This window comes from Chitinophaga jiangningensis (genome assembly GCF_900142605.1).
GTDB lineage: Bacteria > Bacteroidota > Bacteroidia > Chitinophagales > Chitinophagaceae > Chitinophaga > Chitinophaga jiangningensis.
Genome location: NZ_FRBL01000007.1, coordinates 115,344 through 346,029, shown reverse-complemented (window position 1 = coordinate 346,029; position 230,686 = coordinate 115,344). Strand labels below are relative to the sequence as shown.

The following is a 230,686-nucleotide window of genomic DNA, read 5'->3' as shown; positions in this document are numbered from 1 at the left end:
CCGCCATAAGGTGATACTGGCCTATAACTATGAAAAAGTGGTGGACTCCGTGGCCATCCTCAACCCGGATTACCTGGGCGACGGGCGTACCCGGGTGAATTACCTCGACCTGGTTTACCGCATGGAATATGTGAAGGCAGATAGCTGGCAGTATCCGCTGAAAGGCCTGCGGGTGATGGGGGAGATAGGTAAAAGAGGCTTTGCAGGACTCAATGATATCAATGATTTTCGTATACGGCTCAACGTTGCCAAATACTGGCAGCTGGCGGCCAAAACATATCTGGCTGCAGGTTTACGCAGTATGGCCAAGTTCGGGGCGGATCAGCCGTATATTAACCGCCAGGCAATGGGTTATGGCGATGATTACCTCCGGGGCCTCGAATACTTTGTAGTGGATGGTACAAGCTTCGCCATTGTGAAAACCAGCTTGCGCCAGGAGGTGCTATCCACCCGTTTCCGGCTGCCGGTAGTGCCTAAAAAATTCAGTTCTGTGCCGCTGCGGATCTTTGTAAAAGCATATGGCGACAGTGGTTACAGTTACTCCAAATTCCCCGGCAACGGCGAGTTAAATAACCGTATGTTGTATAGCGGCGGCTTTGGGCTCGACATCGTTTCCTTCTACGATACCTGTCTTCGTATAGAGTACAGCTTTAACCAGTTAGGGCAAAAAGGCCTATTTTTACACACGAGTATAGATATGTAAAGTTTAACAGGTATGCAGGTAGCACTATATAGCAGAGGATTTATCACAGAAGACATCACAAATATCCGCTTATTGCTGGATGAACTGCATCGCGTAGAAATTACGGCGATCCTGTATGAACCTTTCTATCGTACGCTGGTACAGCATATTAATTTTGAAGTGCCTCCCAACGTTTTTTTTACCGCGGAGGAGCTGCCTGGTAAAATAGATTTTCTAATAAGTTTAGGAGGAGATGGAACGCTGCTGGATACCGTTTGCTACGTCCGGGATACGAATATTCCGGTGATCGGTATCAACTTCGGGCGCCTCGGGTTTTTAGCGAGCATTGGTAAAGATGAGATCCATGGGCTGGTGCAGGCCTTATTGAACCGCACCTATATCGTGGATACCCGTAGCCTGGTGCACCTGGATGCCAATATTCCCCTGTTTGGCGATATTCCGTATGCGCTGAATGAGTTTACCATTCACAAGAAAGATACTTCCGCGATGGTAAAAATTCATACCTACCTGAACGGAGAGTTCCTGAATACCTACTGGGCTGACGGCCTGATTGTGTCCACCCCAACCGGTTCTACCGGGTATAGCCTCAGCTGTGGCGGTCCTATTGTATTTCCGGATGCCGGCAACTTTGTCATCACGCCGGTGGCACCGCATAACCTCAATGTAAGGCCCATCATTGTGCCGGACGATAATGTGATTTCCTTTGAAGTGGAGGGCCGTAGCGACCAGTTCCTTTGCACCCTTGATTCGCGGATGGAAACGATTGACAGCAATGTGCAGCTGGCTATACGAAAAGAGTCGTTCAAACTCAGTCTGTTACGACTGGATGACAGCAATTTTCTGCACACCCTCCGGAATAAGCTGCTTTGGGGTATTGATGCCCGTAATATGATCAAGATTTAGGTGCCGGTAAAATTTCCTGCCTCACATATTAAATAAATCCTGTATTGTAGCGTTTAAGTATAACTGATTTATGCGCAAGAAACTTTTATATCCTGGAAACTTCGTATCTGCATGGCTGTTAGCGGCGGGATTGCTGCTGTCGGGGAGCGTTGCTGCCCAGAATGAACTGGAATATGTGGGGGAGCTGGGTGTTTCGGTAGGAACGGCTCATTATTTTGGCGATCTGAATACCCGCAGGGCGCTGAATGCCATGAAGCCATCCGTAGGTATTTATTACCGGAAGTATTTCAATGATTATGTGGGCGTTAGGGCACATGGCAGGTATATGCAGCTGGGTTATTCCGATGTGTATAACGATAATGAGTTTCAGCGGCGCAGGAACCTGAGTTTCAATAGCAATCTGTTTGAGTTGGCTTTTCAGGGAGATTTTAATTTTTTCCGGTTTGAGCCCGGCTCGTTAGATAGAAGATTTTCGCCATATTTCACAGGGGGGATCAGTGTATTTCACTATAATCCGTATGCTTATCTGAACGGCCAGAAATATTTTTTACAGCCGCTGCACACGGAAGGGCAGGGGACTTCGGTGTATCCGGAGCGAAAACCGTATAGTCTGCTGAGTTATGCCTGGCTGATCGGAGGTGGTTTCAAATACAATATTTCCAGGAAGGTGAATGTGGCCATAGAGGCGGTGTACCGGTATACAGAAACCGATTACCTGGACGATGTGAGTACCACTTATGCCGGGGCTTCGGCGTTTCCGCCGGTGTTCAACGGGCAGCCTTCGGTGGCTTATCAGTTGCAGGACCGGTCGGGTGCCGTAGGTACTCCTCTGGGCGAAAAGGGCTTCCAGCGCGGCAATAGCCGGGATAAGGACCAGTTTATAACTATCGAGCTCTCCATTAGCATATTATTTACCTCTTATCACTGCAAATTTTAGATACCTTTGCCCGGCTTTCTACCGGCGGGCAAACTTTCCCGTTAAACAGCCAAACAATACCTGCGAATTCTCTGGAATGCGCTATGGTGCTGTATTCGCTGTTAAAACTACGTTAAAAACCCCTGCCGCGTTTGGCTAAAAAAGTCATTACTCTATTTTTGTATCTTTGCACACTTTTAGTAAATCTGTTATAATCTGTTAATATACGCCTGACACAAATGAGTTTGAAGGATAAATTGGACTTACAGCGGCTACCGAAACACATCGCCATCATCATGGACGGGAATGGCCGTTGGGCTAAAGAGAGGGGACAGGACAGGCTGTACGGGCATCACGAAGGGGTTGAAAGTGTGCGCAATATAGTAGAGACCTGTGCAGAACTGGGGATCGGTTATCTGACCCTGTACGCTTTCTCCACCGAAAACTGGGACCGCCCGGTTTATGAGGTGAATGGGATTATGGAATTACTGGTAAACACTATCCGTAAGGAGGTGAATACCCTTTCAAAAAATAATATCAGGCTGAATGTGATCGGGGATCTGGACATGTTGCCAGCCCAGGCCAAGCAGGAAATGGAAGAAGCCATCGCGCTGACCAGCCATAATACTGGCCTGACTCTTATAATGGCCCTGAGCTATAGCGCCAGGTGGGAAATTGTGAACGCGGCCAAAAAAATTGCAGCTGATGCACAAAAAGGTATATTGGACCCGGCCACTGTTTCCGCCGATGTATTCGAGAAATATCTCTGTACCGCCGGATTCCCGGATCCGGAGTTAATGATCCGTACAAGTGGAGAATGCAGGATCAGTAATTTCCTTTTATACCAACTGGCTTATGCGGAACTGTATTTTACAGATACCCGCTGGCCTGACTTCCGCAATGAGAATCTTTACGAAGCCATCTTAAATTACCAAACCAGAGAAAGGCGTTTTGGCAAAACAAGCGAACAAATTCAGCAGAATGAAGAAATTATTTCCTAAGGGCCTACTGGCTATAGCATTATGTTGTGGCGCCGGGATCCGTGTATCCGCACAAGTCAAAGATACCGTACCCCCACCTCCAACACCTGCTGATCCTCAGTACACATTCCCCAGTAATGTGAGTACCCCGCAACAGTACGAGATTGCAGATATTACCGTTACCGGTACCCAATATCTCGATAAGTCATTACTGCTGTCTCTGTCCGGCCTCAACGTAGGCGATAAGGTGGTATTCCCTGGTGGTGATCAGTTTGCAAAAGCCTTGCAGAGCCTCTGGTCACAGCGCCTGTTTGCAGGTGCCTCCATCAATGTTACCAAAATCGAAGATGGTAAGATCTGGTTGGAAATTGACCTGGTGGAAATGCCACGTATCGGAAGCTTCGCCTTTAAAGGGATTAAAAAAACAGAAGCAGATGAAATCGCCGGTAAAGCAGGTATTCGTAAAGGAAACGTGCTGAGTGAAGGTGTAAAACAAAACGTAATTGGTACCGTACATAAGTACTACGCGGATAAAGGCTTCGGTAACGCTACCATCCGTGTGGACCAGCGTATCGACAGCGGCGCCGTGAACAGTGCCATTATCGTTTTCACCATCGATAAAGGAAATAAAACCCGTATCAACAATATCAACATTGTTGATAACTACAATATCGCTGATAACAAGCTGAAAAAGCGCATGAAAGGTACCAAGGAAATGACCCACATTACCTTGCACCCAGACAGAGAAGTGCTTTACAAGGATTCCATCCCGCAGCCGGACAACTTCTGGCAAACCTACGGTTTCCTGCAGCCTACCAGGGCGCTGGAGCAGCTGGATCCTTATTTCCGTTTTAAATTGTTCAGCTCTGCCAAATTCAACGAAGGTAAATACATAGAAGATAAAGGTAAGCTCATCGCTTACTACAATAAGAATGGTTACAGGGACGCGTTACTGGTAAAAGACACCACTTACAAATCTGCCAGCAAAAACCTGAATATCGATATCCAGGTTTCTGAAGGTAAAAAGTACTACTTCGGGGACATCACCTGGAAAGGTAACGTAAGGTATAACGACTCCACCCTGACCAAAATCCTCGGTATCAAAAAAGGAGACATCTATAACCTGGAACTGTTGGAAAAGCGCCTGGGTAAGCAGATGTCGCAGGAAGGTGGTGATATCACCAGCTACTACATGGACTATGGTTACCTGTTCTTCCAGATCGATCCGGTAGAAACAGCGATCCATGGCGATACCATCGATTATGAAATCAGATTGCGCGAAGGACCGCAGGCTACCATTAAGGAAGTGCGTATCGCTGGTAACGAAAAAACCAACGAGCACGTAATCCGCCGTGAGCTGCGTACCATTCCGGGGGAAAAGTTCTCCCGCCAGGATCTGATCCGTTCCAACCGTGAGATTGCCAACCTGGGCTTCTTCAACCCTGAAAAGATTGGTATGAACCCGGTACCTAACGTACAGGATGGTACAGTGGATATTGATTATACAGTAGAAGAGAAGGCAAACGACCAGCTGGAACTTTCCGCGGGCTGGGGTGGTTACATCGGTTTGACCGGTACCCTCGGTGTTACCTTCAACAACTTTTCCCTGAGAAATATCTTTAGAAAAGAGACCTGGGATCCTTTACCAAGTGGTGATGGCCAGAAACTTTCTATCCGTGTATCTTCTAACGGTAAGGCATATCGTTCCTATAACTTCTCTTTCACTGAGCCGTGGCTGGGTGGTAAGAAGAGAAATATGCTGAGCGTAAGCTTCTACAGCAGCTATCAGAACCCATATGCTTACAACGATTACTACAAGCAACTGTATAACGATACTACCACTTCGCCAAACGGAAGCTTCCGCGTATTGGGTGCCTCTGTAGCGCTGGGTAAGCAGCTGAAATGGCCGGATGACTATTTCTCCCTGCAATATTCACTGAACTATCAGCAGTACCGCCTGAAGAACTATAACTACTTCGGTATTCCGGGATTTGCGAATGGTAATGCAAATAACGTGAACCTGAAGCTGCAGCTGGCTCGTTCTTCTGTGGACCAGCAGATTTTCCCGCGCAGTGGTTCCAACTTTATGCTGAGTGCACAGTTCACACCACCTTATTCCCTGTTTAATCCGGATAAGGACTATAAGGCAGAACCAATTGCTGACCAGTTTAAATTTATCGAGTACCAGAAATATCGTTTCAATGCCGAGTGGTATGTGCCTTTGAGCAAACCAATGGGTAGCGATAATAAAACCTTCGTATTGAAAGTAGCTGCCAAATTTGGTTACATTGGCCGTTACAATAACAGAACTACCTTGTCACCATTTGGTCGCTTCGAGCTGGGTGGCGATGGTTTGAGTAACTTCGCGATCTATGACCGTGATATCATTTCCCAGAGAGGTTATCCGGTGTATTATACCTCCAACCCGAATGTGAATCCTGAAAGCGGTCAGCCGGTGGGTTACGAAGGTTTCACCGTATTCAACAAGTACGTGATGGAGCTGCGTTATCCTTTCAGTTTGAACCCAAGTTCGACCATCTTCGGTCTGGCTTTCGTGGAGGCAGCAAATGGTTATCGTGACATCCAGGATTACAATCCTTTTAGGCTGCGTCGCTCTGCTGGTCTGGGTATGCGCTTCTACCTGCCTATGTTTGGTTTGCTTGGATTTGACTATGGTATAGGATTTGACAGGATACAGCCTGGTCAGGGTCTGAAGAACGCGGCTAAGTTTACCTTTATGCTCGGTTTCGAACCCGAATAATGAGAAAATAAATTATATATTGCATGAATTAACCCGGCTAACCGGGATGCAGTTTAAATCCTATGTAGCATGAAGAAAATATTTATTACAATGGCCTTTATACTGGCCGCAGCGTGGGGAGCAAGTGCACAGCGCTATTGTGTGATAGATACAAAATATATACTGGAAAGTATTCCTGAATACAAGGAAGCGCAGACGAAACTGGATGCTGTTGCTGACCAGTGGCAGAAAGAAATTGATGCCAAGTTTCAGGAGGTAGATAAGATGTATAAATCTTATCAGGCGGAGCAGGTAATGCTCACCGAAGAATTAAAGCAAAAGAGAGAAGCCGAAATAGTAGCGAAAGAGAAAGATGCCAAAGACCTGCAAAAGAAACGTTTCGGTTATGAGGGAGATCTGTTTAAGAAAAGAGAGGAGTTAGTAAAGCCTATTCAGGATAGAATATATAATGCCGTTCAGAAGCTCGCTGCCAGTAGAATGTTTGATTTCGTACTGGATAAATCAGGTGGGGCAACCGTTATATTTTACGATCCTAAACTGGATAAAAGTGACGAGATTCTTAAATCCCTCGGCGTAAAGAAATAAAGCTGGCACCTATTTTTTAACTATAAGTATTTAAATTTTTTTAAACACAGACAACATCATGAAGAAGTTCGTTATTATTGCTTTTGTGGCAGTATCCGGTTTGTTCAGCGTAAATGCAATGGCACAGGCTAAAATAGCGCATATCAATGCTCAGGCACTGGTAACTGCTATGCCTGAAACTGCAAAAGCAGAAACTGAATTGCAAACATTCGCTAAATCTCTCGAAGGAGACGGTAAAGCGATGTATGATGAATACCAGAAAAAACTCGCAGAATTCAACGACAAGGCAGCTAGCATGACTGATAATATGAAGGAGATCAAAGCTAAGGACCTGCAGGATATCCAGAAACGTATCCAGGACTACAGCGAAGCTTCTCAGAATAAAATTCAGGAAAAACAGGCTCAGTTGCTGAAACCAATCTACGATAAAGCCCGCAAGGCTATCGAAGACGTAGCTAAAGAAAAAGGTTACGGTTATGTGATCGACAACAGCAATGGTATGCTGCTGGTTTCTCCTGCAGGCGACGATATCCTCGTTCCTGTAAAGACTAAACTGGGCATCAAATAATTGATAATCAATATATTGAGAATGGAATGTGGTCTAATTCCACATTCCATTTTTATTTTCCGGCAATAATTTTCGCATTTCAAAAAAAATCTGCTACCTTTGCCTTCCGTTTTAAAAAACAGTTTCCCTTAACGGGAGTTTTAGTATAGTACAGGTAAAAACAAATAAAAGAAATGAAACGTACTTTTCAACCGCATAACAGACGCAGAAAGAGCGTTCACGGCTTCAGAAAGAGAATGGAAACTGCTAATGGCCGCAAGGTACTGGCTTCCCGTAGAGCAAAAGGTCGTAAGAAGCTGACTGTTTCTGACGAACGTAAGCTGAAATAATTAGTAGCTAAATACTATTTGCCATAAAAACTTATTCTTTTAAAAAGGAAGAAAGGTTAAAAAGCAGAAAACTTATTGAAACGCTTTTTCGGGAAGGAAAAGCGTTTTCTGTTTTTCCGTACAGGGTGGTTTATATGCCGGTAGATGCACTGCCGGCAGGTAAGCACCCTGTACAGGTAGGCTTTAGCGCCTCTACACGGCGGTTCCCACATGCTACCGACAGAAACCGGGTCAAACGATTGACCCGCGAAGCCTGGCGCCTGCAAAAGCACCAGCTCTATGAACAGCTCCAGTCTCAGTCCCGTAAACTGGCTGTATTCCTGATCTACACCGACAAAAATATCCAGCCCTTTTCTACCGTCCAGAGCAAAATTTCGGTAATTTTAAGGAAACTGGCAGCCACTGGCGAACCAACCGTTCCCCCGCTGCCTCCCATTCCTAATTATTGATAAAAGTAGTTTATGAACCGTGTTGTGCGCTGGTTGGGTTATCCTTTCATATTCCTCATTAAACTTTATCAGTGGCTCATATCCCCCTGGCTGGGAGCAAAATGCCGCTATACCCCTTCCTGCTCCAACTACGGACTCGAAGCCTTTAAAAAATATGGCCTCTTTAAAGGAGGCTATCTCACCATAAAACGTATCTTGTCATGCCACCCCTGGGGCGGCCACGGTTATGACCCAGTGCCATAACCCGCCAACGACAATTTGTTCAACTATCGTAACCTTCGTATGGGTAACTTCCTGACCAGAAAAAAGAAACTCGTCTGCGGCATCCTGGTGCTGCTGAGCACCGCTACCGGTATATTCGCCTTCGACGAAAACAATAAATACTTCCTGATTGTCAAAAACCTGGATATTTTCGCCGCTTTCTACCGCGAGCTGGACACCTACTACGTTGATGACCTGCCGCCTGAAAAAACCATTCAAAAGGGGATTGAGGCCATCCTCGATGAAACGGACCCGTATACCGACTTCATCGCAGAAGAAAACCTCGATGAACTCAAATATATGGCCACCGGCAAATATGGCGGCGTAGGTGCCTCCATCAATACCAACGGAGAATGGACGAGCATCACCGATATATATCCCGGCAGCCCTATGGATAAAGCCAATGTGAAACCCGGAGATATCATCGAATCAATGGACGGTAAATCCATGAAAAACATCGCACAGGACAGTATCAGCAAACTCCTGAAAGGCACACCTGGCACCACCATCGACATCGTATTCCGACACCCGCTGACCAACGCCACTACCACCAAAAAAATAGCACGGCAGGAAATCAACGTGAAACCGGTATCCTACTCAGGATTCGTGAAGAACGATATCGGCTATATCAAAATGACCCAGTTCACCGAAAACTCCGGTGACATGGTGCGCAAAGCCTTTGAACAGCTCAAACGAACTAACCCGGGCATCAAAGGTATCATCCTCGACCTCCGCAGTAATCCCGGCGGCCTGCTGGACGAAGCCGTGATTGTAGCCAATACCTTCGTGGATAAAAATAAACTGATCGTAAGCACACGCGGCAAGGTGAAAAACTGGGACCGTACCTACGAAACCAGCGGCGCACCAGCTGATTTGCATATTCCATTAGCTGTCCTTACCAACCACTCCTCTGCATCCGCCGCTGAAATTGTAGCAGGTTCCATGCAGGACCTCGATCGTGGTATCATCGTAGGGCAACGTTCTTACGGGAAAGGCCTCGTACAAACCACACGCAGCCTGCCTTATAACACCAAACTGAAAGTAACCACCGCAAAATATTATACGCCCAGCGGCCGCTGTATCCAGGCCATCGACTACTCCCACCGCGGAGAAGATGGTAGCGTGGACTACGTAGCCGACTCCATGAGGAAATCATTTAAAACCATCAGCGGCAGAACCGTTAAAGATGGCGGCGGTATAGAGCCGGATGCAAAGGTTGATCCTACCTACCTGAGCCCGGTTGCCGTGTCACTGCTTCGCAAACAGTTCATTTTCGATTATGCTACACAGTACTATTATAGTCACCCTAAAATAGCGGCTGCTACAGCCTTTAGTTTCTCTGATGCCGACTTCGAGGATTTCGAACGTTTCCTGGAGAACAAGGACTATAGCTACAAAACACGTAGTGAAGATGCACTGGAATCTTTCAAAACCACTGCCCGAAAAGAAAAATACTATGACGCAGTGTCCAAAGACCTGGAAGAGCTGGAGCAAAAGCTGAAGCACGACAAAAAGCAGGACCTGCTGAAAAATAAAGAAGAGATTAAACGCCTCCTTGAAGAGGAAATCGTAAACCGGTACTATATGATGGAAGGCCGCATTGCCAAAGGCCTTCAGTCGGATAACGAAGTAAACAAAGCAATTGCTTTACTGCTGGATCAGCCGGCTTATAAAAAACTGCTGACGCCGGCAAAATAGGAAGGCAGACATTTTTTTGGGAAGGAATCACCAGGCCTGTGGCACGGTGATTCCTTCCCTTTTTGTTGGCCGAAGGCCAGCAAAAAGAAAGTTCGGATCAGCATACACGGGGGTGCCAGGCCAGGCGCCTGCCGCGGTTTTTTCATTCGCTGAAGGCGAATGAAAAAACCGCCTATGTAAAACTTCTCCCTATACTTTGCAAGTATTAGCAATTGTCCCTATCTTAAGCTATCATCATTTTAAAAAGCTAAAAGGGTACTCATGCCAGTAAATTCCAACGAAAACTCCCGCAGGAATTTTATCAGCAAATTTGCCAAAGGGGTAGTAGGCGCATCACTGCTCCCCAACATCATTACGGCGGCTGATAGAAAGCGGAACATCGAATCACTATCACGACTAAACGAAAAGTACAGTGCCAATGATCAAATCCAGATTGCACTCATCGGTGCCGGCGGTATGGGCACTGCAGATGCCAACACAGCCATTACGGTACCAGGTGTAAAACTGATTGCAGCCTGTGATCTGTACGACGGCCGACTGGCCGATGCCAAAAAGAAATGGGGCGGTGACATCTACACTACCCGTAATTACAATGAAATACTGGAACGTAAAGACATCGACGCGGTGATCATTGCTACACCTGACTTCTGGCATAAAGAGATATCTGTGGCTGCCATGAACAAAGGCAAGTCCGTATACTGCGAAAAGCCGATGGTACACGATATCACCGAAGGTCCCGCAGTAGTAGATGCGCAAAAGCGTAACAACGTAGTGTACCAGGTGGGAAGTCAGGGTATGAGCTCTCTCGGCAATGAGAAGGCCAGGCAGCTGCTCGCTGAAGGTGCCATTGGTAAACTCAATTACGCCGAAGGTTTCTGGGCACGTATGTCGCCAACAGGCGCATGGCAGTATCCGATTCCTGCGGACGCTTCCACCAAAACGGTTGACTGGGATGCTTACCTGAAAAACGCCCCCAAGCGCGATTTCGACCCGCTGCGTTTTTTCCGCTGGCGTAACTACCGCGATTATGGTACCGGTGTTTCCGGCGACCTGTTCGTGCACCTGTTTTCAAGTCTGCATTTCGTAACAGGCTCCGTAGGCCCTGATAAGGTTATGGCTACTGGTGGCCTCCGTTACTGGAAAGATGGAAGAGAAGTACCGGATATCATGCTGGGTATGTTCGACTATCCTGAAACCGCCATACACCCTGCATTTAACCTGTCGCTCCGTGTCAACTTCGTAGACGGTACCGGTGGCACCAACTATCTCAGGATGGTGGGCAGCGAAGGTTCCATGACAGTAGAGTGGGATAAGGTAACCCTTTACAAGAACCGCAACGAGGTGGATAACAACGATCCGCTGACCGCTACTAAAAACAACGCTAATACCGGAAAATCGTATGTATATGACCGTAAGTCCATGCTGCCACCGGAGAAACTGGTGTACGAGGCAGAGCAGGGCTACAAAGGCGCACACTTCGATCACTTCTATAACCTGTTCAACGCGATGCGCAACAAAGGTAAAGTAGCAGAAGATCCGTTATTCGGCTTCCGCGCGGCGGCACCTGCATTGCTGTGTAACGACAGCTATTTCAACAACAAGATCATCAAATGGGATCCAAACAATCTTAAAGTAGTGAGCTAATTCTTAAATAGTATGAACATGAAAAAACTTATTGTACCCGTATTATCAGCCGTAGTATTGACCGCCGCTTCCTGCGGTGGCGCAAACACCAGTACCAGTGCTGATTCCGTGAAAGTAGAAAAAACCGATAGCACCGCAGTGGCCGCGGTAACTGCATCTGCAACAGATAACGTACTGACCGATGCAGAAAAAGCAGAAGGCTGGCAGCTGCTGTTCAACGGTACCAGCAAAGATGGATGGCATGGCTATAAAGGAAAGGCAACTGACACCTGGCTGGTGGAAAACGGTATCCTGCACTGTATAGGCAGCGAAACGGACAAGAGCGATAAGCGTGCGGATCTCACCAGTGATAAAGAGTTTGAAAACTTTGAACTGGATGCCGACTGGAAACTGGCGGCCAAAGGGAACTCCGGTATCCTTTATCTCGTTACGGAAGAATTTGATGCACCTTATTTAAGTGGGCCGGAATACCAGATCATTGATGATAATAACTTCCCTGAAAAGCTGGAAGACTGGCAGAAAACCGGTGCTAATTATGCGATGAATCCTCCGCTGGTAGCGGCTTCTAACCCAATTGGGGAGTGGAATCATACGAAGATAACTGTCAATAAAGGACATGTGGAACATTGGCTGAACGGACAGAAAACGGCTGAGTATACCATCAATAGTCCGGAATGGAAAAAGGCCAAAGAAACCGGCAAGTGGAAAGATGCTGCTGGTTATGGCAAAGCCTCTAAAGGCAAGATTGCGCTCCAGGACCATGGCAGCGAAATCTGGTTTAAGAACGTGAAAATTAAAGAACTGAAGTAAGAGATGCTGCGTACTGCGCAGTTAACATCTCCCTAAATAAAAAATCCTCCCAGCCTTTTAGCGGGGAGGATTTTTTTTATCAGGTAGTATCCTTATGCTTTTTCGAACAGGGCGCTAACTGCATCCCAGTTTACTACGTTCCAGAAAGCAGCCAGGTATTCAGGGCGGCGGTTCTGGTATTTCAGGTAGTAAGCGTGTTCCCAAACGTCAACACCCAGGATAGGAGTGCCTTTTACTTCAGCAACGTCCATCAGCGGGTTGTCCTGGTTAGGAGTGGAAGTAACTTCCAGTTTACCGTCTTTCACGATGAGCCATGCCCAGCCTGAACCGAAACGGGTAGCACCGGCAGTATTAAATTTCTCCTTGAAAGCATCGAAAGAACCGAAAGCGCTGTTGATAGCGTCTGCCAGTTTACCGGAAGGCTGACCACCTTTGTTTGGGCCAATGATGTTCCAGAAGAAACTGTGGTTCCAGTGACCACCACCGTTATTTCTTACCGCAGGGCTGATTTTACCAGCGTTGGCTACCAGCTCTTCCAGGGATTTGTTTTCGTTTTCAGTGCCTGCAACAGCTTTGTTCAGGTTGTCAACATAAGCCTGGTGGTGCTTACCATGGTGGATTTCCATTGTCTGTTTGTCAATATGTGGTTCTAACGCATCTGTAGCGTAAGGTAAGCTCGGAAGTGTAAATGCCATAACTCAGTTTTTTATGGGTTTATAATATTTTTTTCGAGATAGTCGCCAAATTTACTGCCTATCTGGCTAAAAATCAATTAAGAATTTTGATACCCCTATCAATTAGAAATATATAATCCACACATCACATGAATGGTTGAGTTGGACATATGATTTTTTATTTTAAATTTACAGACACTCGGTTTAACAGGACGTAACACAGGCACTTTCGTATATGCCTATATGTTGTGAGTTACCTATTGTTTGTTTAAAACGTTTAGTATGCAGACAGCCTCGGAATCAGGCCAGAACTTTTCCCTCTCCGCCTTGCAAAAGGAGAACGAGCAATTGAAGCATCGCGTGCAATGGCTGGAAGGTATCCTGCATCATGTACCCGCCATGTTGTACAGCTACGATAATAACAAGAAAAGTATAACCTGGTGTAATCAGGGTTTGGCGGAGGCATTTGGTTGCACACCGGCCGAGTTGGAAGGGTTGGGCATGGACTTTTTTAAAAGTATCATGCACCCGGAGGACTTTAAACTGGCCACTGTGGCCCAGCAATCTTTCCGTAATCATAAAAGGCAATTCGGGGGCATTGTTAGAATTAAGAAGCAGGGAGAAGATGATTACCGCTGGCTATTAGGCCTCGAAGTGCCTTTTACGCAAAATGAAAACGGGGAAGTGGTAGAAATCATCTGTGCCTTCCTGGACTTGTCCGGCGCAATGGATACCAATGCAGCCCTGTCAGATGCACTTGCTGAAATACTACGCCGGCAAAATGAAAACCTGTTGAATAAACTTACCGCCCGTGAAAAAGATATACTGGCCCTTGCTGTACAGGGCTTAAACAATAAAGAAATTGCAAACACGTTAAATCTCAGCAGGTATACGGTGGAAACTCACCGCAAAAACATCCGGCTGAAATTAAAAGTCAGGAATAGTACAGAGTTGGTTTCACTGGCACGTAAGATCGGATTTCAATAACCACTAAAGAGAAAATAGTATCGGTTTTTTGCAGACTTTTCTAGATAAAATTTGATGCCAACAAATCATTATACCTGTTGAAATTTTATCATTTAAATTGTATTTTTCTGAAAACCAAAGTATAAGAGTTCCCAAGCCGGTGTCGTTTTTGCTAAACATTGCTAAAAAAGTTCGAAAAATACCCAAGGTTGGGTATTTGCTCGCTTTTGAATCTCCAGTAATTTAGTAAAATAATATTATGAATGTTTTATTAACATCCAGATATGATTATTGGCTGAAACACCCCTATCACTATGATAACCGAGGAAAGAGCATTTTACATTTTGCAGCTGGAACAAACGGCTTCTGCTGAAGAGATTGTAGCCCGTTATGAGAGTTTGAAAGATCAGTATAGAAAAATTAAAGATGAAACAGAGGATCTGAGAACCCGGCTTGCCTATCAATTGAAACAGATTGAATTAGATGACGTATTCATATTCTTCAGAAGAAAACAGAGGATTTGACTTAGCTTTTTAGATTTTCATTCGTTGTATTTTTAAGCTCAGTTCATCCATTGTTTGTCTTCTAACAAACAATCCTCAAAATAACCCCATACCGGCTGTCCAACCCAACTGGCAGGTGAATTTTATTTGCTTATATTTATGGATTCAAACCCTACCTAAACTGTAAGCTTATGCAAATTGCTACGTATGTCATTATTCTATTGGCAGTCCTTTTTCTGTTGTCCTGTTTCGTTACGGTGCAACAGGGAACCATTGCTGTAACCACCATCTTTGGAAAGTACAATCGTTCACTTCCTCCTGGTCTTAACTTCAAAATTCCTGTAATTGAAAAGGTTTTCAAGAGAATATCCATCCAGAACCGGTCTGTAGAACTGGAGTTCCAGGCGATTACCATCGACCAGGCCAATGTATACTTTAAAGCAATGCTGTTGTATTCTGTATGGAACCAACAGGAAGAAACCATTAAAAACGTGGCCTTCAAATTCATGGATGAACGCAGCTTTATGCAGGCGCTCGTACGTACCATCGAGGGTTCTATCCGCGGATTTGTGGCTACCAAACGCCAGTCGGAAGTATTGGGACTGCGCCGCGATATTACAGAACACGTAAAAGAACAGATTGACCAAACGCTGGAAGAGTGGGGCTATCACCTGCAAGACCTCCAGATGAACGATATTACTTTTGACGAAGCTATCATGCGCTCCATGGCGCAGGTGGTAGCATCCAATAACCTGAAAGCCGCTGCTGAAAACGAAGGGCAGGCATTGCTGATCACTAAAACCAAAGCCGCTGAAGCAGATGGTAATGCCATCAAAATTGCTGCAGAGGCAGAGCGCCAGGCAGCACAGCTGCGTGGTATGGGTGTGGCCCTGTTCCGTGAAGAGGTGGCCAAAGGTATGAGTCTTGCTGCTAAGGAAATGCAACAGGCTAATCTTGATACTTCCGTGATCCTCTTCTCTATGTGGACAGAAGCTATCAAGAACTTCGCTGAAAACGGCAAGGGTAACGTTATTTTCCTGGATGGTTCTTCTGAAGGAATGGATAAAACCATGCAGCAGATGATGGCCATGAATAAACTGATGGACCCGGGAATGCCTAAGAAGTAAGGATTCCTCAATCTGATAAAAAAAGCCTGATGTGTTACACATCAGGCTTTTGCTTTTATAATCGAAACCTTGGGTTCCGTTCGGCGTATGTTCCGCGCTTCGCGCGGATTATTTTCTACGTGAAGAGAAGAAAGATTTCATTAAAGTCAGACTCTCTTCCTTTCCCGGACCCTCTTCCAGTTTGGTTTTGGGGTGAAAGGGAGATGTAGCACCCGTAGCGCGGCGATAGCTGTTTTTATCATCAGGAGCTGCGTAAACAATGCGCCCGATTTTACTCCAGTATAATGCGCCTGCACACATCAGACAGGGTTCAACGGTTACATAGAGCGTAGCATCCATCAGGTACTTGCTGCTGAGAGTATTGAATGCCGCCGTCAACGCAATCATTTCCGCATGTGCGGTACAATCGTTGAGCATTTCCACCTGGTTGTAACCCCGGCCAATAATACGTCCGTTCAGCACCACTACTGCGCCTATCGGTACCTCGCCTGCGTCAAAAGCTTTGCGGGCCTCTGCGAGTGCCTGTTTCATAAAATACTGATCATCCATCATGCTACTGTATCATTGCCAGGAATTCATCTTCTGATAAGATCCTGATAGTATTGATTTTTTTTGCTTTTTCCAGCTTGCTGCCGGCATCATCTCCCACAATAAGGTAGTTGAGTTTACTGCTTACTCCACTAAGGATTTTACCGCCGTGTGCTTCTACCATCTCTTCTGCATCGCTGCGTTTGAGCTTATGCAGTGTACCTGTAAACAGGAAAGTTTGACCACTCAGTTCACCGGTACCGGCGGCAGCACTTTTTGTATTGGTCATGTTAACGCCCAGGGTCGCGAGCTTTTCCAACATGTGTATGTTATCTGCGTTACTAAAGAACTGTTTGATGGACCCTGCCACCTTTGGTCCTATATCTTCCAGAGATAAAATTTGCTCCTCTGTAAACTGTGCGAGGTCCATTATATTGGATACGGCATTAGCAAGGGTTTTGGCCGTGGTTTCTCCTACGTAGCGGATACCCAGGCCGAAGATCAAACGATGCAGTGGCTGCGCTTTGGATTGTTCAATAGCCGTTTGCAGGTTCGTGAGCGACTTCTTCCCAAACCCTTCCAGCTGGCCTATTTTATCGAAGTCGAGTTCATAAATGCCGGGGATATCTTTGAGCAGCCCCAGCGCATAAAACTTGCGCACGTTGCTTTCTCCGAAGCTTCTGATATCCATCGCATCTTTACTCACAAAGTGAATGATGCGCTCCACTACCTGTGCTTCGCAGTTAATATTGATACAACGCCATACGCTTTCCCCTTCCGGCTTAAACAGTTTATCGTGGCATACCGGGCAATGGGTAGGGAACACGATATCTGTTTCGGTACCATCTCTCAGGTCGGCATTGGACTTAACGATGTAAGGGATTACATCGCCGGCTCTTTCTACCAGCACGGTATCGCCGAGCTTCAGGTCTTTTTCGCGGATCACCTCTTCGTTAAACAGTGAGATGGACGACACGGTAACTCCGCCAATATGTACCGGGTCAATTTTAGCTACCGGTGTGATGGAGCCGGTGCGGCCCACCTGGAATTCCACCGCGCGGAGTTTACTGGTGGACTGGCGCGCTTTAAATTTATAGGCAATAGCCCAGCGGGGGTGGTGGGTGGTCATACCCAGCTTATCCTGTAGGGCGTAGTCATTTACTTTGATGACCATGCCATCGATTTCATATGGCAGGTTATCCCTTTCATTTTCGAACCAAAGGCAGTAGTCGATTACCGCCTGCACACCTTTTACTACTTTCTTTTCCCTGGCGGGACTCCTGAAGCCCAGTGTGGACAGCAGGTCCAGCGTACCGCTATGCGTTTGCAGTTGTGCAGGTTCGTCTTTGCCTGGCTCCATGGTATGGTAGCTCATATGATAGAGAAAGGCTTCCAGGCCGCGTTTGGCTACTTCTGCAGGGTCTACCATCCGGAGTGAGCCGGAAGCGGCGTTTCTTGGATTAGCCAGTGGTGGCTGGTTTTCAGCCATTCTCTTTTCATTGAAGGCTTTGAAGGTGGTTTTATTGATGAGTACTTCCCCACGTATTTCTATCTGTTGGATACCGTATTGAGAAAAACGGGCGGAGAGGGGAATGCTGCGGATCTGACGGATGTTGGTGGTGATGTCGTCACCGGAGATACCATCGCCACGGGTAGCGCCGCGGGTGAGCATATCATTTTCGTAGATCAGGGAAATACTGGCGCCATCGAATTTAGGTTCGATGCAATATTCAATTTCTGAGAGTCCGGCGGCTTCGCGGGCCTTGCGGTCCCAGTCGATCAGGTCATCCGCATTATAGGAGTTTTCCAGGCTGAGCATGGGCACCAGGTGCTGCACAGTAGGAAACTCTTTAGTAAGGCCTTTGGCTACGCGCTGGGTAGGGCTGTCGGCACTAACCAGGTCAGGATGCAGGGTTTCCAGTTTCTTGAGCCAGGCAAAGAGCTGATCATATTCATAATCGCTCAGTACAGGATCGCTTTGTACGTAATAACGCCAGTCGTTATACGAAATTACCCGGCGGAGGCCTTCCAGGGTTTCATCAATGGATGCGTGAAGCAGTTGGTCCTTCTGTTGGTGGTCCAGCAGTTGTTTGGCCATCTGGCTAAGGGTTATTTCAATATCTTTTGTATACATAGTCGTTTAACTGAGCTGTAAAAATAAACTTATCTTTTCTGCTGGCGAAGGCCAGCGCTGGGTTAAATGGAAAAAATACTGCTTAAAGTTTCAAAAATTTGGTAATTTTTATGTTATTTGAAGCTACGTTTTGAAAAGCAGCATTTTATTGTAATTCCACGTTGTTTATGATGTCATCCATGTCCACCAAGAACATCAATACACACCTTGTTGAAATAAAAGATTATTTCAAGGTCGCCATTTCGGTCGACTGTGTCATCTTTGGTTTTAATAATGATGAGTTAAAGGTTTTATTAATTGAGTCTGACCTGAAGGAATTCAAGGGCAACTGGTCGCTCCTGGGCGACATTGTGCGGCCCGAGGAGGAACTGGATGCTGCGGCTTACCGGGTATTGAAAGAGCGAACGGGCCTGGAGGATGTGTATATGGAGCAAGTGCAAACCTTTGGCGGCATACAGCGCCATCCTGCCGGGAGGGTGATTACGGTGGCCTATTATTCCCTGGTAAATATTGAGCATGTAGAACTGAAGATGTATAATAATGAACTCCATTGGCACAGTGTCAAGGACATACAATACATGGCATTTGACCATAAACAGATCCTGGATACCTGCCATGAGCGGCTGAAGCAGCAAGTGATGGTACAGCCGGTCGGGTTTAATCTTCTCCCTAAAAAATTCTCCCTGCGCGAACTGCAAAATCTCTACGAGGCTATTTTAGATGTACAACTGGACAGGCGAAATTTCCGCAAGAAGTTCCTGAGTATGGATTTGCTGATGGACCTGAACGAGGAAGAAGCCGACGTTCCTCACCGACCGGCGAAGTTGTATAAATTCAATTTTGACAAGTACGATCAGCGTAAAAAGCGTTATTTAGGTATTGGCTTTTAAATACCATAAACTGATATTTTTTTATCACCTCCTAAGGCCTTCAGAGATATCTCCGTTAAAATAAAATTTCTTTCAAATCCTTTACTGTAAAGGCTTAGAAGCCTGTTGCATGGATTTGTCATTTTTACAATTTTATTTTCTAAAAAAGGTTCAAAAAAGTTTGTTTTTAACAAAATTTTAATTAAGATTGTGTAAGATATACACATCCTAAGAAATCATCTGTTTTTGATGATGCCATATTTGCCGAAAGTATAATCGCTAAAGAAATTGTTGTAATGACCAGTATGTAGAAATCCTTGTTGTTCAGAAAAGTATCTATCTGATTTTTCTTACATCACTAAATAAATAATTGATAAAATTTTTTCTCTATAGTTGATTTTATAATTCCACGTTATGAAACAAAGGCTGCTTCGCATTTTTGCCTGGTGTCTTTTATTTAATTTCCCTTGTACTGCCCGTACAAGGGAATTTTTTTTCGGGAGATGTTAACCCTGCTGAGGCAGATTTCCCCGTGAAAGAGACTTTGAACCAGGGGATGCGGCCCCGGCCTTGGGGCCGCATCCCGTCATAGCGGACGACCTTCGGTCGTCCGCTATGACGGGATAAAAAATCTCCATTTTCGACAATTTTATTCATAAGCCAACCCTCATTAATAATCATCTAACCTACGATAAGGTTCGTTTCAGAAACCCCTATGATTCCCCGTTACTATTGAATGCTGATTAATGATATTCCACCGCCTTCCGGTAACAGCAGGATGATTCCGGCCAAAGAATACGTAAATTGCAGATCGCACAAACCTGTGCGGGCTAAATAAGAACATAATATGTCGTATACACCAAAAAACAAGGTTCGCATTGTAACGGCGGCCGCCTTATTCGATGGTCATGATGCTGCTATCAATATCATGCGCCGCATCATGCAGGCAAAAGGAGCTGAGGTCATTCACCTGGGGCATAACCGCTCTGCTGCGGAAATAGTGGACTGTGCTATCCAGGAAGATGCACAGGGCATTGCTGTCACATCCTACCAGGGAGGCCATGTGGAGTTTTTTAAGTACATGTACGACCTGTTAAAAGAAAAAGGCTGTGGACATATTAAAATATTCGGTGGCGGTGGCGGAACAATCCTGCCTACGGAGCTGGAAGAACTGCATGCTTATGGCATCGCACGGCTGTATTCACCAGACGATGGCCGCCAGATGGGCCTCGAGGGGATGATTGAAGACCTGATCAGTAAGTGTGATACGCCGATAGAACCATTGCCTGCAGGAGCCGGAGGGGAAGATATTGCCCGCCTCCAGCAGGATAAAAATCCGAAAATCATCGCCAGAGCCATTTCTCTGGCCGAAAGCGATATTCCGGTGGCCATGCTGAACGGCAAAAAATCCCGTACAGCCGTTACCGTAGGAGAGGATGTTACAGAGATTACCACCACCTCCGATGGTATTCCCGTGCTGGGTATCACCGGTACCGGCGGCGCCGGTAAAAGTAGTGTGACGGATGAACTGGTACGCCGGTTCATCAACCGCCATACGGATAAAACCATTGCGGTTATTTCAGTGGACCCTTCCAAGAAAAAAACCGGTGGCGCCCTGCTGGGGGATCGTATCCGCATGAACTCCATCCACCACCCGCGGGCATACATGCGCTCCCTGGCTACCCGCGAAAGCGATAAAGCCATCAGTGAGCATATCCAGGAAGCTATCGATATCTGCAAAGCCGCTGCTTTTGACTTCATCATACTGGAAACTTCCGGGATCGGGCAGAGCGATACAGCTATCACCGATTACTGCGACGTTTCCCTCTACGTGATGACGCCTGAATATGGCGCCGCATCCCAGTTGGAAAAAATCAACATGCTCGATTATGCGGACGTAATCGCCATCAACAAATTCGATAAAGCCGGCGCCCTCGATGCCCTGCATGATGTGCGCAAGCAATATAAACGTAACCACAACCTCTGGACTGCCAAAGACGAAGAACTGCCAGTGGTAGGCTCTATCGCCTCCCAGTTTAATGATGCCGGCATCAACCTGCTGTTTGAACGGGTAATGGAAAAAGTGGTAGAAAAATCTGGTATTTCATTCGGGGAGATTGAACAGGAAAGTGTGAAAGCCACCACCACCAAATCCCAGATCATACCGCCGGCACGCGTGCGCTACCTGGCAGAAATCGCCGAAGCTATCGGGGATTACGGCACCTGGGTGAATGAGCAATGCAAAATCGCCACACAGCTGTACCAGATTGCAGGCGTAATGAAGCTTCAGCTCGACGATGCTAAAATGACCACACTGGGAGATATCCAGCAGCAACTACAAAAAGAACTGCACCCTGATTGTAAACAGCTGATCGACAACTGGCCTGCTTTACAGCAGCAGTATACGGCAGAATTTTATGAATTCAGGGTGAGAGATAAGGTGATCAAACTGCCGAACTACTCGGAAAGTTTGAGTCATAGCCGTATACCGAAAGTAAGCCTGCCTAAGTACAGCGATTGGGGCGACATCCTCCGCTGGCAGCTTACCGAAAACGTGCCCGGTGAGTTCCCGTATGCAGCAGGCGTATTCCCGCTGAAGCGCGAAGGGGAAGATCCTACCCGTATGTTTGCCGGTGAAGGCGGCCCGGAAAGAACGAATAAACGTTTCCATTACGTATCACTCGACCAGCCGGCAAAGCGCTTGTCTACCGCATTTGACAGCGTTACCCTGTACGGCGAAGATCCGGCAGTGCGGCCTGACATCTACGGGAAAATCGGTAACTCCGGTGTAAGCATTGCCACCGTGGATGATGCCAAAAAACTTTACAGCGGCTTTGACCTCTGCGATCCGAAAACCTCGGTATCAATGACGATCAACGGCCCGGCGCCTATCCTGCTGGCCTTTTTCATGAACGCTGCCATCGATCAGCAGTGCGAGAAGTACATCAAAGAAAATGGGTTGACTGAAAAAGTACAGGCCATCATCCGGGATAAATTTAAAGATCATCCGCTGCCACATTATAATGGCGACCTGCCTGCAGGCAATGACGGGCTGGGGCTTGCCTTACTGGGCATTTCCGGCGAAGAGGTGCTGGATAAAGAGGTATATGAAAAGATAAAAGCGCATGCCCTGAGCACGGTACGCGGTACTGTGCAGGCAGACATCCTGAAAGAAGACCAGGCACAAAACACCTGTATTTTCTCCACTGAGTTTGCCCTGAAGTTAATGGGCGACGTACAGGAGTATTTCATCAATACCAAGGTGCGCAACTTCTATTCGGTAAGTATTTCCGGGTACCATATTGCGGAAGCGGGCGCTAATCCGATTACGCAGCTGGCGTTTACGCTGGCTAACGGCTTTACCTATGTGGAGTATTATCTGAGTCGCGGTATGAATATCGATGACTTTGCACCTAATCTCTCCTTCTTCTTCAGCAACGGTATGGACCCTGAGTACGCGGTGATAGGCCGTGTGGCACGCCGTATCTGGGCTAAAGCCATCAAGTATAAATACAAGGGTAACGACCGTTCACAGAAACTGAAGTATCACATTCAAACCAGCGGAAGAAGTCTGCACGCGCAGGAGATTGATTTCAATGATATCCGTACCACCCTGCAGGCGCTTTACGCGATATACGATAACTGTAACTCTCTTCATACCAACGCTTACGATGAGGCTATCACTACGCCTACGGAGGAAAGCGTACGCAGGGCAATGGCTATTCAGCTGATCATTAACCGGGAGCTGGGTACAGCTAAAAACGAGAATCCGATCCAGGGTTCCTTTTTCATCGAAGAGCTGACCGAACTGGTGGAAGAGGCGGTGCTGTCAGAGTTCCAGCGTATAACAGAGCGCGGAGGCGTCCTGGGCGCCATGGAGCGTATGTACCAGCGTAATAAAATCCAGGAAGAGAGCATGTACTATGAGTCGCTCAAACATACCGGCGAATACCCTATTGTGGGTGTAAATACCTTCCTGAATAAAAACGGTTCACCTACCGTTATTCCTGCGGAAGTTATCCGTAGTACCACTGAGGAAAAAGACTTCCAGATCAACACCCTGGATGCTTTCCAGCAGCGCCATGCCGCTAAGTCGGAGGCAGCACTGAAGCACCTGAAGCAGGTAGCCGTTAATAACGGCAACTTGTTTGAGGAGCTGATGGAGACGGTGAAGCATTGCTCGCTGGGCCAGATCACCCATGCACTGTATGAAGTGGGAGGGCAGTATAGAAGAAATATGTAATCCGGTATTATAAAGAAAGAACGGGTAGGGCCGGGACGATTGTCCCGGCCCTACCCGTTCCTAGCCTGTTGCCTGCGGCAACAGGCTAGGAACGGGTTTAAATGAAATTTAGGCAAATCGATTTAGCAAATCCCGAAATCTTTGCTATTTTACACTTTCATAAACAACAAAACAGCTATGGTTGCAAGGAGAGATTTTCTTAAAAACGGTGCCCTGCTGGCAGGAGCCGTAAGTTTAGGATTGCCGAAAACAGTGTTGGGATGGGATGGGTATACTTCTCAGCGTCCGCCGATGGCACAACGCAAGTTCACCAGCGACGCGGTGGAGAAAACCATTGTGGCAGTAAAAAAGCAGATTGCCGACAATAAACTGGCCTGGATGTTTGAGAACTGCTTCCCTAATACACTGGATACCACTGTAAACTACAAAGTGGTAGATGGTAAACCTGATACATTCGTAATCACAGGCGATATCAACGCGATGTGGCTGCGCGATTCTTCCGCACAGGTATGGCCTTACCTGGCACTGGTAAAAGATGATCAGAAACTGCAGCAGCTGATTGCCGGCGTAATCCACCGCCAGGCCAAATGCATCCTGATTGATCCATATGCCAATGCCTTTAACGATGGCCCTACCGGCAGCGAATGGGAAAAAGATCTTACCGATATGAAGCCGGAACTCCATGAGCGCAAATGGGAAATTGATTCCCTTTGTTATCCGGTGCGACTGGCCTACCACTACTGGAAAAATACCAACGACACGAAAGTGTTTGATGATCAGTATAAAAAAGCGGCTCACTTAATTGTGAAAACATTTAAAGAGCAGCAACGTAAAGAGGGCAAAGGTCCTTACAAATTCCAGCGTGTAACAGCCTGGCAGTCAGACACCGTGCCTAACTCCGGCTACGGTTCGCCGATGCTGCCGGTAGGGCTGATTGTGAGTATCTTCCGCCCTTCCGACGATGCTACGGTATTCCCTTTCCTGATTCCTTCCAATATGTTTGCCGTGGTTTCCCTGCGTCAGTTGGCGGAAATCAGTGAGAATGTGTATAAAGACGCCGCCTTCGCGAAGGAATGTACCGCTCTGGCAGATGAAGTGGATCGCGCTATCAAGGCATACGCCATTGTGGAGCATCCGAAGTTGGGTAACATGTACGGCTTCGAAGTGGATGGCTACGGAAATCGTTTATTCATTGACGATACCAATGTGCCTAGTCTGCTCTCGATTCCATACCTGGGTTACACCACTGCCGATGACCCGCTGTACCAGGCTTCCCGCCACTTTGTATGGAGCACATTCCATCCATGGTTCTACCAGGGTAAGTTTGGAGATGGTGTAGGAAGTCCGCATACCGGTGAAAACTACATCTGGCCAATGAGCATCATCATGAAAGCACTGACCAGTCATGATAAGGAAGAAATTGCTGCCTGCATTAAAACCCTGCGTAACACGGATGGCAACACCGGCTTTATACATGAATCTTACCAGAAGGATGATCCCACCAAGTTTACCCGCAAATGGTTTGCCTGGGCCAATACCTTGTTTGGTGAGTTGATACTGAAAGTAAGTAATGAGTATCCGGAGCTGCTGAAAAGACAATACGCGTAAGCGGAATTCAGCCGATAACTTTGTATAGGAGCAGGAATCAAAGATTTGGATATCTTTGATTCCTGCTCCTTCTTATTTCTATATAATTCAGTACAAATGTCAGTAGCAACAGTATACCAGCAGCGGATCGATGCTTTTAAAGCAGATATAGCGAAAGAACAAAAAACCTCATCTTTACTTGCCTGGCTCCGTTTAGCGGCCTTTATTGCGGCGGTGTGGGGTGTGGTTCAGTTTATACGTTCGGGTTACAACCTGCCCTGGCTTTTGCTCACGCTGGCGGGCATTGTAGGTTTTCTGTTGCTGCTGAAGCGTTACATCAGGAGCCAGGATAAGCTACAGCTGTTTAAAGTATTGCTGGAACTGAATGAAAAGGAACTGGCACTGGTCATGGCCTATGTGGCGGGCTTTCCCGATGGGAGTGAGTTTATAGATGACCGCCATGATTTTACGGGCGATCTGGATGTTTTTGGTCCTGCATCTATATATCAGCATATCAACCGCACTGGTACCCTTTCCGGCAGCAGGAAGTTGGCTGATTCGCTGCGCAATCCTTTACAGGATGCCAGGTTGATCAGGGATACCCAGGAAGCGCTGCAGGTGTTAACGCCCATGGTGGATTTCCGTCAGCAGTTAACGGCTACGGCTACACTGGCAAAGGAAGAGGATCAGGACAAGAAGGAAATTAACCTGTGGATGCAAATGCCATTGGAGTTCCTGGGTAAACAAAAAATTAATTTATTGAGATGGGGGTTGCCCGTTGGCTTTGTGGCGGCGGTTTTCATCTATGCTTTTACGGGCGCTTACTACTGGATGCTGCTGAGCTTTAGTGCCAACTGGATGTTTCTGCTTACTTACCAGAAACGCATCCTCGCCCAGCATAACCTGATGGCGCATAAAGAGCGCATCCTCAGCAGGTTTGACAGTATTCTGCAGGAGGTGCGAACTGCTTCATTCGGTGGTGCGCGACTATTGCTGGAGCAGCAGGCGGTGGCTAACGAGGCTGATACAGCACTGAGAAAGCTGGCGAAAATCAGTTCTGCCCTGGATCAGCGTATGAATTTGCTGGTGGCGGTAATCATCAATCCTATCCTGATGTACGACCTCCATTGCATGGTGCGGCTCGAAAAATGGAAGGACGATCACCGGAGTGACATGAACAAATGGCTGGATGTAATTGCCCAAATGGAGGCCTGGGATAGCCTGGCTACCTTTGCTTACAACCATCAGGATTTTAACTGGCCGGAGGTGAAGGAAGGCAAACTGCTGGTGACTACCAAAGCGCTGGGGCATCCATTGATTCCGGTGGGAGAGTGTGTGCAGAATGATGGAGAGATCGGCACAAAGGCTGATTTCCTCATTATAACCGGCTCCAATATGTCCGGCAAAAGTACTTTTCTGCGGAGTGTGGGTAGTAATTTGCTCCTGGCCATGTGCGGTGCGCCGGTATGTGCACAGCATTTCGAATTTACCCCCATGCATATTATGACCAGTATGCGGATTAAAGACAGCATTGCCAGCCATACCTCGTATTTCCAGGCGGAGTTGCTCCGCTTGCAGCATATCATTCAACAGCTGAAGCAGGGCCGCAAGGTATTTGTGCTGCTGGATGAGATACTGAAAGGCACCAACTCCGAAGATAAGCTGACCGGCTCCCGGAGCCTGATAGAACATTTCATCAGCTATACCTGCCTGGGCATGGTGGCCACGCACGACCTGGAACTGGGGCACCTGGAAGATACCTATCCCACCCGTATCCGCAATTATTGCTTTGAGAGCACCATTAAAGACGATCATCTGTATTTCGACTATCGCATGCGGGAAGGTATTGCCCGTAATAAGAATGCGACGTTCCTGATGAAGCAGATGCAGATCATATAAAAAATCGCTGATAAAATTATATTGTATAACTAAATATTTTAGTAGCTTTACTAAAATATTTAGTGTATGACATTGCCATTCCAGGAAGGGATGTCTGAAAACCAGTATTATAAGGGCCGCGGAGCTCAGATCAATCCTAAAAACAAGTTTCTTGCAGGGGAGTATGTAAAGGAACATGTGGAAGGGATTGACGAGTGGTGGCAGGCAGATGTACCCACCCAGATTTTTGAAGAACATGCCAAAACCTTGGTAAATAAGGTGGATAGCCCGGATGTGGGTATGTGGTATTCCATGAATCCCTACCAGGGCTGTGAGCATGGTTGTATATATTGTTATGCCCGGAATGCCCATCAGTACTGGGGATTAAGTGCAGGCCTGGACTTTGAGCGCAAGATTATTGTGAAGCACAATGCGCCGGAACTGTTGCGTAAGTTTCTGGATAATAAAAACTGGGTGCCCAAGCCGATTTCCCTTTCCGGTAATACGGATTGTTATCAGCCGGTGGAGCGGAAAATGTGGCTAACCCGCCAGCTCCTGGAAGTATGCCTGGAATACAAACAGCCGGTGGGAATTATCACCAAAAACTCGCTGGTGCTGCGGGACCGGTACCTGTTGCAACAACTGGCCCAGCAAAACCTCGTATGTGTATATGTTTCCATTACCACGCTGCAGGAAGATCTCCGTCAGAAAATGGAACCCCGAACTACTACCGCAGCCCAACGCCTTAAAATTGTAAAGGACTTAAGTGACGTGGGAATCCCTGTGGGAGTGATGACGGCACCTATCATCCCGGGACTTAATGACCATGAAATACCGAAATTGATTGAGGCAGCTGCTAATAATGGTGCGAAATTTGCCGGTTACACCGTCGTTCGGCTCAATGATGCCGTGAAGATAATCTTCAACGATTGGTTGTATAAAAACTTCCCGGACCGGGCAGATAAAGTATGGCACATGATTGAAGGCATGCACGGCGGAAATGTGAACGACAGTGAATTCGGGAGGAGAATGCGGGGTGATGGCAATATCGCCGAACTGATAAGACAACAATTCAGGATTCATACAAAGAAGCACGGGCTAAACCAGGAACGCTTTGAATTTAATACGGAGGCGTTTAAGCGACCAACCTCGCAGCTGAGTTTATTTTAAACAGCATGGAGGTCCGGGGAAGTTGGGAACGGTTCGAATTTGATATAGCGCTGCTAATGAAGCCAGCGTAATAGATGTGTTAACGCTGGGTAGCATAAGGATGGGCGCTAACTGCGCTTATACGGCCATCATAGCGGTCGGGTTTTTATGGAGTAATAAAGTAGCTTTTGGGAAAGAGACAGGGTCAATGCTTTGAAACAAAGGTGCAACGTAGATTTAATGAACTAATTGTTAACTCTACAAAAAAAGTAGGGAAGAAATGTATGTGGATAAAAAATAAAAATTATCTTTGTTTCAATTGAACATAACTCGTGCAACTTTTATCAACATATAAGATCATCGCGCCGGCCTGCAAGCAAAAGCAGGTCAAGGGTATGATGCGGGCATGTTGCACCGATTGTTAACGATAGAAAAGTTATCAAACGATATAAACAAAGGTCCCGCAGTAAATCGCGGGACCTTTTGCTTTTGAAGCAGCCAGAGATGACGACATTGAAAAAGATTCAAGAGATAACTAAACATAAACATTGCACCGCGCAACGAGCGTGTTGCAAGCAGGATGGCTTTGCCTTAAAAAAGCCATACGGACCTCGTATGTAATTTTGTAAGCACCCTTACATTATTTGGCCTGGCTCGTATTTAGCCGGGCCTTTTTTTATGCCATTGGCAAAACCGAAACACAATTTTAGTAAATGTTATGTGCGGGACCTTGAAAGCCGGGAATGTACATAACCCCAAAAACGAAACACCATGAGGAACGTAATCCAAGTAGTAAGAGAGGCTTTACTCACCAATTTCAGGGAGTTAGACCAATGGTTTGAAAAAGATCCTGCCGTGCTGGACTTTAAACCGGAAGCCGACCAATGGAGCATCAGAGAAGTATTGGAACACATCACGTTAACCAACTATTTCCTGCTGCTCATTATTAACAAGGCTACACGCCGCGCACTGGACCGTAAACGTAACGGCCATACTGTTGTAGTGCCCGCCGATTATGAAGATAAGTTTGCTCAGATCGATGTGATCAGCAGCAAATCATTCGGATGGGTAAGACCCGAACATATGGAGCCAGAAGGCCTTAAAAGCCTCGCGGAAATTAAAGCAACACTCAAACAGCAATACGCACAATGCTGGTACAATGTATCCCTGCTCAAAAACGGTGAAGGAACCCTCGTGTTTACCAACATGTCCGTAAACCACCTGGGCAAACTGGATATTTACCAATACATCTATTTCCTTACCAAGCACATCGAACGCCATATCCATCAAATGCAACGACTGGAAAAGCAGTTCGAAGAAGACGCGGTATTCATATAACTTTTAGGTCGACCAATCAGGTCATCTATTATTGTTAATTCCCTGGTATGCTGATTATAGCCGGTAGTAAATCTGCCGGCTTTTTTTGTTACTTGACACATGAAATATTTTTATATATTTAAACGGTAATCAGTAACCCTTATGGCCAAAATCTGTCAATACCTATGCCTTTGCTATAGCATATTGCTTAGCAACCTTACCAGCTATGCCCAAAATAATACCGACAAAAACGTGGTCATACGGTCCCAGGAAGAACGCTACGAGTTTGTAGCCGCCAACGATGCAGCAAACCCTGTAAACATACAGCAGTCGCTGAAAGCAGCCTACGTATGCGAACAATACAGAACTACCATTCCCTTCGCAGAATTTTATGATGATAAGAGTAAAATAGAGGACGTAAGGGTGTATGTGGACAACGACCGGAGAAAAGAGGTGAAGCCGATTTTTGCCAACTACAGCATCGACAACATCTTTTATTCCGACGCTAAAATATGCGGGCTCCAACTGGACTTGATAAAAAAAGGAGTGGAAACCAGGGTGGAACTGGAAAAAAGTTTCCTCGATCCCAGGTACCTGACCAGCATTTACTTTTCTGAGCCCTATCCGGTTCATTCTAAAGTAATTGCGGTAGTGGTGCCTCGCTGGATGAAGATAGAAATTAAGGAAATGAACTTTGGCGGCCATAACATCTCCCTGGATAAAACTTACGACAACAAGAAAGATGCGGATATATACACCTACACGGCCACTAACCTGGCAGCCAGGGAAAATGATGCACAGGCACCAGGTCCGTCCTACGTATATCCGCACCTGTTAATGCTCCCTAAATCAGCCACCACCTCCAAAGGCACACAAACCTACTTCAATAAAACCGAAGACCTGTACGCCTGGTACCATTCCCTGGTACAACAAATCGGTGATGATGAGGCCATTATCAAACAAAAAGCCCTGGAAATTACTAAAGGCATTTCCAGCGACACCGCTAAGATTGTTGCCGTATACCAGTGGGTACAGGATAATATCCGGTATATCGCTTTTGAAGATGGGATTGCCGGCTTTAAACCGGAGGCCGCACAGTCGGTACTGCAGCATAAATACGGCGATTGTAAAGGCATGGCCAACCTCACCCGCGGACTGCTGAAAGCCTTGGGTTTTGATGCCCGCCTTTGCTGGATAGGAACAGATCACATCGCGTATGATTATTCCACCCCCAGTATGGCTGTGGATAACCACATGATTTGTGCGCTGAATTACAAAGGCAAACGATACTTTATAGATGCCACCGAAACTTACATCGGTTTTAACCAATATGCTCAAAGGATCCAAAACCGGCAGGTGATGATCGAAAATGATAAATCGTATATCCTTGACCGTATCCCTGACTGTAAGTATACCCAAAATACTGAGGTCGAAAAACGTACCCTTCGGGTAGATGGCAATGCCCTCGTAGGCACGGTGCAGCACCTCTGGGAAGGAGAAAGCAAGGAATACCTGCTCAACCGGGTAAACGGCACGCGTAAGGAAAAAATCAATGATGCCATGCTCCGCTTCCTGAATGACGATAACGATAAGTATGGTATCACCAATCTGAAAACTTCGGATGTTAATAACTGGAACCAGCAGCTGAGTATCAACTACGACCTCCGCTACCAGGATGCCGTAGCCGGCTTTGGGGATGATATGTTTATTGAAATGGACTTCCGTAAAGAGCTGAGCGATTTCACCATTGATACCACTAAACGTCGTGCTGATTACCTCTTTAGCTTCAAGCATCATGTGCGTCATGAAACTGACCTGGATATACCGGCAGGTTATAAAGCAGAATTACCGGCCAATTTAAATGTAGACCGCGACGGATATGCATTTCATCTCACCTATAAACAAACCGGATCAAAGGTGATTTATCAAAAGGAGATCATCATCCGTAATAACTGGCTGGCCAAATCAGCATTCAAACAATGGAACGAGGATGTTCAATTGCTAAACAAAGCCTACCTGGAACAAGTAACCCTTAATAAAAAGTAATATTCCCTTTACTATGCGACTATTTACCTTATCTCTGTGCTGTATACTGCTGTCGGCACTGGCAGTTGCCCAAAGCAGGAAAGTAACCGAGAAATACAATGCCCGCGCCGAGGCCGCACGGGCAGAAGTCTGGGGCTGGGATATCGCTGCCTTCAACAACCCCGACCTCTCGAAAATTGATACGAAGCAATCGGCTGTAGTGCTGGCCAAACATATTGATGTGAAATTACTCAGCACAAAAGATGTGAATACCAGCCTGATTAAATTTTATGTGAAACGTGACTTTTATTACGGTACTACGGTTCGTGAAATGGTAAAGATTAACGACAAGGTGGCGTTGGAAGAATACTCCCAGATTAGTTTTAATAAATTCAGAACCCTCAACGGTTTCAGGGCAAAGGCCACTACCATCATCGGCGTAAGAATTATTAAGCCGGATGGAACTATCAAAGAAATTCAAGTGGATGACGAATTAGTAACAGAAGAAGATGCAGATAAAAAGAAGAAAAGCAAACTGGCTATCCCGGATCTGCAGGTAGGAGATATCATCGACTATTTTGTATTGGTAGAAGAAATGAAGGCTACCGGCGAAAGTATAGATAAGCAAATGTTTGTTTTGGGAGATGATAAGCCAATTAAGCGATATAGTGTGCATACTGAAATCAGTGATAAGTTTGCGATAAGATACACCACGGCAAATGGTGCACCTGATTTTGCTATTCTGAAGCGGCCTGGTGAAACTACCTTTGACCTGGTGGTTTCTGACCTGCCTGCTTTGCCTACGCAGCTTTGGATGTCGCCCTACAGGCAGATTCCCAACATTCGCATGAACATTAACTATGGAGGATATTCTTATGGCTTCGGACTGCTGGTGCCTCCAGGTGGGTACAGCAGAAATATTAAAGATGGAGATGTTATTAACAGCTCTGAAATACTGGCGAAGGAAGCGTATAGGTACGCAGGTAGTCGTGGACCGGTTGAATATGTAGATGCTGTTCGTGATATGATTAAGATCTATCAGCGTGATAATGAGAAATTAAATAAAGATAGTATTCCTTACTATGTTTATTATGCTATGCGATACATGGTGTTTTACAGGGTATTGCCCCAAAGTCGCATTAATGTTGGGCTTGCCAGAAATATGCATGAGTCGAACAATATGCTGTTTATCAGCTTACTGGCGTTTACCCTGCGTGAGCTGGATATAAAAAGTGATGTGGTGCTGGCTACCAACCGCTACGGCCCTGAAAGCGGAGAGCTGCTGGATGCGACTGATTTTGAGTTTATATTAAAGACAAGAACTGCGAAGCCGGTGTACATGTCATCTGCCGGGGTGTTTTCGCACTGCAATAATTTTTCTACTGATTATGAGGGGCAGGATGCGCATGTGACGGACGTCGTGGGCGGCGCTCAGCGGAAGAATGATCCACCATTTGCCAGCAAGGTGAAAATTCCTTACAGCAAGCCCGAAGAAAATATTCGTCAGGAGCAGTATGCCATCTCCCTGGATAATAAGATGGAACAGCTGCTTGTAGACAGAACCACAACGGTTAAAGGAGCATTACGCACTGCTGCACAAAGGGATCTCCTTTTGTTTGAGGATTATTATGAATCAGAGCGAAAAGCGCTGGGGGTAAGAGAATCCTTTATGGAAGCATTTGCTGACAGCAGGAAAAATAAATCGCTTGCCGACGAATATACCAATGCATTTGCCGAGGCGCGGAAGGAACAACAGGAAGCTTTTGATAGTGATGTGAAAGATCAATTTGAGACAGCACCTAAAGCACCGGTTGCTTTTAAAGTACGTAACATGGCGCTGCGCCACGATCAGCCGGATTTTATATATGATACGAAGTTTAGCCTGGAAGGCTTCCTGAAGAAGGCTGGCAGTAGTTACATACTGGATGTGGGCAGATTAATCGGCGGACAATTAACGATCAAGCCTGAGCAGCGGGAACGTAAGGTAGATATATACGAACCGTTTGCACGTACGTATGAATACAATATCGACATCTCGGTACCTGCGGGATATAAGGTGGAAGGAGTGGATAAGCTATCAAGAAAAGTTGACAATGACTGCGGTTCGTTTATGGTTACAGGTGAGTTGACGGGTGATAAGCTGCACCTCACTGTGAGAAAGGTTTACAAGCATGCTTTTGAAAAAGCGGACAGCTGGAAAAGTATGTTACAAATGATTGATGCAGCGGCTGATTTTACTGGTCAGAAAGTGCTGTTTAAAAAAGCTTAAACAATGTTGCAAAAATATTCAAAAAATAATTTGTCAAAAATTTGCAATATCAAAATAGATACTATTATCTTTGCATCGTCAAACAATTACTAATTTAATAAACTGTAAAAAAATGAAACGCTTTAATTCACCTATAAACAGCACAGAGCAGGGCGCAGTCCTGATTGGCGGCTGGTTCCGGGCGTTTTATTATTACAGGTAGATAATATATTTGTATCAATAATTGAAGCCCGGGACCGTGAATCCCGGGCTTTTTTTATTGCCTGATTGCTGATGAAAAAAGCTGTAATCGAACAAAAACTTTGGAGCCATGAATGGTTGGTAGTAGCTGGAAGCAGCTTCCATCAAGCGTTTGGACATAGCTTTGCACATAAGCAGGCTAAACGGACAAGGTATGCCTTAACGTAGTATATGCGTTAACGTTAGTAACCCGGTCCGTGTAAAACGGACCGGGTTTTTTTATTTAACTGACTTATTGAGGAGGTACATAACACTGTAATGGCGGGGTATTCCTGCCCTGCCTTACATTTTGTAGCTGCTTTAAAAATATTCTTTTTTCGTCTCTGTTTGAATTAACCCAATTAACCCCCAGGTGGCTACAAAAGTGAAGGCCACTCATGATAAGGATGAATTGCCGGAGCAAAAAGCTCCGGTAAGTCTTTATCTAACTTAAACGAATAAACGAAATGGAAAACACATATAGAAACCCTGATATAAATAATTACTATTTGCCAACTAATGATTTTGTGCAAAGAATAAGTGTGTACATGCATCACTTTAACACGATGCCAAGTATGGACACTATTTACGGGCTGGATATGGATAAGGTCATAGGGTGGATAGAAGATACATTTGTGGCTGAAATACTACATGTATATAAGGATAAATATTATAACCGCGATAAGGATAAGTATTATTACTACAAAGCAATTTATGTTTTGAAAGATAACAGATTGTTGTATTGGGAAGCAAGTTTCCTTGAAATACTGCATGATGGATCGGATCAGGAATTTGTAAAGATGGTGAGTGACAAAGTGGTGCCAATGAAGGCAAAGGCCAAAAGGCAACCACATGAAATGAACCTGATTACATTGGAAGACGGAGCAATAGCACTGAAATCAATGGAGGTGAAACGCACGAAACTGGATTTGTCACTTTATTACGAAGATGATTTCCTGGCGGTGGATCAAACGATACAGCAGCGTCTCCGTAAAAACAAAGATAAGGGTATCGTGTTGCTGCATGGCATGCCAGGTACTGGCAAGACCACCTACCTGCGTTACCTGATTGGCCGGATTAAAAAGAAGGTGCTGTTTGTATCACCGGATATGGCAGAGAATATTACCAGTCCTTCCTTTATGAACTTGCTGATCGATAATCCGAACTGCGTGGTGGTGATAGAAGATGCAGAAAACATTATATTGGACAGGAAGATAACGGGGAGTTCATCCGTATCCAGTCTGCTGAACTTGTCTGATGGCTTACTGTCTGACTGTTTGAATGTACAGTTGATCTGTTCCTTTAACAGTGACCTGCGATCTGTTGACAGTGCGCTGTTGCGCAAAGGCAGGCTGATAGCCCGGTATGAATTTGGTAAGTTATCCGTAGAAAAGGCGCAGCGTTTATCTGACTCCCTGGGTTTTAACCAGATCATCCGCAGGCCCATGACGGTGGCGGAAATCACTAATCCGCAGGAAGCTGCGGTTGAAACAAAGCAGCGTGCGATCGGCTTCCGACGCGAGCTGGCAGAAGAATTAGTTAATTAATGAACCTCAATTAAGAAAATGGCAAAATTTAAAATCAACGGAAAATGGCTATTAGGTATTGGTTACCCGCAGGGGCCCGTTATCAGTGTAGCCATGAGCGTTATCAATACTAACTATAAACATTCCACAGAAGATGAGGTGCGGGAACTGCTGTTGCAGGTGTTGGCAGCGCCGCAGGATTATCTGGAGCATGCCTTGCTGGATAAGATTGCAGTGAAACTGTACCAGGAGGAAGTGGAGAAGCCTGCTATTATTCCTTTAAAGGAAGAGGCGGTGCCTTATACCGTTTACGGAGCCTCGTTTATCGATGAAGGTGCGGTAAAGCAGATGACTGGTGCCGTGCATTTGCCGGTGGCGGTGGCCGGGGCGCTGATGCCGGATGCGCATCAGGGTTACGGTTTGCCGATTGGTGGGGTACTGGCTACAGAAAATGCCGTGATTCCTTACGGTGTGGGTGTGGATATCGGGTGCAGGATGTGTTTGAGCATCATTGATTTACCGGAAACTGTTTTAACTGGTCAGTATGATAAGTTTAAGAAAGAGCTGGAAAGCAAAACTGTTTTTGGTGCCGGAGGTATTTTAAAGGCAGATAAAGATGACGCAGTGCTGGACCGTAAGGAGTTTGAAGAGATTCCGCTGTTGAAGCGGCTGAAGGATAAGGCGGTGATGCAGCTGGGGACATCCGGGTCCGGTAACCACTTTGTGGAATGGGGTATTGTGGAGGTTCTGGATGTGGAGAACAAATTGGATCTGCCACCAGGCCGTTATGTGGCGTTGTTATCGCATTCCGGTTCAAGAGGGATGGGAGCGCAGGTAGCCAATGAGTATACTAAGCTGGCGAGAGAGCTGTGTCCGCTGCCGCAGCATGTACAACACCTGGCTTACCTGGATCTGAATTCAGAAGCGGGGCAGGAGTACTGGCTGGCGATGAACCTGGCGGGTGATTATGCATCTGCATGTCATCACCTGATTCATAAGCGGTTGATTAAAGCAGTAGGTGGTAATATCTTATTGCGGGTAGAGAACCACCACAACTTTGCCTGGAAGGAGCGTTATGAAGGGAAGGACGTGATTGTGCACAGAAAAGGCGCTACTCCTGCCGGTGAGGGGGTGTTGGGAGTGATTCCGGGATCAATGACGGCTCCGGGCTTTATTGTGCGTGGCCGTGGCTACGAGCAGGGTTTGAATTCTGCCAGTCATGGTGCGGGTCGGCAGATGTCCAGAAGTAAGGCGTTGAAAAGCATTACCGGTCATGATTTACGGGCTGTGTTGAAAGAGCATGGGGTAACATTGATTGGTGGAGGTTTGGATGAGGCGCCGATGGCTTATAAGGACATTAATACGGTGATGGCTGCGCAGCAGGAGCTGGTGGATATCATTGGCCGTTTTACGCCTAAGATTGTGCGGATGGCTGATCCTGGCCCTTCGGAGGATTAATTTTTACAGATATATGCAATCATTCTTACCGCCATCGGAGTGGTTGCGCCGGGCCGGCATGTAATGTGTCGGCCTGTTTTACGTTATGCCCCTTTGTGTTATTAGTCTACTAAATTTGTAGGATAATTGAAATTTATTTTCTAATATTGTTTCAATTTACCACCACCAATTAACCGAATAATCGCAGGATTCAACTGGCATTCTGCTGGGAGTAAGAAGTTGTGAAGCTGCGAGCATGCCGTGCGCAGCACGGTATCTCCCTGAACGATACCGAAGGTCTCGTTCTTAAAACCTATGCAATCACTCATTAAAAAATAAAACAGTGCATTTAAACTATCTCGCTTTTGCGGTGCCTTTGTTTCTGGCATTTATAGGATTAGAGTATCTGGTGGCAACGAAGCAGGGGAAAACTTATTTCAGATTTAACGATACGGTACTGAATCTTAGTGTGGGTATTGCCGAGCGGTTGGCAGATACATTTACAGTGGGCTTATTTTACTTTGTGTACCGGTATTTGTATGAGCATTATGCCCTGTTTAGTATCCGGCCGAGTGTGTTGTTATGGGTGGCGTTGTTGTTGTGTACTGATTTTGTGTGGTATTGGTATCATAGGTTGGCGCATGAGGTAACGTTATTTTGGTGTGCGCATGTGGTGCACCATCAGAGTGAGGAGTTTAATTATACGGTATCGGCGCGGATAACGGTGTTTCAGGCTTTTCTGCGTACGGGTTTCTGGGCGATATTGCCGGTGGTGGGATTTCCGCCGGGAATGATTACCAGTATGTTGCTGGTGCATGGGTTGTATCCGTTTTTCATACATACGCGTACGATTGGGAAGTTGGGGGTGCTGGAGTATATTTTGGTGACACCGTCGCATCACCGGGTGCATCATGCGAGTAATCCGCAGTATTTGGACAGGAATTACGGGGACGTGTTTATCATTTGGGATAAGTTGTTTGGTACGTTTACGAAGGAGACGGAGGAGCCGGTGTACGGGTTAACGAAGCCTTTGAACAGCAACAGTTTTTTATGGCAGCATTTTCATTTTGTGTTAGAGATGGTGTATTCCGTGCGGCATGCGCGGACGTGGGGGGAACGTTTCAGGATTGTGTTTGGCCGGCCGGACAATGTGCACCCTGCTGCCAGGGCGATACTGGAAGAGCGGTTTATTATTGGTAAGGATACGGTAACGGAAACGCCTAAGCTGAATAACTATGTTATCTGGCAGATCGCGGTTACGTTATTGTTATTATTTTCTTTTTTGTTATTGGAGCATTATGTACCTGTGTTTATCCAGGTATGCATAAGCATGTTGATTGTATCGACTTTAATTAACTGCGGCGCGATATTGGAACAGAAGCGGTGGGTGTTCTATCTTGAATATGCGCGGTTTGTGATATTGGTTTCCTCGGTATATTATTGCTGGCCTCAGCCGGTGGTGTTACTGGGGGCTGTGGTGGTAATGGCAGGTGGATTTTATTTTCATGGTGCCTTACGTCAGCGTTATTTGAACTTGGTTTATAGGGGGATAGAAAATTAGTAAATAAGGTTTTTTAGCGTTGAACTTGTGTTTTCAGGATTTTCCGGGCAAAATGGATCCGGCTTTTGATGGTACCCAGTGGTTCCTGGAGGATGGCTGCTATTTCGAAGTACTTATACCCTTCGAGGTATAGCAGGAATGGCTGTTTAAAGATAACGGGCAGCTTATACATCGCCAGGTGTACATCTTTGGTGCGCATGGTTGTTTCGGCGCTGTTGCCAACTACACCGCGTTGATAATTAATGAAGAAATCGCTGATGACAGGTTCTGTGATCATGCGATTTTTTGATTTTTTGCGGTAGTTGTTAATAAAGATGTTACGCATGATAGTAAAAAGCCATGCTTTAATATTAGTGCCCTCCAGGTATTTGTCCTGGTTGGTAAGGGCCCTGAAGATAGTTTCCTGATAAAGATCTTTTGCCTGCTCATTGTCTTTCGTAAGGGTATAAGCGAAGGGTTTCAGGAAGTCGGCGTTACCGACAAGTAAGGTGTTAAATTCAACAGATGACATAAACGTTTAAGTTTTGTGTTAACTAATTTAAACAAAATTCATCGAAACAGAAAGGTTAGTTCTATCTATTAACTTAAAAATCAATTAAATCGGGACAGCAATTTCACATTCACAAGACGGAATGGACATCTTAGGATGTCCTTAAAAAGACACATGGTTTGGTATAAGCACGGATACTCTATCTATATTAACGGATAATATGGCAAAACGGTTTGTTATTATCTTCCGTATATGTAATAATTTACATATGTTGATTGTGATTATATTATTTTCTATTTAAAATTAAAATTTTACGTATCGGGGTGATTTCTGGCATTATTATGCGGGTAACAGGAACATTCGCAACTGATAAGTGTTATAACGGTCATTAAACTGTTTTTTTGTCTAGTAACATTTATATGTTATTTTATATAGATTTGCACCTTATTTGGCGGGTTTTTGGTCAGATAAGCCCGATATTTAAAGCCAAAAGAACGAATTCGAGAAAGAACAATAATATATCCTATTATAATGTTAAGAAAGTTATTGCTGATCCAGCTGTTCCTGTTTGTTGTTTATAGTGTGAATGCCCAGGTTCCGTCGTTTTCCAAAGAACAGATGAAGCAGATGAAGGTGGATAACCTGAGCGATGATCAGGTTAGGCAGCTGGTGGCCGAGATGAAGAAGAATAACCTGTCTTTTGACGATATAGATACTTATGCCCAGCAGAAAGGCATTCCCGATGTGGAGGCGTCAAAGCTGAAGGACAGGATCAGAGCGATGGGATTGGATAAGGAGTTAACCGGGAATAAGACTAAAACTAAGCAAGACGCTGCAAAATCAGAGGAACGAGAGGTAGATGATGAGGACGATAAGGCCAAAGATTCAACCGAGCCCAAGCTGACTAAAGAAGAGAAGGAGCGGGAGAAGCGAAGGAAAAGGATCTTTGGAGCAGAGTTGTTTTCAAATAAGAATCTGACTTTTGAACCGAATCTCCGGATGGCCACTCCTCCTAACTATCGGCTGGCCGCTAATGACGAGCTACTGATTGATGTGTATGGATACTCAGAGGTGCAGCATCGCTTAAAGGTTACCCCGGACGGCTATATCAGAATCCCCAATTTAGGCCCCGTATACGTGAATGGATTAACCATAGAAGAAGCGAAAAACCGGATTACAAAACAATTAGCCACTATTTATTCGGGGATTAAGTCTGGTAACACATTTGTGCAGATGTCCCTGGGAAGTATCCGTAGTATCCGCGTGCTCCTGATTGGAGAAGTGGAAAAGCCGGGTTCTTATACTGTTCCGTCACTGGCTACGGTAGCGAATGCGCTGTATGTATCCGGAGGGCCGAATGAAAATGGTAGTTTCCGTAATATCCAGGTGATCCGTAATGGTGTGCCTGCTGCAACCTTTGATTTATATGATTTCCTGGCCAATGGCGACCTTACGAACAATATTGTGTTGCAGGATCAGGATATTGTTAAGATCAATCCTTACAAGACAAGAATAGAGCTGGCTGGTGAAGTAAAACGCCCTGCGATCTTTGAAGCGAAAGAGAATGAGTCACTGCAGCGAATGATAGAGTTCGCCGGTGGGTATACCGATCGCGCCTATACGGATGTGATCCGTGGATACCGGGTGAATAATAAAGAAAGAGAGGTGGTGAATATCACCGCTGATCAGCTGGGTAACTTTAAGGTGAAGTCTGGTGATAATTTCGTGGTGGATTCGATATTGAATCGTTACAGCAACAGGGTTACCATAAGTGGTGCTGTTTTTCATCCTGGCAATTATGCACTGGAAGAGGGAATGACAATTACTGATCTGTTGAAAAGAGCGGATGGAGTAAGGGAAGAGGCTTCGTTGACGCGCGGACTCATTCGTCGTTTGCAGGCAGACTTTACACCGGCGTATATTAATTTTAATGTGCAGGATGCTGTGGCTGGTAAATCCAATATCACGTTGCAAAAGGAGGATAGTGTAATGATTTATTCTAAGCTGGACCTCCGGGAAGAATATGAAGTACGTATAGACGGGGAGGTGAATAAACCAGGTTATTATGCATATGGAGATAGTATGCACCTGGAGGATTTGATTTTGCTGGCAGGAGGTTTGAATGATGCGGCATCTACACAGCATATTGAGGTGTCCCGCAGGATTCGTAATGGTGTTTATAGCCCGCAGGATACGGTAAAGGCTATTGTGCAATATTTTGATGTCAATAAAGACCTGAGTACTAATCCAGACGCCCAGAACTTTGTATTATTGCCGTTTGATGAAGTGTCGATCCGTCGTTCACCCGTTTATTCTAGACAGGCGAATGTGTCGATTGGTGGTGAGGTGGTGTATCCTGGCGATTACACAATTAATACCAGGGCTGAGCGAATTTCAGATCTGATCAAGCGCACCGGAGGGTTGAGGCCTGAGGCGTATGCGGAAGGTGCGGTGATGTTGCGGAAGACGTTTATTAATGAGGGGGATAGTTTGATATTGGCGAATAAGCTGGAGGTGTTTATTAATAAATTGCAGGATAGTGCGGATATTGTAAGGGTAAAGGAGTCGGTTTCTCGTCACGAGCAATTGTTGGGAATCAATTTGGATCAGATCATTAAGAATCCAGGATCCAAATATGACTTACTATTGGAAGAAGGAGATGTGATTCGTGTTCCGAAGAAGTTGCAGACGGTGCAGTTGTTTGGGGAAGTGTATTTTCCGAAGAAGGTAAGATTTGATAATAACTATACTTTCCGTGATTATATACATGGCGCAGGTGGATTTACTTCCCAGGCGTTGAAGCGGAGAAGCTACATTGTATATCCTAATGGAGAGGTGAAGAATACCAAGCGTGTATTTTTCTTCAATAGCTATCCTAAGGTGAAGCCTGGAGCGGAGGTATATGTACCGGCAAAGAAGGAGAAGAAAGGGCTGAGTGGTCAGGAAGGAATTGCAATAGCCAGTGGGCTTGCGTCGATTGCGCTTGTCATTGTTACGATCTTAAATACCGTTAAGTAATTTTTTAAATTCATCAATAGAGCAGGCATGCAAGCACCAGGGCAATCTCAAAGCAGTGCATCAGAGAAGCAGATATCATTAAAAGACATACTCATTCAGTTATTTGCGGCCATAGGTTTTCTGTGGGCCAAGAAATGGATACTTGTAATTGCCGTGATTTTTGGATCTGCTCTTGGCTTTGTTTACTCTCTGGTCGCCAAGACCAAATATGTGGCCAATTTATCTTTTGTTATGGAAGAAACAAAAGGTAGTGGGTTAGGAGCTTACGCTGGTATCGCTAGTCAGTTTGGAATCGATTTATCTGGAGGGGCAAGCAGTGGATTGTTTTCAGGAGATAATATCCTGGAGTTTTTGAAAACGAACTTAATTGTAGAAAGAGCATTACTTAGCCCAAGAACTGGAAATTTGAAAGGGACTGAAAGTCTTGCTGATCTTTATGTTGAAAGTCATGACTGGAAAAAGCAATGGAGTAAGGACCCCGGATTGAGCGATATTAAGTTTTCACGTGAAAACGATTATAGTAGTGATCCTCGCAAGAAGTTACAAAGAGATAGCTTGCTAAAGGTACTATATCAAGATATTCTAAAAAATGTGCTAGCAGTTGGAAAACCAGATAAAAAGCTAGGCTTCATCGTTGTTACGTGTATATCCCGGAATGAGGAGTTTTCGCAGAAATTTGCTACACGGGTAGTGGGTGAAGCGATTGAATTCTATTCAAAGATGAAAACAAAGAAGTCTGCGGCGAACGTTGCTGTGTTACAGGCAAAAGCCGATTCCATTGCAGCGCTGATGAATAAGAAAACGTATGCAGCAGCTGTGGAAGCCGACTTGAATGCTAATCCGGCCAGAAGGGTTACACTTGTGGGTGCGGAGTTGGCCAGCAGAGACAAACTAATGCTGCAGACAATGTATGGAGAGGTGGTAAAGAACTTGGAGCTGAGTAAAATTGCGATGTCGCAAGACGCTCCTTTGATCCAGGAGGTGGACGTGCCGCAATTGCCGTTGGAGAAAGTAAAAGTCAGAAAATCAATGGGATTATTGCTGGGGGGGATTATCGGAGGTAGCTTGGTAGCTGTGTTGCTCCTTGCCATACGTTTTTACAAAAGTATTTTCGCAGATTAAAGACAACCATAACTTATACAAATACAATTTAGTTTTATGCATTACTCAAATAAAGTGATTTTAGTAACCGGAGGCACTGGATCATTTGGTAATTACATTGTACACAGATTATTGCAGTATGATGTAAAAGAAATACGTATTCTCAGTCGCGATGAGAAAAAGCAGTATGATATGCGTATTCATTACAAAAATAATCCTCGTATCAAATTCTTTATTGGAGATATTAAAGATTACACAAGGGTTGATGAAGTGATGGCGGGGGTGGATATTGTATACCAGGCTGCTGCCCTTAAACATGTGCCGGTATGTGAAAATTCACCATTTGAAGCTGTTAAAACCAATATTATTGGAGTTCAGAATGTAATCACTGCTGCACTGAAGCATAAGGTTGGTAAATTTATTTGTGTAAGTACAGATAAAGCAGTTAAGCCGGTAAACGTAATGGGAATGACAAAGGCAACGCAGGAAAGGCTCGTGCTTAGTGCGAATCACTCTCCCGAAAACAGCGGTACTATTTTTTGTGTAGTTAGATATGGTAATGTGTTACTGTCGAGAGGTTCTGTAGTACCATTTTTTAGAAAACAGTTAAGTGAAGGTCAGACGATCACTATTACAGATGAAGGCATGACTCGTTTTCTCCTTACCTTAAGTGATGCGATTGACTTGGTGATGTTTGCTACAGAAAATGCTGTTGGTGGTGAAACATTTGTTAAGAAAGCTCCTAGTGCAAGAATTGTTGATATTGCGGCGTTGCTTTCAGCAGATTTTAACAAGCCTCATGAGATAAAAGTTATTGGCAAATTTCCTGGTGAAAAACTACATGAAATTCTGATTACGGAAGAAGAGCTGCAACGTACGGAAGATCATGGAGATTATTTTACAGTTCATCCATGGTGGGCGAATAAATCCTTCGCTGAGTTACAACAGGAGTATAGTTCGGATCTTGAAGTGATCAGTGATATGGTTGCTATAAAGGAACTGATTCGTGATGCTGATGAAAAGGCGGCGGAAGTACATGTGGAAAAAGGAGAGTTTTCAAAAATTTAATCATGATGATTCCAATAGTGAAACCTTATATTCCACCAAAGGAAAAGCTATTTCCTGAGTTGGAAAATATTCTCTACAGTGGATATATAGCGGAGGGCGAAAAAGTATACGAGTTTGAAAAGCTTTTTGGGGCATATGTCAATAACCCATTTTCACTGTCATTAAACTCAGGTACAGCTGCACTGCACATTGCACTGATTATGGCAGGAGTTAAGCCAGGTGATGAGGTTATTAGCACGGTTCTTACCGCAGAACCTACCAACGTAGCGATCAAGCTTGTTGGTGGTAAGGTAGTGTGGGCAGATGTGGATCCTTCTACCGGGTTGCTGGATCCCGTATCCGTGAGAAGCAAAATTACAGATAAGACCAAAGCTATTATTTTGGTGCATTATGCTGGTATGGTTGCGGACCTAAATGAGTTTACTAAAATCTCTGAGGAGTTCAATATCCCTATCATTGAGGATGCTGCCCATGCGCTAGGAGCCAAATACAAGGGGCAAAATATTGGGGGAGTATCTGAATATACAATTTTTTCTCTCCAGGCGATAAAGCACATGACTACGGTAGATGGTGGATTTCTTTGCCTGAAAAGTCAAGAAGCATTTGATCGTGCGCGTAAATTGAGGTGGTTTGGCTTGGATAAAACCCGACCTCGTTTGGAAAATGATATTACTGAAGCAGGTTACAAATATCACATGAATAATGTGAATGCTACCATTGGTATCGTACAGATGCAATACATAGAACAAATTGTAGGTAGTTATATTGAGAATGGAAAATATTTTGATAAGGCTCTCAAAAATATTCCAGGAATTGAACTCCTGAAGTACTATGATGATACCTCACCATCTTATTGGCTTTATACAATGAAGGTTGATAATCGGGATGCATTTATAAAGCATATGGCTGCCCATAATATTTCTGCTTCAGAATTGCATCTGAGAAATGATCGCCACAGTTTGTTCAAAGAATCAGCAACCGAACTACCTGCTTTTAATGAGTTCTATAAAAAGATGGTCCATATTCCTTGCGGATGGTGGCTTTCCGCGGAAGATCGTGAGATGATTGTATCAGCAATTAATTCAGGATGGTAAGTGGATGGTTGCATGGATCATCAAATAACACATTGTGATAGATAAATTGGATAATAATGGTACCTCTTTTTAAGCCATACATGTCGAAAAACATTAGCCAGCTGAATGAGATTCTTTATTCAGGTGCGTTAAGTTATGGTAAATGGGGAAGGCAGTTCGAATCAGAGCTTTCAAATATGATCGGACATCCACAAATCCTTGCGGTGAACTCCTATAACATTGCCATTTTGGTAGTGTTGTCCGCATTAGATTTACAGCCGGGAGATGAAATAATCGCTTCTCCGGTTAGTTGCCTTGCATCGAATCAACCTTTCATTACCAAAAGGCTGAAAATTATTTGGACTGATGTGGACCCTAACACTGGAACACTAGATCCGGCTGATGTTAGAAGTAAGATTACTGGCAAAACAAAAGTGATTATGCATAATCACTTTTGTGGGTATCCTGGATACATCAATGAAATAAATGCTATAGGAAAAGAATTTGGCATTACGGTGATAGATGATTGTATAGAAGCATTTGGTTCTAGCTACAATGGGCGTTTGTTAGGAAATTGTGATACAGACATTAGTATTTTCTCTTTTCAGCCTGTCAGATTACCGAATACAATTGATGGAGGTGCTATCTCCTTCAAAAACAAAACATTGTATGAAAAGGCTGCGATCATTAGAGACTATGGAATCAATAGAAGCCAATTTCGGGACAGCATGAACGAAATTAGTCCTAATTGTGATATTGCGCTTGAAGGATATGGTGCATTGATGAGCGATGTCAACGCTTATATAGGGGTTTCTCAAATGCCGGAATTGCTGCAATTGCTTAGTAAACAACGAAGTAATGCTGAACAGTGGAAAGAAAACCTTTCAGAACGTTATCCGGACATGCGGATGCTGGGCAATCGGAAGGAAATAAATCCAAACTATTGGGTTTTTAGTGTGTTATCAAAAGATAAGGACCAGCTGATGAAATCATTCCGGGAGGAAGGCTTTTATGCGTCTGGGGTGCATATCAATAACAACATCTACTCTGCATTTGGTCAGCAGGAAGAGCTCAAAGGAGTAAAAGAATTTATGAGTACGCATCTTGCTCTGCCTTGTGGCTGGTGGATGAATCAGTAACATTAAAAATTTATTTAACATGGAAATTACTGTATTTGTTGACAACTTTGCAAATTTGTTTGATGAAACTCCAAAGGCAGAAATCGGAGAAACGACCAATTTTAAAGGATTGGAAGAATGGAATTCCTTATTAGGACTTGCCACAGTTGCAATGGTAGACGAACATTACGGAGTGAGGGTATCCGGAGATGAGATAAAAGACGCACAAACGGTTACTGACTTATTTGAGTTAGTTAAACAGAAAAGTGCTGGTAATAAATAGATTCAATGTTTTCATTAAGAGGAAAAACTGTTCTGGTAACTGGTGCATCTTCTGGAATCGGTAAGCAAATTTGTATTACGCTTGCCGGCCAGGGAGCACAGTTAATAATTACGGGGCGGAGCACTGAGCGATTGTCAGAGACGCTTCAAGCATTGGCTGGAGAAGGGCATCAAATGATACCTGCAGACTTGACAGATTCGGCATTATTAGCAGAGTTGGTAAAAGGCTTACCTGTATTAACAGGTGTAGTTTTTTGTGCAGGGGTGATTACCTATTTGCCTGCAGCTTTTTCAAATGAAGCGAAAATAGCAGAGATATTTAAAGTGAACTACAATAGTCAGATTGTACTTTGTCAACAAATACTCAAAGCGAAGAAAATTGCAAAGGGAGGCGCTTTAGTTTTTATTTCGTCTATCTCTTCGCAATTGGGAGTGCCAGGAACTTTACTTTACGCTTCTTCAAAAGCTGCTGTTAATGCGGCCGTGAAAGTACTTGCTGCTGAATTGTCTTCGCAAAAAATTAGAGTAAATGCAATCGCACCTGGAATTGTGAGAACACCATTGTTGGACACAGCCAAGGATATTATGGAAAAGGAACGTTTCGACAATGCAGAGAAAGAATATCCTCTTGGATATGGAGAACCTGCAGATGTTGCAAATGCAACAGTATTCTATCTGGCTGATGAGAGTAAATGGGCAACAGGGAATATAATGATTTTAGATGGAGGATATACATTAAAATAATGAATGCATACATTAAAGCAATCAGTTACTACCTGCCAGAACAAGTGCTCACCAATGAAATGTTGGTGACTCAATTTCCAGAGTGGTCTGTGGAGAAGGTAGCCTCAAAAATTGGCATCCAGGAAAGACGCATTGCCGCTCCAGATGAATTTGTTTCGGATATGGCGGTGAAGGCTGGAGAAGCCTTGCTGCAGGAATATAATATTCCTGCCAGTGATATAGATTTTGTGTTGCTCTGCACGCAGAGCCCTGATTTTTGTTTGCCAACAACCGCCTGTCTGGTCCAAAATAAACTGGGCATACCTACTAATGCAGGAGCAATCGATTTTAACCTCGGTTGTTCAGGTTTTGTATATGGTCTTGCTTTTGCTAAAGGATTAATCGCAGGAGGAATAGCAAAGAATATACTCTTGATTACTTCAGAAACCTATTCTAAATACTTACATCCGCTGGACAAGGGGAACCGTACTATTTTTGGAGACGCAGCAGCGGCTACTTTAATTTCCACTTCAGGTTTTGCTGAAATTGGCCAATTTGAGTTGGGAACCGATGGAAGAGGAGCTGAAAATCTGATTGTTAGAAATGGTGGATCAAGAGCTCCCCGTTCTGCCATCCCTGCTGAAGCCACTTTCGATGGTAATGATCCCATATCTCCTGATTGCTTGTACATGAATGGCTCGGAAATATTCAATTTCACCTTGGAGTCTGTTCCGCAATTAGTCAAAACCACACTCAGTAAGAATACGCTGACTGATGCAGATATTGACTTGTACGTTTTTCATCAGGCAAATCAGTATATGCTCAATTTTTTGAGAAGAAAAATTGGAATCAGCGAAGAAAAATTTTTCCTCTACATGAGTAAGGTTGGGAATACCGTTTCTTCCACCATTCCCATTGCTTTAAAAGCAGCAATGGAGGACGGTAAAATTAAAAGTGATCGCGATCGCGTATTGTTGGCTGGTTTCGGTGTTGGATATTCCTGGGGTGGTTGTGTGTTAAATTTTGCGTAAATAAGGTGATATGTCTAAACACGGGATTGGTAACATTATTGAAGAAGGAGTCGAATTACCTGAAAATGTTACATTAGGAAACTATAACATTATCCGTAAAGGAGTACGTTTTGAGATATTATCTCCTTCCGGACAATTGACGATAGGGGATTGTAATGTCTTTAATGAAAATGTAAAAATACTGATTGGATCAAATGGCGTTAGCATTGGAGATTGGAATGTATTTCACAATCAAATATTGCTAACTGGGATTGGTAACACCGCTACCACCATTGGGCACAATTGCTGGTTTGGGCAGAATTGCATTTTGGATGGAAGTGGGGGGCTCACTATCGGTAATGGCGTAAGAGTGGGCATGTATTCGCAAATATGGTCACATGTTGCTAGTGGAGAACAGTTAGAAGGCTGTTTACTTTATGGTTACGGACATACTATTATTGAAAACGATGTATGGTTGGTGGGGTCTTGCATTATTGCTTCCGGAGTAACGCTGGGAGAAAAAAGTATTTGCATGACTACCTCATTTGTACAGAAGAATACAGAGCAGGGAGCTACCTACATAGGAAATCCTGCCCAAAAAATGGAAAAGCTTAAACTTTGGTATAAACCGAAGCTGAAAGATAAGTTTGAGATGATGGTCAATTGGAGTAAAGAATTTACAAATGCCAATGCAGATGTTGAATTAATAGTAAATGGAGATCAAATTATACTGAAGGGACAGTCAAACGAGCAAATAATTATCGGTAACCAGGAACATAGTCCAGCATTAACACCCACTACCACCTACTTCAATCTGGTTACTAAAACATACACCAAGCGTTTAACCTCCCTTGAACGTAGGTTTTACAAATTTATTTATAACAATAAGGCACGGTTTCTTCCGCAGATTGATTCCAAATGAATAACCTACTCACAAAAAACATAATTGCTAATTATTTGGGGAAAATATGGAGTTTTGTCTCTGTCTATATCTTTATTCCCATCTATATCAAGATGTTGGGAATTGAATCCTACGCAATCATTAATTTTTACGCTGTTATTCTTGCGATGTTGTTTTTTGCAGATGCCGGATTGACTGCCACGCTTAACCGAGAACTTGCTCGATCTACGGATAGATCATACACCAGGAATTTACTTTTTACCATGGAGAGGATATACCTTTTTATCTGTATAGGTATTGCGTTAACCATCGGTATTTTTTCAAATACAATTGCTACCCATTGGCTGAAATCGAATTCCATACCGGAAAGAGATCTCACCCTTTGCATGGTAATGATAGGGGTTGGGATTGCACTCCAATTTTACTCCACCTTATATAATGGTGGATTGATGGGATTACAAAAGCAAGTGCTTGCAAACGGGCTTCAGGTTACCTGGAGCATTTTTAGGTTTGGAGTCGCGTTATTACCTCTCTACTTTTATCCCAATCTGCTTGTTTTTTTTATATGGCAGATGTTAATTAATGCAATTTTTTTAATGCTAACGAGGTTTGAACTTTGGAAAGCATTAAAGTCGGACATACCAGCTGTATGTGATTTTTCCATTATGAAAGGATTGTGGGGGTTTGCCTTGGGAATGATGGCAATGGGAATCATTTCGGCACTTAACACACAGCTCGATAAGTTACTGATCAGCAAGATACTATCGCTGGAAGATTTTGGTTACTATTCACTTGCCACAACCTTCGCTCAGGTACCCGTTATTTTCACAACCCCAATCGCACTAGCAGTGCTTCCTCAAATGACGAAATTAACGGCAGAGAAGAACAAAGGTCAATTGGCCCGGGTTTTCCATCGGTTTTCATTTATCATTACTGTTTTTGCTGTAACAATTGGTTGCCTGCTATTTTTGTACTCCAAAGAGTTGATCACTTTATGGACACATAACCCCACGATTGCAGACAAGGTAGACATTGTGGCTAAAATTTTATTGATTGGAGGAGTATTTCTTGCTTACCAGCTGATGCCTTATCATTTGTCAATTGCTAACGGGTATAATAAAGTGAATGTTCGGATCGGATTAATGGTAATTATTTTGCTCGTACCTTCTTTAATATTTCTTATACAGAAATGGCAGTTGATTGGTGCTGGCATACCTTGGATGACGATTAATCTTATAGCTTTTGTATTGCTTGGCTATCTACTCCTTACAAAATTTTTACCAGGGGAGCTGCAAAGGTGGGCATCTATGGATATTCTATTGCCCACCCTGATGACTTGCGTACTGATTTATACACTGTACCTGGCTACTCATATGTTGCCGGGAGGCTGGTTGATCCTAGTATATTGTGCAGTGATTGGAACCGTATCGCTGGTTGCTAATTTAATCTTATACAACAAATTACATCCTTTGTCGCCGCTGGATTTTCGTAGAATGATACCAGTAAAGGAGGCGCAGGCTGATGTAGGAAATAATTAAGAATGACCAGCCATCAATTGTGCGGTGAGGAAAGTGATCTGAAAATTTAAAATTTAATAGCATGCAACCATTACTGTCTATAGTAATTGCTACAAAAAACAGGGAAAAATATTGTATATCCGCAATCGAATCGATATGCGCACTAGCTCATACTGATCTTCAAATCGCTATTGCAGATAATAGTGCTTCTACCATGTTAAGAGATTTTGTGGCATCCTGCAATGACAGCCGTATAAACTATGCATACGATCCTTCCCCAATTACCTCTATCGACAACTTCAATAAAGCGATGGAACTTGCTACGGGTAAGTACCTATGTATGATTGGTGACGATGATACTATTTTGCCTGTCATTTTTGAAATTATTAGGTGGATGGAGTCTGAAGAAATTGATTCAGTATCGTCATCTACCCATATTAATTATGTATGGCCTAATCCTGCGCTGAAAGACTGTACCACAGGGCGGCTTGAAATACCTTCGTATAGTGGTGGAGTAAAGGAAATCAATTGTCAACAGGCCTTACAGGATTTACTCAGGAACGGCATTGTAAACTATCAGATTTATGGCTTGCCACGCATCTACCACGGTATTGTAAGACGTTCGTTAATGACTGAAATCCGGGAGAAGACAGGACATTATTTTGGAGGTTTGAGCCCAGATATATACTCAACGATTTCTCTTTCAATTGTGGCCCGGAATCATTTTGTACTTGACTATCCATTTACCATTGCTGGTGCATGTCCTGCTAGTACTTCGGTAAGTAGCTTACAGGGAACCCATTCAGGGGAACTAAAGGATGCCGCGCATTTTGTGAACCGCAAGGAGCCGTATGCCTGGGAAACGAACGTCCCATATTTTTATAGTGTTGAAACTATATGGGCAGAAAGTGGACTAAAGGCTACCAAAGAAATGGATCGTACTGATTTGTATGAGTTGTTTGATATGTATGATCTCATCCCATTTGTGATTCTGGGGAATATGAGATACCTCGGGAAATTACCATGGCCAAAAGTGAAAAGTCTGGCGGGATTGTCATACCAGCGATCGGCACATCTTTATAAAGAGAATGGTAAAAACAGCGTGTTTCATCGTGCCAGGATACTGGCAGTGCTGACAGCCAGTGGGTTGCGACTGGCCCTGAAAGTGTTGAAACGAAAAATGGGATCTAAAGGACAAGCAGGAAGTAATACACAAGCAGGTATTTATAATCTTAGTGAGGCTATTGATGCAGTGAATCAAAAAAATTTTTGTACGCTTAATCTACCATCCAGGCTTCAAAGCCAATTAAGTTAATGGTTGTATACATTGTATTTTTTGTTCTAGTTGCTGTCTTAGCAATATTGCAGAGTTACACAAAAAAAACAGAAGCTAAGTTTTTTGAGTGGTCACTGCTATTGCTGCTGGTATGTTTTGCCGGTTTGCGTGATGGACTTGGCACAGATACGCCGGCATATAAAACTATTTTTACTGAAATATCATCCTACAACGAAACTTCTTATAATGTAGAATCCGGATTTTTTATCCTGAATAAATACATCGCATTTTTGCACGGTAGCTTTAGCCTGGTATTATTTGTTTCAGCATTAATATCCGCATGGTTTATTGTGAAGGCGGTAAATTTTGTAATGGCAGAATATCCTTCAGGGAAATGGCTAGCCTACATTACTTTCATAAGTATTGGTGTTTACTGGGTATATTATTTTAGTGGTGTCAGACAGGGTTTTACAATTTCTATATTTCTTTATTCGGTTAGATTTATTGTGGAACGGAAGTTTTTCCGGTACCTCATAACTATCGGATTTGGAATGTTATTCCACAATTCCATCTTATTGATGGTACCATTGTATTTCATTCCCCGGGGTAGGATTAACAGTGGTTTGATCTTGATTAGTGCGGTGCTAGCTTACGGGTGTGCAAGGGCAGGGATTACAGATAAAGTATTTGAAATGGCTGTGGGTGGCCTTACTGGCCACTACGGAGGCTATGCTGAATTGTTCAGGAATTCTGCGAATATGGACTCTGGTATAGGTGTTATCCTTAGGGTGTCTGTGAGTTTGATGTTGATTCTTATATCTCCTTATTGGGTAAAAGACGAAAAATCTGCAGTCATTTGTAACATTTTTTCACTTGGAGTAGTACTTTATTGTTTTTTCCTTGGAGTAGATATCCTGATGCGAATTTCTGAGTACATGATAGATACGATGATATTTGTTATGCCATTGTCATTAAGAGCATTTGATGTAAAGGCGAGGTCTGTATTTGTAGTATTTTCGCTACTCTTTTTAGGGGCATTGTTTTACTCGAATATTCATTTTGACGGAATGAACTTGTTACCCTTTAAGACTGTACTATGGTGAAGAATAGAAAAACTATCACGGTAAACTTCCTTATGCATCGGTTTAGAACCGGGGGGGTTGAGCAGATGTTCCTGAATGTATCTTCACAACTGAAAGCAGACAAAATTCGACTTTTGGTTTTAAATAGTGATTTTGATGGCATCTACAATATGATTCCAGCAAATGTGGAGATAGTGGCATTGCAACGTAAGCCTATGATAACGATGGTGAACAAAATGGGGCAGAAATTTTCATTTTTAAAGCCAGTTAGTGCCTTGCTCCAGCTATTATTAATGTGCTGGTATGTTGCCTCCAGCTCTTCTTTGAAGGCGGATTACTGGGTGAATTTTTCTGATACTTTATCTACATTACTACTGGCGAGGTTTGGAGGAGGGAAGCGTTATTCTTGGATCCATCTGAATCCACAACTGATAGCTGTTTCGAGGTGGCGTAAGATATATTTTAGATTGTACGGTGGTATGGATACCATCGTTTGTGTTTGCAATGATCAGAGAAGCTTGCTGCTTAAGCTGTTTCCTGCGATTACCCCTGGGAAAGTAACGGTAATTTACAACTCCATCAATGTGGCTGACATTAAGAGAAGAAAGAATGAACCACTTAATGGAGTAGCAGGCAGGTTTATGCTGATGGTAGCAAGGTTGGATATGCGTACAAAGGATTTCATCACGGTGATTGACGCCTATAGTGCTGCGCGGTTGTTGATGAAAGAGCCTTATAAATTGGTATTTTTGGGAGAAGGGGAGGATAGACGAACGATTCAGGAATATATAGATAAGTCGCCATACGCCACGGATATACTACTACCGGGTAACGATATTAATCCATACAGATGGATGACGAAGGCGTCCTTATTTATTTTTAGTTCACGGTTTGAGGGTTTTGGAATGGTGTTGCTGGAAGCTTTATGTTGCGAGGTGCCCGTGTTGTCAGTTAATTGTCCGGTAGGACCAGCGGAGATACTGGAAAATGGGGCCTCAGGTAAGTTGGTTCCTGTAGGTGACAGAACAGCTATGAAAAATGCGATAGTAGATATATTAACAGACGAGCGCCAGGCTGAATCTTTTGTAGTTGCCGGAAAGCAACGGGCAAATCAGTTTGACGTTAGTAATTCCAATTTAGTACTAAATAATTTGTTTTACCAAATATGAAAAGGGTCTGTGCCATAGTGGTTACCTACAACAGGAAGCAATTATTGCTTCAATGCTTAAATGCAATCCTGGAACAATCCCGGCAGGTGAATGCGATGCTGATTGTAGACAATGCGTCCACAGATAATACGTTTGAATTTCTCCAGGAACATGGAATACTTCCTCAACCATTGCAGGAAGAAAACAGCTACCAAGTCACTTCAGTTGGAAATATTAAGATTTACTACCTCCGATTGTCTTCCAATTCTGGAGGTGCCGGAGGATTCCACGCGGGTCTTAAAGGGGCTTTGGACCTGAAGCAATTTGATTACTATTGGATGATGGATGATGATGGTTATCCTTCCAAAACGTGTCTGGAGCAGCAGTTAGCCTATATAGATGAACATCATTATGTAATGCCTGTTAGTGTGGATATAACAGATTTTACGAAGTTGTCTTGGCCTGTACGCAAGAAATCAGGCCCTAAAACCATTGACTATGCTGAACTGAAGGAGTCATGGGGTAAGACAATGGACTCTATTTTTCCTTTTAATGGATCGCTGTTATCACAAAAAATAGTAGAAGAAGTAGGGTTTCCAAAGAAAGAGCTGTTTTTATGGGGAGATGAATATGAGCATTATTGGCGTTGTAGAAAGGCAGGTTATGATCCAATCACTATTATGGACGCAGAATTTTACCATCCTGCCAATAAGATGTCGTACGAACCGATTATCGGGGGACTGTACAAGGTGCCTTATACAGATGTCGACTGGCGATTTATCTGCCTGGTAAGGAATAGCACATACATTTATTGGAACTATACAGGCAAACATAGAATTGCACTCAAGTTCCTGGTTTATTCTTATTTATTCCTGATTCAGAAACCGCTAAGTTTAAAAAAATATCGCTTGTATCTCAATAGTGTGAATGATGGAATAAAGGGACGATTTGACAGACATTTTTTATACATGAAATAGACGGTTTGCAGCTAATCTATACTAACTTAGTACAACTATGAAAAAAGGACTCGTATCTATAATTACACCTGTTTATAATGCAGAAAGATTCATATCACAAACAATCGATTCTGTGTTGGCTCAAACTTATCCGGAGTGGGAAATGATCATCATTGATGATGGATCTAAGGATAATAGCGTAGAAGTGATCAGGAAGTATGTGGAGCAGGACACTAGAATTTCTTATTTTGCGCAGGCAAACGGTGGTTCAGCGGCAGCGAGGAATAACGGTATCCGCCGTGCAAACGGACAATACATTGCATTATTGGATGCCGATGATCTCTGGGATAGCAATTTCCTGGATAGTCAGATTCAACTGATGAAAGATAAAAATTCAGCACTTGTTTATTCTTCTCACAGGCTCATAAATGAACAATCTGAAGAGATTCACCGTCCATTCATTGTTCCTGAAAAAGTTACCTATAAAAGTTTGCTCAAGACCTGTTCTATTTCTTGTCTGACAGGGCTGTACGATACCACAGGATTTGGGAAAATATATTTGAGGGAAGATCTCAGAAGTCTGAGGGATGACTATGTATACTGGCTCGAAATAATAAAGAAAACCAAAGTAGCATACGGTAATCCTAATGTGATAGCCAGTTACAGGGTGATGAGTTCAAGTGTTACCGGCAATAAGAAGAAAGTGATTAAACCACAGTTTCTTGTATATCTTAAAGTGGAAAAACTGGGCTGGATCAGGAGTGTTTATTACCTGTGCCATTGGGCATATTTTGGATACAAAAAATATTATACGAAGTAATGGAAAAAAAATACGATTATCTCATAGTTGGTGCCGGCCTTTTTGGTTCCGTATTTGCACATGAAGCAACCAAAGCAGGAAAGAAATGCTTGGTGATAGACAAGCGTGACCATAAAGGAGGAAACATTTATTGCGAAAATGTAAATGGAATTAATGTTCACAAATATGGCGCACATATTTTCCACACCAGCAACAAAGAAATATGGGAATATGTTAACCAGTTTGCAGAGTTCAACAGGTATACTAACTCTCCGGTAGCCAACTACTATGGAGAAATGTATAATCTTCCGTTTAACATGAATACTTTCTATCAATTGTGGAAAGTTAAAACACCTGAAGAAGCGAAGAAGAAAATAAATGAGCAAGTAGGGCAACATGCAGTGCTGAACCCGGCTAACTTGGAAGAACAGGCTTTGTCGTTGGTTGGAGAAGATATATATAATAAACTCATTAAGGGTTATACTGAAAAGCAATGGGGACGTTCTGCGAAGGATTTGCCCGCGTTTATCATTAAGCGATTGCCGCTGCGATTCACTTTTGATAATAACTACTTTGACGATAAATACCAGGGTATTCCTGTAGGTGGGTACAACGTAATTATCGATAAAATGCTGGAAGGTACAGAGGTATTGCTAAATACAGACTTCTTTCAGCGTAAAGATTATTTTACTGGTATGGCAGAAAAAGTGGTGTATACCGGTATGATTGATCAGTATTTTGATTATTGCCATGGCAAATTGGAGTATAGAAGTCTTAAATTTGAGCATGAGCATCTGGATACTCCGAACTATCAAGGTAATGCTGTAGTGAATTATACGGACAGCGAAACGCCGTTTACCCGAATCATTGAGCACAAACACTTTGAATTCGGTACACAGCATGATACCATCATCACTCGGGAATATCCCAATGAGTGGACTGATCAGGAAGAACCATACTACCCCATAAATGATACAAGGAATTCAGAAGTTTACCTGCTTTATAAAGATAAAGCAGCTCAGGAAACAAATGTTATTTTTGGCGGGCGTTTGGCTGAATATAAGTACTATGACATGCACCATGTGATAGCACATGCATTAAAGAAAGTAAGAACTGAACTGAAACAGGCTGAATAATCTTAGTTTAGCATAGTTAGGCCGGATAATTTTTCATTTAAAACTTTATAAATTCAAAAATAATTAGATGAAGCGTGCTTTAATAACCGGTATTACAGGTCAGGATGGCGCTTATTTAGCCGATCTATTGCTGGAGAAAGGTTATTTCGTACACGGTATCAAACGGAGATCCTCCCTTTTCAATACAGATCGTATTGATCATTTATACCAGGATCCTCATGAATCCGGAATGCGATTTAAACTCCACTACGGTGACCTCTCTGATAGTACAAATCTGATACGTATCATTCAGGAAGTACAGCCTGATGAGATTTATAATCTTGGGGCTATGAGCCATGTACAGGTCAGCTTTGATGCACCTGAATACACAGCTGATGTAGATGGAGTAGGTACACTTCGTTTGTTAGAAGCAATCCGGCTTTTAGGCTTAACTGATAAAACAAAGATTTATCAGGCTTCCACTTCGGAGTTATATGGGCTTGTACAGGAGGTGCCACAGTCAGAAAAGACACCCTTCTATCCCCGGTCCCCTTATGCAATCGCTAAGATGTATGCTTTCTGGATTACAGTTAATTACAGAGAGGCCTACAACATGTTCGCCTGCAATGGAATACTTTTTAATCATGAAAGCCCGCTCCGTGGAGAGACGTTTGTTACAAGAAAGATAACAAGAGCTGTTGCCAAAATTTCACTTGGTATGCAGGAAAAACTTTACATGGGTAATCTGGATGCAAAAAGAGACTGGGGACATGCGAAGGATTACGTGTATGCGATGTGGTTAATTTTGCAACAGGAGAAGCCGGAGGACTTTGTTATTGCGACTGGTAAAACCACCACTGTAAGAGATTTTGTAAGAATGGCATTTGCGGAAGTAGGTGCTGAAATCGAGTTTAGGGGCAAAGGAATTGATGAAAAAGGATATATAAAATCCGTGTCTGATAGCAGCAGTGGATTTTTTGTGCCTGAACAGGAAGTGTTAGCCGTGGATCCGCGATACTTCCGCCCAACGGAGGTTGACCTCCTCATCGGGGATCCTACAAAAGCACGGGAAGTACTCGGATGGGAACCAACTTATGATCTGCCGGCTCTTGTTAAAGAAATGGTATCTGCTGATGTCCAACTTTTCCGGAAGGAGAAATTATTAAGTGATCACGGATTTAACATTCTGAAAGAACTTGAATAACAATGCAGGTCAAAGATAAAATATATGTAGCCGGACATCGCGGCATGGTTGGTTCTGCAATTGTACGGCAGTTACAAAAAGCTGGATTCAGCAACATTGTGTATCGAACCTCTGCTGAGTTGGATCTCCGTGAGCAGGCTGCTGTGGCGGAGTTCTTCTCCAAGGAGCAGCCCGACTATGTATTCCTTGCAGCAGCCAAAGTAGGAGGGATCATTGCCAATAATACTTACAGAGGACAGTTCATTTACGAGAATCTCATGATTCAAAATAATGTTATTCATCATGCCTATCTGAATAACGTAAAGAAACTCATGTTCCTCGGATCATCCTGCATCTATCCTAAATTGGCCCCACAGCCAATGAAAGAAGAGTATTTGCTTACAGGTCCTTTAGAGCCCACTAACGAACCTTATGCGATTGCCAAAATAGCGGGCATAGAAATGTGTGATGCTTACAGGGCTCAATACGGCTGTAATTACATATCTGTGATGCCCACTAACCTCTATGGCCAGAATGATAATTACGACCTGCAAAATTCGCATGTGCTGCCTGCAATGATTCGTAAAATGCACGAGGCAAAACTTCATGGTACGCCCGAAGTTACTATCTGGGGCACCGGAACACCGCGTCGTGAATTCTTGCACGCAGATGATATGGCGGACGCATGTGTGTTTCTGATGCAAAATTATGATGAGTCGGGGCTTATCAATATCGGTGTAGGAGAAGATATCTCCATCGCAGAATTAGCGAAGCTCGTTCAGGAGGTGATTGGATATACAGGTAACCTGGTATTCGATACCACCAAACCTGATGGAACCCCAAGGAAGCTCATGGACATATCCAAACTGGAACGCTTGGGCTGGAAGGCAAATATTGGCCTGAAAGACGGAGTAACACAGGTTTATAATGAGGTCAAAAATAATTGGAAGTAATTGTTGCTTCCGTTAGCCAGCAGTCCAGAACAGGATTGCTGGCTGAATTAAATACCCCTAAACTGTCATCACTTCTTTTCGAAAACACTATCTTTGTTGATAAGTGAAAACTGTATCCTATGGTCATATTGATGCAGTAATGTCCAAAGTGTAGTGTCTGTATTACCAGGTCCGGGAAACCAATCTTTTGATTACAAAATATATTTAATGAAATATCTCGTTACAACGGGGGCACTCATACTGCTTGCCAGTGGCATATTTGCTCAGGAGAAGCTGCCAGTGACACTGCCCTACAACCCGCAGAACATCCGGGAATTGTATATAGATGCGGCCAATCATCATACTGCATTCAAGCCTATTCTACACGTCGATACCAGTGCTATGTATACCGTAACGGATACCACTAAACGTAGCTGGTTTCACCGGAAATTATTTCAAGAACATCTATTAGAATACCGTCATCAAGACTATAACGTATTTATTGATTTCTTGCCGGATTTTCAGGTGGGTAAATCAAGAGATGGTAGTCGCACCACCTGGATAAACACCCGTGGCGCCATCATTCAGGGAAACATTGGCACCAAATTCTATTTTGAATCGTCCTTTTTCGAAAACCAGGGAAAGTTCCCTTATTACCTGGATCAATACATCCGGAAAAACGATATCGTTCCTGGTCAAGGTGGCATCAAGGACTATAGCGAAGGCAAGGCATTTGATTTTAACTATGCTAATGCATTATTGTCCTATACACCAAACAAATACCTGAATGTAACGGCCGGATATGGTCAAAACTTTATTGGCGACGGATACAGATCCCTGCTGTTGTCTGACATAACATTCAGTTATCCCTACCTGAAGCTTACAGGTGCGCTTGGAAGCGTACAGTATACCGCCATGTGGGCCCAGTTTATGGATAAACACAGTAAGACGTTTGCCAGCGCCTACGATGATTTAGGCTACTACAAGAAATGGGGGGTATTTCATTTCCTGGATTGGAATGTTAGTAAGAAATTAACTATTGGCCTCTTTGACGCTGTAATATGGCCTGATGCTGATTCTTCCGGACGCAAACGTGGTTTCGACTGGAGCTACATGAACCCCATCATATTCCTGCGTTCTGCTGAGTTCTCTGAAGGGTCATCCGATAACGCACTGGTGGGTGCCAATGCTAAATTCAAACTCTTTCCTAAAACAACGCTTTACGGTCAATTACTTTTTGATGAATTAAAAGTGAAGGAAGTCCTGAAAGGAAATGGCTGGTGGGCAAACAAACAGAGCTGGCAGCTTGGCTTCCGTACTTTCGATCTGGCCAACGTGAAGAATTTAGACCTTCAAGGAGAATATAATGCAGTAAGGCCATACACCTATAGCTACAAAAGTACCTTAATAAATTACGAACATTATAACCAGTCATTAGCGCACCCACTTGGAGCCAACTTTCAAGAAGTATTGGGTATAGCTACATATAGGTATAAACGTTGGTATGGCAGAGGAGAATTAATGTACGCAATGTATGGGGATGATCCGGATGAAGCGGCAAACTACGGCCATGATATCTCCAAACCATATACGACCAGGGTAAAAGACTATGGCGTTTATATTGGTCAGGGCGAGCGTACCAATATGCTTTATGCCCAAGGTACCATTGCCTATGTACTCAATCCCAAATATAACCTGCGGATAGAAACCTCACTGGCTGCCAGAAGAGTGAACAACGATGCTGGTAAAAATACTGATCTGATATTTAATATTGGTCTGAGAAGTACCTTCAGGCAATTCTATTATGATTTTTAAGAGACGACGGGTAACAATCGTTACCCAGCGCTCAAAAAGGATGTTCCACTAGCTCTTACAAACATAGGAGACGCCCTCTTTGAGCGCTCAAGTATAGAGAGGGCAAAAATACCAGGTAATGACCCAAACGCGACTGCCAAGATTTAATTGAAAATTAGGTAGATGTCTGCTAGGATAGGTTTCGTATTAATGTATTTTAATATGCGAAAAATTAAGATAGTAGGTCTAAGCATGATTTCTGCCACTTCTGTTAAATAGATAATTGAAATTATGCTTTAACTTCGCCCTATGCATTACGTTACAGTAGAAGGACTCACTAAATCGTACGGAACCAAACCGCTTTTCCGAGATATTTCATTCCATATAGAAGAAGGTGATAAAATCGCCCTGGTAGCCCTTAATGGCTCCGGAAAATCAACCCTACTGAAGATTATTCTCGGCAAAGAATCTCCGGATGAAGGCAAGGTTTGGATACATAAAGACGTAAATGTGGTAATGCTGGAGCAGCAGGCCGACTTTGACCTCTCTAAAAACGTATTAGAAAATATCTTTGATCATAGCAACCCTATCTTAAATGCGATAAAGGAATACGAAGCCCTGACTGATGAGGAAGCCCCAGAGCCAGACCATGAAGCACTGGCAGCTGCCATTACCAAAATGGATGAACTCAACGCCTGGCATTTTGATTCCAAAGTGAAACAAATATTGGGTAAACTGAATATCCACCGCCTGGATCAACCAATCGGCAGCCTTTCTGGTGGCCAGCAAAAACGTGTGGCCCTGGCAAAAGTGCTGATAGATATTGGTTTTGAGCATAAACATGTGTTGCTGATCATGGATGAGCCAACCAACCACCTGGATGTTTCCATGATCGAATGGTTGGAAAATTACCTGGATCAGGAAAGAGTGACATTGCTGCTTGTTACGCACGACAGGTACTTCCTCGATAGTGTGTGCAACGAAGTAATGGAACTAGATCAAGAACAACTTTTTATCTATAAGGGAGATTACGAAAATTATCTGGAGAAGAAAGCCGCTCGTGAGGAAAGTGATAAAGCTTCTGTAGAAAAAGCGAGAAACGTATATCGTAAAGAGCTGGAGTGGATGCGTAAGCAACCCAAGGCCCGTACTACGAAATCCAAATCACGCCAGGACAATTTTTATGAAGTAAAGGCAAAAGCCACGACCCGTATTCAGGACCAACAATTGGAACTGAATGTGAAAATGACGCGCCTGGGTGGCAAAATTCTGGAACTTAAAAAAGTATATAAATCTTACGGTGAACTTTCCATTCTCAAAGGCTTTGACTACACCTTCAAAAAGGGAGAACGTGTAGGTGTAGTGGGGAAAAATGGAGTAGGTAAATCTACTTTCATCAATATGCTCCTCGGAAAAGAAGAACCAGATTCCGGGAAAATCAACGTCGGTGAAACCATAGTTTTTGGTGATTACAGTCAGGAAGGGTTAGTGATTAAAGAAGATGTACGTGTAATCGAATTCGTGAAAAATATTGCAGAAAACTTCCCACTCGCAGATGGTACTAAAGTAAGCGCTGCTCAATTCCTGGAATTATTCCTGTTCCCGGCAGAGAAGCAGTACACCTATATTTCTAAACTCAGTGGAGGAGAAAAGCGCCGCCTACATCTTCTCTCCATTCTCTTCCGTAATCCTAACTTCTTAGTACTTGATGAGCCTACGAACGATCTGGATCTCCCCACCCTTAGTATTTTAGAATCCTTCTTGCAGGAGTACCAAGGTTGCATAATCATTGTAAGCCACGACCGTTATTTTATGGATAAATTGGTAGATCACCTATTTGTTTTTGAAGGACAAGGGCAGATACGCGATTATCCTGGTAACTATACGCAGTATAGAGAGTGGGAGAAAGAGGAAGAAAAGAGAAAGACGCAGGCACAAAAAGAAGTAAAACCTGTTCCGGATAGTACCAAAGCAGTTACGCAAGCACCTGAAAAGGGCAAGAAGATGTCATTTAAAGAAAAGAGAGAATTGGAGATGCTAGAGCAGGCAATTGAAAAGTTAGAAGGAGAAAAGAAAGAAATTGAAAATGAGCTGTCCTGTGGTAACCTGCCCTTTGAAAAAATAGCACCTCTCACCACGCGAATGGGTGAAATCCTAGAATTGTTGGATGAAAAATCAATACGCTGGCTTGAACTTAGTGAGATAGAGGGTTAAAATAGTGCTGTCAGGGTGTTCCTGTAAAACCCTGACAGCAATGATATTAGCGAGGTAACTATTTGTTGCCAAAGCTCTGCTGAAAATCACGTGCGCTTTTTTCCTCATTACCCAGCCACGTAATCCCAAATTTATCGCAATCAGCTACAAATTGTTTCAGCTCATCATTATTGGCTGTTACGCCTCTTGCAAGTGCACTGGTGGGTGCTGTTCTTTTCATTTCTAATTCAGCGTAATCCACAGCTAATCGCTCTTGTACTACGCGGGAATAATAGGGGCTATTGGCTGTTACTGTTTCTGCGTGTCTGAAAATGTTATGGTATTTATCCAGGTTTTGCTGACTTAAATAGCTGTTTCTGAAAACATCCGGTTGTTGCCAAGGCGTCAATGCAATTCCTGATTTTTGGTATTCGGCAACCAGGAGGTCCATATATCTGACAATGTCATCTTTTGCTGGACCATAGAATCCAGTTAGAAATTCATCTCTCACTTTATTAAAATTCAAATTGGGATCCCACATCAACCTTGAAAGTAAATATACACGTAGTTCTGAAAATTCTCCTTTCTGATAGATAACACCTTGTTCAAAAAGCCCAGTCACATTATTGGCTTTAAAAAACTGGATATTTGGTTGTAGCGTTTGATAATTGGGCCATGGACAAAGCGTATGGAAGTAATTGATCGGGTAATCCCAAACGAATATTTCTTTAGCAAGCTTTTTCCAACCAGCCATTGTATTTTTTAAAGCCGCCGCATGTTGGTCATTGCTGGTATTGATGGGACGGCCACGATCCACTTCAGTTACACAGAAGAAAATCTCCACGTTTTTCGCTGGTTTCAAGGTTACAGGTGGATTGATACTTTGATTATATGCCAGTGTACTGATGGTCATATTAGGAAAGGCAGCAGCAAATCGGTTAACAAATGGTAACAAAGTGCCCATGTAGCTGTTTTCCCGGATATGCTTAGGTTCACACAAATTACAGTGACAATAATCTCTGTTATCATTTTGGCTGATCGACCAATTTTTGAAATTTTGGTTTTTAGCCATATCAGCTTTCAGATTAGTCAACATGATATTAAATACCTCAGGTTGGCTCAAGCATGGTTGTGTGGGCTTACGAACACCGTCCACCAGGGCGTAGTATTCTGGATGTTGCTTGAAATACTTTGCTGGAGGTAACAATACTTCAAACGTATGTGCCAGCGACCCCCTGAATTCGTATACATACTGAATCTTATTCCAGTCTGCAAACTTACGCATTAAAGTATCTTTCTCAGAAAAATAGAATAATGGTGATCTGAAACTAATAGCTGGATTTTGTTGTACATTAATTAAAGCAGGTACTGCCAACACTTTGTTGGTAGGAATAACCTCTACCCCCTTTGCAAGATAATGGCAATTAAAAAAGGTTTCCAGGAAGACATATACACCATATAATGTTCCCTTTCTGTTTCCACCTGAAATCAAGATGGAGTTCCCTTTTGTTTCTATACTCAACCCATCTGGGTCTGCAATACTACTTGATCCCCTATTTGTTTTGCCAATACATATTTCCGTTGGAATAGCGGGTGTAATATCCTTGACAATGGGGATACTCGTTCCTGATATTTTTTCAAGATAATGTTGTATCTCATTGGCTGCATGTGTTTCAACCGCTGTGCCCCTGGCTGGTACCACAATACGATAAGCCGTTTTCCCACTATTGACAAGAATAAGTTTTCCATCCTGAGCACATGAGATAAGGCTCCAGGCTATCAGCAAGAGAAATGGCAGAATTTTCATGAGTAATAATTAACGGTAATAAAGTGGTGGTAGGGGAGAATAGGATGAATACTACTGAGTTGCCCAAAGTTAGGGAAAATAAAATGGACCTGATATTAATTTTTTGCCTTCATATTATAGTTTATGTGGCAAAGGAGGCTATTCGGATGGATATTATGAAAGTTACACTGACAAGATAGTTTTGCGCGTCTTTTTTATGACAAAGCCGTTCATTTATCTTAATTTAAATTTTCTATTTTGAATAAGATATCCCTGCTATGAAACGAATTTTTACATTGGTAAATATTGTGCTACTAATCTGTATCGCTTTTAACGTATACAGCAATAATATACTGGTTCAGAAGGTGGCGCTCACCGACACCGATACTGTTAATAAGTCAGTATTGATTAATTTTGACCTGTCATGGAGCAATTCCTGGAGAGATGACATTAACTGGGATGCTGCCTGGGTAATTGTTAAATTCAAAAAGCCAAATGGTCACTGGGGACATGCCAACTTTAGTGTGAATGGTAATACAATTGATTCCTCCAATGCACAAATGAAAATAACTGTACCCGCAGATAAAAAAGGTGCTTTTATCTACAGGGTACAAAAGGGTAATGGTGATAACCTCCTCACAAAGGTGAAAATTCTTTGGAACTACGGATCTGATGGTATTAGCAATCTTTCCGATATTGAAGTAAGAGTATTCGCAACGGAAATGGTATATGTGCCCGGTGGTTCATTCGCCGTGGGAGACGGAGCCAAGCCTGATGGCTATAATATGGCCACCAACCTGCGAAATGCAGCTTACGGTTATGAATACCTGATTATTAATGATACGTTGTCTGATCCCATGGTGAGAACACCACTTAATGGAAGTACGTCACCCGCATTCCGGGTGGATGGAATCAGGGGACTCGATAAAAATTCGGATGGAATAATAGATAATGCCGACTATCCCACAGGTTACAAACCTTTCTATTGTATGAAGTATGAAACCTCTCAAGGACAGTTTGCTGACTTTCTTAACACTATCTCCTTGGATTCCACCGACGCGAATTATGGACAAACAGCCTCCACCTACCTGCTGATACTTGGACAACAATTATTTCCCGTTAATCCCGGAAACAGATTTACTATATCACGCCAGGATAGCGTATTTCTGGCTACACGTCCTGACAGGGCATGCAATTATTTAACAGCTCTTGCGAAGAATATTTATGCATTTGCAGACTGGGCCGGATTAAGGCCTATGTCAGAGCTGGAATTTGAAAAAGCATGTAGAGGACCACTTGCACCCGTGGCTTTTGAAAATGCAGGGGGGACGTTTGTCGGCCTTACAAGTCCACCTACCAATACCATTACTTTAACATTGAGCGGCGAGGAAAATGGAACAGAAACTATTACTTCCACCTTCGCTGTTCCTCCGACTGCCTTTAAAATAAGTGGTGGTGATGGTGGTAGCGGCCCGCTTCGTGTAGGTATATTTGCAACTCCTAATAGCACCAGAATCTCCTCGGCCAGCTCCTATTATGGAATTCAGGATCTTACCACTAATTTGAGTGAGTATGTGGAATTTTGTGTGCCAAAGCCAGATTTAACCTATAGCACACATGGTGATGGATATATCAACTCTTCCTATAGGTATACGAACATTACAACTTGGGTAGAGGAAACTACTGCTTATGGTTTGAAGTCAAACTTTGTAAGCGGTATGTATGGCACCTATATGAATACCGACGGTAACTCCGGTTTCAGAGGAGTGAGATCAGCACCTGCAGAAAACTAATCTCCCATCCATTTATTTCATATACTGATGAAAATCTTTACACTGAGCATAGCACTTGTGCTATTTCATATAGCAGTATGGGGGCAGGCGCTATCTTTAACAGGTCCTTCCCCAGGATCAGTATTGTCAGCTGGGATCATAAAGGAGATTACCTGGCAATATTCGAACCTGGATAATATAAAAATTGAATACTCAGCAGACAATCAACAAAACTGGTCCCTTATAACAGCAACCTATCCGGCTACCGCGCTGAAATACAATTGGACTGTACCACAAGTGCCTACCCAAAATGGATATATCAGGATTTCCGACGTGTTAGACCCGGCTATTTCGAGCGTGATTGGCCCAATTACAATTCTGCCTAAGAGCCTGAAATGGAATAAAAATATGATTAACCGGACCGGCCCTCAGGGAAGCCCGGTTAGTTTATCCTGGCAAGGCTCCTCCGTACTCAACGTAAAATTGAGTTATACTACTGGTACTGCCTATACCACGATCGCAACTAATCTTGCAAATGCCCGCACCAGTTATCCGATTTCATTGCCTGGTTACGCCGGGCAAATTTGTACATTGAAAGTTGAAGATGTAAGCGATGCCAGCATATTTGATACCGTCCAAATAGTTGTAACATCAGCTCCAACAGCCTTAACCGCAAAATATCGCGGGGGACCTTACGATGGTTTTTCGATGAATCATAGCAGCAAGCTTCTCCGTCCTGAAATTGGCCTGGTATATCCTCAACCTACCGATACGGTCATAATTGGCGATACTATTACTATCAGATGGACCTGTAAGGATATTGCCAACCTTGCGCTGCTTTACTCAGTTGACAGTTTGAAAACCTGGAAACCAATCACAAATATTCAGGCAGTAGAGAAAGCCTATACGTGGAGAGTACAGGCTGCACCGTTGCATTATTTCCACCTAAAATTAGTGAATACGGCGGATACAACTGTTTATCTTCATTCAGAGAAAATATTCGTAAGAGATCAGGTATTAAGTTTGCCTGAATCACCCGGTATTGCATATGAAGGAACGGTATGGCCAATTCGATGGGATGCAATAGGGGTACTAGCTGTGAATGTGTATTACTCAAGTGATAGCAGCAATTGGATAGCAATTGCGAATAATGTGCCTGCACAAAGGCGTTCACTAAATTGGTCCATTCCGAAAGGAGTGCTGAATCGCGTTTACTTCAAAGTAGTTGATGTCGCCAATCCCGCAATGGTAGCAATCAGCACTGATCCCGTAACAATTACTCCTTTGGCCATCTCCAACCCTTATAAATATAAAGGCAGCTCGTACGATGGTGCTGTTATGAGTAGTAGTAACCGCGGTAAAATAAGATATCTCCTACCACAGCCAGGCGCCACAATTCTGGCAGGTGCAAGCCTGGATATAACATGGCTAAGTAATGATGTCGATTCAGTAGATATCTTTCGTTCCTTGAATAATGGAATTTCCTGGGATACCATTTTCCGAAAATTACCCGCGGTTCTCAGGAAAGCAACGTGGGTAGTTGAGGATACTGTAACAGACGGATGCATGCTGAAGATTGCCTCGGCACAAGATGCAGATATTTATGCCATCATTCCAGGAAGTCTCTCGATAAGAAAGAGATCATTGGCGATGAGTGCGGATCGTGTACCAGATTATATTTTTGAAAAACAGGCAATAGGAATAAAAGTGAATTCTTTTGGTGTGGATAGTATCCAGTTATTTTATTCAGTTGATAATAAATTGAGCTGGAATTCTGCTACAGTTATGACTTCTGCCAAAGTATCCACATTAAATTGGAATACTCCTGTTAACGCAGGAGCGGTGGTTTATTTAATGGTGAGGTCTACAGGTTCACCCGTGTTAACAGATACATTAGATAAAGTCGTAAAGGTACTTGCCGCACCGTCTTCCGATTTATCCAAATATACCGGTGGCATTTTCGATGGATTCGCTGGCCGCTCAAATATTACCAGGCTTTTTCTAAAATCACCTACTGGCGGGGAAGTGCTCACCAGCGGTAATACATTCGAAGTTAAGTGGTCGTCCGTCAATTTGGAGGATTCAGTAAAAATCCAGTTAAGTCTGGATAGTGGTAAAACATGGCAAACGGTAGACAGGATGCCTGCTATCGCCGGAACCTACGAATGGACTATTCCATCCAAGATCAGCGGCACCAGAACGACTGCAGCCAGATTATTGGGAGAAATCAACAACAAATGCCTGCTTCGCGTAATAGCTGAAGAAGCAGATAATGTTATTTCTGTCACCCAGCAAAACTTTACCATCAGAACAAGTGAAAACATTCCTTCGCTTATCATCCTGAAGCCTACTATTGATGATACCCTTCAAACCGGAGTAAGCTACCCCATTAAATGGGATGCACAAAACATTGGATCATCGCTTATAGCGATTGACGTATCGGACGATGACGGTGCCACCTGGACTACGATCGCCGCTAATCTTACCAACACTGGTAACTACGACTGGCAGGTGCCGCTTAAATACGGCAACACCACCGGCATCCGCTACGCCAAATCACGGATACGTATATACGCTACCATCGAAGGCACGAAACTCTCCGCTGAGAGCGCGCCGTTTGTCTGGAAGCAGCAACTTCTCACCGGCATACCAGAGGAAGTTACCCGGAAATTGGATATGAAAATCTATCCAAACCCGGCAACAGATTTCGTAATGGTCCACGCCTTCTTCTCAGAAAAACAAAACCTGGTTATTACCATCACAGACGGTGCCGGCAGGAAAATCTATGAACGGGGCTACCTTAATGTGAAAGATACTTTCCATGAAAGGGTGCCGCTGAAAGGAGCCGCAGGCATGGTATATGTAACCGTATCCACCCCACAGGGCAAAATATGTACTATACCGGTTATGATGGCCAGATAAGACTATCATATATTTAAAAAACCAGCCTTCAGTCGAAGGCTGGTTTTTTTATTTGTGGTGAAGATACCTTCGGCCGGAATAACCATTCCGTCAACACCCGCTTCACCGGCAATTCGAAATAGTCAAATAACAATAGCGCCACTCCCACAATCATTCCATACACCACCACAGGCACCCAGGCATACACCGCTGGATTTTGTATCCAGCCGCATATTTTATCAATCAGGATCAAACCGATATTCTGATGTAACAAATACAGCGTGTAACTAACCACCCCAACTTTCCTGAAAACGCTCCATTCCATTGGCCTGATTACCCGCCAGTCCATTACCAGCGCAAGGAACAGCAATAGCATAACAGCCAGCATCGTAAGACTAATCCAATCGAAGTCCTGCATAGAACTAATCAGCAATAAAACAGGGATTATATATGCAACCTTCAACTTCTTTCCCACATAAAAGTCATAAAAGCAAATACCGAGCGTAAAGAATGGCATATGCTCATAAAAAAACAATAAGCCTGCAGCTTTATCCAGCAACTGCAAGGGAGAAAATCCACTGAATTTTGCCAGGTAATGGAGACATAAAAGCCCTATCAGCAGTATGTTCCAGGACCTGAGTATATGCTTGCGGGAAATCAGGAAATACATAAACCCTATTAACAGGTAAAATTTCATCTCTACCAGTAATGACCAGTAAACTCCATCAATGAGTGCAATATCCGGATCCCGCAATATATACTGCCATGCTAAAGGATCCGTAAACGTAAGCGAGGGCAGGAAGGATAACACGCTTTTATGAAACGGGAATTTATTCACAGGATCCTCCATGGCTACAAATACAAAAGTCACCACGCTGCATAATAACAGTGGGGGCCAGAGCCTGATAAGACGCTTTTGCATAAACTCTTTCAATGACAGACACTTTTCAATGCTCAGGAAAGTCACAAAGCCAGAGATCATAAAAAAGAACTGGACACCCATATGCCCATGCTCAAAGAAAGGGTTACTGTAGGCATTTCCATAAGGATAATAGGACTGATCAATGTAAGGAGGAGCCCAGCGGACATAATAATGGAACAGTACCACCAGCGAGATAGCCAGAAATCTAAATCCATCTAATCCCCCAATGCGCAAAGTTGTCATGGTTGAGTAGGTTGATATGGTTAAAAATGGAAATACGGTTTTCAATAAAAAGAGTGTGTCCTATCGGGTCACAAAAATCAAACAGTTACCTAATTTACATTTTTACTTCGAAAAGTTTGACTGAATTTTAAAATACAAAGCCGCCACAAGCATTTCTTGTGGCGGCTCTACAGTGAATTAACAGGTGTTATTTTTTTGATTCCACCTGCTGTTTCCAATCTTTCAGTGCTTCAATTTCCTTTTGTTGCTGTATGATATATAACGTCAGCTCCTCTACTTTCTGCAATAATTTTTTATTCATCTCTCCAAGGTCTACGTCATTCTTTGCTACTTCTGCCGCGGTTGGTATATCGGGGAGATGTTGATGCTGCCGGATATAGTTTTCGAGTTCAGTCAATGTTGGAAGTTGATAGTCGGGGGCGAAAACGAAGTCGGCCCATTCCTGAGGATCAATGGTGACTTTTACCCGCTGGCAAGTGATATTACCATTTACGGATAATTTGGATTTAGGAACAGTGGTACCGATACCGACGTTCCCATTAGCCCTTACTATGTATAAGCCCCGTTCGTTTCCACTATTATCCACCACACCAAACGTCCCGTACTCTTCAATCCCAGGCCCCTTGCAGAACCCCATAAACACACGGCGGTTGCCATCTTCCGCAATATCCACTGTGCCATAACCATATATCACATTGGCAGTAAATGCCCGAAAGTTACCTCCGTATGATTTAACGGCACCGTTAACTTGCAAAGGTGTAAAACCATCGTCCGTACTATTACTGATGGTAACACGGTTTAATGTACGGATCAACGAGGACTCGAGATTCAAAGGCAGCCAGGTATTATTACTGCGGTCATATGACTGTATATAGCTGTTTTTTATACCGTCACCGTTAGTGGTGTGGGCCAGCTCAAGGCCAGAACCGGAAGTCGGCACCGCACCTGTACCGGTTAAACGCAATGTATAAGAGGTGCTGTTGCCGCCTGCCATAGTCGCTTCAAGTCCCTGTGCATACACCTGCCCTGCAATACCCATAGCGGCGCAAAGGCTAAGCGAAATAGCTTTAAATTTCATTAAGTATAGGCTTTAAAGTGGGTTAAATACAAAACCCGGCTTAAAGCCGGGTTCATTTTGTAGCCTCGCCAAGAATCGAACTTGGATCTGGAGCTTCGGAAACTCTTATACTATCCATTGTACTACGAGGCCATAAAGGACGGCAAAACTACATTTTAAACCTTATAATCCCAAATTACATTATAGATTGATATTCGCCTTAAATATTTTTACCGCTATCGCCAGCAGGATTACCCCGAAAAATTTACGGATCACCATCAGCCCGGCCTTACCCAGCAAGCGTTCTATGTAGCTTAGGGACCGCAGTACAATATACACCAGCGTCAGGTTCAGCACAATCCCCGCCAGGATATTGGCCTCGTCAAAGTTAGCTTTGAGCGACATAATCGTGGTCAAAGTACCGGAACCCGCTACCAGCGGGAACGCAATCGGCACAATACTACCCGCCTTCGCATCTTTTTCACTCTTGAAAAGTTCAATGCCCAGGATCATCTCCAGGCCGATCACAAAAATTACGATGGAACCCGCCACCGCAAAGGAATGCACGTCCACACTCATCAGCCTTAAAAACGGCTCTCCCGCCAACAGGAACAATATCATCAGCACCCCTGAAGCCAGCGTAGCCTTGCCGGCATCAATATGGCCCAGCTTCTCCTTCAGGGATACCAATATGGGTATAGATCCCAGGATATCTATCACCGCAAATAATGTAAAGGTAATGGTCAGAATTTGGCCGAAATTAAACATCGAGGTTAATTTATGTTCCCGTAAAGATAGAGAGTTATATTTGCAATCATGACAGAAGATATTATCATCCAGATCAGCAATAAAATCAAGGAAAAGCGTAAAGCCAAAGGCATCACTATCCAGGAACTGGCCGATAAAGCCGAGGTAAGTAAAGGTCTCATCTCCCAGATAGAAAATAACCGCACCGTGCCCTCCCTGCTGGTTCTGATCAATATCATCCGCGCCCTCAACCTGGATATGAATGAGTTCTTCAACGAAATCGATCAGCAAAACCAGGGCGCTAAAGTCATCGTCAAAAAAAACGACGAATACACGCCGTTTGAAAAAGAACCCGCCAAAGGTTTCAACTACAAACGCGTACTCACTAAAAATATCAAGAACTTTCCGGTTGATATTGTACTGCTCGAACTAAAAAAAGGCGCCCGCCGCAGCCAGCTCGTTAAAACCGACGCCTACGAATACAAATACATCATTAAAGGTAAAGTCGAATACCTCATCGACAACGAAAAATACCTGCTCGACACTGGCGATTCCCTCTTCTTCGACGGCCGCCTGGGCCATAAACCCGCCAACATCGGAGAAGAAGATGCCCTCATCCTCGTTGTCTACTTCTTCATCGATGCAGAAAAGTAGGGTTTAAAAATACTTAACATTTAATTTAGTATAGGTTAACATTTTGGTCACATAGGACCCGAACCTTTGCATGGTAAAAATATCCCCTTAATCTAAATTGCCATGCATCTAAATCTACAACTGGCCGTCAAACGGCTCAGCGCTATGCTAATGCTGTTTCTATACGTAGCCATAGCCCATGCCCAGCAAACTATTTCCGGAAAAGTATTCAACGCGGATGATAAACAACCCATCATCGGGGCCTCCGTGAAAGTAGTTGGCTCCAACAAAGGTACCGTTACAGATGTAAACGGCGCCTTCGTATTATCAGCCTCCAATGACGCTTCCCTGCTGGTGAGCTTCATCGGTTTCAGCCCGGTTACCATACCGCTAAATGGTAAAAACTCGGTTACCATTGAATTACAGGGAGATAAAAAAGCCCTCAATGAAGTAGTGGTAACGGCACTGGGTATACGTAAAGAGGTAAAGCGGGTAGGCTACGCCGTTCAGGAAGTGAAAGGTGCCGACCTCACCAAGGCTCGCGAACCCAACGCCATAAACGGCCTCGTTGGTAAAGTGGCCGGCCTCACCATCGGCGCCTCCGCTGAGCTATTGGGCGCACCCATGGCTCTCCTGCGCGGCAATAACATCGGTCTCTATGTCGTAGACGGCGTGCCCATCAACTCCGATACGTGGAACATCTCCCCGGATGATATCGAAAGCTATACCGTCCTCAAAGGGGTAACCGCCTCCGCGCTCTACGGCTCCCGTGGCCTCAACGGCGCTATCATGATCACCACCAAAAAAGGTACGAAAGATCAACGCGGGTTTTCCATCGACTTCAACTCCTCCACCATGTTCAACAAAGGATTTATCGCCATCCCGGAAGTACAGGACGAATACGGCCCCGGCGACCACGGTAAATACGCCTTTGGCGACGGTAAAGGCGGCGGTACTAACGATGCGGATTACGACGTATGGGGCCCTAAATTCGAAGGACAGCTCATCCCGCAGTACGACTCGCCAGTAGACCCTGCCACCGGCAAAAGAACCGGTACGCCATGGATTGCACGCGGCAAAGACAACCTGAAGAGATTCCTCCAAACTGGCATGCTCAGCACCAATAACCTCGCCGTGTCCAGCCATACAGACAAATCAGACCTTCGCTTTTCCCTGTCCCATTCCTACCAGAAAGGCCTGGTTCCTAATACTCAGCTGAACATCACCAACTTTAACTTCTCCGGAGGCTATAACTTTAATCCACGCCTCCGCCTCGATGCCTATATCAACTACAACCGCCAGTATACCGACAACTTCCCGGATGTTACCTACGGCCCCAACAGCATTATCTACAACACCCTCATCTGGGCCGGCGCCGATTGGAGTATGGATGATATGCGCAACTACTGGCAGCCCGGTAAAGAAGGTATACAGTCGGTATACGCGGAGTACCAACGCTACCACAATCCCTGGTTCATGACCTACGAATGGCTGCGCGGACACTACAAAACAGATATCAACGGCTACGTAAAACTCAACTACAAAATTTCCGATAAAGTAGAAGCCTTAGTGCGCACTCAGGTAACTTCCTATGACCTCATGCGCAACGAAAAAATGCCTTACTCTGCACACCCTTACGGTCGCGAAGAAGGCAAAGGGGACTACCGTGAAGATAAACGCTCCCTCTTCGAAAGCAACACGGATGTATTGCTGTCATACACTAACATCTTCCCACATAAAATTGGTGTACACGCTTCTGTGGGCGGAAACGTACGCTCGTATAAATACAATTCCAGCTTCGTTTCTACCGGCTACCTCAACGCGCCCGGCTGGTACAGCTTCGCCAACAGCCGCGACCCGTTATTCGCCACCAACTATACCGCACCTATGCTGGTGCTGAGTACCTACGGTTACGTGGACATTGACCTGGGGAAATACGCTACCATCTCCCTGACCGACAGACTGGATAAAAACTCCAGCCTTAGCCCAGGTATGAACGACTACTGGTACCCATCCGTATCGTTAACCACCGTGGTATCCGATTACGTGAAACTGCCGGAAGCCGTATCCTTCCTGAAGTTCAGAGGCTCTTATGCGAATGTGAAAGGCGGCCTTACCCAGGCTACCATCGGCGCTACGCCAATGGCTACCTATCCGCTGGGGTACGGGGCCGAATACCAGTCGTCGTACGACGGGCCCACGTTCCAGAACTCCGGTACCTACTCGGTACAACCAATTTATCAAACACAGGCCGGCGCCTACTACACCCAGCTGGTACCTAATCCAAGCCTGCGCCCATTCACCAGTAAAGTGTTTGAAACGGGGATGGATATACGATTCCTCCAAAATCGTATAGGCCTGGACGTTACTTACTATACTAACCTGAACGGGCCAAGAATCTACACCGTTCCTATGCCGGTATCCACCGGCTACGCCGGTGCCCTGGTAAATGGCGTAACCACCCGCAAAAAGGGTTGGGAAGCCACTATCAACGGCTCTCCGCTGCGATCCGCCACAGGCCTGAGCTGGGATGTAACAGCCAACTGGTCCACCTTTGAAGAAAGATATGAAAGCATCTACGGCGACCAGACAAAACTGACGCCTTTCATCGGCGTGGGCGACAGGGTAGACGTGTTTTACGGTACCAAATTCGTACGTACCGCTGATGGTAAAATTATCAATGGAGAAGATGGCCGCCCTATCAACAACCCGGTGCAGCAAAAACTTGGTTATGCCAATCCCGACTGGGTATGGGGCATCAACAACAGCTTCCGCTATAAAGGCGTATCCTTCAGCTTCCAGTTTGATGGTCGCGTAGGTGGTAGCCTGATCGATTATATCCAGCAGCAGACTTTCCGCGGTGGCCGCAACATCCGGACTGTACAGGGCGCCATGGGTGAAGCCCGTTACCAGGACTATAAAGGCGTAAAATCCTGGCTGGGAGATGGCGTAGTGGTAAACAACGGCGTACCTATTCAGTACGATAACAACGGTAACATCACCAATGGTGATAAACTGGCGTTTGCACCAAATACCACCAAAACCTTCCTGCAGGACTATATCAGCGTTTATTACAGAAACAATGAAGCAAACCTGATCAGTAAAACATTCACTAAGCTGCGCGAGGTGACGTTAGGGTATACGCTACCGGCAACCTTGCTGCACGGCACTTTCATCAAAAACGCGAATGTATCTTTTGTGGGTAGGAACCTGTTGTATTTCGCGAAAAACAAGGATGTAGATATGGATCAATATCCAGGTGCAGATCAGGGCTCGTCTTCGCTGCAAACGCCTACCACCCGCAGCTATGGCTTTAACGTAAACCTCACTTTTTAATTATTGGTCATGAAATCGCTTAAAATATTATCATTGGCAGCGCTTACTGGTATTGTGTTTAGCAGCTGCAATAAAAAATTCGAGGAATACAACATCAATCAGAACCGGCCCGCTCAGGTCCCGCCCAGTATGGTGATCGGCGGTGTGCTGGCCAATATGAATGTGGATAAGCCATGGAGTAATGTAATGCGCTGGAACCAGTTCGATTGCTGCAACTATAACTACTACGGTGACCAGCGTTACGACTGGGGCGGGGCGGACCTGAACTCTTTCTTCTCCCTCACCAACGTACAGCAGATGGAAGCAGAAGCCGCCCGCCTGGGAGGTAAAGCCGTTAACCCATACAATGCCCTGGGTAAGTTTATCCGTGCTTACTTCTACTATCGTATGACCAGCCTGGTGGGCGACCTGCCCATAGATGATGCGCTGAAAGGCACCGCCGTGGTAACGCCTAAGTATGCCACGCAAAAGGAAGTATTTGTGCATATCCTGCAATGGCTGGACGATGCGAATACCCAGCTGGCCGAACTCATCAACAATCCCGATAAAAGTAATACCGCCGAAGGCCAGGTATTGAAAGGAGATATTTACTACGGCAACGATCTTTCCAAATGGCGCAGAGCAGTGAACAGTTTTAAGCTGCGCGTATTAATCGCACTCAGCAAAAAAGCAACAGATACGGACCTGAATGTGGCAGCTTCCATTAAAGCCCTACTCTCAGATCCGGCTAAGTACCCGCTGATAGAGGGAATGGACCAGAATCTGCAGTTCATTTACAACAATATCAACAAGTATCCTTCCAACCCGGATAACCTGGGGAACGATGCGACGCGTTATAATATGTCCGCCACTTACCTCAATACCCTGGTAACGCTCAACGACCCACGCGCTTACATCACCGCCGAACCGGCCACATTACAGCTGACGAAAAACAAGAAGTCACCGGCTGATATTACGGCTTACGTCGGTGCCCCATCAGGCCAGAGTCTGGAAGATATGTCCTCCCTGATGTCCAACGTGGACACCGCCGCTTATTCCGTAAGAAGCCGTGCCCGCTACTACAGCAGCTACGCTGCGGAGCCGGGTGTATTAGTAGGTTATCCGGAAGTATGCTTTAATATCGCGGAGGCGATCAACCGCGGATGGGCCGAAGGCAACGCGGAAGACTGGTATAAAAACGGTATCAGGGCTTCGCTGGGCTTTTACGGTATCCCAATGAAAGGCGAGGTGGTAAAGAGTTACGGGGGTAAGAGCTATACCATTCCATTCGACTTTGAAGGCGTATATTACCAGCAGGCCAGCATTAAATACCAGGGTAATAACGCGCAGGGTCTCACGCAGATACTGCAGCAGAAGTACCTGGCATTCTTTGAAAACTCAGGCTGGGAAGCATATTTCAACTGGCGCCGTACCGGAGTACCTACCTTCAGTACAGGTGCAGGTACAGGCAACAGCGGCATATTACCTAAGCGCTGGAAATACCCTGATTCAGAACGTACCTCTAATACTGTGAACTGGGCGGCATCGTTGCAAAGCCAGTTTGGCAGCGGAACGGATGATATTAACGCGGCCATGTGGTTAGTGAAGTAATGACATCTCCCTGGAAAAATTTAATAAACCTTCAGAGAGTCGTCCGCCACCGGCGGACGACTCTCTTTTTTATAAAAGGACCGAAGGTCCATTTATAAAAAAGAGTTTAATAATACTTAACATTAAGTTTAGCTCTGCTTAACATTAAGTTTACATTGGAACTTCACCTTTGGAGAAACAGTGAATATTAATGTTAGCTATTCCGTGGATACAGCAGCGGCTGCAAAAGGCCGGCAGTGTTACTTTCTCCTTGTATGCAGCCCTGGTGGCATTCGGCACCTATTCCTGCATGTATGCCTTCAGAAAACCTTTTACAGCAGCCATTTTTGAAGGACAAACCTTTCTGGGAATAGATTATAAGATATGGCTGGTGATGATACAGACTATCGGTTACGCCTGTAGTAAATTTTATGGTATCAGGTTTATCGCTGAAATGAAAGGAGCTAACCGCGCCCGCAACATCATATTGTTGATCCTGATTTCCTGGATATCCCTGTTGTTATTTGCTATGATTCCCGCTCCCTATAATATTCCATTGCTGTTCCTGAACGGTTTCCCGCTGGGCATGATATGGGGGCTCGTATTCAGCTACCTCGAAGGTCGCCGCGCTACTGAATTTATGGGGGCAGTGCTCAGCATCAGCTTTATCTTCTCCTCAGGATTTGTAAAATCAGTAGGTAAAATGACGATTATCGACTGGGGAGTAGGAGAGCGTTGGATGCCTTTTATAACCGGCCTTGTATTCATTGTTCCCATCCTGATTTTTATTTTATTGTTAGAGCAGATACCACCGCCATCAGCGCAAGATGTAGCCGTTCGTACCAAACGTGCACCGATGAATAAACAGGAGCGCAGGAAATTTCTCGTTACTTTTTTGCCGGGCCTGGTAATGCTGATTGTGAGCTATGTAATGCTTACGGTGCTGAGGGATATGCGGGATAACTTTGCCGCCGACATCTGGAAGGACCTGGGTTACGGCAGCGCCTCTGCTATTTTTACACAAACAGAAATTCCCATTTCTATCGCCATAGTTGTGATCATGGGACTGCTGGTATTTGTGAAAAACAACTACAAGGCGTTTATGCTAAATCACCTGATTGTAGTGCTGGGATTCAGTATCACCTTATTCAGCACGCTGCTGTTTCAGGCGCACCTGCTCCATCCCGTATGGTGGATGACGCTCACCGGTCTGGGATTGTACATGGGCTACATTCCTTTCAATTGTATTTTCTTCGAGCGGTTGATCGCCGTTTTCAAATACGTCAGCAACGTAGGTTTTATCATTTATGTAGCTGATTCATTCGGATATCTTGGAAGTGTGGTGATTATGCTGGTAAAAAACTTTTACAGCCTGTCGCTCTCCTGGAGCCAGTTTTTTATAGATGCTGTACTGGGTACGAGCCTGCTGGGGATTGTGATTATGATTGCCTCTTCCTTGTACTTCAAAAAAAAGTTCCTCACCATGAATGGTAAAAATAATCCCGTTGTAAGTGGGGATGTGCAGATTGCCTGATTAGGACTCGGGTAAAAAAACAAAAGGTAAATCGTGATGATTCATGCACGATTTACCTTTTTTCTATTGGTAGGTAACAGATACTATTCTTTGTTTTCAGCGGCTGGTTTTTTAGCACCTGGCTGATCTTTCGCATCTTTGAACTCGCGGATACCGCTGCCCAAACCACGCATCAATTCAGGAATTTTCTTACCACCAAACAATAACAGAATTACCAGCGCAATCAGCAGTATTTCTTTTATACCAATCTCCTGCAAGAACAAGAAAGGAATATTCAAGATTGATGTTGTCATTATAAACAGGTTTTAGTGTGTTCTTTTTATTTTTTTACTATCAAACTTCACATAAAGTTAGCACGAAATCCGGTTTTTTCAGGATTTTGCCGGTATATTTCGTGTAATAAGTATAATATATTGGTAGAGAATTAATTACGAATTGTAAAAAACAATATTTAGTTGATTATTGGTAACTGACAAACACGCAATTCTACCATATTCTGTTCTTCTTTCAAAAGATTTTTCCAGAGGGGTGGCCGATACATGTGCGAGCAGCGCCCGGATGATACCGCTATGGGTCACCAGCACGGCATCACGGCCTTTGGCAACTACCTCATTTAGTATCTCCACCGCACGCTCGTACAGGTCCTGGTAGCTTTCCCCATTAGGCACCCGCACATATACAAAGTCGTCCATCCATTTTTGTAGCGCATCGGGGCCCAGGTCATCCCAGCGCTGCATTTCCCAGTCGCCGAAATTGAGCTCCTTCAGCCGTTCATCGGTAGTGAAAGTCTTCCCAAACAGGTAGGTGGCCAGTTTACTGCAGCGTTGCAACGGGCTCGCATATACATCCATTGCCTTTTGCGGCAGCAATCCCTTAATCCGGGCAGCTTCCGTCTCAAAAGTTGGCGCCACATCTATATCAGCAAAACCATAACAAATACCGCGTTCTACGGCCGGCGTAGTGTGCCGGATCAGGTATATTTCCATGCCAGAATACAAAAACACAAATATATGACGGATTCTGCAACCTGCTGTACCGCCCCCAGGCAGTCGCCGGTATAGCCGCCAATCCATTTCTTCATGAGTCGCCCCATGTACAGCCTGGCCATCAGCACAGCCAGCAGCGTAATCAGCAATCCATAATTCTGCAGGTAGACTGTTACGGCCACAAAAGGCAGTAAACCGAAAATACCAGCTACCACTAATTCCTGGGTGCTGATTCCTTTAGCAATAGGTTTAGATTTGCTTAACTCGTCCTCCCGCACATATTGTTGGGTGTAGATGACGGTGACGGCCGTAAAACGACTCAATGGCTGTGCAGCAATCACCGCCAGCATCATGGTGTGAATCGGTAAACTCATCAGGCTTACCAGCTTGGCCGCCATCAGGAGTAATAATCCCAGCATACCATAGGTGCCTATGCGGCTGTCTTTCATGATCTCGAGGATGCGCTCTTTCGTCCATCCGCCCCCAAAGCCATCGCACATATCTGCGAACCCGTCTTCATGAAACGCGCCGGTGGACCATATGCTCACGCATAATGCCAGCAGTACAGTCAATGGTCGCGGTGCAATATCGCCGAAAGCCCAGATCACCGCCAGCATAAAAATACCTATGATCCAGCCTACCAGCGGCAGGTACTTGGTAGCCCTGTTCAGCATTTCAGGACTATAAGGCTCTTTAACGGTAACGGGTAAACGGGTATAGAACATGACAGCCGTCAGGAATAGTTGCCATTGCTCTCTCATAGCGTACGATTTGAAACCTGTGCACTATTGAAACTGGCCATATTGTTGAGGAAGGCTACGGCCTGCTGTATCAGCGGGATAGCCAGTGCAGCGCCGGTACCTTCGCCAAGGCGCATGTCCAGCTGTAGTAAGGGAGAAACGTTGAGGTGCCTGAGCATCGCCTGGTGGCCTTTTTCGTCGGAACAGTGTGCAAACACACAGTAGCCGGTTACTTCAGGGTGCATGGCTGCTGCTGCCAGCAGCGCAGCGGAAACAATAAATCCATCTATCACAATCATCATCTTCAGCTCCGCAGCCTTGATGATGGCACCACAAATCATCGCGATTTCGAAGCCACCAAAGGTAGCCAGCGCCTGTATCGGCGAATTAGGTTGCGGATGGAATACCTGCACCTGGCGCAACACCGCTTTCTTTTGTTCGAGCTGCTGTGCGTTTGAGCCTGTACCGGCACCAATGCAATGATCGATAGCTGTGCCCGTGAAATAACTCATCAGTAACGCAGCGGCCGACGTATTACCAATTCCCATCTCCCCAAAACCAATAATATTACAACCCTGCTCATGCAAAGCCTGTACTTCCTCACTGCCGGCAGCGAGCGCCAGTTTGCACTGGTCGAGCGACATTGCCGGCTGATGCAGGTAGTTAGCCGTGCCCATGGCAATTTTGCGGTCGCGCAACTGCGGATGTGCCGGAAATAAATGATTCACCCCCGCGTCCACTATTTTCAGGTCCAATTGCTGATGGCGACAAAACACATTGATTGCCGCGCCACCATTCAGAAAATTATACACCATCTGGGCGGTTACAGCCTGTGGGAATGGGTTTACCAACCCCTCGGCCGCAATGCCATGGTCGCCCGCAAATACGATAATGGCAGGCTTTCGCAGCTCCGGCTCTAAGGTTTCCTGGATCAGCCCTGCCTGTAAGGCAATCTGCTCCAGCTTCCCCAGCGAGCCTGGTGGTTTGGTTTTCTGATCAATCTTTTCCTGTAATGCTTCTCTCAGCAAAGTTGAAACGGGTGTAATCATCATTATTTCTCCTCTTTTTTAATCACAACGGGAATGCCGGATACCATCAGCACAACGGTGTCGGCTATACGGGCAATATACTGGTTGGTCCAACCCTGAAGGTCCGCAAAGTGGCGGGCTACAGCGTTTTCTCCATGAATGCCCATCCCTATTTCATTGGTTACAATAATAAATGTTCCTGCTTTTTGGTGCAAGGCGTCAATTTCGGCCTGAATGGCGCTCAGGCTGGAAGGAATATTATGGCTGGTTTCTTCAAAGATATTGGTAAGCCATAGGGTTACACAATCGATAACAACGGTATGCCCGTCCAGGGGCAGTTTACTCACATGACGCTCTTCTTCAAAATTAATCCAGGCGGCGCTACGATCGGCCTTATGCCGCTGTACCCGTTCCTTAAAATCCTCGTCCCAGATGCGGGCAGTGGCTACATAAACAGGGTGCGCGCTTTGCGACAATGCCAGATCCTGCGCATATCGGCTTTTTCCAGATCTGACGCCGCCTGTGATCAGTATTATCATGCAGTATTAATTAGTTAGATACCGGCATAGATGGGAAGTATAACCCAGGATAGTTAATGGTTTTCTTCAGTGTACCGTTCACCGCATTATAAATCAACAGTGTGTTGGATTGATAATCGGAGGTCAGTGCAGTTACTATCAGCGTGGTGTCTCTCGAATTATACCTTACCCCGGCGCCATACAGAATCCTGTTGTCTGGCAGTTTCACCAGTGGTGTTGTTAAGGTAGTATCTATACCAGGTACAAATTTGTAAATTTTAGTACCGCTGCCGTAAGCATCCGTTTCACTGAAGTATACGGCGTTTTCATATTTCGCGGCAGACAGGGAACCAGCGTTCCAATAACCCCAGCTATCATAGATGTTAACGGGGATCGCATAGGTTTTCACCTCCAGGGTACCCTCGTTAATAGCATACAAATTTTTGCCGGAAGCTGCCCAGATATTACCATCCTGGCTTCTCGCGAAACCAACATCTGCCTTCACTGACTTCTTCACGATGCTGAAATCACTGGCATTCAGTACAATCACCCCATCAGTTTCAGACAGTACAAACACATAGTTGTTGGATTTGATGATGCCACCGGTTTGACCTGTAATACCCGCTATTTTGGCTCCCAAGGTAAGGGTTTGCAGGTTGATAACATATACCCCGTCGGCGGTAGTTACCAGGCCACGGCTGTTATCGATTCCGCAGAAGGCGCGGCCATCGGCTGGCAAGCTGGCGATGCGGCCGGTTTCTTTCAGGGTATTGGCGTCCGCAGCTACAAAAGCACCCTGCTTGGATACCATATACAGCTTGCCGTTATACAACTGACCATACTGGGAAGTAGTTCCCAGTGTTTTGCCAGGATTGAGGCGTGCAAAGATATTAGTGATCATGGTATCTTCTCCGCCACGATAAAAGTTCAGGCTGCCCGGATTAGGGAAGGAACCTTCGTTGAGGATATAATAACCATTTTCGTATGGTGCAAATACTTTAATGCGGTAATAATAACCGGTGAGAGAGTTACCGGCAAAGGCTTTGAAAGAGATGGTATAATCTCCGTTGGCAGTAGGTTTAAATACAAAGGCGGAATCTGTACTTGCTTCCACACCGTTTACCAGCCATTGGTAGGTAGGAACGCCGGCAATGTTTCCTAAGGTAGGCGCTATTTTCAGCGAATCACCCAGATAAATAGTATCCAATCCATTTGTTACTCCCGGGTTTGTCACAGAGGGGATCGTGATGCCCGCTTCGTATTTCTGACAGGCAGCCATTCCGATCGTGAGTGCTGCAGCCAGGGCCAGTGAAACGGGAAGGGAGCGTGAAAATTTACGCATGTGCTATTGATTTGTTTTGATAGTCCTTATTTGTATGCCGTTTTATACGCTCATACAGCGTGCTATAGACAGAATTCTGCTGAATGCAGCTATTTTAGGCAGGCCCTAAAATAACTTAGAGATTCCAGAGTGCAAAACCGGAGTGATGCACTCAAAAATCTCTAAATTAAAATATTATGTGATGGAATTAGTGCGCAGCACGGAGTTTTTTGCCTTGTACCAGTACAAGGCCGCCAAAAAAGATGGCAGAATAGATAACCGTACCAGCCAGGAAGAACCGCATGTAAGGGATCGCCTGTGCATAACAACTGATGATGCCGGCCATATCTTTCGTATAAGGTTTGCCGGTAGTCATATCCCAGCCACCGCCAATCCATACGCCAAAGTCGGATACGAGCCAGTGGATCACCGCAGCAGCCACAGAAGCCACCAGGATATTGCCCACAGCAGCTTTCTTAATCAATAACTGACCTGCGAGCACAATCAGGATAAAGCTCGCATAGTTCCAGATCCAGCCACTGTACAGCAGGCCTTGTGCAAACTCTTTCTGGAAGAATTGCATCATTACCACATCACTCAGAAACAACGTCAGTAAAGGAAATACATAGGCTTTCCATTTCTGCTGGAAAGTAGCACCACCAAATAAAGCCATCGCTCCTACGGGAGTGAACATAGCAATGGGAGACATGCTTGCATCCGCTCCCAACACAACTCTGATAACGCCTGCAGCCAGAATAAACAGCAGCAGCACGCCAAATTGTGGATTAAGATTCTTTAAAGACATATGCTGGTATTAGAATTTATAAGTTAAGAATTATACCCGTATTAAAATTAAATCTCCGGGAATTATAACCAGTGATATCGAAATATTTTATATCTGTAATATTCCGAAACTGCCCGAAAATTTTAAGCAAGTTACCAAATTTATATTCACCGTAGAGGTCCAGGGTGTAATAATCTCCCATACGATTGCTTGATTCCCAGCGCTCACCCACATAACGGTAGGTGGCAGCGGCGTAAAATGCCGGTGTAACCTGGTAGCCCAGCGTGGCATTTACCGCATTGCGGGGGATACGGTAGAGGTTGTAATAAGAAGTATCCTTGCCGTTCTGTGAAGTGCTTATCTGGCCATCGGTATAAGAGTAGTTAACGGTCAGGTTCAGGCCTTTGGTGATTTCCACGTCCGCCTCCAGTTCTCCGCCGTAGGCTTCCTGCTTATCCGCATTGCGGTATTGACTCATAAAAGTTACCGGATCAAACCAGAATATAACCAGATCCCTGGTATGCCTGTAAAAGCCCGTTGCACGTACGTTTACACGATTTAATCCCAGCTGGTAGCCAGCTTCGTAGCTGGTAGTTACCTCCGGTTTCAACCCACTGTTACCATATCCGGGGAAATAGAGTTGATAAAGAGATGGTACTTTATACCCTGAAGAAACGTTCAGGAACAGTTTATGTCTGTCGTTGATCAGGTACGACGGGTTGATGCTGAAGGTGGCATTATTACCGTACAGGCTATGGTGATTATAACGGCCGCCGGCATCCAGGTTGAATCCGTTCATATTGTGCAGCAATACGGATGCATAGGCACTGATCTGGTTGCTCTTGGCTGAATCCGCCGGAATATAGGTAATTACGGGTGGTGTTGCCGGAATGCTGTTTTTTACCAGGAAGTCCTCCTGTTCCATAGTACTGCGGGTAAACGCAGCGCCGCCAATCAGCCTTACCTGGTGGTTCAGGTCCACATTCACATAGCTCTCTGCCTGGTGAATGTTGGAGCGGAAAGAGGTATTATCATACTTGGCATAGCCAAAAGGAGTAATGTATCCGGAGTCGTTCAGGATATTCCGGTTAGTTTGCTGAAAGCTGTACAGCATATGCCAGCTCCCTTTACCGAAGGTATAGGTGCTGTGGAAGCCATGCAGCTGGTACCTGGATTTCCCGTTGTAATCTTTATCATCAGTATACGCATATTCATCCAGTGCGTGATGGTAATCGTTAAAATTAAAGAGGTACTGGAGATGCCAGCGCTTCCCGGCATCGAGGCCGAGTTTAGCAAACACGGCATGCTGGCGGAATCCGTCTTTATCGAAACCTGCTTTACCGGTAGAATCATAGGCATCGGACATGCCATCGGTTTTTTCATAGCGATAGCCTGCCAGATAGGAAAATTTATTGATTTGGCCGTGGATACTGGCGTTAGCCTGCTTGTCGTTATAGCTGCCATAGCCAAAACCAGCAGTGGCGCCTATTTTTTTACCGCTGCCTTTGCGGGTGATCACGTTGATAACACCGGCTACGGCATTGGAGCCATAGAGGGTAGACTGGCTGCCACGAAGGATTTCGATGCGTTCTACCAGTTCGGCCGGTATGAAGTTGAGGTCGAAACTGTTGGGGATAGAAGTGGCATCACTTACGGGCTGCCCGTCGATCATGATCAGCGTATTGCCATTAGAGGAGCCGCGCATATACACCTCAGGCACGGTACCGGGAGTATTATTGCTTCCGTTTACGACCATGCCTGCCTGCTCATTGAGGATGGCGGCTACTGATTTACCGCTGTTCCTTTCCAGGTATTCGCGGGATAAAATGGTGACTACCTTACCGGTTTCACTGGCTTTCTGGGGGCCTTTGGTGGCGGTAACTGTAACGCCGGAAAGATGGCTGATGCGGCTGGAGTCCTGTGCCATGGCTGGAATAGACGCAGCCATGAGGATGATTGCAATAGTTGTTCTCAAAATATATGGAATAAAAAAACGAACTACGGATTACGTCGGTTAGCAAAACTGCAGCGAAACAATCGGTAGTTCGTGGATAAAAAAAAGCAGGATATCGCTATCCTGCTGAAACGCTTTGGGCGAAAATCAACCAGGCATTCTGGAGATATACTTGTCCATCTCTTTGATCTGGCTTACTAACTGCTCGGTAGTAGGCTTTTGCGCTTTTGCTCTGCGGAAATATTCCTTGGCAGATTTGAAGTCGCGGCGGCTCATGGCAATAGACGCCAGGGTGAGCAGTGCGGCAGCGGTATTTTCTTTGTCCGGCAGGCCCATACGAAGGGATTTCTTCAGGTTCTGGTCTGCGGTTTTAAGATCGTTTTTCTGGTAAGCGATGGTACCCAGCTGGAAATACTGCATACCCTCGTATTCTTTCATCGGGCTGCCGGACTGAATACTCTGGCGGATGGTAGCTTCGGCTTTATCCAGGTCGTTGCTGTACATCGCCATGTTACTTTGCATGAAGAAGTAAACAGAACGGATGGGTTTATACAGCAGTTTAGGAAATTTTACCTGGCTCATTAAAGCGTTGGCTCTGTCGAGATCACCGGCTTCCACGGCTTCCTGCACCAGTCGCATAGGTCCAAACATCAGGTGTGTCACCAAACACACTACCGCCAGTACTAATACAATGGTAGCTTCCCACCAACCCACTGTCAGACCGAGGGCAATACCGCCAATCAACAGGATAATGCCTATTGGAAAGCGATATAGAATAAAAATGTTAAATGCTTTCATGGAGAATCTGTTCGTAATTCACTTATTTCTTATACGAGGCAGCAAAGATAATTAAAAAAGCACCTTAAAAATGGGTGATTTTAGAAATGGTACCTGAATCAGGAACCACCTGTGACGGTTGCTGATTAGGTTGAACCCGGCCCGGAGGTCTGGCAATCTTTTCCGGCTGGCAGCGGCCGCAGGCCGCAAAAAAACAAAATCGGCAGCGAAGCTGCCGGTTTCCAATTACTCACTAACTAAGTTTCTTTCTCAGGTTGGCCAATACAATCGCTCCCAGTATCACAAAAACACCCACTACCTGCACGATGGTAATCTTTTCATGCAGCAGCACCATGGCGGCTATAGTAGCCACGGGCAGCTCTGCTGCGCTCAGGATGGCGCCCAACGACACACCTGTCTGCGGCATTCCCTTTGAAAAAAGGAATGGGGGCAATACCGTGCCGAACAGGGCCAGCGGCAACCCCCAAATCCATAAACTGGTTTCCGTAAAACGACCGTTAATCAGATATACCGGTGGAAATATTAATGTGATCACTACAAAGGCACCCGTTACAATCCAGGCACTTTTCAGCACTGGCGTAAGGGAACGGCCCACGCGGCCACTCACCACAATGAAAATCGTGTAGAAGAACGCTGCCAGCAAGCCATAGCCGATACCGGCCAGATTTATTTCGGAAGCGCCATTACTGATTAGCCCACCGGCCAAACAAGTACCTGCCAGAATCAGTGCCACTGCCACCCATTGGGTTGGCGTTGGTTTCTTTTTATAAATCATCCATTCTGCCAGCATACTCATCCAGGTAAACTGCATGAGCAGGATGATACCGATGCTGGCCGGGATGTACTGAACGCTCTGGTAATAGGTAATGCTTACCAGGCCGGTAGAACTTCCCAGAATAAAACAGGTGCGTGCATCTTTTGATTTCAGACCATAGGTGGCAGCGCCGGAGATCCAGTGAATCAACCAAAGCGCCACCATCCCGTACCCGGCCTGAAGGCTACATAATTCTCCCAGGGTAAAGCCTTGCTGATAGCCCAGCTTCACGATGGATGACAGAATTCCGAAACTACAAGCCCCAAGCAATACTAGCAAAATGCCTTTCCACATAACTTAAATTTTTCTATGGTGCGAATGTAGCCTTATTCATGCAATCGCTATACTTTCCGCTTTTCCAGGTTTGGCAGGAGTCCTGTCAATAACCCCATCAATGGAAGGTAAGCGCACACTTTATATACATAATCAATGCTGGTGCTGTCGGCTAATTTTCCGAGCAGGGCAGAGCCCACACCAGCCATGCCAAACGCCAGCCCAAAGAACAGTCCGGCGATCATACCCACTTTACCTGGTACTAACTCCTGTGCATACACGAGAATGGCTGAAAAGGCGGAAGAGAGAATAACGCCAATGAATACACTGAGTACGGCAGTCCAGAAGAGGTTGGCATGTGGCAGCAGCAGTGAAAACGGTGCTACTCCAAGGATGGAGATCCAGATCACGTATTTTCTGCCGATGCGGTCGCCCAGTGGACCACCAAAGAAAGTACCTGCGGCTACGGCGAACAGGAACACAAACAGGTATACCTGTGCGCTTTGAACGCTGACATGGAATTTATTGATAAGATAGAAAGTGTAGTAGCTGGTCATGCTGGCCATATAGAAGTATTTGGAGAAGATCAGCACCAGCAGGATCACCAGTGAAAAGATCACGGTGGAGGTGGGCAGCTTCGCTTTTTCTATATGTTGTGCGGCCTTTTTAGGCTTCGCACGATGCATGTTTTGGGTGTACCATTTGCTGATGCGCATCATTACCACAATGGCCAGCAGTGCTGCCAGTGAAAACCAGATTACATTAAACTGCCCGAAAGGAACGATGATGGCCGCGGCCAGCAAGGGCCCCAGGGAGCTGCCCGCATTTCCGCCTACCTGGAACAGCGACTGTGCCATGCCGTGTTTACCGCCGGAGGCCATGTGTGCCAGTCGGGATGCTTCCGGATGGAAGATGGCAGAACCTACGCCGGTGAGGGCTACGGACACGAGCACCATGGCAAATGTGTGAGAAAATGCCAGGCTCACCAGGCCTATGAGCGTAAAGCCCATGCCGATGGCCAGGGAATAAGGTTGCGGCTTTTTATCCGTGTACAAACCTACGAGGGGCTGTAATATGGAGGCCGACATCTGAAAGGTGAGGGTGATGAGGCCTACCTGGGAATAACTAAGTTTCAGGGAGTCCTTTACCAGCGGGTATATCGCGGGTATGAGGGACTGCATGGTGTCGTTTAGCAGGTGAGTAAAACTTAAGGCTATCAGGATAGAGAACACTGTTTGCTGGGCTACTTTCTCCACCACGGCAGGTTCTTGCTGTTCGGCTAATGTTGTGGACATGATGTTTCTTTTTAAGATCAGATCATCTGATGTTTGATTGTCAAAAAATCCGGTTATTTACCGTGTGTTGCGATTTTAGTAGCGCAGGACCATGCTTTTTTTGGGTCTTTGTCTGCAATAGCGTGCAGCAGTGCCTCATGCAGTTCCTGCGTTTCTATGAATGTATCTGTATTGCCGTAGCGCTGTACAAATGATTGTTTCAGCATATTAGCCACGGTTCCGTACAGCTCTATCATCAGCTCATTTTTCGCGGCTTCTGCGATGGCGCTGTGAAAGTGGATGTCAGCCTGTATACATGCTTCCAATTGGTTGCTGACAGCATATTCAAAGCGTTTCTTCAGAAAGCCTTTCATCTTTTCCACATCTTTCTTTGATCTGAGCAGCGCTGCTTTTTCTGCAATTTTTACTTCCAGCACCAGCCTTACTTCATTCAGGTCCTCAAAATCAGCACGCTGTAAGCGCTGGGTGAGCGGCTCTCCCGAGCCATTCTGTGATGTAACAAACGTTCCTAATCCCTGCTGTACTTTTACAAAGCCACGGTTGGCAAGGATCTTCACCGCTTCACGGATACTGCTCCTGCCTACACCGAATTGCACCATCAGTTCCGGCTCCGGTGGGAGCTGGTCATTCACCCGGTACCTGCCGGATTCAATTGCATCCTGTAATAGGCCGGCTACCTCTTCGGCCAGGCTCATTCGTTTTAAGGGAGAAGTTGGTTTGCTCATCATATCATCTGATGTTTGCAAAGGTAAACGAATTAAAATTTCTCTGTAAAATTGATTTTAGGGAGATGCTACAGCCTTCATCAGGCAGGTGCCGTGTGTGGGATCGGCTACCATGGCGGAGAAGCGTGTAGGGAGATTCCGATGTTTAAACGGAAAACTTGTCTTGATGAAGGTTACGGAACATTAGGAATCTGTGCCGCAACTCCCGGAACATCCGCCGCTGGTCGTAGTAGAATCCCCGCCGCCTATATTGGATAAAGCCAAAACGGCTATACCTGTCAAAACGATTCCCAGTAGTATAAATTTGAAACTCCAGCCTGCCAGCCAAAGGATAAAACCCAGGAATATTGCAAAAATGATGGCCTTCCATACGAGGGTGGACGTTATTTGCGTTAGCCAGCCTGGCCTACGGATCACATAGTGCCTGTTACGGTCCACCCACACATTCTCCGCAGGGAGAAACCGTTCATCCACATCCGGCCAGATGTCCGATGGTGGCTTTACCCCGAACTTTTCCAGGTACAGCCTTAATGTCTCCCTATAAAAAATATAAAATTTCTTATTCTCTGCTTCTCCGCCCTGCGTGGGATTATGGTGGATTTCTTTTCCGATAATATTCCGGCAAAGGTCCTTCCAGTAAGAGTTAGTATAGGTGAGATGCAGGTGCCACGCCTGGTCCACCGCTTCAGATGGCGTTACGCCCGTATCCGTAATAGCAGTAAGGAAAATGAAGCACTTGTATTCTGCAACAACCCGCTCGGCAAAGGCAATGTCCCAGTTGTTTTCTCTCGCAAGCCGATGGGTGAAAGTGAAGCTGGCATTAAGTGAATCGGGATTGAAACTATCTATTTGCTCCCATAGGATCTGCTCCTCGTTCGTCATCATAGGTGAGGGTTATATTGGTTTCCAAAAGATAATCAAATTCCCCAAACGCTTATCACAAATGATTTTAATTTTCTGTGATTAAATCCTATTTTGTCGCGATCAGCCTATACGCTTACGTTACAACCAGTATTAACTTAAACTGCTATATGAGAAAATTAGTTCTGTCATTAACCCTGTTAATGTCTTTCAGGGTGTATGCACAAGATGCACTAAAGTACCAGACGCCTGCCCAGAGCATCCTGGACCTGGCTATGGCCGCACCTTCGCCAACGGTAGATTTTAACGGAAAAGGAGATGTAATGCTGGTGCTGGAAAAATCCAGCTATCCCACCATCGAAGAGCTGTCGCAGCCGGAATACCGCCTCGCCGGTTCCCGTATCAACCCTGCCAACTTTGGTCCCAGCCGCGCGCCTTATTTTACCGCTATTAAAATCAAAAACCTCGTAGCCAAAAAAGAGTATGCTGTTACCGGATTACCGGCTAACGCCCGTATCAGTGGCATCTCCTGGTCACCATCACAAAAGAGTATAGCCTTCTCCGTTAGTGATAATAACAGCATCACCCTCTGGGTAGCTGAAGTGGCTACCGGCGCAGCCAAACAGGTCACCAAACGTAAGCTGAACCTCACAGATGGTAACGGCTTCACCTGGCTGGACGACAACCGCTTCATCGTATTCGCCGTACCGCAAAACATTGGTAACGCGCCGGTAAAGCCATTGGCACCTGAAGGCCCTACTACACAGCAAACCAGCGGTAAAGCAGCTCCGGCAGCCACCTACCAGGATATGCTGAAAAATCCTTTCGATGAATTACTGTACGATTATTATTTCCAGTCGGAGCTGGTAATCGTGGATGGCGCTAATGAAACCGTGATCAGCAAACCGGGAATTTTTATGGCAGCCTCCCCATCTCCCGATAAACAATATTTACTGGTAGCAGAACAGCACCGCCCATACAGCTACCTCGTTGGGTCCGACAGGTTTCCAACAGTAACGTCTATACGTAAAATAACCGGTGAAGAGGTGAAAGTATTGTCCGACAAGCCATTGGACGAAGTACGGCCTAAAGGCTTCGACGCTGCCTCCAACTATCCACGCCGCTTCACCTGGAGAGCCGATGCTCCTGCCACCATCACCTGGATCAAAGCCCTGGACGGCGGCGATCCTAAAAAAGACGTGCCTTTCCGAGATGAGCTGAAAAGCCTGGCAGCACCATTTACCGGCGAAGCCGTTACACTGGCGCAAACGCCGGAACGACTCTACGGTGTTACCTGGGGTAACAACCAGCTGGCACTGATCACGGAATCAAATTCCTCCAAACAGCGCATAAAAGTAAGCACCATCGACCCTTCCCATCCGGAACAGGCCCCGGTGCTGCTCATCGACAGATCCGAAAATGACCGTTACAACGATCCGGGCACGCCAATAACCACTAAAAATGAATTCAACCGTTCAGTGGTATACGTATCACCAGCCGGCGACCTGCTGATGAATGCGCCAGGTGCTTCTCCGGAAGGCGACCGCCCATTCCTGGCTACATTTAACCTGAAGACAAAAAAGCAAAATATCATATGGCGTTCTAAAGCTCCTTATTATGAGCAGGTGGCCAACGTGATTGATCCTGCCCGTTTACTGGTAGTTATCGCCCGTGAGTCGGTTACATCTCCCGTTAACTATTTTGTACAGGACCTGAAGAAAAAAACTTCCACCCAGTTAACCGCTTTCCCGCACCCACAGCCACAATTGGAAGGGGTACAGAAGCAACTGCTGAAATACAAACGTAAAGACGGCGTAGACCTTACCGCCATGCTGTACCTGCCAAAAGGCTACGATCCTGCAAAAGATGGTCGCCTGCCGGTACTCATGTGGGCTTACCCGCGGGAATACAAGTCCGCCAGCGATGCTGCACAGGTGCGTGGTTCCGAATACCGCTTCACCCGTGTAACCTACGGTTCTCCGATCTTCTGGGTAACCCGCGGATTTGCTGTAATGGATGCCACCGAAATGCCGATTGTAGGCGAAGGTGATAAAGAACCTAACGACAACTTCATTGACCAGCTGGTAATGAACGCCGAAGCCGCCGTGAACAAGATCAGCGACATGGGCATCGGCGATAAAAACCGCATCGCGGTAGGCGGCCACTCTTACGGTGCCTTTATGACTGCTAACCTGCTCGCACATACGAACCTGTTTAAGGCCGGTATTGCCCGCAGCGGTGCATACAATCGTACCCTTACGCCATTCGGCTTCCAGAACGAGCAGCGCTCTTACTGGCAGGTGCCCGATGTGTATTATAAAATGTCGCCTTTCTCCTATGCAGACAAGCTGAAAACGCCTATCCTGCTGATTCACGGGGAAGCTGACAATAACTCCGGTACTTTCCCTATCCAGAGTGAGCGCCTGTATAATGCCCTGAAAGGCAATGGCGGCACTGCACGACTGGTGTTTTTACCACAGGAAAGCCATGGTTATGCTGCTAAGGAAAGTATCCTGCACATGCTGTGGGAAATGGACGAATGGCTTAGCAAATATGTAAAATAATTCAGTTGGCGTAAGTCCTGCGGGGCTTACGCCAATCATTAAATACCCCAAATCTCCTCAATAAGTAAAAAGTACCATTAAAGCTCCTTTTATAACAATAGTGTTAACGATCCCGGTAGTACCTTTGTCATATCATGGCAAAGGCTAATATCCCTACATACGATATCTGTTCCCTGGTAATGGGAAAGCCCACACAGGAGGATGTCGTAGTAGCCAGGTTCCCGGAATACCTGGCCGCCCATAGTGATATTCATTTTCCGCATCGGCATTCATTTTATCATCTGGCACTTTTTACCAGTGGCAGCGGTACGCATACGATCGATTTCGAGCGTTTTCCCGTGAAGCCGGGTCAGCTGTACTTTATGGTACCTGGTCAGGTGCATGGCTGGTATTTTGAAGGAAAGGTGGATGGATACGTGATCAATGTATCTGCCGGCTTTTTCAATGTTTTTCTGAAGGATGCGGACTATATAGAACGCTTTCCGTTTCTGAGCGGGGTAGCAGCCGAAGGCGTGGTGGAGTTAACGGCAACAGCGCTAAGGGAAGTCACACGCATTTTTGAGGAAATGCTTCAGGAAGTGGCTACCAATCAGCCCTTTAACATGGATATGCTGCGGCTGCTGATGCTGGAATTATTCATCCGCGTGGGCAGAAGTACCCAACAGGGTGCTATCAGGCAGGACATGCTGCATAACAACCTGTTGCTCCGTAATTTCCGCAAGCTGGTAGAGCAGCATTATATGCAGCTCCGGCTCCCAAAAGATTACGCCGCCATGTTGTACGTAACACCTAATTATCTCAATGCTTTTTGTCAGCACATGCTTGGCAAATCAGCAGGGGAGGTGATTCGCGACCGTGTGCTACTGGAAGCGAAGCGGCTGTTAGTGAATGCTGATACTAACATTTCCGCCATCGCCTACCAGCTCAACTTTGCAGATAATTCGTACTTCACGAAGTTTTTCCGAAAGTATGCAGGTGTTACCCCGGAGGAGTTCAGAAAAAATATTGTTTGATAAAATACTTAAAGCCATGTGTGCAGATAAATCTCACGACAAAAAGCCCAATTTCATTCTTTCACTGCTTGGCAATAAATGTGCGCGTTGCCGCCGTGGAAGCATCTATTCCAGTACTAATCCCTACGATTTAAAGCACTGCATGGATATGCCGGAAGAGTGCCCGGTATGTGGCCAGAAGGTGGAAGTAGAGGTAGGATTTTATTATGGAACAGGCTATGTTAGTTACGCATTGTCCATCGCAATTTGTGTGGCGAGTTTAATTGCCTGGTGGCTGTTTATAGGCTTCTCCATTTACGATAACAGAATTTTCTGGTGGTTAGGCTTCAATGGCTTGCTACTGCTGATTTTGCAGCCACTGATTATGCGTTTGAGTCGCACGGTGTGGATGGCCTTTTTTGTATACTACGATGAAAATTGGCGGCAAAGGCCGCAGGTTACCGGTAGGGAACATTCCAGCCATCTTAAAAATGCATAGTGTTAAATAACAAAAAAAGCCGGAAAGGATTAATCCTGTTCCGGCTTTTATATTTCGACTAAAACTGGCTGTGGTTAGTGAGCACCTCTTAATCTTTCTTGTTGTGTATCTGGCTTGGTTTCAGGTATACTTTCTTACCTTTTTCGTCCACGATATACTTCCTGTCTTTTTTGTCGATGTATACTACTTCTCCGTTGGGTCCTTCCTTGCCTTTATAAGTTTTATCCGTGATGGTGGACGCGCCTTTTACGGCGATGGAGGCAGTCTTATTTCCAACCTTTTTTGCTGTACTGTCGATGCCCTGTGCAAATACGCGCTGACCTACCAGAGAAGCGGTAATACCTAAGGAGGCCGCGAATATCAACATGGACAAATTTTTTGGAGCTTTCATGTCAATATGGTTTTTGTTAAACTAATTTGTTGTACTAGATAGTTTCAACAAGTATGCCAGTTCAGCACTTTAATTGTTAATGAAAATCTTATGTATTGTTAAATAGTTGTATGTAGATATTTGAGTCCGCTGTATTGTACTTGCACTGAAATCTTCGTATATTCCTGATAGATAATCCTTCCTACCTATGGCTCGTAAAGGTCTGTACCTGTCTATTCCCTCTCCCTGTGATCAAAGCTGGGACGAAATGGTTGCTGCAAACGACGGTAGGTATTGTAACAACTGCCGCAAAACTGTTATCGATTTCACTCAGTATTCCGATGAGCAGATATTGTCTTTTCTCAAAGGCCATAAAGGTGCTTTGTGCGGGCATGTGCGTGCTGATCAGTTGAACAGGAATTTGTTGCCGATGGTGCCACAGCAGCGGTTGGTACCGGCAATGTTGTTGACAGCAGGGATGCTGCTGGCAGCGGGGGCGGCGGATGCGCAGGTGAATAATCCAACGCGGGATTCAGTTGTGGTGAGTGATACCGTTCTGCAGGCATGTAAGACTGAGTCTGTTGATACTATTCAGCCCTGTGTGGTAAACTTACCGGAAATTACCGTGATGGCCTATGGCGTAAGAAAGGTGACCAGTGTAACAGGCGGAATAATCTCATATTCAGGGGCGCCACTCAAAAAACGCAGAAGGACCATCATTATTTTTGGTTGGGATACGCATATACCGGTGCCACAGGCTCCTTCGTGGCTGCGTAAGCGTTAGTATTTTTTTTAGGGAGATGAATGGCTACTGTGTTGTAGTTACACCTGATCTCCGTAAATTCCCTATACAGATAACCACTCCTCTTATGGCACACAAAAGTCTGCATTTCTCTATTCCTTCACCATGCAGTAAAAGCTGGGATGAAATGGAAATTTCCGGTGAAGGCCGGTATTGCGACAGCTGCTGCAAAACGGTAGTTGATTTTACCCAGCTAACTGATGAACAGATAATTACTTTAATCAGTAAACATACAGGAAGATTGTGTGGGCATTTTAATGTGAGTCAGTTAAACAGAAATCTACTGCCAATGCAGCCACAATACCGGCTGGTGCCGGTTATACTGCTATCAGCGGGCATGTTGCTGGTGCATGGAGCAGCGAGTGCCCAACAGGTTAAAACTAAGGATACAACTGTGGCGCCGGTGAAACCTGCTGTCAGCATACCAGTGGATAGCGCCGTAGCCCCTGTACCTGCCACCTGTGCGTCTACCATCACGCGGGAGCAGGATCAATCTTGTGAAGCCAGACAATTAACTGGTGACGTGGTAATTACGTACTATGGGAGAAGGCGAATCAGAATTTTTGGCTGGAATACGCATATTCCGGCGCCCAGAGTGCCTGCGTGGCTTCGCAGGAGTTAAATCTCCGGCTTTCTTCGTGGCTCCGTAAGCGTTAGTCTTTAAAATGATAGCGGCTGTCTTTCCGCACAATTCCCCATCTTTTAGCATATACATATTCACCTCTTTCGAGGGCATCCAGGTAGTTACTCAGCCATATTTCAAAGGAGGGGGCTATCATCTCCCTATGGGCATCGTCATGCCAAAGTGTGATCACCTGTCCGGACCTGCCTCCGGGAGCGGGGTCAAAATCCAGGCAGAGGTGGTTGCCCAGGCCATCGTAAGTAAATGGTATCCAGCGCGGATTCCACCAGTCGTCCCGGATGCCGCTGTCGGGCTCGGAAAGGAGGCGGTCGCCATTATGCACAAAAGCGCCATTATCCAGCAGCTCCTGCCAGGTGGTCCATTCATCCAGGATATCCTGGATGGATAGCAGCTTATCGCCGTTGACCAGGCCGGCTTTAGATACCATCTGACCATCGTGAATGCTGTAAAAGTGTTTGAATGAGTTGGGTAACAGGACTCCCGTAGCGGATTCCAGCTCGGCAATATCGTTGAGAGATACACCGGGGTTAAGGATACTAAGCATTTTGGGGGCGTGTTCACGCATCCATAACTCCCATCTGTTCCAATATTGTTCCATTTGACATGGGGGTTTGTAGTACCTATAAAGATGTGAAAAAAAGTTGGAATTTTATATGTTAACTTTCTTCTTTTGCTGCCGTTTTTGTAACTATTTAATCAATACTTTTGTATTATAATCAACACTGAAATTATTCAACAGTAAATAGCGCATTATGGCACAGCTACCTAAATTCCTGATCGCAGACGACCCAGTAACAGATCCTGAGAACGAGTATATTTTCCATACGCAGTCTCCGCGCTTCTTCGCAAAACGCGTTGAAGAAGATGAGGAAACCGCCTATATCGACATCGTTCATGAAATCGACAACGTTGAAGAGTTCTTCAAAAATGCTCCTGAAAAGAAAATTGAACTGCTGGAGCAACTGGAAGACTGGTACTATTCCTACATGGAATGGTTAGAAGACGATGGCGAAGAAGAGGAAGAAGACGAAGAATAAACCTGCTTTATACTTTAAAGGGATCATGTACCACTACATGGTCCCTTTTTTGCGGCTGTAACCTGCACCATGACGCCGAATGTGTTTTGGCCTCAACCAACAAAACTCCCACTCCGTTACTTTTCTATTAAAAGAAAGCTTGCTATATTAGGTTATCAATTATAGCAGAAGGACTTATGGCGGTATACAAATTCAGCGAAGAAGGTATCAGGGATGCAAAAAGGCGTATCATCCGCCGGCAGGTGATTATTTTTGCCATACTGGTAGCCATGTTGTCCTACTTTTACCTCTATCGGGATGAGGTGCCCAACCGCATGGAAATGTACATCATTTTCGGGGTGCTGATTGTTTACTTTGCCTGGAGTAGCTTCCGCCGTATCAAGCTGTCGATGGACGTTTACAGGAGCTTTGAAATTGAAATCAACGACCTTCATATCATCCGCCGTCAGAAACATTCTCCGGACCTTTCACTCTCTGTTTTTGAAATTGCCCGTATGGCAGAAACCCGTAATGGCATTGTGGTGCGTGGCGAGTCCCCGGACGCTGTTATGGTAATCCCCGACGGACTTGATAACTATGAAGAGCTGGAAAAGCAACTTTCTTCCATCCGCACCTTTGATGAAACGGATGAAAAAGCTTTTCATGAGCAATTCTGGTGGCTGGGGATGCTATTGCTGCTGGGCGGCGCTGCCGGGTATTATTTTACTGACGATAAAATTCTGCTGACGCTTTCCGGCCTGGCCATCATCGCATTCCTGAATATATTCGCACGGCGCTCCTACCAAAGCCGGCTCTTCACCGACGAGCGCCGGAAAAGAGCCAATTTTACCTTATACCTTCTTTCCGTGTTGGTAGCTGCTTTTACAGTACTGAGGGTGATCGGTTACATTTGATTACCTGATCACAGGGGTGGAGGTACGGATAAAGAATAACCCGTCGAAGATCCTTGGCCATACTGCTGTTGCAGCCATAAAGTCTCCTATACAAGCTACCTGGTTTTGCTGTAACACTTTGCCGGCATGCCTGTAATCCAACAAGGCAGCTGGTTTATTGGTGGCGGCCAGCGCAGCTTCAATGCTGCCCGCCTGCGGCGGCGGTACATCCATGATTTTCAGGCTTACATAGTCCATATATTTTCCTTCGGACCCTGAAAACCCTAACGCATATACGTTGTTTCCAAAATGCTTTTTCAGCTTGGCCCCCATGGGGATGAAAGTATTATAAAAGTCCTGCAGACCGCCTTTTCCCTCGCTGTTGCCCATGGTGTTGGCGATGTGTCCGTTATGTGCCCAAACGATGATCTTTTTGCCGGGATATACGGTGTCGGCCAGCCAGATCAGGTTGTCAGCCATTTGCAGGTCGCGGTAATTAATTTCATTGCCTTTTGCCAGGCCCCAATAGCGGATGGCCTGGGACTCAATGCTGCATACAGCGCGGTACCAGAAGCCAGCCTTGTTTAACAGACTTTGGGGATCGGATGATGCATTATTTGAAGCCAGTGTTAATTTGAGAAGGTGGGTTTTGCGGAAAAATATTGTCATGGAATCTGTATCTGGCTTGTAGTTCCTGGTTTTAAACAGCGTAGGACAAATGGCTTTAAATACTTTCCAATCGCTATCCAGCTCGCCGGGGTAGTGGTCGAACAGGAACTGGGTCATGTCCGGCATCATTTCATTGATTGCTTTCGCTCCGCTGTGCTGGCTTTCGAAGCCTGTTACTGTTATGGGATTTGCACTTTTCAATTGTTGTTGTACGTAGTTAAATAGGGGATACATTTGCTCGCTGGTGGCATACATATAAAACAGGTTGTTGGGAGCCTGTTCTTTCAAAGAAGCCCCTGCCTGTACATTTCCCCAAATTTTATTTACGTCATAAAAGCCGCTTTCGAAGGCTAATACCTCAAACCCCAGCTGTTCATGCAAGTATTGAATGATGCGCGTTTTAGCTAAAAACGTAGAGCCTTCTCCGTGAGTCTGCTCCCCTAACATAACGATACGACTATTGCCTATGGCCTGTTTCAGCGCATACAGGTCTGTATAGTCGGTGTTTGCAGGGTCAGTGCTGGCAATGGCAGCAGCATGTTTATGAACATATGTTTCCAGTGCTTGCTGCGCTTTGGTTGGCAGGAAAGGGACTAAACAACATACCGCGATGATTACTTTTTTCATCAAAAGTGGATTTATATAGGTGAGATGTCGGTTTACCCAGGTAGAAGTACTACTGCTTATCTGCAATTTTACTTCGGAAGCTGGAAGGGCTCATCTGGTGGTGTTTCCGGAAGAATTTATTGAAGTGGCTCATATCACTGAATCCAAATTCATTGCTGATTTCTTTCAGTGAAAAGGAGCTGTGTTTGAGTCTGTTTTCGATGAGATGTAGTTTGTAGTTGTTTACATATTCACGCAGTGTTACACCGGTTTGTTCTTTGAAATACGTACCCAGGTAGTGTTTGGAGTAGTCGAACCTCTCAGCCAGTTGTTCTGTTTGAATGTCATCCGTTTGGTGGATATGTTCGTGAATATAATTGAGCAGCTGCGTAATTTTTTCGCTGTGTTTCCCTGTAATAGTTTGGGTGGTGGGGGAGATGTTGTTTTGCACCATGGATAGCAGCGCCTGTACGAGCAGGCGGATCGTGTGGTTATTTTCGTTCTTGTCGTCCTGCCATTCGGTCACTATCAGTCGGATCAGCTGATCTATTCTTTCTTTTATTGTTGGGGAGAGATGTAATCTGTCCTGTTGAAATGCCTGCAGTAAATTTTCGGTCACGCTGTTCCAATGCTGTTGGGCAGTGGCTTCGCCGGCGCCCAGATAGGCATTGGTGAATTTCAGGAAGGTAAACGTAGTAGGGGTTGCTATCTCGAAGTGATGGGAATCAGCAGGGCCCAGCAGAAATAACGCATGATGTGCATAAGGGACTGTTACACCGGATACACAGTGCAGGCCTTCGCCCTGATGTACAAATATCAGCTCAAAGTGGTTGTGGTTGTGCACAGGGTGCTCCCACACCTTGCCGGTGAAGTGTGATATGCGTAGGTATTCATGTTGTATATAACGTTTCATTCCTGGAAAAATACAAATTAACCCTACTAAAGTACAACAGATACACTTTTTGCCCAACTGATCTTTGTGGTATAAAAAGCAAAGCATATGAACACCGGAAATAATAAAAAAGTAGCACTGGTAGCGGGCGCTCAGGGCGTAATAGGAAAGAACCTGATCAACTATCTGCTCACCCTGGACGATTGGGAGGTGATCGGATTATCCAGGCGTGGAGGAGAGGCTACAGATAAGTTGCAATACATTGCGGTAAACCTTCAGGACCGCGAAAATGCGCAACAGCAGCTCCAGCATCTCACTACGGTAACACATATATTTTATACCGCTTACCAGGATGCCGCTACCTGGGCAGCGCTGGTGCCGCCTAATATGGCGATGTTGGTAAACCTGATGGAAGCGGTGGAGCCGGTGGCTAAAAACCTACAGCATGTGAGCCTGATGCAGGGGTACAAGGTATATGGCGCGCACCTTGGTGCATTTACTACGCCGGCTAAGGAATCTGACGCGGGCAGGCATATGCCTCCGGATTTCAACATGGATCAGCAATACTACCTGGAACGGTTACAGCAGGGTAAAAGCTGGGGATGGTCGGCTATCCGTCCTTCTGTGGTGGGTGGTACCGCCCTGGGCAATCCTATGAACCTGGCGCTCAGCATTGCAGTGTATGCCAGCATTTCCAGGGAACTGAACCTGCCATTGCGCTTCCCTGGCAAAGCAGCAGCCTATAACAAAATCATGGAAATGACGGATGCCGACCTGCTGGCCAAAGCTACTGTATGGGCAGCTATCACTCCTAAGGCGGCTAACCAGGCGTTTAATATCACCAACGGGGATTTGTTCAGATGGGAGCAGTTATGGCCTAAAATAGCCGCTTATTTTGATTTGGAGGTGGCACCGCCGCTGCCTATGCCACTGGATACAGTGATGTCAGACAAAGCTCCGTTATGGGAGGCCATGCGGGTTAAATATGGGTTGAGTGCTTCATATGATGCAGTATCCGCCTGGAAGTTCAGCGACTTCGTATTTTCCTGGGATTACGATTTTTTTGCGGATGGGAGTAAAGCGAGGCGTTTAGGGTTTCATGAGTACGTGGATACGGAGGAGATGTTTATGCGGTTGTTTGATGAGTTGAGGAGGGAGAAGGTGGTGCCGTGAGGGCATAAAAAAGGCAGCAAAAGCCGCCGGGGGAATACTACTACAAACTATGGCTTGGTTCACATTCGAAATTAGGTTATAAAGTTTAGTTGAAGTATAGTGTAATTGTGCTCAACTTCTATAATTCAATTTATAGCTGTCTTCATAGCTTATCTCAGAGAATGTCTAATATATCTCTGCAATAGCAAAATAGTGCTTAAGTAGAGGCAGGTAGTGCATATTTGAAATAAATGATTTAGTGAAGGTGCAATTTGCCCCTTTCTCATAGGACAGAGAGGACCTATGAACACTCCTTCGTCATTTGAAATAACTATCAACTAAGACATTGTTAGATTTTATTATTTGAAAGATTTAACTATGTTAATAACATCCAACTTTTCTAACCCCAGAACCATAGCGATTATCCAATATATTACCAAGATGATTTTTACGACTACACTTTCTGGGAGTACACCCAAAAAACTTAGGAGATGTTGAGGGAGACACAAGATAAAGTCAATCCAATAGAGCGGATTTAATGAATCAGTTGCTCGCTTGCGAAATACGCCAATCGCTTGGTTAAAATGGCCTATAGTATGTGCAACGATATCGGAACGTGTATTTGTTATGTTATCAAAGGTGCTTACACGATAATTCGCAAAGTTTCCAAATCCCAAAAACTCCTGATGTGTGACCCCAGAATCTTTAATACCGGCTTTTTTAAAGAGATCAATAATAGCAGGCACTTCTTGATTAAATTCCCAAGTATTTTTTGCTAGATAGTGGTTGTACTTTTTTAAAAGACTGCTAGTTTGTCGAAGATTATATATGTTTAATAGAAACCGCAGCAACATAAGCGTAATAAACGCATAGGTTGTATAGGCAATCGGAGATAAAAAAGTTTCCTTCATACTTCTGATAATCGGTTTAAAATTAATTACGAATTATGATCTCAACGTCATATTCAATTTTGGAATAATTATATCATTTTGGACTAATCATTCTATCAGTTTTTATCTATGAGAAATTCCTTTTATCTTTCTATATAAAGCCATCGCATAATTATCTGTCATTCCTGATACATAATCAAGTACGGATAAAACACGATCATATTTCTCTAAATCTGTAAGACTATTTAGCTCTTTTTCTTCTTTGGGTCTATATTCCTCTGGTAACAAACTACTTAATTTTTTGGCCTTTTCTGATTCCTGCTCACCACAAGAGAAGCAAATATCGCTTGAAATTGCCAGACTATGAATCAGCGCGTCCATTACCTCAAACCCGCTTGCCTCACTTTCCAATACAGGTCGATAATTATAAACATATTTCCGAATTAAATATTTCATCTTTTTGAGATTATCTTTGATGGAACTAGGTATGTCATCAATCAAAGACCCCATGTAACCGCCATGCATTATATCCTCATAATTATTCTTGAATATCTGAAAGCACTCGTGTGTTAATACATTTATTACTTTAGATCGTAAATAAGAGATAGTGTCTTTGTAATTTTCGGCATAGGTAATTTTGTTGCTATCAAAGGAGTTATCTATTGATGCAATGTTTGATAAAATTTCTAAGGGGGTATTGTTTATAGTTACTAGTTCGGATTCTCCCTTTTTGTTTATGAAATTGAATGATTTATAATGTTTGTCGATATCAATCAATCCTAAGCGACAACCATCTTCAAAGTCAATCATGCCGTAAGCGATGTCATCAGCAGCTTCCATCAAATAACATAAGGGATGTCGATGGAATGCAAGATCTCCATCACTGATGCCTTCAACAGATAATAGGCCTAGTTCGTTCGCAATCTCTGCGAATAACTCTCTTTCTGAAAAAAAGAATCCATGTTTCGTAAAGGATTTGGGTTCTTTGCCCTTTTCATAAGGTTTTTTTATAAGAAATGCTTCTCGTGGGTATTTACTAAATGTACCTAAGAGTGCTGCTGTGGGATTGATTCCTTTTTCACAATTTTTTGTAAGGATTCTGAAGCCATTAGCATTTCCCTCAAAAACTGAGAAGTCTTTCCAAATTTTATTTTTTTGAATCATTAATTTTTTATCATAAGGCTTCTCTACTGTTATTTTATTATCATAGTCATAGTCATTAAAATAGAAGTTGTTGTCATCTTCTTTTATTGCGTCCTTAATATTTGGATGAGGACGGAAATATGAGTTGTCGCTTGTAAAATGATATGAAATTGCTGCTTCTCCAGAATGGCCAAATGGGGGATTTCCAATATCATGTGCTAAGCAAGCTCCAGCAACTAGCGCGCCGATGTCTGCTGCAAGAATTGGATTATCGACCCGAAAAGAAGCATCTAATTCCTTTATTATTAGAGGGAAAGCTAATTTACCTAATGATCGACCAATTGAAGCCACTTCAAGACTGTGTGTTAATCTAGTATGAACAAAGTCGTATTCTGGAAATGGAATGACTTGCGTTTTATCTTGAAGGCGTCTAAAAGGATAGCTATAGATTATTTGATCGCAATCTTTTTCATATGGACTTCTTGGATCGGTAAATTGTGATTGGCTAATGCTGGTTGAGCACTTCTGAAATTCAGATACTCTTTTGGTAGATAGTAATTTCTGCCAATTCATGCGGGGGCTCATATGGAATGTAATTTTCTTGTAAAGGGAATATTCAAATATAAGGTAATTATTTCTTAAGCAATAAACTCACATTTTGTTTAAAATGAATCTCTTCGAAAATTTTTCAAATTCCTTAAACTCCCGCAACATCCTCTTTCCATTCGTGCCGAAGTTCTTAAACTCACGCAAATAACTATGTAAAGTTTTGCCAGATTTGCTGACAGATGAAAGATCAATGGCACTGTCTTTCATCTGGTTTAGATGGCGTAAGCTAATGTGTTAAAAGATATGATAAGATTGATTCACTCCAAAGAGTGTAAGATTTAGTATTGAAACAATTTCTAAAGTTCAGAATAACTTTCCTAACCCTTTGAAGCTTACCGCGTTAACTTCTAGGTGAAAGTACAGTCTGAGCTGTAGCAGTAGACAATTGCCATTAGAGTGAACATGACGGAATTAGTAGCCAGAATAGAAATTATTAGTTAATACTACTTTGTATTTACTTTGCTTTTAGTTGGTCGTATCAGTCTTTTCCAGCCTTCTTTATATACTTCTTCAGAAATTTGTATGATCTTATCCTTTTCGGCGTTGCTTAAGGCTGGGGTAATAGCTTTTGTTTCTATATCCTGTATATCCTTTATGCGCATTTTACGGTAAAAGGTAGGAATACTCCACTTACATTCTTTGCAAACTCTTTCCCGGAACTCAATTGGCAGGTCTGTATATAGTGCATGCAAAACCGATAAGGCATTTTTGCGGGTGACTGTCCGCTTCTGTTTATTAGTCATTAGTTGGAGAAATATATGGGTATAAACAATGCTGTTAGGTTCAAAAGGGGAGGGCATAAAAAAGGTGCGGGTTGGTTCCTACCGTATCAGAAGGGCTACGACACCCCGACTACGAAATAAGAACGCCCACACCAATATGGTACAGGCGATTTACCTTATTCTCTCGTAGTCTTGAAAGGTCGTAGTTTTCTGATTAGAGAGTAAAGCAAACACGCTTAAATTTCCTTATATGCCTGCAAATATACGTCTTGCTAAGGACTGTTATTGCTGTACTTCATATAATTGTAGGTCAATTTTTAACGAGGTTATCAAAAAAGATGACGCTACAAAAATAATGAAAATATCAATTGCGTACTTGTTAGTACGCAATTTTTTTACAATTTCTTTGATGCTTTGTGTTAATCAACATTTACCCGGATGATTAACGAAGAAGATAAAGAGATAATCAAACGGTTTGGAATGCATCTGGCCAAACTGCGTAATGAAAAGGATTTAAGCCAGCGCCAGCTATCGCATAGGTGCAGGGTTGACTATAGTAAGATTGGCGCTATGGAAAGGGGAGAGGTAAACGTAACGCTAATTACTATTACAGAACTGGCAAAGGGGCTGGATATACCACCAAAGGAATTATTGAATTTTGATTTAGAATGAAAAGGGGCAGTTGAGTAGAAACATAGTTTCTGACAACAAAAATGACAACCGCCCTAAAATAAAAAAACCGCAAATGCAATACTGTATTGCGTTTGCGGCGATTGAGTGGTAGCCCGGACAAGGTTAGTAACGTTGTTCATAATTAATTGATTTATATATTGTTAGATGATTAATTTCAACGTTGGGGTACGGTTTTGGGGAAAATTAATGGAGTCCATAAAAAAGGGTTAGTATAAACTAACGCCTTTTCGGGATTACCGCCCCGTAATAGCGGAAAACCCTTGGGTGGTTGGTTTAACAACCTGTTTAAAGCTCCTTTCAGCTTCAATCTTGAACTTCACATTTGCATACAGGGAAATGCCGGCAACCGCTGCCAGTATCAGCACCATTGAGCGGAGAAGTGATTTATAAATTCTCAACTCAGTTTCTAACTGCTGTATGTACTCAGGCTGTTGCATGATCCAGTTGTTTCTGTAATGTGTCCAAAACGGTCTTATGCCTTCGGGCGTATATCCGCTGCTTTTGATTCAGCATAATTAACATTTCTGACATAATACCCTCAATTTTCTCCATTTCGGCGTTTGAAAGTACCATTTCTACCTGATCGGTTTTTGTGCTGATGCTGTCCTGAAGTTTGGTTTTACGGTAAAAGGTTGGTGTACTCCACTTGCATTCAATGCATACACGTTCCCGGAATAGAACGGGAAAGCGGGTGGTTAGCAGGTGCAAATTTGCCAGGTAATTTTTGGTCCTGGGCTTTTTGGGACGTTTAGCCATGGGGGTGGTTTTGGTTAAGTAAAGAAAAATTAGGTCAAATATAGGCGTTCTTTTTAAAATCTTGCTCGATCGAGCAAGATTTTAAATGAGTTTTTCTCTCAATTTGGTTAGATGATAGACGAAGAAAAACTTAGAAAATCATTTGGCGAGCGGGTACGCTCAATTCGAGAGAGAAACGAATTGACATTATTGGATATTGAGGTTGCTACTGGGATTAGTGAAGGAGCCTTATCTAAGATTGAGAATGGTAAAAAGAACGTGAATCTTCCCACTGTCTTTAAACTTGCTGCAGGGTTAAACGTAGAGGTAACAGATCTGGTAAGTAATCTCTTTAAGGCAGTCGAAGGCCCAATTTGAATTATCAAACTAATGTTGTTACCTAGAAATGTTTAAATTTGGATATAAACTATGATGATGAATTACTTAAACTATATAGAATCTAATAGTAATGTGATGCTTGGTAAGCCTGTTATAAAGGGCACAAGAATTACAGTAGCATTGGTATTGCAACGACTTTCAGAGGGTGCATCCCCACAAGACTTAATAAAAGCATATCCCGCTTTGACTATTGAGTCAATCAGTGCAGTGCTTGCCTATGCTTCGGATGCTATCGGTAACGAAACAATTATCGCTGTAGCATGATCCTGGCTGACGAGAATATTCACACACACATAGTGCAATTCCTTCGTGAAAATGGCTTTGAAGTCGTTTCGATCACTGAATTGAATAAAGGAATTAAGGACGAGGAAGTTATCCAATGGGCTTTAAAAAATGACTATTTTTTACTTACTGAGGACAAAGATTTTGGTGAGTGGGTATTTGCCCACCATGTGAAAGATTTAAGTGTTCTCTTTCTGCGTTATGCTTTCTATGAATATGAAGAAATTGCTGAGGCATTAGTTATTTTATTAAAATCAACCCAGCTTAAAAAGCCTGTATTTGCAACCCTTACCCCTAAGAAAATTAGAGTTCGACAATTATGATTTTCACGCGTGCGTATTGACCGATAAAAAACCTTCCCGCGCAATAGATATCGGAAAAATCTTGGCATTCTTCAACACTTAATTGATAACCAGCAATCGGCATTTCCAGCCTGTCCAATTTTAAAATCATTCCCCCACATCCTTTTTAAGGACTCGGAAAATTCCCCACTGTAAAACTCCCCGCTACCGTCCACAATAGCTTCACAGTGCCCACCTCCCACCATCTCAAAGGTGACAAGCTGCAATCCATCAGTATATTTTCCAGGGCACGAAACCGCTACGAGTGATTTTATTTCAAATGTCAGGTTTTGTAAGGTTACTTTCAACAAATTTCCCTCTGAATCCTTCCCTATAGCGGGTTTCAAGTGAGTCAAAAAATCACGTAAATCACACCCCTTTTGCCGGTCATCTTCGGTTGCATGCAGTTCCAGGATATCCGAAACCTGAATAAACATGAAATTGGAAAGCTCTTTTGCCACCTGCTGCCATCTGATAAATGCCTTGCCATCTGTTGAAAGGTCAGGGAATAACACCACCTTCCTACCATGCAGGGCCTTAGTTCGTTCGCTATTGAGATAAGACAAACTGCCAGCTGCCAACCAAATAAATTCCGGCATATACACACTGGCCACGATAGCAGTTGCCGGCGCTTCAACTATGGCAACTGGCTTGGTTTTATCCTGCTTGAGTAGCTGCTCACCAAACAGACAGGATATATATGAGCCGCTTTGTTGTGTGTAACTTTCAAGCCATGTAGGTAGTGGCTGTTTCTTTAGCATAAAGCCCCTTTGTAAAATACTATGAATCCAGGTGGTAGCACTTTTTACATTACCTTCTTTATCCTGGTATTTGGCAGTGTGTCCGTCATGATCAAACAGCTTTACCTGGCCGGCCCTTATTTCCCCGGCTTGGTTAATAAACCAGAATATCGCAGCGCCCGGCCAGCGGTTATTTGATGTGCCTATTTGGTAACGTGTAACCAGCTCCGAAGCGATGTCAGCACCAAACAATTTAGCCAGGTATTGCACAAAGGAATTTCCACTATAGCTAGTACGATACTGTTTTAAAATCTCAACCGGGATGTTAACAGCTGGTGCTGGGTTGACCTTAATAGCTGAGGGTATGAATGCCGGTACATGGCCAGGCTTCCGAAAATATCCACAATTCACCTCCCGGTCACATCTTCCATAATCGCCGGTAACTGCCTGGTTAGTCATTGTGTCAATGTACACAACAAAGGTTTTCCTTCCACATGCAGGACAGGTATGTTTTTTACTCCCACGTTCCAGTATATATCTAAAGCCAGACATAAATAAAAAGTGTTTGTACGGCCCTACATAGCCTGCATACACTACATTTAGGCATGTAGGATATGTAGAGTATGTAGGACCAGGGGAAACAATTATTTTTCCATATAGATGACCATTCCGGCGGTCCTTCGTTCTATGCTGTAAGCGTGCCGCCGAAGCCGTTCGGTAAAAGTTTTGGTAGAGCAGGGGCGGTAACCGTTATCTGTCGCATATAGCCGGTACGCTGTAAATACTTGTTTATATGGTAAGTACCTGGTTAATGAGGGCCTGTAACCTTCATCCTCTATAAACATGGCTACACTGTCCGACTGCTTTTGGTATTCCTCCACTTTTAGCCGGGCAGCTTCACAATCGGAAAAGCGCTTTTGGCGCAATAGCCGGTTTAAGCCTTCAAGCACCCAGTTAAATACGCCTGATAACTCCGTACCAATGATTTTCCGGGCAAGCTCTTTATCTTGCTGGGCCTCTGGAATTGTTACGTCAAAAGGAATGATCAGAAAACGTCTGAAGTACGCCTGTGTATGTTCTACATTGCCAGGCAGCTCATTGCAGTTAAAAATCAATTTGGCATAGTGCGTCATGTTGAAAGCCTGGCCATAGGGTTGGCGTGCTTCCACTGGCTCCCCAGATGCTAACTGTTTAAATATGGCTGCTTCCAGGTTGTCGTTTATTTCGCTGGCATAGTTTACCAGCTTATTGGCCAACTTAGCCCTATAATAGCCAGTGTTGTCGGTTAAGCTCTGTAAGGAATAGCTACATACGTTTTCAGGGCCTAATAAGGCGCTAATGACCTCGAAAAATACCGATTTGCCATTAGCGCCTGTACCATATAAAAGCAGCGCCTTTTCCAGCTTTAAAATGCCAGGGCCGATAAAGAGGTAGCCGATGTACTCAGCTAACACCAGTTGTCGCTGTATATCCGGAAGTACTGTATTAAGATACTGGGTAAACAAAGGGGCCTTTGCTCCTGGATTATAACCAAACGGTAACTGATAGGTTAAAAAGTCATTCCGGCTGAAGCTGCGTAGTGTAGTGCCATCTGGACCGATTTCATATGTGCCATTTAAAAGGTTGATGTAAACAACACCGATCGGATGTAAGGGCGTAGGGAGATATGCGGAGGCAAGAAATTGCTTATACAAATGCTCTCTGAACTGATAATGCCGACCACTGTATTTGTCTACTCCCATTAACTCGGCCGCATTTCCCAGGAATCCTTTTAGCTCGTCCTCCGCTAACAGACTCCAGTAGGCACCATTGTAAGCATAAATGAAATCGTGGCGTTTACATAGTCCCCAGTCGTTGGCATGTGCGAGGTGTAACACTTCCTCAATACAAATAACCAGGAGATGCCTTTGACTAACGCGTTTCTTTTTCAGTTCTTGCCTAATGATTGATTCCTGTTGGCTGCTTTCTGAATTGCCTTCTTTTCCTTGTAAATCTGCCAGCTGTTCACGCAGTTAGCACTTCAGGGTAAGCCAATTGCTGAAAATCCAGTTTTTCAACTTTTTTCAGCAATTGGCACGTTATTTCCTGGTGACTTATATTGGAAGATGGCCGCAGTAGCTGGTTTGCATGGTCCCGGATTAAATCAGGTGTGATAATTTGTTTATCAAACTGAGCAAATGTTTTTGCATCCTGTTTAGTGAAATCCGGGACGATTCTGTTTGCGCTGTTATCCTCCATTACAACCTCCTTTGTGATTTCGCAGCCTGAATTTGCTTTAGGGACTCTATTAATTCCCTACGCTTGTAACGTACTCGTGTGCCTATCCGGTAGCCGGTTATTTTGCCGGTTTTGGTGAAATCCAAAAGGGTAGGTAAGGAGATACCTAACAGCTTGGCGGCCTCTTTCCTTGTTATTAATTCCTCCTTAGTGTCATTTGGCTTTTGTTCCAAAAGTTGTGAAAGCTCTGATTTGAGGGTGTCGGCTATTAGCTGGCGTAATTGGTCTAACGGCAGGGCCGTGAGGATTAAGTCGTTGTTCATATGTTCACTGAGTTTTGATATCAGCAAAGGAACAACAACAGCCCTACCGGAGTCAACTACGGTAGTTAGTTAGTAGTTACAAAATGATAAGGTTTGTCAAGGTTTGAGGCCCGATTATGATATGCAGATTATCCAGTTTTACCTTTGTTTGGCAATATGTTATGAAACTTACAATCATACCGTTTAGTATATACTTTGGTTTCCCGCTCGCTGGGTTTCAGTAGCTGTGTAAGGCTTCGCTGGGCATCTGTTGCAGTTCCTTTTTGCGTTTGGGATAAATCAAAACTATAAACCAGGCTTTGCACCGTACCAGTCAATTCCCCTGGGGCGATAGACTTAATCCAACCTTTGCTTTCAAGGGATAAAATAAGCTCGGCAAATTCCTTTTGGGTGCCCTGCCAGGCTAATTTGTGGCTATAGATTGTGTTAGTCCCGGTAGACCGGCATAATTGCTTCTTGAATCGATGGAATGGTACTGGTATAGGGTAATCAGGATTTCCATGTAATAAAGTGTTTAGTTCTTCTGGTTTAAGCCCAAATTCGAGGCTTAAAATCTCCAGTAACAATCTGGGATAATCCAGGGCAGAGGAAAGGAGGGATGCAAGGATGGTCGCCAATTCTTCAACCGTGTTAATAACATCTCCGTTAGGGAACATATCCCGGGAATCGTCAATAATAGCTGTAACCGTTTTGGGGCCGTGCTTGTAAAGGTCCTGTGCTTGCAATTTCTGTTCCCGTAAACCTTGTAGCTGTTGGCAATTCTCTGCGTATAGCTTCAACACAAGAAATAGGAAGTTATGCTGGGCCTGTTCGGTTTCAGCATATAAAAGATGGTGCCTAATAGCTGCTTTGGTATTGTCAAGCGCTTTCTTTCTTTCGCTCAACAGTGAAAATACGTCTTTGGAAAGGTCTTTAATGGTTTGAGGGAATTTCTGGAGTCCAGGTTTAAGGGGCGTGGAAAATTTTAAGAGTTGCTGTATTACACCTTCGGTGTCCTTAATCCATGATTTAGCCTGATCGAAACTTAATTCTACTCTATCCATACACAAGGTTTTAAGGGGTTACTAACAGTTGCTAACAATACTATTAAATTACATCACCGTTACGCAATGTATATGCGCAAAGAAAAGCCCCGTCAAATAAGACGAGGCTAGATAAAATTATACTTTGATTCTGCTCTCCCAATGCTTCTGTAGCAGCTGCGCGTGCTCTGTAGTCCCTAACTTTATATACCGCATAAACGCTTTTTCAGTCCTGTGACCAGTTATCGCCATAATGGTAAGCACAGGCGTACCTGCTAAGTATTCATTAGTGGCAAAACTTCGCCGCGCGGTATGGCTAGTGACAAGCTCACACTTAGGCCATGTTTCAACTATTTTCTTACCAGCTTTTGTGTAGGTAATGGTTACTGACGTTTGAAGCCTTTCAATCTGCCGGCATACCTCCTTTATGTACTGGTTTATTTTCTGGTTACTGATCGCCTTGGGGAAACTATTGTTATACTTCCGCTGTAGATCCTTGATAGCCGGATGTATGGGAATTACGATCCTCCCACCTGTTTTCTGCTGCCTGATGTTGATGAAATTATCATCGATATGCTCAGGGGATAGCCGGGAGAAATCCGAGAACCGTAAACCAGTATGACAGCCAATCAGAAATAAGTCCCTGGCACGATCCAGGCGCGGATCGTTTGAGAGGTCATGATCAGCAAGCGCCTTTAAATCTTCCTCACTCAGGTAAATACTGTCGGTTTCCTCATGGGGTTTAAAAAAGTAGTCGCTTTCAAAATCTTCACATACTTTGATTCCATTGCTTTTAGCGTCCCGCATGACCGTAATTATCCGTTTTATATGGTCACCAATGGTATTAACTGCCAATTGCTTTGCATGGGTTAAATGTGCTGTATAGTCGCCATGGAAACGAATATCTACCGTGTCAAAATCAATCTTCCGTTTGTAGGACTTTTGAAATTCTATCAGATGATTGTAGGTAGTCAGATAGCCTTTGTTAGTATCTGGGGAGGTACTGTTTTTGGTTTTAGGGCTTATCCTGGTACCGTCCTGTGCCCGTGTGATGAAGTTGTCGAAATAGGTCAAAAAGGTAGGACGAGTTGTTACCTTTTTGCCTGTGGCTATATCCAGCAAGGCCTTTAGGGTTTCTGGCTCTGGAATGATATTGTTATTATCATTTCGATAGCGACGATACACTGTTTTGATAGTATGCTCAAGGGTATCCATCCGCGCGTTAAACTCTGGATGTTCCGGGAAATCCTTGTTTGTTTTGTGTGCCCGTTGCGTGACCTTGTTCCAAAATACACAGGGTATCTTTTCAGCCAGGTAATAACGTAAAACGCGCCCTTCATACCAGACTTTAGCAAGTATCGTACTGTTCTCCGCTTTCGGTCTTTTCAGGTAAAAACTTACTTCCATTGTCACAGTGTGTTTAATGTTAACAATGTTTCAGTAAGCATGTGGGTAAGGTCTGCTTTTGGTCCCCGGCTGTCAAAAATGTGGGGACTGTCCTGGGGACCATTGGGGCCTGTTTTGGGGCCTGTTGGCGTTTGCCTGGTTTTACTTACTTTAATTCCTCTTTCCTCCGAAAGCCCCGCCCCTAAACGAAATTCGCCTGAATCCAGCCAAGCTGCATTCAGGCGAAATATGTTTTCAGTAGCCCGGACAAGAATCGAACTTGTATCTAAAGTTTAGGAAACTTCTATTCTATCCATTGAACTACCGGGCCGGTTCCGACCTCATTTCTGAGGATCGGGTGGCAAAAGTAAGATATTTAAATTAATTTTTAAATACTTTCTATATCTACTTTTCCGCCGGCTGGTGCATAGAGACCGTCGATCTCATGCTTGTATCTTTCCAGGATCACTTTACGTTTCACCTTCAGGGTAGGCGTCAGCTCACCAGCGTCCACTGTCCATTCCTGTGGCAGTAAGGCGAACTTTTTCACCTGCTCAATATGGTTAAAAAACTGGTTGTACTTATCCACGGCCTGTTTGAAAAGATCCTTGATTTCAGGGTTTTTGAGCATTTCCTCGTTGGTAGTCCAGTTGAGGCCCCGTTTCTCCGCCCATTTCTTCAGGTTTCCGAAGGAAGGCACAATCAGCGCGCCGGTGAATTTACGGTCTTCACCTACTACCATGAGCTGCTCAATGTAGGGCGACTCCTTAAACTTGTTTTCAATAGGCTGTGGCGCCACAAACTTACCACCAGAGGTCTTGAACAGTTCTTTTTTCCGGTCGGTAATTTTAAGGAACTTATTATCGATGATCACGCCGATGTCGCCCGTATGGAACCAGCCATCCTTAATGGCGTCAGCGGTGAGGTCGGGGCGTTTGTAGTAGCCCATGGTGATGTTGGGGCCTTTGGCGAGGATTTCCCCGTCTTCAGCTATTTTCACTTCTACGCCGTCAATGATCGGACCAACGGTGCCGAACATACGATCTTCCACCTTAAAGCGGTTAACGCTGATAACAGGGGAGGTTTCCGTAAGCCCGTAACCTTCCATGATCGGAATGCCGGCAGAAGTAAATATCTTCAGCAAGCGCACCTGGCAGGCCGCAGCGCCGTTTACAATCGCCTGTATATTCCCTCCCAGGGCGGCTCTCCACTTACTGAACACCAGCTTGTTCGCCAGCTTCAGCTGTAGATTGTACCACAGCCCCTGGTCCTTATTGATCTCGTAACGCTTACCCAGGTCCACCGACCAGAAAAAGAGCGCCCTTTTAATGCCTTTCAGTTCCAGCCCGGTAGCCATTATTTTCTCGTATACCTTTTCCAGTAAACGTGGAACAGTAGTGAAAATAGTGGGCTTCACTTCTTTCAGGTTCTCGCCAATTTTATCCATGTTTTCCGCATAATAGATAGGAACACCTTTTGTCAGGTACAGATAAGTCACCATACGTTCGAAAATGTGGTTCAAAGGCAGGAAGCTAAGTGCTTTGGAATCAGAATTTACCGGGAGATATGGTTTACAGGCCATCACATTGCTAACCACGTTACGGTGGCTCAGCATTACCCCTTTCGGTGTACCGGTGGTGCCGGAGGTATATATGATCGTAACTAATTCTTCAGGAGAGATATTAGCCTTCGTTTGTTCAATCAGCTCGTAATTGGCCGGATCGCCCATTTCCAGCACCTCCTTCCAGTGACGTGCCCCTTCCACCTTTTCAAACGTGAAGATCTCACGGATGGTAGGGAACTTATCACGGGCTTCCAGGACCTTTTCCAGCAGTTCCTTGTCGTTTACAAAGAGAAGTCTGGCTTCGGCGTTATTGAGTACAAATTCAAGTTCATGCTGACTAATAGTAGGGTAAATGGGGGTAAGCACCGCCCCCAGTTGCTGACAGGCCAGGTCAGTCATAATCCATTCCGGACGGTTGGGGGCAATCACCGCAATTTTATCTTTCTCCTCGTTTTCCTTAATACCCGGTCTGATGCCCAGCTTCAATAATCCGGAGCTGAATTTCATGACTATTTCACTTACTTCGCGGGTACTGTACTTCCTCCATTGACCATTCTCTTTCGCTGCCAGCATATCCTCCTTGGGATAATGCTCCAGCTGAAAATTAATGACGTCAAATAGTCGTTGCGGCTGGTCCATACTGTATAAGTTTTGTTTTGGCTTAATAACGTGTTTGCTGTCGCTTTTCATTGTAATACTGGAATGCCAGGAATAATCCCCAGGTAATTACCGGCCATACGGGCCAGGGCATGCCCTGATATATTTCGTTGTCGGTAATAAACCACAATCCCCATAAACCCGCATTCGCAAACAGGTACAGGATAAGATGAGATTTAAACGCGGCGTTAGCTTTGATGTGCCATAACCGGTCCTCTCTTTCTTTGGTTTTTTCCATATAGTCACAGCTTTTACGATTATGCTGTTGTTCTAAATTTAATCTTTTTTCCGCGTTTTTACCAGCAAAAAAAACCTAAAATTCACTATCTGTTGGCATTAACGGTAAAACTGATATTCACCAGGGAATTTATCAGCTTGTCCTGCACGGATTTATCCGCCCGGTAAGTAATGCCCCAAAGGGTACGGTCTATGTTAAAGCTAGCCATGGCAGATACTTTGCCAGGCAAAAAGGTGAGAATCGCAGGGAAGGAAATATTCTTGGTAACCCCTTTAATGGTAAAATTACCTTTAATGGTATGAGTGGCATCTTTCAAATTCAAATCCTCGTCCACCGCAGGTTTGAAAGGCTCTATCGCGGTCATTTCAAAGCTGGCGGTAGGAAACTGGGCTACATCAAAAAACAGGGGCCCTTTCAACTCCCTTTCCAGTTTATTTTTCATAGATGTATCCGCTGCCAGATCCACGTTCTCCATCGTTTTCATGTTGATTACAAACTGAGCAGCGGTCACAATGGAGTCTTTCACATATATTACCCCACTCAATACCTTCACCGTTCCATGGTGCTTGCCGGTAGGCTTGGTACCTATCCAGCCGATAATGCTCGTTGCTGTATCCACCAGGTATGCATGTCCTTCTCCTACTTTTACTTTCTGTACATCGCCAACCTTTGCCTTGTCGGCACGGGGTGCCTCCTGGCAGGCTGCCAGTATAATCAGCAGGAAAATGGTATATGCAATCCGTTTAGTCATATATCTAAATATAACGTATTTTATTGAAGAACGGCTACCCCACTGGGGTAGCCGTTACAATTATTGCTAGTTTTTTTATTCTGCCAGCTCTCTGTTACCCACCCATACAAACCGTTTCAATATGAACTCCTGATTGGTAAAGCTGGCGTTGCCCGCCGGATTGCCCCCCGTTACGTGGAAGTCAGAAAAAGCAGCATGCTGGTTCACCCAGATGAACCCGGTAAGATTGAACGATACTGGAGTAAACACACTGTTCATCTCATCCCGGATCTCCTCTTTTACCGCCGGATCAGTGGTGTAGGCCGCACAGGTAATAGCCCCATGCTTCTGCGCCATCTGCTTTGCCAGCTGCACGGAATGTTTGGTGTCTTTTGTTTTGATAATCAATACAATAGGTCCAAATAATTCCTGCTCATAAATATTGTTATCGGCACTGCTCAACTCAATGATAGTAGGGGTAAACATCCGTGCTTTCGTATACTCCTCATTGTTAATGGATTGCCCCTGCAAAATAACCTTACCCCCCAGCTGTGCCGCCTCTTTGGCACGTTGCAGGGTACGCTCGTTCTGCACGGCGCCCAGGGTGCCTGCGCCCATCTTAGGATTATTCACCAAAGCTTCCACCGCTTCCTTAAATTTCTGTACCACCTCGTTGAAGCTCACAATTCCGGCATTGGTATTAATGCCCTGCTCCGGTATAAAGAAGTTCTGCGGTGCAGTACACATCTGACCGGAATAGAGGCTCACAGAAAACGCGAGGTTCTGGATTACGGCATCCAGGTCTTTCACACTATCAATAATAACAGAGTTGACACCCGCTTTCTCGGTGAATACAGTCTTGCCTTTCAGCGTTTCTATATAATCGCCGAAGCTGCTGCCACCGGTATAATCAATCAGTTTCACCGCCGGATCCTCCGCCAGTTCTTTGGTAATCATGTGCTCAGAAGTATCTGGCGCGAGCTGGCAGAGATGAGGATCATAACCCATCTTTTCCAGTGCCTGCTGAATACTGCTAACGGCAATGGCTATAGGTAAAATCGCTTTTGGATGTGGTTTTACAATCACCGGATTGCCGGTGATCAGGTCTGCGTACATGCCTGGGAGTGAGTTCCATACCGGAAAGGTGGAACAGCCAATTACCACGCCCACGCCTTTAGGGATCGCGTGGAACGACTTCGCCAGTTTTATACTCACCTTGCCCATCGGCTTCTCCCACAGCAGGTTGCCGGGATAGCGACGTATTTCGTCATACCCCGCCGCAATGGCTTCCAGGGCACGATCATTGGCATGAGGCCCCGATGCCTGAAAGCTCATCATATAGCTTTGCCCGGTAGTATGCATAGTAGCATTCGCAATATCGAAGAAGTGATCCCTGATCTTGTCCAGGGTTTCAGTGAGCACGGCCGCCCGTTGCTCTACAGGCACCTTTGCCCAGGCTTTACCTGCCTCCGTAGCTTTGGCAATCAGGTCCTTAACGGTAAACAGGGGATAGGTAACCCCCAGTACTTCGCCACTATATGGGGATACTTCCTCACCAGCCCAGCCGGTTTCACCGGTTTGCAATAACTGCTTAAACGGTTTATTCAGCATCTGCTGGTAACTCTGTACGCCAATGGCATGTGCTTCGTCGCCGTATGCTTTGGGGTGTTCAGGATATTGCGAGTAAAATGTTCTGCTCTGATTAGCTTTTACCGCATTTTCAATTGTGTTTTGGTGTTTAGCAACAAGCATATTTAGATTTTGTGGTTTTTCAGGTATCAGTACCCGGCGTTCACCAACGAAAACTTCCCATCATTATAATACTCGTCCGGCCTTGGTTTCAACGGATTGTTACGCTGGTATTTTGAAAACGTGTCATATTCCTGTTTGTGTAATGCCGTCCAGCCCCTGTAAGCCGCCTGATTGATGGCAGGCCCAAACAGCCATTGGTTATAAGCATCAAATAACCCTTCCTTCAACATCTTACGCTGAAAATCGAACAATGCATCCGGATAATTTGACGCATAGCTGTTATCCCAGTCCAGCAGGAAACGGGTACGCACCATCACCAATGCATCCAGGTCTACACCGCCTGTAATAACACTGATCTGCTTGCCCATAGTTTGTTTATATGCCTGGGAGAAGCCACTGTCGCCACTTCTGCCTTTCTTCTTTCCTTCGTCGGGTAACACGCTGTTCAATAATGACGGATCATTAAACAGTCGCTTATAGGATTCCAGTAAGATGTTCCTTATTTCTGCCGTGCGGGTGGTGAAGCTTTCCATGTTCATGAATACTTCCCCATACAGGATGCACCACATCGGATTATTACTGAAACTGTAGGTTTTAGTAGCATTATAGTAGTTACCCGGAAAAGTAGGATCCTTTTCAATCCCCTTCAGCCAGCTGTTTAACGCGGCATCATACATTTTGAAATTCATCAGCAGGTTGCCGTTATCATTATACAACTCGCCACTCTCCGGAAATTTACGCAATGCCTTTTCGTACATTTTCTGCGCCACTTTCCAGTCCTCCCGACTCACATAGATATTTCCTGCTATCTGATACACCTGCACATCCGCTTCTTTACTGTTCAGTAAAGGTTCTATGATCGTTTTAGCCCGGTTAAGATCCCCCTTCAGGTAAAAGGTGTAGCCAAGCTGTTTCTTGGTTTCAAAATTATCCGGCTCCAGTTGTAATGCCTGGTTAAAAACGAGTATGGCATTGGAGTAATCTCCTGTACGCTGAAACCCGGTGGCCGTATTAAACAGCTCCCTGGCATCCTGACCAAACACCGTCTGAGAAAATAGTACCCCTGCTATAAAAATTGTTTTCAATAAAGAAGACCTAATGTGCATTCCTGTCCGTCGTTTCATGTAAAAGTAAGGAAAATGGGGTAATGTGCCACAGGTAAGCCCGCGACATTGACCTATTACTTTTCTTTAAATTATTTTTTTATTTTATGTGATTAGACGGCATCGCCGCTAGCCGGCTCCATTTTCTGCAAATCTTTTAATAACACGAACCAGCAGAGGCCTGCGATCAACAGTGCCAGCAGTGTGGCCCAAACCGGAATCGCGTTAAGTGCTGTCAGAAAATCATCCAGCGGCATCACCATCAGAATTCCCATCATCAACACTGGCATCAGTATAATCGAAACCAGTAAATACAGGATGGTACGGGTTCGATTATAAATCAGGAATCCAAGAATGACAGTTGGTAGTGAAACGAGTATAAGTCCCAGCTTCAAATTCAGCAGTGCCATGATTATTACTGCTATCATCACATTACCGGTTTTATAGTTTTTTAACAGGCCGTCATAAATTATATCATACTGTATGGTGCCCGATATTATCGGCAGTACCAGGCCGTTGCAAATGAACATCACACCTGTCCCCAGGTCCCCCAGTTGTTTAGCATACATACCCATGGAGTAGGAAAGAGCATCCAATTTCAGCTTTTCAGCCACCAGGTATAAGGCAACATTGGAAATCAAAAAGGTCAGGGTAGCTTTGCCCAGGAAGTCCGTTTGTATTGGCTTATGAAAGGTGAACTTATAATCCGGCTCATGTTTCTTCTTTTGCCAGAACATAAATATGGCGAGCAGTACTAAAACTCCCAGGATTACGCCGGTGCCAATCCCCATGAAGTTGTACGTATTTCTTTGTTCGGATGGATTCTTTGCAACATATAGCATAAAAGGAATTGCAGCCAGTATACAGGCCCCGATTGCCACTGGTATCAGCACAAACAGCTGCCCTACCGTTGGATAAGCCTTTCCCTTAACAGCAGTTTCAAATTCTTTTTCTGAAAAGATGGAAGATTCATTTTGGTCTAAGGACATATAAACAGGTTGATTAGTACAATTGAAAAAGCCTGCCGACACCGGCAGGCTCAAAATATATATTTCTTTTCTTTTTTCTGGTGGATTATGCCAGCTAGATAAGATGCGTGATTAGGCCATCTCTCAGCTTAGGCTCAAACCAGGTGCTTTTAGGCGGCATCACATTGCCACTGTCGGCAATGTCAAATAGCTGCTGGATTGTAACAGGGTAGAGGGCAAAGGCCACTTTCCATTCGCCGCTGTCCACGCGTTTTACCAGCTCCTGTAAGCCACGGATGCCACCGATGAAGTCTATACGCTTATCAGTACGCTGATCCTGAATGCCCAGGTATTTGGAGAGTATGTTATTGGAAAGAATGGTCACATCCAACACCCCAATCGGATCGGTGGTGTAAGTACCCTCTTCGGCTACCAGGCGGTACCAGCGGCCTTCCAGGTACATGGTAAACTCATGCAGCATGGTGGGCTGTTGGGGGAGGTGGCCTATTTCTTCTACATTAAAAAAATAATCCAGGTTAGACAGGAAGGCTTCTTTGCTTAACCCGTTCAGGTCTTTTACCACCCTGTTATAGTCCATGATCGCCAGTTGACTGGCTGGGAAGATGGTAGTCAGAAAGTAATTAGCAGGGTTGTCGACACTGGTAATTTTACCGTTTTCCTGGAGCTCTTTCTGTACAAGGCTGGCTGAAGCTGCCCGGTGGTGGCCATCCGCGATATAGGTAGCCGGCACCTTTTCAGCAAACAGCGTGGTGATTTCCTGCACAGCAGTTGGGGTATTGACTACCCAAACAGTGTGAGAAATGCCATCAGACGCAGTAAAATCGTATATGGGTGCATGTTGTTCCTGCCATTGCTCAATGAGGGCGTTTACCTCCGGCACATCGTTGTAGGCCAGGAATACATTGCCGGTTTGTGCCAGGGTGGTTTTGATATGATTGATCCTGTCAAGTTCCTTGTCAGGACGGGTAAATTCATGTTTTTTGATGATCCCGTTATTGTAATCCGCCACTGCCGAAACGCATACCAGTCCGGTTTGAGCGCGGCCATTCATCACCAGTTTGTAGATATAATAAGCCGGCTGGTCTTCCTGGAACAGGGTACCATCCTGTACAAATTTGCGGAGGTTGGCAGCTGCCTGGTCGTATACCTGTTGGCTGTGGGTATCGATATCGTCGGGCAGGTCTATTTCGGATTTGGATACATGATAGTAGGAATACGGGTTACCGGCTGCTTCCTGCTTAGCTTCTGCCGCGCTGAGTACATCGTAAGGCCTTGCTGCCACCTGGGCTGCGAGTGCTACTTTAGGCCTTAATCCATTGAAGGGTCTTATAATAGCCATAGTATTTTTTAATGTATGAATACTAAATATAACAATAAAAAGGCCATGACTTTTGTTCCTTTCAACAGGTTTTTGTTAAAGAAGGGTGAAGGTCAACGACCCTCACCCTTCTTTAAACATAATGCCCCCGCCGTAGGCGGGGGCATTATGTTTAAAAGCAAAGCCTGTTTATTAGGCTTTCTTCAGGCTGAAATATTTCATGGCTTCTACCATCACTTCCACACTTTCATACGGCAGTGCGTTGTACATGGATACGCGGAAACCTCCTGACAGGCGGTGACCTTTGATGCCAACGATATCTTCTTTCTTACAGAATTTCAGGAATTCCTCTTCCATTTCCGGTTTGTCCATCACGAAGCAGGCATTCATTTTACTGCGGTCTTCTTTCACAACGGTACCACGGAACAGTGGGTTATGATCGATTTCGTCGTAGAGGAGGGCTGCTTTTTTATCGTTTAATTGCTCGATGGCAGACACGCCGCCTTGCTCTTTGAGCCAGCGGAGGGTGAGCATAGAGATGTAAACGGCAAATACGGGCGGGGTATTAAGCATGGAGCCATTCTCGATATGATTTTTATAATCGAGGATGGAAGGGATTTTACGTGTAACCTTGCCCAGCATGCTTTTGCGGATAGCTACCATAGTAGCGCCGGCGGCGCCCATGTTTTTCTGCGCACCTGCGTAGATGAGGGAGTACTTGTTGAAATCCATGCTGCGGCTCATGATATCACTGCTCATGTCAGCGATGAGCGGCACATCGGTTACCGGGGTCATCTGCCACTGTGTACCGTAAATGGTATTGTTGGTGGTGATGTGCAGATAGCTCGCCTGTGGCGGAATGGTAAACTGTTTTGGGATGTGATTGTAGTTGCTTTCTTTGGAGCTGGCTACTACATCAACGTAACCGAACAATTTGGCTTCTTTGATTGCCTTATTGGACCAAACGCCGGTATCCACATATGCAGCAGTACCACTGTTGTCCAACAGGTTCATCGGGACCTGCATGAACTGCATAGTGGCGCCACCCTGCAGATACAGCACCTCAAAGTCGTCATCTAGTTGCATCAGTTCCTTCACCAGGCTACGGGCTTCCTCCATCACCGCAATAAACGGTGCTGTTCTGTGACCAATTTCCAGTATGGACATCCCCGAACCTTCAAAATCGATCAGGGCTTTGCTGGCTTTGTACAATACCTCGTTAGGTAATACAGAAGGACCTGCGTTAAAATTGTGCACCTTCATGTTGCGATCTAGATTAAATTCATTTTTTGATCTTTCCACTTTGTTTTGGTTTTTCTAAGGAAACGGAAAAAAACGGCACGGGTGTTAAAACCAGTAAGGCGCGTGGTGTAGGATAGGCTAAAAGCTAGTGCAACAAAGATAAAATATCTTTTTTAAATTATTTAGTTTAGCCTTAATATAATATTTGATCTGCTATTCTTCTTCTGATCTTCCCTGCAATTGCCCGTGCAGCCATTGACGCTGCAAGTTACTAAAATCCAGCAACTCTTGCACAGTAAGTGTCGTGTGCGATAAGGTGCTTAACGACGGCTGCCCCGCATTTACCCACGCGGTGTACCAGCAACTTGCCACGGCATGAATTGCCTGCCTCATACGCCGTTCCACCATGCCACCCAGCAACGTATTGTATGCGGTGGTATACGGACTGCTATAACTCCGCGTCAGCTTGCCGTTACGCGGTTCAAATGCATACCTGGCCGGCGCATCCGCTGATAACGATAGCTGCTTCTCTTCCCGCAGCACCGTATCGGCAGCAAGGCCGCTTTCCGTTACCACCTGCCAGAAAAAAGCCCGTGGATTTGGAAGGTACCTTGCCCGCCCCGCCCAGTAGTCAAACGAAGCATCCGCCAAGAGCTCGGGTATACGCGATTCCCATAAACCATGAATGCCATGCTGCCCGGTAAACTGCCCATTGTGATTGGAACAGGCATGCAGCGGCACATGCCCGTCCGCAATATAATGCCCCAGCTCTGCCGATACCTTCAGAATCAGGTACTGGTCCCGGTCACGAAACGCACGCGTCAGCAACGCTAACTCCTTCTCCAGGTACCACGGTAATATGCCATTGCGCTGCAGGGAATCATTGGAATACTTAGCCAGCGCCTGCTCCCAGCTACGGGGAATGTTTTGATAAGGAGGCCTGTCATACACATCAATGTCAATGTAATGCCGCGGCCCCTCCGCAGGTACCATGTAACGGCGTTTATCCGGATCGGTAGCATGCACGGTAATGTACTCCAGGTGCGGCTTGTACAATACCATCATCTCCGGCGGTAAACAAAATACCGCCAGCCGGTTGATCCGCTGATGTGCAAAAAATCCCCAGCCATGCAGCCATAGCGCAGGAAACAACAATAAACAGGTAAAAGAAAATCGTATAGTCTTGCGGGTTAACATGTCACTTAGTTTCTATGTGAACTAAGTTAAACTATACCTGGAAGCAAAACACACGTTTTTCATGATCTTGATCCCCGAACAAAAATTTTCTGAAAAGCAATGTCTTTAAGGGTTTAACGCTGCAATTTGGGATTTATATGCGGCCATCCGCTATTCCCGCCCGGCATTGTCGTGCGGCGCAGTAGCTGTAATGTTCGTAACACCACCACTCACCGCAAACTTCATGGCATCGCCCGCGGAAATGTTCGTCAGCTGCTTTACCTTCTCCTTAGGCACCATGAAAACCTTACCGGTGATAGCATAGGCATGTGGTACATATACCGCCATGTATCCCTCCAGTCCGAAATTAGTCACGTCTGACTGTGTAATGAACCCAAGCTCCCACACATCTACCCCATACACCTGCACCAGCACCGGATGATCAAACTTCTTCTTCTCACCTACAAACGCATCAAACACATCTTTAATAGAAGTATAAATGTATTTGATGAACGGCGTGCGCTCCAGCAAATGGTCAAACAAATCAAAGATGCGCCCGATTATAAAAGAGGAACTCAGATATCCTACAATCACTACCAGCAACAATACCATCACAAAACCCACTCCCTTGAAACGCAATATGCTGAACGCTGAATCTCCCGGAATCAAATCCTTCGGAATCAGGTTGTCGATCGTCATAAAGGCCCAGTACAAGGTTAACGCAGTAATCCCAATCGGCGCCAATATCAGCAATCCCTGAAAAAAATAGCGCAGCAGGCGCGAGGCAAATACTTTTAATCGAAGCTTTGGCGACATGGATATCAATTGATCCGGCAAAATTACTCAATAAAGCGGAATGCCCACCGCTTTATTAACAAACATAAATGGATGTTATGACATGTAAAAAAATATTACTGGAAACTTTTGAAGTATAAAAAGTTTCCATAGTTTTGTTCTGCATTGATCATCTGTTAGCACCCGTAATCTTATGGAAATTCAGGAACGCATTATGGATAAGGCTTTTAGCCTTTTTCGTCAGTTCGGAACCAGGTCCATCACCATGGACGATATTGCCGAAAAAATGGGCATCTCTAAAAAAACACTCTACGCCCATTTCTCGGATAAAGATGATCTCGTGTATCAATCCATATCAGGATTCATATGCGAGATACACAAAGAATGCCTGGAAAACAAACAACATTCCAAAGATGCAATCGAGGAACTTTTCCTCGTAATGGAAATGATCGATCGCAAACTGCGGAACATCAATCCTGTGATACTGCTCGACCTCCAGAAAGCACATCCTAAAGCATATGAAGTGTTTCTGGACTACCAGCAAAACCATCTCAGTGCCGTCATAGCTGAAAACCTGGAACGTGGCATGAAAGATGGTTTGTACCGGCAGGACCTCAATGTCCGCATCCTGACCAATTACCGCGTGCATGGCTGTACGCTCTGCTTTCAGCCCGACGCCTTCCCTGGTGAATATGATATGACCAAAGTGCAACAGGTATTGCTGGAGAATTTCTTGTATGGTGTGGCTTCGTCAAAGGGATACAAACTCATTGAAAAGTACAAACAACTATCGCAAAACAAATAAACTATGCTATTCTTCAACAGGGTTACCTGCATCGGGCTGATAGCGTGGCTAATGAATGCTTATTCTGCACTGGCACAACAGGTAGTAAATACGGAACCTATCCGGCTTACTGCCCGCGATGCCGTAGAGTACGCGCTCGCTAACCAATCTGCCGTAAAAACCGCCAAGCTGGACGAGTTGATACAACTGGCCAAGAACAAGGAAGTAAGCGGCCTCGCCCTTCCATCCATCACCGGAAATGGTTCCTATCAGTACAACCCAATTACACAAAAACAACAGTTTAATATGAAGAACTTCGGGCTTCCCGTAGACTCATACACTGTTGCGTCTTTCCAGCTTGCTCATAATCTTTTGGGAGAAGTAAGACTCACGCAAACCCTGTTTGACCCGTCAGTGCTCGTTGCCCTCCAGGCACGTACCACCCTGGAAGAACTCGTGAAAAAGAATGTGACCAAATCGGAAATTGATGTGAAAGCAAGCGTGTACAAAGCATATTACAATGTGCTCTCGGCCCGCAAAGCGCTCAATATCCTCAACGGTACGCTGTCTACCCTCCAGAGCCTCCTCAACGAAACCCGCGAAATCTATAAAAACGGATTGGTGGAAAAACTGGATGTAGACAGGCTGATGGTACAATATACCAACCTGGAAACAGAACAAACAAAACTCAATAACCTCATCGAAATAGGCACCGCCGCACTGAAATACCAGATGGGCATGCCACTCAAACAACAAATAACGCTCACGGATACACTCTCTACCGAGCAGATCGTGGCGGATGTAATGAATACGGACCAATTCGACTACCACCAGCGTATCGAATACCAGTTGCTCGAAACACAGAAGAAAGCCAATGAGTACGATCTTAAACGATATAAACTCAAAGGACTCCCTTCCCTGCAACTGTTTGCCGCTACCGGCGCACTCAGGGGAAGTGATAAATTCGACTACTTCGAAAACAAAATGTGGTATGGCTACCTCAACACAGGATTGAACCTCTCTATCCCGCTCTTTACAGGTCTGCAACGGCGCCGCCAGGTGGACCAGGCAGAGCTGGCTGTAGAGAAATCAGATGTAGCCCTTGAAAATGTGAAGTTAGCCATCGACCTGGAAAGAGAACAGTCCGGTTCCACTTTCAAAAACAACGTACTCACCCTGCAGGCACAGGAAAAAAATATGGCGTTAGCGGAAGATGTTTACCGCACCACCCGCATCAAATACCGGGAAGGGGTAGGTTCCAGCCTGGAAATGAGTACCGCCGAAAGTGACCTGCTCACCGCTCAGAACAATTATTTCACAGCACTCTACAACGCCATCGTGGCCAAAATAGACCTGATGAAAGCCTACGGTAAATTATAAATCACTTCATCACTACCTATATGAACACTAAATATTTTTTCTTGCTGCCACTGACTACCATTATCATGGCTTCCTGCGGAGGAACAAAAGACTCCAAAGCAGCGAAGGAAAAAGAACTGCAGCAACTGAAAGCAGAAAAAGCAAAATACCTGGAAGAAACCAATAAGAAAATCGCTGCCCTGGAAACTGAGCTGGGAACAAGTGATAGTGCCAGGGTAAAAGATGTAGTGATTACTCCCGTGGAAACGTCTTCATTCGAGCATTACATTGATGTGCAAGGTAGTGTGGATGCCCGCGAAAACGTAAATGTATCCGCCCGCGTGCCTGGTGTGATTACTGCCATTAATGTGCGGGAAGGCCAAAGCGTAAGTAAGGGCCAGGTGCTCGCACAAGTAGATGATCAGGTGCTCCGCGCCAACATCGCAGAGATTCACACGCAGTTAGACCTGGCAAATACCCTCTTCCAGAAACAACAGAATCTCTGGAACCAGAAAATCGGATCAGAACTACAATACCTCAACGCCAAAACGAATAAAGAAGCGCTGGAACGTAAGCTGACCACCATGCAGGATCAGCTGGCGCAAACCCGGATCATCAGCCCTATCAGCGGTACTGTGGATGCAGTAATTGCCAAACTGGGCGATAACGCAAGCCCCGGCCTGCCCGCCTTCCGCGTGGTAAATGCCAGCAACCTGAAAGTGACCGCCAATGTTGCGGAAGCCTATGCACCGCTGGTGAAAACAGGTGGACCGGTGATCATCAACTTCCCGGATCTGAAACGTGAGGTACGCACCAATATTGGCTTTGCCAGTCGCACCATCGATCCGCTGAGTCGCACCATCAACGTGGAAGTGCCGCTGAAACCAGCTACCGACCTCCGTCCTAACATGGCTGCCCAGCTCCGTATCATCGATTACAGCGCTGCTAACGCCATCGTTATTCCGGTAGGGGTTATCCAGTATTCCGCCGGTAAACCATACGTAATCGTAGCCGCTACACAAGGTGGTAAAACCGTGGCGCAACGCCGCAATATTGAACTCGGTCGCACTTATAACGATAAAGCAGAAGTAAAAGCAGGATTGCAGCAGGGAGATAAAATAGTGACTACCGGGTTCCAGGGACTCAACGATAACGACCTTATTAAATCTTAAGCACACTGTTTAAAGCAAGCTTATGAAAGATGATCTTAGTAAAGAATTTAAGCCTACCAGCTGGGCCATCGATAATAAGGTGAGCGTATATGTAGCTACCTTATTCCTGGCTATCGCCGGTATTCTGGCTTATATCGACCGTCCGAAAGAACAGTTTCCAGAGGTGGTTTTCCCGCAGTTTATCATTACAACGATCAACCAGGGTACCTCTCCGGAAGATATGGAAACCCTCGTGACCAAGCCGATCGAAAAACAACTCAATGGCATCAGTGGTGTTAAAAAAATCAAGAGTACCTCCATGCAGGATTTCTCTTTGATCAATATTGAATTTAATGCCAGTGAAGACATTGAATCCGCACGGCAACAAGTGCGCGAAAAGGTAGATGACGCCAAGCGGGATCTGCCCCAGAACCTCACCCAGGACCCTTCCATACTCAAAATTGACGTATCGCAGATTCCAATCATGAACGTCAACCTGTCGGGTGATTTTGACCTGCCCACCATTAAGCGCTACGCGGATGATATGCAGGACAGAATTGAATCTCTCAACGAGATAACCCGTGTGGACATTGTAGGAGCCCTGGAAAGAGAGATCCAGATTAACGTGGATAAATACAAAATGGACGCCGCCCGCATCAGCTTCAATGATATTATCGGAGCGATCCAGGGTGAAAACATGACCATCTCCGGTGGGCTTGTTTCTATGGACGGGCAAAAGCGTAGTCTGAGTGTAAAGGGTGAATATAAAAATCCTGCACAGATCGCCAATATTATTGTCCGTGGCCAATCCGGCGCTACCGTGTATCTCCGCGATATCGCCGACGTAGTGGATGGCTTCCTCGAGCAGGAAAGCTATGCACGCCTCAATGGTAAAAACGTTATTACCCTGAACGTAATCAAACAGAGTGGTAAAAACCTGATTGATGCCAGTGACAAGATCCGCACTATCATTGAGGATATGCAGAAAAATCACCTGCCTAAGGGACTGCATGTGACTATCACAGCCGATCAGTCGAAAGGTACCCGTGTTACACTGCATGACCTTATCAATACCATTATCATTGGGTTCCTGCTGGTAACGCTGATCCTGATGTTCTTTATGGGTGCGGTAAATGCCATATTCGTGGCGCTGTCGGTACCGATATCCATGTTTATTGCGTTCTTGTTACTTCCCGTATATGGGTTCACGTTAAACATGATGGTGTTGTTCTCCTTCCTGCTGGCATTGGGTATTGTGGTGGATGATGCCATTGTGGTGATAGAAAACGTACACCGTATTTTCAATGAAAGAAAGGATCTGGGCATTGTGAAAGCCGCCAAGATAGCGGCCGGTGAGGTGTTCCTGCCGGTATTCTCCGGAACACTCACCGTACTGGCGCCCTTCTTCCCGCTGCTATTCTGGCCGGGTGTGATCGGTAAGTTCATGTTCTTCCTGCCCGTAACGTTGATCACTACACTGGGTGCCTCACTGATTGTGGCTTACATTATCAACCCGGTGTTTGCGGTTGACTTTATGGACCGCCATGAAGGTGAGCATCACCCTAAACCAAGGTTTGATAAACGGTTTAAGATACTCACCGCAGTTTTTGCCGTAGTTGCACTGATTGCTTATGTGAATAAGAGTCCGGGCGTAGGCAACTTTGTGATCTTTGTATACCTGGTGATTGCGCTGGAGAAATTCTGGCTAGCCGGCGTTGCACGCAACTTTCAGCAGAAATTTTGGCCTAAAGTACAGGAGCGCTATAAAAGCGTGCTGAGGTGGTGCCTGGTAGGCTGGCGCCCGGTTTGGATACTGGTAGCTACATTTGGCCTGCTGGTGGTGAGTATAATGGCAACGGCTATACGAAGTCCTAAAGTGGTGTTCTTCCCGCAGGCTGATCCGAACTTTATATATACCTATATCCAGCTGCCAAACGGTACTGATCAGAAGTATACAGACAGCATTACCCGCATCGTGGAAAATCGTATCACTAAAGTGGTAGGAGCCAATAACCCGATTGTGGAATCTATTATTTCCAACGTGGCCGTAGGAGCAGGTGACCCTAATGAAATGGATCAGAGTACCCAGCCGCAGAAAGGTAAGGTGACGGTGGCCTTCGTGGAATTTGGCGCAAGGAACGGGCAATCCACCGTTCAGTATCTCTCTAAAATCCGCGATGCGGTGAAAGGTATTCCTGGTACCAATATCACCGTAGAGCAGGAGCAGGGCGGACCTCCAACCGGTAAGCCTATCAATATTGAAATCTCCGGTGATGAGTTCAATGATCTGACTGCTACTTCGTTCAGGCTTAAGCGTTACCTCGATTCCTTACATATAGATGGGGTGGAAGAGCTGAAGAGTGACTTTGAGGATAATAAGCCGGAAGTGATCGTGAATGTAGACAGGGAGCGGGCTAACAAGGAAGGTATTTCCACGAGGGACATCGGTTTGAACCTGCGTACCGCATTATTTGGTATGGAGGCATCGAAGATCCGTGATGCCGATGATGAGTATAAGATCATGGTAAGGTTGAGAGAAGATCAGCGTAATAATATTAACAACCTGATGAACCTCAACATGGTATATCGTGATATGAATATGGGTGGGGCGGTAAGGCAGGTGCCATTATCTGCCGTGGCCGATATTCAGTATTCCAATACCTATGCGGGTATTAAGCGTATTGATCAGAAACGTGTGATCAGCGTGTATTCCAACGTGCTCACCGGCTACAATGCCAATGAGGTGGTAGCACAGATACAGCGGGCTATCAACGACTTTTCACATTCTCCCGATGTGTCTATCCGTATGACCGGTGAGCAGGAGGATCAGATGGAAACAATGAACTTCCTGATGATGGCGATGCTGGGGGCATTTGGTTTGATGCTGATGATCATGGTAACGCAGTTTAACTCCGTGGGTCGCCCGGCAATTATCCTGCTGGAGATCCTGTTTAGTATCATCGGGGTGTTCCTGGGCTTCAGCATATTCGGGATGGATATCTCGATTGTAATGACCGGTGTGGGTATTATGGCACTGGCAGGTATTGTGGTAAGGAATGGTATTGTGTTGGTGGAGTTTACCGATTTATTAATTCAGCAGGACTCCAATGTATATGATGCCGTGGTGGAAGCGGGTGGTACCCGTATGACGCCGGTGTTGCTGACGGCCATTGCGGCGATTTTGGGGCTGATACCACTGGCGGTGGGCTTCAATATTGATTTCGAGGGGCTGTTTGCTCACTTCAGGCCTAATATCTATTTCGGAGGGGACAACGTAGCATTCTGGGGACCGCTGGCCTGGACGATGGTGTTCGGGTTGATCTTTGCGACCTTCCTGACCCTGATACTGGTGCCGGTGATGTATGCTATGAACAAGCGTTCAATTGATGTGCTCGATTACCATCATTTGCCGAGGGGGCTGAAGTATATTCCATTTGTGACGTTGATAATCAAGCTGTTTACGAAGCGTAGTGTGGTAAGGGAGATGCATGATCCGAATTATGTATCGCCACGCCCTTATCATTTCTTCAACGCGCCGGAAGACGTGCCGCAGCCGGCGAAGGGGAAGCTTGATAAAGTGACGCTGAATTAGACGAAAACGATTTTTTTTATACAGTGTAACAGTTGTAGGTTAACAATAACCGTCCTGATTCTTCGGGACGGTTTTTTTTATTATATTTGGGAAAAACCGGTAAATTTACCCTGATTAACAAATTTTAACATTTGGAAGTGGCTGCATATGGACAGCCTTTATTACTTTTGGCGCTCAGATTGTTTTTCACGTTACTAGCCTTGTATATCCTAAGCCACGTAACCACGTAAAGTAGTGATTACCAATGAAAACGTTCTGACAAAAACAGTTATGACCTGTTTGCCTGTTTACTGAGATATAGAATTGTAGATATAATTGACGGGTAGGGTAAGAGCAGCCATTAAAAGATTATAGGTATAAGATTGGAAGACCATGGAGTACGTAGCATCGTTAGCATTTGCTAAAGAGCAGGACCAAAAGGATCCGTTAAGAAAGTTTAGAGAGCAGTTTTTATTTCCTCAACGCAAAGGCAAGGACGCAATATATTTATGTGGAAATTCGTTGGGATTACAGCCAAGGAATGTAAAAGCAGCAATTGAGCAGGAGTTGGCGGACTGGCAGCAGTGCGCGGTAGAAGGTTATTGGGGGGCTAAGCATCCCTGGTTATACTACCAGCAGTATTGCAGCAAGCCATTGACCTCGATCATGGGTGCAAGTCAGCAGGAACTAACGGTGATGAATACACTGACGGTAAACCTGCATTTTATGATGTTAAGTTTCTATAAGCCAACCAAACAACGGTTTAAGGTGTTAATGGAAGCAGGAGCATTTCCGAGTGATCAGTATGCAGTAGAAACCCAGGTAAAATTTCATGGATTCGACCCAGAAAGCGCGATTATAGAGGTTTCACCCCGACCCGGCGAACAATTGATTAGAACCGAAGATATTTTAGAAATTATTAACAGAGAAAGTAATAGTTTAGCATTAGTTTTATTTGGCGGAATAAATTATTACACCGGACAATTTTTTGATATCCCGGCAATTACGGCTGCTGCGCATAGGGCAGGAGCATACGCAGGTTTCGACCTGGCACACGTAGCAGGAAATATTCCGGTACAATTGCATGATTGGGACGTAGATTTTGCCGTATGGTGCTCTTATAAGTATCTGAACGGAGGTCCCGGCGCTGTAGGCGGCGCTTTTGTACACGAAAAACATGCCGGCAACCGCGGTTTTCCCCGTTTAGGTGGCTGGTGGGGCAACGAAGAGCGCATACGTTTTAAAATGGAGAAAGGTTTTGTGCCTAAAGACAATGCCGAAGGTTGGCAACAAAGCACCGCTCAGGTGTTCAACATGGTTAGCTTAAAGGCCTCCCTGGAATTATTTGAAGAAGCCGGTATAAAGGCTTTACGGAATAAGAGCATCGGAATGACCAACTTTTTGGAGTTCCTTTTGCAACAACTGAAAGGCATTAATTTCGAAATAATTACACCTAATAATTGTAATGAACGTGGCGCACAACTATCTTTGTTGTTCAAGGATAAAGGAAAAGAGATACATCAGCAGATGACTGACGCCGGTATCATCGTGGACTGGCGGGAACCCGGAGTAATTAGGGTTTCACCGGCTCCAATGTATAACTCTTATCAGGATGTGTTTCATTTTTATGAAATCATAGCAAATATTGCTTCAAACGCTTAATTAAGTAAGATGAATTTTGAGAGAAACGAACGCCCCCGCAGGCCCTACTCTTCTGATACCAACAAAGAGAATGATCCCAATAAGGAGAGAGGTGACTTCAAACCCAACTTAAACAGTGAGCGGGAGGGTGGAAAACCCGACTACAACAGCGGAGACCGCGAAAGCCGTCCTAGCTACAATGGAGACCGTGATGGCGGGTATCGCCAGCGCGATTACAACAATCGTGACAGTTACAACCGCGAAGGCGGTGGTGGCTACGGCCGCGGAGGCGGCGGTTACGACCGTGGAAACAGTTACAACCGGGATGGTGGTGGCTACAATCGCGAAGGCGGTGGTGGTGGCTATAACCGTGATGGTGGCGGCTACAATCGCGAAGGCGGTGGTGGCGGCTATAACCGTGACGGCGGTGGCTACAATCGCGAAGGCGGTGGTGGTGGCTATAACCGTGATGGCGGTGGTGGCTACAATCGCGGCGGCGGCGGTGGATACGACCGTGGCGGTGGTGGTGGTTACGATCGCGGCGGCGGTGGTGGTTACAATCGCGGCGGCGGTGGTGGTTACGATCGCGGCGGTGGCGGCGGTGGTTACAATCGCGGCGGTGGCGGCGGTGGTTACAACCGTGGCGGCGGCGGTGGTTATGGCGGCGGTTACAACCGCGGCGGAAACCCTGGCATGCAGCGTCGCAGACCAGAACCAAAACCTGATAATAAAATCTACTTTATCGCGCTCCTGCCAACTGCAGAAGTAGGTAAAGAAATCATAAAAATCAAACAGGAATTCGCTGAGCAATATGGTCCGGTGTACGCACTGAAAGTATTACCGCACATTACCCTGCAGGTACCTTTCACCGCTGATCCAGCCCTGGAAAAAGCTTTCTGTGATGAACTGACTGAGTTCGCAAAAACTCAGGCTCCTTTCGAAGTGTCACTCAACGGTTTCGGTACATTCCCGAACAAACAAAACCGTGTACTCTTCATTAACGTTGAAAAGAGCGAAACCATGTCGGCTATGCACCGTCAGCTGATCAACTTCCTGCGTAAGGAATTTGGCTTCAGTACCATGCTGGCCCGCACCGGATTTACTCCGCACGTTACCGTGGCCTTCAAAGACCTGGACGACGAACAATTCAATAAAGCATGGCCTGAATATGAAAACAAAGAATACCAGGCTACCTTTAAAGTAAACAACCTCTACTTCCTCCGCCACAACGGCAAATCATGGGAAGTACTGCAGAAATGCAAACTCGGTGGCGCTTAATTAACGCTCACCTGCAAATATTAAAAGGGCTCGTACTACCTGTACGAGCCCTTTTTTGTGTTATTTCCCGATTGGCTCCAGGGCCTAAAGGCCCTGGAGCCAATCGGGTGTTATCCGGGCCTGCGGCCCGGATAACACCCGATTAAAAATTAAATGTTGGGGGCAGCGCAACCCGCTGTTACAGCCAGCCGGGTTGCACTACAACATACAACTGAATATCAATATCATCATCAATACCCAGCTGATACCCAGACACGCATAGGCTACAAAAACTTCCCGGCCGGAACCGGATAACTTCATACGACCATCCATGTACTTTTACTACTATGACGTCATGATGTCGTTTTACCCCTATCTGTACAGAAAAATAAACAAGTGAGGATTGCCGACTAATACTTTCATTTTGGCAGTAATTAATTAATCAATGCCGCTGCACCACAGCGCTGCAGCATTTACATCTCCCTAAACAAAAAAAAGAAGCCGGTAGTATAGATATACTGCCGGCTTTATGATTAACCCCTATGAAAACCAACTATTGCTCTTTGGCTATAATTGTACTATTGCTTTCTGTATACCAATTTTGCAAACACGATGCCATAAAATGATGGCATCATGCCATTTAACAATTTTTTTGGTTCAGTTTAACAAAATAAAAAACCCGCCGGTATGCCGGCGGGTTCGTTAAATGCTTTATGGAAGCGACTTATCGTCTGTTTATTTTACTCAGTAACCGGAGGATTTCCAGGTATAACCATACCAGGGTAACCATCAAACCAAAAGAAGCATACCACTCAAAATACTTTGGCGCACCTTGCTCCACACCCTGTTCAATCATATCAAAATCAAGAATCAGGTTCAGTGCAGCAATGGCTACCACGATCAGGCTGAAAACAATACCAAATGTACCGCTACTATGAATCAATGGCATCTCAATATTGAACATGCGCAACACAATTGCAGCCAGGTAAAAAATACCAATACCAAGCGTAGCAGTGATAATAATGGATTTAAAACGCTCAGTGGCACGGATTACGCCCACACGGTACAATATCAGCATGGCGATAAATACACCAAAGGTGAGGCCCACTGCCTGCATTACAATGCCATGTGACTGCGCATTGTAAACCGCTGAAATGGCACCAAGGAATAAACCCTCCGCCAACGCATATGCAGGTGCCAGGTAACCAGCCCATTCTTTCTTGAAAATAATGATCAATGCCAGCACAAAACCACCCAGCGCCCCACCAATCATCAGTGGAAACGCATTGCCAGTGCCCATTGTAAACTGACCCCAGGAAAATACCGCCGCCGCAATCAGCAACACCAGCATAAAAGACATCTTGTTAACAGTACCACGGAGTGTCATGGCCTCACCCTGCTGAGCAGCCTTGTTAAACATGCTCTCCTTCAGTACAGGGTTGTTTGATTGAAATAATGCCATAGATATGAGTTTAAATTATTAACGCCAAATTACAACTTCCCATTGATACATACCTTTTCTATATATAATTTTTAGAGAAATATTAGCATTTCCAATGCAATAACTTCTGGTTATCACCCATAACAAGAAGTAATGGCAATCAGCACTTTGAGTTATAATAGTCTACCAACTTTGTGTACTTTTGTGTCCACAGGGCGGCCAGGCCAATTTTTTGAATGGGTTCTACCTTCTGATTGCCTAAATTTACACCCTGATAAAAGATATACCTTAAAAAGATCAATAGATGCCAAATACTTCGATTCAACAGCTGGAGGATGTAGTAATAAAATTCGCAGGCGACAGTGGCGATGGTATGCAGCTCACGGGTAGTCAGTTTTCTAATAACACTGCCCTGATAGGTAACGACCTGAGTACTTTCCCGGATTTCCCTGCTGAAATCAGAGCCCCGCAAGGAACCCTGGCAGGTGTGAGTGGATTCCAGCTCCATTTCTCCTCTAACAGAATATTCACCCCCGGAGATGCCTGCGACGTACTCGTAGCCATGAACGCCGCCGCCCTTAAAGCCAATCTTAAAGGCCTTAAAAAAGGTGGTATCATCATCGCCAATACCGACGGCTTCGATTCCAAAAACCTGCGCCTGGCCAACTACCCGGACGGCGTAAACCCACTGGAAGACGGCTCCCTCACCGATTATCAGCTGCACACCATGGACGTCACCAAAATGACCCGCGAAGCACTGAAAGAATCTACCCTGGGGATGAAAGAGAAAGACCGCGCTAAAAACATGTTTGTGCTCGGATTCCTCTACTGGCTGTACGACCGCGACATGGAAAACACCGAAAACTTCCTCCGCGATAAATTCGGTAAAAAGCCAGAAATCCTGGAATCCAACCTGAAAGTACTCCACGCCGGCTTCAACTTCGCCGATACCGTAGAGGCTTTCAGCACCCGCTACCGTGTGGAAAAAGCACGCATGGAGCCAGGTACCTACCGCAGCATCACCGGAAATACCGCCCTGTCATACGGCCTCGTGGCCGCTGCCCAGAAAGCAAACCTCCCGATGTTCCTGGGTACCTATCCCATTACACCGGCCTCCGATATCCTGCACGAGTTAAGTAAGCTCAAGAACTTTAATATCCGCACCTTCCAGGCAGAAGATGAAATCGCAGGTATCACCTCCGCTATTGGTGCTTCCTATGGCGGCCATTTTGCAGTAACTACTACCTCCGGTCCGGGTGTAGCCCTTAAAGGCGAAGCAATGGGACTGGCAGTGATGCTGGAAATTCCACTGCTGATTGTAGATATCCAACGTGGTGGCCCTTCTACCGGGTTGCCAACCAAAACAGAGCAGTCCGACCTTTTGCAGGCCTACTACGGCCGTAATGGTGAGTGCCCGATGCCGGTGATCTCCGCATCTACGCCTGCAGACTGCTTCGACGCCGTGTTTGAAGCTTCCCGCATCGCACTGCAGCACATGACACCAGTGATTTTCCTCAGTGATGGTTATATCGCCAATGGTGCAGAACCATGGCGCTTCCCTAAAGCAGCAGACCTTCCTGAAATCGCAGTGAAATTTAAAACAGAACTGGCAGAAGGTGAAGAAACCTACCTGCCATACCACCGTGATGAAAAACTGGTTCGCCCATGGGCACTGCCTGGCACACCAGGCCTGGAACACCGCATTGGTGGCCTGGAAAAACAAAACATCACCGGTAATATCAGCTACGATCCTGAAAACCACCAGGTAATGGTGAAAATCAGACAGGAAAAAGTAGACAGAATCGCCGATTACATCCCTAACCAGAAAATCGAAATCGGACCTGAAAAAGGTAAGGTCTTGGTACTGGGATGGGGATCCACCTACGGCTCCATTAAAAGCGCCGTTCTGGAACTGCTGGCAGAAGGCCACGAGGTAGCACACGCTCACCTGCGCCACCTGCGTCCGTTCCCTAAAAACCTGGCTGAAATCCTGCATAGCTACGATAAAGTGCTTATTCCGGAAATCAATAACGGCCAGCTGATCAAAATTATCCGCGACCAGTTCCTCATCGACGCACAAGGATACCACAAGATCATGGGCGTACCTATCACCAAAAGTGAACTGGTTACCAAAATAAGAGAGTTACTCGCCTAAAGGCATCGGTAATAACACTTTAATATGATTTACTGGGCAAAGTCTGCATAAAGCAGGTTTTGCCCTTTTTATTGCGCGCAATTCATGGCGTTTTTTTTGTACTTTAACAATATGAAGAGTATTACAGCTACGTCTTCGACATATTTTAAGGATCAAGCGATATTATATGAATACTTTACGCGTATTACTCTACACCGTAACCCTAGCTGTAGTATGTTCCCCGCTGTGGGCACAAACGAATACCTTTGAAGTGAGAATCGCCAACCATCCGGTAGGCACCATCGAAGCCAGGCAGGATGTGAATGGACATGCCAAAAGCATTGTAATCAAAACCCATATCCAGGTGATGCTTTCAAAAGTGAACAGCGATATCATTAACGAGTATAATAACAACATACTCACGCTGGCAAAATCAACCAGGCAATCCGGCAAAAACGGTGACGATAAATTAACTACCACCCGCAGGGAAGGCAGCAGCTATTCCATTGTGGTGAATGGAAAACGACAGGTGATCAATACCAACGAAATTCAACACTGTGTAGGTGATTTATACTTTAGCGAACCTAAACATATTAACCGTACATTTTCTGAAACTCTGGGCCAGTTCCTGCCACTGAAATCACTAGGCGGCGGACAATATGAACTGCAATTACCTGAGGGCAAAAAAAACATCTATAAGTACGACAATGGCACACTGGTACAGGTGGAGGTAGACCATGTACTGGGCAAGGCAATCATTGTCAAAAGTAGCTAAGCACTTTATGAACACGATTATCCCTGAGATCTATAGTTCGATTCATTCGTTGCTGGATCACTATGTGCCACCACTGGTCCCCAGGGCCGATGGCAAAAACAACCGATACGACATGTATTATCCTTTTGAAGTAGAGCTGGCGGGGCGCAAATACCCGGAGTTGTACTTCGGCGGGGTAGCAGCCTACGAAAAATACGTGGGGTTATACTTCTTCCCGATTTATTCCCACCCCAATGAATTTGCGGATATCCCCCCATCCCTGCGCCCACTGTTGAAAGGGAAATCCTGCTTTCATATTAAAAAAGCGGAAAATCAGGTTTTGGGAGATATTAAAGCCATGCTGGATAATGGCTTCGCATTTTATCAGGCTAAAGGGTTGATTGCTAAATAATATAATGCAGGAAAAAGGTGAGACCAGCGGTCCCACCTTTTTCCTGAAATGCCCGTCCGCCGCAGGCGGACGGGCATTTCAGGAAGTATAATTCTAAGCCAATGTTTTCTCTATAATCTGACCCGTTTTCTTATCCTTCAAAATCACTTTTTTCGCGCCAAAATGGGTCATTTCCTCTTTCACCAGGTAATACTGCTCATCGTAGTCCTGCTGGGTCTTTTCCTTGCTTAATCCTTCTTTACCACGCCATATTTCCAGCTGTACCGGCTCCCATTGCTTGGAAGCTGCACTTTTGTAGGCCGCATCCAGTATCGCATTCACTACATAGCCGTCGTAGAAGGTTTCCCGGGCGGCCTTGCCATCTTCCATAGCATTAAACATATCTGTAAACATGTGGTTGTAACCCAGTTCATTGAGCTCATCGCCCACCGGAAACAGCCAGCCACTGTTACTTTCCGCTTTTTCTGCTACATAGTCGGCCCCCTTGCCGGTGGTAAACATATCGAAACCTGTGCGCAGGAAGCTGTTCAGCCAGATGGTACCTTCTGTACCCATCACTTCATCGCGGAGATCAAGCCCGCCACGGAAGGTCCAGCTTACTTCAAACTGCCCGATGGCACCGTTTTCATATTTCACCAAACCAATGGCATGGTCTTCCGCATCAATAGGCTTTACCTGCGTATCGGCCCAGCACATGACTTCTACCGGCTTCACGTCTTTGCCAATAAAGCTGCGTGCGATTTCCACACAATGGCAACCCAGGTCGAGGATACAGCCACCACCTGCCTGCTCTTTATCCCAGAACCATTCGCTATGCGGGCCAGGATGCGTTTCGCGTGACTTAGCCCACAAGATACGCCCGAGGGCGCCCTGCTGCACGCTTTCCAGTGCTTTCAGGAATTTAGGTGTGTATACCAGGTCCTCCAGGTAACCATGGAAGATGCCGGCTTTTTCTACCGCTTCGAGCATCCGTTTAGCTTCAGCGGCGTTGCGCCCCAGTGGCTTGGTACAGATCACCGCTTTTTTATGTTTGCAGCAAAGTTCGACTGCTGCTTCATGAAGGTTGTTAGGGAGGGAGACGCAAACCACCTCCACTTCCGGGTTGGCAACTGCCTCCTCCATGGTGGTAGTCCAGTGCGTAACCTTATAATCTTCCGCAAATTTCTTCGCACTCTCTTCCCTGCGGGAATAGATGCTGACGATTTTGTCGCGACTGCGCTGACCCTGCAGGGAATCTGCATAAAAGCGCCCGATGAAGCCCGAGCCGAGCATTGCTATCTTTGCCATAGTACTAGTGGTTTATAACTGCTGAAGAATCACTATCCTTGTCTTTAAACGCAATCAGGAACAGTACGAGCACTGCCACCGCAATACCAGCTGGAATCAGCCAGATGGCGTGCCAGTCGTGCGTATCAGGACCTGTCCTGTATTTTTCAACGATAGGGCCGCTGAGGAGAAACCCGATCAGCATTCCTACGCCATAAGTGGCCAGCGTAACAAAGCCTTGTGCAGAGCTTTTGAATTTCTCACCTGCCTTACGATCTGTATAAATCTGTCCGGTAACGAAGAAGAAGTCGTAGCACACACCATGCAACAGTATGCCCACCAGCAGCATCCATAGGTTAGCATCCACATCGCCATTCGCAAACAGCAGGTAGCGGATACCCCAGGCCAGCATACCGATACCCAGCATCCATTTCACACCTAGGCGGCGGAACAGGAACGGAATAATCAGCATGAACAATACTTCTGAAACCTGGCCCAGCGACTGCTTAGCCGCGGCTGCCTGCATGTGGATTTCATTCAGAAACGGGTTGGTGAAGTTATAGTAAAAGGCCAGTGGAATACAAATGAGGATGGAGGAGATGAAGAAGATGCGATAGGAAGGATCTTTCAGCATACCGATAGCATCCAGTCCCAGGATCTCTTTTACGTCGATTTTACTGCCTTTTTTCAAAGGAGGTGTTTTGGGTAAGCTAAAGCTGTATAAGCCCAAAATAAGCGAGGAAACAGCCGCCATTTTGAATGTAAGCTGTAAGGTGTTGCTTTGTTCCCAGCCAAGCTTGCCAATAATCAGCCCTGCAATGATCCAGCCTGCGGTACCAAATACGCGGATCACGGAAAAGTCCTTGCTCGGATCAGCCATCTGCCGGAAGGAGATGGAATTTACCAGCGCCAGTGTAGGCATATAGAGGATCATGTAAGCGAGGATAAGGCCGTAGAAAGGTCCGAAATCAGTCATACTGCCACAGAACCATAACAGCACGGCACCCAGGAGGTGAATCACTCCCAGCATGATCTGGGCAGAAAAGAAGCGGTCGGCCAGGATACCCACAATAAACGGAGCAATAATGGCGCCGTATGACTGGGTGAGGAAAGCAGTACTTACACTGTTATCGGTAGTATTCCGGAGGTTGTGGATAACGAAGGTTCCCAATGTGACGAACCATGCACCCCAGGTAAAGAACTCCAGGAACATCATGAAAGAAAGCTGCAATCGCGTTGATAATCTCATAACGGTTTAATCTTAAAATGTGGCTTAAGATAATAAAATCTGGATATGAGCAACAAAAAAATATGATAACCTGACAGAAACCCTGTCTGTTTCAAAAGTTTTGCTGGTGGCGCGTTTGCCAGGGTATTAGCTGGCTTTTATCAATGTTTTATAGTATTTGCAGGCAGGGCGCAGGGCACATTCGCCGCATTTTGGACTACGTGCCAGGCAGATATAGCGGCCATGCAGGATCAGCCAGTGATGAGCGATGTAGATCTTATCCTTCGGGATATTTTTGATCAGCTGCAGTTCGGTTTGTAAAGGTGTTTTGGCGTTGGTAGTAAGTCCCAGGCGGGCACTCACGCGGAACACGTGTGTATCCACGGCCATATTGGGTTGCTGGTGTACCACGGAAGTGATTACATTAGCCGTTTTGCGGCCTACGCCTGGCAGTTTCACCAGTTCGGGTACGGTGGAAGGTATTTCTCCGTTGAAGTCTTCCATCACCATATTGGCCATGCCAATAAGGTGTTTGGTTTTATTGTTAGGATAACTAATGCTTCGGATGAGCGGAAATAAGTCATCGAACGTGGCATGACTGAGTGCTGCTACATCCGGGTACTTTTCAAATATAGCAGGGGTGGTCATATTCACCCGTTTATCAGTACACTGGGCGGAGAGTATAACGGCTACCAGCAGTTGATATGGATTATCGTAAATGAGTTCGGTTTCTGCATTCGGCGCATGCTTTTCAAAGTAGTCCAGCACAAATGCGTAGCGCTCTTTTTTAGTCATGCTGTAAAGATAGAGAAATTGCTTTTTTATTCCACCTGCGTGGAGCAGGGAATCAGTTTCATAACGTTGTGGAATATACGATTATAGCTGTTTTTCGGCTGTGCTGGCGGCGTAGTCGAAGATTTGCTGTAAGGTAGACATCCGGGGGGAGTAGCTGACAGTGTTCAGTGTAGACTTCACATTTTCCAGGCTGGCTTCTACCTCGGTACTGAGGCTAGGTTGTTCCTGGTTAAGATGCTGAAGGTCGCTGGCAGTAACAAGACACAGATTAGAAAGGACAGAATGTGTAAAATTACTCATGCATTACTAATTTAATACAGGAAATATAGTTAACAGCAATATAAACGACAGATGTGCAGAATCTATTGTTAAATTAAGGTATTTTTTTGAGATGGCCAATTGACGGGGCCTGGCTACTTAGCCGGTGGAGGGGTAGGGGTGAGGATAAAGAGGTCTTCATTGTCTTTTTTCATGAAGTACTTTTCCCGGGCGAATTTCTCAAGTTTTTCGGGGCTGGAAAGGAGTTCCTGCTGTTCTTCCTTGGTTTTCTTTATCTCACTGATAAAGAACTCTTTCTGAGATTCCAGTTTATTCACTTCCGACTGGAACTGGTACTGGTACATCAGGTTGGTTTTATCCAGAAAGGCGATCCATAACAGGAAAAGGCCACCTGCTACAAAGAAGAAATTCTTTAACAGGCCAGGTACTTTTATGGATTTGATTTTCTGCATACTGCAAATTACAACTTGTAGTTCAAAATAAAACGCGGGCAGCCACATTTAAGTATCTGCCCGCGAATGAATTATCTGGAAGTAATCACTTACTTTTTACCAAATTTGATGGATTTACCTGGGTAAACCGCGTTTGATTCCAGCTGCTCTTCGATACGGATCAGCTGATTGTACTTAGCCATACGGTCGGTACGGGAAGCAGAACCGGTTTTGATCTGACCGCAGTTCAGTGCTACCGCCAGGTCAGCGATAGTGGTATCTTCGGTTTCACCGGAGCGGTGGCTCATGATGGAAGTGTAACCGGCTTTGTGTGCCATGTTTACTGCATCGATGGTTTCAGTTACAGTACCGATCTGGTTTACTTTGATCAGGATGCTGTTACCGATACCTTTATCGATACCTTCTTTCAGGCGGATTACGTTAGTAACGAACAGATCGTCACCTACCAGCTGTACTTTGTCACCAACGGCCTGCGTCAGTTTTTTCCAGCCATCCCAATCGTCTTCAGCCATACCGTCTTCGATGGAAACGATAGGATATTTAGCGCACCATTCAGCCCAGTAAGCTACCATTTCATCGCTGGAGATAACTTTCTGGGAAGATTTGTAGAATTTGTAAGTTTTGTCAGCATCGTTGAACATTTCGCTGCTGGCAGCATCCAGTGCGATAGCGATTTGTTCGCCAGGAACGTAGCCGGCAGCTTTGATAGCTTCCAGTACAGTTTCGATAGCTTCTTCGTTGCTCTGAATTTCAGGAGCGAAACCGCCTTCGTCACCTACGTTAGTGCTGTAACCTTTCTTTTTCAGAACGGATTTCAGGTGGTGGAATACTTCCACGCCCCAGCGCAGCCCTTCGGAGAAGGTAGCAGCACCTACAGGTACGATCATGAATTCCTGGAAGTCGATTTTGTTATCAGCGTGCACACCACCGTTGATGATGTTCATCAAAGGTACAGGCAGGGTGAAGGCGTTCACACCACCCAGGTAACGGTACAGTGGCTGGTTGCATACTTCAGCAGCTGCTTTAGCAACTGCCATGCTCACTGCCAGGGTAGCGTTTGCACCCAGTTTAGCTTTATTTGGAGTGCCGTCGAGTTCGATCAGCAATTTATCAATACCAGCCTGGTCGGTTACGTCCCAGCCTTCCAGTTCTGCTGCAATAATTTCGTTAACGTTGTTTACCGCCTGCAGTACACCTTTACCCATGTAAACGCTCTTATCATTGTCGCGCAGCTCTACTGCTTCGTGTTTACCTGTAGAAGCTCCGGAAGGTACCGCCGCACGGCCAAAATGACCATCTTCAGTTGTTACGTCTACCTCAATAGTAGGATTACCGCGGCTATCCAGAATTTGTCTGGCATGGATTTCTGAAATAATACTCATAGTTCGAAAATTATAAATTGTTATATGGCTAGTACTGTAAACTATTAATAATGAGCACTTACATTGCAAAAACCAACGGGGATCACTTTGTCAGGTCCCGGAATATGGTCTCCAGGCTTTGTGAATTGCTCTGCAAAGAAAGTATGTTCCTGTTATTAATCAAAGCAAATTGTAAGAGGTTTTTTCTAACTGCCTCCACCTCGGCCGTGTACAGGCGCCAGTAGTTGCCTTCCTGTGCTTCTGCCCGGCTTACGCCGGATATGTCCAGCAGCTCGCCCATGGTCACCATTTCGCCGAAGCTTACCTCAATATACCCGTTGCCGGCACCCGCCTGCCGTAGCACCGCGAGTTTATCGTCTGCAATAATATTCCCTTTGTTAATGATCATTACACGGTCGCACAGGGCTTCCACTTCCTGCATAATATGGGTAGATAATACGACCGTTTTGTTTTGCCCCAGCGTTTTTATCAGGTTTCTTATCTCGGCCAGCTGGTTAGGATCGAGGCCGGTGGTAGGCTCGTCCAGGATTAATACCTCCGGATCATGCAACAGTGCATGGGCCAGTCCTACACGTTGCTTATAGCCATTGGATAAGGCTCCCAGCTTTTTTTTGCTCTCCGGCGTCAGGCCGGTAAGGTCAATCACTTCGGCTATCCGCTTTGAGGCTGCTTTCCCCAGCTGGTGCACACCCGCCATAAATTCCAGGAACTCCTTTACGTACATGTCGTAGTACAAAGGATTAGATTCCGGCAGGTACCCCACTCTTTTACGTACTTCCAGCGACTCCTTCACAATATCGAAACCGCACACGGTGGCGGTGCCGCTGCTGGGAGGCAGGTAGCCGGTAATCATTTTCATGGTGGTGGATTTTCCTGCACCGTTGGGCCCCAGAAAGCCGGTGATTTCTCCTTTTTTTAACTCAAAGGAGATGGCATTTACTGCTGTTTGTTCCCCGTAAATCTTGGTGAGTGATGAAACCTTAATTGACATCAACGTATTTTATTGCTTTGCGGCAACTAATGTACGAAAAGCATTCAGGTTTTATTATACTCGATTAAAGTTGTTCTGTAGCCCCTGAAAAAGACCTCATTATATATAGATTACTCGTCAGATTACAGGCTTAAAACATGCAATTTTTAACATAGTTTTATAGATTGGCATATCTATTGCATTTGTAGGAGCTCCTATACATTATGCGTAATCAAAAGGACACAAACAGAATTCTCTAAACACTTACCAATGTAGTTTTTTTTTCACACGCTACCTGTATGAAGTTGAACGTTCTCCTTCCGCCATTGGGGAGCCAGTACTTTGTGCGCAGGTCTGTAGTATTTATCCCTTAGGCTGCCTGGTTCACCCCCGGCAGCCTTGCCAGGTTTAACGTACACGTATACACGAAAATATTCTGCCTGTAAATCACTAACTTTCAGCTAGTCATTGAATACTATATTTGCAGGTATGAAGAAGGTCATAGGATTATTTTGCTTACTCCCGTATTTGTTAAATGCCCAGACGCCCGGCACTGAAAAAAACTACCCCCAGGGATACTTCAGGAATCCCCTGAATATCCCCATTCAACTGGCCGGCAACTTCGGTGAACTGCGGCCAAACCACTTCCATTCCGGGATGGATATTAAAACACAGCAACGCGAAAACCTGCCGGTACACGCCGCCGCAGAAGGTTATGTGAGTCGCATAGGCGTATCCCACACGGGATTCGGTAATGTGCTGTACATTACCCACCCTAATGGCTATACTACGGTGTATGCCCATCTCAACAGCTATTTCCCTGCATTGCAGGCTTACGTTAAACGCCAGCAATACCAACAGGAAAGCTGGGCAACGGATCTTACCATTCCACCGGGAAAATTTCCCGTTAAAAAAGGGGACCTCGTAGCCTATAGTGGTAACACCGGCGGAAGCGCAGGCCCACATCTCCACTTCGAAATCAGAAATACCGCTACCGAAAAGCCTTTGAACCCATTGCTGTTCGGTTTTGAAATAGCAGACTCAAAAGCCCCGGATGTATACCGCATCGCGATCTATGACCGCGAAAAAAGTATCTATGAGCAGTCGCCTAAAATCGTACTCGTAAAAAAGGTTGGCAATACTTACGTAACCACACAGCCAGTGATCCAGGTAGCCGCCAACAAAGCAGGAGTGGCCGTTGGCGCCATCGACCGCATGAACAACGTGCCTAATACCTACGGCATCTACGAGGCCACACTCATTCATAACGATGAACCTGAAATCGATTTTCAGCTGGATAATATTGGTTATGAAGAAACCAGGTACCTCAATGCACATATCGACTATAAGGTAAAAAAAGGGGGCGGGCCATATCTGCAATTGCTGTTTTCCCTGCCAGGCAATGAACTGGATATTTACCGGGACCTCAATGGTGACGGTACCGTAGACCTCACAGACGGTGCTGTGCATAACATGCAGCTGCTCGTAAAAGATGCCTATGGCAATACCTCCACTGTGAAATTTGCCCTGCAGCAATCCGCGGAACCCGCGCCGGAAGCCAGTTGTGCCAATACCATGTACCCCGGCTCCAATAACATCTTTGAAAATAACCGGGTTGAATTTTACCTGGATGAACAGGCGCTGTACGACAATATCTGCTTTAAATATGCGGAAACGGCAGCTACCAGTGCTAAATCCATATCCAATAATTTCCGCCTGCATACCGCGCTGGTGCCGGTTCACGATTATTTCAGCGTAAGGCTCCATGCGACCAAACCAGTTCCTGATGGCCTGGAAAGTAAAGTGGTGATGGTGAGAGAAGGAGAGGGCAGCAGCGTATCAGCCACCACACTGGAACACGGATGGTATAAAGGTACCTTCCGTGATTTCGGCACTTTCCACCTGGAAATAGATACAATAGCACCAAAAGTAACTCCGCTGGGAATCAAGCCCGGAGCTATCCTCAGCAAAGCGGGCAAAATATCCTTCGCCATGAGCGATGCCTCCGGTATCAAAAGCTACCGCGCAGAGCTGGATGGTAAATGGTTACTCTTTTCCAGGAAAGGTAACGTACTCACCTACACGTTTGACGAAAATTGCGGCCCCGGCTCGCATGTACTCGTAATGAAGGTTACGGACATCGCCGGCAACGAAGGCTCCTATCGTCTCACATTTAAAAGATAAACACATAAAATCTTATATCATCATGGCAGCATTAAAAGAAGGCGATAAAGCGCCGGTTTTCAAAGGAAAGGACCAACACGGCAAAACCGTTTCTCTCACTGATTTCAAAGGGAAAAGAGTGGTGCTGTACTTTTACCCGAAAGACATGACACCAGGCTGCACCGCCCAGGCCTGCAACCTCCGTGATAACTATAGTGACCTCCTTAAAAAAGGTTATGCAGTAGTTGGTGTTAGCACCGACAGTGAACAAAGCCACCAGAAGTTCATTGAAAAATATGAACTGCCTTTCACCTTACTGGCCGATGAAGACAAGAAAATCGTGAACCAGTACGGCGTTTGGGGTGAAAAGAAAATGATGGGTAAAACTTATGATGGCATTCACAGAACTACTTTCCTGATTAATGGAGAGGGCGTAATTGATCACATCATTAAGAAGCCGGATACGAAGAATCATACGGAAGAGATTCTGGAGATCTGGAAATAATTTACAGCAAAATCCCCCGCCGTTGGCGGGGGATTTTGCTGTAAAAAGCGCGAGACCGAAGGTCTCGCGCTTTTTACAGCAAAGGAAAATGTCAGAAACGAAAAATGCCGGGGAAATCTCCCCGGCATTTTTCGTTTCTGAATTTAAAATTATTATCTCTTCTGGCGCTGTTTCTTAAACAGGTTACCAGTTTTGAACTTATTACCTTCAGGACTACCCACGCGGTCCATCGCACAACGGAAACCTACGGTGTTTGTAGCCATATCTTCCTGCATGTAACGGCGTGTACCCGGAGAGAGCCAGTAAGCACGGTCGTTCCAGCTACCACCTTTGATCACGTGTGATTTATCGTTGATCAAAGTAGTGATACCGTAACCATATTCCACCTGAGAGAGGGAGTCACCATCAAGATAGTTGATCACATCACCTTTCTGGTAGTTGAGGCGGTTAGCACTTTCCTCGTCGGTTACATCGCGCATTTTCAGGCCACCGAGACTATCCTTTTCCAGTTCTTTATCAGCGTTCTGGTAAACAGTCTGGAATTTGTTACCACGGAAGTAGTTGAAGTCGTCGCCATCGATAGGGCTCAGCGGACGGTATACGTCCAGTACCCACTCGCTCACGTTACCTGACATGTTATAGATACCAAAAGTGTTCGGGAAGAAGGAGCGAACCGGTCCGGGAATGGAAGCGCGGTCGTTCAAACCTCCGGCCACACCCATGTTATCACCGGAACCACGTTTGAAGTTGGCCAGGAACATACCCTGGAAGTTACCGCGGCGGATATCACGCAAACCGCTGGTATTGGTTCCCCAGGAGTATACCTGTTTGTTCATAATCAGCTCCTCACCATGTTTACCTTCTTTCTTGGAAGGGCCAGGGTTTTGGCCGATGTAACCCAGTGCCGCATATTCCCACTCAGCTTCTGTTGGGAGGCGGTAGCCTGGAAGCATGATACCATCTTCGAACTGGGCATTGCGTGGGGTACCATCAGGATTTTTAAATTCTGATTTGGTGCCTTTGGACATTTTGCCCGGAGTTCCTTCGTACAGGCCAGCCATGTAGGCTTTGGTGTCGAAAGTGTTATCATCTGTCTGATTGCCAATATCTGCTTTAGAGAGCAGACCTTTGTCCATCAGTAATTTTTCGTTTACACGATTGGAACGCCATTTACAGTAGTCAGTAGCCTGTTTCCAGTTTACACCTACCACAGGATAATCATTGTAGGCAGGGTGGCGGAAATAGTATTCTACCAGTGGCTCGTTGTAAGCCAGCTCGCTACGCCAAACCAGGGTATCCGGTAAAGCCTGGCGGTATACATCCGGGAATGATTCCCCGTATACGCGGGACAGCCAGAAGAGGTACTCACGATAGTGTACGTTGGCTACCTCAGATTCGTCGATGTAAAAAGAGGATACTGTAATACGACGTGGAATATTGTTCCAGTCGCCCATTACGTCCTGCTCAGTGGCGCCCATGGCAAAGGTACCGCCCTGTACAAACACAAGGCCAGGACCTGTTTGTTGGTTTTTATTCTTAGCCACTGCGAAACCTCCCATTTTAGGGTCGTTGTAGTTCCAGCCGGTGGCAGAAGATGTTTCTTTCTTTTTGCCGAAAAGCCCCCCGCCGTCTTTACGACAGGCAGTCATGGATAGCATTACGCTGGTACCTACGAGCAATGACAAAGAGGTTAATCTACGCATGTGATACAGCTTTAGTCGATTATATTTACAGTAAACGCAAATGTAATCTTTTTTATTTTATGGTGAAATAATTTAATTTGTAATGAACCCCACTACGGCAGCTTTTGGTTTCCCTATTTACCGGTGATTTTTTACTTTGTGCTTACTTGCCCACAAGCAGGGAACAAGATAATGAAAGTCCTAAAATATTATATACTAGCCCTTACCATTTCAATAATTGCAGTCAACCAGCTTGCTGCTCAGTCATTTACCTATCACGATCACAGTGTACTGGCCACTGGTAAGTGGATTAAACTGGCAGTTTCCCGGCAGGGGATTTATAAAATAGATGCGGCCTTTCTCCGGAAAGCGGGCCTCAACCAGGATCAGCTGCCGGCCGGCCAAATCCGTATTTTTGGTAACGGCGGCGCCCTGTTACCGGAAAATCACAGCGTGCATCCGGAAGCATTGCAGGAGGTAGCACTAATGGTTAACGATGGAGGGGATAATATTGTTAACGGCAACGACTATATTCTTTTTTATGCCCCCGGCCCCCATAGCTGGTCGTACAATAAAATTTCCGGCACCTACAGCCATCAGTATAATATCTATAGCGATACTGCCTGGTATTATTTAAATGTTGGAGAGCTGCCCGGCGCCCGTGTAGCCGTTGAAGTAAGCAGGGATACGCCGGAAAAGCACCAGTATCTCTTTGATTATCATACTTTTTATGAAAAGGACAGCCTGAATTTTTTACGCAGTGGTAAGCAATGGTTTGCTGAAGAATTTAGCCTGGACCCCGCAGCCGGCAGCCGGCATACTTATCGTTTTTCCTTACCCGCCCAACCTAAAGGCCTGGTGAATGTGAATATGCGGGTAGCCGCCAGGGGGGCCACCGGTAGTAATTTCAAGGTGAGTTTTAACAAACAGGAAGCTGCTACTGCTTACCTGCTGCCGGTAAGCGGAAATGTTTTTGAAGCCTTTGCCACCGCAGCTACGGGCACCGGCGGAGTTTACCTGACGGATAGTAATATTCAGGCGGACGTAGATTTTTTACAGGGAGATAATAACGCCCGCGGGTGGCTGGACTATCTCGAGATTCAGGCCCGTTGCCAGGCGGTGATGCCGGCCGGCGGATTCCTCTCTTTCCGTACAGATGCCCTCACCGACGGACGCGCCACCTCCATCTCCCTATATAACGCAAATGGACAAACGCAGGTATGGGACGTAACGCGGCCCCGCCAGCCACTGGTGCTGAAGGCGGACCTGGTGGCTGATTCCATAACCGTTACCGTTAAGACTGACACCCTTAGGGAACTGGTAGCCTTCCAGCCGGAGGGCATACAATCCCCGGTATATGCCGGCACAGTGGCCAACCAGGACCTGTTGGCCGTTGCTGCCAGGATGCTTATCGTCACCGTTCCGGCATTACAGCCGGCGGCACAGCGCCTCGCCAACTGGCATCAGCAGCAGGGCCTTGAAACCAAGGTGATCACCATGGACCAGGTATACAATGAATTCTCTGCTGGCACACCGGATCCCACTGCGCTCAGAAATTTCCTGAAAATGCAGTATGATAAAGGCCGGGCGCCGGAATACCTGCTGTTGTTTGGGGCCGCCTCCTACGATTATCGGAACCGGATTAAAAATAATACCAACCTGGTGCCTTCCTGGCAAAGTACCGCTTCGCTTGACCCGGTAGCCTCCTATGTTTCAGACGATTACTATGGATTGTTGCGGGATTCGGATGATATAAACCGGACGGATATACGAAATGAACTGCAGGTAGCTATTGGCCGCATTCCTGCCCGGAATGCCACAGAAGCAGCCATGGCAGTGGATAAAATTATCGCCTACCGGGACAAGGCCGTACGTGGCGACTGGCGTAACCGCCTGGTGTTTATTGCAGATGATGAAGATAATAACCTCCACCTGGAAGATGCGGAGGCCCTTACCAGCATCGTCAGCAGCCAATACCCACAGTTTAACGTCAGCAAAATATACCTGGATGCCTATCAGCGGCTAAGCGGAAGTACCGGCGCAACTTACCCGGATGCGGTAGATCAGCTGATTAAACGGATCAACCAGGGGGCCCTGATCGTGAATTACAGCGGTCATGGCAGCAATACCCGTCTGGCCGAAGAAAATATTATCGATGGGAACAACGCAGCCACCTGGAAAAATGAAGATCGACTGCCGCTATTACTCACCGCCACCTGCGATTTTGCACCTTTTGATAACCCTGCAGTATTTTCGCTGGGGCAAAGTATACTATTGCAACGCCGGACGGGAGCAATTGCACTCATGACTACCACAAGAGCCGTGTTTGCCGCTTCCAATAAGGAAATGAATATCAATTATATCAATGCGGCACTGAGCAGAAATGCCGATGGCTCCTGGAAAAGTCTGGGGCAGGCGTCTAAAGCAGCAAAAAATTTAACCTACGCCACCAGCATCGATATTATTAATAACCGAAAATTCCAGTTGCTGGGTGATCCGGCATTAACCCTTGCGTTTCCGCAGTATAAAATTGTGACGGATAGCATCAATAATCAGCAGCTTGATAATAATATTGCCGGGGTGCCCGCAAATTCCCTGTTATATGTTACAGGTCATATAGAAGATGAAAGTGGCGTTGTGGTCAGTGACTATAACGGGCAGCTATATACGACGATATTTGCCCCGCCTGTAAATGCAAATACGCTGGGGAATACCGCCGGCAGCCAGGCAACGGCCTTTGCGCAGCAGGAAAATGTGATTTCCAGGGGAGCGCAGACTATTACCGCCGGCAAGTTTCGGATAACGGCCATGGTACCGGTGGATGCAGCCCAGGCAAAGGGAATAGGAAAAATCAGTTATTATGCCAGCGGTAATCAGCCAGATGCCGGCGGGTTAACCGAAAAAATCCGGATAACAGAGCTGGTGACGCCCGCAACTGATCAAACCCCGCCTGCTTTGCAGGCCTGGCTTAATAACAGGCTGTTCAAAAATGGCGACCTGGTAGGGCCTGATCCGTTGCTGCTCGTGGATATTGCTGATACCAGCGGCATTAACATCTCCGGACTAATAAAAGCGCATAAACTGCTTGCATTATTAGACAGTTCAGAATATATTGTATTAAATGATTATTTTAGTGCATCTTTAGATAATTATAGGAAAGGGACTGTGGCCTATCCGCTGGCAGGAATCGCCCCCGGAAAACACCGCATCACCATCACAGCATGGGACAATCAAAATAATTCGGCCAATAGCACAATCACTTTTGAAGTAACTGAAGCAGGTTCCCTTGTGGTGGATGATATCGCCAACTATCCCAATCCGTTCCATAGTGAAACGAGGTTTGTATTCACACATAATCAACAGGGGATGAGCATGGAGCTTACCCTTCAGATTTTTAACCTGGAAGGCAAACTGATGAAAACTCTTTTTAACACAATAATTCCGGGAAGCAATCGTTTTGATGGCATGCCCTGGGATGGCACCGGGGATTCGGGAGCAAAATTATCCCCAGGTATATATCTTTATAGACTAACTATTAGCAGTAATGGTAAGAGAAAGGTTAAGGGCGGCAAAGTAATGTTATTTTAAGTAGTAAAACCTATGCAGTATGAAGTTATCTGACGTCCGGCTTCCTTATCAACCCCTTAACTGATAAATATATTATAAATTACATTATTTTTACATCCTATCAAAATACGAACATTGCATGATCCGAAAGTTAACTTTGAGCCTGGTGTTCATATATAGTACTTTCACAAGTTTAAGAACCTCAGCCCAGACTATAGACTCTACTGGTCAGTTAGATGGTCGTACCAACACTATTAATACAGCTGTTCCTTTCTTGCGTATCACGCCGGATGCCCGTAGTGGTGCGATGGGAGATGTGGGTCTTGCCATTTCTCCGGATGCCAATTCCATTTATTATAACCTGTCGAAGTTGCCGTTTTCAGATGTCAACTCCAGCATTGCCGTAACCTATACTCCATGGCTCAAAGAGCTTGTCAACGATGTATTCCTGGCTACTGTAAGTGGTTATACCAAAATAGATGAAAATCAGGCAGTATCAGGATCGCTGCGTTATTTCTCCCTTGGTACCATCAATTTCAGGGATATTACCAATACTGACCAGGGTAATTTCCGTCCACGTGAATTTGCTATCGACGCAGGTTATGCCCGCAAACTGTCCGAACATTTTGGGGTAGGCCTCACCGGTAGATTCATTTATTCCAACCTGGCAGGCGGCCAAACGGTAAACGACCAGACTATCCGTCCGGGTAAAGCCTTTGCTGCCGATGTTTCCGGTTACTATACCAAAGACTTTGAAAAAGACGATGGTACGGTGAATAAACTGAGCGTTGGTTTAGCAATTACCAATATCGGTACTAAAATCTCCTATACCAGCTCTGCACAAAACAAGGACTTCATCCCTACCAACTTCGGTTTGGGAGCAGCCTATAAGTTGTCGCTGGATGAGCTGAACACCCTTACTTTTGCACTGGATATCAACAAACTGATGGTGCCTACACCTGACACCACGGGGGCGTATAAAGATAAATCCGTGCTGGAAGGTATGTTCTCCTCCTTTGGCGATGCACCCGGCGGCTTCAAGGAAGAACTGCAGGAACTGATGTATTCCGTAGGTATGGAATACTGGTACAACCAGCAGTTTGCTGTGAGGGCCGGTTACTTCAACGAAAATAAGAACAAGGGTAACCGTAAATACTTCACCGCCGGTGTGGGAATCAAATACGATATTTTTGGTCTGAACTTCTCTTACCTGGTGCCTTCCGGCTCAGGTATCCAGCGTAATCCGCTGTCCAACACCCTGCGCTTTACCCTTACTTTTGACCTGGGAACAAAAGAAGAGAGCAGAACGGGTTGGTAATACCTTAAAAATTGCGTTAAAATACATAAACAGATCCCTCCGGAAGGAGGGATTTGCTTTTTATACCGTACTTTGCGGATTGGCAAAACGATTAAAAAATAATATCTTATGAGTAGCATTCGTATTGGACTGGGTGTCGATTTTCATCAACTTGTTGAAGGTCGTGAATTTTGGCTGGGAGGGGTGTTGGTACCCCATCACAAGGGCGCACTCGGTCACAGCGATGCAGACGTATTGCTGCATGCCATTTGCGACGCGATGTTAGGAGCCCTGGCATTGGGTGATATCGGGGTGCATTTCCCGGATACTGATAATACCTACAAAAATATCGATAGCAAAATCCTGTTGTCGCGCTGCGCCCAGCTGATTGGTGAAAAAGGCTACCAGGTAGTGAATGTGGACAGCACCCTTTGCCTGGAAGCGCCCAAGATCAAACCTTATGTGCCCCAGATGCAGGCAGTAATCGCAGAGCGTTTGCGTATCAGCGTGGAAGATGTATCAGTAAAGGCGACTACAACGGAAAAAATGGGCTTCGTAGGCCGCGAGGAAGGGGTGATGGCTTATGCCACCGTACTCCTCGAAAAGTATAATAATTAAGGTTAAACTCTACCATAAAAAAATATCTTTGCTGAATGGCTGAAGTAATTGTGAAAATAATTAATAAGTCGGCAAATGAACTGCCGGCTTATGCTACTGCAGAAGCTGCAGGAATGGATCTCCGGGCAAACCTGGAAGCACCGCTGACCTTACAACCGCTGGAGCGTACGCTTGTGCCTACCGGCTTGTTTATGGAGCTGCCTTCCGGCTATGAAGCGCAGATCCGCCCACGCAGCGGCCTGGCAATTAAGCAGGGACTGACATTATTAAATACTCCCGGCACCATTGATGCTGATTATAGGGGAGAGATAAAAATCATCCTGATCAACTTATCCAACGAACCGCAGGTAGTGCAGCCGGGTGATCGTATTGCCCAAATGGTGATCGCACCATTCGTACAGGCAACGATGCAGCCGGTGGAAATACTGAGCACTACAGAACGGGGCGAAGGTGGATTTGGTCATACCGGTAAATCCTGATAAATGCGTGTATACGTCACAGTGATAGGCTTATCCCTGACGTTGGTTTTTGCTGCATGCAGCACCAGCAAACGGGCCGGTGGCAATGCCACCGTTGATCCCGTATTGCTGAAGCAACGTACGGATAGTCTTTTCTTCGCCGCCCAGCGGTCGAAAATGATTGGGGACTACCGCGCCGCGCTTTCCCAATATTCCGACTACCTGAAGCTGGACAGAAGCAATGCTGTGGTGTTTTATGAAATTGCACGCCTGCTCATGGAAACCCATAGCGGCCCCTATGCGCTCAACTTTGCACGCAAAGCGGCCACTATGGATACTTCCAACCACTGGTTTCAGCAACTGCTCGCTGATGCCTATGCCGTATCGGAGAAATTCGACAGCGGCGCCATGGTGTATAAAAATCTTGCCCGCAAATACCCTGAAAACGATGATTACCTCTATAACCAGGGTGTTTTGCTGAGCAAAGCCAATAAGCTGGAAGCAGCACTGGCGGTATTTAATCAGCTGGAACAAAAAACAGGTGTGGTAGAAGAAGTAACCTACCAGAAGCAACGGTTACTGCTCAGGATGAGCAAGGCCGATGAAGCTGCCGCAGAAATAAAGCGCCTCATCGATACCAACCCTTCTGAAACGCGCTACTACTATCTGCTGGCTGAAGTGTATGACGCCAATGACCAGATTGCCGATGCTACTGCTGTTTACAACGATATCCTTTCCCGCGATCCGGAAAATGCAAGGGCACTGATAGCACTGGGCTCCTATGCAAAAAAGCGGCAGGATATGCCGGCGTACTGGGACTATATGACCCGCGCCTTTGCAAACAATACGTACAGCATCGACGAAAAAGTAGCCTACGTATATCCTTACCTCCGCATGCTGGAAACAGATACCACCAAGCTACAGGAAGGATTACAGCTGGCACACCTGATTGTGGCTGCACATCCGAACGATGCCAAGTCATATGCACTCCTGGGCGATATGTACTCCCAGGGAGATATCCTGGATAGTGCACAACTCAACTATCAGCGGTCGCTCTCACTGGACTCCACCCGCTTTTCCGTATGGTATCAGCAAATGTGGATTACCTCCCGTAAGGATGATGCTAACGACTTGCTGACACTCAGTGATACCGTTACCCGGCTGTTCCCGAAAGAGTTTATGGGATTCTATTTCAACGGACTGGCCAACTACCTGCTGCGGCAGTACCCCGCCACCATCGTGTCCATGAATAAGGCACTGGCATTGGGGGATGCAGAAAAAAGATTTACGGCAGATGTCTACTCCCTGCTGGGGGATGCTTATCACGCCACCGGCCAAAATGCATCGTCCGACAGCAGCTACGAAAAAGCATTGTTGCTGCGTCCGAAAGATGCCACTGTACTCAATAACTACAGTTATTACCTGTCGCTCCGTGGTGAAAACCTGAGCAAGGCCGCTGAGATGTCGCGCCGCTCCCTCGAAATAGATCCGGAGAGCCCAACTTTTATGGATACCTACGCCTGGATTCTTTTCCGTCAGCAAAAGTACCAGGAAGCCAAAGAGTGGATGGATAAAGCATTTCTGTTTCCGGCCTCCCTCCAAAATGCCAGCATGCTGGAGCACTACGGGGATATACTCTATAATTTAAATGATGTTAATAAAGCGGTAGAATACTGGCAGATGGCCCAGGAGAAAGGAGCTTCTTCTGTAGCCCTCACCAAAAAAATCGCTGAGAAAAGATATGTTCAATAGGCGCTTGCCTATGTTGTGAATGGCTGTCAAAAGATGCATGCAAGTATGAGATTATTGTTATTTGTAGGGTTAATCGGAGTATTGACCGTTTCCTGTCGCCGCCCTAAAGAACTGGCTCGTTCTACCTTTCCCGCTGCCGATACCGGCAAGGTGAAAGTGATTTCGGATGGTTCCGGTGAGGAGTTAAACAGGTTTAAAGACTCTATGCTGGCTGGAATACAGAAGAATCATATAGATTTCAACTCCTTTTCGGGCCGTGCAAAATTTGCCTTCGAAAATGAGCAGGACAGCAAAAGCGGGCTTTCTGTGAACGTTCGTATGCGGAAAGACAGTATCATCTGGATTTCTATCTCTGCGCCTGTAATTGACGAGGTGGTAAGAGCCGTGATTACACCGGACAGCCTGAAGTTATATAACCGCCTGAAAAAACAATTGGTATTGCGTAACCTGGCAGATGCCAAAGACATGCTTAATGTGCCGTTTGATTTCAACACCCTGCAGGATTTGCTGATCGGTAACCCTGTATATCTTACCGACTCATTATACCAGATTACAAAAACACCGGCTATCATTTCCTTCAGTTGCGATGCGCCTGACTTTACCAGTCTGTTCAACGTGTATGCAGATGACTACGGCCTGCAGCAAAGCAAAGTGATGGATAAAGATCCGGCGGTACGGCGCTCCTGTGAGTTGACCTACGGTGATTATTCCCGCACCGCCAACAGGAAGTTTCCAACAACCCGTCGCATATACGTAGAGGAAAAAGGTACCACGAAAGTGGCGCTGGACTTCACCCGCTTTGATTTTGATGTGCCCGTAACTTTTCCGTTCAGCACGCCATCAGGATACAAGCGTATGTAGTAGAACTGCGGCAAATGTTCCGCAGCTTTAAACTAATAAACGTTGTATATTTATCGTTTATATACCTGATATTAATATTCGCAGTTACTAAATATAGTCATGTTGTATTTGAAGAAGATTATCCCGTTTATGTTGGTTGTATGGTTGATGCCCGCAATGGTGGTGGCCCAGCAAAATGCTGGTCAGCAGCAGCCTTCGCAATCAAGGGAAGAACTGGAACGTCGTAAAAAAGAATTACAACGCGAAATTGATGAGGCCAACGAGCAACTACAGGTAACAAAAAAATCCACACGTGAAAGCATGGGGCAGCTGCGAGCCCTGCGCGATAAAATCACTGCGCGTACCCGCCTGATCAACAATATCAACGACGAAATCAACTTCATCAACGGTGATATCAACAGCGCCTACCGCGATGTGAATACCCTGAAGAAAGACCTGGATACCTTAAAAGCACAATATGCACAACTCGTGGTATATGCTTATAAAAACAGAAGCACCTACGACCTGATGAACTTCGTGTTTTCTGCATCCAGCTTCAATGATGCGGTGAAACGTTTTCAATACCTGAAGCAATACCGTGAATACCGCCGCCGTCAGGCCGATAACATCGTGGTAACACAGGACCTGCTCACCAAAAAAATCGGTAATCTCGAATCACAACGTTTAAAACGTGGTGATGCCTTGAAAACTGAACAGGAGCAACGCTCCATCCTCGAAGCGGATAAAAAGGAGAAAGATGAGGTACTGAGCAAATTGAAAGGCCGGGAGAAGGAACTGGTACAGGACATCAATCAGCGTAAGAAAGATGCCCAGAAAGTACAGATTGCCATCCGTAACGTAATTAAGCGCGAGATCGAAGAGGCGCGCCGTAAGGCTGCGGAAGAGGAAGCCGCCCGCAAAAAAGCCCTCGAAGAAAAACGCCGCCGCGAAGAGGAAGCACGCAAAGCTGCCGCCGCCGCTGCTGCTGCCGAAAAGGCCAGAGCCGCCGCTGAAAAAGCCGCTAATGCTAATAATAACACTGCTGCCACTCCGCCACCGGCAGAAAAGCCAGCAGAAAAACCTGCAGAGAAACCGGTAGAAAAACCTACACCGGCACCAGCACCACCGCCAGCGCCTACACGCAGCGAGAACGTACTGGAAGCCACACCGGAAGCACTCGCATTGTCTGAAAGCTTTGAGGCTAACCGCGGAAAACTCCCATGGCCGGTAGATGCAGGTAACATCATTGAACACTTCGGTATTCACCAGCACGCCGTTATGGAACGCATCACCGTACCTTCAGATGGCATAGTTATCGCTACCAATAAAGGCGGTCCGGTAAAATCCATCTTCGACGGGGAAGTGAGATCCGTAGTGGTAATGCCAGGTATGGGCTATATGATTATCATCCGCCACGGACAATATTTCACGACGTATATACGTTTGCAAACCACACGTGTGAAGAAAGGAGACATGGTGAAAACCGGTCAGGTAATCGGTACTGCGAGTGTAAACGATATTGAAAATTCCGGCGAGGTAGAACTGCAGATCTGGAAAGGTAACGCTAAACAGAATCCTGAGCAGTGGATACGCCGCCGATAGGCCTGCACTAAACCTGCAATGGCCCTACTTACTAACCTAATGCATTATTGTTTGAGAAAGTTGATCCCTTTCATAATGGCGCTATGCCTGTTACCCGCCGTGCTCATGGCACAGCGGAGTAAGCAGTCACGTGCAGCCCTGGAAAACAGAAAGGAACAGCTGTTGAAAGAAATAGCGGAAGCTACCCGCGCCCTCCAGGAGACCCGGAAAAGTACCCGGCAAAATCAATCCCTGCAAAAAGAATTACAGGCTAAAATCAGCTCCCGCAACGAGCAGATTAAAGTGATCAATACAGAGCTGAGCCAGATTGAAGGCGACATCGCCAACACCAGCAGCAATGTGGAAACACTGGAAAAAGAAGTAGACTCCCTGCGTGCCCGCTATGCCCAGCTGCTGGTGTACAGCTATAAATCCCGCACCAACTACGACGTACTCAACTTCCTGTTTTCTGCCACCAGCTTTAACGATGCCTTACGCCGGTATGAATACCTGCGGCAGTATCGCGAAAGTAAGCGCCGCCAGGCGGAAAGTATGTTGTCGACCCGGCAACTGTTGGGAAAGAAGCTGGCCGAATTACATGAACAACGCAAAGCCAAGACGGGTGCCCTATACGTAGAGCAGCGCCAGAAAATACAGCTGGTCAACGACCAGAAAGAAACCGCTCAAACCATCAGGGAGCTGCAGGACAAGCAGAAAGATTTGCAGCAGAGCATTGCGAAAAGCAAAGCGGAGGCGAAGCAGATAGATAATGCTATCCAGGCAGCTATCCGCAGGGAAATTGAAGCGGCACGCCGCAAAGCTGCTGCAGAGGCGGCGGAGCGAAAGCGTATCGCTGCTGCCAAACGTAAAAAGCAGCAGGAAGAAGCTGCCCGCAAGGCATTGGCCGCCCGTAAAGCTGCCGCTAAAAAAGGTGTGAAGCCACCACCAGAGCCTAAGGTAAAAGAAGAGCCGGAAGAGAAGGAAACCTCCAGCGAAGATGTGCTGGTAGCCTCTCCGGGTGAACTTACCCTCTCCAAAAACTTTGAAGCCAACCGCGGGCGACTGCCATGGCCGGTTTCTGCCGGACGTATTGTTGGTCACTTCGGTATGGGCATGGTTGGCAAGGTAGAAAAGGAATACAGCGGAGTGGTATTTCATACCAGCGTTGGCGCCGCGGTGAAAGCCATTTTCGAAGGCGAAGTGATCATGGTATTTAACATCCAGGGATCAGGGTATATGGTGACGCTGCGACATGGAAAATATTTTACCAACTACGTACACCTGCTGGATGTGAAAGTGAATAAAGGAGCGAAAGTAGCCAGGGGACAAACTTTAGGCGTTGCTGCCGCCTCTCCGGGCAGCAGCAACGGCCAGATTGAATTGCAGATATATAAGAACGTGGTGAAGCAGAATCCTGAAAGATGGATCCGTGCCCGTTAGAGCAACTGCGTCTGACGCTGATTTTCCAGCACCTGTTCGTATAAAGCCTCGTATTGAGGAATGATATTGTCGATATGGAAGCGCTGCGCCTGTGCCCATGCACCTTTGCGCACACGTGCCAGCAGCTCTTCGTCCTGGAGGAGGCGAATCGCATGCTTAGCCATGGTATCTACGTCACCTACATCTCCCATATAACCTGTAACACCCGGTATGTTAATTTCCGGTAAGCCGCCAGCGTTAGAAGATATCACCGGTACTTCCGATGCCATCGCCTCCAGGGCCGCCAGTCCAAAGCTCTCATAATCCGAAGGCAGGATGAACAGATCACTGATAGACATTACATCTTCCAGTTGTTCCTGCTTACCTACAAAGCGGATATCATCGCATAAACCAAGCTCCCTGCACATACATTCGATGGTTGGCCTGTCAGGGCCATCACCTACCAGCAGCAGTTTAGCCGGCATGGCTTCTCTTACCTGTTTAAAGATCATAATCACATCCGGTACACGTTTTACCTTACGGAAGTTGGAAACGTGCAGCAGCACTTTTTCCCCGTTTGGCGCAATGGCCTTGCGGAAGTGAGGCAGCTCGCGGCGACTGAATCGCTGGGTATCCACAAAGTTGTAGATCACAGAGATGTCTTTTTCTATCTGGAAAGATTTATAGGTTTCATCACGGAGATTTTCCGATACCGCGGTAATGGCATCTGACTCATTGATGGAGAAGGTTACCACCGGGGCATAGGTTTTATCCTTACCTACCAGCGTGATATCAGTTCCGTGAAGGGTGGTGATAAATGGAACTACACGACCCTGTTTAGCCACGATCTGCTTGGCCATATATGCAGTAGATGCATGTGGAATGGCATAATGAACGTGGAGGAGGTCCAGCTTCTGATTAATGATTACATCCACCATGGTACTGCTGAGCGCCGACTCATAAGGTGGAAAATCGAACAGTGGGTATGTAGGGACCTGTACTTCGTGATAATAAATGTTCGCGTGAAACGCGTTGAGCCTAACCGGCTGCTGATACGTGATAAAGTGGACCATGTGGCCTTTGTCGGCCAGAGCTTTTCCCAACTCTGTAGCCAGTACGCCACTACCACCGTATGTAGGATAACATACTATTCCAATACGCATGATTTGTTATTTAAGCCTAAAAACGAAAGCCCATAGTATGAAAAACAGTAATACGTGCCCTTATCAGCTGTTATCCATAAATGCATCTGCAAAGGTAAGGCACCTAAATCAATTCCCCGAGCCGTTTAAACCATTTTATTGTTATTTGTAGGCTGGGGACAATTAATTAGTTTTATCGCCCAAACAGACCGCTTTATGAGGAAATACCTTTTGCCAATTTTCCTGGGCTGTGCTGTACCCGCATTGGTGTCGGCTCAGCAGCAGGACTCAGTGATATTCAGACAGATAGCTGATGAAGTACTCACACATAGCACCGCATACGACAATCTCCGGGTGCTCACCAAAGAGGTGGGAGGCCGGCTGGCAGGATCGCCGGGTATGGTGAAGGCCGAGCACTGGGGCGTAGCCGCCCTGAAGGCCGCCGGAGCTGATACAGTATACCTGCAGGCCTGCATGGTACCGCATTGGGTAAGGGGCGCCCGCGAAGAAGCCCGCATTATCTCCAAAAGGAGAGATTATACACCCCCTTTAAACGTCCTGGCACTGGGTAACTCCGTAGGCAGTGGCGAGGGAGGGGTGACTGCCCCAGTCCTGGAAATATCTTCCTACGAGGAGCTGGAGGCCAGGAAGGACGAGGTCAAAGGAAAGATCGTATTCTACAACTATCCTTTTAACCCGAAATTCATCAAAACATTCCATTCCTATGGCGACGCCGTGAAATTCAGGGGTAGTGGTGCCAGCAGGGCTTCCAAATACGGAGCATTGGCAGTAATTGTACGTTCTATGTCGCACGGCGCCAATAATGAGCCACACACGGGTGCCATGCAGTATGATACCGCTTATCCAAGGATCCCGGCAGTGGCTATCGGGTTACAGGATGCGGACAGGTTGAGCCAGCGTATCAAAGACGAGCCTTCCGCACAGGTGTTCCTGAGAACAAATTGCAGGATGCTGGCAGATACTATCGGTCACAATGTGATCGGGGAGCTGAAAGGCAGTAAATATCCGGATCAGTATCTGACCGTAGGCGGTCACCTCGACTCCTGGGATGTTGCTGAAGGAGCACATGATGATGGCACCGGCTGCGTACAGTCCATTGAGGTGCTGCGTACCTTCAAGGCGCTGGGCATTAAGCCGGAGCGTACATTGCGCGTAGTACTGTTTGCCAATGAAGAAAATGGTACCCGCGGAGGTAAGAAATATGCACAGGTGGCCAAAGAACGCGGCGAAAAGCACATCTTTGCACTGGAAAGTGATGCCGGCGGTTTTACACCACGTGGATTTATGATGACCATGAGCGATGAGCAACGGGCCAAAGTAAACGCATGGCGTCCGCTGTTCTTACCATATGGCATATACGATTTTGATGAGCCGGGCGGCGGAGTGGACGTAGGTCAGCTGAACGCAGCAATAGGTGCACCTATGGCCGAACTTTCGCCGGACTCCCAGCGTTATTTTGATATTCACCATGCCCCTAATGATGTGTTTGAAAATGTGAATAAACGTGAACTTGAACTGGGCGCATTTGCAATGGCTGCACTGCTGTACATGGTGGATAAAAGTTTCTAACATTCACTAATAAACACATAACCCTATGGGCCGATTTGTATTCATCGTCGTTTCAGTCATTGTTTTAATCCTGGGCGGCATCTTCTTTTATAAATTTTATTTCGTATTTGGAAAGGGAGTAAAGGCAGGAGAATTAAACTACTTTGTACAGAAAGGATATATCTTCAAAACCTATGAAGGAAAGCTGATACAATCGGGCTACAAGGGCCAGGTGGCAGGTACTATCCAGAGCAATGAATTCCAGTTTTCAGTTACCAACGAGCGTATCGCACAAAAGCTGATGACCGCTTCCGGTAAATGGGTGGAACTGAGTTATAAGGAATATCTGGGTGCGATTCCGTGGAGAGGCTTTAGTCCGTTCATAGTAGACAGTATTATCTCTATAACCGACCAGCAAACTGGTAAACGCATTGTAGAATAGATTACGGGCCGTAGGCCCGGCACCAAAACGAAAAAGGGACGGAACCGCAGGTTCCGTCCCTTTTTCGTTTATTCTGAATCAAGCAGAAAAATCGCCGGTTTCTTATGCAATTCCGGCAATGCCTTTTTCCACTCCTTCACTGTTTTGGTCCGGATAAATTCTTCCGGGCCGGTAATATCCGCGGCCACACATACTTTCGTATGCTCCTTACAGTTATCCAGGATATCTTTTAACAGCTGATTATTTCTATAGGGTGTTTCAATAAAAAGCTGCGTCTGTTTTTTCTTTTGTGATTGCAGTTCCAGCTCCTTAATAGCTTTAATTCGCTCATGTGGTTTAATGGGCAGGTAGCCAACAAACTGGAAATGCTGGCCGTTCATGCCGGAGGCCATCAGGGCCAGCAACATAGAGTTGGGGCCAATCATAGGAATCACCGGCGCTTCAATGGTATGGGCGGCTCTCACGATCAGATGCCCCGGGTCGGCTACAGCAGGGCATCCCGCCTCACTGATGACACCAATATCGATACCCTGGCGGAGAAACTTTTTAGCCGCTTCTGTGTCGGGCAGCTGGTTTTCGTTCATGGGCAGCAGTTGCAATGCATCGATATTAATACTGCGGTCCAGCGCTTTCAGGTACCGGCGGGCTGTCCGCTCGTTTTCCACATAAAAAACGGTGAGTTTCCTGGCTACCTCGGTAACGTAAGGAGGTATACTGTATAAGGCATCAGCACTCAGCACGGTAGGAATCAGGTACACTTTGCCAGTAGTCATTATCGAATTTTTTTGTTTTGTAAATCAATGGTAGCCGCAATTACAGCGTAAGAAGGGGCCAGTATCCAGCCGGCCACAGGAATCAGCATAAACAGGTAAAACACAATACCATTACCCAGTGCCATGCCCCTGTGCTGACGTATAAACGTTATACTTTGTGACATGTTCATTCTGTTCCGCTCGCAGCTATAATCCATCATGGAAAAACCATAGAAATAAGCTTCAATGAAAAAGCCGATCATTGGCGTGATCCAGCCTACCACGGGTACAAACGATACCAGTAGTAAGATGAGGATAGCGGCCGTTTGGTACACAATGTTGCGGCACGACATTTTTATCCCCCTGAAAATATCTGCAAACAGCTGCTTCCAGCTAAATGGGAAATCTTTATGCTGGATGATAGATTCCGTTTTTTCCGAGAGGTACGCAAATACCGGGGAACCAAGGATCAGGAAAAAATATTTGAAATAAGAGAAATACCAGAATACGAAAATAACCTTGACACTAAATGCTACCAGCAAAAACAGGAAACTTATCCAGCTGCTTTCAACATCCTGCACCCATTCAGTGATATGGAATAACCGGGTAAGATATTCGACAAACTCGCCTGAATAGCCCCACACAAAATAAAAGCCTGCAAAAAACAACAAGCAATAAATGATTCCTGGGATGAGAATCCACTTCCACAATTTATGCTGCATGATAAAATGGTGCGCCTTACCGTAAGCCTGAAAAGCGGACAGCACCTCTCTGAATGAAAACAAGTGTGTTCAGTTTTAGTGTAAATAGATTGAGTTTTTCCTCTAAAGCTAAGGTGCAACGAAACTAGCGAAAATCCACCTAATAAATAAGCCCGATCAATACGACCGGGCTTATTTGTTATGAAATATCTTGCTTTTGTTACGAATGTCTTAGAATCGCGGACACAGCGTTTTGTACTTGTTCATCGAATTGCGGGAGTGGATGTAAATCAGGGAAAGTTCCAGACCTCCTCTGTAATTGGATGCCGGCTTCAGACTGGATACGTTGGTATCGTAGGTGAGGCCTACCTGGAAACCTTTTATCTCCAGGCCAATGTAAGGAATCACCGCATCTTTCCAACGATACCAGCTACCTACATAAAATACAGTTGGTTTATCATCCGTGTCGTCCATGGTAAAGCCGTAAGCGCCGCCAAAAGTGAATTCTGTAGCAGTGCTTTGTTTCATATACAGGATGCTACCGTGAATTCTGTTTACCCCATTGATCGGTGCAGAACCGCCACCATGGAGCGTCCAACGGTAGCTAAGCCTGTTCTGTGTTTGATCCATAAACGATTCTGTAGGCTGCGTGATATGATAGTACGAAGCACCCATGTAAATGTTGGATGATTCGCCAATGAGGCCATTGTACAATATACCGATGTTGGGATCGAAGTATGAAATCTTAGGATTGATCAGCGTTTCACCACTTGGTATAGAAGGATTATAGCCGTTGTTATCAATCTGATTTTCGAAACGCAGTTTCTCATTATCCACGCGCTTCTGCACCAGCGTTCCCTGTAAACCGATCGCAATGGTGTGATTTCCTTCCGGGTCCAGCCCCTTGTGATAGGCTGTGCTGGCACTCAGAAAAGTGGAGGTAAGTGCACCTCCGCCACTACGGTCATACATGGCCATCAGGCCCACACCCCAGATGTCAGTATAGCTAATTACGTTTTTCAGGATACCAAAATCAACCGCTGCAGTTCCGGTAACGAAAGGTGTAGATATACTTCTCCATTGTGATCTGTAGTTGCCTGACAGGCGGTAATCACCTGAAAATAAACCTGTAAACGCCGGGTTAAGCGTCATTGGTGAGGCAAAAAACTGGGAGAAGTGCGGGTCTTGCGCCCGCAAGGCGTTGTTCAGACTAAAAAATATGGTCAGGAATAGTAAAGCTCTTTTCATATGGCAAAGCTTGTAGCATAGGGTTTATGCAATAATGGTGAAGGTACACCAATTAAGTCATATTTCAAATTAAATCCATGTATAAAAAGAAATATAGGCATAAAAAAACGGATATACGGAATTTTAATAAGTATCAATTCCGTATATCCGTTAAACGTTAAAATAACGACTATTGTTGTAATTTATTTCCAAAAGCCAGGTCGCCAGCATCGCCTAAACCCGGTACAATGTAGCCTTTAGCTGTCAGTTCATCATCAATATCTCCTGCCCAGATGGTAAGGTTCGCTTTCGTGTTTCTTAACACATATTCAATACCCACGGTGCAGGCAATAGCCACTACCAGGTGAATATGTGTTGGTTTACCGATTTCTTCCAGGTGCTCGATGGTTTTTACAAGTGAGGCACCGGTGGCCAGCATCGGGTCGGAAAGGATAAGTACCTGACCTTCAATAGAAGGACTGCTTACATATTCCAGGCTGATATCGAAAGAGCCATCATGATTATGCTTGCGGTAAGCGGAAATAAATGCATGGTCGGCTTTGTCAAAATAATGCAGCAAACCCTGGTGTAAAGCTAATCCTGCCCTGAGAATGGTAGCCAGTACCGGTTGCGATTTCAGGACGCGGCAGTTGGCTATACCCATAGGGGTGGTCACCTCTTTCTCTACGTATTCCAGCGTTTTGCTGATTTCATAGGCGGCCACCTCACCCAGGCGCTCCATGTTACGCCTGAAACGCATACGGTCGTGCTGTACGTCCACGTTTCTGATTTCACTCAGCCATTCACCTACCAGCGAATTAGTTTCACTTAAATTTATTATCATTTGCTTTGCCTTTGAGGCGGCAAATTACCGAAAATTGTTGATTCTCATTTTTGCAGCAACTGGGCTTTTTTCACTAACTGCTGATACTCAGCTCTATAGCCTTCGGGATCGTTTTCACGGGTATTAGCCGCCCATTTCAAAACCTGCTCATAGCTGGCCTCTCCCTGGAAGGCGGATTCACGCAGCAGCTGCCCAAAGGCTGCTACCGAAGCGGCCAGGCGAAAATCAGTGTCCATGCTTTCAAACGGTTTGGACTGATAATGCAACACCTGTTGTACCAGGCTGCTGGTATTGGAATCCGGCTCTTTATACCGCATTTTCACCGTCAGCACCTCCGTACGGTTGCCGAGAATTTTAGCCTCCTGGTACTTCAGGGGATCCACCCAATTTACCTCCTGACCTTTTACACCACCGGCAGGCACAATTTCATATAATGCAGTCACGGTATGTCCTGCCCCCATGTCACCAGCATCTTTTTTATCATTATTAAAATCCTCTGCCTGTAATAGCCTGTTTTCATATCCTACTAACCGGTACGACTGCACGAAGTTAGGATTGAACTCTACCTGTAACTTCACATCCTTGGCAATCGTGAACAGGGTACCACCAAATTCAGTCACAAAAATTCTGCGGGCTTCTTCGTAATTATCTATGTAGGCGTAGTTGCCATTTCCTTTGTCGGCAAGCGTTTCCAGGTTTACATCTTTCAGGTTGCCCATGCCAAAACCAAGAACAGACAAAAAGATTCCTTTATCTTTTTCCCCTTCAATGAGTCGCTGCAGTTCACCACTGGAGGAGGCGCCCACGTTGAAATCGCCATCTGTAGCCAGTATTACCCTGTTGTTACCTTTAGGTAAATAGTTTTCTCTGGCAATTTTATATGCCAGGGAGATGCCAGCGCCGCCGGCAGTAGAGCCACCGGCCTCTAATTGTTCCAACGCGGCTGTAATTTTTTCTTTCTGATTTCCATGGGTAGATGGTAATACCACACCGGCAGCACCTGCGTACACCACTATCGCTACCCGGTCCTGCGGGCGTAATTGTTTAATCAGCGCGCCAAATGCTTTTTTCACCAGGGGCAGTTTGTTCGGTGCTTCCATTGAACCGGATACATCCAGCAAAAACACGAGGTTACTGGCTGGTATATCCTTATTATCTACCAGCTTGCCCTGTATACCAATTCTAACCAGCTGGTGGCGGGAGTTCCAGGGGCATACGCTCATGTCCGTTACAATAGCCACCGGATCTTTGCCTTTAGGCTGCGGATAGTGATAATCGAAGTAATTGATCATTTCTTCCACCCGTACGGCATCAGCAGGGGGAAGGTCGCCCCCGTTCAGGTACCGGCGCACATTGCTGTAGGCAGCGCGGTCCACATCGGCACTGAAAGTGCTCAGTGGCTGATCCTTTACGGCATGGAAAATATTTTCATTGATAGGGGCGTAGGCCTCAGTTTCACCATAGTTGACCGACGGTGCACTGTAGCGCGTCATGGGAGCGGCCGAAGCTACGGACATCTCCACCTGTGCAAACCTTTGTTTCACCATGTTCCGGTTGGAGTCTTCCATCGCCATCACGCGTTTTGCAGGCCTGCGTACCAGCGTAATCGCCACAGCTGTGATATTTTCCTTTATGACCATTTCCCGGCGGGGATAGCCGGAGGCCACAATTTCAATAGTGGTGGCGGTTTTAGGGATCATGAGCTGCCAGTTGCCCAGCTTGTCGGAGGCAGTCATCACATCTGTGCCTTTAATCCGTACCACCGCATTTACAATAGGTGTTTTGGCAGTACTGTCTTTTAACGTACCCTTAATAAGCCTGGACTGCGCCAGGGAGCAGATACTAATCAGCAGCATTACTGCCAGGAGGGGGAATATCTTTTTCATGACTGATAGTTTTTCTGTTGGCATGATGCACCTCCTTCCCGCGATTCCATAAAACCCCTGAAAAAAACTTTGGGGAGATACTTTACCTTTGCTGGAAATTTTTTCAGATGGTTTACAATGTGATAGGCACTATGTCGGGCAGCTCACTGGACGGATTGGATATTGTGTTTGCAGAGCTGACAGAGGTGCGCGGACAATGGACATACGTTATCAAGGCTTCCGAAAGTCTTCCTTATGAGCAGGAATGGGTAGAGAAACTGGCCCATGCCACGGAGCTGCCGGCCCGTGACTACCTGCTGCTGCACAGTGAGTATGGCCATTATTCCGGCCATCGGATCAAAGCGTTCATAGAAAAGAATAACCTGGATCATAAAGTACATTTCATTGCCTCCCACGGCCATACTACCTTTCATGTGCCTGCCGGCAAAATGACGGCTCAATTGGGCGAGGGTGCTGCCATTGCTGCGGTCACCGGTTTGCCCGTGATCAGCGATTTACGCGCGATGGATATAGCATTGGGAGGTCAGGGTGCCCCTATTGTTCCTATCGGTGAAAAGTATTTATTCCCTGGATTTCAATACTGGCTTAACCTGGGCGGCATCGCCAATATTTCGGCGCTGCTGCCGGAAGGCTTTACAGCCTTTGATATTTGCCCTGCCAACCGCGTGCTGAATGGCCTCGTGGCTGCGCTGGGCCGCGCTTACGACGATGGGGGGCAGCTGGCTGCCGGCGGTGTTACTGACGAGGCGCTGCTTACCCGACTGAATGCCCTGCCGTACTATGCTGAACCATGGCCAAAATCGCTGGCTAACGATTTTGGAACCGGTACCATTTTGCCAATGTTCCAGGAACTGAAAATATCTGTACAGGGTAAACTGAGCACCTACGTGGCGCATATTGCTGCGCAGGTAGCGAAGTCTGTAAGTGAATTAAAGCATAAAATGACAGATCCATCCGCACCGGCGAAAATGCTGATTACCGGTGGTGGCGCCTTTAATACTTTCCTGGTGAACTGCCTGCGGGAGCAACTGGAGCCGCTGGATATCGAAGTAATAGTGCCGGATGAGCAAACTGTGAGTTGCAAGGAAGCCCTGGTGATGGCTTTGATTGGTGCGCTACGCTGGAGGCAGGAGGAAAACGTGCTGTCGTCCGTGACTGGCGCCAGCCGCGATAGCATTGGTGGCGCACTGTGGATTAACTAAATGATTGATTTTTCAATAAGCAAATGGCCGGATGCATATCCGGCCATTTGTATTTTATTCAGGTTGTACAAAGGTAAAAGTATCTCCGTCAAATAATCCCAGGTCGCTCAGCTTCAAATGCGGTATAACCAGCAAAGCCATAAACGACAAGGTCATGAAAGGAGAGGCGAGTGGTGACCCCAGCTCTTTCGCGGCTTTATCCAACGCCTTGTATTGTGCTGCAATCGTATAGCCGTCGAGGTTACTCATCAAACCAGCTACCGGCAGTGCCAATACTTCTGCATTACCGTCGCGCACCAGGCTGATGCCGCCTTTGGCTGCTATCACTGCGTTCACTGCTTCACAGATGCTGTTATCATCCGTGCCTACTGCAATAATATTGTGGCTGTCATGTGCCACTGATGAAGCGATGGCGCCGTGTTTCAATTCGAATCCTTTAATAAAACCCAGTGCTGGCGTAGTGTTCCGGTACCTGTTTACCACGGTGAGTTTGAGTATATCCTGGTTTATATCACCGGGGAGATGGCCATCTTCAGCTTTCAGTACAGCGCTGAGTTTATTGGTAATCAGTTCGCCTTCAATGGCACCAATTACAGGTACTTCCTGTTCGCTTTGGCGGGCAGGAATTCGAAATGCAGCAGGAGTTTTAGGTTCGCAATCGAAGTTATTAACAACATCCGCAACTACTGACTGGATGAGTGTTTTACCATTTTCCGCTACTTTGATTCCGTTGATCCATGTACCCAGCACATTGAAATCTTCCAGGTTATCTACCCATATAAAATCGGCGGCATCTCCTTCTCTCAATAGCCCATTATCCAACTGATAATGCAGTACAGGATTTACACAGGCTGCACGTAGTGTTTTAAACAGGTCCATACCCTTTGCCAGCGAGCGTTTTACGAGCACGTTGATGTGCCCGTCTTCCAGGCTGTCGGGGTGTTTATCATCACTGCAGAACATAATTTTTTCGTAATAATCCGGCAGCAATGGAATCAATGCCTCGAAGTTTTTGGCAGCACTGCCTTCACGAATGAGGATGTGCATGCCGTAGGATAATTTCTCCCGGGCTTCTTCTATGGTGAAACATTCGTGATCCGTGCTGATACCCGCGTTGATGTAGTTACGGGCATCTTCGCCGCGCAGGCCGGGTGCATGACCATCTACCGGTTTATTCATGGATTTGGCAGCAGCAATTTTTGCCATTACTTCCGGATCGTGATGCAGTACGCCGGGGAAGTTCATCATTTCCGTGAGGTACTTAATATCATTGCGAAGCAGGAGCTGCGCAACATCTTCGGCAGTAACGGTGGCGCCGGCTGTTTCGAAAGTGGTAGCCGGTACACAGGAGGGTGCGCCGAAGTTAAATTTAAAAGGAACCGTTTTACCGTTATCGAGCATATATTCCACACCAGCTACACCTAAAACATTGGCTATTTCATGCGGATCGCTGATAGTGGCAACTGTACCGTGTACTACCGCCATGCGCGCGAATTCTGAAGGAATGAGCATAGAACTTTCCACATGTACGTGTGCATCGGTAAATCCCGGCATAATATAGCCATCACAGGGCTTTTCCAGGCGTGTTATCTTATTGATCCGACCGTCTTGCACCTGCAGGGTAGCAGGGTATATTTCCTGTTGAAGTACATCTACCAGGTTTCCGGTAATTTCAAATTTATTCATATTGTAAATCTAATCATTAGCACGGAGTTTGACAGAAAGGATAGAGGGAGAATTTGGTGGAAACGTTTTTATGTTATCTTTATTCGATAAATTATGATTATGAAACCAGTTAAGTATCTGAGTGTTTTGGTGTTGCTGATGGTGATGGCCGTAACGAGTACGTATGGTCAGTCGCTCACCGACATTTTAAATAAACACTATGCAGCAATGGGTGGAGTAGCTAAGATTTCAGGAGTTAAGACCCAGTATGTGGAAGGTGTTACCCTGGCGCAGGGTCAGGAGATACCCTTTAAAAAGTGGGGGCAGAATAATAAGGCCATGCGCCTGCAATTCGAAGTGATGGGCACCAGCAATGTGCAGGTGCTGAACCAGAAATCCGGTTGGATCTGGATGCCGGTAATGGGCCAGCTGAGCCCGGAGGATATGGATTCTGCTACTTTTAATGCCATGAAAGGCATGCTGGATATTTCCGGTAGTGAACTATATGATTATGCTGCAAAAGGCAAACAGGTAGCATTGGTAGGTAAAGATACCGTAGAAGGTAAGCCTGCCTACAAGCTGAAAGTGACTACCAAAGAAGGAAATGTAGGTTATGTATTTCTGGATGCAGGCAGTTATTACATTGTGCGGGCATTAAACTCTGTAAAAATACAAGGCAAAGAGCAGGAATTGATTTCAGAATTTGCTGATTACAGCAAGAATTCCGAAGGTTATGTGTATCCTGCTACCAGTACACAGGGCGGCGGTATGATGACGCTGAAGATCAACAAAATGACGGTGAATCAGCCAGTGGCCGACAGCTTATTTATCAAGCCTAAGCAACAGCAGCAGTAAGGATTATCAGATTATATTTTTACGGGGAGAACGCAAGCATGCAGCTTTCGTTCTCCCCGTAATATTTTGAACGTTTCTTCGGCGTTATTTATAATTCTTCAACATGTGCTGTGCTTCTTCCTTCATCTTATCGGCCAGCGACTGTGGCTGCAGCACTGTTACATTAGCACCGTAACTCAGCAGCGTCATGATCAGTTCGGGATTTACTACGACCTGCAGGGAGATATGGCATTCCCTTGCCGTATCCTTTAATACTTTCTGAGAAGCATGGATTGGCTGTGATTTAATGTATTTGGCCTGTCGCGGTGTGAACGACAGCAGCACTTCTTCCGGATCTCCATCGGATACAGTGATACCTATAGCGTGTTTGAAATAGCTGGCATCATCGAAGTTTTTTTGATCAAAGTGTTTCATGGTTGGCCATATTTCCACTACCCGGTCCAGGGCGAACGTAAGTACTGCACCGCCGCGGGTTTGCTGACTTTTACCGATGAGATAAAAACGATGTTGGTATTCCCGCAGGTGATATGGCTCTACCCAGTGTTCTTTTGGCTCATCGCGGTCGAAGCTCTGGTAGGCGATACGGATTATTTCCAGGTTTTTGATAGCATCAACGATGAAGGGAATATGCTCAGCGCCTTTATATTGTGTGGTGCGCGCAAATTTAATCAGTCCCTGGTTTTGCAGCGCTTCCCTGTTGATTTTCAGGCTGGCTGCAATTTTCAGGATCGAGTCTTCGAATTGTTGTACCACCGGCAGGCTCCTGAACTGTTCCAGTATACCGATGGCTATTTCCAGGCCTTGCAGGTCAGCTTCTTCAATAGGGAGCTGGCTGATGGAGAAGTTTTCATCAGCATAGCGGTATGTTTTGCTGGCCCGGTCGTAAACGATGGGCGCCATGTAGTTGAGTTCCGGGTCCTGGCGCATGTCCTGTATATCTTTCTGTATGGTACGGGTAGACAAAACGGCATCCATTTTTTCAGAAACATACTCTATCAGGTTTTCCAGGGTAGGCTTTGGCAGTCTTTTGTTGCGTAATCGCTCATCTATCCAGCGGTATCGCGATACTGCATCTTTATTCTTTGGCACTAACAAAAAAATTTGGATTAAAAGTACAGAATTGTTTTCACTACGCATATCCTCTGCGTATCGGCCTGGTATTTTTGTATTGTAATTAAATCCTAAGGCAATGAACACAGCACGTACAATCAGTAGTCGGCAGCCGCTTCCAATTGGTGCTATTCTGCAGCAGGTTAACTGGCTGGAGATGGAAGAAGTTGCGGAAGAAAAGGGAAAAATAATCGCTTTACCAGTAACACCGCAGGAACCGGAAAAACCGGGGCTTCCACCAGCGGCCCGCAGGGATATCAACAAGCAGATAAGGCGTTGTGTAAAGGCTTTGGAACGTAATTACGACCTATACCTTGGATACCTTGAATTGGAGCTGGAAGATGCTGCTGCCCGTCAGGAGGCGGAGCTGACAGATGACATGAAGTTCAGCCTTGCCTATTATGCCTGGCAGCTGCATCATGCCGCCTCCTGAAAATATTAATGATTTTTTAAGCCAGGCTGAAATAGCCGGTTGCAGGAGGGCCTAACTGCGGCCTTGTTGCAACGCCGGTACTTGTTAACCCCACTAACAGCCTGGCTGTCAAAGCTTTTATCCAGATGAATTAACCCTTATTTGTCCTTGTTTGATAACCCTTGTTTGTTAACCCTTTTTATTCCGCCCATCACAAAGGCTTGAAAAAAAATAAAAAGTTCCTTTAAAGTCTATAACTTTTATAGGAAAATGCTATTTTTGGTCAAGTAAATCGTAAAACTATGAGTTTAAGACTGGGCGACACAGCTCCCAACTTTACAGCTAGAACGACATTAGGAGAAATAAATTTTTACGATTACCTTGGAGACAGCTGGGGCGTACTTTTCTCGCATCCCGCAGATTTTACACCAGTATGTACTACCGAGCTCGGAAAAACAGCATTACTTAACGGCGAGTTTGCTAAACGCAATGTTAAAGTGCTGGCCCTCAGCGTAGATCCATTGGATAAACATCAAAGCTGGATAGGTGATATCAACGAAACACAAAATTGTGACGTTACCTTCCCTATCATTGCTGACGAAGACAAAACAGTGGCGAACCTGTACGGCATGATTCATCCTAATGCCTCAGAAACTTTTACTGTCAGATCCCTGTTTATCATCGGACCAGACAAAAAAGTAAAACTCACAATCACTTACCCTGCCTCTACCGGCAGAAACTTCTTTGAAGTACTGAGAGTGATTGACTCCCTTCAGCTTACCGCGCAGTACAGTGTTGCTACGCCTGCTGACTGGAAAGACGGTGAAGATGTTATCGTTACGGCAGCAGTGCCTACCGCCGACATCCCTGAACGTTTTCCGAAAGGCCACAAAATCATTAAGCCTTATCTGAGAACTACACCACAACCAAACAAATAATTATACCGGAATCTTTACTCCACCACCAGGTAAAGGTTTTATCCGATAAAGATTTTTTAATGGTTGGTTTTTGATTTTTACGAAACGGGGATTTCTCCCCGTTTTTTTTGTGCCCATACGCAGCCTCAACTACTTTTCGCAATGGTTGTCCCCGCCGGCCGGCGGGGACAACCATTGCGAATCCCCCGGGACCTTCGGTCCCGGGGGATTCGCAAAAAAAAGACCGCCATCGGCGGTCTTCCTAAAAAAATATAATCTTACTAGCTTTTATGCTTCCGCAACTGATTCAGCAGCGCCGCCATATCCTTTGGCAGCGGAGCGATCACTTTCTGCTCCTTACCCTGTTGGTCCTTAAACTCCAGCTCAGCGGCATGTAACGCGAGCCTGCTCAGCAAAGGACGTTCCTCTTCCACATACTTGCCCAGCTTGAATTTTTTCTTGATGGCAGATAACCGGATCGGCTCGCCGGTACCATACATTTCATCCACCGCCACCGGGTGACCCAGGTGCTTCATATGCACCCTGATCTGGTGCGTACGGCCGGTATGAATCTGTAATTTTACCAGGCTCAGCAGGCCAAACTCTTCCAATACTTCATAGTCCGTCAGGGAAGCCTTACCGCGCCTGTTAGTCACCATTTTACCTTTCACCACCGGATGCTCCATAATCGCTTCGTCCACGATGCCCTGCTTAGGCACAATCTGCCCGGTAACCAGCGCGAGGTAAAACTTCTTTACTTCCCTGCTTTCAAACAGTTGGGAGTAGTATTTATGAGCTGCCTCGTTACGGGCAAAAAGAATGATGCCACTTGTGTCACGATCCAGCCGGTGTACCGTGAAGATTTCGCCGTAATGCTTTCTCAGCAATCCAAGCAGTGACGTTAGTTCGTTATCATGCCTGTCAGGTAAGGTTAGCATTCCTGATGGTTTGTTAATGATAACAAAATCCGGTGTTTCTAAAATAATATGCTCTTCTATTCGCATCTGTGCCAGCCAGTTATTTGAAATGTTTCAGCAGGATAACTTCTTTCTCAGTCAGGAATCGCCATTGGCCACGGTTCAGGTTTTTCTTGGTCAAACCCGCATACATCACACGATCCAGCTTTTCCACGTTATACTCCAGGTGCTCGAAAATACGACGCACGATACGGTTTTTACCGCTGTGGATTTCGATACCTACCTGCTTTTTATCTTTAGGGTCGATGTAACCCAGTGCATCTACAAATGCAACACCATCTTCCAGCGTCAAACCGGCAACGATCTTTTCAGAATCCGCTTTGGTAAGTGGTTTGTCCAGTTCTACCTGGTATATTTTTTTGATGTTATGTTTTGGATGCGCCAGTTTCTGTGCCAGTTCACCATCGTTGGTGAGCAGCAGCAAACCGGAAGTATTGCGGTCCAGTCGGCCTACAGGATATACTCTTTCCTCTTCCACAGCATCTTCGATGAGGTCCATTACGGTTCTGCGACCTTCGGGATCATCAGTTGTGGTGATATAACCTTTGGGTTTATTCAGCAGGATATACACCAGGTTTTTCTGGATAGTGAGTTTCTTATCCAGCAGTGCTACGTTGTCTTTCGCAGTTACTTTGGTAGCTGGTTCTTTCACCACTTCTCCGTTAACCGTTACTTTACCTTCGCGGATATAGTCAACTGCTTTTCTGCGTGAGCAGAGGCCGGAATGGGCAATGAATTTATTCAGCGGCATTTCACCAGGGCCGAAAATGCTTTCTTTTTTCTCCTTCGCTTCCTTCTTAAATACAGGAGCAGCAGCACTTTCACCTCTTTTTACCGGCTTTCTGCGACGTTCGTGCTTATCCGTAAAACGATCGTTGGTACGATCAAAGAATTTCTTGCGGTTAAAGCCACTTGGCGTTTCCCTGGCGGATTTGTCGTTTTCAAAATCGCCGTGGAAGCTGCTTTCGCTGGATGACTTATAGTTATCAGGCTTTTTTCGACCTGGTTTATCAGATTCGAAGGTACGTTTACCGCGGAATGCAGGCTTTTCATCCTGGCCATCTTTGTTGAATGGACGTTTACCGCGGAATGCAGGCTTCTCCTCCTGATCATCTTTGTTGAATGGACGTTTACCGCGGAATGCAGGCTTCTCGTCCTGGTCGTCTTTGTTGAATGGACGTTTACCACGGAATGCAGGCTTCTCATCCTGGCCATCTTTGGTAAAAGTACGCTTGCGGAATGCAGGTTTTTCGTCCTGACCGTCTTTAGTAAAAGTGCGTTTACGAAACGCTGGTTTATCATCCTGCGCATCTTTGCCGGCAGCACGTTTACGGAATGGGGCGTCGCCATCTTCCGGTTTGCCGAAGCTGCGCTTGCGTGTATCATCGTTTGCAGATGCTCTTCCAGGCCTTTCACCATCGAAGGAAGGGCGGTTGCGGTTGCCTGCTGCCGGTTTTTCTGATTTGCCGGATTTGTTTTCTTTGAAAGGAGAGAACCCTTTACTAGCAGGTAATTTTTTCTTCATAAATATGTATTGATTGAGGCCATCAGGATGGCCGGCTTGATTGCATTGAGTGTTGAATATTATCCTTTGTTAGCCAGTTGTCCGCAGGCCGCATCGATGTCTTTACCACGACTACGACGTAACCTGGCATTCACCCGGTTTTTTGCGAGGTATTCCATGAACTGCTCCGCTTTGAGGGCGTCAGGCTTGCGGAATGTTGCATTATCAATAGGATTGTATTCGATGATGTTTACCAGGTCAGCGGGTACCTGGCGGTAAATTTTGATCAGCTCATCCGCATCTTCCTTACTATCATTGAAGTTATCGAAGAGGATGTATTCAAATGAGATCTCATTACCGGTGGCCTTGTAGAAGTAGTTCAGTGCATCGATCAGCTCTTTCAGACTGTTAGTGTCGTTGATAGGCATGATTTCACTGCGTTTCTTGTCGTTGGCCGCGTGCAGGGAAAGGGCGAGATTAAAGCGCACTTTATCATCTCCCAGCTGACGGATCATTTTAGCTACGCCGGCAGTGGAAACGGTTATTCTTTTGGGCGACATGCCCAGTCCATCCGGAGAAGTAATTTTCTCGATGGCCTGCAATACGTTTTTATAGTTGAGCAGGGGTTCGCCCATGCCCATGAATACGATGTTACTGAGTTTCTTGCCATAGGACTCCATGGCTTGCTGATTAATCAGGGCTACCTCGTCGTAGATTTCGTCGTAATCGAGGTTACGTTTACGGGCCATATAGCCGGTAGCACAGAATTTACAGCTGAGGCTGCAACCTACCTGGGATGAAACACAGGCGGTTTGCCTGGAATCGGTAGGGATGAGTACGCCTTCAACGAGGTGATTATCATGCAGTTTGAAACGACTTTTAATCGTTCCGTCGTTACTGTGCTGGGTAGCGTCTACCTGAACGGCAGGCAGTACGAAATTTTCTTCCAGTTTCTGACGTAAATCTTTGGAGATATTAGTCATAGCGTCAAAAGTGGTGGCATGACGCAGCCACAGCCATTCGTACACTTGTTTTGCACGGAAGGCTTTTTCACCTATTGCGCTAAAATATTCCTGTAATTGTGGCAAGCTAAAGTGCCGGATGTTCTTCTTGTCAGACTTCATTATTGACCTTTAAATAAGCAATTGGCTGCCTTACGGCAGTCGGAAAGTATCTGCAAAGGTACTTAAATTCAATGACAGTTAACGTTAATGCGGTGTAAATGGTTGGGTCTGTTAAGTTTGGCCCGTTTGCCAGGTTTTATTGGCGATGTTGGGGGAAATAGTTTACTTGCAGCATTACATTTTATCTTACCAAAACAAACAGTTTTATCAACATGCAGTCAGCCTATATCGTTGATGCGGTACGTACGCCTGTAGGGCGCTATGGTGGCGCATTGAGCAATACCCGCCCGGATGATATGTTTGCCCACGTGATCAAAGCTTTACTGACGAGAAATCCTGGTTTAGATCCTGCCGCTATAGAGGACGTAATTGCCGGTGCTGCTAACCAGGCCGGGGAAGACAATCGTAATGTGGCACGTATGTCGGCCCTGCTGGCCGGCTTACCGGTTACCGTAGCCGGTACCACTGTAAACCGCTTATGTGCCAGCAGCTTACAAGCCATCATGGATGCGGCCAGGGGGGTAATGTGTGGAGATGGGGATGTTTTTATTGCCGGCGGCGTCGAAAGTATGACGCGGGCCCCTTTTGTAATGCCAAAGGGAGATGCGGCCTTTCACCGCAAGCCGGAGATTTACGATACTACGCTCGGCTGGCGCTTTGTTAACAAGCAACTGGCGAATATGTACTATCCGTTTTCTATGGGTGAAACCGCAGAGAATGTGGCCCGGCAGTGGAATATCAGCCGGGAGGACCAGGATATATTTGCCCTGGGGAGTCAGCGTAGGTACAAGGCTGCATTGGATGCTAATAAATGGGAGAGAGAAATAGTGCCGCTGCAGGTAGCGCAAAAGGAAGGGGTGGCATTGTTCACTAAAGACGAGCACCCCAGGGAGACCTCGCTGGACAAGTTGTTCGCCCTTAAGCCTGCATTTGCAAAGGACGGCACTGTTACGGCAGGTAATTCCTCCGGTATTAACGATGGTGCGGCTGCCTTACTGGTGGTATCTGAGCAGGCGCTGAAGAACTTTGGCCTTCAACCCATTGCCAGGGTGGTATCCATGGGGGTTGCCGGGGTAGATCCTTCTATCATGGGCGTTGGCCCGGTACCAGCTACCCAGAAAGCACTGCAGCGTGCAGGGATCACCGTGGCGGACCTGGGGCTGGCGGAGCTGAATGAGGCCTTTGCATCACAAACCCTCGCCTGCATGCGGGATTTACATCTCCATGATGAAATAGTAAATGTAAATGGTGGATCAATAGCGATCGGGCACCCGCTGGGCGCCAGTGGCGCACGTATCAGCAGTACGCTGCTGCATGAAATGCAGCGCCGCCCGGAAGTACGTTATGGGCTGGCTACCATGTGTATTGGAGTGGGGCAGGGAGCGGCCATTATTTTTGAGAGATTGTAATACAACTAATCCTCCGAATTGCGTGTCACCTTCGGTGACACGCAATTCGGAGGAGCCTCAGGGCCGCAGGCTCTGAGGCTCCTCCGGGGAGGGATATAAAAAGAACGAGCGGTCGGACATTACATCCGGCCGCCCGTTGATGGCAAGCAAAAAAAGGGTCGTTCATAGACAAATTTGCTTCTCCGTCATCATTTTACGGAGATTGATCAGCCCATACCGCATACGACCAAGGGCGGTATTGATGCTAACCTGGGTAAGATCTGCGATCTCTTTAAAGCTCAGCTCCGCATAATGGCGAAGGATGATTACTTCCCTTTGTTCTTCAGGAAGCATATCCAGCATGCGCCTAACACGGTCGTGGCTCTGGCGGGTGATGAGCTTCTCTTCAGCACAGCTGTCGCTGAAGCCCAGCACGTCGAAAATATCTTTATCGTCGCCCGTTTTGATCATGGGCGTCCGCTTGATCTTTCTGAAATGATCTACGCAGAGGTTATGTGCAATACGCATGGCCCAGGGAAGAAATTTCCCCTTCTCTGTGTAACGTTCTGCGCGAATAGTATCAATAATCTTGATGAAAGTATCCTGGAAAATGTCTTCTGCAAGGAATTGATCCTTTACCAGCAAGAGGATGGAAGTATACACTTTATCCTTATGACGGTGCACCAGTTCTTCCAAAGCCGAAGAGTGGCCTTTCTTAAAAAGGGTAATCAATTGCTCGTCGCACAATTTGTACATTATTTGCATAAACTTCTACAACTAGACGGGTTAGTAAAATGATAATCTGGACTTTACAGCCTCTTGGTTGTTGTAATTTTTGTTAAGTAGAGTTTATGCGATAGTGTGCAGTTTTAGGTTGAAAGTTTAATGAAGCCGGTACGAGAATATATCAAGTCCTATGCAAATATAATAGAATAGTTCAATAAAACAAATAATAAAAAAATCCCCTCAATATCACTGCAATAGCTCTCTCAGGGCGGTTTGGAGGGCGCCGAAATTATCAGGATTCTGCATCGCAGGAATTAGTAAAATGCTAATTACTTTAGTAACATCTTTTACCTTAAATTTGTTCTGTAATGGGAACAAAAGTAAAAAAACAGGCAAAAACAGCGGTTCCTCAGGAAGTTAGCCCTCAGGACAGCATATTCATAAAAGGCGCCCGGGTACACAACCTTAAAAATGTCAGTGTATCCATTCCCCGTAACAAACTCGTTGTAGTAACCGGAGTTTCCGGGTCAGGAAAATCTTCCCTGACCATGGATACCCTCTACGCCGAAGGGCAGCGCCGCTACGCGGAAAGTCTGAGCTCCTACGCCAGGCAATTCCTCATGCGTATGAACAAGCCGGATGTAGATTACATCAAAGGTATCTGCCCGGCCATCGCTATCGAACAGAAAGTAATTACCCGAACGCCACGCTCCACCGTAGGCTCCATGACCGAGATATACGACTACCTCCGCCTCTTTTTTGGTCGCGTAGGTAAAACCTATTCGCCCATCTCCGGTCAGGAAGTGAAAAAGAATGAAGTGAGCGATGTAGTGGACTTTATCAGTAAACTACCGGCCGGCGCCAAAGTATTACTGCTCGTACCTTTCCGCCGCCACGCCAAGCGCGACGTGAAAGAAGAGCTCAATATCCTCATGCAGAAAGGTTTCTCCCGCCTGTACGTACCCGGCGGCGAAGGCAACGGCCTGCTACGTATCGAAGAACTGCTGGAAGCTAAGAAAGTAGCCGTGCCTAAAGATGCATGGGTGCTGATCGACCGCCTCGTAGTAAAAACATTCGATGAAGATGATAAACATCGTATAGCCGATAGCGTACAAACACAGTTTTACGAAAGTGAAGGTGATAGCTTCGTGGAAGTAGATGGAAAAGAAATCAGGCACTTCTCCAACCGCTTTGAACTGGATGGTATGCAGTTCGAAGAACCAGTGCCCAACCTCTTCTCCTTCAATAACCCTTACGGCGCATGTCCTACCTGTGAAGGGTTTGGGCAAGTGCTCGGTATTGATGCGGACCTCGTTATACCCGACAAACGGTTAAGCGTATACGAAAATGCCATTGCACCATGGCGCGGTGAAAAAATGGGCGAATACAAAGAAGCACTGATCAAGGCATCCCGCAAATTCGGATTCCCGGTGCATAAGCCCATTGCCGACCTCACAGACGAACAATACAACCTCCTCTGGACCGGTAACGAACACTTCTACGGGCTGAACGAGTTCTTTAAAATGGTAGAACAAAACCTGTATAAGGTGCAATACCGTGTGCTTCAGTCCCGCTACCGTGGCCGCACCACCTGCCCTGACTGTGGCGGTGGCCGACTTCGGAAAGAAGCACTCTACATCAGGATTGGAGGGAAAAATATCGCGGAACTGGTAGATATGCCGGTTTCCGATCTGAGCAACTGGTTCAATGCGCTCGAACTGAGCGAATTTGATCAGCAAATTGCAAAACGTATACTCATTGAAATTTACCATCGACTCAAAACATTACTGGACGTAGGCCTCGGATACCTTACCCTCAACAGGGTGGCCAATACCCTCTCCGGTGGAGAAAGTCAGCGTATACAACTCACCCGCTCACTCGGCAGTAATCTCACCAACTCCATGTATATCCTGGATGAACCGAGCATAGGTTTGCACGCCCGCGATACACACCGCCTCATTGGTGTACTCAAGGAACTGCGCGACCTGGGTAATACAGTGGTAGTGGTGGAGCACGACGATCTGATGATGCAGGAGGCCGACTATATCATAGATATGGGGCCGCTGGCATCACATCTCGGTGGGGAAGTGATTTTTGCAGGTACCTACCCTGAAATACTCGAAGACCCGAAAAGCCTTACCGGCCGCTATCTCAACGGTACACTCACCATCGATCCGCCGGTAAAAGTCCGCAAATGGAAGAAGGCGATTGCCGTAGAAGGAGCACGGCAGCATAACCTTAAAAATGTTACGGTTGATTTTCCGTTACAGGTGCTCACCGTAGTAAGCGGGGTGAGCGGCTCCGGGAAAACCACGCTGGTAAAGCAAATCCTTTATCCTGCACTGATGAAACTGAAAGGGGAATTCGCTGAACGTGTAGGTAATCACAGGGCTATCACTGGTGCCATTGATGATATCACACAGATTGAAATGGTGGATCAAAACCCAATCGGTAAATCCTCCCGCTCCAACCCGGTAACCTACATCAAAGCGTACGATGAAATCCGCGACCTGTTTGCAAAGCAGCCGCTCAGCAAAATGCGTGGATTCCAACCTAAACACTTCTCATTTAACGTAGACGGAGGCCGTTGTGATGCCTGTAAAGGTGAAGGTGAAGTAGTAGTGGAAATGCAGTTCCTGGCAGATGTGCACCTTACCTGCGAAAGCTGTAATGGTAAACGCTTTAAGGACGAAGTGCTGGAAGTAACCTACAAAGGCAAAAACATCTATGAGGTGCTGGAACTCGGTGTGGATGAAGCACTGGAGTTCTTCAAAGATGAGAAAGACGTATGTAATAAAATCCGCCCGCTGAGCGATGTAGGCCTCGGTTATGTGAAGCTCGGACAAAGCAGTGATACGCTGTCCGGTGGGGAAGCACAACGTGTGAAACTGGCATCGTTCCTGGGTAAAGGAAAGGCGCAGGGGCATATCCTGTTCATCTTCGATGAGCCAACCACTGGTCTGCATTTTCATGATATCAAGAAATTGCTGGCTTCTTTCAATGCATTAATAGAGCAGGGACATACTGTGCTGGTAATTGAACACAACCTGGATGTAATCAAAAGCGCCGACTGGTTAATCGACCTGGGACCTGAAGGCGGTGCCGGTGGCGGTAAACTGCTGTATGCAGGTGTGCCGGACGGACTTAAGAAAGTCAAGGAAAGTTACACCGGACAATACCTCTGACATCTCCCTAAAAAATAAAAATTATAAGGCTGCTCTGATAAATGGAGCAGCCTTATTTATGTGCACTTACACCTGTTTTGTGAGTCGCAGATTGTGCTGGTGATAATTGATTTTTTGTTACATTCCATCCCCAAAAAATGATGCATATGAGAGGTACTTTTAAATTTTACAAAACGCCGGAAAGTAAGTGGTATATTGATATTCCGGGGTGGGACCCGGCAGATATTGACGCCCTGCAGATGGTACTGGGTGCTGATACTATGCTGGATAAGGTAAGCGGTAACACCAACGCCTGTTATCTCGATATTAGTGATCAGCCATTTGATGGGGCTGATGAAATAAAGCTGATAGAAAACTTAAAAGATTCTGTTGGCGGTGGTAATTATCTGATGAAGCGTTTTAAAGGCGAGTCGGTGCAACAGGAAATGTGGTTGTGCGAAGTAACCGAATACGTGTTTGGTTACCTGCCTGAGGTGATTTATGTAGATGTGAGGTTGCAGCTTCCGTAAGAGCCCTAACAGGGATGCTCCGAAATGTAGCAAAAGATAGGGCAAAAAAAAGCAGCCGGTATCAGGAAACCGGCTGCTTTTTGTATAAATGCATTTTTTATTATCTCAGGCGATCCAGTGATTTGATCAGTTTCTCATCCTTATAAATACCCCTTGCAGCCAAAAACAGTAACACTACCATCACAATCGGCAGGAAAGATGCCGGGAGATAGGATGCATTTGCAATAACTTTTCCACTGGCAACCAATGCGTTAGCTTCTTTCGAAACCAAATAATACTGGTATGCGATAGCCCCGAGGGTCAGCAGGATATTAATAACAGTTAAACGAAACTGCAATTTTCTCTTTTTATACAGGAAGATACATGCAAAAGCCATTAATATGATGATGATGTAGAGCACATACATCAGGTAGTTATTAGAGGCGTTTACGTAAGATATTTCCGGGGAATTAGAAAAAGTTGCTTTCCATAAGTTACTGAGAAGCACTCCCACCCCTGCGCCGGCGGCTAAAAGTAAGTAAAGACTCTGGATGCGTTGTATCATATTATTTGCAAATGTTTAACGCCGTAAAAGTAAGGAAATTTAACTGTTATTTATGAGTTGAGTACGATAAGCCCGGGGGATTAACTGGTTGTGGTACTGCAATACTTCGTATATTGCACGCCCAATTACAACAATCTAAACTTGATATGGCAAAAAAACTGAACAAGCAGGATGCATTAGACTATCATGCAAAAGGCAGGCCGGGCAAAATTGAAGTAGTACCTACGAAAGATACAAAATCACAATGGGATCTCTCCCTCGCTTATTCTCCAGGTGTAGCCGAACCTTGTAAGGAGATTTACAACGATCCGGAAAATGTTTACAAATATACCGCGAAAGGCAACCTGGTGGGGGTTATCAGCAATGGTACCGCTGTATTGGGTTTGGGCGATATTGGTCCGGAAGCCAGTAAGCCGGTGATGGAAGGTAAAGGTGTATTGTTCAAAATCTTTGCAGACATTGACGTATTCGATATAGAATTAAATACTAAAGATCCGGACAGCTTCGTGGCTGCCGTAAAAGCACTGGAACCAACCTTCGGGGGGATTAACCTGGAGGATATCAAGAGTCCGGAATGCTTTGAAATTGAGGAAAGACTGCGCAAGGAGCTGAAAATACCTGTTATGCACGACGACCAGCACGGTACGGCGATCATTTCAAGTGCAGCCCTCCTGAACGGTCTGGAACTGGTGAAGAAAAAAGTGGATAAAGTGAAGATCGTGGTAAATGGTGCCGGTGCAGCTGCTATGGCGTGCGTTCGCCTCTATCTCGCGCTGGGTGCGAAGCTGGAGAACTTCATCCTGTTTGATAAAGATGGTGTGCTGAATACCGAGCGTAAAGACCTTACGCCGATGCACATGCAGTTTGCTACCAAATCAAAAGTAAAAACCCTGGCAGAAGCCATGAAAGGCGCCGATGTGTTCCTGGGCTTATCTGTTGGTAACGTGGTTACCCAGGAGATGATCAAAAGCATGGCCAAAAATCCGATCGTGATGGCGATGGCTAACCCTGACCCTGAGATTGCCTATGATACAGCCGTGGCAGCACGTCCGGATGTAATCATGGCTACCGGCCGCTCTGATTATCCTAACCAGGTAAACAACGTATTAGGTTTCCCTTATATCTTCCGTGGCGCCATGGACGTGAGAGCCACCCAGATCAATGAGGCAATGAAACTGGCAGCTGTACGCGCCCTGGCCGAACTGGCGAAATCGCCGGTGCCGGACATTGTGAACCTTGCTTACAACGAAAAGAATATCTTCTTCGGTCCTAAATACATCATTCCAAAGCCGCTTGACCCACGCCTGCTCAGCACGGTAGCGCCAGCTGTAGCTAAAGCTGCGATGGATAGCGGTGTAGCACAGCATCCTATTAAGGACTGGGAAGCCTATAAAGTTGAGCTGAACGGCCGTCTGGGACTGGATAACCAGCTGTTCCGCGTAATTGGTACCAAAGCCCGCCGTGATCCAAGGAAAGTGGTATTTGCGGAGGCAGATAATATCAAAGTGCTGAAAGCTGCGCAGGTAGTTAACGACGAAGGTATCGCCATCCCAATCCTGTTGGGTAACGAAACCCGTATCCGTAACCTCGCTGCTGAACATGCGATCGATATCGAAGGTATTGAGCTGATCGATCCTAAGAGCGATGAAATGCAGGAAAAACGCCACAAATTTGGTGAGCTGTTCTTCGAAAAGCGTAAGCGTAAAGGCTTTAACTTATATGAAGCGAAAAAAGTTATGCGTGAGCGTAACTACTTTGGCTGTATGATGGTGGAAACCGGTGAAGCAGATGCACTGATCTCCGGCCTTACCCGCAAATACCCTGATACCATCCGCCCGGCACTGCAGGTGATCGGTATGGAAGATGGCGTGAAGAAAGTAGCAGGTATGTACATCATTCAAACCAAGCGTGGACCGCTGTTCCTGGCTGATACTACTGTCAACTTCAACCCAACTGCGGAAGAGCTGGCAGAAATCACCCTGATGGTGGCAAAAGAAGTTCAACACTTCAATATCACGCCGCGTATCGCTATGCTGTCGTACTCTAACTTCGGTTCCAGTCCTACCCCTGAGGCACAGCTGGTAGCCAAAGCGCGCGATATCGTGAAACAAAAAAATCCTTCCCTGATTGTGGATGGTGAAATCCAGGCAGCAATGGCCTTTAACAAGGAAATTCTGAAGGATAACTATCCATTCACTGAACTGATGGATGGTGAAGTAAACACCCTCATTTTCCCTAACCTGACCGCAGGTAACGTAGCCTATAACCTCCTCCAGGAAGTAGCAGGTTTTGACGCCATCGGCCCGGTACTGCTGGGTATGAAAAAACCTGTACACATTCTGCAACTGGGAAGTACCGTTCGCCAGATTGTGAACATGGTAAATATCGCCGTAGTAGATGCACAGGAAAAATGCTGCCGCGATAAAAAAGCGGAAGAGAAATCCAAAGGAAAGAAAAAGAAATAGTCTGATCAGATTAATATAGCCATCAGCGTGGAGATGCGGTACGACTACTGCCATCTTCGCGCTGATGGCTTTTTTGCATGAATTGTACTATATTTAAGTCATGCAGCAGATCTCCAGAAAAAAGATATTTTTCCCGATTAACCAGGCTTTCAGAAATTACCTGAAACTCTATGAGCGGGAAGTGAAATTGCCGGTGGACTACCAGGAACTGCGTTACTATGAATACGCCATTCCCGTGTACGACAAGCAGGGTAAGGATACCCTCTGGGAAACGGTGTTTTACCCGCATAGCATGCAGGAAACGATTCATGCCGGGTTAAAACGTATCTACTCCATATTGAAAGCAGGTGGGGATCAGTCGGCCGAGGAGCACCTCCACATTGAGCGGATCGACTATTGTACCTTCGGTAACAGCCATCCGTTCCGGATCAAGATCGTCAATAACTACAACGAGGTATACGATTATTTTTATGTGAAGATAGCAGATGCCTCCAGGATTTATGGCCTGGAACTGGAACATATTCTCTCGCCCTACTGGATGAACTTCCTCATAGACGGGAATACGCTGGTGGAAGAGCATATTGCCGGTGTTCCGGGCGATCAGTTTATTGATCAGTACCTGCAACGGCCGGAGTTTAACCCTAAACGTATAGCCAAAGAGTTTGTAAAATTCAACGAGCGCTGTTTTGTGCGGCTGCTGGGGGATATGCGCAGTTATAACTTTGTATTTGATATTACACCCGATTTTGATGATGTGCAGTTCCGCATCCGGGCGATCGACTTTGATCAGCAGTTTTATGAGGGGAAGCGCACATTATATATGCCACAGTTTTTTAAGGAAAACAGGGTATTTGTGGACCTGGCCATCAAGCACCTGAATGCGGAGGTGGTGAAGCAGTACCAACAGGAGGAGCGCGCGCTCATAGCCCGGCGTATTAAGGTGCAGCGGCACCGCATCAAGGACCTCCGGGATGTGATCATGACGGATCGTGTATCCTTTCCCGAGAAGATACACCAGCTGGGCAGTGAGTTGGCGGAATATTATCACGACCAGGCCTTTGCCCGATGCAAGTCCATGGGGGAGATCGTGGAGCGCAGTCTGAAACGGCTGTTGGTTAGCAGTTTAAAATAGGGCTGCTGAATTAATCGGAAATTCAGGCAGGTTTGACAAAATCTGTCATATCTTTGGCCGGTTATGGAATTCAGATTTTTCTATCATTTTGGAAACTATTTGCTGATGCTCAAGGGCATGTTTTCCCGCCCGGAAAACATGAAGATGTACTGGAAACAGTTTATGCAGCAGTGTGTGGATATTGGCGTAGGGTCGTTCGGGATAGTATTTATCATTTCCCTGTTCATGGGTGGGGTTACTACCTTGCAAACCGCCTATCAGCTTGTAAACCCGATCATTCCTAAGAGTACTATCGCCCAGGTAGTACGGGATACCATTATTCTTGAATTTGCGCCTACGCTTACCAGCATTGTACTGGCAGGTGTGGTGGGTTCTAAAATAGCCTCTGAGTTGGGGAATATGCGTGTGTCCGAGCAGATTGATGCGCTCGAGATCATGGGTATTAACACCAAGGGCTATCTCATCTTACCGAAAATACTGGCAGCAGTACTGATGATACCGGTACTGGTAATGATTGCCGGGTTTCTGGGAGTATGGGGTGGTAAAGAAGCCGGTGTACTGTCCGGCATTATTTCTCCCGATGAGTTTCTGCAAGGGTTACGGCAGGATTTCAGGGCTTATAACGTATTTTTCGCCCTGGCGAAATCATATACCTTTGGATTTATAATATCCAGTGTGTCGGCCTACTACGGTTATAATGTAAGAGGCGGCGCCCTGGAAATCGGTAAGGCCAGCACCACTGCGGTAGTGGTGAGCTGTGTGCTGGTGTTGTTTATGGACTATGCACTGACAGCCATTTTACTGTAAGCTATTTCTACGAATCATGATTGAACTGCAAGACATAAAAAAAGGCTTTGGCGATAAGGAGATATTAAAGGGCGTTTCGGCGGTAATGGAATCCGGTAAGGTGAACCTTATTATCGGCGCCAGTGGTAGCGGAAAAACCGTGATGATGAAGTGTATAGTGGGGCTGATTGAGGTGGATGCAGGTAAAATCCTCTACGATGGCAAGGACTTCACTACCATGGATACCCATGAGCGTAAGGCGATACGCCAGGAAATAGGCATGCTGTTTCAGGGATCGGCCCTGTTTGATAGCATGACGGTGGAGCAGAATGTAATGTTTCCACTGGATATGTTCGGTACCGGCAGCTACCGCGATAAGAAAAAGCGCGTTGCGGAGTGCCTGGAGCGTGTGAACCTGAAGGATGCAGCCAGGAAATACCCGGCCGAGATCTCCGGCGGTATGAAAAAGAGGGTAGGGATTGCCCGGGCCATTGTGCTGAACCCTAAATACCTGTTTTGTGATGAGCCTAACTCCGGGCTGGACCCGCAAACATCCCTGCTGATCGACCAGCTGATCAAGGAACTGACCGTAGAATACAATATCACCACCGTAATGAATACCCATGATATGAACACCGTAATGGAAAGCGGCGACCATATTGTGTACATGTACCAGGGCCAGAAGCAGTGGGAAGGCTCCAATAAAGAAATTGTGTTCAGCAATGACCAGCTGCTGAACGACTTCATTTTTGCCTCCGAGTTCCTCCGTGAAGCCAAGGAAATGCGTCAGCATGAGCTGTTTAGCAGTGGTAAATGGAAGGAAGACTTGAAGAATAAAGGGGGCAACGAGAGCGGCGATGATAAAAAATAGTTAGATAAACAGTGTTTAGTACCCAGCTTTGTTGGTGTGAGTTGCTATCAAATTTTTCTTCCCCAACTTACTGGGACATAACGTAAATTGCAAAATACTCCTGATTGCGGGTGGGGTAAATTGCAGAATTGTTTAAATCAGCTTATTTTTGCCACACCGGAAAAAATAAACATTATAAAATAAACCAATAAAACAAGCGCGATGAGTGTTTTAGTTAATAAGGATAGTAAGGTGATTGTGCAAGGATTTACCGGTACTGAAGGTACTTTCCATGCCACACAGATGATCGATTACGGAACCAATGTAGTAGGTGGTGTAACACCAGGTAAAGGTGGATCTACTCACCTGGAGCGCCCGGTATTCAATACCGTTGCGGATGCTGTAAAAGCAACCGGTGCTAACGTTTCTATCATTTTCGTACCGCCGGCATTTGCTGCTGACGCTATCATGGAAGCTGCTGAAGCTGGTGTTGCCCTGGTGGTATGTATCACTGAAGGTATCCCTGTTCAGGACATGGTGAAAGCCAAAAACTTCCTGGTAGGTACTAACACTCGCCTCATCGGACCTAACTGCCCTGGTGTTATCACTGCTGAAGAAGCGAAAGTGGGTATTATGCCTGGTTTTATCTTCAAAAAAGGTAAAATCGGTATTGTATCTAAATCCGGTACCCTCACTTACGAAGCAGCTGACCAGGTGGTTAAAGCGGGTCTGGGTGTTTCTACTGCTATCGGTATCGGTGGTGATCCAATCATTGGTACTCCAACCAAAGATGCGGTGGAGCTGCTGATGAACGATCCTGAAACTGAAGGTATCATTATGATCGGTGAAATCGGTGGTAGCATGGAAGCTGAAGCTGCACGCTGGATCAAAGAACACGCTACCAAACCTGTGGTAGGTTTCATCGCTGGCCAAACTGCTCCTCCGGGCCGTCGTATGGGCCACGCTGGTGCCATCATCGGTGGTGCAGAAGATACCGCTGCTGCTAAAATGAAAATCATGGCTGAATGCGGCGTTCACGTTGTAGAAAGCCCTGCAAACATCGGTAAAACTATGGCAGAAGTGCTGAGCAAAAAAGCTGCACTGGCTTAATTTTCCGACAGTTAATATATTCTGAAATGGTGGAGAGTAATGGGGATTTCCCTATACTTTTCACCTTTTTCTTTTACTCCAATTCCAAATAAACCCAGTATGCGTACCCTGTTAGCATTATGCATTGTTTTAACCTTAACCGTTACCAACACCATGGCCCAGTCAGATTATAGCAATTTATGGAAAGAAGTAGAACAGCTGGAAACACAAGGGCTCTCCACCTCCGGCGCTAAAAAGGTAGACGAGCTATTCCGTAAAGCTGTGGCGGATAAAAACCAGGAACAGAAAATTAAAGCACTGATTTATCAGCTGAGATATGCGTCGGTATTAAAGGATAGCAGCCTGGATTATGGCCTGGAAAGGCTGGAGAAGGAAACCGCTGAAGCTCAGGGGCCAGCCAAAGCCATCCTGTACAGCATGAAGGCCGAAATATTGTGGACCTACCTGCAATCAAATTCTTATGCCATCATGAGCCGCCTGGATGTAGTGAACGACCAGAGCAAGGACATCAGAACCTGGTCCGCCCAACGGCTCAACACCGCCATCACCCAGGCCTACGAGGCATCGCTCGCCCAGCCGGAACTGCTCAAAAAAGCACCTATATCTGCCTATAGCCAGATAATTGATAAAGGGCAAAATGCCAATGGCCTGCAACCTACTGTTTACGACCTACTGGCTTACCGTGCGATTAATTACTACCGCTCCGGTTATAATACCATGAATAAGCCGGCTAACCAGTTTGAACTTACTGACCCCGCCGCATTTGCCCCGGCCACGGAATTTGCCGTGCATGCCTTTACATCTCCCGATACCAGCAGCCTGCAATTAAAAGCCCTGTTGTTGTACCAGGACCTGATAGCCTTTCACCTGAAGGATGAACAGAAAACAGCCCTGGCAGAAGCAGATGTGCAGCGCCTGAAATACGTGAAAGAGATCAGTGTGGCCGCTGAGAAAAATGAATTATACAACAGTGCGCTTACCCACATGCTGCAAACCTATCGTTCCAGCCCTGCATACGCCACTGTAGCTGCTATGAAGGCCGAGAGCCTGCTGGAAGATTTGCCGCTTGGCTTCGGTGATATTAAACCTGTAACGCCCACACAGCACCAGCAAGTAGCCCAGGTGCTGGAAATCGTGGAGGAAGCCCTGAAAGCTTATCCCCAAGCTGCCGGCGCCGCCGAATGCCAGAACATTAAAAACCGCGTGCTGTTCCCGGAAATGGAACTGACTACGGAAAAAGTTAATGTACCCGGTCAGGCCCTGCGTATCCTATCCAAATACAGAAATACCGGTACCGCCTACTTTAAGTTGATTCCCGTAACGGAAAGTCAATGGAGCAAGGCTTTGACGGAAATGAAATGGTATGATGAAACAGAACTGTTTCGGAAAATTATTACGAATACACCAGCGGTGCGTAGCTGGAATCAGCCACTGCCCGCCGGTACGGACCATTTCGGTCATGCCGCAGAAGTAAAGGTAGACGCACTGCAACCCGGCATGTACCTGCTGCTGATGAGTACCAACAATACTTTCAGTACCAATGATAACCTGATGGTTGGCAAGTTCTTCGATGTATCTGATATCGCTTTTCTTACCAGTGACTCCACTTTATATGCCCTGGATCGTACTACCGGGCAGCCTTTGCCGGGAGCGCGCCTGGACATTAGCACCATGACGCCTAACCCGGATACTAAGCAGCTTGATAAGATTTTTTCCGGTAGCGCAGATAATAACGGAAAGATTACAGTGGCCTATAGCACCAAGCGCTATGCAGACAAGTGGATGCTGTGGACTTACAAAAACCAGCAGCTGATTGTTTCCAATATCAACGACTATAGCTTTCGGATACGCGGTGGATATGTGCAACCGGTGAAGGAAGATAACAGGCGGCTGTTTTTCTTTACAGACCGTGGACTGTACCGCCCGGGACAGGTATTGTATTTCAAAGGAATAGTACTGGAGAAAGCGGGAAATAATGATAGTCGCGTGTTGGCAGGATTTAAAACCACCGTGCACCTTCATGATGCCAATAACGAAATAGTGGATTCTGTAGTAGTAACCGCCAACGATTTCGGTGCTTTCTCCGGCAAATTTACCCTGCCGCTGGGCCGCCTTACCGGTACCTACCGCCTTACAGATGCTATCACCAACGCCAGTACGAACTTCAATGTGGAAGAATACAAACGTCCTAAGTTTGAAGTGAAGTTTGACCCGGTAAAAATTGCCTATCGTGTAGGCGATACCGTTACTGCCAATGGTAAAGCGATTGCATTTGCCGGAAATAACGTGGATGGTGCAAAGGTAAGTTACCGTGTAGTACGTGTGCCACGTTTTCCTTATCCATGGCTGGGTTACAAGTATTATATACCCAGAGGTAACAGCCAGGAAATCGTGAGTGGTACTACTGTTACTGATGCGCAGGGTAAGTTCAATATTCAGTTTACTGCTATCCCCGATAAAACAATAGATACTGCCCTGGCGCCTTATTTCGTGTACCAGGTATCGGCCACTGTAACAGATATCAACGGGGAAACCCGCAGCCAGACGCAGGATATCAACGCTGGTTATAATACCCTGTTGCTGTCAGTACAGGTGGATGCATGGAATAAAGTGAAAATCACTACCACTAACCTGAACGGTGAATTTGAAGCGGCGAATCTGCAACTGCGCCTGCAGCCGCTGAAGCCTGTGGAGCGCCTGCTGCGTACAAGATATTGGGAGGAACCGGACCAGTTTATTTACAGTGCAGAAGAATATGCCAGGTTGTTCCCACTGGATGTTTATAAAGATGAGGACCAGCTGGAAAAACGCCCGCTGTTGCCGGCAGTGTTTGAGAAACAGCTGAGCAGCGTGAAGGAAGGTATTACTGATCCGGGTTATTCAAAACTTAAGCCTGGCTTCTATCAGCTGGAAGTGACTGCTACCCCTGCCAAGGGTAAGCCGGTTGTGCAAAAAGAAATTTTTGAAGTGACGGAACCGGGTAAGGAAACGATGCCGTATCCGATGTACAGCTGGTATTATACAGAAAATAAAACCTACAAGCCGGGTCAGCAGGCAGTAGTGAAAGTGGCATCTGCTAAAGATGCTTATGTATTGCAGGAAGAAATGCGAGGTGAACAGCCTACTGTAATTACTGCTTTTAAACTAACTGGAACGGATACACGTAAATATGATCTGACACAGAAAGACTTAGGAGGAGCGCAGGTGAATTTCAACTGGATCAGGGACAACCGCTTCCAGCACATTGCCATCATGTTCCCCGTAGCCACGGACGATAAGTCGTTAAAAGTTGAGCTGGCATCTCACCGTGATAAACTGGCACCTGGGGAAAAGGAAAAATGGTCAGTAAAAGTGAGCGGTGAAAATGCGCAGCAGGCAGAAGCCTCTTTCCTCGCAGGAATGTATGATGCATCGCTGGATGCATTACGTCCATTTTCCTGGAACCTGCCGGTGCTGGGAGTTACTAATTATATGCGCGGTGGCTTGAGCATGAGCGATAATAGTGGTAGTGAATCGGCTTCAATTATCAGTTACCTCGAAGATAAAAACAAGTATACGAATGTGGTGTATCCATCACTGAACTGGTTTGGATGGGGATTGGATTTGTCTGGCGCATCCAGGTTGTACATGAGGGGAGCTGGCGCACCGGCTGCGGCCATGATGGTAAAAGAATCACGTAGTGCCAAGCGTGCAGCACCAGCAGGAGGAATTGCCAAAATGGAAATGGCTGATGCAGCCGCAGGTACTGGAACAGTACCTCCTCCGCCAGCGCCTGAAGCACCGGCTAACTCATCTGCCAACGCTCCTGCCAAAGCACGCACCAATTTCAATGAAACCGCTTTCTTCTTCCCTGATTTAAGGACTGACGCTAACGGCAACGTTTCCTTTGAATTCACCATGCCGGAAGCCCTTACCAAATGGAAGTTTCAGGGCTTGGCACATACAAAGGCAGCTGCATTTGGCCTGCTCACCCAGGAAATTGTGACACAGAAAACATTGATGGTACAGCCATTTGCACCCAGGTTTATGCGGGAAGGCGACAAGATTAACTTCACTGCTAAAATCAGTAACCTGGCAGATTCGCCGCTGATAGGGCAGGCTCATCTGGAACTGCTGGACGCTGCTACCATGCAGCCGGTAGATGGCTGGTTCCAGAATATTTTCCCGGTGCAGCACTTTACTGCAAAAGCAGGACAGAGCACGCAGGTGTCGTTCCCGTTGCAGGTTCCTAACGGTTTCGGTAGTACGCTGATTTATCGTATTACTGCACAGGCGGGCAACTTCAGCGATGGGGAAGAGAATGCATTGCCGGTATTAACCAATCGTATGCTGGTAACGGAATCAGTACCACTGTCCATGATCGGTGACGGTACCAAGACGGTGAACTTTAAAAAGCTTGAAGAAAGCGATGCTTCTGAAACCCTGCAGCAGCATGCGGTTACAGTGGAATATACGAGCAATCCGGCCTGGTATGCCGTACAGGCGTTACCGTACCTGATGGAGTTCCCGTATGATTGTGCAGAGCAGGTGTTTAACCGCTACTATGCAAACGTGCTGGGTGGTTGGATTGTATCGCAGCGCCCGGCCATCAAAGAAATCTTTGAAAAGTGGAAAACAGCGAATACTGCTGCACTGATGAGCAACCTGGAAAAGAATCAGGACCTGAAATCACTATTGTTACAGCAAACACCATGGGTGCTGGATGCAAAAAATGAAAATCAGCAGAAGCATAATATTGCGAAACTATTTGATGCGGCTAATATCAGGACCGGTGCGGACGTAGCGTTACAGCAGCTGGCAGCTAAGCAAAACCACAACGGTTCCTTCCCCTGGTTTGCGGGCTTGTCTGATGATCGCTTTATCACGCAGTATATAGTAGCAGGTATAGGGAGATTGAATGGCCTTACCGGTAACACAAACGGCCAGGCAAATACCATTGCTGAAAAAGCGATTAAATACCTGGACGCGAAACTGGTAGCGGATTACAAACGCATGATATCGCAAAAAATTAAGCCTGAAAATCAGCATGTATACGGTATAGATATCCAGTATTTATATGCAAGAAGCTTTTTTGATGTAGCGAAGAGTGCAGAGGTTACTACGTTACACAATTACTACCTCAAACTCGCGAAAAAAGACTGGTTGAAGTTTACCCTCTATGAAAAAGCAATGGCGGCGCTGTTGTTCCACCGCCTCCATGATAATGTAACGGCAACGGCTATAGTAAAATCACTGAAAGAAAATGCCATTGTTTCTCCTGAAATGGGTATGTATTGGAAATCCAATACAGGCGGGTACTTTTGGAGTCAGGCTCCGGTAGAAACGCAGGCGATGCTGATCGATGCATTTACTACCGTTGCGGGCGACAAACAATCTGCTGCACAGATGAAAACATGGTTGCTGAAAAACAAACAAACCAATAACTGGAATACTACCAAAGCCACTGCCGACGGCTGTTATGCTATGTTGATCGGTGGTGATAACTGGCTGGCAGCGGTACCATCTGTTGATATTAAACTGGGTGCAGTTGATATCAGCAGTGCTTCATCAGATGCAGAAGCTGGCACCGGGTATATCCGTAAGCAGTTTAATGGGAAAGATGTTAAACCTGCCATGGGTAAAATTGAAGTGGCGGTAAAAGGCAGCAAGGGCCAGCCTTCCTGGGGAGCAGTGTACTGGCAGTACTTTGAGCAGCTGGATAAAATCACAGCGGCACAAACACCATTGACTATAGAAAAACAATTGTATAAAGAAGTAAACGCGGCCAATGGTCCGGTGCTCACGCAACTCAACGATGGTAACCAGTTGCACGTTGGTGATAAATTGAAGGCTAGAATTGTACTGCGGGTTGACAGGGATATGGAATATGTACACCTGAAAGACATGCGTGCAGCGGCTTTTGAGCCGTTGAATGTACTCAGTACAGCTAAATATCAGGGTGGCATGGGGTATTATGAAAGTACTAAAGATGCCAGCACCGACTTCTTCTTTAACGCATTACCGAAAGGTACCTGGGTATTTGAATACCCGATGTATGTAACACACGAAGGTACTTTCTCCAATGGCGTGGCTACGGTGCAATGTATGTATGCACCTGAGTTTAATGCGCATAGTGAAGGGATAAATGTGAAGGTGGTGGAGAAATAATTTCTTAATAATCTATCAAAAAGAAAGGGGGCCGAAAGGCCCTTTTCTTTTTGATAACCTCAGTGGATGTGTGCTCTACTACCAGCAATTTGCTAACAAGTACCCCGCGCGCAGCGCGGAATCCGCGCCAATGTCAGCTTCGCTGTCATTGGAAAAACAAGCAATCAATCTGTTTTTATACCTTCGTATCTGCATGAAACAAGTAGATTACATAATAGTAGGGCAGGGGATAGCTGGTACTATGCTCAGCTGGTTTTTAATGAAACGGGGCTTTAGCGTGGTGGTAATAGATGATGGGAAGAAGAACAGTGCATCACGGGTAGCTGCAGGTATTATCAATCCGGTTTCGGGAAGAAGATTCGAACCTGCATGGCTATACGAAGAAATTTTTCCTTTTGCCAAATCGACATATGACGAATTGTCGGACCTGCTAAAAATAAATATATTAATCGAGCGTAATTTGTGGACTGTTTTCCCCTCTGCACAAATGCGCGATGCCTTCAAAGCCAAGGCGGATAAGGAGACCAACGGAAAATATGCGGAAATTCCACAGCAACTACAATATGAGGAATATCTGCAACAGCATTTTGGAGCTGCAGTCATTAAAGGGGCTACGGTTAACTTAAAAAATCTGCTGCCTGCATACCGTGAAATGCTGATTAGTAAGGAGGCCTTACTGGATGAGCATTTTGAATTATCGCAGTTGCAGCTGGTAGATAATGTACAAGTTACATACCATCATATAACAGCAAAGAAAATAATATTTTGTGATGGGGCTGCTGCGGCATCAAACTCTTACTTTGAGGCGATCAAATTTTTGCCAAATAAAGGTGAGGTATTAATTATTCGTATTCCAGGATTGGAATCATCGGATATTATTAAAAAAAGTATTACGTTAGTGCCCCAGCCGGACGGGCAGTTTTGGGCAGGTAGTTCCTTTGCCTGGGATTATCCGGATGAGCTGCCGACGGCAGCGCAACGGGCGGTGCTGGAAGAAAAAATCCAGCAGTTGCTCAAAGTGCCGTATGAAGTGACGGACCAGCGGGCGGCCGTGCGGCCATCAGGCCATGATCGCCGGCCAATTGCCGGTTTTCATCCGGAATATCCGCTTATAGGTATTTTCAACGGGCTGGGAACCAAGGGGACTTCGCTGGCCCCGCTGATGGCGGACCATTTCAGCCGGGTAATAGCCGGCGAAACGGAAATAATGCCCGAGATCAGCGTAAACAGATATTTTAACATGCCCCGGCAGTAAAATCCAGCGAGCAAAACGTATCTTTGCCCCCCTTGCGGGCATGGCTGAATCGCTGGAAGAAGTGGTGAACCACAGTGAACGGCTTTCCCGGGAATTCAACCATATAATTTTAAAAATCAACAATTTACGCATGTATAGGACGCACACTTGCGGAGAACTCAGAATGGAACAGGTTGGTCAGCAGGTTACGCTGGCCGGCTGGGTACAAACGGTAAGGAAATTTGGCAGCATCACTTTCGTGGATCTGCGCGACCGTTATGGCATTACTCAGCTGTTATTTGGTGAAAACCTTAATGCCCGACTGGATGACCAGCCTTTAGGCCGTGAATTCGTGATCCAGGCTACAGGTGTGGTTACCGAGCGTTCTAATAAAAATCCAAATATCCCAACCGGTGATGTGGAAATTACCATCGCTGACTTTAAGGTACTCAACGCTGCCAAAACCCCTCCTTTCACCCTAACCGATGATACAGATGGTGGTGACGAGCTGCGTATGAAATACCGCTACCTCGACCTGCGTAGAAATGCCGTTAAACAAAACCTGGAACTACGCTACCGCGTAGGCCGTGCTGCACGTAACTTCCTGCACACCCAGGGCTTTATGGATATAGAAACACCTTTCCTGATTAAGTCTACGCCGGAAGGTGCCCGCGACTTCGTGGTACCAAGCCGTATGAACCCTAATGAGTTCTATGCCCTGCCGCAGTCGCCACAAACCTTTAAGCAACTCCTGATGGTGAGCGGCTACGACCGTTACTATCAAATCGTGAAGTGCTTCAGGGATGAGGATCTCCGCGCTGACCGCCAGCCGGAGTTCACCCAGATCGACTGCGAAATGAGCTTCGTGGAGCAGGAAGATATCCTGAATACATTTGAAAATATGTTCAAATATATCTTCAAAGAGATTAAAGGTTTGGATATTGATTATGCGTTCCCTCGCATGACCTGGGACGATGCCATGGAGTACTACGGCAACGATAAACCAGATATCCGTTTCGAGATGAAACTGGCTACCCTGACCGGCACCGTTCAAAACAAAGGCTTTAAAGTATTTGATGATGCGGAACTGGTAGTAGGTATCGCCGCCAAAGGTTGCGCTGAATATACCCGTAAGCAGCTGGATGAGCTTACCGACTGGGTCAAGCGCCCGCAAATCGGCATGAGCGGACTCATCTATGTTAAATATGGTGCAGATGGCAGCCTGAAAAGTTCCGTTGATAAGTTCTTCAATGAAGAAGAGCTGAAAAAATGGGTAGCAGCTACCAAAGCTGAACCAGGCGACCTGATCCTGGTGCTGGCTGGTAAAGAAAGTCGCACCCGCCAGGCCATGAGTGCCCTCCGCCTCGAAATGGGCGAACGCCTCGGGCTTAGGGATAAAAACGTATATAAACCACTGTGGGTGATCGATTTCCCACTCTTTGAATATGCCGAAGAAGAAAACCGCTGGGTGGCACGTCACCATCCGTTTACTTCTCCAAAACCGGAACATATCGCCTTAATGGACGATCTGTCCCAATACGCCAAAATCAAGGCTAACGCCTACGATATCGTATTAAATGGTACCGAAATCGGTGGTGGTTCTATCCGTATCTTCCAGCGCGACCTCCAGGAAAAGATGTTCGCTGCCCTTGGGATGTCACCGGAAGAAGCAGACCACAAGTTCGGCTTCCTGCTGGGTGCGTTTGAATACGGTGCACCGCCTCATGGAGGTATCGCCTTCGGCTTCGACCGTCTCTGCTCCCTGCTGGGTGGCAGCGAAAGTATCCGGGACTTCATCGCCTTCCCGAAAAATAATTCCGGTCGCGATGTAATGCTGGATGCGCCTGCTGCAATCGATCAACACCAGCTCGATGAGTTACGGATCAGCTTGATAAAACAAGATCCGGCATAGTATTTGCAATTACCGGACTTTCCCAAATAAAAAAATCCCCTTTGATATGGTTCAGGCCGCATCAAAGGGGATTAGTGCAAATAATAGAACAATATTTTTTAACAAGCCATTAACGGAAAAGAGTAGCGAGTAGACGAAAGAAACGTATTATCTAAATTTTTAAAGTAATATTGCGGTGTAGGGACATCGTTGATATGTGAGGTAAGAAATGATGCTGAAAACAAACAACAATCTATCACCTGTAACAACAACTAACACTAAGCTTATGTGTATGATTAACTCTACTATGAGCAAAGCTGCGGCTTGTATTTGTGCGGTGTTTTTATTGCTAATGCTCAGCAATGTTGGGTATGCTCAACAATCGACAAGCAATTATTTGAAAAAATTCAAACCGGTATCTGTGGAATTAATGCAGGAAACCGGAATTCCTGCCAGTGTAATTCTGGGCATTGCGATGCTGGAATCTGGCACTGGTACCAGTAAAAATGCTAAATTGCTGCACAATCATTTTGGCATCGTTGGTAAAAACAATCTGCAACAGACAAACGCAGGATACAAATCCCGCTATAAACAATACCTGTCAGATGTGGCTTCCTACGAACACTTTGTACAGCTGTTAGCCAAAAAGAAGTGGTTTGCAGACCTGAAAGGAAACATGGAATATTCTACCTGGCTTCATAAAATGAACCATAGCGGATATTCAACTGCAGGCCAGGAATGGATAAAACGTGTGACTTCTATTATTAACCGTTATAAATTGTATAAGCTGGATGCGGCCATAGGCAGCGTTGCAAGCGGTTCTTAAGCACTTTTGCACTATGCCACTTGTTGCCAGGCGCTCCGGTAATATGCCTGACTATACATGAATAATATGCCTGGCAAAAATAAGGCTGCCTACCCATTTCTGATTATCGCGGGTTCATTGGCATGCCTGGTGGCTTTATCCCAGCTGAATTACAGCTTCTCCTACAAGGATTTCCAATTCCGAAAACTGGATATGCTGTCCGACCTTAGGACTTCATCTCCCGGACAAGATAAAAACAATACTGCCCTTGCTGGTCGTACCGGTAAGGGCGGTACTGTTACAGATACCGCCGTAAGCGTGGTTGACAGCTCCGGAACAGTAACTACACTGCCCAACCCGGATGCCCACCACGACTACATGGAATACACCGGTATCATGCAATACGCCTCGGCACAATACAGTGAAGATGCCGCCGGCCTGCATAAATTCCTCCAGGCCCTGGCCGACCTGAAAGCAGGTAAAAGAAAGAAAGTCCGCATCGCATACTTCGGCGACTCCATGATCGAAGGTGACCTGATCACCGGTGAACTGCGCGATAGTTTGCAACATTACTTCGGCGGACAAGGTGTGGGCTTCGTGCCCATTACCTCGGTAGTGGCCAGCTTCAGAACCACTATCACCCATACCTACTCGAAGGACTGGACAGACTACTCCTATAAAAAACTGCCCCCATCCAATATTCCGCTCGGATTATCCGGGCATACTTTCATCCCGTCGTCCAACAGCTGGGTGCGATATACCCCGGTGAAAAAAGCGCGACTGGATAAGTTTAATGAAATTTCCATCCTGTATGGCCCTGCCTCCGGCACTGGCCTTACGGTAAACGATAAAAGCTATACGCTCGACGGCAACGCCGCTGTAAACCGACTCGATCTGCGTCAGGATACAGGGCTGCCATCGGTAACTATCAAATACGCCGGAGGTGCCGCAGGGCCCCTCTTTGGTGTTAGCTTCGAAGACGATAACGGTATCTATGTGGATAACTACTCCTTCAGAGGTATCAGCGGTATCGAACTCGGAAAGCTGTCGGCAGACATGATCCGCCGTATGCAGCAGGAACACACTTACGACCTGGTAGTTTTTCACTACGGCGCCAATGTATTATGGCGGCCGGAACTGACCGACTACAGCTGGTTTGAGCGCCCGATGAATAAGGTGCTGGATTCGCTTCGCAACGATATCCCGGCTACCTCATTCCTTATCATCGGTACTGCCGACAAATCCTATCGTAAGGGCGACCAATACGTTACCGCGCCGGGCGTACCAGCGCTGTTAGCTGTGCAACACGATCTGGCGGCAGAACACGGGACTGCCTTCTGGAATCTCTTTGCAGCAATGGGTGGAGAAAATTCAATGGTGAAGTGGGTGGAAAGTGAAACCCCAGGTGCGAACAAGGATTACACACATTTTAACAGGTTAGGAGCGTCTAAGGTAGCGTCGCTGCTATACAAAGCTATTATGAATGAATATAGGCAGACAAGTACTGTTCAGTAGTTTAGCCCTGCTGTTGTTGCTGGGAGGTAAAAAAGCGGTTGCACAAGGTTTTGACGGCGATAATTCCATCGCCCAGGATACAGCACTGTACCGGATTTTCAGGTTACTGGATCATGCGGATACTACCGTGATTTCAATATTACACCTCGGCGATTCACATGTACAGGCTGGCTACTATCCACAAACCAATGGCGCCATGCTGCAACAGCAGTTTGGTAACGCAGGCCGTGGATTTGTATTTCCCTATAACCTGGCAGGTACCAACGGTCCGGAAGATTACCGCTGGTCAAGCCCTGTCAAATGGAACGGCGAAAGAGTGGTAGATCGGTATAAATCGCCCGTACTCGGCCCCGGAGGTATTACCATTACTACAAACGCTACCACGCCTTCCCTCAGTTTCATTGGTAAACAGGACTCTTTCCAGGAAAACTCATTTAATGAGGCCGAGCTGGTGTATGATCCTGGAAATGACTCTACTACCGTATTTGCTGCCACCGCCGATGTAATTATTACACCGCAGCCCTTTACCGGCTCACCAACCATTCAAAAAGCCACCCTGAGTTTCAGGGATCAGCAACAGATTTTTTCCGCCCGTTTCGATAATACCGCCAAAGGGCCTTTCCGTTTCTATGGTGCGTTTTTACGTAACGGTGAGAATGGAGTGATCTATAGCAGCGTTGGTATCAACGGCGCCATGTACCAGCATTACAACGAATACAGTAACATACTCCTTGCCCAGATGTCGGTGCTGAAACCGCAGCTGGTGATCATATCACTGGGTACCAATGAAGCCTACGGCCGATTCGACGCCCTCTCCTTCAGAAATGAAATTGATAAAACCGTTACACTGATAAGGGAACAAAACCCAAACGTATGTATCTTGCTGACTACTCCTCCGGACTGTATGAGGGTAGTCAAAAGCTCATACCGGAAAAAAGTGAAAGGGAAATGGCGTAGATACAGCAAAACTACCATTACACCTAATCCTTACATCGCCATGGCCTCCGCCCAGATTGAAGGGTATGCCCGCGAAAAAGGATTGGCATGCTGGGATTTTAATGCAGTGAATAAAGTACAGAAAGCCAGGTTTAACCCATACTGGGGCGCCGATCATGTACACTTCAGTGCAAAAGGGTACCAGCTGCAAGGGCAACTGCTCAACGAAGCAATAATGTCTGCCTACAAAAAATACCAGGCTGAAACCAAGAAAATATATTAACATCCAATGATCGACGTCAATAAGCTGTTCGACCTGTTGCTTTACGATCCTAATGATCCGGTGCTCTTTAACAGTGCTTTCTTCTTCTATTATTTTGCAGTATTTCTGCTCTGTTACCTGGCAGTACACAAAAGCAAAACAGGTCGGGTATGGGTGTATACCCTGTTTTCCCTGTATTTCTTTTATAAGGCCTGTGGCTATTATGTAGGATTGGTCATACTTTCCGCCATTGTAGACTTTAACCTTTCCAAATGGATTCACCGGACGCCAAAGAAGTCCACCAAAAAGCTGCTGCTTATTTTTAGCATCATCCTCAACATAGGATTGCTGTTCTATTTTAAGTACACCAACTTCTTCATCGGTATTCTTAACGACTTTGCAGCAGGCAGTATTCCACTGCTGAAACTCACCCTGCCGATCGGTATTTCCTTCTATACTTTCGAAAACCTCAGCTATACGATCGATGTATACCGGGATGAAATCGAACCTGTGGATAACTTCATGGATTACCTTTTCTTCCTGTCGTTCTTCCCTAAGCTGATGATGGGCCCTATCGTACGTGCAGCTGATTTTATCCCGCAGATATCGCAGCCTTATGTGATCGATTCAGATGATATCGGGAAGGGGATGTACCTGATCATAAGCGGGTTGTTTAAAAAGATAGTGATATCGGACTTTATATACCTCAACTTCGTACAATACATCTTCGATGATCCGAGCAAACATACCGGCCTGGAGTGTTTGCTGGGGGTATATGGCTATGCGCTGGTGATTTATTGCGACTTCTCCGGTTATTCGGATATGGCGCTGGGTATTGCCCGCTGGACCGGCTTTAAAATTCCGCCTAACTTCAACTCCCCTTACCAGAGTCGCTCTATTACTGAGTTCTGGCGCCGCTGGCATATTTCATTATCCAGCTGGCTGCGGGATTACCTATACATTCCTTTGGGAGGTAACCGGAAAGGTAAGGTACGGCAGTACATCAACCTGGCATTGACCATGCTGATCGGAGGCTTCTGGCATGGTGCGAGCTGGAATTTTATATTCTGGGGCGGTATGCATGGTAGTATGCTGGCCATTGATAAGGTAAGGATCGATTACCTGAAGAAACGCCAGATCCAGTTTGGCGGCTTCTCAGGAGGCCTGCTGAAAGTGCTGGGCGTGCTGTTTACCTTCCACTTTGTTTGCTTCTGTTGGATATTTTTTAAGGCGGCTACCTTCCACGACGCGTGGGCGCTGATACATCAGATCGCGTACGACTTCCAGCCTGAAATTTGGCCAGAGCTGTACACCGGTTATACTGCTGTTTTCTGGGTGATGGTAATGGGCTTTGTGCTGCATTTTATGCCGGCAAAAGCAGAGCTTTCTATGGAAAATATCTATTCAAAGCTGCCAGTGGTGGCAAGTGTAGCGGTAATGGTAGCATTTGTGTGGTTGCTGGCGCAGGTGAAGAGCACGCAGCCAATGATTCCGATTTACTTCCAGTTCTAGCAGCCGTAACGTTTTTCAAAAGGGATAAACACTTCGCAATCGTTGAGCCCCGTCAGAGAGATAAAGAAGTGATTACTGTTCATCTTGAAATCACTCACCCTGCAACTTTTGTTGATAAAATTATACATGGGCAAGCCGGCTTCGGCGAAGCCCATGTTTAGTTTAAGGTGCTTATAGTTATTAGCAGGGATATGCTTCTCCAGCAGCCCGCAGGTATCAAACCCGAATTTCAGCTGCCGGTGAATGGTTTCATATGCCTTTACATTCGGTACCAGCAACCCCACATACATCATCATCTTATCATAGGCAGTAACCGGTACGGAATCCAGTGTGCCGGTAATAATCCGGGCATCCGGTATCATCAGGGCCGCGCGGGTTACTCTGAACTTGCTGATGTAATGCATCATATACTTCACCATGTTTCTGATCGGATCATGCTGGCTCGGAAGGATAGTGTAATACAGGGTGAAGCTGCCTTCGTGAATCTCTGTGGTATTGTCCAGGCAAAAGATTTCCTTCTGATCACTGTCGGAAGAAGTGATGACTTTGGTGATATACAATGTTTCCTCTTCGTTGGGGAGGAACGGTTTGTCCCGGTAATGTGCCGGTGTTTCATTATACTCCTGGGTAAAAGCCTTTGTGAAGGACTGCTGGCTTCCATAGCCGCAATAGGCAGCAATCTGCCCGATGTTATAGGCCGAGTGCCAGAGCAATCCACCTGCCTGTTCCAGCCTTCTTCGCTTCGTAAATTGTTTGTAGGATTCACCCAGAAACATTTCAAATCTTCTCGTTAGTGTTTGTGCATCTACACACAGTTCGTCGGCTATTTTGCTGATAGAGATGTCGCCGGAGAGGTGGTTGTCACTAATAGCAATCGCTTTATCCACCTTTTCTTTCCAGTAGGCAAAAGTATTAGTTCGCATAGTTGCTATTTTATTCTCATAAGTTCGTATTAAACGGGCTCAAAAGGCTTAATGCGCACTGTCACGGTTGCTGATTAACGAACGATTAACATAAATATGATCCATGAATTATCGGGTGTGAAATTCACCGGCGATGCTGTACTTTTGCGCCAAATCTAAATTGCGGATGCGTTTTGCTAAATTCTTACTGGTAGCCTGTTTTTTGATGCTGACGACACTTGCCACCCGGGCCCAGTTCCTGATGGATATGATTGACACTACCAAAGCGGTGGGGAAAGGCATGCTTTCCATGTATCAGAAATATGATGCACTCCGCTTCAGTGGCTATATCCAGCCGCAATTCCAGATGGCTTCCGCCAGAGGAATCAACACCTTTGCAGGGGGGAACTTCAATAAAGAGTCTGACAACCGTTGGATGCTCCGCCGGGGCCGTATCCGCGTAGATTATGAGCATTATAACGACCAGGATATGCCGGTATTACAGTTCGCTTTTCAGTTCGATGGTACGGAGAGAGGAGTGAACATCCGCGACTTCTATGGCCGCGTATTCGATACCAAATTCAATGTTTTTGCGTTTGCCGCCGGTATGTTTGCCCGCCCGTTTGGATGGGAGGTAAACCTGTCGTCCGGCGATCGTGAAACACCGGAGCGTGGCCGTATGTCACAAATCCTGATGAAAACGGAGCGCGACATCGGAGGAATGTTATCCTTTGAACCTAGAAAAAAAGACCACCCCCTGCGGTTTTTGAAGATAGACGCAGGTTTGTTCAACGGTCAGGGCCTCACCGGGCCAAGTGACTTCGACAGCCATAAGGACTTCATCGGACGCATTTACATTAAACCCAGAAAGTTGAATGCACAAAACTGGCGATTGTCAGGAGGTGTGTCTGTTCTCATGGGAGGTATGCAGCAGTTTACCAATGTGATCTACACCATGGATAACGCCCACGCATTTAAAGTGGATTCAACGGTAACCAATGCCGGTAAAATAGCCCCCCGCCACTATTACGGAGCGGATATGCAGTTGAAAATACCGAATGGAAAAGGAAAGGGCTTTACTCAGTTCAGGGCAGAGTATATCCGTGGTAAACAAACGGCCACAGCTTCAACTACTGAAACACCAGGTACTATCCCACTGACCCCGGATGGTAAATATGCACCGCTGTATATCCGGAAATTTGATGGCGCCTATCTTTATTTCATACAAAACCTCGCCAGCGACAAGCACCAGGTGGTAGTACGATACGACTGGTACGACCCGAATACAGATGTGAAAGGAACACAGATTGGAGCACCAGGAGGTGGGTTAACGCAGGCGGATATACGCTATAATACACTGGGCTTCGGATACCTGTATTATTTAAACGAGCACCTGAAGCTCAGTGTTTACTATGATTGGGTGGAAAATGAAGCAACCGCTTTACCCGGTTATGAAAAAGACCTGGACGATAACGTGCTGACCTGTCGCCTCCAATACCGTTTTTAGAATTCTCCTTTACCGGCTTCCAGTGTAAACCCGAAAGTACTGCCTATTTCCGGCTTACTTCTAACAGTAATAGACTGGTCGTGGGCTTCCACGATGTGTTTTACGATCGCTAAACCGAGGCCGGTACCGCCTATGTCGCGGCTCCGTGCACGGTCCGTACGATAAAAGCGCTCAAATACACGCGGCAGGTGCTCTTCCGCCATACCGATACCGTCGTCAGAGATCTCAATCAGTACGCGCTTGCCATCCATATTGTATATGCTGGCAATGGTATGACCATCCTGCTTGCCATATTTGATCGAGTTGTCCACCAGGTTGATGAGTACCTGACGGATCTTTTCCTTATCCGCAATTACGTGCAACGGCGTTTCGCAACCTTTCTTTATGCTGAATTTAATGCCTTTGGTGTTGGCTTTCAGCGAGAGGGTATCAAATACGTCTTTCAGCAAGTCCTGTATCACGAAATCCTCTACGTTTACCGTCATTTCCCCGCTTTCCAGCTTGGATATTTCATCCAGGTCGTCCAGCAGGCGGCAGAGGCGATCAATATTTTTGGTCGCGTTTTTCAGGAACATTTTATTTACACTCGGGTCTTCCAGCGCCCCGTCCAGCAGGGTGTGTATATAGCCCTGTACGGCAAAAATGGGGGTTTTGAGTTCATGGGAGAGATTCAGGAGAAACTCTTTCCTGAATTCCTCGTTACGGCGAAGGCTTTCCAGCTCTTCTTTCTTCTGGCTGGCCCACTTTTCCACATCTTCACTTACTTCTTCGATGGTTTTGAGCGGAAGGATGTTTTTGTTGAAAAACTCTTCTCTCTTGGAAGCCTTTGTCTGGTAAATGAATTTGTAAATGAGTTTTATTTTCCGGTAGATGAAATTCTGCAAGGTGTACAAATACAGGTAATAGGACACCAGAAAAGTAAGCACGAATGCGCCGGCGGTGATTTTATAGTCGCCCGAAACCAGGTAACTAAACAGGGCAATCACGAAGGAAATGACCAAAGCTGTGAATCCTGCAAGCTTCTGCGGCGAAAGGTTTTTAGTTTTAAACATACTCCAGAGTGAGTAATTATTGTAATAGTGGGAAATTACTTTAAATTTTTTACTTGCCATAAAATTGTCTGGTAGTGTAGATCCGAATAGCTTGTTCCGGGTTTCTGCCGGCCCTTCGGGCCGGCAGAAACCCGGAGATGAGCAGCACCGCAGGTGCTCCTCATCTCCGGGGAAAAAAGAGGTAAGAAAAAGAAAGCCGCCAGCGGCGGCCAAATAATATGGTGGGAAAAATTACATCTCAAATTTATACCCCACACCTTTAACGGTAGTAATGAGGTCAATCCCTATTTTCTGACGGATCTTACGGATATGCACATCGATGGTTCTGTCGCCCACAATTACCTCCGTACCCCATACCTGGTTCAGGATTTCATTGCGGAGAAACACACGGCCTGGCTTGGATGCCAGCAATTGCAACAGTTCAAATTCCTTTTTAGCGAGGATAATTTCCTGGCCTTTATAGGTAACCGTAAATTTTTCACGGTCGATGACAAGGTCGCCCAGCTGCATCTGCTGCTCTTCCGGTTTATGCAAACGGCGGAACAGCGCATTGATACGACTCACCAGCAATTTTGGCTTAATAGGTTTCGCGATGTAATCATCAGCACCCATATTCAGTCCGTCAATCTCTGATTTCTCATCATTGAGGGCCGTTAAAAACAGCACCATGGTATCTTTGAACTCCGGGAATTTCCTGATCTCACGGCAGGTATCAATACCGTTCTTGTTCGGCATCATGATGTCCAGCATAATCAGGTCCGGACGGAAAATTTTAGCTTTCTGGATAGCCTCATTGCCGTCTTTTGCAATTACAGTGTCATACCCGGCAGACTTGAGGTTATAACTGATAATCTCAAGAATATCGATTTCGTCATCTACTACCAGTATTTTTCCAGCTACGGCTTGGTCTATCATATACTTTTGCTTTTATAAAAGACGACACAAAATTAGATTGTGAGCGCTGTGATTAATGGAAAAATAACATTATGAAATTGTTAATTCACCATAAAAGCCCCTGGTTTCCTATACTTCCGCAAGGTAAAACAAAATGTTGGCGGTCCTACTATTAAGGTTGTTTGCTATCTGTATCTTTATGGTTTTGATTAGATTTTACTGCCGCCAGGAGCTGATTCATCATTTCTAACTGGGCCTGTTGCAACTCCAGCACGTCCTGTTGCTGTGTGATGATGAGATGGTCTATTTTTTCGTGCAGAATGCGTACTTCCAGCTCCGATTTCAGGTTAATCATGTAATCGTTCTTCGCCCGGCGCCGGTCCTTTTCTTCCTGGCGGTTCTGGCTCATCATGATCACCGGCGCCTGTAAAGCTGCCAGGCAGGAGAGAATCAGGTTAAGCAGGATAAACGGATAAGGGTCAAAGCCCTTGTTCAGCAGGAAAAATACATTGACTCCCATCCACACCAAAATGAAACACAGGAAGAAGATGATGAAGGTCCAGCTGCCCCCGAAATCCGCAATCTTATCCGCCAGCTTCTGGCCATAGGTAAGGTCTGACGCCAGGTTGTCCTCCTCCAGTTTGTCAGACAGGGTACGGTTGCTTTTGAGGTTTTCCAGTACCTGGCGTTCTACCGCAGATAACTCTCCCATCTCTTCAGAAAAAAGAGATTCATAGAACTTTTGCCGGTAGTGGGTGAGCTCCGACAGGGCAATATGGCACTTGTGGTTAAAGCTGGGATGATCTGTTTTGATCATTCGCATGAGCGAAGGACGGATCAGTTTGGCGCTGACTTTCTCTGACTCCGGGAACTTTTGCCCGGATATATCGCTGGTAAATGTTTGCATAAATGATTTCCATTTAACAGTTGTCCGTGATTAATTGTTACTCCTTAGGCGGAATTTTCTGCCTCACTTTATAAAGATATAGGAAAAACATATTTATTTGTGCTTAAAAGCTAGCCCCTAATGGCATTTACACAATTGGTTGCTAAATTGGTTGTAAATTTGCTATCAGGTTGGCTGAAAAGGAGAATTATAATGAGGAAATTTTTAATCATTTTCTTGCTGGCGGCTTCTCAAAGCAGCTGGGTACACGCACAGAACAGTCATTTGCAGATACCTATTACCAGGCAGGGATTTCACGATAATATAGACAAGGAACAGGCAGCAGCAGCTAAGTTCGACGGCAAGGCCGACGATTTGGTGCGCGTGTCTGACGATCAAACCATCAACCTGCAGGTGACCAATGCGCTCATCAAACAGGTGGACAAAATCCAGGAAGAAATCGAACGGGACAGCTCCCTAGACCATCGTCTGAAAGTGAAATACCTTACCGGCATCTACGCTGTTCTCAAAGATTATAACTACAAGCGGGCCCGCACCCTGCTGCAGCCGGAAGAAGCACCGGCTATCATCAACGCATATCAGCAAATGATGCATGCCGACATGAAAGGCAAAAGCATCTATCCCTATATCCAGGGCCTTTCATTCGAAGGTTCGGAAAGACTGATTGAAGTGTTTAAAGATAACCCGGGCTATAAAGAGGCAAGGGGATTGGTGTTTACCAAGTATGCCTTTGATAATCTGGAGACGGTAATGCCGAAGCTCAGTGATTATCTCGGATATCCTGGTACCGACTCCATTGTAGCGGCTGTAGCACGTAAGTATCCTAACCAGGTGCTGACTTACGCTACCTCCTACACGCCGATGGCTACGGCTATCAAGCGTAACCAGGATCCGATTGTGCAAACAATCGTACGCATTGGTAAATCCCCGCAAAGCACGCGTATACTGCCTTTCATCGATGAAATTCTCGCCGGTACCACCACCGTGGAAGACCTGGAGAAAGTAGCCGACAACGACCGCCAGTATTACCGCCAGATGGTAAAGTCGACCATCAACCTGCAAAAGATGAAAAGTGAAGGCCACCAGCCCATTGGTATGAAAGCCATGATGGAAAATATGCAGGCCAAATCACTGATTTATATCCGCGATGTAAATGATCTGCACGAGGAGCCGGCCAATGTCAGGTTCCGCATCGTAAACGACTTTACACCGGAAGAACTGTATTACCTGATTGTAAACGGCCAGGAGGAACTGTATACTTCCAGCTATACCAACCATAACAACGCCGGTTTGTACGATCAGATGATGATCCGCATGAAGCCTCCCCGTGGCGACAGCTTACTGATGATGGTGAACTTTGACCGTTTTAAGAAGTTTATCGCAATGGCAGCGGGTTTCAACACCCTGGACAACTTTCTGAAATCCATGGCGCCGGAGAACTCCAACTACCTGATGCAGAAGTATGTGCAGAACCTGGAAAAAACGGAAGACCTGGAAGATGCCGTAGATGTGGCCAACTCCTTTGGTAGTATCCGCGATCCTAAGCTGCTGGACTTCCTGCGTGCAGAGGTGAGAAAGAACCTGGCATACGTGAAAAAACATAATGATCGCCGTGGTACCGTAATTTACCAGCTGCTGACCAGTTTATTTGAAACAGAAGCAGAAAATGGTAACGATTCCAGCAAGGCATCGGATATGGCCAGCAAGCTGCAACTGCCTCCAATCAACTACGTTACCTTCAACAGCCTGGAAAGCGATAGTGGTCGTGTATACCAGCAGGTATTTTTCTATGGAGATAAAGATGGCCAGGAATCATACGCCAGCTTTATGAGCAACTTCCCGTCCGGCGACTGGCGGGTGGTAAAAGGCAAGTACTGGACTACCATTTCTTCCCTGAAAGGTAAGCCTACTACCATTTATGCGAACCTGCCTATCGATGAGCCTGGGGATAAGGAGGCGATCAGCAAACTCTCTGAATATCTGGATGAGCAGGATATACATCCTTCCATCTTCATTCACCGTGGTCACAGTTACCATGTGAACACAACGCTGGATAACTTGCAAAGCTCCGCCAAAATCGTAGTGCTGGGCTCCTGCGGAGGCTATCATAACCTGGCTACAGTACTGGAGAAATCACCGGAAGCGCATATTATTTCTTCCAAACAGGTGGGTACCCGTTTTGTGAATGAGCCGATTATCCGCAGCCTGGAAGATGTGGTGAGAAGTGGTAAGAACGTAGACTGGGTGATTATGTGGGCGCAGCTGTCCAAGAAGTTTGCCGGCGATGCCCGTAACAAAGAGCTGTTCAGCGACTATGTGCCACCACATAAAAACCTGGGTGCTATCTTTATCAAGGCTTACAGGCAGATCATGAAAGACGAAAAGAAATCATAGAACAACTAATAGCTAAATGAACGTGGAAAATATCGCAGTAAAGAAAGTATTCGATTCCAGTCTCCTAAGACGTATCTTCTCATTTGCTGTGCCGTACAAGCGCTCATTTATCATATCCATGCTCCTGACGGTGGTGCTGGCGGTGATTTCGCCGCTGCGGCCCTATCTGATACAGGTGACGGTGGACAAATATATTTCCAACCAGCTGCTGCAAATGCTGGTATGGGTTACAATTTTGCAGATAGCCTTACTACTGTTGGAAACGGTAGTAAGGTTTTTCTTTTCTTACCTGACCAACTGGCTGGGACAGTCGGTGGTAAAGGACTTACGGGTGACGGTATACAAAAAGATTGTGCGCCTGAACCTGGCATTTTTTGATAAAACCCCGATAGGCACGCTTACTACCCGTACTATCAACGATATTGAGGCTATTAACGATGTGTTTTCAGAAGGTATTATCAGCATTGTAGCTGATTTGCTGATGATCATAGCCATCCTGACGGTCATGTTTTTAGAGGACTGGCGTTTAACGCTGGTAAGTTTATCCCCCTTTCCGATTCTGATCATTGCTACCTATATTTTCAAGGAGAGTGTGAATAAGTCGTTTTACCAGGTGCGCAACGCCGTATCCGCGCTGAATGCGTTTGTGCAGGAGCATATCACGGGTATGGTGGTAGTGCAGGCATTTACAGGGGAAAAGCGTGAGTTTGCTCGGTTCCGCCAGATCAACAAGGATCACCGGGATGCGAACATACATGCGATTTTTGCCTACTCTGTATTTTTCCCGGTGGTGGAAATTATTCTGGCGATTTCGCTGGGTTTGATGGTTTGGTGGGGTTCCAATAAGGTGCTGAACTACGAGGTTACGCAGGGGGTGATGATTGCATTTATCATGTACCTGAATATGCTGTTTCGTCCGCTGCGGATGCTGGCGGATAAGTTCAATACCTTGCAGATGGGGCTGGTGGCCAGTGAGCGTGTGTTCAAAATTTTAGATAACCAGGACTATATACCAGACAGGGGCCATGAGCAGGGCAGGGACATGAAGGGAGCGATTAGCTTTGACCATGTGTCATTTGCGTATGTGGAAGACCGTTATGTGCTGAAGGACATCACTTTTGATGCGAAGCCCGGGGATACCGTAGCGATTGTGGGCCATACCGGTTCCGGTAAAACCACGATTATCAGTATTCTTAACCGGTTGTATGAGGTGCAGAAGGGAAGTATTAAGATAGATGGCATTGACCTGGCGGGTTATTCCTTACAGGCATTGCGAAGCAGGATAGGTGTGGTATTGCAGGACGTATTTCTGTTCTCAGGGTCTATTTACGACAATATTACCTTACATAACGCGGCCATTAGCAGGGAGGAGGTAATATCTGCCTCAAAACTGATTGGTATACATGACTTTATCATGCAGTTACCGGGTGGGTACGATTACCAGGTGATGGAGCGGGGCAGTACGTTATCGTTGGGGCAGCGTCAGTTGATTTCCTTTGTGCGGGCGTTGTTATATAACCCGGCCATTTTGATCCTGGACGAGGCTACATCTTCCGTAGATACTGAATCAGAGCAACTTATACAAAATGCCATTGATAAACTGATAGCGGACCGTACCGCTATTATCATTGCCCATCGTTTATCTACGATCAGCAAGGCGGATAAGATCATTGTGCTGGACAAAGGAGAGATTAAGGAGATGGGTAGTCACGAGGAGTTATTGAAGCTGGAGGGCTTTTATTACAAGCTGCACAGTATGCAATTCAACGCTTCCGCGGCGGGATAAGATATGGTGAAAAAATAAATATAAATTTCGACTCATGCAACCCGTCAAAAAACGGGAAAAATTCCAAAAAAAAATCGATCCCAATGCCCTTGTAACCGGGTGATTATCAACAACCTTATAATATACCTTCCTTTTTTTTCATCATCGCTGAATTTTTGAGATAAAAGTGTTTATCTTTGCGCAAAATTTCAGAAAGCTGTGATTTCATTCAGTCGGTTCAAACATAGTATGGTAGCACTTGTGATGGTTTTAGGCCTTCACGGTTTTAGTAATTCTTCTTTTGCAGCTGCAAACAATGAAGGTGGCCATGGCACTGAGCATCATGAAGCTGGTGCTCCGGAGGCTAAAAAACCTTTCGATGCTAAGGAAGTAATCCTGGGTCACGTAAAGGATGCCCACGATTGGCATATTATGGATCTCAATGAGCACACTCCTGTAACAATTCCGTTACCAGTGATCATTTACAATCCTGTTCGTGGAACTTCTTCTTTTATGTCTTCTGCTTTCGAGCATGGTCATAAATCCCATGATGGTTACAGACTGGTTACCAAGCATTACCTGGAAGAGAAGGGTCTGGGCGAGAAATTCGCTACCGGAACTATCATTGCAGTGGACGCGAACGACAATCCTACCGGCGAAAAAATCTACGATTTTTCTATTACCAAGAATATCACTTCCATGATCATTGCGGCTATCCTGTTGGTATGGATGATGCTGAATGTGGCGAAAGCTTACAAAACCCGTGGCAGCAAGAAAGCGCCTAAAGGTTTCCAGGGGCTGATTGAGCCGGTGATCATTTTCATGAGAGATGAGGTAGTGAAACCTAACATTCCTGGTAAAGCGGCGGACAAATACACGCCATTTATCCTGACTGTATTCTTCTTTATATTGATTAACAATCTGTTAGGTCTGTTACCAGGTTCTGCCAACGTAACCGGTAACATTGCAGTAACTGCGGCGCTGGCGATCATTGCCTTCATCGCGATCCTGTTTGCTTCCAACAAGCATTACTGGGGTCACATCCTGAATCCTCCTGTACCTGGTGGTGTAAAAATCATCCTGGCGCCTGTGGAGCTGATCGGTGTGTTCACCAAGCCTGTGTCACTGGCTATCCGACTTTTTGCCAACATCCTGGCTGGTCACATTATCATTCTGAGCATTATCTCCCTGGTATTTATATTTGGAGGCATCAGCGCTGTGGCTGGTTATGGCTTCCTGCCTATCACTATCCTGTTCAACATCGTAATGATGATGCTGGAATTGCTGGTAGCGTTTATCCAGGCGTTCATCTTCGCTACGCTGACTTCTGTATTTATTGGTCAGGCGATGGAAGGTGGTCATGATGATGCACATGGTGCACATCACTAATTCAATTTTGTTAATTTTTAATTCAAATACATATTCATTATGGCACTTTTGACTGTTTTATTGCAGGCTGCTAACGAAGCTGCTGCGTCTGCTTCAGGTTTAGCTAAAGCTGGTGGTGCAATCGGCGCTGGTATCGCTGCTATCGCGGCTGGTATGGGTGTTGGTAACATCGGTAAGAGCGCTCTGGAATCTATCGCTCGTCAACCAGAAGCTGCAAATGACATCCGTGCAAACATGATCCTGGCAGCTGCGCTGGTAGAGGGTGTTGCCCTCTTCGGTGTAATCGCTGGTCTGTTAGCGGTAGTTATGTAAGCCAAACTTTTTACTGCATCCGGCGCACAGGGCAATGGATGCAGTAATCTTTACAAACACAAAAAAAATTAAATCCTCGTAATATGGATCTGTTGATACCAGCGGTCGGCTTATTTATCATCTCCTTTGTAATCTTCGTTATTGTATTCCTCATCCTGAAGAAATTTGCCTGGACTCCAATCCTGGCTGTGTTGAAAGAAAGGGAAGGATCTATTGCTGATTCTATCGCTTCTGCAGAAAGAGTGAAAGAAGAAATGGCGCAGATGAAAGCGGAGCATGAACATGTATTGGCTGAAGCTAAAGCAGAAAGAAGCAAAATCCTGAAAGAAGCTAAAGACGCTAAAGATCAGATCATCGGCGAAGCTAAAGCGCAAGCGCAGGCAGAAGCTAAAAAGATCATCTCTGAAGCATATGCCGCTATCGAAAGTCAGAAAATGGCTGCGTTAACGGAGGTGAAAAACCAGGTGGGTAACCTCGCTATCGAAGTAGCTGAGAAGATCCTGAGAAAAGAACTCTCAGATAAATCTGCTCAGGAAGGTTACGTAAAACAACTGGCACAGGAAATCAAATTGAATTAAGAATAAGGCAGTTCATCAGCCCAAACAACTGGTGAAAGGCTAAAAGCTATAAGCGATATGCAGAATCCCCGTTTAGCATCCCGGTATGCAAAATCATTGATTGACCTGGTTCTGGAAAAGAATCAGCTCGAAGAAGTGCATAACGATATGCTGTCTTTACAACAGGTGATGAAAACAAACCGCGACCTGGTACTGTTACTCAGAAGCCCGATCATTAAGGCGGATGCGAAACAGAAAATCCTGGACGCAGTGCTGAATGGCCGTGTATCTCAAACTACACAGCTGTTCATCAAATTGCTGGTAAATAAAGGCCGCGAAAGCAACCTGCCTGAAATTGCCGCGGAATTTGGACAACAGTACAATGTGATCAAAAACATCGCTACTGTTAAAATCACTACCGCCGTTCCTATGGAACAAGCTACGCTGGATCTGATCAAACAGCGTGTAGCCGACGGTACGCAACAGGTACAGCTGGAAGCTAAGGTAAAACCTGAGCTCATCGGTGGTTTTGTACTCGAAGCCGGAGATCAGTTGTATGATGCCTCTATTCAGAATGAACTGAATGGCCTCAGACAACAATTCACTAAGAATATGTACGTATCCGAGATACGTTAATAATACAGCAGCCGCTGCGTACACGCAAAGCTGTTGTCGTTACAATCAATTACTCTAACGACTCTTTTTAAAAAGCATAATTATGGTTGATATTAAACCTGATGAAATTTCGGCGATATTACGCCAGCAGTTAAGCAACTTCAACGCTGATGCAAGCCTGGAAGAGGTTGGTACAGTATTGCAGGTGGGTGATGGTATCGCCCGCATTTACGGTTTGGGTAACGTAGGTTACGGTGAGCTGGTTGAGTTCAGTAACGGTGTTCAGGCAATTGCACTGAACCTCGAGGAAGACAACGTAGGTGTGGTATTGATGGGTGAGTCAACAGGTATTAAAGAAGGTGATAAAGTACGTCGTACCAAAAAAATCGCATCTATCAACGTAGGTGAAGGTATGGTTGGTCGCGTAGTAAATACACTGGGTCAGCCTATCGATGGTAAAGGCCCTATCGCTGGTGAACTGTACGAAATGCCACTGGAGCGTAAAGCACCAGGCGTTCTGTTCCGTGAGCCAGTAAAAGAACCAATGCAGACAGGTGTTAAAGCGATCGACGCGATGATTCCTATCGGCCGTGGTCAGCGTGAGCTGGTAATCGGTGACCGTCAGACTGGTAAAACAGCGATCTGTATCGATACCATCATCAATCAGAAAGAATTCTACGAAGCTGGTAAACCAGTATACTGCATCTACGTTGCTGTAGGTCAGAAAGCATCTACCGTTGCCGGTGTGATGAAAACTTTACAGGAAGCCGGCGCAATGGCTTACACCATCATCGTAGCTGCTAACGCCGCTGATCCTGCTCCACTGCAGTTCTACGCGCCATTCGCTGGTGCTGCTATCGGTGAGTTCTTCCGTGATAGCGGTCGCCCTGCACTGATCGTTTACGATGATCTGTCAAAACAAGCCGTAGCTTACCGTGAGGTGTCCCTGCTGCTGAAACGCCCTCCAGGTCGTGAAGCTTACCCAGGTGACGTATTCTACCTGCATAGCCGCCTGCTCGAGCGTGCTGCGAAAATCATCAACAAAGATGAAATCGCCCGCCAGATGAACGACCTGCCAGAATCTATCAAACACCTGGTAAAAGGTGGTGGTTCCCTGACAGCGCTCCCAATCATCGAAACACAGGCTTCTGACGTATCCGCATACATCCCTACCAACGTAATCTCCATCACCGATGGTCAGATCTTCCTGGAAGGTAACCTGTTCAACGCCGGTATCCGCCCTGCTATCAACGTAGGTATCTCCGTATCCCGCGTAGGTGGTAACGCGCAGATCAAATCCATGAAGAAAGTATCCGGTACCCTGAAACTGGACCAGGCTCAATATCGTGAGATGGAAGCCTTCTCCAAATTCGGTGGTGACCTCGATGCTGCTACCAAAGCCGTAATCGACAAAGGTCAGCGTAACGTGGAAATCCTGAAACAAGCTCAGTACAGCCCTTATCCGGTAGAAAAGCAAGTTGCTATGATCTACCTGGGTACCAACGGCCTGCTGCGTGAAGTACCAGTTAAACAGGTAAAAGCTTTCGAAGAAGCATTCCTGAACGAAATGGATGTTCGCCTGCCAGACGTACTGCTCGAGTTCAAAAAAGGTAACCTGCCAGAAGATGGTATCAAAAAAATGGTTACGCTCGCAAATGAACTGAAACCAAGATTCGCATAAGCGAATTGAATGATATAAGAAAGGCTCTCCGGATACCGGAGAGCCTTTCTTCTTTTACTGCCTTTTGCCACCCGGCCAGGTGCAAAAGGCAGTTTGCGTTTCAGGATCATCAGGACCATCGGTGCCCATTGCAGCAGCGAGAATTTTTGTATTCCTGAACCCAGCACCCCGGAACATAAATGCCAAAAAATCAACGAAAACTGAACCCAAGCCCCTGCTAAATGGTTAAACATCAACTGACCTATTTGATCCCCTACCAGCATCATCAGCCTCCCTAAAAATCCAATCTATGGGTAAGTTTGTACTGCGTTACACTATTCTATTGTTCTGTACTATTCTTTTAGCCTCCGGACAGGCCACCATGGCGCAAAATCCGGACATGACCATCACCAAAACAAATTCCGGCAATCTGCGTAAGAGTCTCACGGGAACGTATACCCTCACCGTCAGAAACTTAGGCACTTCTAAAGTAGGTGGCAACCTGGTAACGGTAACGGATGTACTACCAGCCGGACTTATACCCGGCACACCTACCGGTAACGGATGGACGATCACCACCACCGGCAACACCATTACCGCCACCCGTTCAGATGTTCTTGGCGGCGGTGGGGATAACTACCCGGACATCACCATCCCCGTAAAAGTAGCCTCCGATGCGCCTAATACCATCACCAATACAGCTACCGTTACGACTCCTAATGATAATAATGCTGCCAACAACTCCGCCACCGATATCATAGATACCCGCCGGCACATGGACATGGAAGTCACTTTCATTGAAACACCCCCAAATGCCTGCGTCAACAACGCCTATACTATACAGGTAGGTATCCGCAATAATGGCCCCGACTCCGCTGTAAACGCCAAACTACAGGTGGGCGTTACCACCGCGGTCAATAACATCTCCCTGGTAAGAAAAAACATAACGGCCGGAGGTGGCTTCTTTGGTACCGGCAGCGTGGTAAACAGCGTTTATATCGACTCTATCACCCTCACACCTAACGGGATGGCCACTTTCGTGTTTAATGTGCTGGTAACCCAGCCGGCACCGGCTAACCTGGGCATTGTAGAAGTAGCAGTGATTCGATCCGGTACCGACCTCGATACAGACGCCTCCAACCCTAATAACCAGGTGCCAGGCAATGAGCAGGAGGAATGCAATGCAGCCCCCTCTGGTGGCGGTTGTAATAACATAAAGAGAGACACCACACTAGTGGCGAACGCCGTTACGGCTGATGCAGGCCCCGACCAGAATAACTGCGAAAACAGCGGTGCCAACCTCCAGGGAAATAATGTTACCGGCGTATGGACGCAGGCCTATGGACCCACCACCGCCACCATCAATAATCCTACCTTCCCCAATACCAATGTGAATAATTTACAGTACGGCACTTACGCTTTTGTATGGACCGTGAGCAACGGCGGTTGCGGCAACGCATCCGACACCGTCCTTATCACTAACTGGCAGCAACCTACACCATCCCGCCCCGGCGGGGATGCCACCATCTGCGGCACTTCCTATACGCTGCAGGCGGAGCGACCTACCGCCGGCACCGGCGTTTGGAGCCAGTCCTCCGGCCCTAACAACGCCACTTTCGACGATCCTGCCAATCCCAATGCCACCGTATCAGGACTCATCGAGGGCACCTACGTTTTTGTGTGGACCACCTCCAACGGACCGGTATGCCCGCCTAACTCCCAGCAGGTAACCATCCGGGTAAACGCAGGTACCACTACCGCCAATGCCGGCCCGGATCAGCAGCTCTGTAACACCACCTCCACCACCATGCAGGCCAATACCCCCGGCCAGAATGAAAATGGTAACTGGCAGCAGATTGCCGGTCCAAGTCAGGCCAATATCCTGAATAACGGCAGCCCCACCACCGACATACAAAACCTGCAAACAGGTACTTACTCCTTCGTATGGCGTATACAAGGCGGTAGTTGCCCTTCCACTCAGGATACAGTAAACATCACCGTGGTTACTGGCGGCAATACTGCCAACGCGGGTCCGGATCAAACAAAATATAACAGCGGCATTTTTGTGATGAATGCTAACAGCCCGGCCACCGGTACCGGAACCTGGGCCGTGATCGCCGGCAGCGCCAACATCTCCAATACCACAGACCCCAATACCACCGTAACCCTACAGCCTAATAGCAGCGCCACACTTACCTGGACGATCAACAACGGCGCCTGCGGCAGCTCAGTAGACACTGTGGTGTTACAATATTTACAACAGGCAGATGTGCGCATCACTAAAACCCTGGTAAGTGGCAACTATCAAACCGGTACTACCGTTACTTACCGGTTGCTGATCGAAAACCTGGGTCCTGCGGCCGCTACAGGCGTTACGATTACCGATGCAGTGCCGGCCCAACTCACCAATGTAAGCTGGAATTCAGCCACCACAGGCACTAATGTGCTGATTACCCCTACTTCCGGTACCGGGAATAATATCAGTGCGGTGGCTAACATTCCGTTTGCAACAGGAAATCAGATAGTCGTTACCGTTAGAGGTACTGTAGATTCCTCCGCTAACGGAGGTACCGTTATTACCAACACTGCTACCGCGAGTGCGGCCACGGGTATTCCAGACCCGGACTTGAGCAATAATACTTCCACCGTTACAGGTACGGTACCTAATAATCCGCCGGTGGCAGTGGACGATTATTATGCTACCGTAAGAGATGTACCGGTTTCCGGAAACGTGGTAACCAACGATTATGACCTGGAAAATGATCCGCTAACGGTAACGACTACACCGGTACAGCAACCGGCACATGGTACCGTGCAGCTGAATGCGGACGGTACTTTCACCTACACGCCTGCACCGGGTTACCAGGGAACAGATATGTTTGTTTACCGCGTTTGTGATTCACACGGCGCCTGTGATAATGCAAATGTCTATATCAGTATTCTTCCGCCGGTATTGAACATGACGGTGGATAAATCCGCCAGCGTGCCTACAGTGGCCGCTGGTGGTGCCCTCACGTACACCGCCGTGGTTACCAACAACGGGCCTTCTACGATATATCCCAATGAAACATTTACAGTCAGGGATACACTGCCAACAGGTTTCATCCTGCAAAGCACCAGTATTTCGCAGGGAACATTTGACCAGGCAAGTGGCAACGTGACCGGTGTTACGCTGGCACCCGGCCAAAGTGTAACTATCACCGCTACTGGCTCCGTAGCGCCTACCTATCAGCAGCCATCTATTACTAACCGCATCACGGTATATCCGCCGGTAGGCTCCGTATACAATAATGAACCAAAAGACTCAGTAACTACACCGGTGACAAAGGCAGTGGAAGTAGTGGTCACAAAAACCGATAATAAACTGACATACACACCGGGGGTACCTAACACTTACCTCATCACAGTTACCAATAACGGCCCTTCCGACCTGATAGGTGCTACTATTGCAGATCCTTTCCCACCGGGCATTACGCTGGGTTTATGGACCATTACTTCTAATTCCAATTCGCTGGTTAATTCTTCCGGCTTTGGTGCCATCAACCAGCAGGTAGATATTCCGGCTGGTACTACTCTGACGATAAAGTACACACTGTCGATCCCATCCGGCTATACCGGCCAGTTAGTGAATACAGCTACGGTTACTATCCCTGACGGCTATACGAATATCAATCCGGGTGGGAATACGGCTACTGATATTGATAACCAGGAAAGTCGCGTGGATATAACCACACAGAAGTCCGGACCGGCCTCCGTAGCTGCCGGTGAGCCAATGAGCTATACGCTGGTGATCAGTAACGATGGCCCTTCCGACCTGCTAAATGCGGCGGTACAGGATTTACTGCCGGTGAAACTTTCTTCGCCCAGCTGGACGGTTACACCTTCCGGCGCCGCCACCGCTACACCAGCCAGTGGCACAGGCAATGTGAACTTTACTGCCAATATTCCGGCGGGAACAGATAATACACTTACGGTGCTGATATCCGGCACAGTAGCCGCTGATGCCACCGGTACGCTTACTAACCTGGCTACGGTTACACCTCCTGGTGGTATCGCTGATTCATCCAACCAGGTAAATACAGTAATCACCAGCAAAACAGGTATCAACATACTGAAAACAGGTCCGGCCTCCGGCCACGTGGTAGCAGGTGATCCTATCAGTTATACTGTTACGGTTACTAATAGTGGCCCTTCTAACGCTACTAATGTGTTGTTGAGAGATACAGTGCCTGCCGCCATCACCAACGTATCGTGGCGGATTACTGGCAGCGGAGGGGCAGCCGTAGCCACCGGTGCTCCGGCTTCCGGTACCGGAAATATAATCGGCAGCGCAGTGAATATTCCTGCGGGCAGCGGCAACCAGATTATCCTGACAGTTGACGGTACCGTAAATCCTAATGCGACAGGTCTTCTGAGCAATACGGCCTATGCTACCGCTGACGGTACTACGAAAAATGCGAATAATATTACCATGGTGGAAAACGAGCCGGCACTTAGTATTGTGAAGGCTGGTCCGGCCAGTGCTGATGCAGGCTCCATAATTACCTACACGCTGAAGGTTACCAACAGCGGACCTTCCAATGCCGTGAATGCATTGATTGCCGATGACCTTCCATCGTCTCTTACCAATGTATCCTGGACGGCTACAGCAGTGGGCGCAGCTGTTGTTAAATCCGGCGCCACCGGTTCCGGCAATACGCTCAATGTTACAGCAGATATCCCTGCAGGTGCCAATAATATTGTTACCATCACCATTACAGCCACCATCAAACCAGCTGTGGTGGGTGTAATCACCAACCAGGGCAGCGCAACGGTGAACGGCGATCAAACTACCTCCAGCAGGATTGAAACGATCGTAAACAGCAATTCACAATTACAGGTGGTGAAAAGTGGCCCTGCTACGGTAGCGGCCGGAGGTACCCTTACCTACAACCTTACCGTCCTGAATCCGGGCCCTTCTGATGCATCGCTGATTACATTGAAAGATACTTTTCCTGCTATGTTAAGCAACGCCGTCGTGAAAACGTCAACAGACGGTAGCGCGGCTGTTACCAATGTAATCATTACCGGTAATGTGCTGGAAGTAACTGGAAATATTAAGGCAGGAGATGGTAATGCCATCCATGTAACAGTGAACCTTTTGGTGGACCCTGCATTTAGCGGCACCATCACTAACCAGGCGGGGGCCACTACCGGTAATGGCAACAGGTATCCATCCAACGTAGTGACCACAGAGGTGCTAAGCCAGCCTAAGCTGCAGGTGGTGAAGAGTGGCCCTGATACAGTGTCGGCCGGCCTGTCCGTGAATTACCTGCTGCGCCTGACCAATAACGGCCTTTCTGACGCACAACAGGTGGTGATCAGCGATGTAGTGCCGGCAGCACTTACGGACGTTTACTGGACCACGGGAACAGCCGGTACAGCCACTATCACCAGCGGCGCTACAGGTACGGGAAACAACGTGAACATCACTGCCAACATCCCGCATGGTGCCGGCAACCTCATTGATGTATTCATCTTTGGTAAATCGGCCGCAGGTTACCAGGGCACCATTCAAAATGTAGCTACCGCTACCCCAGGCGGAGGTACCGCGGTGCCGAGCGATACGGTAACTACGGCCATTGTTAGTCGCCCGCAACTGCTGATTCAGAAGTCGGGCCCGCAGCGCGTAGTAGCAGGTGGTAAGGTCGTATACACCATCGATGTTACCAACCAGGGCCCTTCAGATGCGCAGAATGTAGATATATCCGACCTGGTACCACCAGAAATGATCAACGTAACCTGGAGAACTTTTGTGAGCGGTGGCGCATCTATTATAACCAATACAACAGGTGTCGGTAACAATGTAGCTACCTACGCCAATATTCCTGCATCCACGGGCTATGTACGTATCATCGTTGACGCTATGGCCGATCCTTCCGCAGCAGGTACGGTATTGAATGTGGCAGCTGAAACCATTGATCACGTTGATTCGCTGAAGTCTACCGTTCAAACCCTGATCCTGAACGATCCTGCGTTGGTATTACAGAAAACTGGACCGGATACGATCAGCGCCGGCAGGGTGATTAACTATACGTTGATTGCCACCAATCTCTCCACCGCCAATGCAAATAATATCCTCCTGCAGGATGTGGTGCCACCTGAAATCACCAACGTAACCTGGACCGCCAGTGTTACCGGTGATGCGGTTATCGCCAGCGGCCAGACGGGGAGTGGTAATAATGTGGTGATCACGGGCAACATCCCCGGAAATACGGGCAACCATATATTTGTAAACGTAGCAGGTACCGTGCGTCCTGATTTCACAGGCACCTTCCGCAACTTCGGCGCCATCGCTACGCCGGGCAATGCGATTAACTACAGCGATACCGTCGTTACTACGGTGACGAATACTCCAAACATCAAAATTGTGAAAACGGCGCCTGATTCAGTGGCCGCAGGTGGTACGATCAACTTCTCGCTGCTGGTGACCAACAGCGGCCCTTCTGATGCTACCAACCTCAATATTACAGATGCCTTGCCGGCTACGCTTAGCAACGTAACATGGACCTCTGTATCATCTGGAAATGCGAGTGTGGTAACCGGTGGAGGCAGTGGTAATAATGTGCTGGTAACAGGCAATATTGCGGCTGGTGCCAATAACTATATCCGGATTAATATCACTGCTACCGTGGATCCGGCGTTTACTGGTACTATCGCGAACAGCGCCGTGGTGAATATCACCGGAAAACCTCCTGTTGTATCAAACGAAACACAGACAATAGTTTATACTAAACCCGGATTATCAGTAACGAAAATCGGACAAACAAAAGCCAATATTGGTGATGAGATCAATTACACAATATTGGTGCGTAACGCAGGCCCCAGCAATGCGACAGGCATTACTATCACTGATATTGTACCGGCAGATATCATCAACGTTACCTGGGTTGGCCGCGTGGTAGGTAATGCGCAGATAACATCTGCTTCTTCCGGTGCAGGCAATAACATTAATCTTACCGGTAATATTGCTGCTGTGGGTCTCAACGCTATCTACGTCACTGTTCGTGGCACTGTTAAGCCGGATGCCACGACATCTGCCTTACAAAATATAGCAAGCGTAAGCGCTCCGGGTCAGTCAGTAATTACCGATACGGCAAACACCAGTCTGGTATATAGTCCCGGACTGCAATTGAAAAAAACAGGCCCGGCTTCGCTGCATCCGGGTGATGCCGTAACTTATACGATCAATGTAACCAACGCCGGACCATCTGATATAACAACTATGAGCATTGGAGATGCGATTAACACCGCAATTCTCAATCCTGTATGGACGGCTACCACCACTGGTAATGCTACAGTGGATGCCACTTCCGGCACGGGTAATATCAACCTTACCGGCAGCATCGCAGCAGGGGCAGGCAACAGAATCAGTATTACCATAAGCGGACAACTGGACCCTGCTTATCAGCAAAGTGCGTTGATAAATACTGCTGTCGGTACCATTCCCGGTACGCTGCCAGTCGCATCTACGGTAAATACCACCGTTACTTCCAGCGCAGATATGACGCTGACTAAGAGCGGACCTTCCCAGGCAGCAGCTGGTGAAAATATCACTTACACGCTTACCTTGACTAACGCAGGGCCTAGTAACGTATACGGATATACGTTTAATGATGTAATTCCATCCGGCCTTACCAATGCCACGTGGACGGCAACGCCTACCGGCACGGGTGCTACCGTATCGGCCACCAGCGGCACCGGTAATGTATCCTTTACAGGCGACCTCCCGGCAGACGCAGCCAGTATCCAGGTGGTGATCCATGCTACCGTGAAGCCGGATGTGCAGGCAGGTAATATTATCAATACCGCTTCAGCAATAGCTACCGGCGTGCCGCAGGCTGCCGCTACATTTGTAACAGCAGTAGCGCCGCATGCGGACCTGGCTATCACCAAATCGGGGCCGGCAACGATCCGGGAGGGGCAGCAGGTAGCTTACACCCTCAAAGTGACCAACAACGGGCCTTCCGATGTATTGGGTGCTACAATTTCGGATGCGGTGCCTGCGGGTATTACTATCACGGGTGCCACTGCCACCACTACCGGCAATGCCAGCGCTACGTCGCCGTCTATTGTTGGCCAGAATGGTTCTTTGGTAGTAAACATAGGCGCTGGTGCAGGCAATGCGGTGATTGTTACCATCAATGGTGTGGTAACGCCAGGTGTGGCGGCCAGCATCACGAATACCGCCATCGTTACGCCTCCTGCTGGATTAACAGATGATAACCTCACCAATAACACCAGTACCGTTACCTCCGTTACCAATACAGTGCCGGGTGGAGGTATCTCCAAATCAGGGCCTGCCAGTGCTCATGTGGGTGATACGATTCAATATGTAATGACGATCGATAACAATGGCCTTACTGACCTGAATGGTATTGCCTTTACGGATAACGTGCCTGCAGGATTGCAGGTGATCGGCTGGAATGCAGTGCCTGTAGGCAATGCAT

The 230,686-nt window shown here is 46.1% G+C and carries 183 protein-coding genes and 2 tRNA genes (2 of these 185 only partly in view); 114 read left to right on the top strand and 71 right to left on the bottom strand.

Going from position 1 to position 230,686, the window contains the following annotated elements; genetic code table 11:
- The 13 genes from BUB18_RS19605 to BUB18_RS19545 all read left to right on the top strand — a co-directional run.
- On the top strand, nucleotides 1-703 hold the 3' end of the coding sequence (locus tag BUB18_RS19605; RefSeq protein WP_073084344.1) for a POTRA domain-containing protein. The gene continues 710 nt to the left of window position 1, outside the view; 703 of the gene's 1,413 nt are visible here — the last part of the coding sequence; its start codon lies off the left edge, out of view; it ends in the stop codon at nucleotides 701-703.
- Nucleotides 704-715: 12 nt separating this feature from the next.
- Nucleotides 716-1,606 carry an NAD kinase gene (locus BUB18_RS19600; protein ID WP_073084342.1) on the top strand — a complete coding sequence of 297 codons (891 nt, stop codon included), beginning with the start codon at nucleotides 716-718 and terminating at the stop codon, nucleotides 1,604-1,606.
- Nucleotides 1,607-1,676: 70 nt separating this feature from the next.
- Nucleotides 1,677-2,543, top strand: a complete 867-nt coding sequence (gene porG, locus BUB18_RS19595) for a type IX secretion system protein PorG (RefSeq protein ID WP_073084340.1) — start codon at nucleotides 1,677-1,679, stop codon at nucleotides 2,541-2,543.
- 218 nt (nucleotides 2,544-2,761) lie between these two features.
- Nucleotides 2,762-3,523, top strand: a complete 762-nt coding sequence (locus BUB18_RS19590) for an isoprenyl transferase (RefSeq protein ID WP_073084338.1) — start codon at nucleotides 2,762-2,764, stop codon at nucleotides 3,521-3,523.
- The gene (locus BUB18_RS19585) at nucleotides 3,504-6,263 is read left to right on the top strand and encodes a BamA/OMP85 family outer membrane protein (protein ID WP_073084337.1); all 2,760 of its coding nucleotides are present in this window, start codon (nucleotides 3,504-3,506) and stop codon (nucleotides 6,261-6,263) included. Before BUB18_RS19590 ends, BUB18_RS19585 begins: the two co-directional genes overlap by 20 nt.
- A gap of 69 nt (nucleotides 6,264-6,332) precedes the next feature.
- A complete protein-coding gene (locus tag BUB18_RS19580) occupies nucleotides 6,333-6,848 on the top strand; it encodes an OmpH/Skp family outer membrane protein (RefSeq protein ID WP_073084334.1) in 516 nt (171 codons plus the stop codon).
- 58 nt (nucleotides 6,849-6,906) lie between these two features.
- A complete protein-coding gene (locus BUB18_RS19575) occupies nucleotides 6,907-7,416 on the top strand; it encodes an OmpH/Skp family outer membrane protein (RefSeq protein WP_073084332.1) in 510 nt (169 codons plus the stop codon).
- 173 nt (nucleotides 7,417-7,589) lie between these two features.
- Complete coding sequence (gene rpmH, locus BUB18_RS19570; RefSeq protein ID WP_012788729.1) at nucleotides 7,590-7,745, top strand: 50S ribosomal protein L34; 156 nt, start codon at nucleotides 7,590-7,592, stop codon at nucleotides 7,743-7,745.
- A gap of 11 nt (nucleotides 7,746-7,756) precedes the next feature.
- Nucleotides 7,757-8,194: a ribonuclease P protein component gene (locus BUB18_RS19565; RefSeq protein WP_317043091.1), complete on the top strand. Its 438-nt coding sequence runs from the start codon at nucleotides 7,757-7,759 to the stop codon at nucleotides 8,192-8,194.
- Between the two features lie 12 nt (nucleotides 8,195-8,206).
- The gene (gene yidD, locus BUB18_RS19560; protein ID WP_073084329.1) at nucleotides 8,207-8,437 is read left to right on the top strand and encodes a membrane protein insertion efficiency factor YidD; all 231 of its coding nucleotides are present in this window, start codon (nucleotides 8,207-8,209) and stop codon (nucleotides 8,435-8,437) included.
- A gap of 15 nt (nucleotides 8,438-8,452) precedes the next feature.
- Complete coding sequence (locus BUB18_RS19555) at nucleotides 8,453-10,153, top strand: S41 family peptidase (RefSeq protein WP_245805704.1); 1,701 nt, start codon at nucleotides 8,453-8,455, stop codon at nucleotides 10,151-10,153.
- A gap of 261 nt (nucleotides 10,154-10,414) precedes the next feature.
- On the top strand, nucleotides 10,415-11,797 hold the full coding sequence (locus BUB18_RS19550; RefSeq protein ID WP_073084325.1) for a Gfo/Idh/MocA family protein: 1,383 nt from the start codon (nucleotides 10,415-10,417) through the stop codon (nucleotides 11,795-11,797).
- Nucleotides 11,798-11,815: 18 nt separating this feature from the next.
- Complete coding sequence (locus BUB18_RS19545; protein WP_083550318.1) at nucleotides 11,816-12,607, top strand: 3-keto-disaccharide hydrolase; 792 nt, start codon at nucleotides 11,816-11,818, stop codon at nucleotides 12,605-12,607.
- 92 nt (nucleotides 12,608-12,699) lie between these two features.
- On the opposite strand, the gene BUB18_RS19540 is transcribed toward BUB18_RS19545, so the two are convergent.
- Nucleotides 12,700-13,302, bottom strand: coding sequence for a superoxide dismutase (locus tag BUB18_RS19540; RefSeq protein WP_073084322.1), 603 nt, complete (start codon nucleotides 13,300-13,302; stop codon nucleotides 12,700-12,702).
- Nucleotides 13,303-13,563: 261 nt separating this feature from the next.
- Between BUB18_RS19540 and BUB18_RS19535 the strand changes: the two genes are divergently transcribed.
- The 3 genes from BUB18_RS19535 (at nucleotide 13,564) to BUB18_RS19525 (ending at nucleotide 15,877) form a co-directional block, all read left to right on the top strand.
- Nucleotides 13,564-14,268 carry a LuxR C-terminal-related transcriptional regulator gene (locus tag BUB18_RS19535; RefSeq protein ID WP_073084320.1) on the top strand — a complete coding sequence of 235 codons (705 nt, stop codon included), beginning with the start codon at nucleotides 13,564-13,566 and terminating at the stop codon, nucleotides 14,266-14,268.
- A gap of 293 nt (nucleotides 14,269-14,561) precedes the next feature.
- Nucleotides 14,562-14,771 carry a C2 domain-containing protein gene (locus tag BUB18_RS19530; protein WP_073084319.1) on the top strand — a complete coding sequence of 70 codons (210 nt, stop codon included), beginning with the start codon at nucleotides 14,562-14,564 and terminating at the stop codon, nucleotides 14,769-14,771.
- A 170-nt stretch (nucleotides 14,772-14,941) separates the two neighbouring features.
- Entirely contained in the window at nucleotides 14,942-15,877 is a 936-nt protein-coding gene (locus BUB18_RS19525; protein WP_073084317.1) for an SPFH domain-containing protein, read from the top strand.
- Nucleotides 15,878-15,985: 108 nt separating this feature from the next.
- On the opposite strand, the gene BUB18_RS19520 is transcribed toward BUB18_RS19525, so the two are convergent.
- Nucleotides 15,986-16,426, bottom strand: coding sequence for a nucleoside deaminase (locus BUB18_RS19520; RefSeq protein ID WP_178372165.1), 441 nt, complete (start codon nucleotides 16,424-16,426; stop codon nucleotides 15,986-15,988).
- 4 nt (nucleotides 16,427-16,430) lie between these two features.
- Entirely contained in the window at nucleotides 16,431-18,539 is a 2,109-nt protein-coding gene (gene ligA / locus BUB18_RS19515; protein WP_073084313.1) for an NAD-dependent DNA ligase LigA, read from the bottom strand.
- A 167-nt stretch (nucleotides 18,540-18,706) separates the two neighbouring features.
- Here ligA and BUB18_RS19510 point away from each other — a divergent pair, with 167 nt between their 5' ends.
- From BUB18_RS19510 to BUB18_RS19455, 11 genes are all read left to right on the top strand, one after another.
- On the top strand, nucleotides 18,707-19,429 hold the full coding sequence (locus BUB18_RS19510; RefSeq protein ID WP_245805703.1) for an NUDIX hydrolase: 723 nt from the start codon (nucleotides 18,707-18,709) through the stop codon (nucleotides 19,427-19,429).
- Between the two features lie 826 nt (nucleotides 19,430-20,255).
- Nucleotides 20,256-23,651, top strand: coding sequence for a methylmalonyl-CoA mutase family protein (locus BUB18_RS19500; RefSeq protein WP_073084308.1), 3,396 nt, complete (start codon nucleotides 20,256-20,258; stop codon nucleotides 23,649-23,651).
- Between the two features lie 177 nt (nucleotides 23,652-23,828).
- Nucleotides 23,829-25,259: a glycoside hydrolase family 125 protein gene (locus tag BUB18_RS19495; RefSeq protein ID WP_073084307.1), complete on the top strand. Its 1,431-nt coding sequence runs from the start codon at nucleotides 23,829-23,831 to the stop codon at nucleotides 25,257-25,259.
- A 96-nt stretch (nucleotides 25,260-25,355) separates the two neighbouring features.
- The gene (locus tag BUB18_RS19490) at nucleotides 25,356-27,137 is read left to right on the top strand and encodes a MutS-related protein (RefSeq protein ID WP_073084305.1); all 1,782 of its coding nucleotides are present in this window, start codon (nucleotides 25,356-25,358) and stop codon (nucleotides 27,135-27,137) included.
- Nucleotides 27,138-27,203: 66 nt separating this feature from the next.
- Nucleotides 27,204-28,286, top strand: a complete 1,083-nt coding sequence (locus BUB18_RS19485) for a PA0069 family radical SAM protein (protein ID WP_073084303.1) — start codon at nucleotides 27,204-27,206, stop codon at nucleotides 28,284-28,286.
- Nucleotides 28,287-29,036: 750 nt separating this feature from the next.
- Nucleotides 29,037-29,603 (top strand): DinB family protein, encoded by a 567-nt coding sequence (locus BUB18_RS19480; protein ID WP_073084302.1) that lies wholly within the window; start codon nucleotides 29,037-29,039, stop codon nucleotides 29,601-29,603.
- Between the two features lie 141 nt (nucleotides 29,604-29,744).
- Complete coding sequence (locus tag BUB18_RS19475; protein WP_083550315.1) at nucleotides 29,745-31,628, top strand: transglutaminase-like domain-containing protein; 1,884 nt, start codon at nucleotides 29,745-29,747, stop codon at nucleotides 31,626-31,628.
- A gap of 13 nt (nucleotides 31,629-31,641) precedes the next feature.
- A complete protein-coding gene (locus BUB18_RS19470) occupies nucleotides 31,642-33,876 on the top strand; it encodes a DUF3857 domain-containing protein (protein ID WP_073084299.1) in 2,235 nt (744 codons plus the stop codon).
- Nucleotides 33,877-34,670: 794 nt separating this feature from the next.
- Nucleotides 34,671-35,642 (top strand): AAA family ATPase, encoded by a 972-nt coding sequence (locus BUB18_RS19465; protein WP_218588066.1) that lies wholly within the window; start codon nucleotides 34,671-34,673, stop codon nucleotides 35,640-35,642.
- Between the two features lie 18 nt (nucleotides 35,643-35,660).
- Entirely contained in the window at nucleotides 35,661-37,079 is a 1,419-nt protein-coding gene (locus BUB18_RS19460; RefSeq protein ID WP_073084296.1) for an RtcB family protein, read from the top strand.
- A gap of 322 nt (nucleotides 37,080-37,401) precedes the next feature.
- Entirely contained in the window at nucleotides 37,402-38,619 is a 1,218-nt protein-coding gene (locus BUB18_RS19455) for a sterol desaturase family protein (protein WP_073084294.1), read from the top strand.
- A 13-nt stretch (nucleotides 38,620-38,632) separates the two neighbouring features.
- On the opposite strand, the gene BUB18_RS19450 is transcribed toward BUB18_RS19455, so the two are convergent.
- The gene (locus BUB18_RS19450) at nucleotides 38,633-39,130 is read right to left on the bottom strand and encodes an RNA polymerase sigma factor (RefSeq protein ID WP_073084292.1); all 498 of its coding nucleotides are present in this window, start codon (nucleotides 39,128-39,130) and stop codon (nucleotides 38,633-38,635) included.
- A gap of 510 nt (nucleotides 39,131-39,640) precedes the next feature.
- On the opposite strand from BUB18_RS19450, the gene BUB18_RS19445 reads away from it, so the two are divergent.
- The 20 genes from BUB18_RS19445 (at nucleotide 39,641) to BUB18_RS19350 (ending at nucleotide 63,419) form a co-directional block, all read left to right on the top strand.
- A complete protein-coding gene (locus BUB18_RS19445) occupies nucleotides 39,641-42,127 on the top strand; it encodes an SLBB domain-containing protein (RefSeq protein WP_073084291.1) in 2,487 nt (828 codons plus the stop codon).
- Nucleotides 42,128-42,154: 27 nt separating this feature from the next.
- Entirely contained in the window at nucleotides 42,155-43,249 is a 1,095-nt protein-coding gene (locus BUB18_RS19440; protein WP_073084289.1) for a hypothetical protein, read from the top strand.
- Between the two features lie 36 nt (nucleotides 43,250-43,285).
- Nucleotides 43,286-44,296 (top strand): SDR family NAD(P)-dependent oxidoreductase, encoded by a 1,011-nt coding sequence (locus BUB18_RS19435; RefSeq protein WP_073084287.1) that lies wholly within the window; start codon nucleotides 43,286-43,288, stop codon nucleotides 44,294-44,296.
- A gap of 2 nt (nucleotides 44,297-44,298) precedes the next feature.
- Nucleotides 44,299-45,390 carry a DegT/DnrJ/EryC1/StrS family aminotransferase gene (locus tag BUB18_RS19430; protein ID WP_218588065.1) on the top strand — a complete coding sequence of 364 codons (1,092 nt, stop codon included), beginning with the start codon at nucleotides 44,299-44,301 and terminating at the stop codon, nucleotides 45,388-45,390.
- A 56-nt stretch (nucleotides 45,391-45,446) separates the two neighbouring features.
- The gene (locus BUB18_RS19425; RefSeq protein WP_073084286.1) at nucleotides 45,447-46,508 is read left to right on the top strand and encodes a DegT/DnrJ/EryC1/StrS family aminotransferase; all 1,062 of its coding nucleotides are present in this window, start codon (nucleotides 45,447-45,449) and stop codon (nucleotides 46,506-46,508) included.
- Between the two features lie 19 nt (nucleotides 46,509-46,527).
- Entirely contained in the window at nucleotides 46,528-46,770 is a 243-nt protein-coding gene (locus BUB18_RS19420) for an acyl carrier protein (protein ID WP_073084284.1), read from the top strand.
- Between the two features lie 5 nt (nucleotides 46,771-46,775).
- Nucleotides 46,776-47,513, top strand: coding sequence for an SDR family NAD(P)-dependent oxidoreductase (locus BUB18_RS19415; protein ID WP_073084282.1), 738 nt, complete (start codon nucleotides 46,776-46,778; stop codon nucleotides 47,511-47,513).
- The gene (locus tag BUB18_RS19410; protein ID WP_073084281.1) at nucleotides 47,513-48,523 is read left to right on the top strand and encodes a 3-oxoacyl-ACP synthase III family protein; all 1,011 of its coding nucleotides are present in this window, start codon (nucleotides 47,513-47,515) and stop codon (nucleotides 48,521-48,523) included. Before BUB18_RS19415 ends, BUB18_RS19410 begins: the two co-directional genes overlap by 1 nt.
- Nucleotides 48,524-48,533: 10 nt before the next feature.
- Nucleotides 48,534-49,424, top strand: a complete 891-nt coding sequence (locus BUB18_RS19405; protein WP_073084279.1) for an acyltransferase — start codon at nucleotides 48,534-48,536, stop codon at nucleotides 49,422-49,424.
- Nucleotides 49,421-50,941, top strand: coding sequence for a lipopolysaccharide biosynthesis protein (locus tag BUB18_RS19400; RefSeq protein ID WP_073084278.1), 1,521 nt, complete (start codon nucleotides 49,421-49,423; stop codon nucleotides 50,939-50,941). The genes BUB18_RS19405 and BUB18_RS19400 overlap by 4 nt, the downstream gene beginning before the upstream one ends.
- Before the next feature lie 61 nt (nucleotides 50,942-51,002).
- Complete coding sequence (locus BUB18_RS19395; RefSeq protein WP_073084276.1) at nucleotides 51,003-52,235, top strand: glycosyltransferase family 2 protein; 1,233 nt, start codon at nucleotides 51,003-51,005, stop codon at nucleotides 52,233-52,235.
- Complete coding sequence (locus tag BUB18_RS19390) at nucleotides 52,235-53,299, top strand: EpsG family protein (protein WP_073084274.1); 1,065 nt, start codon at nucleotides 52,235-52,237, stop codon at nucleotides 53,297-53,299. The genes BUB18_RS19395 and BUB18_RS19390 overlap by 1 nt, the downstream gene beginning before the upstream one ends.
- The gene (locus BUB18_RS19385) at nucleotides 53,293-54,447 is read left to right on the top strand and encodes a glycosyltransferase (RefSeq protein WP_073084272.1); all 1,155 of its coding nucleotides are present in this window, start codon (nucleotides 53,293-53,295) and stop codon (nucleotides 54,445-54,447) included. The genes BUB18_RS19390 and BUB18_RS19385 overlap by 7 nt, the downstream gene beginning before the upstream one ends.
- A complete protein-coding gene (locus BUB18_RS19380; protein ID WP_073084271.1) occupies nucleotides 54,444-55,403 on the top strand; it encodes a glycosyltransferase in 960 nt (319 codons plus the stop codon). The genes BUB18_RS19385 and BUB18_RS19380 overlap by 4 nt, the downstream gene beginning before the upstream one ends.
- A 37-nt stretch (nucleotides 55,404-55,440) precedes the next feature.
- Nucleotides 55,441-56,202: a glycosyltransferase family 2 protein gene (locus tag BUB18_RS19375; RefSeq protein WP_073084269.1), complete on the top strand. Its 762-nt coding sequence runs from the start codon at nucleotides 55,441-55,443 to the stop codon at nucleotides 56,200-56,202.
- Nucleotides 56,202-57,317, top strand: a complete 1,116-nt coding sequence (gene glf, locus BUB18_RS19370; protein WP_073084268.1) for a UDP-galactopyranose mutase — start codon at nucleotides 56,202-56,204, stop codon at nucleotides 57,315-57,317. Before BUB18_RS19375 ends, glf begins: the two co-directional genes overlap by 1 nt.
- 67 nt (nucleotides 57,318-57,384) lie before the next feature.
- A complete protein-coding gene (gene gmd / locus BUB18_RS19365) occupies nucleotides 57,385-58,500 on the top strand; it encodes a GDP-mannose 4,6-dehydratase (RefSeq protein ID WP_073084266.1) in 1,116 nt (371 codons plus the stop codon).
- 2 nt (nucleotides 58,501-58,502) lie between these two features.
- On the top strand, nucleotides 58,503-59,432 hold the full coding sequence (gene fcl / locus BUB18_RS19360; RefSeq protein WP_073084265.1) for a GDP-L-fucose synthase: 930 nt from the start codon (nucleotides 58,503-58,505) through the stop codon (nucleotides 59,430-59,432).
- A gap of 207 nt (nucleotides 59,433-59,639) precedes the next feature.
- The gene (locus tag BUB18_RS19355; RefSeq protein WP_073084263.1) at nucleotides 59,640-61,226 is read left to right on the top strand and encodes a hypothetical protein; all 1,587 of its coding nucleotides are present in this window, start codon (nucleotides 59,640-59,642) and stop codon (nucleotides 61,224-61,226) included.
- A 288-nt stretch (nucleotides 61,227-61,514) separates the two neighbouring features.
- On the top strand, nucleotides 61,515-63,419 hold the full coding sequence (locus BUB18_RS19350) for an ABC-F family ATP-binding cassette domain-containing protein (RefSeq protein ID WP_073084262.1): 1,905 nt from the start codon (nucleotides 61,515-61,517) through the stop codon (nucleotides 63,417-63,419).
- Between the two features lie 58 nt (nucleotides 63,420-63,477).
- On the opposite strand, the gene BUB18_RS19345 is transcribed toward BUB18_RS19350, so the two are convergent.
- Nucleotides 63,478-65,205 carry a DUF4838 domain-containing protein gene (locus tag BUB18_RS19345; RefSeq protein WP_073084260.1) on the bottom strand — a complete coding sequence of 576 codons (1,728 nt, stop codon included), beginning with the start codon at nucleotides 65,203-65,205 and terminating at the stop codon, nucleotides 63,478-63,480.
- Nucleotides 65,206-65,462: 257 nt separating this feature from the next.
- Here BUB18_RS19345 and BUB18_RS19340 point away from each other — a divergent pair, with 257 nt between their 5' ends.
- Both BUB18_RS19340 and BUB18_RS19335 read left to right on the top strand, forming a co-directional pair.
- Nucleotides 65,463-66,977, top strand: coding sequence for a hypothetical protein (locus BUB18_RS19340; RefSeq protein WP_073084259.1), 1,515 nt, complete (start codon nucleotides 65,463-65,465; stop codon nucleotides 66,975-66,977).
- A 462-nt stretch (nucleotides 66,978-67,439) separates the two neighbouring features.
- Entirely contained in the window at nucleotides 67,440-69,878 is a 2,439-nt protein-coding gene (locus tag BUB18_RS19335) for a hypothetical protein (RefSeq protein WP_143160010.1), read from the top strand.
- A 28-nt stretch (nucleotides 69,879-69,906) separates the two neighbouring features.
- On the opposite strand, the gene BUB18_RS19330 is transcribed toward BUB18_RS19335, so the two are convergent.
- The 4 genes from BUB18_RS19330 to BUB18_RS19315 form a co-directional block, all read right to left on the bottom strand.
- On the bottom strand, nucleotides 69,907-71,022 hold the full coding sequence (locus BUB18_RS19330; protein WP_073084256.1) for an acyltransferase family protein: 1,116 nt from the start codon (nucleotides 71,020-71,022) through the stop codon (nucleotides 69,907-69,909).
- 187 nt (nucleotides 71,023-71,209) lie between these two features.
- On the bottom strand, nucleotides 71,210-72,100 hold the full coding sequence (locus BUB18_RS19325) for a hypothetical protein (protein ID WP_143160009.1): 891 nt from the start codon (nucleotides 72,098-72,100) through the stop codon (nucleotides 71,210-71,212).
- 60 nt (nucleotides 72,101-72,160) lie between these two features.
- A tRNA-Arg gene (locus BUB18_RS19320) sits at nucleotides 72,161-72,232 on the bottom strand.
- A 48-nt stretch (nucleotides 72,233-72,280) separates the two neighbouring features.
- On the bottom strand, nucleotides 72,281-72,847 hold the full coding sequence (locus BUB18_RS19315; RefSeq protein ID WP_073084253.1) for a MarC family protein: 567 nt from the start codon (nucleotides 72,845-72,847) through the stop codon (nucleotides 72,281-72,283).
- A 48-nt stretch (nucleotides 72,848-72,895) separates the two neighbouring features.
- Between BUB18_RS19315 and BUB18_RS19310 the strand changes: the two genes are divergently transcribed.
- From BUB18_RS19310 to BUB18_RS19295, 4 genes are all read left to right on the top strand, one after another.
- Nucleotides 72,896-73,480, top strand: coding sequence for a helix-turn-helix domain-containing protein (locus tag BUB18_RS19310; RefSeq protein ID WP_073084251.1), 585 nt, complete (start codon nucleotides 72,896-72,898; stop codon nucleotides 73,478-73,480).
- A gap of 102 nt (nucleotides 73,481-73,582) precedes the next feature.
- A complete protein-coding gene (locus BUB18_RS19305; RefSeq protein ID WP_218588064.1) occupies nucleotides 73,583-76,795 on the top strand; it encodes a SusC/RagA family TonB-linked outer membrane protein in 3,213 nt (1,070 codons plus the stop codon).
- Between the two features lie 9 nt (nucleotides 76,796-76,804).
- On the top strand, nucleotides 76,805-78,385 hold the full coding sequence (locus BUB18_RS19300; RefSeq protein ID WP_073084248.1) for a SusD/RagB family nutrient-binding outer membrane lipoprotein: 1,581 nt from the start codon (nucleotides 76,805-76,807) through the stop codon (nucleotides 78,383-78,385).
- Nucleotides 78,386-78,575: 190 nt separating this feature from the next.
- Nucleotides 78,576-79,898 (top strand): DUF5690 family protein, encoded by a 1,323-nt coding sequence (locus BUB18_RS19295; protein ID WP_073084246.1) that lies wholly within the window; start codon nucleotides 78,576-78,578, stop codon nucleotides 79,896-79,898.
- An 83-nt stretch (nucleotides 79,899-79,981) separates the two neighbouring features.
- Here the strand turns inward: BUB18_RS19295 and tatA are convergent, their stop codons facing one another.
- The 13 genes from tatA to BUB18_RS19230 form a co-directional block, all read right to left on the bottom strand.
- Nucleotides 79,982-80,191 (bottom strand): twin-arginine translocase TatA/TatE family subunit, encoded by a 210-nt coding sequence (tatA, locus tag BUB18_RS19290; protein WP_073084244.1) that lies wholly within the window; start codon nucleotides 80,189-80,191, stop codon nucleotides 79,982-79,984.
- Nucleotides 80,192-80,326: 135 nt separating this feature from the next.
- Nucleotides 80,327-80,884, bottom strand: coding sequence for an alpha-ribazole phosphatase (gene cobC, locus BUB18_RS19285; RefSeq protein WP_073084242.1), 558 nt, complete (start codon nucleotides 80,882-80,884; stop codon nucleotides 80,327-80,329).
- Nucleotides 80,869-81,645, bottom strand: a complete 777-nt coding sequence (locus BUB18_RS19280; protein ID WP_073084240.1) for an adenosylcobinamide-GDP ribazoletransferase — start codon at nucleotides 81,643-81,645, stop codon at nucleotides 80,869-80,871. Before BUB18_RS19280 ends, cobC begins: the two co-directional genes overlap by 16 nt.
- A complete protein-coding gene (cobT, locus tag BUB18_RS19275; protein WP_073084238.1) occupies nucleotides 81,642-82,676 on the bottom strand; it encodes a nicotinate-nucleotide--dimethylbenzimidazole phosphoribosyltransferase in 1,035 nt (344 codons plus the stop codon). Before cobT ends, BUB18_RS19280 begins: the two co-directional genes overlap by 4 nt.
- A complete protein-coding gene (cobU, locus tag BUB18_RS19270; protein ID WP_073084236.1) occupies nucleotides 82,676-83,191 on the bottom strand; it encodes a bifunctional adenosylcobinamide kinase/adenosylcobinamide-phosphate guanylyltransferase in 516 nt (171 codons plus the stop codon). Before cobU ends, cobT begins: the two co-directional genes overlap by 1 nt.
- A 10-nt stretch (nucleotides 83,192-83,201) precedes the next feature.
- The gene (locus BUB18_RS19265) at nucleotides 83,202-84,512 is read right to left on the bottom strand and encodes a DUF5074 domain-containing protein (protein ID WP_073084235.1); all 1,311 of its coding nucleotides are present in this window, start codon (nucleotides 84,510-84,512) and stop codon (nucleotides 83,202-83,204) included.
- Nucleotides 84,513-84,699: 187 nt separating this feature from the next.
- Nucleotides 84,700-85,296 (bottom strand): DUF6580 family putative transport protein, encoded by a 597-nt coding sequence (locus BUB18_RS19260; RefSeq protein ID WP_073084233.1) that lies wholly within the window; start codon nucleotides 85,294-85,296, stop codon nucleotides 84,700-84,702.
- 16 nt (nucleotides 85,297-85,312) lie between these two features.
- The gene (locus BUB18_RS19255) at nucleotides 85,313-87,250 is read right to left on the bottom strand and encodes a TonB-dependent receptor plug domain-containing protein (RefSeq protein ID WP_143160008.1); all 1,938 of its coding nucleotides are present in this window, start codon (nucleotides 87,248-87,250) and stop codon (nucleotides 85,313-85,315) included.
- 126 nt (nucleotides 87,251-87,376) lie between these two features.
- Nucleotides 87,377-88,027 carry a tetratricopeptide repeat protein gene (locus BUB18_RS19250; protein ID WP_073084230.1) on the bottom strand — a complete coding sequence of 217 codons (651 nt, stop codon included), beginning with the start codon at nucleotides 88,025-88,027 and terminating at the stop codon, nucleotides 87,377-87,379.
- Between the two features lie 232 nt (nucleotides 88,028-88,259).
- On the bottom strand, nucleotides 88,260-89,135 hold the full coding sequence (locus tag BUB18_RS19245; RefSeq protein WP_073084228.1) for an EamA family transporter: 876 nt from the start codon (nucleotides 89,133-89,135) through the stop codon (nucleotides 88,260-88,262).
- Between the two features lie 47 nt (nucleotides 89,136-89,182).
- A complete protein-coding gene (locus BUB18_RS19240) occupies nucleotides 89,183-90,409 on the bottom strand; it encodes an MFS transporter (protein WP_073084226.1) in 1,227 nt (408 codons plus the stop codon).
- A 53-nt stretch (nucleotides 90,410-90,462) separates the two neighbouring features.
- Nucleotides 90,463-91,137 carry a FadR/GntR family transcriptional regulator gene (locus BUB18_RS19235; RefSeq protein ID WP_245805702.1) on the bottom strand — a complete coding sequence of 225 codons (675 nt, stop codon included), beginning with the start codon at nucleotides 91,135-91,137 and terminating at the stop codon, nucleotides 90,463-90,465.
- 180 nt (nucleotides 91,138-91,317) lie between these two features.
- Complete coding sequence (locus BUB18_RS19230; RefSeq protein ID WP_178372158.1) at nucleotides 91,318-92,019, bottom strand: glycine-rich domain-containing protein; 702 nt, start codon at nucleotides 92,017-92,019, stop codon at nucleotides 91,318-91,320.
- 146 nt (nucleotides 92,020-92,165) lie between these two features.
- Here BUB18_RS19230 and BUB18_RS19225 point away from each other — a divergent pair, with 146 nt between their 5' ends.
- From BUB18_RS19225 to BUB18_RS19215, 3 genes are all read left to right on the top strand, one after another.
- The gene (locus BUB18_RS19225) at nucleotides 92,166-94,559 is read left to right on the top strand and encodes a S9 family peptidase (RefSeq protein ID WP_073084223.1); all 2,394 of its coding nucleotides are present in this window, start codon (nucleotides 92,166-92,168) and stop codon (nucleotides 94,557-94,559) included.
- A gap of 134 nt (nucleotides 94,560-94,693) precedes the next feature.
- Nucleotides 94,694-95,572, top strand: a complete 879-nt coding sequence (locus tag BUB18_RS19220) for a helix-turn-helix domain-containing protein (RefSeq protein ID WP_073084222.1) — start codon at nucleotides 94,694-94,696, stop codon at nucleotides 95,570-95,572.
- Between the two features lie 16 nt (nucleotides 95,573-95,588).
- Nucleotides 95,589-96,050, top strand: coding sequence for a DUF983 domain-containing protein (locus tag BUB18_RS19215; protein ID WP_073084220.1), 462 nt, complete (start codon nucleotides 95,589-95,591; stop codon nucleotides 96,048-96,050).
- An 88-nt stretch (nucleotides 96,051-96,138) separates the two neighbouring features.
- Here the strand turns inward: BUB18_RS19215 and BUB18_RS19210 are convergent, their stop codons facing one another.
- The gene (locus tag BUB18_RS19210) at nucleotides 96,139-96,441 is read right to left on the bottom strand and encodes a hypothetical protein (protein WP_073084218.1); all 303 of its coding nucleotides are present in this window, start codon (nucleotides 96,439-96,441) and stop codon (nucleotides 96,139-96,141) included.
- A gap of 187 nt (nucleotides 96,442-96,628) precedes the next feature.
- Here BUB18_RS19210 and BUB18_RS19205 point away from each other — a divergent pair, with 187 nt between their 5' ends.
- Nucleotides 96,629-97,204, top strand: a complete 576-nt coding sequence (locus BUB18_RS19205; RefSeq protein ID WP_143160007.1) for a hypothetical protein — start codon at nucleotides 96,629-96,631, stop codon at nucleotides 97,202-97,204.
- Between the two features lie 85 nt (nucleotides 97,205-97,289).
- Entirely contained in the window at nucleotides 97,290-97,844 is a 555-nt protein-coding gene (locus BUB18_RS19200; RefSeq protein ID WP_073084214.1) for a hypothetical protein, read from the top strand.
- 31 nt (nucleotides 97,845-97,875) lie between these two features.
- Here BUB18_RS19200 and BUB18_RS19195 read toward each other — a convergent pair whose 3' ends face one another.
- Nucleotides 97,876-98,463, bottom strand: a complete 588-nt coding sequence (locus BUB18_RS19195; RefSeq protein WP_073084212.1) for an SMI1/KNR4 family protein — start codon at nucleotides 98,461-98,463, stop codon at nucleotides 97,876-97,878.
- A 154-nt stretch (nucleotides 98,464-98,617) separates the two neighbouring features.
- Here BUB18_RS19195 and BUB18_RS19190 point away from each other — a divergent pair, with 154 nt between their 5' ends.
- Entirely contained in the window at nucleotides 98,618-98,902 is a 285-nt protein-coding gene (locus tag BUB18_RS19190) for a hypothetical protein (protein ID WP_073084210.1), read from the top strand.
- Nucleotides 98,903-99,078: 176 nt separating this feature from the next.
- Nucleotides 99,079-99,795, top strand: coding sequence for a hypothetical protein (locus BUB18_RS19185; protein ID WP_073084209.1), 717 nt, complete (start codon nucleotides 99,079-99,081; stop codon nucleotides 99,793-99,795).
- Here the strand turns inward: BUB18_RS19185 and BUB18_RS19180 are convergent, their stop codons facing one another.
- On the bottom strand, nucleotides 99,796-101,070 hold the full coding sequence (locus BUB18_RS19180; RefSeq protein ID WP_073084207.1) for an erythromycin esterase family protein: 1,275 nt from the start codon (nucleotides 101,068-101,070) through the stop codon (nucleotides 99,796-99,798). It abuts the gene before it with no gap.
- A gap of 49 nt (nucleotides 101,071-101,119) precedes the next feature.
- Nucleotides 101,120-101,962, bottom strand: coding sequence for a helix-turn-helix transcriptional regulator (locus tag BUB18_RS19175; protein ID WP_073084205.1), 843 nt, complete (start codon nucleotides 101,960-101,962; stop codon nucleotides 101,120-101,122).
- Between the two features lie 87 nt (nucleotides 101,963-102,049).
- On the opposite strand from BUB18_RS19175, the gene BUB18_RS19170 reads away from it, so the two are divergent.
- Complete coding sequence (locus BUB18_RS19170) at nucleotides 102,050-103,114, top strand: SDR family oxidoreductase (protein WP_073084203.1); 1,065 nt, start codon at nucleotides 102,050-102,052, stop codon at nucleotides 103,112-103,114.
- A gap of 338 nt (nucleotides 103,115-103,452) precedes the next feature.
- Here BUB18_RS19170 and BUB18_RS19165 read toward each other — a convergent pair whose 3' ends face one another.
- The 3 genes from BUB18_RS19165 to BUB18_RS19155 form a co-directional block, all read right to left on the bottom strand.
- A complete protein-coding gene (locus BUB18_RS19165; protein WP_073084201.1) occupies nucleotides 103,453-104,004 on the bottom strand; it encodes a hypothetical protein in 552 nt (183 codons plus the stop codon).
- A gap of 102 nt (nucleotides 104,005-104,106) precedes the next feature.
- Nucleotides 104,107-105,699, bottom strand: a complete 1,593-nt coding sequence (gene dgt, locus BUB18_RS19160; RefSeq protein WP_143160006.1) for a dGTP triphosphohydrolase — start codon at nucleotides 105,697-105,699, stop codon at nucleotides 104,107-104,109.
- Nucleotides 105,700-106,178: 479 nt separating this feature from the next.
- Complete coding sequence (locus BUB18_RS19155) at nucleotides 106,179-106,478, bottom strand: hypothetical protein (RefSeq protein WP_073084197.1); 300 nt, start codon at nucleotides 106,476-106,478, stop codon at nucleotides 106,179-106,181.
- A 417-nt stretch (nucleotides 106,479-106,895) separates the two neighbouring features.
- Here BUB18_RS19155 and BUB18_RS19150 point away from each other — a divergent pair, with 417 nt between their 5' ends.
- The 4 genes from BUB18_RS19150 (at nucleotide 106,896) to BUB18_RS19130 (ending at nucleotide 108,889) form a co-directional block, all read left to right on the top strand.
- Nucleotides 106,896-107,129 (top strand): helix-turn-helix domain-containing protein, encoded by a 234-nt coding sequence (locus tag BUB18_RS19150; protein ID WP_073084195.1) that lies wholly within the window; start codon nucleotides 106,896-106,898, stop codon nucleotides 107,127-107,129.
- A gap of 888 nt (nucleotides 107,130-108,017) precedes the next feature.
- Entirely contained in the window at nucleotides 108,018-108,263 is a 246-nt protein-coding gene (locus BUB18_RS19140) for a helix-turn-helix domain-containing protein (protein ID WP_083550306.1), read from the top strand.
- Between the two features lie 51 nt (nucleotides 108,264-108,314).
- Nucleotides 108,315-108,548 (top strand): DUF433 domain-containing protein, encoded by a 234-nt coding sequence (locus BUB18_RS19135; protein ID WP_218588063.1) that lies wholly within the window; start codon nucleotides 108,315-108,317, stop codon nucleotides 108,546-108,548.
- Nucleotides 108,545-108,889: a DUF5615 family PIN-like protein gene (locus BUB18_RS19130; protein WP_073084191.1), complete on the top strand. Its 345-nt coding sequence runs from the start codon at nucleotides 108,545-108,547 to the stop codon at nucleotides 108,887-108,889. Before BUB18_RS19135 ends, BUB18_RS19130 begins: the two co-directional genes overlap by 4 nt.
- A gap of 71 nt (nucleotides 108,890-108,960) precedes the next feature.
- On the opposite strand, the gene BUB18_RS19125 is transcribed toward BUB18_RS19130, so the two are convergent.
- The 16 genes from BUB18_RS19125 to BUB18_RS19050 all read right to left on the bottom strand — a co-directional run bounded on the left by BUB18_RS19125 (nucleotide 108,961) and on the right by BUB18_RS19050 (nucleotide 126,180).
- Nucleotides 108,961-110,199 carry a DUF6371 domain-containing protein gene (locus BUB18_RS19125; RefSeq protein WP_143160005.1) on the bottom strand — a complete coding sequence of 413 codons (1,239 nt, stop codon included), beginning with the start codon at nucleotides 110,197-110,199 and terminating at the stop codon, nucleotides 108,961-108,963.
- 92 nt (nucleotides 110,200-110,291) lie between these two features.
- Nucleotides 110,292-111,524 carry a DNA primase family protein gene (locus tag BUB18_RS19120; RefSeq protein ID WP_218588062.1) on the bottom strand — a complete coding sequence of 411 codons (1,233 nt, stop codon included), beginning with the start codon at nucleotides 111,522-111,524 and terminating at the stop codon, nucleotides 110,292-110,294.
- 360 nt (nucleotides 111,525-111,884) lie between these two features.
- The gene (locus BUB18_RS19115) at nucleotides 111,885-112,187 is read right to left on the bottom strand and encodes a helix-turn-helix domain-containing protein (protein ID WP_073084187.1); all 303 of its coding nucleotides are present in this window, start codon (nucleotides 112,185-112,187) and stop codon (nucleotides 111,885-111,887) included.
- A gap of 128 nt (nucleotides 112,188-112,315) precedes the next feature.
- Nucleotides 112,316-113,230 (bottom strand): hypothetical protein, encoded by a 915-nt coding sequence (locus BUB18_RS19110; RefSeq protein ID WP_073084183.1) that lies wholly within the window; start codon nucleotides 113,228-113,230, stop codon nucleotides 112,316-112,318.
- A 117-nt stretch (nucleotides 113,231-113,347) separates the two neighbouring features.
- On the bottom strand, nucleotides 113,348-114,616 hold the full coding sequence (locus tag BUB18_RS19105) for a site-specific integrase (protein ID WP_073084181.1): 1,269 nt from the start codon (nucleotides 114,614-114,616) through the stop codon (nucleotides 113,348-113,350).
- 238 nt (nucleotides 114,617-114,854) lie between these two features.
- Nucleotides 114,855-114,926 (bottom strand) — tRNA-Arg (locus tag BUB18_RS19100).
- 57 nt (nucleotides 114,927-114,983) lie between these two features.
- On the bottom strand, nucleotides 114,984-116,798 hold the full coding sequence (locus BUB18_RS19095) for an AMP-dependent synthetase/ligase (RefSeq protein WP_073084179.1): 1,815 nt from the start codon (nucleotides 116,796-116,798) through the stop codon (nucleotides 114,984-114,986).
- A 22-nt stretch (nucleotides 116,799-116,820) separates the two neighbouring features.
- The gene (locus BUB18_RS19090) at nucleotides 116,821-117,054 is read right to left on the bottom strand and encodes a 2TM domain-containing protein (RefSeq protein WP_073084177.1); all 234 of its coding nucleotides are present in this window, start codon (nucleotides 117,052-117,054) and stop codon (nucleotides 116,821-116,823) included.
- Between the two features lie 85 nt (nucleotides 117,055-117,139).
- Nucleotides 117,140-117,805: a YceI family protein gene (locus BUB18_RS19085; RefSeq protein WP_073084176.1), complete on the bottom strand. Its 666-nt coding sequence runs from the start codon at nucleotides 117,803-117,805 to the stop codon at nucleotides 117,140-117,142.
- A 75-nt stretch (nucleotides 117,806-117,880) separates the two neighbouring features.
- Entirely contained in the window at nucleotides 117,881-119,536 is a 1,656-nt protein-coding gene (gene paaN, locus BUB18_RS19080) for a phenylacetic acid degradation protein PaaN (RefSeq protein WP_073084174.1), read from the bottom strand.
- Nucleotides 119,537-119,562: 26 nt separating this feature from the next.
- The gene (locus tag BUB18_RS19075; RefSeq protein WP_073084173.1) at nucleotides 119,563-120,621 is read right to left on the bottom strand and encodes a tetratricopeptide repeat protein; all 1,059 of its coding nucleotides are present in this window, start codon (nucleotides 120,619-120,621) and stop codon (nucleotides 119,563-119,565) included.
- 131 nt (nucleotides 120,622-120,752) lie between these two features.
- Nucleotides 120,753-121,628, bottom strand: coding sequence for a hypothetical protein (locus BUB18_RS19070; RefSeq protein ID WP_143160002.1), 876 nt, complete (start codon nucleotides 121,626-121,628; stop codon nucleotides 120,753-120,755).
- Between the two features lie 94 nt (nucleotides 121,629-121,722).
- Nucleotides 121,723-122,967, bottom strand: coding sequence for a DUF1015 domain-containing protein (locus BUB18_RS19065; RefSeq protein ID WP_073084169.1), 1,245 nt, complete (start codon nucleotides 122,965-122,967; stop codon nucleotides 121,723-121,725).
- 171 nt (nucleotides 122,968-123,138) lie between these two features.
- A complete protein-coding gene (serC, locus tag BUB18_RS19060) occupies nucleotides 123,139-124,209 on the bottom strand; it encodes a 3-phosphoserine/phosphohydroxythreonine transaminase (RefSeq protein WP_073084168.1) in 1,071 nt (356 codons plus the stop codon).
- A gap of 192 nt (nucleotides 124,210-124,401) precedes the next feature.
- The gene (locus tag BUB18_RS19055) at nucleotides 124,402-125,385 is read right to left on the bottom strand and encodes a zinc dependent phospholipase C family protein (protein WP_073084166.1); all 984 of its coding nucleotides are present in this window, start codon (nucleotides 125,383-125,385) and stop codon (nucleotides 124,402-124,404) included.
- Nucleotides 125,386-125,535: 150 nt separating this feature from the next.
- Nucleotides 125,536-126,180 carry a DUF502 domain-containing protein gene (locus BUB18_RS19050; protein ID WP_073084164.1) on the bottom strand — a complete coding sequence of 215 codons (645 nt, stop codon included), beginning with the start codon at nucleotides 126,178-126,180 and terminating at the stop codon, nucleotides 125,536-125,538.
- Between the two features lie 172 nt (nucleotides 126,181-126,352).
- Here BUB18_RS19050 and BUB18_RS19045 point away from each other — a divergent pair, with 172 nt between their 5' ends.
- The 6 genes from BUB18_RS19045 to BUB18_RS30025 all read left to right on the top strand — a co-directional run bounded on the left by BUB18_RS19045 (nucleotide 126,353) and on the right by BUB18_RS30025 (nucleotide 135,943).
- Nucleotides 126,353-126,964 carry a TetR/AcrR family transcriptional regulator gene (locus BUB18_RS19045; RefSeq protein WP_073084163.1) on the top strand — a complete coding sequence of 204 codons (612 nt, stop codon included), beginning with the start codon at nucleotides 126,353-126,355 and terminating at the stop codon, nucleotides 126,962-126,964.
- Nucleotides 126,965-126,967: 3 nt separating this feature from the next.
- Entirely contained in the window at nucleotides 126,968-128,323 is a 1,356-nt protein-coding gene (locus tag BUB18_RS19040; RefSeq protein ID WP_073084161.1) for a TolC family protein, read from the top strand.
- A gap of 20 nt (nucleotides 128,324-128,343) precedes the next feature.
- The gene (locus BUB18_RS19035) at nucleotides 128,344-129,474 is read left to right on the top strand and encodes an efflux RND transporter periplasmic adaptor subunit (RefSeq protein ID WP_073084159.1); all 1,131 of its coding nucleotides are present in this window, start codon (nucleotides 128,344-128,346) and stop codon (nucleotides 129,472-129,474) included.
- Between the two features lie 22 nt (nucleotides 129,475-129,496).
- The gene (locus BUB18_RS19030) at nucleotides 129,497-133,045 is read left to right on the top strand and encodes an efflux RND transporter permease subunit (protein ID WP_073084157.1); all 3,549 of its coding nucleotides are present in this window, start codon (nucleotides 129,497-129,499) and stop codon (nucleotides 133,043-133,045) included.
- Nucleotides 133,046-133,417: 372 nt separating this feature from the next.
- Nucleotides 133,418-134,686, top strand: coding sequence for a kynureninase (kynU, locus tag BUB18_RS19025; RefSeq protein WP_073084156.1), 1,269 nt, complete (start codon nucleotides 133,418-133,420; stop codon nucleotides 134,684-134,686).
- A gap of 9 nt (nucleotides 134,687-134,695) precedes the next feature.
- Nucleotides 134,696-135,943 (top strand): 2'-5' RNA ligase family protein, encoded by a 1,248-nt coding sequence (locus BUB18_RS30025; RefSeq protein WP_245805701.1) that lies wholly within the window; start codon nucleotides 134,696-134,698, stop codon nucleotides 135,941-135,943.
- A 703-nt stretch (nucleotides 135,944-136,646) separates the two neighbouring features.
- Here the strand turns inward: BUB18_RS30025 and BUB18_RS19015 are convergent.
- The gene (locus tag BUB18_RS19015; RefSeq protein WP_073084154.1) at nucleotides 136,647-137,384 is read right to left on the bottom strand and encodes a Bax inhibitor-1/YccA family protein; all 738 of its coding nucleotides are present in this window, start codon (nucleotides 137,382-137,384) and stop codon (nucleotides 136,647-136,649) included.
- Between the two features lie 283 nt (nucleotides 137,385-137,667).
- On the opposite strand from BUB18_RS19015, the gene BUB18_RS19010 reads away from it, so the two are divergent.
- The 3 genes from BUB18_RS19010 (at nucleotide 137,668) to BUB18_RS19000 (ending at nucleotide 140,663) form a co-directional block, all read left to right on the top strand.
- Nucleotides 137,668-139,518 carry a 2-oxoacid:acceptor oxidoreductase subunit alpha gene (locus BUB18_RS19010; RefSeq protein ID WP_073084152.1) on the top strand — a complete coding sequence of 617 codons (1,851 nt, stop codon included), beginning with the start codon at nucleotides 137,668-137,670 and terminating at the stop codon, nucleotides 139,516-139,518.
- A gap of 166 nt (nucleotides 139,519-139,684) precedes the next feature.
- Nucleotides 139,685-140,272 (top strand): DUF6134 family protein, encoded by a 588-nt coding sequence (locus BUB18_RS19005; protein WP_073084150.1) that lies wholly within the window; start codon nucleotides 139,685-139,687, stop codon nucleotides 140,270-140,272.
- 7 nt (nucleotides 140,273-140,279) lie between these two features.
- Nucleotides 140,280-140,663, top strand: a complete 384-nt coding sequence (locus BUB18_RS19000; RefSeq protein ID WP_073084148.1) for a hypothetical protein — start codon at nucleotides 140,280-140,282, stop codon at nucleotides 140,661-140,663.
- Nucleotides 140,664-140,756: 93 nt separating this feature from the next.
- Here BUB18_RS19000 and BUB18_RS18995 read toward each other — a convergent pair whose 3' ends face one another.
- From BUB18_RS18995 to gldA, 7 genes are all read right to left on the bottom strand, one after another.
- Entirely contained in the window at nucleotides 140,757-141,950 is a 1,194-nt protein-coding gene (locus tag BUB18_RS18995) for a Gfo/Idh/MocA family protein (protein WP_073084146.1), read from the bottom strand.
- A 4-nt stretch (nucleotides 141,951-141,954) separates the two neighbouring features.
- The gene (locus tag BUB18_RS18990; protein ID WP_073084144.1) at nucleotides 141,955-143,178 is read right to left on the bottom strand and encodes a nucleoside permease; all 1,224 of its coding nucleotides are present in this window, start codon (nucleotides 143,176-143,178) and stop codon (nucleotides 141,955-141,957) included.
- Nucleotides 143,179-143,304: 126 nt separating this feature from the next.
- On the bottom strand, nucleotides 143,305-143,952 hold the full coding sequence (gene nth, locus BUB18_RS18985; RefSeq protein WP_073084142.1) for an endonuclease III: 648 nt from the start codon (nucleotides 143,950-143,952) through the stop codon (nucleotides 143,305-143,307).
- A gap of 81 nt (nucleotides 143,953-144,033) precedes the next feature.
- Nucleotides 144,034-144,252: a hypothetical protein gene (locus BUB18_RS18980; RefSeq protein ID WP_073084140.1), complete on the bottom strand. Its 219-nt coding sequence runs from the start codon at nucleotides 144,250-144,252 to the stop codon at nucleotides 144,034-144,036.
- A gap of 113 nt (nucleotides 144,253-144,365) precedes the next feature.
- On the bottom strand, nucleotides 144,366-144,683 hold the full coding sequence (locus BUB18_RS18975; protein ID WP_073084139.1) for an FtsB family cell division protein: 318 nt from the start codon (nucleotides 144,681-144,683) through the stop codon (nucleotides 144,366-144,368).
- 89 nt (nucleotides 144,684-144,772) lie between these two features.
- Nucleotides 144,773-146,065 (bottom strand): phosphopyruvate hydratase, encoded by a 1,293-nt coding sequence (eno, locus tag BUB18_RS18970; protein ID WP_073084137.1) that lies wholly within the window; start codon nucleotides 146,063-146,065, stop codon nucleotides 144,773-144,775.
- Between the two features lie 82 nt (nucleotides 146,066-146,147).
- Entirely contained in the window at nucleotides 146,148-147,056 is a 909-nt protein-coding gene (gldA, locus tag BUB18_RS18965; protein ID WP_073084135.1) for a gliding motility-associated ABC transporter ATP-binding subunit GldA, read from the bottom strand.
- 468 nt (nucleotides 147,057-147,524) lie between these two features.
- On the opposite strand from gldA, the gene BUB18_RS18960 reads away from it, so the two are divergent.
- Both BUB18_RS18960 and bcp read left to right on the top strand, forming a co-directional pair.
- Complete coding sequence (locus BUB18_RS18960; RefSeq protein WP_073084719.1) at nucleotides 147,525-149,219, top strand: M23 family metallopeptidase; 1,695 nt, start codon at nucleotides 147,525-147,527, stop codon at nucleotides 149,217-149,219.
- A 22-nt stretch (nucleotides 149,220-149,241) separates the two neighbouring features.
- Complete coding sequence (gene bcp / locus BUB18_RS18955) at nucleotides 149,242-149,703, top strand: thioredoxin-dependent thiol peroxidase (RefSeq protein WP_073084134.1); 462 nt, start codon at nucleotides 149,242-149,244, stop codon at nucleotides 149,701-149,703.
- Nucleotides 149,704-149,855: 152 nt separating this feature from the next.
- Here the strand turns inward: bcp and BUB18_RS18950 are convergent, their stop codons facing one another.
- Nucleotides 149,856-151,406 (bottom strand): SUMF1/EgtB/PvdO family nonheme iron enzyme, encoded by a 1,551-nt coding sequence (locus BUB18_RS18950; protein WP_073084132.1) that lies wholly within the window; start codon nucleotides 151,404-151,406, stop codon nucleotides 149,856-149,858.
- Between the two features lie 171 nt (nucleotides 151,407-151,577).
- On the opposite strand from BUB18_RS18950, the gene porU reads away from it, so the two are divergent.
- The 8 genes from porU to BUB18_RS18910 all read left to right on the top strand — a co-directional run bounded on the left by porU (nucleotide 151,578) and on the right by BUB18_RS18910 (nucleotide 162,938).
- Complete coding sequence (porU, locus tag BUB18_RS18945) at nucleotides 151,578-154,973, top strand: type IX secretion system sortase PorU (protein WP_073084130.1); 3,396 nt, start codon at nucleotides 151,578-151,580, stop codon at nucleotides 154,971-154,973.
- A 118-nt stretch (nucleotides 154,974-155,091) separates the two neighbouring features.
- Nucleotides 155,092-156,270, top strand: a complete 1,179-nt coding sequence (gene porV, locus BUB18_RS18940; protein WP_073084128.1) for a type IX secretion system outer membrane channel protein PorV — start codon at nucleotides 155,092-155,094, stop codon at nucleotides 156,268-156,270.
- Nucleotides 156,271-156,378: 108 nt separating this feature from the next.
- Nucleotides 156,379-156,867, top strand: a complete 489-nt coding sequence (gene ispF, locus BUB18_RS18935; protein WP_073084126.1) for a 2-C-methyl-D-erythritol 2,4-cyclodiphosphate synthase — start codon at nucleotides 156,379-156,381, stop codon at nucleotides 156,865-156,867.
- A gap of 35 nt (nucleotides 156,868-156,902) precedes the next feature.
- Nucleotides 156,903-157,346 carry a dUTP diphosphatase gene (gene dut / locus BUB18_RS18930; RefSeq protein ID WP_073084124.1) on the top strand — a complete coding sequence of 148 codons (444 nt, stop codon included), beginning with the start codon at nucleotides 156,903-156,905 and terminating at the stop codon, nucleotides 157,344-157,346.
- Nucleotides 157,347-157,349: 3 nt separating this feature from the next.
- A complete protein-coding gene (locus BUB18_RS18925; RefSeq protein WP_073084122.1) occupies nucleotides 157,350-159,077 on the top strand; it encodes a tetratricopeptide repeat protein in 1,728 nt (575 codons plus the stop codon).
- Nucleotides 159,078-159,122: 45 nt separating this feature from the next.
- Nucleotides 159,123-159,938, top strand: coding sequence for a lipoprotein insertase outer membrane protein LolB1 (locus BUB18_RS18920; RefSeq protein WP_073084120.1), 816 nt, complete (start codon nucleotides 159,123-159,125; stop codon nucleotides 159,936-159,938).
- Nucleotides 159,939-160,046: 108 nt separating this feature from the next.
- Entirely contained in the window at nucleotides 160,047-161,519 is a 1,473-nt protein-coding gene (locus tag BUB18_RS18915; protein ID WP_143160001.1) for a murein hydrolase activator EnvC family protein, read from the top strand.
- A 51-nt stretch (nucleotides 161,520-161,570) separates the two neighbouring features.
- Nucleotides 161,571-162,938, top strand: a complete 1,368-nt coding sequence (locus BUB18_RS18910) for a murein hydrolase activator EnvC family protein (protein ID WP_178372157.1) — start codon at nucleotides 161,571-161,573, stop codon at nucleotides 162,936-162,938.
- Here the strand turns inward: BUB18_RS18910 and bshA are convergent.
- Nucleotides 162,935-164,080 (bottom strand): N-acetyl-alpha-D-glucosaminyl L-malate synthase BshA, encoded by a 1,146-nt coding sequence (bshA, locus tag BUB18_RS18905; protein ID WP_073084114.1) that lies wholly within the window; start codon nucleotides 164,078-164,080, stop codon nucleotides 162,935-162,937. The two genes, BUB18_RS18910 and bshA, sit on opposite strands and share 4 nt — an antisense overlap.
- A gap of 195 nt (nucleotides 164,081-164,275) precedes the next feature.
- Between bshA and BUB18_RS18900 the strand changes: the two genes are divergently transcribed.
- Nucleotides 164,276-165,649, top strand: coding sequence for a M20/M25/M40 family metallo-hydrolase (locus BUB18_RS18900; protein WP_073084112.1), 1,374 nt, complete (start codon nucleotides 164,276-164,278; stop codon nucleotides 165,647-165,649).
- Between the two features lie 25 nt (nucleotides 165,650-165,674).
- Entirely contained in the window at nucleotides 165,675-166,070 is a 396-nt protein-coding gene (locus tag BUB18_RS18895) for a hypothetical protein (RefSeq protein WP_073084110.1), read from the top strand.
- Nucleotides 166,071-166,138: 68 nt separating this feature from the next.
- Here the strand turns inward: BUB18_RS18895 and BUB18_RS18890 are convergent, their stop codons facing one another.
- The 5 genes from BUB18_RS18890 to BUB18_RS18870 all read right to left on the bottom strand — a co-directional run bounded on the left by BUB18_RS18890 (nucleotide 166,139) and on the right by BUB18_RS18870 (nucleotide 171,480).
- On the bottom strand, nucleotides 166,139-166,843 hold the full coding sequence (locus BUB18_RS18890) for an SAM-dependent methyltransferase (protein WP_073084108.1): 705 nt from the start codon (nucleotides 166,841-166,843) through the stop codon (nucleotides 166,139-166,141).
- Nucleotides 166,843-167,607, bottom strand: a complete 765-nt coding sequence (locus BUB18_RS18885; protein WP_073084106.1) for an EI24 domain-containing protein — start codon at nucleotides 167,605-167,607, stop codon at nucleotides 166,843-166,845. Before BUB18_RS18885 ends, BUB18_RS18890 begins: the two co-directional genes overlap by 1 nt.
- Before the next feature lie 147 nt (nucleotides 167,608-167,754).
- A complete protein-coding gene (locus BUB18_RS18880; protein ID WP_073084104.1) occupies nucleotides 167,755-168,771 on the bottom strand; it encodes a PorP/SprF family type IX secretion system membrane protein in 1,017 nt (338 codons plus the stop codon).
- Nucleotides 168,772-168,940: 169 nt separating this feature from the next.
- On the bottom strand, nucleotides 168,941-169,594 hold the full coding sequence (upp, locus tag BUB18_RS18875) for a uracil phosphoribosyltransferase (RefSeq protein WP_073084102.1): 654 nt from the start codon (nucleotides 169,592-169,594) through the stop codon (nucleotides 168,941-168,943).
- 44 nt (nucleotides 169,595-169,638) lie between these two features.
- Nucleotides 169,639-171,480 (bottom strand): YfbK domain-containing protein, encoded by a 1,842-nt coding sequence (locus BUB18_RS18870; protein WP_073084100.1) that lies wholly within the window; start codon nucleotides 171,478-171,480, stop codon nucleotides 169,639-169,641.
- A gap of 107 nt (nucleotides 171,481-171,587) precedes the next feature.
- On the opposite strand from BUB18_RS18870, the gene BUB18_RS18865 reads away from it, so the two are divergent.
- Nucleotides 171,588-172,682, top strand: coding sequence for an anhydro-N-acetylmuramic acid kinase (locus tag BUB18_RS18865; RefSeq protein WP_073084098.1), 1,095 nt, complete (start codon nucleotides 171,588-171,590; stop codon nucleotides 172,680-172,682).
- A gap of 54 nt (nucleotides 172,683-172,736) precedes the next feature.
- On the opposite strand, the gene ade is transcribed toward BUB18_RS18865, so the two are convergent.
- Entirely contained in the window at nucleotides 172,737-174,368 is a 1,632-nt protein-coding gene (gene ade, locus BUB18_RS18860) for an adenine deaminase (protein WP_073084097.1), read from the bottom strand.
- A gap of 99 nt (nucleotides 174,369-174,467) precedes the next feature.
- Here ade and BUB18_RS18855 point away from each other — a divergent pair, with 99 nt between their 5' ends.
- Entirely contained in the window at nucleotides 174,468-175,202 is a 735-nt protein-coding gene (locus BUB18_RS18855; protein WP_143159999.1) for an outer membrane lipoprotein-sorting protein, read from the top strand.
- 84 nt (nucleotides 175,203-175,286) lie between these two features.
- On the opposite strand, the gene BUB18_RS18850 is transcribed toward BUB18_RS18855, so the two are convergent.
- Entirely contained in the window at nucleotides 175,287-176,291 is a 1,005-nt protein-coding gene (locus BUB18_RS18850) for a helix-turn-helix transcriptional regulator (RefSeq protein WP_178372156.1), read from the bottom strand.
- A 100-nt stretch (nucleotides 176,292-176,391) separates the two neighbouring features.
- Here BUB18_RS18850 and BUB18_RS18845 point away from each other — a divergent pair, with 100 nt between their 5' ends.
- Entirely contained in the window at nucleotides 176,392-176,745 is a 354-nt protein-coding gene (locus tag BUB18_RS18845) for a hypothetical protein (protein WP_073084092.1), read from the top strand.
- 281 nt (nucleotides 176,746-177,026) lie between these two features.
- Nucleotides 177,027-177,662 (top strand): peroxiredoxin, encoded by a 636-nt coding sequence (locus tag BUB18_RS18840; protein WP_073084090.1) that lies wholly within the window; start codon nucleotides 177,027-177,029, stop codon nucleotides 177,660-177,662.
- A 260-nt stretch (nucleotides 177,663-177,922) separates the two neighbouring features.
- Here the strand turns inward: BUB18_RS18840 and BUB18_RS18835 are convergent, their stop codons facing one another.
- The 3 genes from BUB18_RS18835 to rlmN are packed head-to-tail and all read right to left on the bottom strand — an operon-like array spanning nucleotide 177,923 to nucleotide 181,246.
- Complete coding sequence (locus BUB18_RS18835) at nucleotides 177,923-178,645, bottom strand: RluA family pseudouridine synthase (protein ID WP_073084088.1); 723 nt, start codon at nucleotides 178,643-178,645, stop codon at nucleotides 177,923-177,925.
- A gap of 13 nt (nucleotides 178,646-178,658) precedes the next feature.
- Complete coding sequence (locus tag BUB18_RS30020; protein ID WP_143159998.1) at nucleotides 178,659-180,143, bottom strand: pseudouridine synthase; 1,485 nt, start codon at nucleotides 180,141-180,143, stop codon at nucleotides 178,659-178,661.
- 59 nt (nucleotides 180,144-180,202) lie between these two features.
- The gene (gene rlmN / locus BUB18_RS18825) at nucleotides 180,203-181,246 is read right to left on the bottom strand and encodes a dual-specificity RNA methyltransferase RlmN (protein ID WP_073084086.1); all 1,044 of its coding nucleotides are present in this window, start codon (nucleotides 181,244-181,246) and stop codon (nucleotides 180,203-180,205) included.
- A gap of 212 nt (nucleotides 181,247-181,458) precedes the next feature.
- Here rlmN and BUB18_RS18820 point away from each other — a divergent pair, with 212 nt between their 5' ends.
- Complete coding sequence (locus tag BUB18_RS18820) at nucleotides 181,459-182,655, top strand: thiolase family protein (protein WP_073084085.1); 1,197 nt, start codon at nucleotides 181,459-181,461, stop codon at nucleotides 182,653-182,655.
- A gap of 162 nt (nucleotides 182,656-182,817) precedes the next feature.
- On the opposite strand, the gene BUB18_RS18815 is transcribed toward BUB18_RS18820, so the two are convergent.
- Nucleotides 182,818-183,390, bottom strand: a complete 573-nt coding sequence (locus BUB18_RS18815; protein WP_083550293.1) for an RNA polymerase sigma factor — start codon at nucleotides 183,388-183,390, stop codon at nucleotides 182,818-182,820.
- Nucleotides 183,391-183,728: 338 nt separating this feature from the next.
- Here BUB18_RS18815 and uvrA point away from each other — a divergent pair, with 338 nt between their 5' ends.
- Nucleotides 183,729-186,545 (top strand): excinuclease ABC subunit UvrA, encoded by a 2,817-nt coding sequence (uvrA, locus tag BUB18_RS18810; protein ID WP_073084081.1) that lies wholly within the window; start codon nucleotides 183,729-183,731, stop codon nucleotides 186,543-186,545.
- 146 nt (nucleotides 186,546-186,691) lie between these two features.
- The gene (locus BUB18_RS18805) at nucleotides 186,692-187,054 is read left to right on the top strand and encodes a DUF6717 family protein (protein WP_073084079.1); all 363 of its coding nucleotides are present in this window, start codon (nucleotides 186,692-186,694) and stop codon (nucleotides 187,052-187,054) included.
- A gap of 100 nt (nucleotides 187,055-187,154) precedes the next feature.
- Here the strand turns inward: BUB18_RS18805 and BUB18_RS18800 are convergent, their stop codons facing one another.
- Complete coding sequence (locus BUB18_RS18800) at nucleotides 187,155-187,598, bottom strand: DUF4293 domain-containing protein (RefSeq protein WP_073084078.1); 444 nt, start codon at nucleotides 187,596-187,598, stop codon at nucleotides 187,155-187,157.
- Between the two features lie 146 nt (nucleotides 187,599-187,744).
- Here BUB18_RS18800 and BUB18_RS30225 point away from each other — a divergent pair, with 146 nt between their 5' ends.
- The 12 genes from BUB18_RS30225 (at nucleotide 187,745) to BUB18_RS18740 (ending at nucleotide 208,243) form a co-directional block, all read left to right on the top strand.
- Nucleotides 187,745-190,063, top strand: coding sequence for an NADP-dependent malic enzyme (locus BUB18_RS30225; protein WP_073084076.1), 2,319 nt, complete (start codon nucleotides 187,745-187,747; stop codon nucleotides 190,061-190,063).
- A gap of 100 nt (nucleotides 190,064-190,163) precedes the next feature.
- Complete coding sequence (locus tag BUB18_RS18790) at nucleotides 190,164-191,195, top strand: hypothetical protein (protein ID WP_073084074.1); 1,032 nt, start codon at nucleotides 190,164-190,166, stop codon at nucleotides 191,193-191,195.
- A gap of 63 nt (nucleotides 191,196-191,258) precedes the next feature.
- Nucleotides 191,259-192,002: an MlaE family ABC transporter permease gene (locus BUB18_RS18785; RefSeq protein WP_073084073.1), complete on the top strand. Its 744-nt coding sequence runs from the start codon at nucleotides 191,259-191,261 to the stop codon at nucleotides 192,000-192,002.
- A 16-nt stretch (nucleotides 192,003-192,018) separates the two neighbouring features.
- Nucleotides 192,019-192,852 carry an ABC transporter ATP-binding protein gene (locus BUB18_RS18780; protein ID WP_073084071.1) on the top strand — a complete coding sequence of 278 codons (834 nt, stop codon included), beginning with the start codon at nucleotides 192,019-192,021 and terminating at the stop codon, nucleotides 192,850-192,852.
- Nucleotides 192,853-193,053: 201 nt separating this feature from the next.
- Complete coding sequence (gene sucD / locus BUB18_RS18775; RefSeq protein ID WP_073084069.1) at nucleotides 193,054-193,941, top strand: succinate--CoA ligase subunit alpha; 888 nt, start codon at nucleotides 193,054-193,056, stop codon at nucleotides 193,939-193,941.
- A 99-nt stretch (nucleotides 193,942-194,040) separates the two neighbouring features.
- Nucleotides 194,041-200,088: an alpha-2-macroglobulin family protein gene (locus BUB18_RS18770; protein WP_073084067.1), complete on the top strand. Its 6,048-nt coding sequence runs from the start codon at nucleotides 194,041-194,043 to the stop codon at nucleotides 200,086-200,088.
- Nucleotides 200,089-200,281: 193 nt separating this feature from the next.
- A complete protein-coding gene (locus BUB18_RS18765) occupies nucleotides 200,282-201,343 on the top strand; it encodes an NAD(P)/FAD-dependent oxidoreductase (RefSeq protein WP_073084717.1) in 1,062 nt (353 codons plus the stop codon).
- A 130-nt stretch (nucleotides 201,344-201,473) separates the two neighbouring features.
- Nucleotides 201,474-203,234 (top strand): aspartate--tRNA ligase, encoded by a 1,761-nt coding sequence (gene aspS, locus BUB18_RS18760; protein ID WP_073084715.1) that lies wholly within the window; start codon nucleotides 201,474-201,476, stop codon nucleotides 203,232-203,234.
- Between the two features lie 208 nt (nucleotides 203,235-203,442).
- A complete protein-coding gene (locus BUB18_RS18755) occupies nucleotides 203,443-204,039 on the top strand; it encodes a glucosaminidase domain-containing protein (protein ID WP_083550283.1) in 597 nt (198 codons plus the stop codon).
- Nucleotides 204,040-204,105: 66 nt separating this feature from the next.
- Entirely contained in the window at nucleotides 204,106-205,533 is a 1,428-nt protein-coding gene (locus tag BUB18_RS18750; RefSeq protein WP_143159997.1) for an SGNH/GDSL hydrolase family protein, read from the top strand.
- Nucleotides 205,502-206,752, top strand: a complete 1,251-nt coding sequence (locus tag BUB18_RS18745) for a GDSL-type esterase/lipase family protein (RefSeq protein WP_073084064.1) — start codon at nucleotides 205,502-205,504, stop codon at nucleotides 206,750-206,752. Before BUB18_RS18750 ends, BUB18_RS18745 begins: the two co-directional genes overlap by 32 nt.
- 6 nt (nucleotides 206,753-206,758) lie before the next feature.
- Nucleotides 206,759-208,243 (top strand): MBOAT family O-acyltransferase, encoded by a 1,485-nt coding sequence (locus BUB18_RS18740; RefSeq protein WP_073084062.1) that lies wholly within the window; start codon nucleotides 206,759-206,761, stop codon nucleotides 208,241-208,243.
- Here the strand turns inward: BUB18_RS18740 and BUB18_RS18735 are convergent.
- Nucleotides 208,240-209,166 carry a helix-turn-helix transcriptional regulator gene (locus BUB18_RS18735; RefSeq protein WP_073084060.1) on the bottom strand — a complete coding sequence of 309 codons (927 nt, stop codon included), beginning with the start codon at nucleotides 209,164-209,166 and terminating at the stop codon, nucleotides 208,240-208,242. The two genes, BUB18_RS18740 and BUB18_RS18735, sit on opposite strands and share 4 nt — an antisense overlap.
- Nucleotides 209,167-209,332: 166 nt before the next feature.
- On the opposite strand from BUB18_RS18735, the gene BUB18_RS18730 reads away from it, so the two are divergent.
- Nucleotides 209,333-210,652 carry a porin gene (locus BUB18_RS18730; protein ID WP_245805699.1) on the top strand — a complete coding sequence of 440 codons (1,320 nt, stop codon included), beginning with the start codon at nucleotides 209,333-209,335 and terminating at the stop codon, nucleotides 210,650-210,652.
- Here the strand turns inward: BUB18_RS18730 and BUB18_RS18725 are convergent.
- The 3 genes from BUB18_RS18725 to BUB18_RS18715 form a co-directional block, all read right to left on the bottom strand.
- Nucleotides 210,649-211,704 carry a sensor histidine kinase gene (locus tag BUB18_RS18725; protein ID WP_073084710.1) on the bottom strand — a complete coding sequence of 352 codons (1,056 nt, stop codon included), beginning with the start codon at nucleotides 211,702-211,704 and terminating at the stop codon, nucleotides 210,649-210,651. The two genes, BUB18_RS18730 and BUB18_RS18725, sit on opposite strands and share 4 nt — an antisense overlap.
- Before the next feature lie 231 nt (nucleotides 211,705-211,935).
- On the bottom strand, nucleotides 211,936-212,619 hold the full coding sequence (locus BUB18_RS18720) for a response regulator transcription factor (protein WP_073084058.1): 684 nt from the start codon (nucleotides 212,617-212,619) through the stop codon (nucleotides 211,936-211,938).
- Between the two features lie 151 nt (nucleotides 212,620-212,770).
- A complete protein-coding gene (locus tag BUB18_RS18715; protein WP_073084056.1) occupies nucleotides 212,771-213,505 on the bottom strand; it encodes a DUF1003 domain-containing protein in 735 nt (244 codons plus the stop codon).
- Nucleotides 213,506-213,697: 192 nt separating this feature from the next.
- On the opposite strand from BUB18_RS18715, the gene BUB18_RS18710 reads away from it, so the two are divergent.
- The 8 genes from BUB18_RS18710 to BUB18_RS29425 form a co-directional block, all read left to right on the top strand.
- Nucleotides 213,698-215,899 (top strand): hypothetical protein, encoded by a 2,202-nt coding sequence (locus BUB18_RS18710; RefSeq protein ID WP_073084054.1) that lies wholly within the window; start codon nucleotides 213,698-213,700, stop codon nucleotides 215,897-215,899.
- Nucleotides 215,900-215,915: 16 nt separating this feature from the next.
- Nucleotides 215,916-217,685: an ABC transporter ATP-binding protein gene (locus tag BUB18_RS18705; protein WP_073084052.1), complete on the top strand. Its 1,770-nt coding sequence runs from the start codon at nucleotides 215,916-215,918 to the stop codon at nucleotides 217,683-217,685.
- A 228-nt stretch (nucleotides 217,686-217,913) separates the two neighbouring features.
- Entirely contained in the window at nucleotides 217,914-219,053 is a 1,140-nt protein-coding gene (gene atpB, locus BUB18_RS18700; RefSeq protein ID WP_073084050.1) for a F0F1 ATP synthase subunit A, read from the top strand.
- 39 nt (nucleotides 219,054-219,092) lie between these two features.
- A complete protein-coding gene (atpE, locus tag BUB18_RS18695; protein WP_073084048.1) occupies nucleotides 219,093-219,365 on the top strand; it encodes an ATP synthase F0 subunit C in 273 nt (90 codons plus the stop codon).
- Between the two features lie 83 nt (nucleotides 219,366-219,448).
- On the top strand, nucleotides 219,449-219,943 hold the full coding sequence (gene atpF, locus BUB18_RS18690; protein WP_073084046.1) for a F0F1 ATP synthase subunit B: 495 nt from the start codon (nucleotides 219,449-219,451) through the stop codon (nucleotides 219,941-219,943).
- 57 nt (nucleotides 219,944-220,000) lie between these two features.
- Complete coding sequence (atpH, locus tag BUB18_RS18685) at nucleotides 220,001-220,558, top strand: ATP synthase F1 subunit delta (protein ID WP_073084045.1); 558 nt, start codon at nucleotides 220,001-220,003, stop codon at nucleotides 220,556-220,558.
- An 82-nt stretch (nucleotides 220,559-220,640) separates the two neighbouring features.
- Entirely contained in the window at nucleotides 220,641-222,218 is a 1,578-nt protein-coding gene (gene atpA, locus BUB18_RS18680; protein ID WP_073084043.1) for a F0F1 ATP synthase subunit alpha, read from the top strand.
- A 289-nt stretch (nucleotides 222,219-222,507) separates the two neighbouring features.
- Nucleotides 222,508-230,686 carry the 5' portion of a T9SS type B sorting domain-containing protein gene (locus tag BUB18_RS29425; protein WP_073084042.1) on the top strand. It continues 4,667 nt past the right edge of the window, so the window shows 8,179 of its 12,846 coding nt (coding positions 1-8,179); the start codon lies at nucleotides 222,508-222,510; the stop codon falls past the right edge of the window.

Excerpts from the sequence above, each read along its gene's own strand:
- BUB18_RS19500 (WP_073084308.1), top strand. The coding sequence starts at position 20,256 with ATGTCGTATACACCAAAAAACAAGGTTCGCATTGTAACGGCGGCCGCC.
- BUB18_RS18805 (WP_073084079.1), top strand. The coding sequence starts at position 186,692 with ATGAGAGGTACTTTTAAATTTTACAAAACGCCGGAAAGTAAGTGGTAT.
- BUB18_RS19490 (WP_073084305.1), top strand. The coding sequence starts at position 25,356 with ATGTCAGTAGCAACAGTATACCAGCAGCGGATCGATGCTTTTAAAGCA.
- porU (WP_073084130.1), top strand. The coding sequence starts at position 151,578 with ATGAAAGTCCTAAAATATTATATACTAGCCCTTACCATTTCAATAATT.
- ispF (WP_073084126.1), top strand. The coding sequence starts at position 156,379 with ATGAGTAGCATTCGTATTGGACTGGGTGTCGATTTTCATCAACTTGTT.
- rpmH (WP_012788729.1), top strand. The coding sequence starts at position 7,590 with ATGAAACGTACTTTTCAACCGCATAACAGACGCAGAAAGAGCGTTCAC.
- atpH (WP_073084045.1), top strand. The coding sequence starts at position 220,001 with ATGCAGAATCCCCGTTTAGCATCCCGGTATGCAAAATCATTGATTGAC.
- ade (WP_073084097.1), bottom strand. The coding sequence starts at position 174,368 with ATGAATAAATTTGAAATTACCGGAAACCTGGTAGATGTACTTCAACAG.
- BUB18_RS30020 (WP_143159998.1), bottom strand. The coding sequence starts at position 180,143 with ATGAAGAAAAAATTACCTGCTAGTAAAGGGTTCTCTCCTTTCAAAGAA.
- BUB18_RS18980 (WP_073084140.1), bottom strand. The coding sequence starts at position 144,252 with ATGAGTAATTTTACACATTCTGTCCTTTCTAATCTGTGTCTTGTTACT.
- BUB18_RS19185 (WP_073084209.1), top strand. The coding sequence starts at position 99,079 with ATGGCGGTATACAAATTCAGCGAAGAAGGTATCAGGGATGCAAAAAGG.
- bcp (WP_073084134.1), top strand. The coding sequence starts at position 149,242 with ATGGCAGCATTAAAAGAAGGCGATAAAGCGCCGGTTTTCAAAGGAAAG.
- cobC (WP_073084242.1), bottom strand. The coding sequence starts at position 80,884 with ATGGAAATATACCTGATCCGGCACACTACGCCGGCCGTAGAACGCGGT.
- nth (WP_073084142.1), bottom strand. The coding sequence starts at position 143,952 with ATGACTAAAAAAGAGCGCTACGCATTTGTGCTGGACTACTTTGAAAAG.
- BUB18_RS19520 (WP_178372165.1), bottom strand. The coding sequence starts at position 16,426 with ATGGATGATCAGTATTTTATGAAACAGGCACTCGCAGAGGCCCGCAAA.
- atpB (WP_073084050.1), top strand. The coding sequence starts at position 217,914 with ATGGTAGCACTTGTGATGGTTTTAGGCCTTCACGGTTTTAGTAATTCT.
- BUB18_RS19580 (WP_073084334.1), top strand. The coding sequence starts at position 6,333 with ATGAAGAAAATATTTATTACAATGGCCTTTATACTGGCCGCAGCGTGG.
- BUB18_RS19070 (WP_143160002.1), bottom strand. The coding sequence starts at position 121,628 with ATGTCCTTAGACCAAAATGAATCTTCCATCTTTTCAGAAAAAGAATTT.
- BUB18_RS19305 (WP_218588064.1), top strand. The coding sequence starts at position 73,583 with ATGCATCTAAATCTACAACTGGCCGTCAAACGGCTCAGCGCTATGCTA.
- BUB18_RS19410 (WP_073084281.1), top strand. The coding sequence starts at position 47,513 with ATGAATGCATACATTAAAGCAATCAGTTACTACCTGCCAGAACAAGTG.
- BUB18_RS19420 (WP_073084284.1), top strand. The coding sequence starts at position 46,528 with ATGGAAATTACTGTATTTGTTGACAACTTTGCAAATTTGTTTGATGAA.
- BUB18_RS19550 (WP_073084325.1), top strand. The coding sequence starts at position 10,415 with ATGCCAGTAAATTCCAACGAAAACTCCCGCAGGAATTTTATCAGCAAA.
- upp (WP_073084102.1), bottom strand. The coding sequence starts at position 169,594 with ATGATAATAAATTTAAGTGAAACTAATTCGCTGGTAGGTGAATGGCTG.
- BUB18_RS19165 (WP_073084201.1), bottom strand. The coding sequence starts at position 104,004 with ATGAAGGAAACTTTTTTATCTCCGATTGCCTATACAACCTATGCGTTT.
- BUB18_RS19315 (WP_073084253.1), bottom strand. The coding sequence starts at position 72,847 with ATGTTTAATTTCGGCCAAATTCTGACCATTACCTTTACATTATTTGCG.
- BUB18_RS19280 (WP_073084240.1), bottom strand. The coding sequence starts at position 81,645 with ATGAGAGAGCAATGGCAACTATTCCTGACGGCTGTCATGTTCTATACC.
- BUB18_RS19375 (WP_073084269.1), top strand. The coding sequence starts at position 55,441 with ATGAAAAAAGGACTCGTATCTATAATTACACCTGTTTATAATGCAGAA.
- BUB18_RS19230 (WP_178372158.1), bottom strand. The coding sequence starts at position 92,019 with ATGATGACGAACGAGGAGCAGATCCTATGGGAGCAAATAGATAGTTTC.
- BUB18_RS18735 (WP_073084060.1), bottom strand. The coding sequence starts at position 209,166 with ATGCGAACTAATACTTTTGCCTACTGGAAAGAAAAGGTGGATAAAGCG.
- BUB18_RS19340 (WP_073084259.1), top strand. The coding sequence starts at position 65,463 with ATGAAACGAATTTTTACATTGGTAAATATTGTGCTACTAATCTGTATC.
- BUB18_RS19415 (WP_073084282.1), top strand. The coding sequence starts at position 46,776 with ATGTTTTCATTAAGAGGAAAAACTGTTCTGGTAACTGGTGCATCTTCT.
- BUB18_RS18835 (WP_073084088.1), bottom strand. The coding sequence starts at position 178,645 with ATGCGAATAGAAGAGCATATTATTTTAGAAACACCGGATTTTGTTATC.
- atpF (WP_073084046.1), top strand. The coding sequence starts at position 219,449 with ATGGATCTGTTGATACCAGCGGTCGGCTTATTTATCATCTCCTTTGTA.
- BUB18_RS19140 (WP_083550306.1), top strand. The coding sequence starts at position 108,018 with ATGATAGACGAAGAAAAACTTAGAAAATCATTTGGCGAGCGGGTACGC.
- BUB18_RS19355 (WP_073084263.1), top strand. The coding sequence starts at position 59,640 with ATGAAATATCTCGTTACAACGGGGGCACTCATACTGCTTGCCAGTGGC.
- BUB18_RS19050 (WP_073084164.1), bottom strand. The coding sequence starts at position 126,180 with ATGTCGCCAAAGCTTCGATTAAAAGTATTTGCCTCGCGCCTGCTGCGC.
- BUB18_RS18995 (WP_073084146.1), bottom strand. The coding sequence starts at position 141,950 with ATGGCAAAGATAGCAATGCTCGGCTCGGGCTTCATCGGGCGCTTTTAT.
- BUB18_RS18865 (WP_073084098.1), top strand. The coding sequence starts at position 171,588 with ATGGTTTACAATGTGATAGGCACTATGTCGGGCAGCTCACTGGACGGA.
- BUB18_RS19055 (WP_073084166.1), bottom strand. The coding sequence starts at position 125,385 with ATGTTAACCCGCAAGACTATACGATTTTCTTTTACCTGTTTATTGTTG.
- BUB18_RS19325 (WP_143160009.1), bottom strand. The coding sequence starts at position 72,100 with ATGAAATTTAAAGCTATTTCGCTTAGCCTTTGCGCCGCTATGGGTATT.
- BUB18_RS19005 (WP_073084150.1), top strand. The coding sequence starts at position 139,685 with ATGAATACTTTACGCGTATTACTCTACACCGTAACCCTAGCTGTAGTA.
- BUB18_RS19450 (WP_073084292.1), bottom strand. The coding sequence starts at position 39,130 with ATGTCATCTGTTGAATTTAACACCTTACTTGTCGGTAACGCCGACTTC.
- BUB18_RS18975 (WP_073084139.1), bottom strand. The coding sequence starts at position 144,683 with ATGCAGAAAATCAAATCCATAAAAGTACCTGGCCTGTTAAAGAATTTC.
- BUB18_RS19170 (WP_073084203.1), top strand. The coding sequence starts at position 102,050 with ATGAACACCGGAAATAATAAAAAAGTAGCACTGGTAGCGGGCGCTCAG.
- cobU (WP_073084236.1), bottom strand. The coding sequence starts at position 83,191 with ATGATAATACTGATCACAGGCGGCGTCAGATCTGGAAAAAGCCGATAT.
- BUB18_RS19035 (WP_073084159.1), top strand. The coding sequence starts at position 128,344 with ATGAACACTAAATATTTTTTCTTGCTGCCACTGACTACCATTATCATG.
- BUB18_RS19600 (WP_073084342.1), top strand. The coding sequence starts at position 716 with ATGCAGGTAGCACTATATAGCAGAGGATTTATCACAGAAGACATCACA.
- BUB18_RS18720 (WP_073084058.1), bottom strand. The coding sequence starts at position 212,619 with ATGATAGACCAAGCCGTAGCTGGAAAAATACTGGTAGTAGATGACGAA.
- gmd (WP_073084266.1), top strand. The coding sequence starts at position 57,385 with ATGAAGCGTGCTTTAATAACCGGTATTACAGGTCAGGATGGCGCTTAT.
- BUB18_RS30025 (WP_245805701.1), top strand. The coding sequence starts at position 134,696 with ATGAATTTTGAGAGAAACGAACGCCCCCGCAGGCCCTACTCTTCTGAT.
- sucD (WP_073084069.1), top strand. The coding sequence starts at position 193,054 with ATGAGTGTTTTAGTTAATAAGGATAGTAAGGTGATTGTGCAAGGATTT.
- BUB18_RS19300 (WP_073084248.1), top strand. The coding sequence starts at position 76,805 with ATGAAATCGCTTAAAATATTATCATTGGCAGCGCTTACTGGTATTGTG.
- serC (WP_073084168.1), bottom strand. The coding sequence starts at position 124,209 with ATGAAGGTGCACAATTTTAACGCAGGTCCTTCTGTATTACCTAACGAG.
- BUB18_RS18920 (WP_073084120.1), top strand. The coding sequence starts at position 159,123 with ATGAGATTATTGTTATTTGTAGGGTTAATCGGAGTATTGACCGTTTCC.
- dgt (WP_143160006.1), bottom strand. The coding sequence starts at position 105,699 with ATGAATTGGCAGAAATTACTATCTACCAAAAGAGTATCTGAATTTCAG.
- BUB18_RS19240 (WP_073084226.1), bottom strand. The coding sequence starts at position 90,409 with ATGTCCACAACATTAGCCGAACAGCAAGAACCTGCCGTGGTGGAGAAA.
- BUB18_RS19395 (WP_073084276.1), top strand. The coding sequence starts at position 51,003 with ATGCAACCATTACTGTCTATAGTAATTGCTACAAAAAACAGGGAAAAA.
- BUB18_RS18925 (WP_073084122.1), top strand. The coding sequence starts at position 157,350 with ATGCGTGTATACGTCACAGTGATAGGCTTATCCCTGACGTTGGTTTTT.
- BUB18_RS19150 (WP_073084195.1), top strand. The coding sequence starts at position 106,896 with ATGATTAACGAAGAAGATAAAGAGATAATCAAACGGTTTGGAATGCAT.
- BUB18_RS19130 (WP_073084191.1), top strand. The coding sequence starts at position 108,545 with ATGATCCTGGCTGACGAGAATATTCACACACACATAGTGCAATTCCTT.
- BUB18_RS18855 (WP_143159999.1), top strand. The coding sequence starts at position 174,468 with ATGAAACCAGTTAAGTATCTGAGTGTTTTGGTGTTGCTGATGGTGATG.
- BUB18_RS19015 (WP_073084154.1), bottom strand. The coding sequence starts at position 137,384 with ATGGCATTATTTCAATCAAACAACCCTGTACTGAAGGAGAGCATGTTT.
- BUB18_RS19460 (WP_073084296.1), top strand. The coding sequence starts at position 35,661 with ATGGCAAAATTTAAAATCAACGGAAAATGGCTATTAGGTATTGGTTAC.
- BUB18_RS19110 (WP_073084183.1), bottom strand. The coding sequence starts at position 113,230 with ATGGATAGAGTAGAATTAAGTTTCGATCAGGCTAAATCATGGATTAAG.
- fcl (WP_073084265.1), top strand. The coding sequence starts at position 58,503 with ATGCAGGTCAAAGATAAAATATATGTAGCCGGACATCGCGGCATGGTT.
- cobT (WP_073084238.1), bottom strand. The coding sequence starts at position 82,676 with ATGATGATTACACCCGTTTCAACTTTGCTGAGAGAAGCATTACAGGAA.
- BUB18_RS19095 (WP_073084179.1), bottom strand. The coding sequence starts at position 116,798 with ATGGACCAGCCGCAACGACTATTTGACGTCATTAATTTTCAGCTGGAG.
- BUB18_RS19105 (WP_073084181.1), bottom strand. The coding sequence starts at position 114,616 with ATGGAAGTAAGTTTTTACCTGAAAAGACCGAAAGCGGAGAACAGTACG.
- yidD (WP_073084329.1), top strand. The coding sequence starts at position 8,207 with ATGAACCGTGTTGTGCGCTGGTTGGGTTATCCTTTCATATTCCTCATT.
- BUB18_RS19330 (WP_073084256.1), bottom strand. The coding sequence starts at position 71,022 with ATGACAACTTTGCGCATTGGGGGATTAGATGGATTTAGATTTCTGGCT.
- BUB18_RS19405 (WP_073084279.1), top strand. The coding sequence starts at position 48,534 with ATGTCTAAACACGGGATTGGTAACATTATTGAAGAAGGAGTCGAATTA.
- kynU (WP_073084156.1), top strand. The coding sequence starts at position 133,418 with ATGGAGTACGTAGCATCGTTAGCATTTGCTAAAGAGCAGGACCAAAAG.
- BUB18_RS18705 (WP_073084052.1), top strand. The coding sequence starts at position 215,916 with ATGAACGTGGAAAATATCGCAGTAAAGAAAGTATTCGATTCCAGTCTC.
- BUB18_RS19135 (WP_218588063.1), top strand. The coding sequence starts at position 108,315 with ATGATGATGAATTACTTAAACTATATAGAATCTAATAGTAATGTGATG.
- BUB18_RS19440 (WP_073084289.1), top strand. The coding sequence starts at position 42,155 with ATGCAAGCACCAGGGCAATCTCAAAGCAGTGCATCAGAGAAGCAGATA.
- BUB18_RS18710 (WP_073084054.1), top strand. The coding sequence starts at position 213,698 with ATGAGGAAATTTTTAATCATTTTCTTGCTGGCGGCTTCTCAAAGCAGC.
- BUB18_RS19475 (WP_083550315.1), top strand. The coding sequence starts at position 29,745 with ATGGCCAAAATCTGTCAATACCTATGCCTTTGCTATAGCATATTGCTT.
- BUB18_RS19470 (WP_073084299.1), top strand. The coding sequence starts at position 31,642 with ATGCGACTATTTACCTTATCTCTGTGCTGTATACTGCTGTCGGCACTG.
- BUB18_RS19155 (WP_073084197.1), bottom strand. The coding sequence starts at position 106,478 with ATGACTAATAAACAGAAGCGGACAGTCACCCGCAAAAATGCCTTATCG.
- BUB18_RS19125 (WP_143160005.1), bottom strand. The coding sequence starts at position 110,199 with ATGTCTGGCTTTAGATATATACTGGAACGTGGGAGTAAAAAACATACC.
- BUB18_RS18900 (WP_073084112.1), top strand. The coding sequence starts at position 164,276 with ATGAGGAAATACCTTTTGCCAATTTTCCTGGGCTGTGCTGTACCCGCA.
- BUB18_RS18755 (WP_083550283.1), top strand. The coding sequence starts at position 203,443 with ATGATGCTGAAAACAAACAACAATCTATCACCTGTAACAACAACTAAC.
- BUB18_RS19030 (WP_073084157.1), top strand. The coding sequence starts at position 129,497 with ATGAAAGATGATCTTAGTAAAGAATTTAAGCCTACCAGCTGGGCCATC.
- BUB18_RS18815 (WP_083550293.1), bottom strand. The coding sequence starts at position 183,390 with ATGTACAAATTGTGCGACGAGCAATTGATTACCCTTTTTAAGAAAGGC.
- BUB18_RS19190 (WP_073084210.1), top strand. The coding sequence starts at position 98,618 with ATGGCACAGCTACCTAAATTCCTGATCGCAGACGACCCAGTAACAGAT.
- BUB18_RS19380 (WP_073084271.1), top strand. The coding sequence starts at position 54,444 with ATGAAAAGGGTCTGTGCCATAGTGGTTACCTACAACAGGAAGCAATTA.
- BUB18_RS18845 (WP_073084092.1), top strand. The coding sequence starts at position 176,392 with ATGAACACAGCACGTACAATCAGTAGTCGGCAGCCGCTTCCAATTGGT.
- porV (WP_073084128.1), top strand. The coding sequence starts at position 155,092 with ATGATCCGAAAGTTAACTTTGAGCCTGGTGTTCATATATAGTACTTTC.
- BUB18_RS18770 (WP_073084067.1), top strand. The coding sequence starts at position 194,041 with ATGCGTACCCTGTTAGCATTATGCATTGTTTTAACCTTAACCGTTACC.
- BUB18_RS19575 (WP_073084332.1), top strand. The coding sequence starts at position 6,907 with ATGAAGAAGTTCGTTATTATTGCTTTTGTGGCAGTATCCGGTTTGTTC.
- BUB18_RS19085 (WP_073084176.1), bottom strand. The coding sequence starts at position 117,805 with ATGACTAAACGGATTGCATATACCATTTTCCTGCTGATTATACTGGCA.
- BUB18_RS19345 (WP_073084260.1), bottom strand. The coding sequence starts at position 65,205 with ATGAAAATTCTGCCATTTCTCTTGCTGATAGCCTGGAGCCTTATCTCA.
- BUB18_RS19220 (WP_073084222.1), top strand. The coding sequence starts at position 94,694 with ATGGCAAAGGCTAATATCCCTACATACGATATCTGTTCCCTGGTAATG.
- BUB18_RS18790 (WP_073084074.1), top strand. The coding sequence starts at position 190,164 with ATGCAGCAGATCTCCAGAAAAAAGATATTTTTCCCGATTAACCAGGCT.
- BUB18_RS19235 (WP_245805702.1), bottom strand. The coding sequence starts at position 91,137 with ATGATGAGCAAACCAACTTCTCCCTTAAAACGAATGAGCCTGGCCGAA.
- BUB18_RS18990 (WP_073084144.1), bottom strand. The coding sequence starts at position 143,178 with ATGAGATTATCAACGCGATTGCAGCTTTCTTTCATGATGTTCCTGGAG.
- BUB18_RS19000 (WP_073084148.1), top strand. The coding sequence starts at position 140,280 with ATGAACACGATTATCCCTGAGATCTATAGTTCGATTCATTCGTTGCTG.
- BUB18_RS19090 (WP_073084177.1), bottom strand. The coding sequence starts at position 117,054 with ATGGAAAAAACCAAAGAAAGAGAGGACCGGTTATGGCACATCAAAGCT.
- BUB18_RS18870 (WP_073084100.1), bottom strand. The coding sequence starts at position 171,480 with ATGAAAAAGATATTCCCCCTCCTGGCAGTAATGCTGCTGATTAGTATC.
- BUB18_RS19205 (WP_143160007.1), top strand. The coding sequence starts at position 96,629 with ATGGCTCGTAAAGGTCTGTACCTGTCTATTCCCTCTCCCTGTGATCAA.
- bshA (WP_073084114.1), bottom strand. The coding sequence starts at position 164,080 with ATGCGTATTGGAATAGTATGTTATCCTACATACGGTGGTAGTGGCGTA.
- BUB18_RS19385 (WP_073084272.1), top strand. The coding sequence starts at position 53,293 with ATGGTGAAGAATAGAAAAACTATCACGGTAAACTTCCTTATGCATCGG.
- BUB18_RS19590 (WP_073084338.1), top strand. The coding sequence starts at position 2,762 with ATGAGTTTGAAGGATAAATTGGACTTACAGCGGCTACCGAAACACATC.
- BUB18_RS19495 (WP_073084307.1), top strand. The coding sequence starts at position 23,829 with ATGGTTGCAAGGAGAGATTTTCTTAAAAACGGTGCCCTGCTGGCAGGA.
- BUB18_RS19040 (WP_073084161.1), top strand. The coding sequence starts at position 126,968 with ATGCTATTCTTCAACAGGGTTACCTGCATCGGGCTGATAGCGTGGCTA.
- BUB18_RS19400 (WP_073084278.1), top strand. The coding sequence starts at position 49,421 with ATGAATAACCTACTCACAAAAAACATAATTGCTAATTATTTGGGGAAA.
- BUB18_RS19260 (WP_073084233.1), bottom strand. The coding sequence starts at position 85,296 with ATGTCTTTAAAGAATCTTAATCCACAATTTGGCGTGCTGCTGCTGTTT.
- BUB18_RS18820 (WP_073084085.1), top strand. The coding sequence starts at position 181,459 with ATGCAGTCAGCCTATATCGTTGATGCGGTACGTACGCCTGTAGGGCGC.
- BUB18_RS18730 (WP_245805699.1), top strand. The coding sequence starts at position 209,333 with ATGCGTTTTGCTAAATTCTTACTGGTAGCCTGTTTTTTGATGCTGACG.
- BUB18_RS19530 (WP_073084319.1), top strand. The coding sequence starts at position 14,562 with ATGATAACCGAGGAAAGAGCATTTTACATTTTGCAGCTGGAACAAACG.
- BUB18_RS19510 (WP_245805703.1), top strand. The coding sequence starts at position 18,707 with ATGATGTCATCCATGTCCACCAAGAACATCAATACACACCTTGTTGAA.
- BUB18_RS19010 (WP_073084152.1), top strand. The coding sequence starts at position 137,668 with ATGCCAAATACTTCGATTCAACAGCTGGAGGATGTAGTAATAAAATTC.
- aspS (WP_073084715.1), top strand. The coding sequence starts at position 201,474 with ATGTATAGGACGCACACTTGCGGAGAACTCAGAATGGAACAGGTTGGT.
- eno (WP_073084137.1), bottom strand. The coding sequence starts at position 146,065 with ATGAGTATTATTTCAGAAATCCATGCCAGACAAATTCTGGATAGCCGC.
- BUB18_RS18895 (WP_073084110.1), top strand. The coding sequence starts at position 165,675 with ATGGGCCGATTTGTATTCATCGTCGTTTCAGTCATTGTTTTAATCCTG.
- BUB18_RS19065 (WP_073084169.1), bottom strand. The coding sequence starts at position 122,967 with ATGGCTATTATAAGACCCTTCAATGGATTAAGGCCTAAAGTAGCACTC.
- gldA (WP_073084135.1), bottom strand. The coding sequence starts at position 147,056 with ATGTCAATTAAGGTTTCATCACTCACCAAGATTTACGGGGAACAAACA.
- BUB18_RS18745 (WP_073084064.1), top strand. The coding sequence starts at position 205,502 with ATGAATATAGGCAGACAAGTACTGTTCAGTAGTTTAGCCCTGCTGTTG.
- BUB18_RS19430 (WP_218588065.1), top strand. The coding sequence starts at position 44,299 with ATGATGATTCCAATAGTGAAACCTTATATTCCACCAAAGGAAAAGCTA.
- uvrA (WP_073084081.1), top strand. The coding sequence starts at position 183,729 with ATGGGAACAAAAGTAAAAAAACAGGCAAAAACAGCGGTTCCTCAGGAA.
- BUB18_RS18785 (WP_073084073.1), top strand. The coding sequence starts at position 191,259 with ATGGAATTCAGATTTTTCTATCATTTTGGAAACTATTTGCTGATGCTC.
- BUB18_RS18840 (WP_073084090.1), top strand. The coding sequence starts at position 177,027 with ATGAGTTTAAGACTGGGCGACACAGCTCCCAACTTTACAGCTAGAACG.
- BUB18_RS18740 (WP_073084062.1), top strand. The coding sequence starts at position 206,759 with ATGATCGACGTCAATAAGCTGTTCGACCTGTTGCTTTACGATCCTAAT.
- BUB18_RS19535 (WP_073084320.1), top strand. The coding sequence starts at position 13,564 with ATGCAGACAGCCTCGGAATCAGGCCAGAACTTTTCCCTCTCCGCCTTG.
- BUB18_RS19540 (WP_073084322.1), bottom strand. The coding sequence starts at position 13,302 with ATGGCATTTACACTTCCGAGCTTACCTTACGCTACAGATGCGTTAGAA.
- BUB18_RS18880 (WP_073084104.1), bottom strand. The coding sequence starts at position 168,771 with ATGAAAAGAGCTTTACTATTCCTGACCATATTTTTTAGTCTGAACAAC.
- BUB18_RS30225 (WP_073084076.1), top strand. The coding sequence starts at position 187,745 with ATGGCAAAAAAACTGAACAAGCAGGATGCATTAGACTATCATGCAAAA.
- rlmN (WP_073084086.1), bottom strand. The coding sequence starts at position 181,246 with ATGAAGTCTGACAAGAAGAACATCCGGCACTTTAGCTTGCCACAATTA.
- BUB18_RS19225 (WP_073084223.1), top strand. The coding sequence starts at position 92,166 with ATGAGAAAATTAGTTCTGTCATTAACCCTGTTAATGTCTTTCAGGGTG.
- BUB18_RS19210 (WP_073084218.1), bottom strand. The coding sequence starts at position 96,441 with ATGAAAGCTCCAAAAAATTTGTCCATGTTGATATTCGCGGCCTCCTTA.
- BUB18_RS18950 (WP_073084132.1), bottom strand. The coding sequence starts at position 151,406 with ATGCGTAGATTAACCTCTTTGTCATTGCTCGTAGGTACCAGCGTAATG.
- BUB18_RS19445 (WP_073084291.1), top strand. The coding sequence starts at position 39,641 with ATGTTAAGAAAGTTATTGCTGATCCAGCTGTTCCTGTTTGTTGTTTAT.
- BUB18_RS19175 (WP_073084205.1), bottom strand. The coding sequence starts at position 101,962 with ATGAAACGTTATATACAACATGAATACCTACGCATATCACACTTCACC.
- BUB18_RS19545 (WP_083550318.1), top strand. The coding sequence starts at position 11,816 with ATGAAAAAACTTATTGTACCCGTATTATCAGCCGTAGTATTGACCGCC.
- BUB18_RS19435 (WP_073084287.1), top strand. The coding sequence starts at position 43,286 with ATGCATTACTCAAATAAAGTGATTTTAGTAACCGGAGGCACTGGATCA.
- porG (WP_073084340.1), top strand. The coding sequence starts at position 1,677 with ATGCGCAAGAAACTTTTATATCCTGGAAACTTCGTATCTGCATGGCTG.
- BUB18_RS18725 (WP_073084710.1), bottom strand. The coding sequence starts at position 211,704 with ATGTTTAAAACTAAAAACCTTTCGCCGCAGAAGCTTGCAGGATTCACA.
- BUB18_RS19465 (WP_218588066.1), top strand. The coding sequence starts at position 34,671 with ATGGACACTATTTACGGGCTGGATATGGATAAGGTCATAGGGTGGATA.
- BUB18_RS19350 (WP_073084262.1), top strand. The coding sequence starts at position 61,515 with ATGCATTACGTTACAGTAGAAGGACTCACTAAATCGTACGGAACCAAA.
- BUB18_RS18715 (WP_073084056.1), bottom strand. The coding sequence starts at position 213,505 with ATGCAAACATTTACCAGCGATATATCCGGGCAAAAGTTCCCGGAGTCA.
- BUB18_RS19485 (WP_073084303.1), top strand. The coding sequence starts at position 27,204 with ATGACATTGCCATTCCAGGAAGGGATGTCTGAAAACCAGTATTATAAG.
- BUB18_RS19265 (WP_073084235.1), bottom strand. The coding sequence starts at position 84,512 with ATGCGTAAATTTTCACGCTCCCTTCCCGTTTCACTGGCCCTGGCTGCA.
- BUB18_RS19045 (WP_073084163.1), top strand. The coding sequence starts at position 126,353 with ATGGAAATTCAGGAACGCATTATGGATAAGGCTTTTAGCCTTTTTCGT.
- BUB18_RS18765 (WP_073084717.1), top strand. The coding sequence starts at position 200,282 with ATGAAACAAGTAGATTACATAATAGTAGGGCAGGGGATAGCTGGTACT.
- BUB18_RS18890 (WP_073084108.1), bottom strand. The coding sequence starts at position 166,843 with ATGACTACTGGCAAAGTGTACCTGATTCCTACCGTGCTGAGTGCTGAT.
- BUB18_RS19215 (WP_073084220.1), top strand. The coding sequence starts at position 95,589 with ATGTGTGCAGATAAATCTCACGACAAAAAGCCCAATTTCATTCTTTCA.
- BUB18_RS18800 (WP_073084078.1), bottom strand. The coding sequence starts at position 187,598 with ATGATACAACGCATCCAGAGTCTTTACTTACTTTTAGCCGCCGGCGCA.
- BUB18_RS19115 (WP_073084187.1), bottom strand. The coding sequence starts at position 112,187 with ATGAACAACGACTTAATCCTCACGGCCCTGCCGTTAGACCAATTACGC.
- BUB18_RS18750 (WP_143159997.1), top strand. The coding sequence starts at position 204,106 with ATGCCTGGCAAAAATAAGGCTGCCTACCCATTTCTGATTATCGCGGGT.
- BUB18_RS19310 (WP_073084251.1), top strand. The coding sequence starts at position 72,896 with ATGACAGAAGATATTATCATCCAGATCAGCAATAAAATCAAGGAAAAG.
- tatA (WP_073084244.1), bottom strand. The coding sequence starts at position 80,191 with ATGACAACATCAATCTTGAATATTCCTTTCTTGTTCTTGCAGGAGATT.
- BUB18_RS19390 (WP_073084274.1), top strand. The coding sequence starts at position 52,235 with ATGGTTGTATACATTGTATTTTTTGTTCTAGTTGCTGTCTTAGCAATA.
- paaN (WP_073084174.1), bottom strand. The coding sequence starts at position 119,536 with ATGCTTGTTGCTAAACACCAAAACACAATTGAAAATGCGGTAAAAGCT.
- atpE (WP_073084048.1), top strand. The coding sequence starts at position 219,093 with ATGGCACTTTTGACTGTTTTATTGCAGGCTGCTAACGAAGCTGCTGCG.
- BUB18_RS18960 (WP_073084719.1), top strand. The coding sequence starts at position 147,525 with ATGAAGAAGGTCATAGGATTATTTTGCTTACTCCCGTATTTGTTAAAT.
- BUB18_RS19480 (WP_073084302.1), top strand. The coding sequence starts at position 29,037 with ATGAGGAACGTAATCCAAGTAGTAAGAGAGGCTTTACTCACCAATTTC.
- glf (WP_073084268.1), top strand. The coding sequence starts at position 56,202 with ATGGAAAAAAAATACGATTATCTCATAGTTGGTGCCGGCCTTTTTGGT.
- BUB18_RS19180 (WP_073084207.1), bottom strand. The coding sequence starts at position 101,070 with ATGAAAAAAGTAATCATCGCGGTATGTTGTTTAGTCCCTTTCCTGCCA.
- BUB18_RS19195 (WP_073084212.1), bottom strand. The coding sequence starts at position 98,463 with ATGGAACAATATTGGAACAGATGGGAGTTATGGATGCGTGAACACGCC.
- atpA (WP_073084043.1), top strand. The coding sequence starts at position 220,641 with ATGGTTGATATTAAACCTGATGAAATTTCGGCGATATTACGCCAGCAG.
- dut (WP_073084124.1), top strand. The coding sequence starts at position 156,903 with ATGGCTGAAGTAATTGTGAAAATAATTAATAAGTCGGCAAATGAACTG.
- BUB18_RS19585 (WP_073084337.1), top strand. The coding sequence starts at position 3,504 with ATGAAGAAATTATTTCCTAAGGGCCTACTGGCTATAGCATTATGTTGT.
- BUB18_RS19295 (WP_073084246.1), top strand. The coding sequence starts at position 78,576 with ATGTTAGCTATTCCGTGGATACAGCAGCGGCTGCAAAAGGCCGGCAGT.
- BUB18_RS19200 (WP_073084214.1), top strand. The coding sequence starts at position 97,290 with ATGGCACACAAAAGTCTGCATTTCTCTATTCCTTCACCATGCAGTAAA.
- BUB18_RS18780 (WP_073084071.1), top strand. The coding sequence starts at position 192,019 with ATGATTGAACTGCAAGACATAAAAAAAGGCTTTGGCGATAAGGAGATA.
- BUB18_RS19250 (WP_073084230.1), bottom strand. The coding sequence starts at position 88,027 with ATGAAAGCATTTAACATTTTTATTCTATATCGCTTTCCAATAGGCATT.
- BUB18_RS19245 (WP_073084228.1), bottom strand. The coding sequence starts at position 89,135 with ATGTGGAAAGGCATTTTGCTAGTATTGCTTGGGGCTTGTAGTTTCGGA.
- BUB18_RS19525 (WP_073084317.1), top strand. The coding sequence starts at position 14,942 with ATGCAAATTGCTACGTATGTCATTATTCTATTGGCAGTCCTTTTTCTG.
- BUB18_RS19425 (WP_073084286.1), top strand. The coding sequence starts at position 45,447 with ATGGTACCTCTTTTTAAGCCATACATGTCGAAAAACATTAGCCAGCTG.
- ligA (WP_073084313.1), bottom strand. The coding sequence starts at position 18,539 with ATGTATACAAAAGATATTGAAATAACCCTTAGCCAGATGGCCAAACAA.